Genomic DNA, 230,686 nt, shown 5'->3' with positions numbered 1-230,686 from the left:
AAAGAGTTAATGAAGAGGAAGAAAAATTAAACTTAAAACCAGAAGGAAACCACTTAATCTTCTTTTATATTGGAAGATGTTATACTGAGAAAAAAGATTACGACAAAGCCATAGAGAATTTCATTAAAGCTTCAAAAGCTTCAAGTGACTTATTTCCTGAAACCGATTATCAATTAGGGCTTATCTATAAAGCAATGGGTAATTTAAAAAAGGCTAAAGAATACTTATTAAGAGCACAAAAAATTCAAGATTACAAACTTCAAGAACCGTACATTGAACGTTTTGATGAAGTTTTTCCGTACATGATAAAAAATGCTTTAGATAGTTTATAGTTTTTTTGAATATTTTTGCAAGGTGAAAAAAATTCTACTTTTATCTGATACGCATAGTTATATTGACGATCAAATTTTAAAATTTGTAAAGCAAGCCGATGAAGTTTGGCATGCTGGTGATATTGGTGATTTAAAGGTGACTGATACCATTAAAAAATTAAAACCTTTACGTGCTGTTTACGGAAATATTGATGATACAGAAGCTAGAATTGAGTTTTTGTTAGATGAATATTTTGAAGTTGAAGGCGTTACTGTTTGGATGACTCATATTGGTGGTTATCCTAACAAATACAAACCTCGTGTGTATAACGAACTTAAAAAACACAAACCAAAATTATTTATTTGTGGTCATTCGCATATTTTAAAAATACAGTTTGATAAAAGTTTGAATCTTTTACATATAAATCCGGGTGCAGCAGGTAAGCACGGATTTCATAAAGTACGCACCATGGTACGTTTTGAAATTGATAAAGGGAATGTTGGAAATATGGAGGTAATTGAATTGGCTAAGCGATAACCATTTTTGTTTTTTCTACAATAGGAATATTCATCGTGGCTTTGGTTCCTTTGCCTATTTCACTTTCTATTACAAAATAACCTTTCATAATATGAATACGTGCTTTAATATGGTTTAAACCAATACCTTTTTGAGTTTCTAATTTATTTTTAGTTTCAAATCCGTCACCATCATCTTTTACTATAATATTTAATTTTCCGTCTTCTTCTTCCATCATAATATATGCATTACTAGCATTACTGTGCTTTAATACATTATTTAACAACTCTTGAATAATATTGAAAATTTTTAATTCGTAAGCTTCTGAATATCGATGTAAATTATCTACTACGGTATAAATTTTAATGCTTGAATTAGAAAACTTTTTTGCTAAATCTTTTACCGCATATTCTAAACCAAACTTTAATAAAACAGAGGATATTAAATTGTGCGATAAGTCTCTAATTTTTTGAGAAGCCTCTGCAATTATTTGTCTTGTTTTTTCCAACTCCATAGGCGCACTGCCATCATATTGCTTTTGACTTGCTTGTAAATGTAAACTAGCCGATGATAACAAAGCGCTTACATTATCGTGTAAAATTTCTGCAATTTCTTTTCGTTCTGTTTCTTTACCATCAATGGTAGCATTTAATATTTTAACCTGTGTTTGCGATTTTAAACGCTCTAATTTACGTTGTTGTTGCAACTCATTTTGAGATAACTGCAAACTTAAACTGCGCTGACGTAGTTTGAATAAGTTAGCCAAAAATAATAGTAGTAAAGACACTGCGACTCCTATTCCTCCTATAATCCATGTTTTACGTTCTAATGTTTCTCGTTTATCTCTTTCTGCTCTTTGGATTTTTTCTACATCATTTTCAGCTTTAATTTGAGCTAACTCCTGTGTAAGAGCTTCTTCTTTTAGATTATCTCTAATCTCATAAGACTTATATAAATAATCATAAGCAGTAAAATCTTCTAAATTATATAATGCCCAAGCTAAATTATCATATAATAACTCTTTATTTCTCTTAGCTTTTAACGAACTATCCTTCTTAAGAAAACTCAACCCTTTATTGTAAAAATCTTTAGCGTTTTTATACTCATTTCTTTCCATGTAAATAGACCCTAAATTGGAATACTGGATAGATAAATCTAAATTATTTCTTAATGAAGTATGTAGTTCAATCGCTTTATTTGTGTAAAATTCACCTTTATCTAAACTATCTTTTCTTATATAGATACTTCCTAAATTTGAATAAGCTTTTCCTTTAAAATTATTAATTGCATCAGTGATATTATCTATATCTATGATTTTATTGTAATAATATTCAGCACTATCGATTTGCTTTAAAAACTTAAAACTTCTAGATAATGTAAAAAAAGTCTCTGCTGTTAGTAAATCTGTTTCATTATGACTCCCAAATTCAGTTCTTTTTATAGAAGCCAGTAAAACTTTAGCTCTATTTAAATATTTATGAGGAAATATGAAATCATTCTTTTTAATAATATCTTCAAAATCAATAACCTTATTTTGCTCCTCCAATAATATCCTAGCAATCAATAAATTAATTTTTATTTTTAATGCTTTATCTGAAATATCTATTTCTGAATAAGGTAAAATCTTCTTTAAAGCTCTTGCATATTTATCTCCTTTAAAAAGAATAACTGCTTTTTCATAAGCTGTCGAAGGAGAATCATTTTGTTGCTCTTCATAGAAAACAGCTAAAGCCGAGTAATTAAACTCAGCTCTAGCTTTCAAACATAAAAATATAAAAACAAGGGAAACTATATAATTTTTAATATTGTTCACGCATTTCTTTATTTGCTTAATAAACATAGCTTACATCACCTATTCTAGGTCTGCTATGAAGTCTATAACTAACTTCTTGATTTAATGACTTAGATTGTGATTCATACTTGATATAGTTTACAAAATCTATTTTTAAAGGTAAGCCAGCTATTCTCTTATAAACTTTAGTAAAAGTTGTACCTGTTGATAAACCTTCTTTTAAATGTACCTCGTAAATGTTTTCTTCGTCGTTGTAATCAAAAACAACATTAATACCTTCTTTAACTTTAAAATCTAAAATGTATTCATCTTCATTTAAGTTTTCAAGGCTATATTCAGTTAAAAAAGCAGAATTTTCTGAATTTTTATTCATTACAATCATCTCATCTTCAACTGTAATGCTTCTTCTTTGTTGGTTATTTTCAAAAACCTCTATGTTAATCTTATTGTTTTCTAATTCAAGATTGTTAGATGCTTTTTTTGAAGCTGTTGCATTTCCTTCAAAAACATATACTCCATTAGTATTGTTAGAAATATCTTTATTAGTTTCTGAATAAGCACCTTCTGCTACGTTATAATCAATAGAGTATTTACCTTGAGCATCTCTACTAATTTTATAAGATTTAAATAAGTTTTCGTTTTCAGGATTAGTTGTTGTGCTTTCTTCGTTAGAACATGATATTAAAGTAGACACTAATAATGTTAGGGGGAATATATATTTTTTTATCATAATGCTGTAAATTAAAGTGTAAAAATTCATTAAATATAATGAAGCATTTACCGGGGGAATTAAATTTATGATATTTTATTAAAAAAATGTAGGGCTTGACAGGTTTTACTGGTAATATAGCTCTTGAGGGGGGGGGAACATATATAAGGACGGGGAACCTCTATATTAAAATTGAAGGGAGGTTGATTAGACTATATTGTTCTTAACGGCGTAAATTGCCAAACCTACTACATTTTTTACTTTTAATTTCTTATATAAATTTCTTCTGTGTGTTTCTATTGTTTTACTTGTTAAACCCAACTTTTCTCCTATTTGAGAAGTACTTAACTCTTGGGTAATTAGTTTTAGTACCTCTATCTCTCTTTCAGTCAAAGGCTCACTATTCGCACTACTTTTAATCGCTTCTTCAGTTTTAGATTCATTTATGTATAAATCAAACAAACTGCTTTTTATATCTTCACTATAATACTTTTCTCCTCGATGCACTGCCTTAATCGCTTCGATAATATGCTCACTTGCTTCACCCTTTTCTATAAAACCGTCTGCTCCTAGAGCCACCATTTCTTGAACTATTTTTGGATCGCTTAAACCAGAAAGTATAATTGTTTTTTGTTTAACATTTCTATTTTTAAATGTTTTTAAAACACCTATACCATCTAACTCTGGCATATTAATATCGAGAATTAAAACATCTGCCCTGTTCTCTTTAAACCACTTAACAACTTCTTTACCAGTTAATGAGTAGCCTACGAACTTGATTCTCTCTTCTGTATTTATTAGTGCTGAAATTCCGTCGATTAATATCTTGTGGTCATCAGCTATATGAACTTTGATTTCTTTTATCATTATTACATGTACAAATTTATAAGGTTACTTCGTTTCTGCCAAATCACAAACACCCTGAAAACAGCCTAAGGGTTTACCCTGAACATCTAAGGGAAAACCCTTAGAAAGGCTCTAAGGGTATTCCCTTAGATGACTTTTATAAAACGTTGATTACCAGTTTTTTATTTCAAATAAAAAAACCGAGAAATCTTCTCGGTTTTTATCGCACTAAATATACTAAGATGTAAGGTTTATCGTAATCTGTCCACAGATTTTACAAGATCTTCGTCCTTTTTAATGGCTTTGTTTGCTAAAACTAGCAATACAATTGAAACAACAGGCACGAACATCCCAATACCTTTCTCAGAAACCGAAGCTTCTCCAGATAACGTTAGTGAAAGATATACCAACACTCCTAATAAAAAAAGATTTGTCAAAATATTAAGGCGTCCCATCACAAACTGTAACTTTCTATTATTAAATAAAAAGATACCTATTAATGATAACGCGGCAGATAAGAAAAAAAGTATAGGAATTATTTTTTCTACTATAGTAGGTGATGATAAAAGGTTCATCGAAAAAACAACTTCCTTAGCCGTACTCCATAAACTCAATACAAAAGTTAAACCGCCAGAAATGGCAGCTGCTAATAATAGATATATTGATTGAATTCTCTGTATCATTCTTTTTTCTTGGAAGGCAAATTTACATTTTCTTTTTTTAAAAAGAAACTTTGGTTATTAAAATATTTGTATATATTTGCTTCACGGAAACCTCACAAATCCTTAGTATTTGAATATTAAGGTATTCATTAAAAAATCTTAAGTTATATTTCCTTAATTTTTCACACACTTTATTTAAAAATAATATTCTAATGTTCGAAATCTCGGATTTAAAAGCAAAAAAATTAGTTGAATTACAAGAAATTGCGAAAGTAATTGGATTAAAGAAGACGAGTCAGTTAAAAAAACTAGACCTTATTTATAAAATTTTAGATGCACAAGCTGAAACTGGTAAAACAGAAAAAAGCGAACCAAAAGAAGCACCTAAAGCTACAAAGCCAAAAGCAGCTACTACTAAAGAATCTACCGAAAAGGCTACTGAAAATAAAACTGCTGAACCTAAAGCTGAAAAGCCTAAAAGAAGACGTATTAGTAAAACTGGTGAAAAAACTACTGAAAAAACTGCTGCTACAACTAATAACGCAACTGCTGAAAAAAAGCCGCAAGAACAAAATAATTCTTCTCAGAATAATAGTAGAGCGCAAGAAAACAAATCTCAAGAGAATAGATCTCAAGAAAATAATAGACCTTCTAATAATAATAACAACCAAAATAGAGGGAAAAAGAATGCTGATCAGCGTGATGACCATAAAAAAAATCATCAAAACAATAATAGAAATCAGCAAAATAACAGAAACAACAATCAGCAGAACAATAGAAACAATAATAAAAACAATAACAAAAACCAACCTGCAAAGCATAAAAGTGGTAACCGTTATCGTGATCCTGATTTTGAATTTGACGGAATTATTGAAAGTGAAGGAGTACTAGAAATGATGCCTGATGGGTATGGTTTTTTACGTTCTTCTGACTATAACTATTTATCTTCTCCTGATGATATATATGTATCACAATCTCAAATTAAGTTATTTGGATTAAAAACTGGTGATACAGTAAGAGGAAATGTACGTCCGCCAAAAGAGGGTGAAAAGTATTTTCCATTAATTAGAGTTTCAAAAATTAACGGTTTAAATCCTAACATTGTTAGAGACCGTGTATCTTTTGAACATTTAACGCCTTTATTTGCTGAAGAGCGTTTTAACTTAGCACAAAAAGGAAGTTCTTTATCTACAAGAATAATTGATTTATTCTCTCCTATTGGTAAAGGACAACGTGGTATGATTGTAGCACAACCAAAAACGGGTAAAACCATGTTATTGAAAGATGTTGCAAATGCAATTGCTGCCAATCATCCAGAAGTATATCAAATTGTATTATTAATAGACGAACGTCCGGAGGAAGTTACCGACATGCAACGTAGTGTTAGAGGTGAAGTTGTGGCTTCTACTTTTGACGAGCCTGCTGATAAGCATGTACGTGTTGCAAATATTGTGTTAGAAAAAGCAAAGCGTTTAGTAGAATGTGGACATGATGTAGTTATCTTATTAGATTCTATTACTCGTTTAGCTCGTGCTTACAACACTGTGGCACCTGCTTCTGGTAAAATTTTATCGGGTGGTATTGATGCGAATGCATTACACAAACCTAAGCGTTTCTTTGGTGCGGCACGTAACATTGAAAATGGTGGTTCGTTAACTATTATTGCTACTGCACTTACAGAAACAGGATCAAAAATGGACGAAGTTATTTTTGAAGAATTTAAAGGTACTGGTAATATGGAGCTTCAATTAGAGCGTAATATTGCTAACCGTAGAATTTATCCTGCTATTGATTTAATTAAATCGAGTACACGTAGAGACGACTTATTATTAGACCCTAAAACGGTACAACGTATGTGGGTATTACGTAAATATTTAGCTGATATGAATCCTATTGAAGCAATGGAGTTTATTCAGCAAAGAATTAAAACCTCTATTAACAACGAAGAGTTTTTAATTTCTATGAACGGTTAAGGCAAACAACTAACCAAACTTTAACTTGCATAAAAAAAAGAGGGAATTTTTAAAATTCCCTCTTTTTATTTTTAGTAAAGATTAAAAAATCTTTAGTCTTATTTTCTAGCTTTGATTTCGAAAGATAATCCTAATAAATCGTTGATTGCTTTATCTTTTAAACCTTCGAAAAACTTACCTGAAGCATACTGTACTCCAAAATCAGTTCTATCAATGTTAAATGGCTCACTTTTAAAAGTAATGTCATTTCCGTTTTCTGTTAAAGTAGCAGGAATAGTAATACTTTTAGTTACATCTTTAAGTGTTAAGTTACCAGTAACGTAAAGCTTTCCTTCTTTTAATTCAGAACTAGCGATTTCAAACTTAGCTGTTGGAAACTTTGCTACATCAAAAAAGTCAGCAGCCTTTAAGTGTCCTTCTAATTTAGCTTTACCTTTATCTTCAGTTAAATCTAAACAATTGATACTGTTCATATCAATTACAAACATTCCAGCCTTGATAATTCCGTTTTCTACGTCAAATAATCCTTTCTCTAACTTAAGATCTCCGTTGTGTCCTTCTCCTACTGGGTGAGCACCTTTCCAAGAAATTGCAGATTCAGCGATGTTTACATTGTAAGAATTGATTGGGTTTGTTACCTTCTCTTCAATCTTAACTTCGTCTTTAACTTCTACTTTCTTTTCTGACTTACAAGAAGCGAACATCATTGATACTACTGCAAGTGATAAAATTAGTTTTTTCATTATGTATAGTTTTTAGGATATTTATTTTTCCATTCCAAAGATATCTATTTTTTTCTCTTAAAACTATTTTTTGTCCTTTGTATCTATAACAATAGTAACTGGTCCGTCATTTAATAAAGCTACTTTCATATCGGCTCCAAACTGACCTGTTTGTACTTTTTTATCTAGCTTAAGTTCAAATTCTTTTACAAACTTTTCATACATAGGAATGGCAAAATCAGGTTTTGATGCTTTAATATAACTAGGTCTACTCCCCTTTTTTGTTGAAGCATGTAATGTAAATTGGCTTACTACTATTGCTTCGCCATTAATATCTAGCAATGATTTATTCATTACTCCATCCTCATCATTAAAAATTCTAAGGTTTGCTATTTTATTTGTTAACCAAGTAATATCTTCATTTGTATCAGCATCTTCAATACCTACCAATATTAATAAACCTGTTGCTATATTGGCTACCTTTTCATTATTAATAGTAACATTAGCTTCTGTAACTCTTTGAATAACTGTTCTCATGTACTTATTGCCTTCCAGATAAAATATCTGTTCTGTAGTTTTCTTCTTCTCCTTCTAATATTTGTAAATAACTCTTATAACGCGACCATGAAATTTCTTCATTTTCTAAAGCATCTTTAACCGCACATTTTGGTTCGTTTATATGAATACAATTGTTAAACTTGCAATGCTCTTTTAAAGCAAAAAACTCAGGAAAATAATCGCCCAACTCATATTTGTCCATATCAACCACTCCAAAACCTTTAATTCCAGGGGTATCAATAATTTTAGCTCCGAAACTTAAATCAAACATTTCTGCAAAAGTAGTTGTGTGCTGCCCTTGCTTGTGTTGTTCAGAAATTTCTTTGGTTCTCAAATTCAATTCAGGCTCTATACAATTAACTAATGTAGTTTTTCCTACTCCAGAATGACCAGAAAACATACAGGTTTTACCAACCATCATTTCTTTAATCACCTCTACATTTTTCCCTGTAGTTGCTGAAGTTTCTATACAAGTATACCCAATTGGTTCATATATATCTTTTAAGTATAAAATTTCAGCTCTTTCTTCAATACTATAAGTATCTATTTTATTAAAAACCAATACTGCTTTTATAGAATACGCTTCAGCCGTAGCTAAAAAACGGTCGATAAACGTGGTAAATGTTGGTGGATTGTTAATGGTAATTAGTAAAAAAGCAATATCGATATTAGAAGCTATAATATGTGTTTGCTTTGAAAGATTTACTGATTTTCTTACAATATAGTTTTTACGATCAAAAATGGTAGTAATAATTCCTGTTTCTTCATCACTCTTTGTTTCTAGATGAAACTCTACACGATCACCAACTGCAATAGGATTTGTACTTTTAATTCCTTTAATTCTAAATTTTCCTTGAATTCTACATTTATAAAGTTCTCCTTCATCTGTCTTTACCCAATACCAACTTCCAGTTGATTTATATACTATACCAATCATATAACAAATATCAGAATAAAAATTGATTGTTTACGATTTATACAGAAGCTTAATTAAAGTTTTACAAACAATGTTAATAAAACTTTTTTTGGCACGCTTGTTGGTTAGTTTGCATACAATTACAAAACATATAACTTAAATAACTATGAGATATTTAGCTACTTTACTATTAACTATGATTTTTTTTATTGCTAACGCTCAAACTAACTTATATGAAAACCCTGAGTTTGATAAAATAGCAAAAGAACACAAAAAAATTGCCATTTTACCTTTTAAAGCACAAGTTAAATTACGTAAAAAACAGATGAGAGAAATGACTTCTGAGGATTTACATAAACTTGAATTAAATGAAGGTAAAAGTATTCAAACAGCAATGTACTCTTGGTTTTTAAAACGTAAAAAAAGAGGTAAATTAAAAACTATTGAGGTACAAGACCCTAATAAAACTACTGCTCTATTAAGGAAAAATGAAATTGATCAAGAAACTTTAATTGAATATACTACCGAAGAATTAGCTGAAATTCTTGGTGTTGATGCTATTATTTCTGGTGATTATAAAACAGATAAACCAATGTCTGAAGGTGCTTCTGCCGCTTTGGGTATCCTTATAGGTTTTTGGGGGTCTACTAATACCGCTACAATTAATATGTCGGTTCATAATGGTATTGATGGGGTTCTTCTATGGAATTATAACAAAAAAGTTAGAGGTAGTCTTGGTTCTTCTCCTGATGATTTAATTAATCGATTAATGAGAAAAGCTTCTAGAAGATTATCTTACACTAAAAAGAAATAAAAAAAGCGCCTTTGGGCGCTTTTCTTTTATGCATTTAAATCTTGTATTTTTTTAGCTATACTTCCTCTTTCTCCCAATCGTATGATTCCGAAAATAACAGAAACAATAACTCCTGAATCTGTAATTAAACTTGCTATTTTGGCTACGCTTTCATCTCTTTTTTGAATAACATTCGCAACATTACTTGGTTTAGTATTTGCTAATTTAACTGCAAAATCCCAAGCTCCATCTCTGGCAATTTCCATACTAAAATCTACCAGAAAATCATCTACTTTACGAGTGAACTTTAATATCTTTTTTAAAAAAGGCCAAATATCCGACAAATCGTTTTCTATATCTGCCACTAATGATGATAAAATTGTATTGATCTTATCAAAATCATTCTTCAAGTTTTCAATAGGCTTCCCTTCAGAAACCTCCGCAGCTGCAATACCTAAATCTAAATTGATATGCGCATTCATTCCTATTAATAAATGCTGTAAAACAATTGGCCAAAATTTTTCGGCTAACTCAAAAGCTTTTAACCAAGATACAGTAACTGTCTGTTGATTTTGATATTCATAGTAAGCTGTAATATATCTTTTAGCAAAGATGACATCCAACTTTTCCATTCTTGGTCCGTCATCAAAAAAATTATTTTCAATGCCTTCTTTTACTTTTAAAGTTACCTTTTTATACAAAGCTGCGAAGTAACCTAACGGACTTTCGTTTTGAATAGACTCTTGAATTATATCTTCTAATACATTAATAACATCATTGATAGTAGTAATAGTTTTCATTTGTTTGGAGTATTTAACAAAATGAAAATAAATAAAAAAAGCGCAAAACTGCGCTTTTATTTATTCTATTATCATTCTACCTATTTTGTCTTTTGACCTTTTAGATGCGTATATGATATACTCTGTTGATGATTTTCTAAAAAAGACTCCTGGCCTCATTATTAAACGATCTTTCTGAACCTCTTCTGGATCCATTCTTAATATTTTTCCTTCATTGTCGAATGAAAAAGCTGTAGGAATAGCTTTATTATAATTACCTAAAGATCTTATTTCTTCAATATCTATAACACCTACATTCTTTTTATTATCATTAAATATTACAGTTAACTTATCATCTTTATAAATTGGAATGGCTCCTAAATACTCTGGTCCTTTACCCAATTGTGCTACAGGAATAGAAACCCCTGCTCCTACTGTTAAACTTCCTGAATTAAATTGACCGAAAAAACCAACAGATAAAGTTGTGTAAGCTGCTTTTTGTTTTTTAGCAATTACATTAGACCATTGAACTGATCCATCAGGATTTAAAGATGTTACAATAATTTCATTTTTTGTAAACTGAATTGGTGTAAAACCTAAAGGTCCAATACCTTGAGTTCTTCCTACATATACTAATTGATATTCTGCTAAAAAGATTAAACCACCATCTTCTTTTTCTATTAAACTATGTGTAATATAAAATGGCTTTACATCTTTTCCTTTTTTAGCTCTACGCTCTCCAATTAACTTTACTTTAGTATCGTAATCAAACTCATTAAACTTAAGATTTGTTACTTCATTTGAATTGATATCAATAGTACTTGTAAAAATTCCTTTTAACCTCCAGTTAGCTCTACCTCTTTTATTTACTCCTGAATAAAAACCTACTAACTGTAGCAATCCTTTGTTTGTTGCTAATAACTCACAGTTTATAATTGCTTTGTTTTCAAAGTTTATATTGATAACTTCCTTTTGGTAGTTGTTATTCTTTTTAAAAGCATGAACTTCAAATTTTTCAATGTTCTTTTTTTGCTTTCTATCTCTATAACTTTCGTTAACCACTAAAAAGATATCGTCATTTGCACTTACGTCAAAATCAGAAATCATAAACTCTAAATCTTTTCTATCTTCAAAAGGAACTTTTTCTAAGCTAGATGTAATTGTGTTTAAATCTTTATCAAATAATTTAATTTCGTACTGAATTACATCTTCTTTTTCAAAAAGTGTTGCATGCATTACCAATAACTTATCCTTACTAGGTGAAGTTTTAAAATAGAAAGCTCCTCTTTCTTTCCTTTTAGTTATTGGTGTATTAAAAAGTAATTTTTGTGTGTCTGTTAATGTTCCATCTTCAGAAACTTTAACTGCAAGTAAGTCAAATTCTTTTTTCTTTCTGTCATATAAACTTCCAAAAACATAAATTTCTCCTTCGATTACTTTAAGAGATTCAAAATCTAAATCTTTGTCTTTTAATTCTGGAAGTTCAATTTCATTAACACTTAAAGGCTTCATTTCATTAGCATCAAATACTTTTATAAAATGCTTTTTACCTTTAATTGCTAAGGTGTAAATTTTGTTATTAGCTTCGCCGGCTATTTTTACTATCTTTTTCTTGTTGTCTTCAATTTCTTCTCCATATTTTAATGTGATTGGACCAAACTGATCTTGTGCACTAATTGAAAGTGAAAGAAAACCAACAAAAAAAAGAACTAAGTAACTTGTTTTCATGAGACTATTTTTAATTAATAGCCGGCGAAGATACATTTTTTTTTAAGAATTAATAATTTTCTTTTGGTGGTTAATACTCTCTTGGTGAATAGCTTTGAAAATTTTAAGCACAAATTCTTCACTTAAATTATTATCCTGCCCTTCTAAAATCATCTTCCCTAAAATCTCGTTCCAACGTTTTGTTTGTAAGATTGCTACGTTTTTCTCCTTTTTTAATTCACCAATGTTGTCAGAAATCTTCATACGCTTTCCTAACATTTCAATTAATTGATGATCTACTACATCTATCTGAGTTCTTAACGTATTTAATGCATTTTTGTATTCTACTTCAGTGTCAGTTGTTTTTCTAATTTTTAAGTCAACCATCATTTTAATTAATGAAGTAGGTGTAATTTGTTGTTTTGCATCACTCCAAGCGTTATCTGGATCGTAATGAGTTTCAACCATTAAACCATCAAAGTTTAAATCTAATGCAGTTTGACAAATATCAAAAATGATATCTCTTCTACCTGCAATATGAGATGGATCACAAATTAATGGTAAATCTGGGAAACGATTTTGTAACTCAATAGGAATTTGCCATTCTGGATTGTTACGGTATCTTGTTTTTTCATAAGTAGAAAAACCTCTATGAATAGCTCCTAATTTTTTGATATCTGCTGTGTAAAAACGCTCAAGAGCCCCTAACCAAAGTGGTAAATCTGGGTTTACTGGGTTTTTAACTAATACTATTTTATCTGTTCCTTTTAATGCATCAGCAATTTCCTGAACAATAAATGGACTTACCGTAGTTCTAGCTCCAATCCATAAGATATCTATATCATGTTTTAATGCTAATTCCACGTGGTTTTTGTTAGCTACTTCTGTTGTAGTTAACATACCTGTTTCTTTTTTTGCAGTTTGTAACCACTTAAGACCTAAAGCGCCTACACCTTCGAAATTACCTGGTCTTGTTCTTGGTTTCCAAATTCCAGCTCTTAACACAGAAGCATCTGTGTCTTTTAGTTCGTGTGCTATTTTAAGTAATTGATCTTCGGTTTCGGCACTACAAGGTCCTGCTATAACTAAAGGATGATTTAATTTAAAATCATCTAACCATGTTCTTAACTCTTTTTTATTCTCCATTTTGTTTACATTTTACTGAAGCTTAACTTCTTTTATTCCGTTTAAAATTTGTTTTATGTGATTGGTATTTTTCATTTCTGAATGAATTTCAGAAAATTTATCCTCTTCTATCAACTGCTTAAAATAATGCAGGTTTTGTATGTATTCATTTAGGGTTTCTATTACATTTTCTTTGTTTTGTTCAAAAATAGGCGTCCACATATCTGGTGAACTTTTTGCTAAACGCACTGTTGATGCAAAACCACTACCTGCCATATCAAAAATATCTCGTTCGTTCTTCTCTTTTTCAATAACTGTTTTACCTAACATAAAAGAGCTGATATGCGATAAGTGAGATACGTAAGCAATGTGTTTATCGTGAGATTTAGCATCCATGTAACGAATTCTCATTCCTATGTTTGAAAAAATTTCTAACGCCTTTTCTTGTAATTTAAATGCTGTTTTTTCTACTTCACAAATAATATTTGTTTTGCCTTTATATAAATTTTTCAGCGCTGCTTTTGGTCCAGAAAACTCTGTACCTGCTATTGGATGCGTTGCTAAAAAGTTTCTTCTCTTTGGATGTTCTTTTAAAACATCACAAATCTTCTCCTTTGTCGAACCAACATCTAAAACCAAACAAGTATCTGTAACTTCATCTAGTACTTTTGGAATTAGTGTAATGGCAACATCTACCGGAGTAGAAACAATGACAATATCCGCTATATTTAAATCAGCAAAAGTTGCTTTTTTATGAATAATGTTTAATTCTTTGGCTTCTGTAAGTGCTTCATCATTTGCATCAACTCCATAAATTACAGCTTCACTATATTTTTCTTGAATATCTAATGCTAAACTTCCGCCAATTAAACCTGTTCCTATGATAAAAACCTTCACTGTATTACTAATTATGTTTTGTTATTCTTTTAATTGCTTCTTCTATTTTCTCTTCTGATACACACAGTGAAAAACGAATGTAGCCTTCTCCTAAGCTGCCAAAAATAGTTCCTGGTGCTATAAAAATGTAGTGCTCATTTAGTATTTTATCTATAGTTTCTACAGATTTTTCTCCTTCTGGAAGTTTTGCCCACACAAACATTCCGCTGGTATTTTTATGATAACTACAACCTAATTGTTCTGCTAACTGCCAAACTAAAGCTCTACGTTTCTCATAAATTTTATTTTGCGCTGCAATCCAATCATTAGAAATATTTAATGCTTCAACCGCTCCTTTTTGCAGACTGTAAAACATACCAGAATCCATTTGAGTTTTTACTTTTAAAATGTTGTTAATGAACTTCTCGTTTCCTAACAACATCCCTATACGCCAACCAGCCATATTAAAAGTTTTACTTAAAGAATTTAATTCTAAAGCAACTTCTTTAGCCCCTGGGATTTCTAAAATACTTTTAGGATTGCTATTTAAAATGAAACTATACGGATTATCATTTACTATTAGAATGCTATGTTTTTTTCCAAAAGCAATTAACTTTTTATATGTTTCTTCTGTTGCTAAAGCTCCTGTTGGCATGTTAGGATAATTTACCCACATGATTTTTACCTTAGATAAATCTTCTTTTTCTAACGCATCAAAATCTGGCTGGTAATTATTTACTTCTGAAAGATTATAAAATACAGGTGTTGCCCCTACTAATTTACTTACCGAAGTATATGTTGGATATCCTGGATTTGGAATTAACACCTGATCGCCTTCATTTAAAACTGCCATTGAAATGTGTAAAATTCCCTCTTTACTACCCATTAACGGAAGTATTTCTGAAGTAGGATTCACCGTTACGTTATAATTTTTAGCATAAAAACCTGCTACTGCTTCTCTAAACTCAGGAATTCCCTGATAACTTTGATACTTATGAGCACCAGTAACTTGTAAGCTATCTTTTAATGCTTCAATAACTGAATTTGGTGGTAATAAATCAGGACTACCAATACCAATATTTATAACTGGTTTACCTTCATTTATTAACTGTCTTACTTCTTTTAGTTTTTTTGAAAAGTAGTATTCTTCAACTGTTTGTAAACGGTTTGCAAATTCTATCATAATCTTCCGTTTTTATATTCTCCTAATATTTTAAAGTCGTTTGCCATAATTTGAATTACTGCTTTTGCTTTTGCATACGCCTCGTAAGTATCGAAGGTTACATCCACAAAAAAAGCATATTTCCAAGGGGTTTCTATTTTTGGTAGTGATTGAATTTTAGTTAAGTTTAATTTACAATCACTAATTACATTTAAAATTGCTGCTAAGCTTCCTCTTTTATGATCTAACTCAAATTTTAAAGAAGCTTTATTTATTTCATTGGTGGCTAAAGTCTGTGCTCCATTTTGAATAATTACAAATCGAGTTTCATTGTTTTTTATTGTCTGAATCTCGTCTTCTATCACCTCCAAACCGAATATTTCAGCTGCTATTTTAGGAGCAATAGCTGCCGTATTCTGTAATTTATTTTCGGCTATTCGTTTAGCTACTTCAGCTGTATCAACATCTTCTACCAGTTTGATATGTTTATGATTCTTGAAGAAATCTTTACACTGTAATAAAGCCATTGGATGAGAAGAAACCTCTTTGATGCTTTCAAGATTTTCTCCTGGTAATGCCATTAGATGATGATGAATTGGCAGATAATATTCCCCAACAATATTCATGTTGTTTTTATCTATTAAAGCGTAATTCGGAATTATTGATCCTGCAATGGTATTTTCAATAGCCATAACACCTTGCAGACTTTCATTGTTAAGTAAACTATCAATTAAAGCATCAAAAGAAAGGCATTCCTTAATTTCATAATCGTCTTTATAGTAGCGCTTAACTACTATATGATGATTGCTTCCTTGTATTCCTTGTATGGCGATTTTCTTCATTTTAAATCAAAAAAAAAGCCTCGATTGGATCGAGACTTTATAAATATTATTTTTCAATTACAAAATATTATGATACAAAGCCTCTCCTCTCACTAAAATAGTAAAAGTAAAAATAGAAACCTTGCCAAATGTTTTGTAACATAACTTGTTGTATAATTTTGAATTACAAATCTTGGAATTTAATTTTATTAAAACAAGAAAAAAGATTTTATTTTTTAATTTTTATGATAAAAATAATATGACGCTCTTTTTTTGAATTATTTCAATTTATCTACAAATATTTTAAATGATAATTTAAAAAAACAACAATTAAGCACTTTCTTACACTCAAACCATTAAAGCTCATTATTTATTTTGTTTATCTTTTAATTAAAACAATTAAACAAACGTTATCTTTGCTAAAAATAGTTACTAACAAGGTTCAACATGGAGACTACAAAACAAAATACTTCTATTCATATTATTGGCGCAGGAATAAGTGGTTTAATAACAGCCATTGTTTTAGAAAAACACGGTTTCTCTCCTGTAATAATAGAAGCTTCTAATAATGTTGGAGGAAGAGTTAAAACTGATATTATTGATGGCTACCAATTAGACAGAGGTTTTCAGGTACTTTTAACAGCATATCCTGCAGCAAAAAAATATTTAGATTATAACTCATTAGATTTACAGAAACTAACTCCAGGAGCCGTTGTTTTTAATAAAAAAGGAAAAAGTACTATTGGAGATCCAACTCGTAAATTAAACCTTTTATTGCCAACTATTTTTTCAAGCGTAGGTAGTATTGCTGATAAATTAAAAATTTTTACTCTTAATAATTCACTTAAACAAAAACCTATTGATGCTATTTTTAACGAAAAAACACAGAGCACTTTATCTTTTTTAAGAGAAAAAGGTTTTTCTAATAATATCATCGCTTCATTTTTTAAACCTTTCTTTAGCGGAATTTTTCTTGAAGATAAATTAGCTACACCGAGCATTATGTTTGAATTTATTTATAAAATGTTCGGAAATGGATATGCTGCGATACCTAAAGATGGTATGCAAGCCATACCTGATCAACTTAGAGGAAAGTTAAAAAACACTCAATTTATATTCAATAGTAAGGTTACAAGCATTACTGATAACACAATTACATTAGCAGATAGTACTAACCTTAAAAGTGATATTATAGTTGTAGCTACTGAAGCTAGCAAACTTCTCAATTTAAATACACCAAAAACTCAATGGAAATCTTGTGATACGCTTTATTTTAAAGTAAAAAAGAAAACTATTCAACAACCAATTATTGTATTGATAGCAGACGAAACTTCATTGATTAATAATATTTTCTTTCACACGAGCATTAAAACCAATACAGACTCTAATGAAGAGCTGCTCTCTGTAACCATTGTAAAACAACATGAGTTATCAGAAGAAGCATTAATTAAAAAGGTTACTATTGAATTGAAGGAACTTTGCGGAATTGAAGATATTTCTTTCTTAAAGCGCTATGAAATTTCTAAAGCACTACCTAAACTTTCTGAAGTTTCATATGATATGCCTAACGATAAAATAAAAGTGAGCGACCATATATTCTTAAGTGGAGACACCCTTGTCAATGGTTCTTTAAATGCAGCAATGATTTCTGGTGAACAAACTGCATTAAAAATAGTAGATATGCTTAACAATAGTAATTAGATTGATTGCTATTGTTTTTTCAGTTCATATTTTTTTAAAGTTTCTAAGCTTACAAATTGTAAAGCTTTACTATGCGTGGCTTCTAAAACCACTAAAGGAGCTTTTCCTTCTTTCTCCGCTTCTATCCATCTCGATATACATAAACACCATTTGTCACCAGGAACCAAACCTGGGAATTTCCAATGTGGCATTGGTGTTCTTAAATCGTTTCCTCTAGATTTTGTAAATCTTAAAAAATCCTCTGTCATCACAGCACATACTATGTGTGTACCATGATCGGAACTTGCTGTATTACAAAATCCATCTCTAAAATATCCTGTGAGTGGATCATTACAACAACTGATAATAGGATCACCAAAAACATTTAATGTCATTTGAATAGAGCTATTTAATTAAAATGCATTTTTTAAACTTTCTATTTTATTAAGAACACGCTCTGCTTGAATGTATTTTTGACGACTTTCAGAAGTATTTTGCTTGTCAAGCATCTCTCCTTCTATAATTAATTGTTCGTACTCCATTTTCAGCTTCTCTTCGAGCGTCTTCTTTTTAAAAAAGTTTAAAAACATAATTATTGATTTAAGTAGTTTTGCAATTCAGTTATTTTACTCGGTGTATTAAATACTCCTCCATAGTATGCAGTAATCGTTGAAGAAGTATCATCCTTCACTCCTCTGGAAGATACACAAAGATGTTTTGCATCTATTATAACAGCCACATCTTTTGTCTCTAGTATTGCTTCTAACTCTTTAGCTATTTGATTTGTTAAACGCTCTTGCACTTGCGGACGCTTAGCATAATACTGAACAATTCTATTTAGCTTAGACAAACCAATCACTTTTCCTGAGGAAATATAAGCAACATGTGCTTTACCAATAATTGGCACAAAGTGATGTTCACAGTTAGAGTAAAAAGAAATGTTCTTTTCTATCAGCATTTGATTGTATTGATATTTATTATCAAACAATGCTATTTTAGGTTTATTGTCAGGATTTAATCCTGAAAATATTTCATCAATATACATTTTAGCTACCCTATCTGGAGTTCCTTTTAAACTATCATCGGTCAAATCTAACCCCATGACATTCATTATTTCTCCGAATAAAGAAGCTATTTTTTCCTTTTTCTCATCGTCAGAAATTTCAAAAGCATCTTCACGCATTGGAGTTTCTAAACCTGTTAAAAGATGATCGTCTCCAATTTCTTCATGACTAAAGCCGTTAAGATTATTTTTTTCTGCAAGTGATTTCAACATAATTTCTTTTTAATTTCAGACTAATTTGTATTTGTAAATATAAGTTAGTGATATTCGCTCATTACTATCAAACGAAAAAAAACACAAACAACTATAAAACAACACATTAAACAACATTCATTTTCAAACAGAGTTGAAAATTGCAATTTTGTTTAATACTATTCAAATATAATTAAACAAAATGAAATTTCCGTTTTTTATCCATAATAAATCATTATGTTAAAATTGTTTTTTCTTATTTGAAGAGATCGAAAAGCATAGTGGAAATAAAAAAGAAAGCTTTTTAAAAGAAAAAAGCTTCTCAAAATTTGAGAAGCTTTCTGCGGTCTGGACGGGACTCGAACCCGCGACCCCATGCGTGACAGGCATGTATTCTAACCAGCTGAACTACCAGACCGTTGCTTATTGCGGGTGCAAATATATAAACCTTTTTTGAATTATCATCAAATAATTTCAATAAGTTTTACATTAATTTTTTAATGTTTTGAAAACATGAAGTTTACAATAAATATTTTTTTTAATCTAAAATTCCTTTTGACTCTAAAATATAATGAATTGCTATTACGAACAACGAAATCCACTCTGCCCAAAACAACGAAATTATCGATTCATCTATCAAATACAAGATTAAACCTAATATAGACACAGCAGCTATTACAATACTAATTGCACGATGTCTTCTATCATTAAAAATACCTATTACCAAAGCACTACCTCCAAAAAACAAAGCAGCAAAAGAATAATGAATAATTGTATACTCTCTGTGTGGAAAAAGTAAAATACCTAATAAAGCCAATCCTAAAACAATATTGTACCATTTACCATGCCTTTTAGAATGTGGTAGCCTTTTGTTCTTTTTTATATATACAGTTCCATTAAAAACAAAAAGCATAGAAGCTAGCGTAAGTAACAAGCCATATATATGTCCATTAAACATATACACATAATCGCTTATACTTTCTCTAAAAGGTTCATTATCATCTGCCCATTTTAACAGCAAAGGCATAAATATACATACTGTTGCTATAATCCTTTCCAACTTTGCAAAATGCGTCAACTTACTTAACATACTCATAATAAAACCTTTGTTAAGTTAAATTTAAAAAATATGCTTTAGAAAAAATACAGTGTTTTAACCTAGTTTACTTAGAAGTTCTTTAAATATTTGAAAAAATAAAAGTGGGAAATAAAAAAAGCTTCTCAAAAATTGAGAAGCTTTTTGCGGTCTGGACGGGACTCGAACCCGCGACCCCATGCGTGACAGGCATGTATTCTAACCAGCTGAACTACCAGACCGTTGCTTTAATGCGGATGCAAATATATAATCTATTTTTATTTCCACCAAACTTTTTTAGCGAAATTTAGAATTTATTTCTACTAATTAAATAGTTCGTTAGTATTTTTTGATAACCATCTCTTGTATTTACAGGAACATAGCTAATTTTATACTGCAAACATTTATTTTTTAATTCATCAAAAAACTTAGCAACCTCTTTCTTATAATTGCTCTTAACGCTGTCTGCATATAAATTTATTTCTTCATTTGTTTCTACGTCAATAAATTTTTGGGGAGTATTTTCAAAATCGAAATTCAATTCATACTCTTTATCGATCGTATGAAACAAAATAACCTCATGTTTGTTGTGCTTCAAATGGCGAAGTGCATCGAATAACTCTTCTTGATCACTTGAAGGCTGAAACATATCAGTAAAAAGAAAAATTAAAGAACGTCTATGAATCTTTTCAGCAATTTCATGCAAATACTTATAAGTATCTGTTTTTTTTGATGATGACGGTTTCTGTAGTAGTTCTTCTAATTTACTTGTTAATAATTTCCTATGCCTATCATTACCTTTTTCTGGTGCATAGTATTCATAAGTATCAGCATATACACTTAAACCTACAGCATCTCTTTGTTTTTTTAATAACTCAATTAAAGAAGCAGCTGCAACTGCAGAAAACCCAATTTTATTTAAGTCATTTAATTGTTGCTTCTCTTTTATAGGATAATGCATAGATGAAGAGTTATCAATGATAATATGACATCTTAAATTTGTTTCCTCTTCATATTTTTTCGTGTACAACTTTTCTGTTTTTGCAAAGAGCTTCCAATCAATATGTCTTGTATTTTCTCCTTTATTATATAATTTATGTTCAGAAAACTCAACAGAAAATCCATGAAACGGACTTTTATGCATTCCTGTTATAAAACCTTCTACCACTTGTTTGGCTAAAAGATCGAGATTTTTAATTTCTGATGATTGTAATTGTGAAAGTTGTAAACTCATATACCAAAAATAGAAATATGCATTTAAATAAAAAACAAAAGAGGTTGTATTTCATTACGAATACAACCTCTAATATCTTTTTAAAAGAGTAATTATTTATAAAGCAGCATCAATTTTATCTGTATATGCTTTCTTTGGAGCAGCTCCAACTTGCTTTGCTACTACTTCTCCATTTTTAAATACTAAAACAGTAGGTATGTTACGTACACCGTACTTTGCAGCAAATTCTTGATTAGCATCTACATCTACTTTACCAATAACAGCTTTCCCTTCATACTCTTGGCTAATTTCATCTATGATTGGTCCAACCATTCTACAAGGTCCACACCATGTAGCCCAAAAATCTACTAAAACTGGTTTATCTGATTTAAGTACTATTTCCTCAAAAGATGTATCTGTAATTTCTAATGCCATTTTCTTGTCTTTTTATGTATTAATCAGTACAAATGTAAGAATTTATTTCACTTATTTCAATTATGTTTAGATCGGTTTTTCTTATACAATAATTGATTTTATAAATATATTAAGAAATTAAATTTTTATAATGAAAGAATAGTATTAAATTTGATGCCGATTTTAGAGGACAAATTTGATCTGATTGCAACCTCGTGAAAAAATGCTAAAGCAGTAATGTTTTACTTCTTTCTCGGACGCTCAGTCAGTTCACTAAACACCAAATTAACAGATAATAAAAAGAAAAATATGTCATACTTTTTTACATCAGAGAGTGTATCTGAAGGACATCCAGATAAAGTAGCAGATCAAATTAGTGATGCTTTAATAGATAATTTTTTAGCTTTTGATGCTGATGCAAAAGTTGCTTGTGAAACTTTAGTAACTACTGGACAAGTAGTATTAGCTGGAGAAGTAAAGTCTAAAGTATATTTAGATGTTCAAAAAATAGCAAGAAATGTAATTAACAAGATAGGTTATACAAAAAGCGAATATATGTTTGACGGTAACTCTTGTGGAGTATTTTCTGCAATTCACGAGCAATCTGACGACATCAATCGTGGTGTAGATAGAGCTAAAAAGGAAGAACAAGGAGCTGGTGACCAAGGAATGATGTTTGGTTATGCTACTAATGAGACTGAAACTTTTATGCCTTTAGCTCTTGATTTATCTCACTTAATTTTAAAAGAATTAGCAGACTTACGTAGAGAAAATAGTGAAATCACTTACTTACGTCCAGATGCTAAAAGTCAGGTAACTATTGAGTATTCTGATGACAATACTCCTTTGAGAGTTGAAGCTATTGTGGTATCTACACAACACGATGATTTTGGTTCTGATGATGAAATGTTAGCCAAAATTAGAGAAGACATTAAAAACATTTTAATACCTAGAGTTGTAGCTAAACTTCCAGCTCAAATTCAGACATTATTCAATGACGATATTAAATACCATATCAATCCAACAGGTAAATTTGTTATTGGAGGACCTCACGGTGATACAGGGTTGACAGGTAGAAAAATTATCGTTGATACTTACGGTGGTAAGGGTGCACACGGTGGTGGTGCTTTCTCTGGAAAAGACCCAAGTAAAGTAGATAGAAGTGCTGCTTACGCTACAAGACACGTTGCTAAAAACCTAGTTGCAGCAGGTGTTGCTGATGAAGTTTTAGTACAAGTTTCTTATGCGATTGGAGTTGTTGAACCTATGGGAATTTTTGTTGATACCTACGGAACTTCTAAAGTTGGTTTATCTGACGGAGAGATTGCTCAGAAAGTTTCTGAAATTTTTGACATGAGACCTCACGCTATTGAAGATCGTTTAAAGTTACGTACTCCAATGTACAGCGAAACTGCTGCTTACGGACACATGGGAAGAACAAACGAAGTTGTTTCTAAAACTTTTGAACAACCTAATGGAGAAAAGAAAGTTGTTGATGTTGAGTTGTTCACATGGGAAAAACTAGACTATGTTGATACTGTAAAACAAGCTTTTTCTTTATAAGAAATAGTATTTTATACATAAATAAAAAACGTTTGGAGCTTGGCTTCAAACGTTTTTTTTATGTTATTGAAAATCAAATTATTTTATTTCTAAAGACGTGAATTTAAAACTATTTCCGTCGAACAAACCTTTATCAGATAATTTTAATGAAGGAATCACTAATAAAGCCATAAATGACAATGTCATATAAGGTGCTCTTAAACTACTTCCCATTTTTTTAGCCATTGCATCTAACTCAGCATAAGCTTTCCCTATCTCTTCTGCAGGTTTATCACTCATAATTCCTGCAACAGGTAACGACACAACTTTTTCCACTGAATCATAAACAGCACAAACACCTCCTTTATTTTCTATTAATAAATTTACAGCTCTACAGATAGCTTCATCAGAAACTCCTACTGCAATAATATTATGAGAATCGTGCCCTACTGAACTTGCGATAGCTCCTTGTTTTAAACCAAAGTTTTTAATAAAAGCAATTGCAGGCTCTGCATTTTTATAACGGTTGACTACCGTCATTTTTAAAACGTCATTTTCTGTATTTGATATTAAATTACCTTCACTAATTAAAGAACTTGATTCAATTTCATTGGTTACCAACTCACCATCTAGTGCTTCAATTACTCTTATTTTTTCTGATGCTGAATGATATTCAAAATCAGACACCTTCTTTTTTTCTGTATTAAAATTATTCAACACGTCAAATGCAACTGACTTTACAAACGAATTGCCGTTTTCAGCTACTAATTCTCCATTTATAAATGTTTTTTCTACAGAAAAGTCTGTAAGGTTGTTTACCATAATAAAGTCAGCTAAATCGCCTTCTTTTAACAAGCCTACATCTAAATTATAGTGTTCAACAGGGTTTATACAAGCTGCCTGTAAAACTTTATAAACATCAATTCCTTTAGCTACAGCTCGCACACATAACTCATTAATATGACCAATTAATAAATCATCCGGATGTTTATCATCAGAACAAAACATCATGTTTTCAAAATACTCTGGCAGCAAATCGATCAATGCTTCAAAATTTTTAGCTGCACTTCCTTCCCTGACAATCACTTTCATTCCTTTTTGTAACTTTTCTAAAGCTTCTTCATAGGTAAAACATTCATGATCAGTAGAAATTCCAGCCGCAATATATTTACTAATGTCCTCTCCCCTAACTCCTGGTGCATGTCCATCAACTGGTTTGTTATTATCTTTTGCATGCTGAATCTTTTTTAACACCTCTTCATCGTCAAATAAAACTCCTGGATAATTCATCATTTCAGCTAAATATTTAATATCAGGGTTTTCCATCATTAATTTAATAGCTTCTGAATCAATAACAGCTCCGGCACTTTCAAAAGAAGTTGCTGGGACACAAGAAGGTGCTCCAAAATTAAATTTTAAAGGCACTTTCTTTCCGTTTTCAATCATAAAATCTACTCCTGCTACCCCTAAAACATTTGCTATTTCATGTGGATCTGAAACGGTAGCTACTGTTCCATGAGTAACTGCTATTTTAGCAAACTCAGAAGGAACCAACATTGAACTTTCAATATGTATATGAGCATCTACAAATCCTGGTAAAATATAGCTTTCTACAGAATGATTAGCTTCACGAATGTTTACTATTTTACCGTTTTCTACTTCAATCTCTCCTTTAAATATTTTTTTCTCTCTAATATTTACAATGTTACCTTGTACAATCATTCGTGTTTATTTTTAGCTAAAATAATGACATTTTTTTGCATAAAAAAAGCATCCTATAACGGATGCTTTCTGACTTATTTTTAACTAGAATTACTTCTTTATAATTGGAGGCCCTCCTGCTAAAATTTCTTCATTTGCGTATTCTTCAAACTTTTTAAAGTTAGCTCTAAAAGAATCAGCTAATTTATGTGCAGTTTCGTAATATCCTTCATCATTATCCCAAGCTTTACGTTGACTTAATAATTCGTCTGGTACACCTGGACAAGTTCTTGGTTGTGCTAAACCAAATACTGAATGAATATGATAATCTTCGTATGTAATCTCTTCTGGTAATCCACCTGTCAAAGCAGCATTAATCATTGCACGAGTATACTTTAACTTCATTCTATTTCCTACTCCGTAAGGACCAGCAAACCAACCTGTATTAACTAACCATACATTTACCCCTGTTTCTTTCATTTTCTCGCTTAACATTTCAGCATAACGAGTTGGGTGTAATGGCATAAATGGCGCTCCAAAACAAGCAGAGAAACTTGGCAATGGTTCTGTAACACCTGCTTCAGTACCAGCAACTTTTGCTGTATATCCAGAAATAAAGTGGTAAGCCGCTTGACCTGGCGTTAATTTAGATATTGGAGGTAATACCCCAAATGCATCTGCTGTTAAGAAGAATACATTTTTAGGATTTTTTCCAATAGATGGTGTTTTAATATTTTCAATGTGGTGAATTGGATAACTCACACGTGTGTTTTGTGTAATAGTTGTGTCTCCAAAATCTACTTCACCAGCTTCATTCATGATGATATTCTCAAGGATTGCTCCTTTTTTAATAGCTCCATAAATTTCTGGTTCTTTCTCTTGAGACAAATCGATTACTTTAGCGTAACAACCTCCTTCAAAGTTAAATACAGAATTTTCTGCAGTCCAACCGTGTTCATCATCACCAATTAAACTTCTGTTTGGATCTGTAGATAATGTAGTTTTACCTGTACCTGATAATCCGAAGAAAATAGCAGTATCACCATCTTTACCAACATTTGCAGAACAGTGCATTGGTAATGTGTTTTTATATACTGGTAAAATGAAATTTAAAGCAGAAAAGATTCCTTTCTTAATTTCTCCTGTATATCCAGTACCACCAATTAAAGCTACTTTTCTAGAAAAGTTTAAAATTGCGAAGTTATGCTGACGTGTACCATCTACAGCTGCATCTGCCATAAAACCTGGCGCATTGATTACTGTCCATTCTGGATCGAAATCTTTTAACTCTTCTTCTGTTGGTCGTAAAAACATGTTGTAAGCAAACATGTTACTCCATGGATACTCATTTACAACTCTAATATTTAATTTATAATCTTGATCTGCACAAGCATAACTATCTCTAACAAAAATCTCTTTATCTGATAAGTAAGCTGTTACTTTTTCGTATAAAGCATCAAACTTATCTGAATCGAAAGGAATATTAATATCTCCCCACCAAATCTCATCTTTAGTTATTTCGTCTTTAACTATAAATCTATCCATTGGAGACCTTCCTGTAAACTCACCTGTATTTACTGCTATAGCACCAAATGCAGATTCTTTACCTTGTCCTTTCTCTATAGTTAAATTATGTAACTCCTCTGAAGTTAACTGATAACGAACGTCAGAACTCTTAATTCCTAATGATTCTAACGAAATCGTTTTCGTTTCAAGATTTGCCATCTCTTATTTTTTTGTTGTGTTTAATTTCAAGCAAAAATAAACCTTTTTGTTTAAAGTAATTAGTTATACCTATTTTTTATCAACAAATTATTGACTTTTAGCCTTTTTGACAAACTCTAACACCATAAAAACCCATCCAAAAATAAGCACAACTCCACCTAAAGGTGTTAAAAACCAAATAGTTTTTGCTGGTATATTGGCTAAATACATTAAATAAATAGAACCCGAAAAAAGTAAAATCCCGACTAAAAAACTATAGGTTATTTTGTTTTTAAATTTTGAAGAAAAATTTTGATGAAGATTGATCACTAATAAAACAATTACATGATACATCTGATATCTCACTGCTGTTTCAAAGCTCTGCATTGCCTCTGGCGTTAATTTTTCCTTTAAAGAATGTGCTCCAAATGCTCCTAAAACAATAGTTAATACACCTAAAACGGAAATAATTGTTAAATTTTTATACATCTTTTTTATATTTGTTTGATTTTAAACTTTTATGACAAATGCTTTTTGTCCATAAATAATTACAAAAATACAGCATATTTTATGAGAAATATTCTAATTATTGGAGCTGGAAGATCGAGTTCTTCTTTAATAAAATACTTACTAGATAAATCTACCGAAGAAAACTTACATATTACTATTGGCGATCTTTCATTGGAAAACGCTAAAAGAAAAACAAATGATCACCCAAATGCATCTGCTATAAAGTTAAATGTGTTTAATAGCGAAGAGCGAGAAAACGCAATTAAAAGTTCTGATATTGTAATTTCTATGTTGCCTGCACATTTGCATATAGAAGTTGCAAAAAATTGTGTTCAATTTGAAAAACACATGGTTACTGCCTCTTACATTTCTAAAGAAATGAAAGCTCTTGATGAAGAAATTGTAAAAAAGGGACTGGTTTTTATGAATGAAATTGGTTTAGATCCTGGTATTGATCATATGAGTGCTATGGAAGTAATCAATAAAATTAGAGAAAAAGGAGGTAAAATGTTACTTTTTGAATCATTTACTGGTGGTTTGGTAGCTCCTGAAAGCGATAATAATTTATGGAACTATAAATTTACTTGGAACCCTAGAAATGTAGTATTAGCAGGACAAGGTGGTGCATCAAAATTTATTCAAGAAGGTACTTATAAATACATTCCTTATCATAAGTTATTTAGAAGAACTGAGTTTTTAAAAATTAATGGAAGCGGAACTTTTGAAGGTTATGCCAACAGAGATTCTTTAAAATATAGAAGTATTTATGGCTTAGATGATATTCCTACCATGTACAGAGGAACTATACGTAAAGTTGGTTTTTCAAGAGCCTGGAACGTATTTGTTCAACTAGGTATGACAGATGACAGCTACACTATAGAAGATTCTGAAAACATGAGCTATAGAGATTTCACTAACTCTTTTTTAGCTTATTCTCCTTCTGATTCTGTTGAACTTAAATTTAGATCGTATTTAAAAATAGATCAGGATGATGTTATGTGGGAAAAATTTGTTGAATTAGATATTTTTAATCCAAATAAAAAAGTAGCATTACAAAATGCTACACCTGCACAAATTTTACAGAAAATATTGATGGATTCTTGGACACTTGCTCCTGAAGATAAAGATATGATTGTAATGCATCATAAATTTGGGTATGAAGATGAAAATGGAAAACATCAAATAGAAAGTAGCATGGTTATTAAAGGTGAGGACCAAACTTACACAGCTATGGCAAAAACTGTTGGTTTACCTGTGGCAATGGCTACATTGAGAATTTTAAATGGTGAAATTACTAAACCTGGTGTACAACTTCCAATAAACCAAGAGGTTTATGAACCTATACTAGAAGAATTACAAGATTTTGGAGTAACTTTTATTGAAAAAGAAGTTCCATACTTAGGATACAACTTAGAAGGTATTAGAGGATAATACTAAAAAAATAAGTGAGATGAGATTTCATCTCACTTATTACAATACTTTAACTAATTATAATTTTGTTGATTATTATATTTTAATTGTTTTTAGGGATTACTCAGTTGTAAATGTTTCTTTTTAGTGACTTCTTTTATTTGGCGAAATTTACTTTATGTTTCATCTACACTTCAAAGATACCACCAAATAAATGTTGTTTTTCTACAAATTAGCCGAGTTTATCTATTCTATCGATGAATTGATATTTCTTGTATTTAAAACGTTTTTTCAGATAAAAACGATAAAACAACCTACCAGTTAACGTTCAAAAAACACTTTTTATCTATCAAATTAACATAATCTTACAGTTAATTTACCACTTCTTTAAATCATATATGTATGATACTCCATTAATTTAGCAATCTAATTGCTATCTGAATGAAAAACTATTTATTAACTCTTTTTGTTTTTTTACTAACTAAAAATAGCTTTAGTCAAAATACTGTAAACAAAGATTCTATATTTTCTGATTTGATTACTTACACTCCCAAAGGATTTCACTTAAACAGTGTTCACATACATGGACAAACTTTTAATACAAATAACTTATCTTACTTGAATTCATTAGCGTATTTTAATCATAAAAACACATCTAATAAAAAACAATCAAAACAACTTTTCAATCAGATTGATCAAATGGCTGTAGGTTTCTTTTCTAATGGTAAAAAAGTTTTATTTGAACCTCTAAATGGAATGGCTTCTAATGGGACATTAACTGAAACTATCTTTTTAAACGATATTAAAATAATAAAATTAAAACTTTTACACACTTGTACTGACGCAGATCGAAACAATGATTTTATTCGAGTTTTTAATAATAGAATGTATGCATTATTAAAAATAAAGCCCCCTGATAATTTTACTCATCATTTTAACAACACTATATTTTTTAAAAAAAGTAACAAAAAAACAATTAAGTTATTACTCAATGAGAATAGAACATTTCAATTCCGAGAGTATCAAAACAAAAAACTTATAAAGTACAGTGAAGGCTTTTGGGAAAACAATCAAAATAAATTAACTCTTAATTCAAATAGATCGAAGGATAATAGAAATAATTATATTTATTTTAAAAACTCAATATGGACACTTAAAAAAAAGCATCTAATACCATTAAACAAAAAACATTATAAGCTGAAAGAAGTAACTCATAAATATTAAATTGCTACAAATCATAAATTTATAACATATTTTTTCTATACACCTATTTTTATTCTTACTTAAAAACAGAGCTAAATCTACATTTTTAAATAAAAATCTTTTGTAAGATTTATATAATCATCAGTGTATTGATGTCTTTCTTTTTCTATAATTAGTGATGATTCTAATACTTCTTTTTTACCAAAAGAAAACTGAAGTAAACTTCTTTTAATTTCAGAGTTTTCATTTCCTCTAACTCTACATACTTTATGCAAAAACAAATTAAAAGTTTTCGCTAATTCTATAAAACTTTCCTCTTCTTTAAAAGGTATAATTGTGCAGAAAGCTCCATTTTCATCTAATATTTGAGACACTCCTTTTAATAAAGCCTCAAAAGACAATGAAGAAGTAAATCTAGCTTTATTTCTAGCCTCATCCTCTGTTTCAAAATCGTCAGTATAAAAAGGTGGATTAGCCACTACTAACTCATAAACTTCTTCCTCTTCATTCATTTCAATTGCAAAACCCTGGAATGAAGTGTGATAACAAAATAAACGATCACCCCAATCAGAACGCTCAAAATTCTCTACTGTTTGCTCATAAGCAGCTTCTTCTATTTCAACTGCATCTATCGTAAGTGCATCACAACGTTGGGCTAACATTAATGCTATTACTCCTGTTCCAGAACCAACGTCAAGTATGCTATCTGGAAAATGATCTGTGGGAGTCCATGCACCCAACAACACAGCATCAGTACCAATCTTCATTGCAGTTTTATCTTGATGAACTGTGAATTCTTTAAATTGAAAAGGTTTCATAATTTAGAGTAAGTTTCCTAAAATTTTTTCGGTATTGAAGAATAAATACAAAACAAAGGCTAATAATAAGACAAATAATAAACCTCTTTTAGGGTTCGATTTTCTTCTATTTCCAAATCTTTTCTGAAATTTCATTTGATTCCTTTTTTATTTAGTTTTTGTGGCTCTTAGCATTTCTCTTTTTCCTGGAGGTCCTGGCAATCTTTCAACCTTAAAACCTACACTTTCCATAGCTCTTCGTACACTCCCTTTAGCTGAATAAGTAACCAACACTCCTTCTTCTTTAAGCGATGTGTACATAATTGAAAAAATTTCTTCGGTCCATAAATCTGGTTGAACTCTTGCTCCGAATGCATCAAAGTATATCAAATTGTATGCCTCAATATCATTTATATCTTTAAAAAACTGTTTTCGTTTCGTTAGCCTGAAACCTTGAGTTATTTCGTGAGATTCTTCCCAAGTAACTTCATGGATTTTTTTAAAGATAGCTGAATGATTTTCTGCCTTTAATTCAGATACATAATTCAACTTTTCAATTTCATCTACTTCAACTGGGTATGCTTCTATTCCTGTGTAATTAACATCAGTATTACTTTCTAAAAACGTAATAAAGCTATTTAAACCAGTACCAAACCCAATTTCTAAAATCGAAATTGGGTTTTGAGATACTACGTTTAAACCGTTCTTTATAAAAACATGGTAAGCTTCTTGAATTGCACCATGTTTAGAATGATATTGTTCGTTCCAATCTGGCAAATGAATGGTTGTAGAACCATCAGATGTTATGATTATTTCTCTTTTCAAATTACTTTAATAAAACTCCGTGAGCTAAAAAAGCCATTTCTTTTTTAGGCTCTGTTATTTGTGCTATTTCCTCTTTAGATTTACCTGCATCTTCTGCATAATGGCGTAATTCATCAACAGGGGTTACTTTTACAAATGCCTTACCTTCTACAATTACTTCTTTCCCTTTGCTATCTAAAGGCATAAAAAAACCATAGTCTTTAAATCGAACCATTACCTCATCATTTTCAGATAAAGGCACTTTCATCCAACAACCTTTTTTAGTACAAACATCTTTAATTGTAGAAGCAAATTTTACTGTTGCCGTATCACCTATTTTTAATGTTTTATACTGTTCTAAAGCTTTTGCAGATGTTAATGCTTCTGCATCATTAATTTTTTCTCCAAAAGACATGTAAGCTATCTTCTCTTCTTTTGGTTCTGCTTTTACTTCAGTTTTTTTCTCTGTTTTACAGGCGGTTATTGTTAAAATAGCGCTAAAAAAAACAATTGCTAATTTTTTCATTTATAAGTAATTATAATATTTGTGATTACAAATATACAATATTGGAAGCGGTTAACTAAAAATCACTCTCTTTAAAAGTGCTTACAATTTTGTACTTTTGCAAAAATCTAAAACACTTCATTTTATGAGTTCTTCTAACATTCAAATTACCCCTATTCAAGAAACAAAAATTAATAATGTTGATTTTAACAACCTGCAATTTGGTGCTGTTTTCTCGGATTATATGTTTGAATGTGATTATAAAGATGGAGCTTGGCAAAATCCTGTTATAAAACCTTACGGTCCTATTTCTATGGATCCTTCTGCAAGAGTTTTTCATTATGGACAAGCTGTTTTTGAAGGAATGAAAGCCTATAAAGATGATAATGATAATGTTTTTCTTTTTAGACCTGAGGACAATCATGCTCGTATTAACAAGTCTTCAGCTCGTTTAGCGATTCCTGAATTTCCGAAAGAGTATTTTTTAGATGGATTAAAAACTTTATTGGATTTAGAAAGAGATTGGATTAAAAAAGGAATGGGTAACTCATTATATATTCGTCCTTTTGTAATTGCAACGCAACCTGCAATATCTGCATCTCCTGCAAGTGAATATAAATTTATGATTATACTTTCTCCAGCGCAAGCATATTATGCCGGTGAAGTAAGAGTGTTATTTGCAGAGCAATTTAGTAGAGCTGCTAGCGGTGGTGTTGGTTATGCTAAAGCTGCTGGAAACTATGCTGCTCAATTTTACCCAACTAAACTAGCTAATGAAGCAGGGTACCAACAAATTATTTGGACTGATGCTGATACCCATGAGTATTTAGAAGAAGCAGGTACTATGAATATTTTCTTTAGAATTAACGACAAGCTTGTAACTGCTCCTAATAACGATAGAATTTTAGATGGTATTACTAGAAAATCAGTGATTCAATTAGCTAAAGACAATAACATTGAAGTTGAAGTACGAAGAGTTTCTGTTGCAGAAATAAAAGAAGCTGCTAAAAATGGTTCGCTTAAAGAAATTTTTGGTTCTGGTACAGCTACTGTAATTAACCCTATTGTTGGTTTTAGTCATGCTAAAGAAAACTTCGATTTACCAAAGCTTGAAAACTCTTATGCTTCTTTATTTAAAGAAAAACTTACCAACATTCAATACAATATTTCTGATGATCCATATGGTTGGAGATACCAGATATAATTAAACAGTTAACAAACCGTAACTTTGATTTAACATAATATTATGTTTTTCATATATTTGTAACAAACCATACAGGTTATAAGAAAATGAAGAACCTACTCATAACATTTGTTACGTTAATCGCAGCTTTTGCTTTAACTTATTATGTTTTACTGAATTTATTTGAAACTCAAAATAGTATTTCTAGTTTCAAAAATTCATCAAAAACTACAGTAAATACAAGTTCTAATTCAGAATCTTTTACTGAAAGTGATACAACAACTGATGAAACTGAAAGTGATGAAGATATGTTTCCTGAAGACATTGATGATATTTTAAGTAATGTTGATGAATGGCAAATATATTTTGATGAAAACATTCAGCTTTCTTCTGATTTTATTCCTTTAAATAGTGATGCAGAAGAAATTGACAAGGATGAATTTATTGAACAATTAGCTACTGGTGAATTTGTTCCTGTTAAACTTCTAACAGGTGAAGCTATGTATCAATTATATCCTTTAGATGATTCTGATGAGCATCAAAAAATAAGTGAATTAATCAGTTCTGTTTCTGATTCTGCTAGTAATTCAATCGCAAGAGAAGGTACTCCATTACCAAGGTATAATTTTGTTGACTTGAATGACAACAAATACAATAAAGATAATACTAATGGTAAAATTTTAATTGTCACTTGTTGGTCAGTAAATTCTAAAGCTAGTACAAAAGAACTTCCTAAACTAAACGATCTTTTCGATAAATATGAAGCCTATGAAGATGTTATCTTCTTAAGTTTATCTGATAATTCACCAAGTGACGTAAAGAAATTCTTAACTAAGAAAACATTCAGGTTTCCAGTAGTTGCTAACCAAAGTAATTACATAAAAAACAAGCTTGGTACTACTCAGTACCCTACACATTTAATTATTGATGAAGAAGGGAATATTGAAAGAATGCTAAATAGCGCAGACGAACTTATAGCTGCTGTTGAAGTAATAGCTACAGGAGATTTTGATTCGTTATAAAAAATAAAAAGAAGCAATCTTTTGTAAGATTGCTTCTTTCTTTTTAAAATTATTTTACTCTTCTAAAATCTTTTTAATATCTGGTTTAAAGTAATTAGGTCCTTTCATTACTTTTCCATCTTCTCTGTAAATAGGTTTACCATCTTCCCCTAATTTACTCATGTTACTTTTTTGAATTTCATTAAAAACCTCGTCAATTTTATACTGCATTCCATGCTCTATAATTGTTCCACACAAAATGTAAAGCATATCACCCAAGGCATCTGCTGTTTCAACTAAATCATTATTTTGCACGGCTTCTAAATACTCTTCATTCTCTTCTTTCATTAAATTGAATCGAAGCATTTTTGTTGCATCACTTAAATTAACGATAGGACTTTCATTAACTCCTAATCCAAATGCTGTATGAAATGCTTTTACAGCGTCTATTTTTTCTTTCATTACTACTGATTAATGTTAAATATGTTTTCCAGAGTTTTTAAATCAAACTCAGACCAATCATTGATATGATATTGTACTTTTTGCGCTTTAAAATCGTCTACATTCCTAGTATTAACCCCTACAAAATGTGCGCCTAAATTTTTAGCTGTAGTTACATCCCACAAACCATCGCCAAAAGAAACAACATGATCAAAAGATGATACACCGTAAAAATCTTTGGCTTTATTAATAGTAGACTGTACTATTTCTTCTCTGGTGTAAATTGTATTGGATGCTTCTAATACCTCTTCTGAAAAATCAATCTCTGCTTGCTTAAGCTTTAACAATGCTGGTTTTAATAATGAACCTGTCGCAAAACAAACTCCAAAATTAGTTTCATTTGTAATAAATTCAACCATCTTTTTTGCACCATTTACCTCTTTAGAGTTTTTGTAGTCTAAAAAATGAGTAGTCATTACTTTTTCAAAATCTTCTAATAAGTCTAGAGAAAAAGGTTTGTTGAATGTTTTTTCGTAATTCTTTTTTACAATATAACTATCAGTAGCATTTGCATAATTTCTCCAATCTGTATCTACCTCTTTTATACCCATTTGAGCCATGGCAAATAAAAGAGAATCGGTATGCTTTTTTTCGCTACTTGTTAATGTATCATCAATATCTAGAACGAATAAATTCTTTTTTTTCATTTATTTATTACTTTTGCTAAAAGTACAAACTTTGTTACTACGTTTGTTTTTAAATTTATAATAATATGATGTTTTTAATGTCTTCAAAAATGTTTACTACAGGTAGAATAATTTTTGCTTCTTGTTTTGTAATTGCTTTTATTATTTTAATGGTAATCAGTTATAAAAAAGATGCTAAAAACAATAAAAAACACTATCAAAATGCTGCGTTATACGTTGCTATTGGTATTGTTGTAGCTATTGCTTTGTTATCTTTATCAAAGTTGTTAATAAAAGGCTGATTTTTAAATTAAAAACATTACTATTTACATAGGTTCAATTTCACTTAATTTATCGTGATCTAAAACAGTGTATCCATGTTGATCAAAACCAGAAGAAGGTACATATTTAACATCCATTTCTAATTGTGAAAATTTGTAAGAGGTAGCTTGATAGACTTTTTGTCCAAAAGATTCTTCATGATATTGAATTAACACATATAAACCTGCATCTAAATTCTTAACTTCTTCATTGGTTAAATTATACAACGGACTGTTGTTATCTATGATATGAACAATCGTCCATATTGTTGGTAAATACATTATTTTATTACGCTCTAATTTTAACTCAAAAAAGCTTCTTTTATAATTCCCTTTTTCATCTTTTTCGTTTAATGATAATGTAACCGCCACTTCTGGTTCTATCATTATTGTTTTTCTACTATTCATTAATCGAAACATCAAAGCCCTTTCTCCGTTAAAATCTCTAACAATTAAATTCTTGCTAAAACGAATTGCTGCTTTTGGTTTAGAAAACCTTCCATAAAGCAAACCTGTTATAAAAGAAAAACTCACCAAACCTATTAGCGCCTCAAAAACAGCTATAATATTAGCAGTTATCCCTTTAGGTGCTATCCCTCCATAACCTACGGTTGTTAATGTTTGAGCACTAAAGAAAAAACCATTTAAAAAATCTTCAAAAAGATTTCCTTTAGATGGGGTTATCTGATCAATACCTATAAATAGATATACAAAACCAAACAAAATATTCAATGACAAATAGCACAATAAAACTAACAAGAAAAAATTCCCCCAACTTAACTCTATAAAAAACGTGTACAAATCATCAATAATGAATTTTCTATTGATATGTGTAATATTAGAACTTCCATCTTTATTGATAATCCCTTTTACGTTTTTGGTAGAGCTATGACCAAAACCTGGGTCTTTTGTCTTTTTTATCATTTATAATATCTTAAATTATTATATCCCATTATATCTGAAGCAATCAGTTGTATGATCATTTACCATACCTGTTGCCTGCATAAAAGCGTAAATTACGGTAGATCCAACAAACTTGAACCCTCTTTTCTTTAAATCTTTTGAAATTTTATCTGAAAGCTCAGTCGTAGCTGGTACTTCTTCTCTTGTTTTAAATGAGTTTTTTATTGGTTTTCCATCACAAAAACCCCAGATATATTTAGAGAATGAACCATATTCTTTTTGAACTTCCATAAATGCTTGTGCATTGGATATGGTTGCTTTAATTTTTAATTTGTTCCTTATAATTCCTTTATCCTGAAGTAACTCTTCATATTTTTCTTCAGTATAATTTACTATTTTTTGGTAATCAAAATTATCAAAAGCTGCTCTAAAGTTTTCTCGCTTTCTAAGAATAGTAATCCAGCTTAATCCTGCTTGAAAAGTTTCTAATACTAAAAACTCAAACAAAGTAGCATCATCGTATACTGGCACTCCCCATTCTTCATCATGATAAGCAATATATAAAGGATCGTTAGTTACCCAAAAACAACGGTTTTTCATTTTTCTATATTTTGACTAAAATTAATAAAAAATAGACTACTGTTTACTTATTTATTCATTTTACAACACCCTATTTAAGAGTAACATTAAACATTCTATATAGAACTCAAACAAAATCAAAAAGTTCTAATTTTCTCTTAAAACTAAAAAGTCTAAATGAGTTCTGTACGAAAAAGATTACTTTTACGTCATAACTGAAACAAAGTTTGTTAAAAATGAAGAAAATATTTTTTTTATTAATATTTACGTTTTCTACACTTTTAGGATTTTCTCAAATTTTTAATCCTATTAAATGGAAAACGAATGTAGAAAAAATTTCAGATACAGAATACTTCTTAGTTACAACTGCTAGTATTGAAGATACTTGGCATTTATATGGTCAAGATGTTCCAAAAGGTGGACCAAGACCAACAATATTTCATTACACAGATAATGAAAACTATTCTTTGATAGATAAAACTATTGAAGAAAAAGGTATCACCGAATTTGATAATACTTTTAAAATGGTTATCAAATACTTTGAGAAGAAAACGGTATTTAAACAGAAAATAAAATTATTAAATGCTACTGCTGTTATTAAGGCTGAAGTTGAATTTATGGTGTGTAACGACGAACGTTGTTTACCACCGAATGTAAAAGAATTAACTTTTTATGCTCCTGATAATAAAAAAGTAGAGAGTAGTACTACAAAAACTGTTAAAGCAGATTTATCTAATGAAGAAGCTAATAAAATTTTATACGGATTAACAACTCAAGAAATCCAACAACCTACAGCAGATATTAATACCATTAGCGGAGAAAGCAATACGAATGTTCAAAAGAAAAACGATAGTTCTTCTTTATTCAGCATTTTCTTAATTGCGTTTTTATCTGGTTTTGCAGCATTATTAACACCTTGTGTTTTTCCTATGATACCAATGACTGTTAGTTACTTTACCAAACAGAGTAAAAATAGAAGTGTTGGTATTAGAAATGCTATCATTTACGGAATTTCTATCATTGCTATTTATGTATTCTTAGGATATATTATTACTATTATTTTTGGAGCAGATTCTTTAAATAGACTATCTACTAATTTATGGTTTAATGTTATTTTCTTTATCATTTTAGTTGCTTTTGCTTTTTCTTTCTTCGGATTTTATGAACTTACATTACCTAGTTCTTGGTCTACTAAAATTGATGATCAAGCTGATAGAAGCGGTATTTTAGGAATCTTTTTTATGGCGCTAGCTTTAGCCGTAGTCTCTTTCTCTTGTACTGGTCCTATTGTTGGAACTTTATTAGTAGAAGCTGCGTCAACTGGAGGTTTAGCCCCTGTGTTAGGAATGCTTGGATTTTCTTTAGCTATAGCTTTACCTTTTGCTTTATTTGCTGCTTTTCCTGGTTGGTTAAATTCACTACCTAAATCTGGTGGATGGATGAACACTGTAAAAGTGGTTTTAGGATTTTTAGAATTAGCTTTAGCTTTTAAGTTTTTATCAAATGCCGATATGGTAGCACACTGGAATCTCTTAAAAATTGAGCCTTTCTTAATTATATGGATTCTAATTTTTGCATCGTTAGCACTGTATTTATTTGGAAAAATAAAATTCCCACACGATTCTCCTTTGCAAAAAATAAGTGGACTAAGAATTACTACCGGAGTTTTAGTAGCTGCTTTTGCTATTTATTTAGCATCTGGATTCAGAATTAATGAGAAAACAAATACTTTTACTCCTCTTTCATTATTAAGTGGTTTAGCTCCTCCTGTAGGCTATAGTTTTATACACCCAAAAGAATGTCCAAATAACCTTACTTGTTTTAAAGATTTGAAAGAAGGTTTAGCATTCGCTAAAAAAGAAAATAAACCAGTAATGTTAGATTTTACAGGATATGCATGTGTTAATTGCCGTAAAATGGAAGAACATGTATGGCCGATTAAAGAAGTAGATGACGTTTTACGAAATGATTATGTATTGATTTCATTATATGTTGATGATAAAAAAGAGTTACCAAAAGAAGAACAACTTACCGTTACTAGAATTAATGGAGAAACCAGAACTTTAAAAACATATGGTAATAAGTGGTCTCATTTTCAAACTATCTTCTTTAAAACCAATACTCAGCCTTATTATGCATTATTGAATGCAGATGGCACTCAAATTTTAAATAACCCTGTAGGATATACTCCTAATTCAGATGAATATCTTAACTGGTTATTAGATGGTAAAAAGAAATCAGAAAACACATTAGATAATTTATTCAACACATCTGACTTACTTAAGTAAAAAGATAATTTCAAGTTTATATATAAAAAGGTCAGGTTTTACTTTAAAGTAAAATCTGACCTTTTTACTTGGTAAATTAGTAACTCTAAACTTCTTTGTATATTTATAGAAACAAAATATATGATTATGAAAAATGTACTATTTGTAATATTCAGTTTTGTGCTTATACTTTCTTGCGCATCCAACACTACTATTCAACAAAACAATAAAGAAGAAGAACCTGTAGTAATAAAAAATGATAGTTTAGAATATGAGATTACCATTATAGATATTGGTTTTAATACCTATTTAAATTCAATAGCCAGACCAGCAGGATATTATTCGCAAGCATATTTAGAAAACAGAAATAGAATTTACGTTCCATTATGGAATGCACGTGTTAACAATCCAACTAGGTTTAATCCTAATATTTATGAAAACATTATTGATTACAATGCCAATATTGATTACGGATACGATGTTAACTACAAACTCTTTAACTATTTCGAATTTGCGCAACAAAAATACCGAATGCGATTAAGATAATTCTGTTGAGCCTTATCTTCCAACGCTAACTTGTTGGTTATAACAATCAAAACAAAAACGTATATTTGTTCTTTTTAATCTTAACAATAAAAAATGAAGTTTTTACGAAATTTATTAGCCTCAATTTTAGGATTTTTTATCGCTATCTTTTTAATGTTTGTTTTTTTCATTGCAATTGCTGCTTTAATGGGTGATTCTGATGAAGTAGTTGTAAAATCAAATTCTGTTTTAGAATTAGATTTATCTAACATTGTAAAAGACTATGCTCCTAAAGATAAAAATGCCTTTGTTGATGCACTTGAACTTAATGATGAAAAATTAGCTTTAAATAAAATATTAAACGCTATTGACAATGCACAATTAGATGATAAAATCAAAGGAATAAGCTTAAACACTTCTGGTGTTAGTGCTGGTTTTGCACAAACTCAAGCCATTAGAAAAAAATTAAACAGTTTTAAAGAATCTGGGAAATTTATTTATGCTTATAATGATGTGTATTCTCAAAAAAACTATTATTTAAGTTCTGTAGCTGATAGTGTTTTTATAAATCCTGTTGGTCAGATAGATTTTAGTGGGTTATCTTCTGAAATTTTATACTACAAAGATTTTGAAGATAAATATGGTGTAAAAATGGAAGTTATTCGTCATGGAAAATATAAAAGTGCTGTTGAGCCATATTTAGAAAGTGAAATGAGCGAAGCTAACAGAGAACAAATTACTTCATTTTTAAGTTCTATTTGGTCTGAAATTACTGACGGAATTAGTAAAACAAGAAATATTCCTGTTGAAAAGCTTAATACTATTGCTGATAATTCTGAAGGAAGAAACGCTGAATTAGCAATCAAAAATAAGTTGGTAGATGCAGCTATTTATCAAGATGAATATGATGATAAATTAACAAGTGCTACTGGAGATAAGTTTTCTACTATTTCAATTGAAGATTATATTAAATCTGGGAAAGGAAAGAAAACTTCAGAAGCTTCGGATAGAATTGCTGTAATTTATGCTCAAGGACAAATCATTTACGGAAAAGGTAATGAAGATGAAATTGGTCAAGGAATTATAAACAAAGCGATTAAAAAAGCGGTAAAAGATAAAAAAGTAAAAGCAATTGTTTTACGTGTAAATTCTCCTGGAGGAAGTGCTTTAGCTTCTGAGTTAATTTGGAGAGAATTAGAACTTGCTAAAAAAGAAAAGCCTCTAGTGGTTTCTATGGGTAACTTAGCCGCTTCTGGTGGTTACTACATTGCTTGTAATGCTGATCTTATTGTAGCAGAACCAACTACTATTACAGGTTCTATTGGGGTATTTGGAGCGCTTCCAAATGCATATGAATTATCAAAAGATATGGGAATTAATGCTGAACAAGTAAGCACCAACACTAGCGCACAATACAGTCTTTTTGAACCTATTTCTAAAGAATTTTATGATGTAACCAAAGAAGGTGTTGAACAAATTTATACCACTTTTGTAAATAGAGTAGCTACTGGTAGAAAATTAACTTTTGAGCAAGTAGATGCTGTGGCACAAGGTAGAGTTTGGTCTGGTAAAGAAGCTATTGACAAAGGTTTAGTTGATGTTTTAGGTGGATTAGAAGACGCTATTAACAATGCTGCTCAATTAGCAGATGTAAAAGACTATAAGATTAAAAACTATCCAAATTATAAAAAAGAATTTAAAGATGTATTTGGAGGTTTCTCACCTTTTGCAAAAGTAAATAAAGAAGAAATTTTAAAAGAAGCTTTAGGAAACGAGCAATATCGTTTATATAAAGAAATCAATCAATTTAAAGATTTAAAAGGAATTCAAGCTAGAATGCCTTATGCTATAGAGATTAAATAACAACCTCTAAACATAGTACCATAAAAAAAGCGAACATTTAAATGTTCGCTTTTTTTATGAAATCTTCTACTTCAAATAATTCTTTAAAATGTTTTAGAATTTTCTCTTTCACCTCTTCTAAATCTAGTTTCCTTCCCAATTCAGCTTCTAATGAGGCTACAGCTTTTCCTCTAATTCCACATGGAATAATATTATCAAAATACCCTAAATCTGTATTTACATTTAATGCAAATCCGTGCATCGTTACCCAACGACTCGTTCGTATTCCCATAGCACAAATTTTTCTTGCAAAAGGAGTTCCTACATCTAACCATACTCCTGTTTCACCTTCACTTCTTTCTCCTTTTAAACCATATTCAGCAATCACTCTAATGATTGTTTCTTCCAACAAACGTAAATATTTATGTATATCTGTAAAAAAATTCTCAAGATCTAAAATAGGATACCCAACAACTTGTCCTGGTCCATGATACGTAATATCTCCTCCTCTATTAATTTTATAAAAAGTAGCTCCTTTATTTTTTAGCTGCTCTTCATTTAATAGTAAATTACTTAAATCTCCACTCTTTCCTAATGTATATACATGAGGGTGCTCAACAAACAAAAAGTAATTATTCGTTTGTTCAGTTAACTCCTCTCTTCTGTTTTTTATTTTCTGATCTACAATTCCCTGAAGCAAGTCAGATTGCATATCCCAAGTATCTTTATAATCTTTCTGAAATAAATCAACTAAAAAGACGTTTTTATTCATACTTTATTTACTAATTTAGACCCTTAATAAAGATTTAATAAATTTTAAACCCTTATTTAGAGATTATTATAACTTAAATGAATCCCTTATGAAAAAAATTACACTGTTTTTAATTTTATTAAGTGTTAGTTTCATTTCTGGTGCACAAAGTTCGTGGAAAAAATTGAATAGCAAAAATTTGAGCTTCAAATCCGATGAACTAACAATTAGAAAAAACATCCCTAAAACATTTGATTTATACAATTTAAATCTTACACAATTTAAAAACTCTTTAAAAAGTCAATCTAAAAGCTTTAATAAAACAATTGAGTTACCAAGTTACCATGGAAGTATATCAAAGTTTTACATTAAAGAAGTTTCTAACTTTACTGAATCTTTGAATTCTAATTATGGCTTTATTAAATCATACAATATTCAAAGTATTGGAGATAATAGTGTTTCTGGTAAATTAACGATAGGTAATGATGGTGTTCATGTAACTTTATATTCTAAAGAGCATTCAACACTATACATTGACCCTTACACCAAAAATTTACAGACATATATTTCTTACACCAGAAAAAATGTAACTGGTCAGAGACCTGATTTTAAGTGTTCAGTACACGAAGATTCTTTAAAAAATGAAATAACTGACTCGAAAGCACTTAAAAATGCAGATGATGGAAAACTAAGAAGTTATCGACTTGCATTATCGTGTACTGGTGAATATGCTCAATTTCACATTAACAATCAAGGTGTTGCAGGCGGAACTGAAGCACAACAACGTGCTGCTGTTTTATCTGCTATGAATACTACCATGGCTAGAGTTAATGGAATTTTTGAACGCGATATTGCTGCTAGAATGAATATAGTTTTACAAGCTGGTGAAAATCCATTAATTTTTTTAGATCCTGATACTGATGATTTATCTAATGCTAGTGGTGGAAGTTTATTAAGTGAAAACCAAACATTATGTGACAATGTAATAGGTAATGCTAATTATGATATTGGACATGTATTTTCTACTGGAGGTGGTGGAGTTGCTTATTTAGGAAGTATATGTAATAACAGCAGTAAAGCTGGTGGTGTTACTGGACTAAACAATCCTATTGGTGATTTTTATGATGTAGATTATGTAGCCCATGAAATAGGACATCAATTTGGTGCTCCGCATACTTTTAATAGTGAATCTGGAGCATGTGGAGATGGAAATAGATGGGATGCAACTGCAGTAGAACCAGGAGCTGGTACTACCATTATGGGGTATGCAGGAATTTGTAATCCTCATAACGTTGAAAATAATAGCGATGATTATTTCCACACTATAAGTATTCAAAACATGTGGAATCGTATTCAAGCAACAAGTTGTGCCGCTGAAACTGATACAGGTAATACAGCACCTACAGCTGACGCTGGTTCAGATTACTCTGTACCTAAAAGCACTCCTCTTAAATTAAGAGGGACTGCCAACGATGCTGACGGAAATGGTACTTTAACATACAACTGGGAACAAATGGACAATGAGATTGCAGCTGTTCCTCCTAGTGAAAGAAGCCAAGTTGGTGCTTTATTTAGATCTGTACCTCCAACAAGTTCTCCTGACAGATATTTACCTGCTTTAGCAACTGTTATAGGAGGAGCTGTTCGTTCTAGATGGGAAGTAATTCCAGACACAGCCAGAGAAATTAATTTTGCTTTTACAGTAAGAGATAATCATCCTAATGGAGGTTCTACCGCTAGAGATGACATGGTTATTTTCGTTACAGATGCAGAACCTTTTACTGTAACAGCACCTACAAATACTACTAGCTGGGATGCAGGAACTACACAATCTATTACTTGGGATAAATCAACAACAGATGTTGCTCCTATTAACTGCCAGAATGTTAATATAAAACTTTCTACAGATGGAGGAAATACTTTTCCTATCACACTTGTTGCCAATACACCTAATGATGGAGTAGAAAGTTTCACTGTTCCTAATAACATTACGAACACTGCCAAAATAATGATTGAAGCAGCTGACAATATTTTTTACAATGTTAATGATGGAATATTTTCAATAGTAGATAGTGGACCTAGTTTTGTAGCTTCAAATTTAACTCCAAGTCAAGAAGTTTGTGGTAGTACTAACACATCGGTAAATTTTGATATTAATGTTGATTTTACATTAGGTTTTGCTGAGAACGTTAATTTTTCAGTGTCTAATTTACCAACCAATGCTACTTCTTCTTTTAGTGTAAATAACATCAATAGTGCACAACAAGTAACAGTTACTATAGGTAATTTAAATAATGTTGCCCCTGGTGAATATGATATTATTATAGAAGGAGTATCAGCTAGTATTACTAAAAACTTAGCGCTTCCTAATTTAAAATTATTTAATACAATTAACACACCTGTTACACTTGATGTTCCTACCAACAATAGCATAAACATTACTACTAGTGATTTACGTTTTAATTGGATTCCTGGTGATTTTAATACTACAGCATATGATATTGAAATAGCTACTGATAGCAATTTTAGCAATATTGTTTTTTCTGGAAGTGATTTAACGAATAATGAATATACTGTTGGTACATTATTAGACTGGGGAACTACTTATTTCTGGAGAGTTCGATCTAAAAATTTATGTGGTAACGGTAGTTATTCAAGCATATTCCAATTTAAAACAGAAGAACAAAGCTATTGTCAATCTACATTTTTTAATATTGTGGATAGTGAATTTATATCTAATGTCACTTTTAATACAATTAACAACAGTTCAGGTGATGATCATGATCCTGAACCTGATGATGGTTATCAAGATTTTACCTCTGTTGCTACAACTATAGTAAAAGGTGAAACATATCCTATAAATGTAACTTTAAATTCTGCAGGATTCCAAGACCATTGTTATGTTTACATTGATTGGAATAGAAATAGTAGATTTGATAACGACACAGAAAGATATGATTTAGGTACTTTTAGTGGAGAAGAAAACACAGGTACTTTTGATGTAACTGTACCAGAAGATGCCGAGTTAGGTAGAACACGAATGAGAATCGTTATTGAATATTTTGATGGTGCAAATGAGTTTAGCCAAACTGCTTGTAATAAGCATAATTCTGAATCTGGAGAAACTGAAGATTACTCGCTTTTTATTGTGAATAATGACCTTAATTTAACCAATAACGGTTTTAGAAGTTTTGCTTTATATCCAAACCCATCAGATACTACCATTAATTTAACTTTTAACCTTGAAGATATTAATGAAGATGTTCTTATTGATTTGGTTAATCTTAATGGTCAAGTACTTAGATCTTACACTTATAAAAGTGATTTTACCGTTTTTCAAAACACTGTAGATATAAATGGGGTTTCTCCTGGAATGTATTTACTGAGAATTCAGAATGCAGGAGAAATGGTTGCTAAAAAAATTATTATAGAATAGTTATAGCTATTTAAGACAAAAAAGAGTGAATTGTAATTGATTACAATTCACTCTTTTTTTTGAGAAAGTTTCAAGCCATCTTATAAATTATATTTCACATTAAAAGTAACAAATCTTGGTTGTACTATATAAAGTGAAGTACTATTAAAAATTGCATTTGAACTATCTTGATTTAATGATCTTGTATTTAATAAATTGGTAGCTTTAATTTTATATTCCCACTTACTACCTGACTTTTGATACGTTAAATCTGCATCCCAAAAACTATAATCATTTAATATTCTAGATTGATTTCTGAAATTATTATAGGTATACTTCGTATTAAAAACTAATTCATTTGTGATATAGCTATTAAAGTTTACAAAAGGGCTGTGGGTTGTAAATGTATTTGCATTATTTCCTTGATCAGATCTATTAATTGACAAATTATAACCAATATCAAAATTTGGAGCTTTTCTAAATGTTGTACTAAATCTTGTTCTGTATGATTGTGAAAAAGAAGTAAACTCTTCATTTTCGGTTGTACCATCTTGCAGTGTAAACAAGTTATTTGATATTGCATAAGATACGTTTCCGCCTAATGTAACTTTAAACTTTCTATAGCTTTTTTGAATATTACCATTTGCTGATATAGACTCATCAGGAAAAATTGAATTAATAGAAGTTGCTATCTGATCTACTCCAACTAAGTTTGTTAACCTTTTAATAGGGTCTATCGTTTTTGCATACCTTACCATTGCAAATACATTCGTGTAATTAAACATATTAAAACTATAATAACTTAGATTTACATTATGAGCTAAAGAACTTTCTAACTCTCTATTTCCTGAAAACAATCGATTATAATTATTAAATACATAACCTTCAGCTACATTATTAATATTTGTAAAACTCACTTGTTGACTATAATTTAAACGTAATGTTTCAGATTTTTTCAAAGTTACTTTTATAGAGGCATCTGGTAAAAGCTTCGTGAAATTATTATCAAACACACTTCCTAACTGAGTATTTTTTGCAGAATATTGATGCGCTGTAAATCCTTGATTAAAAGTAAAAATTCCTGTAATAAATTTATAATGTAACCCAACGTAATAATCATCAAACGAATAATCTACATCATTCACAGCAGTAGGATCTGTAATAACATTTTCATCACCACTCTCTAAAACCTGATAAATATTTGAGTTAAACTGTTGATTACTTGTTGTAGCTCCTAAAGTTACATTTAAATTACTCTTCGGATTAATCACATAATAATAATCCAACTTAGCATCTAGTTTATTAGTTCTAACTCTCTTATTTTGTGAAGCATCAAATGCTGATCCTGAACCTTCATCTACCAAACCTAATAAATTAGAAAACGACAATTGCTCTAATCTAGCGTTATAAAACGGATCTTCATCTTGCCAAAAATACTTTGCTTCAAATGCAAAAATATTACGATCGTTTAAAGTATAATAGTAATTTAAATTTTGATTAATAGAAAAAGGGTTTTGGGTAGTTAACTGAGTAATCGGTACTGAAACTATACTACCATCAACAAAAGTTCTATTAGATGTTAACAACTGATTTTCTATCTCATCTGATATTTTTGCAAAAACATCATAATCTAATTGATTATCAGCATTTGGTTTGTAACTCGAACTTAACTTTAACAATCCTAAATTACTTTGCTGTTTTGTTTCTGTATCTGTAGCCTCTGTTTCTATAGAGTTGCTATTGGTTTCATCTGGATTTAAATAATTTCTTACAGTAGTTTCTTCTAAATCGGTATCTGTTCCTGAATAAATTGCAAAACCACTAAGATCCCAAGTTTTTGAAGGAGCATAACTAAAGTTTAACGCCCCAAAACGAGTTTCTATTTCTTTAGCTCTATTATTTCTTAGTGCTAAAAAGCCTACATCAGATGCTGAAACATTGAAATTAGTACCTCTTCCTGAGCCTCCTCTAAAACCTCCTGTAAACTTGAAATAGTCTCGTCGGGTAAAAGCGACCTCTCCAATATTATTAAAATCTGTAATTAAATTCAAGCTATACTTAGGACTGTAATAAAATAACTTAGGATGAACAATGTATCGAGTATCTTCTTTCGCAATACCCATACCTGCAGATACTTCTCCAAACCAAAAATTCTTCTTTCCTTCTTTTAGTTTAATATTAATAACAATATTATCTTCATTGTCTGTTACAGAACTCATTTGACGAACTTCGCTATGGTTTTTTAATACCTGAACTTTATCTATTGCATTGGCAGGAATATTTTTGGTTGCTAATTTAGAATCCCCATCAAAAAAATCCTTTCCTTCAACCATTACCTTCTGTACTGTTTTTCCCTCAACCTGAATTTCTCCATCATCATTTACTTCTACACCAGGTAACTTATTCAATACATCTTCTAGTTTTTTTTCTGTTCCACTTTTAAAAGAATCTGCATTGTAAACAATTGTATCTCCTTTAATAGTAACTGGCATTTTAGAAATTATTTCAACTTCATCTAAAGTATTATCTAATTGTAAAATAATATCTTTTTTAACATCAACTTCTTTAGTAGTAATACCTAATTTACCTGTTTTCATTCCTACATAACTTGCAGAAATTGTATAGGTAGAATTCTTTTTCAAATTCAATTTGTAATTTCCATAAGCATCTGTAAAACCATATGAATCTATTTTGTTAGTTTGCTTATTAATGGCTACCAAATTTGCCATTTCAAGAGTATTACCTATACTATCTTTAACAACTCCTGTTAGTTTAATTTGGGCACTAGTTATGTTAGCAATTAAAATAATTGCTATGGTAAATATTTTATTCATAATTTAAAATATGATTGTTAAGGATATTAGCCTCTTCTTCTACGTCCCCTCCACATTTCTCTCATTTCAGCCATCTTCTTTTTCATAATATCGTTGTACTCTTCTCTCGTAACTTTTTCTCCTTTTTTAGGTTCTTTAATAGTTGTTCTTTCTTTGGGATTTAGTACTACTTCTGTACATAAAATAGTAGTTCTTCCTGAATTAACCTCTAAAATTAATCCTGGTAATCCCCAATACCCCGCAGGACCACTACTTACTGGTATTTGAATTGCATACCATGCAGTTACTAACTCTTCTTTTGGTTCTTGTACTTGTTTTTCATCGGAATTTTCTTTACCTCTTCTTCTATTCCAATCAAAAGCATTGTTCTTTTTTAACATGGTAGCTTTGTAACATACATAGTTTCCTATTTTCTTTGTTTCTCCACTCATTTCCCATTGCGGCATACTTGCATCATCACTTATTAAGAACTTTTTACCAAAAAATTCTTTTTCTTCTAAAAACACCTTGTCTACTACATTTTTATATTGATCACCTACTGAAAGACTATTAAACCGAAGTCCTCTTCTACCTCCAGCACTTGGAGCATCTAATTTTTCTTCTTCTTTGTATATAGAAGCTGTTTTATTAAAATTTAAGGTATATGTTTTTTCTAACATCCCTTTCATGGCTTCTAACATTTGTTTCTTTCGTTCTTCTGACATTTCTCTGTTATTGAAACGATCTGCATCAAAAGTTGTTTTTGTTTGATAAGTTGCCTTACCATAGAAATCTTTTTGAGAAAAACACATTACAGTGCAAAAAATAAATAGATAGGTAAAGGTTGTTTTCATTTTAAAATAGATTAAATTTTATACTCGATTCACTGGTACTATTGGTTTTAGACCTCAAAAAAGAGCTAAGGTTTAATCTATTTTTAAAATTACCCTCTAATTTCTATACTCATAGAATCTCCATCCCCACCTCTTCTTCCTTTAAATCGTTCAATCATTTCTTGTGTTTTCTCTTTAATGATTGCATCTATTTCTTTCTGACTCACTTTTTTTCCTTTTTTAGGCTCATCAACTTCTATTTTTTTAGTTGGATTTAAAACTATTTCTGAACAAATAATAGTTTGTTTCCCCTCATGTACTTCTAAAATTAAACCAGGCAATCCCCAATACATTGATGGTCCATTACTAACTGGAATCTCTGGAGTAAACCACGCAGTAGTTACTACAGTTACCATCTCTTTTTTCTCCTCTACTTCTCCATCTGTCATCATTTGAGATATGCGTTCTTCTTCTTTTGTTCTGGTAGCCTTATAACAAGTATACTTCCCAATTTTTTTGGCTTCACTTGTCATTTCCCATTCTGGTTTTTCTAGTTTATCTTTTATTAAAAATCGTTTTCCACTTATTTCTGTTTTATTGGCATACCTTTTTTCTACTATATTTTTATAAAGCACATCTCCTGTTCCTCCATTTCCAAAAACCATAACTTGCACGCCCCCTGACTTAACCTCTGGATCTAATTCTTCATTTTGTATATATGTAGAACTTGATTTATTAAAATTAAGAGTGAAGGTTTTTTGAAACATTTTTTTCATTTTTTCATGCAATTGCTTTTGAATATCTGAAGTTATTCCCGCTTCGCCATCTTGCATTTTTACTTCTACTTTTCTATGTGTTTTATAAGTAGCTTTTCCTTGAAAGTTTTGAGACATTACAACTACTGGTAATATCAATAACGACATTAATAATTTAATTCTCATTTTTATACTTTTTATTTGTTATTTACTGAATAATTAGACACAACTTTAACTAACTTATCTATGTCTTTAAATTTACCTGTTAACATAAAAGACTCTTCTATTTTTAATTGATTGCCTTTTTGCTGCATCCCTATAATCCTATATCCTAAAGTAATTTCCTCATCATCTTCGTTGTCTCTAAAAAAATCCTTAACGATATCCCAATCAATTGTTTGTAATTCTTCAACAGATTTGACAGTGTATGTGTAAGATGTTGCCGTCTTTTTGGTAACTTTACTATGTATATCTTGAGCATTCATCTGGAATGCTGTAAACAACAGTAATGACATGATAACTTTTTTCATATTGTTTGTTTATGAGTTTCTTGATACAAATATGTTTTGGATTTCTTTTTTTTTGAGTTAACCAGTGTTAACGAGTGTTAACCGATTGATTTAGTTTTTTTTTAAAACTGTACTTTTGAAACATGAATACAAAAAAATACAATTGGATACTCTATTTTATAGCCGTAACAATAGTTACGACTATCATTGTTCAATTTTATTGGAATTACAAAAACTACCTTCAAAATAAACAACGTGTAATTAGTGAGATTAAACAAAGTTTAGATAATTCTCTTGAACAATATTTTTCCGATACATCAAGAGATAGTCAGCTAGCTGTAGTAGAAAATGATGAGGAAGGAAAAGATCAAAAAGTTACATTCAGTACTGTTGATATAAAAATTTCTAAAGATAATTTTAAGTTTAATAGAAATATCGACTCTATTTTACATTCAATCTCTAGAGATAACTTTTCTGAATTAGACACTTTTTTTTCTAGCTTGAAAGCAAAAGGTAAAACTACCAGAGACGATTTTACTTCTAAGGTTATGTTAAGACTCGGTAAAAAACCAAAAACTATTGTTATTAATACTAATGATACTATAAACATAAAACCTGCAACTCCTAATACAGATTTACCTAGTTGTTGTTTTGAGGAAGAAAATAAAATTCTTGTGTTCAATAACAAAAAGGCTATTGATAGTCTTAGACTGGTTCAAGGAGTTAATGTTGTATTTATTTCTTTGACCGATGAAACAATTGCTCATAAAAAAGTAGATTCAATTTTAAAAAATGAATTAAACAATCGAAATATTAATATCGATTATGCTTTTAAATTATTTAGAGGAGATAGTTTAGTTAGTAAGTATGACTCTTTAAAACCTTCTAATAACACTTTAACCATCACCTCTAAAACTACTTTCTTAAAACCTGGAGAACGCTATGAAATGTCATATATTAATCCATCTATTTCTGCATTAAAAAGAAGTTCTACAGGTATTTTACTTTCATTGTTTTTATCTATGGCTGTTATTTCTAGTTTATTTTATTTGTTGAAAATAATTAACGATCAAAAAGAACTAGCTGCTATAAAAAATGATTTGATTAGTAATATTACACACGAATTTAAAACTCCAATTACCACAGTAACTACAGCTTTGGAAGCTATCAATAGTTTTGATGCGATTAAGGATACTGAAAAAACAAAAAAATATATTTCAATCTCAGAAAATCAAATTAAAAAGCTACATCTAATGGTTGAAAAATTATTGGAAACTGCATCTTTAGACAGCGAAAAACTATTACTTAATAAAGAAGCTATTGATATTGTGGATTTACTAGATCGCTTATCAAAAAAACATCAATTATTCACTAATGATAAAATGGTTAAGTTTTCTTCTAATTCTACTAAAGTGATTGTGAGTGCTGATGAATTTCATTTAGAAAATGCTATTTCTAATTTAATTGACAATGCAATAAAATATGGTGGCGACATGATTCAGGTGAACTTAAATGTTATCTTAAATAGTGTTGAAATTTCTATTATTGATAATGGTAACGGTATCGAAAAAAGTCAGCAAGAAAAAATATTTGATAAATTTTACAGAGTTCCTAAAGGCAATATTCACAATGTAAAAGGATTTGGTATTGGTTTATACTACACCAAAAAAATTGTTGAAAAACATAATGGGACTATTAGCTTAACATCTAATAACAAACAAACCAATTTTAAAATTTCTTTGCCCAATGAGTAAAAAAATAAAATTATTATTAGCTGAAGATGAGCCTAGTTTAGGTCAAATTGTAAAAGAGAGTTTAGAAACAAGAGATTTTGAAGTTTTTCATGCAGTAAACGGTGAAGAAGCGTACGAATTTTATCAAAAATACAGTCCAGAGGTTTTAGTTTTAGATGTAATGATGCCCAAAAAAGATGGTTTTACACTAGCAAAAGAAATACGCGAAGAAAACAATGCCATTCCTATTATATTTTTAACAGCAAAATCACAAACAAAAGATGTACTTGAAGGTTTTGAACATGGTGGAAATGATTACTTAAAGAAACCTTTTTCTATGGAGGAGCTAATTGTTAGAATTTATAATTTATTAAATCGTGTAAACCTTAAACAGAACTTAACAAAAATCATTATTGGTAGCTACACTTTTAACTATGAAAAGCAAAAACTACACTTTAATGAAGAGATTGAGTTACTTACCCATAGAGAAGCACAATTATTATACTATTTGACGCAAAAGAAAAACGAACTTTTAGATCGAAAATTTATTTTAAATAAGCTTTGGGGTAATGATGATTTCTTTAATGCCCGAAGTATGGATGTATTCATTTCTAAACTCAGAAAAAAATTAAAAAAAGATCCATCTATAGAAATTATAAATGTTCGAGGTTATGGATATAAATTAACTTACTAATCATAAAAAAACAGAAATAATGTGTAATTTTGACCCGCTTAAAACTAGAAATTATGCATGTAGCTATTGCCGGAAATATTGGGGCTGGTAAAACCACACTAACTAAATTATTAGCGAAACACTATAACTGGGAACCTCACTTTGAGTCTGTTGATGAGAATCCTTATTTAGATGATTTTTATAGTGAAATGGAACGTTGGTCGTTTAATTTACAGGTATATTTTTTGAATAGTAGATTTCGTCAAATTTTAGAGTTACGTAGAACGGGTAAAAATATTATTCAGGATAGAACCATCTATGAAGATGCTCATATTTTTGCTCCTAACTTACATGCTATGGGGTTAATGACTAATAGAGATTTTAGTAACTACTCTTCTCTATTTGAGTTAATGGAAAATTTAGTAACTCCTCCAGACCTTTTAATTTACTTACGTGCAGATATTTCTACGTTGGTTGGACAAATACATAAAAGAGGACGTGAATATGAAAGTTCTATAAGTATTGATTATTTAAGCAGACTAAATGAACGTTATGAAGCTTGGATATCTGAATACAGTAAAGGGAAGTTATTAATTATTGATATTGATGATCTTGACTTTGTTGAAAAACCTGAAGATTTAGGTTCTGTAATCGATCGTATTGATGCACAAATAAATGGTTTATTTTAAGAATGTATGTGTAAGAGGTTCGTTTTTATAATTTTATTTACAATATCTAGTTTTGCATTTTCTAAAAACGCACCTCTACTTAAATCTTACTTAAAACCTATAAATCATAGCGCTTCTTATAACATAAAAAAAGCTAGCTACGATTTTAGGAAAGAAATATTTAACCGTAACATTAAAAAGAATAGTTCTGAATCTTACTTAATAAATGAAAACAATACTATTCTTACCATTAAGTTAGATAGTGTAAAACAACTTCACGAGAAAAAATTACTTAGAAAGGATATTCAACAAAACACCATTTACTACAGTAACTTTTTAGACGACTTAAAAAAAAGTAATATTAATAGTAGTAAATATATTTTTTTAGAAAATGAGCTGCTAAAAATTAATGTTGCAACAGCTAACAAAAAATATAAATTTACCAGTATTATCAGTTTTTTTCTGATAACTGTTATCGCTTTACTTGTAACTTTTATATTGAAAAGTAGAAAGAAAAAAACTCCTTCTATAGATTTAACAAATCAAGAAATTACCATCAAAGAACTTATCATAAATGGTAAAACGAATAAAGAAATTGCCAACGAATTACACATCAGCTTAAATACGGTAAAAACACACATCTCTAATCTTTATCAAAAGTTAAACATCTCTAACAGAAGAGAATTAATTGTAAACTCTAAAAAATAGTACAGGTACTAGTACCAAAATCACACTTACTTTTTATTTTTTTACAATTACTTTTTTGGTTTTTTGCTTCAAAAACAATTGATGAAGCATTTCATACTCACATTATTTTTAGTATTCAACGCTACCTTATTTTGTCAAACTAATTTTTCAATTTCAGGAACTGTTTTTGAAACTGATAAAACACCTATTGAAAACGGAGATATAATTCTTATTTCTAAAAAAGATGGAAAAATAATAAACTATACTTTTATTGAAAATGGTCGGTTTTATCTTGATAAAATTCAAAAAGGAAACTATACACTAAAAATAAACACTGTCGGATATGAAATTGTCTCAAAAGAAATAAATATTCAGAAAAACATCAATCTAAATTTCACACTAACTTCAAAAAGTAATCAATTAGAAGAAGTTGAAATCGTTGCCAAGAAAAACTTAATTCAAAATAAGCGAGGGAATTTGATTGTAAATGTAGCCAACACCATTTTTTCTTCAGAACCTACTACTATCAATTTGCTCGCTAAATTACCTAAACTTCAGATTAACGAAGCTCAAGAAACAATTGAAGTAGTTGGAAAAGGAACTCCATTAATTTATATAGACAATCAACAGGTTTCATTTCAAATGTTGAATACTCTTCAAGTTGAAGAAATTAAAACGATAGAAATTATCAATAATCCATCAGCTAAGTACGAGTCAAATGCAACGTCTGTCCTTCTAATCACACTAAAGAAAAACACTTCTAATAACTTAAAAGTTGTTTTAAAAGAAACAACATCCTTTAAACGATTTTTCAATAATTATCTTACTAATTACCTCAACATTAAAAAAGATAAAAACGAAATTAAATTAAGTATTTCTTATAATCATCTAAATGTTTGGGAGCAAAATAGCACATCGTACTCTATTCCAGATCAAAACATTCAATCAACACATTTAATAACAGCTTCTACTCATAGAAATCAGGCTATTTTTAATGGAGGATTCCATCATCAAATCAATGAGAATGATTACTTCTCTCTAAATTCAAACTCACAAGTACAAAACGAACCTTTTTCTTTTAGTACACTTACGAATTATTCAGAAAATAACAATCTTAGCAATATAAACACACAAACTAATGATTTAGGAAGTAGATATTTTACAAATACTAATTTAAATTTTCAAAAACAGTTTAATAATACCGATAGGTTATTTTTAGGTGCACAACACATCTTTTATTTAAAAAAAATCACCAACAACATTACCAACACCATTGATGATAATACATTTGATATTCAAAGAAATCAAGATTTCTCTATCAACTCATACAACTCAAAAATTAATTATGAAAAGAAGTTTTCTGAAAACGTAACATTTGAAAGTGGTATTTCTTTTTTAAAAACAATAACCTCAAACAATAATGATGGTTCTATTTATAACTTTACTGAAAACAACAGTGCTTTTTACTCGCAATTATCAGCAAAAGCATTTGATAATTTAACTTACTATCTGGGTTTTAGAATTGAAGAAAACACTGCTTCTGGATATTTTTTAGAAAGAAAAGAAGATCAAATACATCGAAAAAACACTTTTCTATTTCCTAAACTAAATATTCATTTTCCTTTTAACAACAAACAATCACTCACTTTTAATTATAATAAAAGCATTGTAAGACCTGCTTTTTCTTCTTTATCTAACTCAGCTGCTTATGTAAACCCTTACATAGAATTTACAGGTAACCTAGGTCTTAAAAACGCTATAACTGATGAAGTTTCTTTACATTATAATTTCAATAAAAAGGCGATCAGCTTCTCATATAGTCATACTAAAAACCCAATTAAATTATTCACCTTTAGCCATAACTCTATAAATAATACTACAGCTATACTACCTTTAAATTTTTCAAACAGAACAAATATCAGTTTAGAGACCAATATTCCTATGGAATACAAACTATGGTCATCTGAAAATAATTTCAGCTTTATTTACTCGAAATTTACAGATGATAACCTAAATACAAATAAGGTTCGACCTTATCTTTATTATTACTCCAATCAGAAATTCTCTATCAAAAAAAATACTTCTTTTAATCTTAACTTTTGGGGAACTACTTTACAAGGAGAGGGACCTTTTAGTACGTTCCCTATTTTTACAATGAATGCAACCTTTCAAAAAAAAATTAAAGACTTAGATATTACCGTAAGCTATAACGATATTTTTAACTCTTTAGAATTCAACGAAAATCACAGATTACCTAATATTAACGGTAATACTTTATTCTTTACTGATGCTAATTTCTTTTCGATATCGTTAAAATATAATTTCGGTAACATTGGAAAAAGTAGTTTTACGAATAAAACAATAAATAACACAAGAAGAATCAGATAACTCAGTAAATTGAGAATAGAGACATCATTTAAAAACTCTCTATTCTCTACTTTTGTATAAAACTAAATGCTTCTTCTAAACTCGCTTAACAAAATAGCTGTAGCTGTGGCAACATTTAAACTTTCTGTTTCTTGAGTTTCACCAAATCGAGGAATACTGACTTTATCAGACACTATATTTCTAATTTCTTCAGAAATACCGTTTGCTTCATTTCCCATAATTAATACCGCCTTTTCCGGAAGTGTTGTCTTGTACACATTTGTACCTTCCATATCTGCTATAAAGGTTGGTAACTTTGTCCTTTCAATGTAAGAAGGTAAATCTGTATAAATAACAGCAACTCTAGTAATTGATCCCATGGTTGATTGTACTACTTTTTGATTGTAACAATCTACCGTATTAGAAGAACATACTAATTGCTTTACTCCAAACCAATCGCATAACCTAATAATGGTCCCTAAATTACCAGGGTCATTAATTTCATCTAAAGCAATTGTAAATGTTGAATCTATAATTTCTTTAGAATTTGGTATTTTAAAAACTCCAATCACTTTATTTGGTGTTTTTAATGAGCTGATTTTTTTCAATTCATTATCGCTAATTTCTATCTGATGCTCATAGATATTTTCTTCTACCGATGGTGTTACAAATATCTTTTCAACTTCTATAGAAGAATTCAACAATTCTTTTACAACTTTTATTCCTTCAGCAACAAATAATTGATGTATTTGACGATATTTCTTTTGTCGTAGACTATTAATTAATTTCGAATCGTTCTTAGATATAGGCATTGGCACTTTTTTAACAGCAGTTAACTATAAAAATGGTATTTTTGGCATCAAAGCAGCGTGTAAAGTTAATGAAAAAACTTTTTTTTTACTTCTTAATATTTAGTCTTCTAAATTCTTGTAGCACTATAAAACATGTTGCAGACAACGAACTTTTACTTACAAAAAACACTATTGTTGTAGATAGTATTACCAAAAGTAGTAGTACTTTAAACGAGTTACTTATTCAACGTAACAACGCTAGAGCTATTGGTCTTCCTTTATCATTATATTTTTACAATTTAGGTAACCCTAGAGGATCAAAAGATGTAGAAGATTGGAAAAAAAATCACCCAAAATGGTATAAACTATTCAAAGATGTTTTTTCTGAAAAACAAAGTATGTCCGTTGCTAATTCTTTTATTGGTTTAAACAACTGGTATTTAAAAAACGGACAGGCTCCTGTTATTATTAATGATGCAAAAACCAAAAGAACAGTATCAAACCTACAAAGTTACTTTTTAACTGAAGGTTATTTTAGAGCCAAAGTTGAATCGAAAAAGGAAATTACAGGAAAGAAAAGAGGTGCTATTACGTATTATGTGACCAAAGGAAAACCTTCTTTTTTAGATTCAATTTACACCACTATTCAGTCTCCAATACTTGATTCAATTTATCAAGAAAATAAAGCTAAAAGTTTTTTAAAAAAAGGACAGCAGTACAAGGATGGCAACTTTATTAAAGAAGCTAACAGAATTGTTTCGTTATTCAGAAATAAAGGAGTGTATCATTTTGCTGAGAACAACATTCTATTTGATAATGATACTTTAAAAGATTATAAAAAAACTGATGTTGAAATATTAATATCGGATCGTGTTGTTGAAAAAAACGGAGAGTATACTACTGAGCCTTTTAAAATTCAAAAAATTAAACGAATTAATGTTTTTACAGATTATTCATATAATTCAAGAAACGAACCTTTTAATGATTCTATTAATTACAACGGAATACAATTTAGAGCGCATAATAAAATAAAATATAATCCTAGATTTTTATCTCAATCTATTTTTATAAAACCAAATCAAATTTATACTGACTCTCTAAAAACACTTACTCAGAATCATTTAAGAGGACTTAGAAATTTTAAAACAAGCTCTATCAGGTATAGACCAATTCCTGGTACTGAAGATGAACTGGAAGCGAATATTTTCTTAACACCTTTTGAAAAATATACTATTGGTTTTGATTCGGAACTATCAAGATCTAATATTAGAAACTTTGATATTTCAGGAAAATTTTCACTAGTTAACAGAAATACTTTTAAAGGAGCAGAAATTTTTAATTTTTCACTTTTAGGAAGTTATTTTAATTCAACAAATGGTCCTGGGTGGGAAATTGGAGCTAATATTTCTTTACAAGTACCTCGTTTTATGGCACCTTTTGGTTTTCATAAATTAGTTCCTAAACGAATGCAACCAAAAACCATCTTCTCTTCTGGTATCAGTATTCAAAAAAATATAGCCTTAGATAAACAAAACATATCGTTAGGTGTTGATTATAGATGGCAATACAACAAGAAAAAATCGATACAATTAGAACTCTTAAACGCTCAATACATTCGAAACTTAAATACTGATAATTATTTTAATATTTACCGTTCTGAATATGATGAATTATCAAGAATTGTAGAAATAGCTAAAGCATACGATCCAAGTATTACGTTACCAGATAATATGCCTACAAATAATACAGCAATTGTTTCTTTAATGAATCGTTTATCAAGAGATCCTAATTTTAGAGATTTTAATGCAGATGCTTTTAGAGATAATGCCAATGTGTTAAACCGATACAACATTATTACTTCCGACTTTTTAATTCCTGAGATAGCATATACTTTTACGTATAACAACAGAACTAGTATTAAAGATTCAGATTTTTCTTACTTCAGAATTAGAGCTGCAAACTCAGGAAATGTAATGGGTATTTTATCAAATCAAACAGATTCTAACGGACAAAAAACTGTTTTTAAAATTCCTGTTGCACAATATTTTAAAGTAGATATTGAATATAAAAAATTCTGGGATTTGGGTAGAAACAATGTTTTAGCACACCGAACATTTTTAGGAGCTATTGCAACTTACAACAATTCCACTATTCCTTTTTCAAGAAGTTATTTTGCAGGAGGATCAAATGATATTAGAGCTTGGAGAACTTATGATTTAGGTCCTGGTAGAAGATTACCTGGATTAGAATACAACATTGGAAGTTTAAAGTTTTTATCTTCTTTTGAATATCGTTTTGATGTGGCAGGAAGCTTAAAAAGCGCGGTGTTTGTTGATGCTGGTAATATTTGGGACATTACCAATTCCCCTCTAGTTGATGAAGAATCTAAGTTTACAGGATTCAATTCATTTTTTGACATGGCTATTGGTGCAGGTTTCGGATTGCGTTATGATTTTAAATTTTTAGTAGCTCGTTTAGATTTAGGATTTAAAGCAAGAGAACCTTATTTAACTAATAAAAAATGGTTTCAAAACTTCAACTTTTCTAATACCACCTATAATATTGGTATAAATTATCCTTTCTAAATACTTTTTTTACTAAAACGTAATAGTAATCTGAGCTTCGTTTTCACGTATTTAAAACAAAAATTATGTAGCTTTGTTTCCACGAAAAACCAATTTAAAATCCAAAAGAAATGATAAAACCAGGAGTTGCAACTGGACGTGAGGTTCAAGAAATTTTTAAACTAGCTAAAGAGAAGGCATTTGCTTTACCTGCAGTAAATGTAGTAGGTTCAAATTCAATAAATTCTGTATTAGAAACAGCAAAAGAAGTAAATGCTCCTGTAATTATTCAATTTTCAAATGGAGGTGCTCAATTTAATGCTGGTAAAGGATTATCTAATGAAGATCAAAAAGCTGCTATTGCTGGTGCTGTTGCTGGTGCTAAACACGTTCATTTAATGGCTGAAGCTTATGGTGTGCCTGTAATTTTACATACAGACCATGCTGCTAAAAAATTATTACCATGGATTGATGGTTTATTAGACGCTAGTGAAAAGCATTTTGAAGAAACTGGTAAACCTCTTTATAGCTCTCATATGATTGATTTATCTGAAGAGCCTTTAGAAGAAAACATAGAAATTTGTAAAGAATACTTAGCTCGTATGAGTAAAATGGGTATGACTTTAGAAATTGAATTAGGTATTACTGGTGGTGAAGAAGACGGTGTAGATAATACTGATGTAGATAGTTCTAAATTATATACGCAACCAGAGGAAGTAGCTTATGCTTACGAAGAATTATTAAAAGTAAGCGATCAATTTACTGTTGCTGCTGCTTTTGGTAATGTTCATGGTGTTTATAAGCCTGGAAACGTAAAATTAACTCCAAAAATTTTAAAGAACTCACAAGAATACATTACTGAAAAATATAATGTTGATAATAATACTATCGATTTTGTATTCCACGGAGGTTCTGGTTCTACTTTAGAAGAAATTCGTGAAGCAATTGGATACGGAGTTATTAAAATGAATATTGATACAGATTTACAATATGCTTTTAACGAAGGTGTTCGTGATTACATGTTAGAAAAGAAAGATTATTTATTATCTCAAATAGGAAACCCTGAAGGAGATGATATTCCTAACAAAAAATACTACGATCCAAGAAAATGGTTACGCGAAGGAGAGCAAACTTTTAAAACTCGTTTAAAGAAAGCTTTCGAAGACTTAAATAACATAGATACTTTATAGTACTATTAAACTATAAACTAAATTCTAAAACAAACCGCATTTTTGATAATTTTCAAAATGCGGTTTATTTTTTATGGTAAAAAAGTTTTAAACTCCTTTAAAATAGTATAAACTACCTCTGCATTGCCTTCTTTATGTCTTCTTGCCCAAAAACCATAACTATCAAAAACTTTTTGAGCATCAACAACTACATCAAATGAATCGCTCATAATCATTTTTACATTCTCACTTGGTAAATTCAATAAAAAATCTTCATCCCAACTCCACTCATTAGAGCTAAACTTTTTATGTAATTTTAAAAAAAGATCAGGATCAGATGCTTCGTCTTCATAAGCAGTTAATAAAAAAATAATTCGACTTTCAAGCCCCGAAGATTCGTATGCTCCTGTTAGCCTTATTGCCTCCGCCAAATATTCAACAATTTCTTCATTAAAAAAGCTTCTAATATTATCTGAATTCCTATCAAATCTATTCATCAAATACTGCATAAAACCTCTTTGATCTTCTACTGGATTAGATTCATAATAATCTCCGAAATAAAAGAAGAAATTATATATTTCAAAAAAACTATTACTTTTAAAGTCAGCTATTTTGATTGTTTTATCTAAAAAATCTTTTTTATTTAAAATAAACTGCATCTTTTCGTCTATTAAATAACTAGCTTCATTTTTAGACAAATAAAATTGTGATTTCGCTTTCTCTTCTAAACCTTCAATCTTTGACTCGTTCTTCTCATTAATTTCTCTCAAAGAAAAATTTACTGATTCTTTAATCTGAATTTTCTTTTTCATTGATGCAATCTCTATTTTGTAACTTTCTATTTCTTTTTCAGTTTCTTCACTTCTGAAGTTACAAGACAGACAACTTCCTATTAATAAAAGAGCTATCCCTTTTTTAAACATAAAATTTATCACAATTAAAGTTTTTATTAGTTTACACGTACAAGTATACGCCGTAATGAATTCTGCTAGGTTTAAGAACTAATATTTGAAGTAGTTTAATTAATATTTGAAAAACACATCATACATTTTAGTATGAAAACAACTTTAAATCATTTTATAAAAAAAATCTTTTACATTTGTAATTCTGATTTAACAAAAAGTCAGATTTAAACAGACACTAAAAAATAAACTAACTATGGCTTGGTTTAAACGTAAAGATAAAGGGATTCAAACCCCTACAGAAGAAAAAAAGGACACTCCTAAAGGATTGTGGTATAAAACTCCTAGCGGTAAAATTATTGATACCGATGAGTTAAAAAAGAATCTGTATGTAAGTCCAGAAGATGGTTACCACGTTAGAATAGGAAGTAAAGAATACTTCGAATTATTTTTTGACAACAATGAATTTACTGAGTTAGATGCGAAACTTTCAGCTAAAGATCCATTAAAATTCGAAGACACTAAAAAATATCCAGATAGATTAAAAGCTGCTCAAGAAAAAACAGGATTAAAAGATGCTGTTAGAACTGCTGTAGGAAAATCATTAGGTAAAGATTTAGTGATTGCTTGTATGGATTTCGCTTTTATTGGTGGATCTATGGGAAGTGTTGTTGGAGAAAAAATTGCACGTGCAATTGATTATTCTATAAAACACAGTATCCCTTTTTTAATGGTATCTAAATCTGGAGGAGCACGTATGATGGAAGCATCACTTTCATTAATGCAAATGGTAAAAACATCTGTAAAATTAGCTCAATTAGCAGATGCTAAAATTCCTTATATCTCTTTATGTACTGATCCTACGACTGGAGGTACAACAGCTTCTTTTGCTATGTTAGGAGATATTAATATTGCTGAACCTAATGCATTAATTGCTTTTGCTGGTCCTAGAGTTGTAAAAGATACTACTGGTAAAGATTTACCAGAAGGCTTCCAAAGATCTGAGTTTGTATTAGAACACGGATTTTTAGATGCTATTTACGAACGTAAAAATTTAAAAAAGCAAGTAAACTTATATATTGATTTAATCGAAAATCAACCTATTAGAGCATAATTTACCTGCTTAACATAAAAATAAAAGAGACAGATATGTGCATATCTGTCTCTTTTATTTTAAAATTGAAATTACTAATGAGTAGATTCTCTTACAATTAATTTCGTTTTAATTTGTATCGATTTACTTATTACAAATTCATCGTTATTATTAATTTCTTCTATAATTTGTTTTATTGCTACCCTTCCCATTTGATTTCCTGGCTGATTAACAGATGTTAAACTAGGTTCAATAACAGTAGAATATCCTGAATTACTAAACCCTACCACAGACACATCATCAGGAATGGCAATACTTTTTTCTTTCAATGCTTTAATTACACCAATCGCTATGGCATCAGTAATACAAAAAATAGCATCTGGCTTATTTTTAAAATTAATCAACTGAAAAGTTACATTTCTAACATCATTAATACAAGAACCATCAATCTTCAATATTAAGTTTTCATCAATTGGTAAATTGTATTTTTTTAAAGCTTTTACATACCCTTGATATCTCCTTTCTGAGTTAAATGAGTTTTGAACTTCTTTAATAATCGCTATTCTTTTTTTACCGGTTTTTATCAGATATTCTACAGCATTAAAAGAAGCTGCTACCTCGTCAATAACTATCTGCGTACACGGTACTTTGTCTGAAGCTTTGTCAAATATTATTAATGGCTTTTTCTGAAGCGTTGACAAAATAGGTGATAAATCTGTAGTGTTTCTTGATAAAGATAAAAGAATACCATCTACTCCAAATTGAGTCATTTCTTCTAATATTTTTTGTTCTTTATCAGGATCATCATTTGTTTCTGATACAATAGTTCTATAACCTAATTCTTGTGACTCTATAAAAATTCCTTTTAAAATAGTCGTAGTAAAATCATGAGTTATATTGGGCACTATTACTCCAATAATATTCATTTTCTTATTTCTAAAGTTTTTCGCCAGTACATTGGGCACATAATTTAGTCGCTCTGCTTCTTTTTTTACTTTCTCTTTCGTTGAATTACTTATTGTTTTATTATCATTTAACGCTCTAGACACAGTAGAAACGGATAATTTTAAGTTACTCGCGATTTTTTTTAATGTAGGAGATTGTCTCTTCATGTTTATAGGGGTGTTATAAAAAATCAACTAAATCTAACCTTTTTTATGCAAACGTTTGCGTTAAACTTTTAATATTTTGGTTAACCAACAAATAGAATATCGTCATATTTTTAACACAATAAATAACTAAATCATAAAAACTAATATATTTTATTATGAAGAAAATATTATCAATAATAATAGTTTTTTATAGTTTATTAACTATTGCACAAACTTCTATTAAAGGGATCGTTAAAGATAATCTTGGACAACCTATCCCTGGAGCAAATGTTGTTTTAAAAGGTACAGATATTGGTGTTTCTACTGATATTGATGGAAAATATATCATAACAACAGTATTAACAGGTTCTAAAACCATTAGAGTTACATTTATTGGGTATAAAACTTATGAAGAAAACATAAATTTAGATGGAGCTACTATAGAAAAGAATTTTACATTACAAGAGGAGGGTGATGTATTAGACGAAGTAGTACTTACAGCATCTAGCACTTTTAGATCTCAAAAAAACGCACCATTATCTATTAGTTCTTTAAAACAAAAAGAAATCACAAAACTATCTGCAAATAGTCAAGCTGATATTATTAGAAGCGTTCCTGGTGTTACTGCTGAAGGTGGTGGTGGTGAAACAGCAACCAATGTTTTTGTTAGAGGGTTGCCATCTGGTGGACAATATGTTTTCAATCCGTTACAATATGACGGAATGCCTTTAATGAGTACATTCGGACTAAACTCTTCTGCACATGATGTATACGCAAGACCAGATATAGGTTTTAAAGGTTTTGAATTTGTAAGAGGTGGTGCTGCGGTATTATATGGAGCAGGTTCTGTTGCTGGTATATTAAACTACACCAGTAAAACTGGGGATACAGATGATAATAATATTATTAATGTTGAATGGGCAAATAAAGGACGTGTAAAAACCGATTTTTACACTGGTGGTACTCTTGGTAATGAAGATTCTAATACCTTCTATGCTTTTACTGGTTTTGTTAGGTATGATGAAGGACCTATTGTGACAGGATTACCAACCAAAGGAGCTCAGTTTAGAGGAAACATAAAAAAGAAATTCGAAAACGGTTCTTTTACTATTCATGGACAATACATTAATGATAATGCTCAGTTCTTTTTACCATTACCTTTAAACGGTAGTACTAGATCTCGATTAAAAGGAAATGATGGTGAAGATGTTTTTCAATTACTTCCTAGTGAACTTGCAAATACTTCTTTTAGAACTCCTACTGGTGTTTATAATAGTCCTATTGAAAATGGAGTATCAACTAAAGGTGGATATGTATTAACTGATTTTAATTATAACTTTAACGATAATCTAAAGTTTAAGTCTAAAATACGTTTTGCTGAATACCAACACAACTTTGCTCTTTATATAGGTGGAAATGGAGCAAACAACAATCCTATAACATTAAATGAATACATCAATAATGTAGCTCCTGCTAATACTGGTTTTTCTGCAACATATCAAGGTGGAAACACACAAGTTAACGGAAATGATTTAGTTATTGACAACTTACATATAGACAGACTCAGACCAATGACTGATTATTCTGGTGAAGCATCTTTTACTCAAAAAATTAGTACTGATACTGGTAGTCATAGTATTACACTTGGAACTTTTCTAGCTAGAACAGAAGCTGAGGATATCAATTTTCAATACCGAGTACTTACTGAATTCAATAATGACCCAAGACTAATTAATTTAAGTTACACTGATGCAACTGGTAACAATGTTATTTTTTCTGAAGGTGGTTTATACAACCGTATTGGAATAACAACGAATAGATTTTTATCTCAAAACAGAAGTGCCTTTTACCTAACTGATGAAATGGTTTTTGATAAATGGCGTTTTGATATTGGTTTTAGAGTAGAGTCTACTGATGGAGTTTTTAGAGATGGAAATATTGTAGAGGATCAAGTTTACACAAATTCTGAATTAACGGCGGAACTAGCAAACGTAAATTATACTGATGGTACTTTTACAAAAGGAAATGCATCTGCTACAGATTGGGCAGTTTCATTAGCAGGGTTATATGAGCTAAATGAAGCAACCAATATATACGCCAATTTCTCTAAAGGATATTTCTTTCCTCAATTAAGAAGTTTTAGACCTTTAGCATCTGGTGATTTAAACTACGATTCTGAGCAAATTATTCAGTTTGAAACAGGAGTGAAATTTGCTGACGAAAAATTATCTGGTTCTTTTGCTGGTTATTATGTTGGTCTTAACGATCGTATTAGAATTACACAAGGTTTTAATGCTGGACAGTTAGTAGATCTTATTAGATCTGAACAAAACACCGCTACATTAGGATTGGAAGCTACCTGGGACTACAAAATAATTCCAGATTTTAATTTTAGAGGAACGCTTACCTATCAACATCATGAAATTACTAAAAACATAGATGAAGATTTAGTTACAGGAACATCAACGGCAACTAATGAAGGTAATAAGCTTGCAAGACAACCTAACTTTTTATCTACATTAAGTTTAAACTACGACAATAAAAAGTTTGATGGAATTCTATCTTTAAATTATACAGGAAGTAAGTTTGCTGCGGATAACAACAATGTTGAACTAGATCCTATTTCAATAGTAAGATTAGGTGCTGGTTATACCTTCAACCTAAATGAAGAAAAAGAAAATTTACGTCTTGGTTTTTCTGTATTTAATTTATTAGATACTGATGGAGTTACAGAAGGTGATCCAAGAAATGTAAATCAAGCAGGTGATGCAGAATTTTTCTTCGGAAGACCTATTTTACCTAGAAGACTATTTATTACTGCAACTTTTAACTTTTAAAATCACTTTAATAAAATTAACACAACACTATTTTTCAATAGAATAGTTTTTTAGTATTAATCTACTTTTTGTTACTAAAGCATTGACTTCTTTAGTCAATGCTTTTCATTAAAAAAATTATGACACAGCAAGAAATAACCACCAAAGCAAAAGAAATTTTAATCAATAACTATCAAGAGAAAGGCTTTACTATTCCTTGTAAAGGTTTATATCCTTTTCAATGGAACTGGGACTCTGGTTTTATAGCAATAGGGTTTGCGCACTTTGATATTGAAAAAGCAAAAAGCGAAATCAAAAGTTTAGTAGATGCTCAATGGAGCAATGGTTTTATTCCTCATATTATTTTTCACAACGAAAGTGATACTTATTTTCCAGGACCTGATTTCCATAGATCTGATTTAAGTGAACTATCAAATAAAAGTGTACCTACTACAGGTATGACGCAACCACATACATTAGGGTTTGCTTTAGAAAAGATGTATGAAATTGCAGAAAATAAAGAGGATATTATCAACTTTATAAAACTTGTTATTGACGCTATTTACGACTTTAGTCTATACTTCTATAATTTTAGAGATCCTTTAAATGAAGGATTAGTATACATTTATCATAATTGGGAATCTGGAACAGACAACTCCCCTATTTGGGATGATATTTGGGAAACCATCAATCCGCCTTCTTTAGAATTTGAAAGAAAAGATACTGGACATGTAGATGCTGCACAAAGACCTAGCAAAAGAGAATACGATTATTATTTACATATCATAGAAATTGCAAAAAAATATAATTATGAAGATCGTGAAATTGCAGAATATTCTCCTTTTTTAGTACAAGATCCTTTATTTAATTCTCTATTAATAAGTTCAAATGCTTCACTAATTCGTTTATATGAACTCATTGGAGGAAATGAATATAAAATAGAAAAACTAAAAAGCTTAACACAAAAAGCCATACAAAGTTTTAATAACAAATTATATGATCAAGAATTAGGAGTATATTGTCATTACGATTTAAGAAACAACAAATTATTACGATACATTAGTTCTTCTTCATTCAGTCCGCTATTTGCTGGAATTCCGTCTAAAGAACAAGCTGAAAAAATGGTTACTGTAATGATGGAAAAATTTGGAAATGACGATCAGTACTTATGTGCTTCTTTTGATCCAACTCATAAAAGATTCAATCCAAAAAAATATTGGAGAGGTCCTGTTTGGATAAATCTTAACTGGCTATTGTATCATGGTCTTAAAGATTATGGCTATGATGATATTGCTAACAGAGTAAAAGAAGACAGTATTGAAATTATTAAACAAAACGGTTTTTTTGAATACTTTGATGCTAGAAAAGAAGCTCATCAAAACAGCATTGCTGGGTATGGTGGAGATAATTTTTCTTGGAGTGCAGCATTAATTATTGATTTTTTAACTAAATAATTCTTAAACCAAAAACAACTTATGAACTGGCTAGACTACTCTCTTATTTTAATCTACTTTATAGCTTTTTTAGCTATGGGTTACTTCTTTAAAGAAAATAAAAATTCTAACGATTATTTTTTGGGAGGAAAAAGTCTCAGCTGGTTTCCTTTAAGTTTATCTACAATGGCTACCCAATTATCAGCCATTAGTTTTATATCTGCCCCCGCTTTTGTTGGTCTTAAACAAGGTGGTGGAATGAAATGGTTAAGCTTTGAATTTGGAGTACCTATTGCCATGATTGGTATTATGGTTTTTATAATACCTCCTTTATATAAATCTGGTATTGTAAGTGTATACGAATATTTAGAAAAGCGTTTTTCTGCATCAACTAGAAAACTTATCAGTTTAGTTTTTCAAATAAGCAGAGCTTTAAGTACAGGGGTAATGGTTTTCACTATGGCACTTATCATTCAAGCTGTTGTAGGTATTAGTTTTCACCTAACTTTAATTATTATTAGCGTAGTTACGCTCATATATTCATACCAAGGAGGTATGAAAGCTGTTGTTTGGGGTGATGCTATTCAAATGATTATTCTTTTTGCTGGTTTAATTATTTGCTTAATTGTTGGATATAATATGCTACAAGAACTTAATGAATTCAATGGATTTGCTACAGATAGACTTCAAGTAATAGACCTTTCTAACTTTGGAATATACAATAATGAAAACTATGGCTTTTTACCAATGCTATTAGGTGGTATATTTTTGTATTTATCTTACTACGGAACAGATCAAACACAAGCGCAAAGATTACTATCAGCAAAAAATGAAGGTACCATTAAAAAGTTACTATTAGCTAATGGGTTACTACGTTTTCCTGTTGTTTTTGTGTATTGTATCATGGGATTAATTATTGGGTATTTAGTAAGCAATATTCCTGAGTTTTATAACAGTATAGAAGAAGTAACTAAAATTCACTATCCAAATGAATTTGCCAAAAATGGAATTAAACCAGATTTAATGATTCCTGTTTTTATTACTAAATACTTACCAAATGGTTTAATAGGAATATTAATGATCGGTATCATTTCCGCAGCTATGTCTACATTAAGCTCTACTATAAATTCTTTAAGTGCTGTAACTATTGAAGACTTTTTCAACAATAAAAAAACTAAAATTTCAGAAAAAAAATATATGGTTTTATCTAAATCATTAGTGATTTTTTGGGGAGTAGTATGTATTTTATCTGCTTACTTATTCGGAAATAGTCAAAGCACAGTTATTGAACTTATCAACTCTATATCTTCTTTATTTTATGGTCCTATACTAGCTGCTTTTGTTATTGCAATATTCTTTAAAAAAGTGAATCATATAGGTATGAATATTGCCATTATCTCATCGGTAACCATCAACTTAATTTTTAAATATCTGCCAGAAATTGTTTACTTCTTAAATCAAGGAACATTTTATAACGGAAGTAAAAACATACATGAAGCTTTGGCTGATATAAACATTCATAACATTCCAGACTTATTCTGGATTTGGTACAATTTTACAGGCTTTGTAATTGCTGTTGTTATGGCAGTTGTAGCAAGTAAACTTACACCTAAGGTACAGGCTAAAACAGTAAACACAAATCATCATTTAAATAAAAAATCTTTTGCTAACAAAGAAGTTTTTATACTTGCTAGCTTCTTTATTTTAATTGTAGTGTTTAGCTTTTTTATACCAGAAATATTAAACTAATTTTTTAGTAATGAAAATAGTTATTGCTCCTGATAAATTTAAAGGCACCTTAACTTCTTTTGAGTTTTGCAATATTGTAGAAAAATCTATACAATCAATAATTCCTAAAGCTAATATATTAAAACTCCCATTAGCTGATGGTGGTGATGGTACTATAGAAATTATTCATCATTATTTAAATGGTCAATTCATTGACAAACAGGTTAAAAACCCATTTTTTAAAACCATAAATGCTAGTTATTTATTTAATTCTGCTAAAAAAATTGCTTTCATAGAAATGGCGGAAGCTTCTGGTATTAAATCGATAAAAAAACATTCACTTAATGTAAAAAAAACGAGTACTTACGGCACCGGAGAACTTATAAAAGACGCTATTGAAAAAGGAGCAAAAACAATCATTCTAGGTTTAGGCGGTAGTGCTACAAATGATTGTGGCATTGGAATGGCGCATGCATTAGGTTATAATTTTTTAGACAAAGACCAAAATCCAGTATTTCCAATTGGAGAAAATCTCCAAAACATAAAGTATATTGATAACAAAAATGTATTACCAAATCTCTATGAAATCGATTTTAAAATAGCTTGTGATGTCACCAATCCTCTATATGGAGTTAACGGTGCTGTAAATGTATATGCGAAACAAAAAGGTGCTTCCGACGAAGATTTACCTCTACTCGAAAATGGTGTCATCAGTTTTTCTGAAGTTATTGATGACCATTTCAATATTAAAAGTCAACAAATAATTGGTGGTGGTGCAGCTGGAGGAATGGGAGTTGGTTGTACTACTTTTTTACAAGGAAAATTAATTTCTGGAAACGAACTTATTCAGAATCTCGCAAACTTTAAAGAAAAAATAAAAGACGCCGATTGGATAATTACAGGAGAGGGTAAATTAGACAATCAAACAGCTTCTGGCAAAACAATTCACGGAATATTAAAAGTTCGAAACTCCTCAAATAAAATTGCTGTTTTATGTGGTAGAATTACTCTTTCTAAAAACGAAATAAATAACTTAAACATAAATCATGCGGAAGACATCATAAGTATTGCTAAAGATGAAAAAGATGCTTTCGATAACACAACTACTCATTTAACCTACTTAGCAAAAATAGTTTCAAAGAAAATAAAAAAAGGATAAATACCTCACAAAACAAAACACATAAAAAACACTAACACACAAACACTTAAATCAATGCAATCGGTTGCATATGTTTTTGCAAGAAAAACGCATTATTTCACTTTTCTTTTCATTTAGCTTTGTCCCGGGAACTTAACCTCCTTTAAAATTTTAATAACTTAAAACACTCTAAAATGAGAACTACTTTTTTTACAAAAAAAACGGTTTTTATAGCCTTAGCAACTTTGGCTATTGTTTCTTGTAACCAAGAAGATGAAAATTTAAATGAAACTGAAAACTCTATTTCTGAAATTCAAAATGAAGATCCTTTTTCTGAAGGAGCATTTGTATATGACGAAAATGGGAATCAAATTCCTGAAGAAGAATTTTTAAAAATGAATGGTCTTTCTGATGAACCTGCTGACTATGTAACTGCTAATAGAGCAGATCTTAGAGAAGTTTTTAACATTTCTAGTAGCGATTTAAATAATAACGGAATGGCTTTTTCACAAACTAGAGCTGTAATGAATCGATACAAAGCAAATAACAGATATGATAAAAACTATGCTGCTATTACAAGAGCTGGTTGGGAAGTAAGAGGATTATTATTAGGTTGCAGACCTTTTGGTGAAAGCTATGTTTGTAATGGTGGAACTCAACAACCTAGATGGGTTTTAACAAGAACAGCTCAACCAATTTACCAAGCAACAAAACGTATTTCGGGTCCTACTATTTTAACTTCTGTTGAGAAAAAAGGATGGAGAAATTCACCAAGAAGATTAGGCACTCAAAAGCTTTATGAGTTTAAAGAAAAAAATGAAAGTGCTGTAACAAGAACTACAACTGCAACAGTAACTTATGGAGTTAAAGTTGGCATGAAAATGTCTGCTGGTTTCTTTGGTACAGGTTCAGAATTTTCTACTGAATTTTCTTTCGGAGGTTCGCTTTCAACAGCCAATGCTAACTCTGTAACTAAAGGTACTGAAAGAAGTACTACTATTAATTTTGATGATGGAGATGTAGTTCCTAAAAATCAAACTTGTGATTTTGTTTTGTATGGTGAACAAAGAAGAGTAACTAAACGTTACCAAGTTAAATTAGGTGTACAAGGTGGTGATGTATTACTTAAAATGAGACGTAAATCTGATGGTAAAATAGGTTCTGGTTTCCACAAAGGAGCTGCTGTAGATGCTTTCCCTGATGCTATTAGGCAAGGTAAAGTAAAAAACAACTTTGATGTAACTAGTACCTACTGGAGATATTCTATCAGAAGAGAAAACTGTAAAAAACTACAATAGTTGATTATGAGTAATTTTTATTACTAGGCCAAGAAACTACTTTAGATATTATTATCTGAAGTAGTTTACTCGAAGGAGTAATCAATTATTTTTTTAATCCCTTTATAAATGTAAGGTCACTGACAGTAAAATATATTAATAAAGTTCGATCAACAACTCTTACGCGTTGATAAACATTTTTCAATAGTTAATTTAAGCCTTATTTTACTTCAGTGACTTTTTTTACCAAAAGTCCTCTTAATCTAAATCTCTTAAAATGAAAACTATTCTTTCTCAAAAGAAAAGAGTTTTTTTAGCTTTAATAATTCTTATTATCCTTTCTTCTTGTAAGCTTTCTGAAAAAAAATCATCTGAAAAAGCTGCTCACAATTATCAAAATAACAGCATCGAAATTATTTCTGATACAATTCTAAAACAAGAAAAAATTAGCGTCATTACTCCACTAGAAAATGAGTTTGCACCCGAATTTAATTTACTAAATAAAAATGGTAAAACTGTAACTACGAATGATTTATTAAAGCATAAGAAAAAGTTATTAGTATTTACAGATAGAACTTGTGATCATTGTATCGCTTTTTATCCTGAATTAGAAAAGTTTGCAAAAAAATATAAAGATGATTTTTACATTGTAACCATACAGTACGACACAAATCTTGAACAATTAAAAGAAATCACTTCAGAAAAAAAATATCATTTTGATATGCTATCTGCTAACGATGCTGTTTTTATAGATTATAAAATTACAGGCACTCCAACAATTATGTTGTTAGACGACAAAAACTTTATTCAGAAAAATAGAGATGGCTTATTTTCCTTACAAGAATTAGAACAGCTTTTTATTCAAATAAAAGTATAGCATTCACAAAAATAAACCTCTAAAATAAATATGAATTTATCTAAACATATCACTGTAAAAGCTTTAACATTTGCTTTTACAGGAACTCTATTACTATCATGTAATACAGAAAACGAAAGTATTGAACAAATACCCAACAATATAAACAGTGAAGTTGAATTAGCACATCCTAATGAAAACTTTGATGAAATAGTAGATATTGTATTTAATAATCAAACTTTATCTGCAGAAAAATATGGAGACGAATACATTGTTGAAGGTGATATTGTATTTACCCAAAAACAACTAGAACGTAATCATTCAAATAAAATAAAAGGTACAGGTAGAACTGGTGGAAGATGGCCTAAAAACATCGTGTATTTTAATATTAATTCTGATGTTCCTAGTACTAGTAGAATATTTAATGCAATTGCACATGTAGAAGCTAGAACTAATTTAGCTTTTGTTAGACGAGAAGCTGTTTCTCCTGTAAGTAACGCTTATATAACTTTTAGAAAAGGAGACGGTTGTTCTTCTTCTGTTGGAAGAACGGGCAGTAGACAATACATCACATTAGCTAGTGGTTGCAATACAGGAACTGTCATTCATGAAATTGGACACGCAATTGGTTTATGGCACGAACAATCTAGAGTAGATAGAAATAAAACAATCACGATTAATACTGCTAATATTAAAAGCGGTAAAGAACATAACTTTCAAACCTACAAAGAAAGAGGTAGAGATGGAAAAGAATACACACCTTTTGATTTTTCTAGCATAATGTTATATAGCTCTTATGCTTTTTCAGCAAATGGAAAACCTACTATTACCAAAAAAGATGGCTCTACCTACTCTACCAATAGAAGCGCCTTATCTACAAATGATAAGCTAGCCTTAAAAAAAATGTATCCACAAACATATGATGTGATAACTATCAAAGGGAATAATAACAGGTTCTTAAGTTCTAATGAAGGAGTACCAAACACCAATGGTCCTAAATTTGATAGAACAAGTGCACGAACTTTAGAACATTTTAGAATTATTGGATTGCCTGGAGGAAAAGTAGCTTTAAAAGGATTTAATGGTAAATATTTAACTGTCAAACCTGACAATAAAGTACTATGTGACGGAACGTACATAGGCGGACTTCAACAATTTAAATTAGAGTTTAGGAATAAAGGGGTTGCTATTAAAGGACCTAACAACAAATATGTAAGTTCTAACAACGGAGATAGTAGAGGTGTTACCTGTGATAGAACTAGATTAGGTTCTTATGAGTTTTTTCAACTTAGTTATAAAAAAAAGAATGTCTACTCTTTTATTCATTAATAATCATTGTGCTTTAATTTTGATTAAACCCAGCTTTTTAGCTGGGTTTCTTTCAATACAATAGTTATAAAACTATACTCTCTATCTCCTTCTTAATGTAATTTCGCTTGAGTTTCCGTTTTCATCGGTAAGAGTTGCTTTGTTATCACAAGTACCGTCTCCAAAATCTAAAGTACTTTTTACACCATCTTTAGATATTTCTTTTGATCCACTCACAATATATTTACAAGCATATTCTCTTCTTAATTCATCAACAATAGTAACAATAACTTCAACACCATCTTTATTAACAAAACGCCAGTTTCCTGAGATTAAATAAACATCATCACCTCTTTCGTCAGTATCACTTCCCGCTATTTTCTCTCTCACCCTTGTTCCTTCAAGTGTTAATACTTCGCCTGTAGACAATGTTGTTACAATATTTACAACATGAGTAGCTTCTTTGTTCCCACTAGCATTCTCTTGAATTTTGTTTACTGACTTAGTTCCTGATATTTGATGACCATCAACAGAAAAGTCAATAAATGTAATTTCTTTAGAAAATTCATTTGCTGTTTCTGTGTATTCTATAACAATCTTTCCCTTTAACTCACGTCCTCTTTTTCCTGTACAACCATCACCAAAATCTAACGTAACAGTTTTAGTTCCATTAGCATCATCTATTTCAACAGCTCTTATTACACAGTCATCTTCTACACTTTTATTACTTACCTCTTCTTTTCCAGCTATTAAAAAAGCATCATCATCAATTAAATTATTAATATCTGATGTTAAGTCATCAACCAAAATAACACTTTGCACCTCTTCAGGAAGCAAGTTGCTTGTAGCATTCACGTTATCATCTGAACAAGAGATAAAAAAGAATACTCCACTAATTAATAGAACTCCTAATTTTAAAACATTTCGTGTCATAATAAATAGTATTTAAAGTCATATTGCTTTGACTTGTAAAAGTTTAAAAGGTTTAATCTTAAACATTTCATTCATCATTCGTTAGAAAAAACAATCCAAAAACCTTTACTTTATAACAACAACTATTTAATATCTTCTTAATAGTATTATGTTAGAAAAAATAATTGTACATTTGCAACTTCAATGAAATCATTGGTACATTAAAATCATTTAAACAATATTGGTATGTATTTAACTAAAGAAGTAAAACAAGAAATTTTCGCAAAGCACGGTAAAGGTGCTAACGATTCTGGAACAGCTGAAGCACAGATTGCTTTATTCACTTTTAGAATTAATCACTTAACAGAGCACTTAAAGAAAAATCGTAAAGATTATAATACTGAGCGTTCGTTAGTAAAAATGGTAGGTAAGCGTAGAAGCCTATTAGATTATCTAAAGAAAAAAGAGATCAACAGATATCGTGCGATTATCAAAGAATTAGGTATCAGAAAATAAACCTTACAAAAAGAGGCAGGAAATTCCTGCCTCTTTTTTATTTTAGCAATAATTATTGTAACCTATTACAATTCTTATAAATAAGTATTCATTTACTTCCATTGGAACAACACACAACAACAACACAACAACACACAAAACAAATTAAATTTTTAGAAGACATTTTATGATTCCAAAAGTATTTAACCAAGTCATTGAACTTGGAGATGGAAGAACCATCACACTAGAGACAGGAAAATTAGCAAAGCAAGCAGATGGTTCTGTTGTTGTAAAAATGGGAGACACAATGTTATTAGCAACTGTGGTATCTGCAAGAACTGCAAATCCAGGTATTGATTTTTTACCTTTGACTGTAGATTACAGAGAAAAGTTTGCTGCTGCTGGGCGCTATCCTGGTGGTTTTATGAAGCGTGAAGCAAGACCAAGTAATGACGAAATATTAACCATGCGTTTAGTAGATCGTGTTTTACGTCCTTTATTTCCTAAGGATTATCATGCTGAAACACAAGTTATGATTCAATTAATGTCTCATGACCCAGAGGTTATGCCAGACGCTTTAGCTGGTTTAGCTGCTTCTACTGCAATACAATTATCTGATATTCCTTTTGAAGCTCCAATTTCAGAAGTACGTGTTGCCCGAATTAATGGAGAGTTTGTAATCAATCCAAGTTTCGATCAGTTAAAGCAAGCTGATATGGATATGATGATTGGTGCATCTGCTGACTCAGTTGCGATGGTAGAAGGTGAAATGGATGAAGTTTCTGAAGAAGAAATGGCTGATGCTATTAAGTTTGCTCATGAAGCTATTAAAGTTCAGTGTGCTGCCCAAATAGCTTTAACAGAAGCTGTTGGTAAAAAAGAAACTCGTGAGTATGAAGGTGAAGCTACAAACGAAGAACTTGAAATTAAAATAAAAGAAGCTACATATCAAAAGTGCTATGATATTGCTAAAAAAGGAACTTCTAAACAAGAAAGAGGTTTAGCTTTTTCTGAAGTAAAAGAAGAAGTAATAGCAATGTTTACCGAAGAAGAAGTTGAAGAATATGGTGATTTAATTGGTAAATATTTTGGTAAAGCTCACAAAGCTGCTGTTCGTGATTTAACTTTAAATGAAGGATTACGTTTAGACGGTCGTACTACTACTGATATTCGTCCTATTTGGTGTGAAGTAGATTATTTACCAAGAACTCATGGTTCATCTATATTTACTCGTGGGGAAACTCAAGCATTAGCAACTGTTACTTTAGGTACATCTAGAGACGCTAACATGATTGATTCTCCAACTGTTCAAGACGAAGAACGTTTTTACTTACATTATAACTTCCCTCCTTTTTCAACTGGTGAGGCAAGACCTTTAAGAGGTACTTCTCGTCGTGAAATTGGTCATGGAAACTTGGCACAACGTGCATTAAAAGGAATGATTCCTGATGATTGTCCTTACACAGTTCGTGTAGTATCAGAAGTATTAGAATCAAATGGTTCTTCTTCTATGGCTACAGTTTGTTCTGGTACTATGGCATTAATGGACGCTGGTGTTCAAATGAAAAAACCAGTATCTGGTATTGCAATGGGATTAATTTCTGATGGTGATCGTTATGCTGTTTTATCTGATATATTAGGAGACGAAGATCATTTAGGTGATATGGACTTTAAAGTAACTGGTACTGCTGAAGGTATTACTGCTTGTCAAATGGATATTAAGATTAAAGGTCTTTCTTACGAAATCTTAGTTAAAGCATTAAAACAGGCTCGTGATGGACGTTTACATATCTTAGAAAAATTAACTGATACTATTGCTACTCCTAATGCAGATGTAAAATCTCATGCTCCTAAGATGGTAAATAGAGTTATTCCTAACGATATGATTGGAGCATTTATTGGTCCTGGTGGTAAACACATTCAAGAACTTCAAAAAGATACAGAAACTACTATTGTTATTAATGAAGATCCTGTTACTGAAGAAGGTATTGTTGAAATATTAGGAACTAACCAAGAAGGTATTGATAAAGTAATTGCTAAAATTGAAGCAATGTTATTTAAACCAGAGAGAGGTTCTGTTTACGAAGTTAAAGTTATAAAAATACTTGAGTTCGGTGCTGTTGTAGAATACACTGAAGCGCCTGGAAACGAGGTATTATTACACGTAAGCGAATTAGCTTGGGAACGTACAAATAATGTTACAGATGTCGTAAATATGGGAGATATCTTAGATGTAAAATACTTTGGTATTGATCCTAAAACTAGAAAAGAGAAAGTATCTCGTAAAGCTTTATTACCAAAGCCAGAAGGATATGCTCCAAAACCTAGAAATAATGACAACAAGGGAAGAGGTGATAATAGAAATCGCGGAGGTGATAGACGTCGTGATGATAGAAAACCTAGACCAGAGAAAAAAGATGCTTAAAAAGCATTATAAATTATATTCAAATAAAAAATCGTCAATATTAATTGACGATTTTTTTGTTTCTTATTTGTGTATTAAAGAATTATTCTTTTACAAAAATCTTATTGTTAGTTCCTTGTTGAGAAACTAGTTTAACAATATAATTACCCGCAGATAAATCTGTCATAGAAAGAGTAAGCTTATCATCTTTTATAAAATCCTCTACATCATAAGAAGCTATTTTAGCTCCTAAAACAGAATAAATTTCTACTAACGCTCCTTTTCTATCAAATGAATCTTTTAACAAAATGCTAAATTTATCTTTTACCGGATTCGGATATAAAACTCCAACAATATCATCTTTAACGATATTATCCTCTGTACTCAAAGTATTACTTCCAGTATCTTCAATAGCGTTTATACCAGCTGTCCATGGAGTACCTCCTCGTTCGTAAGCTCCAATATCTGGTGCAGCTCCTTTAAATATTTTACTGAATCCAGAAATAACTCTTCCCATATCAACTACTGCACTACCATCTATAGGCATAAAATTCAATGCATCCGGATCTTCTAACGGTGAAGTAGCATCAATTAAATTGTCTTGCATTTCAAAACCAGTAACAGTAAACCAATCTCCAACATTAGAATAATTATTATATACCCTATTGTTTTTCTGTTCATATCCGTTTACCCATGAATCTGAAGCTCTTTCAGCATTCCAAATAGTATTATGGAAAAAATCTAAATTCCAATTCGCCCAATTTACTTGATATGCAGACCAAGACACATTCCATACTACATTGTGGTGTACGACATATCCTTTACTATTATTATCTAAATAAATTCCTGCTGCTTTAGTTCCTGCAAATGACGGTGGCTTAGAATCATGAAACCAATTATGGTGTATTTCCGTTCCTTTTAAATCATCATTTCCTACCGTGTAAAACACTCCTGAATCAGCATTTATCAATTGAGCTTTAGACACATCATTGTAAGCAACCTCACAATTATCGCCGCTCACATAAATACCATCTCTACCTGAATTGAAAACAGTATTCTTTAAAACTTTTACATTATTTGCTGTTGACCTAATTGGTGTTGTATGAATTCCTACATAATTTACATTAGAAATGGTATTCTTTTCTATTATTGAATTATGAGCATCTGCCCAATTATTAACAATAATTCCATTAAATGAAGAATGATTAATTGTACAACCTCTTACAACAGTACTTTCACCCAACACTTCTATAGCTGCGTCTCCTACACTAGCACCACTAGTTTGTGAAGCATCTGCAAAACCTTCTATAGCGTGTGATATTTTATTATTTTCAATGATATTGAAATCTCCCTTCACCTTAATTCCGCCTCCAAAAAACTCAATTCCTTCAACTTTTACATAATCACCATTAATTTCTGAAGTATATCTATGAGTTGTATATTCTACGGAATCATCTTCAGGAATATTACCATCTGACGTTTGAAAATACAAAGTATTAGTAGCGTCATCATAATACCATTCATTTGCATGATCTAAAGCTTCTAATTTATTAAATAAGTACAATTGACCTCTATGACCATTTCGTAAAATTGTTGGATTATGTGGATCAAAAGGCCATTTAGTGATATCTACTCCTACATGTTCTATTCTAGTTGTTGAACTACTCGTTATTTCTCTTATCCAACTTGTACCTGAATGTCCTCCTAAATAATAAACATATCCACCAGTCCAATCAAAATTAGGGACATCGGTAAGCTCAAAAAAGTCACTTCCTCCACTATCAATAAATTTACAATCTATCGTCCATCTATCATCATCTGTATTATTTGGCCATCTAGCTAAATCCATATACTCACCATAATGGTAAATACTTCTGAATCGTTCGCCTAAAGACATGTCTACAGTTGTTTTATAAATACTACCAGCATGAGCTTGCCAACCATTGATAACTTTGGTTGCTTTAACCTCTACACGTTCTCCATCTTCTGCTTTAAAAGTCAGATAATTTCCTACTGTACCGTCTTTACTTACTACTAATCTTTCATCGTAAGTTCCTCCTCTAATAATACAAGTACTACCCGGAGTCATTTGAGACATAGCTCTGTTAAAAGTTTTAAAAGGACTAGTTTTGGTTCCTGAATTGCTATCATTTCCGTTAGTGGCTACATAAAAAGTATTTTGAGCTACTAAAAAAGGCATTGAAAACACCAAACAGAAAATAAACAATACGTTTGATTTATTGATTGTCATATGATTAAGGAATTAAATAAACGTAACGTTTATGTACTCTTTTTAGTATAAAAAATATATTATTTTTTTAAAAACATTCTTGCTTATGTTTCGTTACTTTGTTTCCAAATAAAAACATTGAAAATACAGCGTTTTACATATCTATCTTTAGGGAGCAATGAAGGTGATAAATTAAAAAATCTTCAAACTGCAATTGATATTATTGCAGATGAAATTGGTAATGTTTTAAAAATAGCAAAAGTTTATAAAACTCCTGCATTTGGTTTTGAAGGCAATGATTTTTTAAATACTTGTATTAAAGTTTCAACCAGTATTTCTCCTGAGAATCTTATTAAAAAACTTCTTGAAATTGAAAGTAGATTAGGTAGAGTTAGAACTAATAAAGAAGGGTATAGCAATAGAACTATTGATTTAGATATTTTACTTTTCGACGATGAAATTATCTTTGAAAAGGATTTGATAGTTCCACATCCAAGAATGTTACAACGTAAATTTGTTCTAGTTCCTCTAAATGATATAGCTTCTTCGGTAATTCATCCTATTGAAAGAAAAAAAATTATTCATTGTTTAACAAATTGCGATGATACATCAGAAATAATAACTACTGATGAAACTTTAATTAGACCTGTAACCATTTCTGAGAAATACAACTACATTGCTATTGAAGGAAATATTGGAGCAGGGAAAACAACATTAACCAAGATGATGTCGGACGATTTTAATGCTAAAGTTGTATTAGAACGTTTTGCTGAAAATCCTTTTTTACCTAAATTTTATAATGATGAAGAGCGTTATGCTTTTCCTTTAGAAATGAGCTTTCTTGCTGACCGCTATCAACAGCTTTCTGATGATTTAGCGCAGTTTGATTTATTCAAGAACTTTATTATTTCTGATTATTATATTTTTAAGTCATTAATTTTTGCACAAGTTACACTTCAAAATGATGAATATACTTTGTATAGAAAGATGTTTGATTTAATGTACAAAGAAATTGTAAAACCAGATTTATACGTGTATTTATATCAAAATACAGATAGATTATTACAAAACATTAAAAAAAGAGGAAGAGAGTACGAGCAAAATATTGAAGCTGATTATTTACAAAAAATACACGATGGTTATGTTAACTTTATAAAAACTCAGCAAGACCTTAATGTATTGGTTATAGATGTTTCTGAACTAGACTTTGTATCGAATAAAGATGATTACAAATTAATTATAAAAAAAATCAAGGAATATACTCCTTGATCTTTTTAATTATAACTTTTATTCGCTATTTATTTTTTTATCAGCTCTAATTTTTCTGCAAAATAATCACAGAAATCACGCATAGTAGCACTCATTTTTTCGTCATTAGTTGCTCGTTCAAATGTATTAGACATAGATACTAATGTTTGATGAAAAAATTGCTTCATTTCATCTACAGGCATATCTTTTGTCCACAAATCCATACGTAATGTATCTTTTTGTTTGTGATCCCATACTGATAACATTATTGCCTTAGAAGCTTCATTGGTTATACCTCCATCTTCTGCATTCCAAGAAATTTCCTCAGGAACTCTGTTTTCATCTAAGCCTACTTTAAATTTTATCTCTGAAGTATGTACTATTGCCATTATTTTTTAGGTTTGTATTTAGATTCTTTAAAAATCTTTTCTTCGTCAGTTTGTAATAATTCCGACAAAGATACGTCATTCTTTTGCATATATGATCTAACAATTTGCCAACCTACCCAAACACCTATTCTTCCTGGTGATAAATTATCTTCTCCTAGATAAAATTTTGAAAAAGGAGCAGCATCTAAAAAACGCTGATTCAATTTAGAATCAGTACTAAATAGTAATTCTTTTTCTATGAAATACTTCCAAATATAGTCTTCGCTGCTTTCTGCCCAAGTTATCTTTTCTTCAGCATACCCTATTTTTTCTCTATCAGATAAACCTGGTAAATAGCTATCTAACAAATACATTTTTTTGCCTTCATAAATCATCTTACTAATAAAATTACGTTCTCTATTTGGTGGCATTTGCACATTTATAATTGCATTAGCTGCATCAACAATTAGATGATCTTTATGATTATTCAATTTTACATAACCTGGATAATCTCCATAAAATTCATGAGTACTACCTAAATAGACATCTAATGATATTAACAAGTATTCTTGATTGTAAAGTACTCTATTATCATAATCAATATTGGTTAACATTGTTATAACAGTTGGTGGTAAGAAATTCGGATTATAGTATGCTACATGCTTAAATAAATTTTCTAATTGCTTCTCTTGTAAAGAAAGGTCTTTAAATACTTTTTGTGTTTCTAAAAACAACTCTTGCTCTTCTTTATTATTTATTTTACTTATCCAAATAGAATCATTATCGTGCGGAAATAAAATACGATACTGTTCTTTTAACTTTGGTAGTGTTGCTTCAGTTGTACTATAAAAATCAATATCAAATCTGGCTAACTTAAAATCACCATTAATATTAGTAACATCTACATTAAACTTATTGTTGTCTTTAGCGCAAGAGGCTAATATTAACAATCCTAAAAAAACACTATAAATCCTTCTCATTTATTACTTTAAATTAGTGTGGTACAACTTTTAATATCTCTACTTTTAAACCTTAAACGGTTTAACTATATTTACATATAAAATATAAACTTCGAATTTACTAAAATAGTACAAAATGAATACACCTAAAGTTGCTGAACATATTGTAAAATGGTTAAAAGATTATGCTGAAAACGCAAAAGTGAACGGTTTTGTTGTTGGTGTATCTGGTGGAATTGACTCAGCTGTAACCTCTAGTTTATGTGCAAAAACAGGTTTACCTACCCTATGTATAGAAATGCCTATTCACCAAGCAGAAAGTCAAGTGAATAGAGCTAAAGAACACATTGCTCAATTAAAAGAACGTTTTTCTAATGTTTCTGAAGCTCAGGTAAATTTAACTTCAACTTTTGAAGATTTTAAAACTGTAGTGCCTAAAGTAGATGCTTCTGCTAAATTAAATTTGGCTTTAGCCAATACAAGAGCTAGGTTACGTATGACTACCTTATATTATTTTGCAGGTTTACATGGTTTATTAGTTACAGGTACTGGTAATAAGGTAGAAGATTTTGGTGTTGGATTTTACACAAAATATGGAGACGGCGGTGTAGATTTAAGTCCTATTGCTGATTTAGTTAAATCTGAGGTATTTGCTCTTGCTTCACACTTAGATGTACCAGAATCTATCCAAAAAGCGCAACCTACAGATGGTTTATTTGGTGATAGTAGAACTGATGAAGACCAAATTGGAGCATCTTATGACGAATTAGAATGGGCTATGAAAATGCAAGATACTGGTAAAAGTGTTGATGATTTTGATGGAAGGCAGAAAGAAGTATATGCTATTTACACTCGTTTAAATACTATTAATCAACACAAAATGGTACCAATACCTGTATGTGAAATACCTAGTGATTTAAAATAATATAGTAGCTAAAACTACTCGAATAACACAACTTCTAACATGAATATTTTTTGTTACAATTAACAAATTGTTATGTTAGGAGTTCTTTTTTTGAATTTTGCTCATAAAAAAAGCTTTAAAATAACAATTAAGTTATATTTAAAGCATTAATTAATGTTTTTAAAAATGTAAAAAATTTAATTAAAGCAAGTTTGCAGAGATCATTAACTGTTTAATTTTTTTATACGATTTTTTTTTGTTTCCATTTGATATTTGAAATGGAAGTTCGATGAAAAGCACCAATAGCTTACCTATTTGAAGCAATTTTCTCATAGTTTATAGATTTATTTCTGATTCTTTCTTACGAAGCGAAGATATAAAAAAATGTTAATTATAAAAAAAAATGACCTATGATTTAACCGTTAAATTACACGATTTAACTTCTCATATAATAATTTCTTTAATTCTAAGTAATTTGTAATCTCTTCTAAATCTGGAACTTTCCCTTCCTCTTGTGATTCTGTCATTATGTTTTTGATCTTCAACTCTATCAAAACCCTTCTCAGATTCAAGATAACATCAGTAACTAACTTTGGTAAAATTTTGACGGTTTGAGTTACAAAAACTTCTTTACGTTCCCAGTCACTTAAAATGTACTTTTCTTCGTCCATTAAAACATCGGTTACTAATGAAGCAACTGAATTATTTTCACTAACAATTAAACGTTCTACGGATATTTTTTCATCTTGATTTACCTGATATACTATTTCATGATAAAGTAATTGAAAAACTTCATTTGTAAACTCAATTTCATCTTCTTGCAAATTCAAGTACAATTCATTACAAACTGTATTTAAATACTCTTCTTTCTCTAAAATTGGTCTACCATATTTATCTTCAGCATGAATCCAGTTAATAAAAGCAACTTCCTCGTTTCCATAGAGCAATAATATTCTTAACACCTCTTTTTCTAATAAGAATAAGGTATCAATTTTTGCTTCCTTTTTAGATTCTCTAACTGGTTTTAATCTAGGTCTTGGAGTTTCTTCTTGCCTTGGTGCTTGTGGATTTTTATTTAAAAGTTGTGCTAATTCACTAAAAAGTACTCTTTCTGAAATATCCATAATACGTGCACATTCTTGCACATAAACTTCCCTTTGAATTCCATCAGGAATTTTGGCAATACTCGTAACAATATCTCTAATTAGCCCCGCTTTTTTTACAGGGTCGTTCTGAGCTTCTTCCATTAATAAAGAAACCTTAAAACCTATAAAATCTTGCGAATTTTCCTCTAAATACTTCTTTAATGCAGCATCTGAATTAGCTTTAGCAAAACTATCAGGATCTTCTCCTTGTGGAAAAGCTACAACTTTTACATTCATCCCCTGCTCTAGTATTAAATCGATACCTCTTAAAGAAGCTCTAATACCAGCTGCATCTCCATCAAATAAAACTGTTATATTATTGGTTAAACGATGTACTATTCTAATTTGATCTGGTGTTAAAGCTGTACCAGAAGATGCTACTACGTTTTCTATTCCAGATTGATGAAATGAGATTACATCAGTATATCCTTCAACTAAAAAACAGTTATCTGCTTTTGCTATTTCTTTCTTTGCCTGATAAATTCCATATAAAATTTTACTCTTATGGTAAATATCACTTTCAGGAGAGTTTAAATACTTAGCAGCTTTTTTATCGTTAGTTAGAATTCTACCTCCAAATCCAAGTATTCTTCCAGACATACTGTGAATTGGAAACATTACTCTTCCTTTAAATCTATCAAACATTCTAACTTTATCTCCACCTTCTTTAACGATAGTTAGACCTGTAGATTTCAAATACTTTATATCATAACCTTTATCTAAAGCTGCCTTTGTAAAGTTATCCCATTCATCTTTACAATAACCTAAATCAAACTTTTCTATAATATCTTCTCTAAATCCACGCTCCTTGAAATAAGACAGTCCAATTGCACGTCCTCTCTGAGAATTTAGTAATAAATCGTGAAAATATTCTTTTGCGAATTTAGAAACCAAAAACATACTTTCTCGTTCATTAACCTGCTTTTTTTGCTCTTCAGATTGTTCGGTTTCTTCAATTTCTATATTATATTTTTTAGCTAACCATCTAATGGCTTCAGGATACGAAAAGTGTTCATGTTCCATTAAAAAGGAAATTACATTCCCTCCTTTTCCGGTACTAAAATCTTTCCATATTTGCTTTACAGGTGACACCATAAAAGACGGTGTTTTTTCATCCACAAAGGGACTTAATCCTTTAAAACTACTTCCTGACTTTTTTAATTGTACAAACTCACCAATTACCTCTTCTAATCGAGCGGTTTCAAAAACTAAATCTATGGTTTGCTTGGTAATCATGCTATAAATATAAAAAACCTCGCAAAGATAACTTTTGCGAGGTGATTTTTATAAATTGATTTAATAAAAGTTTTTAAATCTTGTGTGTTTATTAAGATGCTGCTTTTAACTTTTGTAATGCTTTTCTAGTTAATTTTTCTTCAGCATAATCTCTAGTTACTTCAAATTCACTTACATCTGAACCTGGCAACTCAAACATTGCATCTGTTAAAATTGCTTCACATAAAGAACGTAAACCTCTGGCTCCTAATTTATACTCTACTGCCATATCTACAATGTATTGTAAAGCATCTTCTGTCATAGAAAAAGCTACATCATCCATTGCAAAAAGCTTTGTGTATTGCTTTATGATAGAGTTTTTAGGTTCAGTTAAAATTGCCCTTAATGTTTTAGCATCTAAAGGATTCATGTAACTTAAAACTGGTAAACGTCCAATAATTTCAGGAATTAACCCGAAAGATTTTAAGTCGGCAGGAATAATGTATTGTAATAAATTATCTTCATCTATTCTGTCTTCATCAATAGACGCACTGTAACCTACAGCTTGCATGTTTAATCTTTTACTGATGATTCTGTCAATACCAGAAAAAGCTCCACCTGCTACAAACAAGATATCTTTTGTATTTACTTGAATAAACTTTTGTTCTGGGTGTTTTCTACCTCCTTTTGGAGCAACATTCACTACAGCTCCTTCAAGTAATTTTAATAATGCTTGTTGTACTCCTTCACCAGAAACATCTCTTGTGATAGATGGATTATCTCCTTTACGAGCTATTTTATCTATTTCATCAATAAAAACAATACCTCTTTCTGCTTTCTCAACATCGTAATCAGCTGCTTGTAAAAGTCTGCTTAAAATACTTTCAACATCTTCTCCTACATATCCAGCTTGAGTTAATACAGTTGCATCAACAATTGAAAATGGTACGTTTAACATTTTTGCTATTGTACGAGCTACTAACGTCTTACCTGTACCAGTTTCTCCAACCAATACAATGTTAGACTTTTCTATTTCAACAGCGTCTCCAGGTGCTTTTGCTTGTAATAATCTTTTGTAATGATTATATACTGCTACAGACATTGCTTTTTTAGTTTGCTCTTGACCAACGATATGTTCATCTAAAAATGACTTGATTTCAATTGGCTTTTTCAAAATAAGATCAGAACTAAGACTCGATGTCTTTGCTTCTGCTATTTCTTCTTGTACAATACCATAAGCTTGCTCAATACATCTATCACAAATATGGGCATCCATACCTGCAATTAATAAATTGGTTTCAGCTTTTTTTCGTCCGCAAAACGAACATTCTAAATTTTGATCTTGCGACATTATAAATGTGTAATTTATTCTTCTACTTCTATAAAATTTTAACTTCTTATCCTCTAGTTAAAATTTCATCTATCATTCCGTATTCTTTAGCTTCATCTGCCTTCATCCAGTAATCTCTATCTGAATCTTCATGAACTTTATCGAAAGGTTGACCTGAATGCTTAGAAATGATATTGTAAAGTTCTGTTTTTAACTTTCCAATCTCTTTTACTGTTATTTCCATATCAGATGCCTGACCTTGAGCTCCACCTAACGGTTGGTGAATCATAATTCTTGAGTGTGGTAACGCAGATCTTTTACCTTTTTCTCCTGCACACATTAAAACTGCTCCCATTGAAGCTGCCATACCTGTACAAATAGTTGCTACATCTGGTTTTATAAATTGCATTGTATCATAAATACCTAAACCAGCATATACTCCACCACCTGGTGAGTTAATATATATTGAGATGTCTTTTGTAGCATCTACACTTTCTAAAAATAACAATTGTGCCTGAATTACATTTGCTATTTGATCGTTAATACCTGTACCTAAAAATATAATACGATCCATCATTAAACGTGAAAACACATCCATTTGTGCTACATTTAATTGACGCTCCTCAATAATATACGGCGTTAAACTACTTGTTATTTTATTATAGTAAGTACTACTAATGCCATGGTGCTTAGTAGCATATTTTTCAAATTCTTTTCCGTAATCCATTATAGTTTCGGTTTCTTTAGAGTTATTAAAGGATAAAGATACGAAGTTTTTCTGGTATAAAAAGTGTAGCTATTCCTTTTAAATAGTAGTTGAATTATTTATTGATTTTTTTTTAACACAATTATCTCTAAATTCTCATTTTATTCGTTAAAATTCATTTAATTGTAAAAATTAAACTACTTCATTTACTAAATAAGCATCTTTTTCTAACTCCATTCTAAAAAGAGTTCCTCTTTTTGGATGAGAATCTATGATAAAGGTTCCTGATAGCTGATCTATTCTATCTTCTATGTTTTTTAACCCTATTCCTTTGTAATCTAATTTGGTATTAAAACCAACTCCATCATCTTCAAAAGATAAATAAATTAAATCATCAACTACCTCTAATTGTATTTCTATTTTAGAAGCTTTAGCATGTTTTAATGCATTAGAAATCAACTCTTGAATAATTGAAAAAATTTCATTTTGTAAATACTTTTCTGTTCTATTTATTATTTTTTTTTCTGACACTGAGAAAGAAATTTTTACATCAGAAATTTCATCAATACTAGAAATATATTCCTTTAAAACTTCCGCATAATCTTCTTGCCTAATTCGTTTTGGCAATAAATTATGTGATAGCTCTCTTATTTCTTCATAAGTATTATTTAAATCGTCTTTTATCTTTTTTAATTTATCTGAAGCTTCTGGTAATTTTTCAAATTGTAATTTAATTGCAGCCATATTACTTCCAATAGAATCATGTAGCCCTCTAGCTAACCTTTTTCTTTCCATATCTTTTCCTTCTATAGAGGCTTTTACCAATTCTAACTCTTGGTTTTTCATTAATGCTTTTATTTTCTGATAACTAAATTCTTCTTGAGTTTTATTTAACTCTTTTTGTGTTTTTAATTTTTGAAAATAAAATCTAAGCAATAATAATATTGCAATAATGATCAATGAAGCCGCAATTAAAATGATATTTCTAGTTAAGTTTTGTTGAGCTATTTGTTGTTCTTTTAACTCCTGATCTTTTTTTAACAAAGTAATTTCACTTTCCTTTTGTGCCGTTTCAAACTTTACCTCTAATTCATTTATTTCTTTTTCCTTTTGAAGTTTATTTATAGAATCTTTTAATTTTATATATTTTTCAGAAAAAATTAGTGAGTTTTTAAAATCGCCTTTCCCTTTTTTTATTTGTTTTAAGAAATCGTAACATTCCAACATATCATTCAAATTTCCTTTTTCTTTTACTTTTTCTAATAATGATGTAATTAAACGCTCTGCCTCATCATATTTCTTTTGTCTTATATATAGCTGGACTAAGAACTTTTCAGCTTGTTCTCTTAATTGTGAATATCCTTCTTTCTTGCTTTGCTTAATAATTTCTTTCAATTTTTTGATCCCTTTCTCTACTTCACCTAATTGAATATAATTATCAGCTATATTTGTTTTTATAGCCAATTTATTATATAAACTACCTTTGGTATACTTTAAACTTTCTTTGTAATATTCATTTGATTTTTTAAACTCTTTACGAACCGCGTAAATATTTCCAATAGAGGCATATGATGTTAGTTTAGCTCTTAATTCAGGACTTTTTATTCCTTTTTTAAACATCTTTAATGCTTTATCATACTCTTTATCCAAATAATAAATATTACCTAAATTGATTACAAAACCATAATAATTGTAAGTATCATTCCAAAGCTCAGCCTTTTGTACTCCTTCAATATATAATTTCTTAGCCTTATCTTTAATACCTTTCATAGTGTAGGCTGTAGCCAATGTCATAGTTCCCAGCAAATACCTATGTCTTTTAATCGAATCTGAAGAAAAGTTTTTGTAACCCAAAGTTTTTTTGGCATAAAATATAGACGAATCTAAATGATTTGCCTTGTAGAAATAAGAGGACAATAAATTAGATGCTAAAGATTTCCCTGCATCAGAATTACCTTCTTTCATTAATTTTAATGACTTTACATAAGCTTCTTTTTCTTTATTCTTTCTAAAAAATAAGTTGCTTATTTCTTCCATAGACTCTTTATCTTTCTTTTCTAAGTCTTTTAAATTGCTATTTTGAGCCGCTATGCTTATAATAAATAGTGACAACAGTGTGGTCAGGGATTTTGTTCTCATCTTACTAAAATATGGCATTTAATAAACGTATAAAAAAAATAAGCAACATATATTATTAAAACTAAAGAAGATACTTTTTTAACAAAACACCTTTTTCATCTATAAAAAAATATAGTGTAAAATATTTTTTCACTGAATACGGGGGTTTTTCTGTTTACTAGTTAAAATAATTTTGCTTTCTAATTAAGTGTTCATTAAAAACTAAGTTAAGATTTGGTTATGGTCTTTATTAGTTTTTAAAATATTGTGCAAAATGAAATGGAAGATTGCAATAAAATGGAAGATTGCAATAAAAGAGATTTTTAAAATAGTTATTAAGGATGAAAAAAGATAATGCTATTAATGGTAAACATAAACTTTAAGAAAAGTGTTTATTAATTGTTGATCATCGTAGTTATACAAATATTGGGAAAAGGGACGTAAAAAAACTGAACATCAACACAGCTTTTAATGTCTTATTTGTAAATCAACAATATGTTACTTTGCTGCATTATCTATAACGATTCCTTCTTTTAAAGAAGGGATTGTTTTTTTTTATTAAAATTTAATGTATTTCATTTTTAAAGCATACTTGGTTAAGCCTGCTAAGTTTCTAACATTTAATTTAGATATTAATGTTTTTCGATAACTTTCAATAGTGTGTTTGCTTAAAAAAAGCTCATCCGCGATTTCTTGAGTAGTATATTCTTTAGCAATTAATGTTATAACGTCTATTTCTCTTTTTGTCAGTTTAACTTTTTCTTTTCCTGAAGATTGTTTGTATTCAAAATAAGTGTTTTTTATTCCTCTTGAAAAATATTTTTTCCCTTCTAAAATAGTATTCACAGCTTGCAATAACTCTGGTTTATTGGCATTTTTAGAAATGTAACCATCAACATTATACTGTATCAATTCTTCAATCATTTCAGCATTGTTATGCATACTAATAATTAAAACACCTATGGATGGATATTTCTCTTTAATAATTTTTGTTAATTCTATACCCGTGATATCAGGCATTGAAATATCAGAAATAATTAAATCAATATTTTTCTCAGAATTAATCTCTAAATATTTTATGATTTCATTTCCATTTTTAACTCCTAAAACAACATTCATATTTTCTTCAGTTTCAAGTAAACCTTGTAAACCTTCTAAAAACATAGAATGATCATCTACAATTATTAAATTATTTTTTGTCATGACAATATTGGGGAATTATAATAACATAAATATCTGTTTGAAAATATAATTATTTTCTCTTCAAATATAACAGATATCATAGCTAAACTTCAGTGTTTTGCTAATTCTTAAACAAAAAAAATTAACCTTTATTATATCTTTTTTAACAAAAATCAGGAGTTTCCTATTGCTTTACTTGAAATGTAACAAAAGAATGTAGTTTAAAAAAAGTAAAAAGCCAGCATACCCCCATATACTGGCTTTTAAACTGGTAAATTATTAGGATAATGTGATTTAAGGGATTACGTTAAATATTTTACAAACATCCTAACAGTTAATATCTCTGGTTCAAAACTACAAAATAAAAACAGTCATCCCCTAAAATAGACAGTGACAAAAAGTGACATTGTCAATAAAATCAAGGGCTGCAGTAATTTATTGATGGCTAATCTTAATTTTTATTACTTAATATAAAATGAATTATTTATTTAATTAGAATAGTAAAAAAACGAAAAGCCAGTATTCCCCGAAATGCTGACCTCTATAAACTGGTAAAGTATAAGATAATTATTTATTCAAGGGATTATAAGTAAATAAGGGTAACTATCTTTACAGTTAATGTCTCTCTGATTCAAAACTACAAAATAAAAATAGTTACACCCTAAAATAGGCAGTGACAAAAAGTAACAAAACCTTAAATCCCTTGCACAAAGCCTTCTAACTCTTCATTTTTTGGTATTTGCATTTTCTTTCTAATTCTATATCTCAAGGCTTTAATTGAATCAATACTTGAATTTCGAATAGATGCAATTTCTTTAATTGATAAGTTTAAACGTAAAAAACTACACATTTCTCGTTCCGTTTTAGTTAAATTAGGATACAATGTTTTTAGTTTTTCCTCAAACCCTTTGTTTACTTCATTAATTTTATCTTGAACTAATGAGAGTTTATTTTCCGTTGTAATTTGTTGCTGTAACTTTAAAAGAAGCGTATTGGCATACTCTTGTACAGTTTTATAATCATTAGATCTTTTATCTTTTCTAATTTGATTAGAGAGTTGTTTAATAAACTCTAAACGCATTGTATTATCAGCAATTAAATACTTTAATTCAGTTTCTGATGCTTTAACTTGCTCTACTAATACTTGTTTTTTCAGTTTTTCTTTTTCATATTTATCTTTAACTATCTGAGTTCTAGAAACAGAATCTCTCCATATTAAATAACCAATTATTAAAGCAGCTATTAATACAATAACAAAAAGTCGTAAGTATAATCTTTTCTGTAACTCTTTTCTACTGGCAATTGCCTCTAATTCTTTTCTTTCTGCCTCAAATTCATTTTTTAATTCTAGTTCTTTAATTTGTTTCTGCTTTTTTAAACTAAAAATAGAATCTGAATACTTTTTAAAAAGCACATGATTCTTAAAAGCCTCTTCAAAATTACCTTTCTCCTTATGTATAATACTTTGCTTTTCAGTAATTTTAGCTATGATATACTTGAACCCCTGCTTATCTGCCACTTGAAAAGAAGAATCTAAATATTTTAAAGATTTATCATACTCTTTAAGCTTAAGAAATGAATAACCAATATTGTAAAAAGTAGTGGAAACATTTATAAGACTATGATTCTCTTTGATATATGCTATATTTCCTAAGTGAATTTTAACCGCTTCGTCATAACGATCTTCAGAACCATAAAGTAATGCTAGGTCATTTTTTATGGTACTAATTCTTAGTTCGTTCTTTAAATCTGTAAAAATTTTTAACGCTTTATTGTAAAATATAAATGATGAATCAATCTTTTTCAACCTTCTATATGTACCACCCATACAGATATAATTTCGTCCTACTAAAGACAAATTATTAATTGAGTTAGCCAATTTAATAGATTCTTCAGAACTACTAATTGCCTTTTTGTATTCTTTTAAATAATTATAAACAACTCCTTCTTTTAAAAGGTTTCTTGCAATATTAATAGTATCGTTTAACTCTTCATATAAATTTCTTGATTGTAAATAAGATAGTAAACTCTTATTATTCTCTCCTTTTTTGTGATAAACATTACCTAAGTTCTTTAAGATTCTTGCTTTACCTTTTTTATCATCTTCTTGAACTATACTTTGGGCATAATTCAAATATTGCTCAGATGCATATAAATCATCTTCCAATATATTGACACCTCTTTTAACTAAGTAATTAATCTTTTTCTTATAGCTATCTATGTTTTGTAAATCAGTCTCAATAACTGATTTAATCGAATCCTTCTTTTGTGCGTTGAGAGATATAACCAAAAAGAAAGATAAGAAGTAAATTTGGGGTATTCTTAAAATCATGAATTAAATATAAAAAAAACCAGCAATAGTTGCTGGTTTTAACGTATAAATATGATTTTTATTTTATCCTCCGAAATCGTCAAAGCGGATATTCTCATCTGGGATACCGAAATCTTCTCCCATTTTTTGTACTGCTTTGTTCATTAATGGTGGTCCACAGAAATATAATTCTATATCTTCTGGACTGTCGTGTTTACTTAAAAAGTTATCAATAACACAATTATGAACAAAACCAACAAATCCATCTCCTTCTCCATCTAAACTATCTTTTACTTTCCAGTTATCTTCTGGTAAAGGCTCAGATAATGCAATATGAAATTTAAAGTTAGGGAAGTTTCTCTCTAAATCATAGAAATGTTCTAAATAGAATAATTCTCTTTTAGAACGACCTCCATACCAGTAAGATACTTTACGACCTGTCTTTAATGTTTTGAATAAGTGATATAAGTGAGAACGCATTGGCGCCATTCCTGCTCCACCACCTACATATAACATTTCTGCTTCTGAATCGTTAATAAAGAATTCTCCATAAGGTCCAGAAATAGTTACTTTATCTCCTACTTTTCTAGAGAAAACATAAGATGATGCGATACCTGGATTTACATCCATCCATCCACCTTTAGCTCTATCAAAAGGAGGAGTAGCAATACGAACATTTAACATTATTTCACGTCCTTCAGCTGGGTAAGAAGCCATCGAATAAGCTCTTTCAACTGTTTCAGGATTCTTCATTACTAAAGGCCATAATTTAAACTTATCCCACTCAACTTGGAATTTATCTGGAGTTTCATGCTCTTCTGGATGAGCTGTAATATCCATATCAGAGAACTTAACTTCACATGGAGGAATTTCAATTTGAATATATCCACCTGCTTTATAGTTCATATCTTCTGGAATCTCTACAACAAACTCTTTAATAAAAGATGCTACGTTGTAATTACGTACTACTGTCGCTTCCCACTTCTTAATTCCGAAAATTTCTTCTGGAATAGAAATGTCCATATCTTGTTTTACCTTCACCTGACATGCTAAACGAATACCATGTTGTAATTCTTTACGAGTAAAGTGAGGTGTTTCAGTAGGTAATGCTTCACCACCACCAGAATTAACGTGACACTCACACTGAACACAAGATCCACCACCACCACATGCAGATGGTAAGAATATTTTTTCATTACCTAAAGTAGATAATAAAGTTCCTCCTGATGGTACCTCTATTGTTTTTTCTCCGTTAATTGTAATTTTAACTGGTCCAGATGGTGCTAACTTTTGTTTTACAAATAATAACAATGTAACTAATAATAAGATTACTGCTAAAAATGCAATAACAGTTATACCAATTGTTCCTCCTGTGCTTACTTCTAAAAATACCATTATTCTGTAATTTCTTTAGTGTTATTAGCTAACTTTTTAACCTCTTCTTTGTTGTCTACTTTTATCTCAGCAGAAGTTTCTTTTTTATCAGATTCTTCATCACCTCCAGTTAACATACCACCAAAACTCATAAATCCGATAGCCATTAAACCTGTAATAATAAAAGTAATTCCTAAACCTCTTAAAGGTGCTGGTACACTTGAATAACGAATCTTCTCACGAATAGCAGCAATAGCTAAAATAGCTAAAAACCATCCGATTCCTGATCCTATACCATATACTAAAGATTGGCTAAAAGTAGGAATCTCACGTGATTGCATAAATAAAGATCCACCTAAAATTGCACAGTTCACGGCAATTAATGGTAAAAAGATACCTAAAGAGTTATATAATGCTGGTGCAAACTTTTCAACTATAATTTCTACTAACTGTACCATGGTTGCAATAGTTGCAATAAACATGATAAATGATAAGAAACTTAAATCATAACCTGCATATTCTTCTCCTAACCAAGATAATGCTCCTGGCTGTAATAAATATTGATCTAATAACCAGTTGATAGGAACTGTTACTGCTAATACAAAAATAACAGCCGCACCCATACCTACTGATGTTGATACTTTCTTTGAGATAGCTAAGTAAGAACACATTCCTAAGAATGTAGCAAATACCATGTTATCTATAAATATCGATTTGAAAAATAATTCTAATAATTCCATTTTTTATAGTATTGAGTATTGAGTGTTTAGTATTTAGAATCTTGTTATTACTAACATTTTAATACTAATATCTCATTACTATTTTAATCTTCTATTAATGCTGTATTTCTACTACGTTGAACCCAAATAATGATTCCAACAACGATTAATGCCATTGGTGGCATAATCATGAATCCATTATTCTCATATCCTAAAGCATACAATCCTGTTTTTTCTACAGAATCACCTAATACTGGAAAACCGAATAAGCTACCAGAACCTAATAATTCTCTGAAAAAAGCAACTATAATTAAGATTACACCGTAACCTAAAGCATTACCTATACCATCTAAAAATGATCTCCATGGTCCGTTACCTAAAGCAAAAGCTTCAAAACGCCCCATAATAATACAGTTTGTAATAATCAGTCCAATAAAAGCTCCCAGCGTTTTACTCAATTCATATTGATATGCCTTTAATGCTTGGTCTACTATAATTACTAAAGTAGCAACTACAATTAACTGAACAATAATTCTAATTTTAGAAGGAATGATATTTCTCATTAAAGAAATAACTACGTTACCTGCTCCTAATACAAACATTACAGAAACTGCCATTACCACGGCTGCTTGTAATTCAGCTGTAATTGCTAATGCCGAACAAATACCTAATACCTGAATTGTAATTGGATTGTTATCTGCTAAAGGATCTTTAATTAATCCTGCGTCTTTTTTTGATAATAGTCCCATAATTATTTTAATGTTTTAAAGTAAGGTACATACTGCTTAATCTCAGTTTTGATCATTGCAGAAACTCCATCACCAGTAATTGTTGCACCTGCAATTGCATCTACCTCATTATCTGTTTTATCCTCGTTCTTTGGATCGTTATTACCTTTAGCAACTCTAATTCCTTTAAAGCTTCCGTTAGACATTAACTCTTCTCCTGTAAAATCATCCATAAAGAAACGTTGCTTTATGTTTGATCCTAAACCAGCAGTTTCACCAGCGTGATCAAAATACACACCTTGAACAACCATGTTTTTATCCATAGCAACATATCCCCAAATAGCATCCCATAAACCTTTACCTCTAATTGGAGCTATATAAAATGTTTTACCATCTTTTTCTCCAACAAATAAAGGTAATTTTCTTACGTTACCTGCTTTTGCTAATGTTTGTTGCTTTTTAATATCTATTAAATAAGCATTGTTATCTTCTTTTACATCATCACCAGCAATTACTAATTGCTTTTTGATATATTTAGAAAACTCTTCTGCTACTTTATCTTTAGATACAAAGATTGCACTACTCTCATCATTATCATTTACTCCCATAGCATACAAAATGTTTTGCTGCTTTTCGATACGCTTGTTTGCATCGATTGTTGGACGAAGTGTTGATGCTGTAAAAGCTAAAAGTGCTCCTACTACTAATACCATTCCAATGGCAAAAAGTACTGTGTATACATTACTATCTGTTTTTGATGCCATAATTATGCTGTTTTAGCTTTTAAACGTTTTAATCTTCTCTTTACATTACCTTGTACTACGTAATGATCAATGGTTGGAGCAAATACATTCATTAATAAGATTGCTAAGAATACTCCTTCTGGATATGCAGGGTTGAAAACTCTAATCATAATAGATAAGAATCCGATTAAGAAACCATATATCCATTTACCTTTATTAGTTTGTGAAGCTGTAACTGGATCTGTTGCCATATATACTGCACCAAATGCTAAACCACCAATAATTAAGTGTTGCCACCAGTCTGTACTCATTAATCCATAAAACTTACTACCATCAGCAATAATTCCATTAGAAGCAATCAAATTAAAGATTAATCCCATAACTGCAGCTCCTAAAAACGTAGATACAATAATTCTCCAACTACCAATTTTAGTAAAAATTAAAAAAGCAGCTCCTAATAAAATTAAGAATGTAGAAGTTTCACCTACAGAACCTGGAATAAATCCGAAAAACATATCTGAAATTGAATAAGCAACTTCTTGATTTTGTGCGTAACTACCTAAAATTGTTTCACCAGAAATAGCATCAGCTTGACCTGCTCTTGCTACTGCATCGTGCACCCATACTTTATCTCCTGACATCCAAGTTGGATATGCGAAGAATAAAAACGCACGGATTGTTAAAGCTGGATTTAAAATATTCATTCCAGTACCACCAAATACTTCTTTACCTATAACTACACCAAAAGCAACTGCTACAGCTAACATCCATAAAGGTAAATCTACAGGTACTATTAAAGGTACTAACATACCTGTTACTAAGTATCCTTCTTCAATTTCGTGTCCTTTGATAATACAAAACACGAATTCTATTGCCAATCCTACTACGTAAGAAACAACAACTAAAGGTAAAACTTTAATAAGTCCTACTCCTAAATTACTTAAGTTCCAAAAATTACCACTAAAAAAACCTGTAACTCTCTCTACTTCTCCTGTAGCTACATGGTGTTGGTAACCTGCATTAAACATACCGAATATTAAACATGGAATTAAAGCCATGATTACTGTATTCATTGTACGTTTTAAATCGTCTGCCCCTTTAATATGAGTTCCTCCATGAGTTGTCTCATTTGGCAAGTATAAAAAAGTATGAAAACCATTGAATAGCGGTGCCATTTTGGTTCCTTTATACTTTTCTTTTAAATTATGTAAATTTTGTTTTAAGCCCATAATCTTATCCTAGTTCTTCTCTCATTAAATCTAATCCCTTACGAATTATGCTTTGGTGAGGTTGTTTCGATACACAAATAAATTCTGTTAACGCGAAGTCTTCTGGTGCTACTTCATAAGCTCCTAATCCTTCCATCTCATCTAAATCTTTATACATACATGCTTTTAATAATTGCATCGGATAAATATCTAAAGGAAATACTTCTTCATATGATCCAGTAACTACAAAAGCTCTATGCTCTCCGTTAGTATTTGTATTTAAATCATATTTCTTCTTTGGATTCAACCAAGAGAAAGTTAATGCTCTAGAAGTAGATATTTTGTTAAAAACAGGTTTATTCCAACCAAAGAACTCATAATCGTCTCCTTCTGGAATTGCTGTAATTTGATTATCATAATACCCTAAGAAACCTTCTTCAGATGCTTGTAAACCACTAAGAACGTTTCCACTTATTACACGTGTATTATCGTTGTTTAAGTTTCCTTTTACAACATCTCCAATTTGAGCTCCTGCATATGCTGTAACATATTTTGGTTCATTTATTTTAGAACCTGTTAATGCAACAGTACGCTTTACGTGAAGTTCACCGGTTAACAATAATTCTCCTATTACCACTAAATCGTGAGCTGCAACAACCCAAACAACTTCTCCTTTGTTGATAGGATCAACCTGAGCTATTTGTGTACTTACATTTCCAACTGGGTGTGGTCCAGAAACATTGTGTAACTCAACATTCTTCATTCCTTTTAAAGGTGAATTTGAAGAACCTACAGACACATGAACTTTTCCTTCAGTCAATTTAGATAATGCAGTTAAAGCAGCTTGTAATTCAGCTTCTTTACCTTGTAAAACATAATCAAAATCTGCAGCTAAAGGAGCACTCGCATGCCCTGAAACAAAAATTGCTTTTGGTGCTTGATTTGGATTTGCTACAACATCGTATGGACGTTGTTTTACAAATGGCCAGCAACCAGAAGCAAATAAATGACTCTTAATTTCTTCAGCCGACATACTTTCTACGTCAACTTTACCGAAATCTTTGTAGTCTTGAGTTTCGCTAGTTGTAATTTTTATCTCTAAAACTTTTCTACGAGCTCCACGAACAATCTCAGTAATTTTACCACTCACAGGACTTGGAAATAAAATACGTTCATCACTCTTATCATAAAATAGAGCTTGACCTGCTTTTACTTCTGTTCCTTCTTTCGCTAAAATCTTTGGGATTACACCGTGAAAATCATCTGGTTTTACTGCAAACACACCACCTATTGGAAGTTCGGTAGTTACTTGTTTTGCTTCACCAACGAGCTTTATATCAAGCCCTTTTTTTATACGGATGTCTTTTGACATAGTAACAATATGATTTGATTTTCTTTAAAACACGCAAATTTACTCATTTTGTAGTTTTTCTGTAAGGATTTGGTTTCTTATCTCGACTTAAGACAACTATTTATATCCATTCTAAATTAAAAGAAACAGAAATAATCTAATTCTGATCTGATTGAATAGCAAAAAGAAAATCCATTTAAAAATTAAATGGATTTTCTTTTTTGAAACGTTAATAATTACTTAGAAACTAATTCCTGTAGAAATTGAGTAATAATAATTTAAACGATTTTCTTCAAACAATAAAAGATTACTATTTACACTCCAAAAAAGATTTAAGTCTTCTTTTAATTTATAATCGATCTTTAAATTAATGTCAGCTTGAGAAAAACCTGATGACAGAAAATTAAAGTTAGAAGCTACCATATTTGACAAAGAAATTTCAGAATCGTTTCTTAACAAAGAGCTTCCTTCCAACACTGATTTATATTTTAAGTTCAAGGAGCATGAAAAAATAGTTTTGTTATTGATCTTATTTAAATAATGAGAATTAACACCAAAACTCAAATAATCGAAATACTGAAAACTTCTGACTAAAAGATAATCTTCATTGTATTGCTGATAATTCACATAAGGAGTAACACTTAATAAACTGTTTCTTTTTTCTTTTAAATAAAGTCCACTTAACTCGTAAGTATTATTTTTTAACAAATAGTTCTCATTTTGAGCTAAAATTTGTAAGCCTATTCCATTTCTTGCTGAAAGAATAGACTCTACACCTACTTTTTCTGAACTTCTGTAACTAAGTTTTACTCCTAAAGTTGAAGAGTTTTCTCTTTTAAATAATTTAAGGAGATGAACATCTAAATTACGATTTGTTAAAACTGATGATTGTGTACTCAACTCCTCTGTAATAAACTTCCCTATTTCTAATTGTTTGTAATCTAGAGTAAACCAGATATCTTGATTTTTGGTTGGAGAAAATTGAAATCCCGCTCCATAACCACTCCCCTCATAAAAAGCATCTAACCTTGATCCTCTTAACAAGCTATTAAAATATCCTAATCCATTTAAATGATATACCACAGGGTTACTTATGATACTAAAAAAACGTAAACTATTCGATTGAGAATACTTTTGATAGTTTGCATAAGCACCTACATAACTACCAATAAAATCATTAAAAGCAATCCCTGCTTTCAATTCTAAATCTGAACTAACATTGCGAACTCTAGGGTCTCTACTTCTACTAGCCAACGTTGCTCTATAACTTAAAAAAGCCCCTAGATTAACTTTACCTAGAGTTTTGGCATAACCTCCAGAAAAATAATATTTTTCATTATTTAAATCGCCACCAACAGTGTCTGCTGTTAAATAAGGATACAATAAGTCGTAATCTATAGATTCATTTAAAACAACATTTCTTTGTTTTAAGTTCTGATAAGATACTTTACCCCAAAGAGTAGTTACACTATCTGTAGGAAAAAAAGATGAAGCCGACAACTGTACATTCTCTTCTTGATTGGGCTTTTGAATCAAATAAGCTTCATCTTTTAATTTTGAATATGTTGCTTTAATTTTCGAGAATTTATATTTTCCAAAAACAGGCATTAACGCAGGGTTTTCGAAAACACTTTTAAAAAACTGCTTCTCGTTATGATCTTGTTTTATTTTAACAAAGATATCTTTATTATCATCTTGTGCATAAATAACCCCACATAACACACACATAAAAACTAAAAGCACTTTTCTCATTCTCATCACTATAATTATTAAAACAACTTACTTTTATTTATTTTAAAGAAAGACTTGCTTCTGGAATAAAATCTACTGCTGAATTATTGGTATCTTGCAATAAACGAACTCCGTCAACCTCTTGTAATACCTTTCTTCTAACTGACTTTCCAAAACGAGTATCGTCTCTATCAACTTTACCACAATATGTATAACTACTATCTAAAGAAGGATCAGTTACAATCCACTGGAACTCCGACTCAACACTTAAATTAACCGCATCTAAAATCCATTCATTAGGTAATTTAAAGCTTGTAGCTGACTCATCAAATGAAAAAGTTCCAAACACTAATGTCCAGTCATAATCATATTTATTAGTAGCATCTGCTAAATAACTATCTGCTGTTACTCCTTCTGGAAATCTAGCAATAGCATAACCATCAAATCCTCTACCATGAGGAAAAATATTTTCTACTAAATTAGTCGCATTTGTAACAGTTGGGCTATCTACATCTCCAAAACCATCATTAAATATTTCAAAATTAGCCGTACTTAAATCAATAGAATTTGCATTAAGCTCTACATGGTTTATTCCATCCATTGCAACAATTAAAGATTTCCCTGCTTCAATTGGATATTCAGTTCCTGAACCTGGCAATTGCACCATTGAACCTACTGTATAAGCTTCAGGCATTACATTTGGAGAATAATCTTGTTTATCAACAGTTAAAAACCTTGACTGAACAAGCAATAAACCATCAGCATATAACACTTCATCAGTATTATTATATAACTTAAAATACTTATCACCTCCATAAGAACTTCCATCTGGAGCTAAAGAACCTGTAAAGAAAATCTCTTCAATAATAAAATCTTTACTAAATGATTTTAATGACAGCTGAACATCTTCAGTTTGCTCATCTTCTATAAAATTTAATTCACTTACAAAAGCTCCAATATTTCCTTCTTGCTCTTCACCATTTAGGCTATACTTCACTCCTCCATTTATAGAAACCTCATAACTTCCTTGATTTAATGTCAACTCAACAACATTATTATCTATTCTTTTACTTGTTGTTGTTTTAGTATTTAATTCTGTGAAAGTAATAATAGCACCTTCAAAAGATGTAATATCTACCGATTCTGATGGATTTAACAAATTAATAGTTGCATTTGTTTGCTTTGCTACAACTATAGGATCTTCGCTACACGCAGTAAAAAAAACAACTGCTAAAGCCAACATTAAAAAATGTTTGATATACTTCATTATGATTGATTATTTATATAATTATGTTTAAAATTTGACGTTCATTTCCATTCCGAAATAAGGATCTACAAATTGTCTTTGACCTGCTAATTCATCATCTATATCATTTATTTCAAAATAATTAAAGAGATTATTCATATACATGGATACTGTGAAATTTTTGTAGAATTTTTTGGATATTTTTAAATGTGCACTTAACGCTAAAGGAGTTCTTCTAAGATTATTATTACTGCCTGTAGCAGCTCTTATTAATGACTGCAATATTGGATCATTCGCTTCAACATCGGTATAAGGAAAAACCTCACCTGCTTCATTTATATACTGAAAAGGGACTCTACTTTTATCTGATGATAGCGAAGTTGCATACCAATTAACATCTGTTCTAAAAGAAGTTGTTAATCCTAATTTTTGAAAGTACGTATCCGCAGTAATACTTGTTTGTAATGCTTCTTTTAAGAATGAATCATCATCTTGATACACTCCAATATTAGAATGGAAGACACCATTAATAGTTCTATTTTCTGCAAAGGCTAAAAACGGTAAAGAATTAGTGTATTCAGTTTTAAACCAAGCTCCAGTTATCGTAAAACGAGTATTGATTCCTTTGAATCGTTTTCCTGTGTACTGAAATTCTATTCCTCTTTTATAAATAGCACTTCCATTACTCTCTTGTGCTGTTAAAATTTGTGCATCAACTTCAGTGAAAGGTAAATTTTCAACAGCAGGTGCCTCTGTTATTATATTTGGATCTAAACCAGATGTATCGTATACTTTGTAAGTTGCATTATGCTTTTGAGAAACGTTTCTGAAACCAGACGACATTTTCTCATCAAAATAGGTGACATACAAAGAATGATAATCATAATTCAACCCTAAACGGATCTCTTTTTTTGTGTTTAAAGCTGGTTTTATTCTATAATTAACTTGTGGAAAAATATAGGTTTGGTAATGAACTCTTCTAAATTCTTCATTTGGATGAAAATAATTCAACTGTTCAAAATCTACTACTCTATCTTGCGGAAACAACATATTTTGTGTTGGTAACTTATGCTGCTTACCATAACCTGCTGTAATATTAACAGCTAATGCTCTTCCTTTAGAAAAATTTATTTTGGGCAAATCTACTTTTAAATTCAATCTAGGATTTACAAACAACTTTCCGTTAATCTCATAATTATCATCCAATCCGACTATTGAATTTCCTCTAACTCCTGCTCTTAATGTAAAAATGGTTTTATTTAAACTCCAACTCATTATATCTTCAACATAAAAAGCCACATTTTGCATTGCAGGAATATCTTTAAAAGCCCTTGGTCTAGCTAAAATAAATCCTGTTGAGGTTGGAGGCCTAGTTATGTCATAAATCTGACCTAATCCATTATTTTTTGAATATGAATAATTAAAACCAGCTGATAATTTGTTTTTTACTGAAAACGTATTGAACTCAAATACACTTGATAAATCAGAAAAAATATCTAAAGGTTTTCCGTCAATAATTATATGAGACAGATAACTTGGCTCTAAAAAGATTCCATATCCTTCACCTTCTTCTGTATTTACAGATAGTGAAGTAGCACTTGTTAATTGACGCCATCTTGTTTGCTCTATTCTATCATTTGATGAATTAACATTTACCTTAAAATTCAGATTTCTTAAAAACCCTTCAGAAAAATCCATGTTCAACTCATTTGATAAGCGAACATTACTATAAGAAGATTTGTATTTATCCAGATTTTCAATACCAATATCAGGGTCTGTTTCTTCACCATCAACTGTACCAGTATAGTCAATGTTTAAATTCCACGTTAACGGGTGAACTGTTTCAAATGTTTTTTGCAAACGTACAGAGGCTGTAATTCTTTCGTAATTTTCTAATTCGTTTCGAGGATCTGATTTTGCATCTAAATAACCAAGATTAAAATTGAAACCAAGATTAGATTTATCAAAATAATATCCTTTACCTAAATAAAACAACTTACTAAATCCGTCTGATTTAACCCTAGCATTCCACCTAGTTTCTCCGTTTTTTCTTTTTATCCTTATTAAACCACTACTTAAATCACCATACTTAGCTGAAGCAACTCCTCTAACAACTTCAACTGTTTCAATATCATCAGTTGAGATTGCTCGCATATCTACTCCTGTACGAACTGTTCTTCTACTTTGATCTACTTGACCTCCAATTGGATTAATTGCAAAACTAGAACCAATAGTTTGTTGCAAGTTTGCATTCGTATTTATAGGCATACCATCCACTAAAAAAGAAATCCCTAACGAAGATGTTGTATAATTTCCATCTGGATCTCCAACTCCCGTTTCTCTCAACAACAAATTATTGGCAGAAGTAAGTACTGGAGCACCAACATTATTACCTGGCAACAAACTCATTAAATCAGAAAAACTTGAAGGCTGTAAATGAGACATTGCTCTTTTATCAATAACTGAAGTAGATGTAATATTATCTGACTCTTTAGCCGTAACAACTACTTCTTGCAATAATTCTTTATTATCATTTAACTCTACAGAAAAAACCAAATCTTTATCTACAACTAACTTTTTACTGAAAGTTTCATATGCGATATGATTTACAGAAAGTTGGTAAGTTCCTTTTTTTACAACAAATGAAACCCCTCCGTTTTGACCTGTTAATTTTGGCTTTGAATTCAATAATACATAAGCATCTTTTACAGGACTATGTAATGAATCTTTTACATGAATTTTAATATTGACTTGTGCCGATATACTCACAAAAATCATCACACTAAATAGAAAAAAGTAATATCTCATTTGCCTAACAGCATTTCATTTTAGCGGGCTAATATATAGTTATTCTTAATTAATCTAAATAACATATGTTCAGATTTGGTTTTATTTTTGATAGGTTTTATCTAAAAAGAAATGAGCATATTTGTAATGTTTATTTAAAACTTAGGCTAAAAACTAAATAATGATATACGATTTAATCAGAAAGACATCATATATATTTTCATTGATATTCGCTTTGCAAACAAGCAGTCAAACTATTAAAAGTATTCAACTGAGACCATTACATGGAAATGCAAGACAAGCTTTTGTTCCATTAGGTTCGGTTTTAGAACTTTCTTTTGATGATTTAGAGGCTGATAACAAGGAATATCAATACAAAATTGAACATATGACCTATGATTGGAAACCAAGCAATTTACAAGTAAATCAATACATAGATGGTTTTGATCAAAATTATATTATTGATGTAAGTAATTCTTTTAATACACTTCAAAATTACACACATTACAGCGTTAAAATTCCGAATCAAAATACAACAGTAACCAAAAGTGGTAATTATATTGTTTCTGTTTTAAACGATGATGATGAAGTTATTTTTACAAGAAGATGTGTTTTTTATGAAAACATAACAACTGTTGGTGTAAATGTTATTAGGAGTAGAAATACCGAATTTTTAAATCAGCAACAAACTGTACAATTTATAATAGATCATAGAGGACTTCAAATAAACAACCCTGCTCAAGAAATAAAAGTTCATTTATTACAAAATAACAACTGGAATACTACACTAAGCAACCTTACACCTCAATTTATTAACAATAACAGACTTATTTACAACTACACCAATAAAACCAACTTTTGGGGAGGTAATGAGTTTTTAAATTTTGATAATAAACAAATAAGAAATACGAATGTGAATATTGCCAAAACCGAGCGCCAAGACATTTTCCTTAATTATTTATATACAGATATAGAGCGTAGAAAAAAACCTTATACTTATAACCCTGATATTAATGGCGATTTTACTATAAGAACTTTAGATGGTGAAGATGATGATTCTGAAGCCGATTATGCTTTAATGCATTTTACTTTAGAAACTGATGAACTTTACAACAACAAAGACATTTATGTTTATGGAAGCTTCAATAATTATGCTTTTGATAATGAAAACAAAATGACTTATAACGAAGAATCTAATCTTTATGAGGCTTCTATTTTTCTAAAACAAGGCTTTTATAATTACACATACGCCACTAAAGACGCTAATGATCAGTTCAATTTAAATGAAATTAACGGAACTTTTTTTGAAACTGAGAATGAATACACTGTAATTGTTTATTACAAACCTTTTGGAGGTTTGTTTGATAGAGTTATAGGTATTGGAAATGGATTTTTTGATCAGAATAGATAATTTTTTAACGAACAATACAACGTTGTTATCTTTTTTTTATAAATTTAATTTATGGTTGAGCAAGTAACAAAGGGAATTAAAATTACTGTAAAAACTACATATAACGGTACCATGTACAGAGGCTACATGCAATACTACGCCTTCAGTTACTTTATTTCTATTAAAAACTTTTCAGAAAAAACAGTTCAATTAACAGATCGTTTTTGGACTATTTTAGACGCATTAAATGACACTGAATATGTAGAGGGAAAAGGCGTTGTAGGACAAACTCCTGTTTTAAAACCTCAAGAAGAATATAATTACACTTCTAATTGTTTTTTATTGTCATCTACAGGTGCTATGAAAGGAAAATATCGAATGGTTGATATAGAAAACAATCAATCATTTTTTGCCACTATACCAACTTTTCAACTAAATACTACTCCATCACTAAACTAATGATTAAGAGAAAAAAGCAACCAAAAATTAAAGAAATTGCGTGTTTAAACTGTGGACATCCTTTTACAGGAAATGAAGTTTTTTGTCCAAACTGTGGACAGAAAGCAAATAATAAAAAAATTACATTTAGCACCTTTATCAGAGAAGTATTCGCTAGTTTTTTTTCTTGGGATGCTAAATTTTGGAGAACCATTTTTCCTTTACTCTTTAAACCTGGGAAGGTCTCTAAAGATTATATTGAAGGTAAAAGAGCTAGGTATACAAATCCATTTCGCTTTTACATTACCATGTCTATTCTTTTCTTTTTAGTGGTTGGTATTTTAAAGACTCATAAAAAATATAAAGAATTAAACGAAACTAAAGTCGCTGTAAAAAAAGAAAATAGTGAGAAAGATATCAGAGATGCTATTTTTACCGAACTGGAAAAAGCTCAAAAGAAAACAGATTCTTTACAGCAGTTAATAAAAAATGATTCGATAACAAGAGTACAAGATTCTATTGCACTAAATAAAGAATTAAAAAGCTTTAAACTAACATTTGCAGACAATGACAACATTAATTCTTTTATAAAATTTCAAAGAGAGCATCCAAGAATGTCTACAGATGAAGCCTTAGAAAAATTAAATTTTGAGAAAAGCTTTTCAAACCGATTTTGGTATTCTAGAGCTGGAGTAATCAATAGTTTTTTTGATAAAAATGGTGAACAAGAAAAATTCAACGATCATCTTATCTCTTATATTTCAATAGCTTTACTTATCCTTTTACCTATATTAGCTTTATTTCTGAAATTACTCTATGTAAGAAGAGGCTATACATATGTGGAACATTTGGTATTTACATTTCATATTCAAACCGTATGCTTTATTATTTTAACAGCATTATTGTTTGTCCGATTTTTTACCACATTTAAAACAGTAAGTATTTTACAAACCTTTTCTATTTCTTTTCTTATCTATTTGTTCATCGCTATGAAAAGGTTTTACAAACAAAAATGGTTTAAAACACTTGTAAAGTTTTTTACAATTAATTTTATATTTTCAATTTTAATGGTATTCACAATCATTATAATTTCTATAGTTGGGTTAGCAATGTATTAATGATTGTTTTAAACTTTACATTTTAGATCTCTGAGCTGGATAATTATCTACGCTTTGAATTTTGTGTTGTGTTTAAAAGTCTAAATATTCCATTGAAACTTTTTCTTTTTTCTTTACAACAGAAGTAATACTAACAGTTTCTACACGCTCTCTTTTCATCTTTAAAGAAGTATCAGTTGTTCCAATAGTATCATCAGAATGAAAAGCTACAATATCTTGTTGTAAAAATTCTTCTCTATCCAACAACCAATCAGAAAACCAATTACTTCTTAATTGCTTCATTTCTTCTGTATACAAGGTACTACTAGACCAAATATGCGGTTTGTTTTCTAATTCTTGAAATCTTTTTTCAATTCCTGTCCAAACCAATTCATACACTTTTAATTGATCCTCCCAATCGACCAATACAATTGTAAAAGGCTCAATATTATTTAAATCTATTTCTTTTGCATAAGCTACTACTCCACCTACTTTTAAAAACTGCTTAACTATCACTCCTCTACTTAAACGATAACTTTTGGCTCTAACATGATTTTTTAACCCTCCATTCAACAAACAAATCAAACGCTTTTTTTCACTCAAGCCAATCCAAGTTCCGCCAGCAACTTCATCTTTTGGATAAGTTAATAACACACCTTCATCGTTATATTCTTGTGGTGCTAAAGTTTTTCTTTTAGGATTTTCATCTCTATTAGAAGTAAGTATAAAATCAGCATCTCCAAGAGGTAAATAACTTACTGTACACATGTATTTTTGTTTAGATTTATAATTATACAATCATAATAGTTGTAAGTCAATAACAAACTTTACAAAAACCGTCTTAAAATTGTACATTTGTAAAACCAAAATTATCAATAAAAAATAAACAGACAACCATGGGAAAAGGATTTTTCAATGTACCTGTAGCAATAAATGAACCAGTAAAAGGGTATGCTCCTGGGTCTCAAGAAAGAGAAGATGTTTCTAAACAATATAAAGCTTATTTTAACGGATCTGTAGATGTACCTATGTACATTGGAAACGAAGAAATAAGAACAGGAAACACTAAAAACATGACTCCTCCTCACGATCATCAACATGTTGTTGGTACTTATCATGTTGGAGACAAAGGTCATGCTCAAAAAGCTATTGATGCTGCTTTAGAAGCTCGCAAAGATTGGGCACAAATGCCATGGGAACAACGTGCAGCTATCTTTTTAAAAGCTGCTGAATTAATTGCTGGTCCTTATAGAGCTAGAATTAATGCTGCAACAATGATTGCACAATCTAAAACTATACACCAAGCAGAAATTGATGCTGCTTGTGAATTAATTGACTTTTTACGTTTTAACGTAGAATATATGTCTGATATTTATAACGAACAACCTAATTCTGATGATGGAATTTGGAATCGTGTTGAGTACAGACCATTAGAAGGATTTGTATATGCTATTACTCCTTTTAACTTTACTGCAATTGCAGCTAATTTACCTGCATCTGCAGCTATGATGGGTAACACTGTTGTATGGAAACCTTCTGATAGTCAAATTTTTTCTGCTCAAGTAATTATTGACGTGTTTAAAGAAGCTGGTGTTCCTGACGGAGTAATTAACGTTATTTATGGTGATCCAGTTGAGATTACTGACGTAGTTTTATCTTCTCCAGATTTTGCTGGTTTACACTTTACAGGATCTACTTTTGTATTTAAAGAGTTATGGAAGAAGATTGGTGAAAACATTCACACTTACAAAACATACCCAAGAATCGTAGGAGAAACTGGTGGTAAAGACTTTATTGTAGCGCATCCATCTGCAAATCCTAAGCAAGTTGCAACAGGAATTTCTCGTGGAGCTTTTGAATTCCAAGGACAAAAATGTTCTGCTGCTTCAAGAGTATATTTACCTAAATCAATTGCAAACGACGTTTTAGAGTTTGTTAAAGAAGATGTTGCTTCTTTCAAAATGGGATCTCCTGAAGATATGAGCAACTTTATAACTGCTGTTATTCACGAAGGTTCTTTTGATAAGTTAGCTAAATATATAGATGCTGCAAAAAGTGACGCTGATGCTGAAATTATTGCTGGTGGTAACTATGACAAATCAAAAGGTTACTTTATTGAGCCTACTGTAATTTTAACAACAAATCCTAAATATACAACTATGGAAACTGAATTATTTGGTCCTGTGGTTACTATTTATGTTTATGAAGATAAAGATTGGGCTGAAACATTACAGTTAGTTGATGGTACTTCTGAGTATGCATTAACAGGTGCTATTTTCTCTACTGATAGATATGCTATAGCAGAAGCTACAAAAGCTTTAGAAAACTGTGCAGGTAATTTCTACATTAACGATAAGCCAACAGGAGCTGTTGTAGGTCAACAACCTTTTGGTGGTGCTAGAGCTTCAGGAACAAATGACAAAGCAGGTTCTGCTCAAAACTTATTACGTTGGGTATCTCCAAGATTAATAAAAGAAACTTTTGTTTCTCCAGTAGATTATCGTTATCCATTTTTAGGATAGGATAATTTTTACAGAGTCTTATAAAATTTTAAAGAGCAATCTCATTGGAGGTTGCTCTTTTATTTTTATTAGTTTTGCTTAAAAACAAGCAAATTATTATTTGCTATGATTAAATTTTAAATTATGGAAAAAGTCGGAATTGCTACTTTAACATTAATCATCACTAATACAATCTTCACTTATAAAGGCTTAAAGGAAAGAAACTTTTTAAATACCTTTTCTTTCAGAGTAAATGAAATTCTAAATAAAAAAGACTATAAGAGATTAATTACCTCTGGCTTTTTACACATTAACTGGATACATTTTTCTTTTAATATTGTAACATTATATCTATTTAGCTACAATCTAGAAAACTATTTAGGCCCTGTTCTTTTTTCACTATTATACTTTACAAGCTTAATTGGAGGTAACATTTTTGCTCTTTTTATTCATAAAAATCATCCAGACTATAGTGCTGTAGGAGCTTCTGGAGCTGTAAGCGGACTAGTTTTTGCTGCTATTGGATTATTCCCCAAAATTGAAGTTGGTTTTATATTTCTTCCTATTCAAATACCAGGTTGGTTATACGGAATTATCTTTGTTTTATACTCTATCTATGGCATCAAGAATCAAAAAGATAATATTGGACACGAAGCACATTTAGGAGGAGGAATTTTTGGATTACTATTTGCCATTTTATTACAGCCATCCATTTTAGTTACGAATTATTTCCCCATAGCTCTTATTGTTATTCCTTCTAGTATTTTTCTATATTTAATAATTACAAAACCTAGTTTTCTTATCGTTTCTAACCTTTTTACAAAATCCAAAGGATATGTAACTATTGACGATAAATACAATGAAGATAAAGTAAACAAAGAAAATGAACTCAATAAAATATTAGATAAAATCAACAAAAAAGGATACGATAGTTTATCGAAAAAAGACAAACGTAAACTAGATGAATTATCCAATAAATCAAATTCATAAAAAAAGCTGTTTTAATGATCATTAAAACAGCTTTTTTTTATCGTTTTTAGCTTTTACTAGCTTACAACTTCTTTAATACGCTTTACCGCTTCTCTTAGTTGTAATTCTGAAGCCGCATATGACATACGAATACAGTTAGGTGCTCCAAATGCATCTCCTGTTACAGTAGCAACATTTGCTTCTTCTAATAACAACATAGAAAAGTCGCTAGCATTCTTAATCTCTTTATTACGGATGGTTTTTCCGAAGAATGCAGAAATATCTGGAAAAATATAAAAAGCTCCATTTGGCACATTTAATTTAAATCCATCTATCTTACCTAATAAATCTAATACAATATCTCTTCTCGATCTAAACTCATCAACCATATATTGTACTTTTGAAGGATCAGCAGAAACCGCTGTAATTGCAGCACGCTGAGCAATACAATTAGTTCCAGAAGTAATTTGACCTTGCATTTTTGTACATGCTTTAGCAATCCATTCTGGCGCTCCTATAAAACCAATTCTCCAACCTGTCATAGCAAAAGCTTTTGCTAATCCGTTAACAGTAATTGTTCTATCAAACATACTCTCAATAGCTGCAAAACTAAAAGGCTTTGCTCCATAATTAATATGCTCATAAATTTCATCAGAAAGAATATAAATATCTGGATACTTTTCTAAAACCTTTGCCAATGCTCTATACTCTTCCTCTGTGTAAATTGTTCCACTAGGGTTATTTGGAGAGTTAAAGAATATCATCTTAGTTTTAGGAGTAATTGATTCCTCTAATTGCGCTGGAGTAATTTTAAAATCATTATCAATAGAAGAAGGAATCTCTACAAACTTAGCCTCACATAAAGTAGCTATTGCAGAATAGCTTACCCAATATGGAGCAGGTAATAAAACCTCATCTCCAGGGTTTAATAAAACCTGAGCTACATTTGCTATTGACTGTTTTGCTCCTGTAGAAACTACAATTTGACTAGGCGTATACGTTAAATTATTATCTCTCTTAAATTTAGTGCAAATAGCTTCTTTTAACTCTACATACCCATCAACAGGTGTATATGAATTAAAATTTTGATTAATTGCTTCTACTGCTGAATCTTTAATAAAATCAGGAGTATTAAAGTCTGGCTCTCCCAAACTTAAACTAATAATATCTTTTCCTTGATTCTTTAATTCTCTTGCTTTAGCTGCCATTGCTAAAGTTTGCGATACAGGTAAACTTTTAATCCTGTTAGATAATGCTTCTGACATTGTTTTGTTAAATTATGCTAGTTGTGGTTTTTTTCCAAGTTCTGCAATATGCTTTAAATGCTCAATTATTGCTCTTCTTGTTGTCTTATATTCGTGATAAGGTAAATTAAATTCTAACGCTGTTTCTTTAACTATTTTTGCTATTTTATCATAATGAATATGTGATATATTCGGAAAAATATGATGTTCTACTTGGTGATTTAATCCACCTGTATAAAAATTGATAAACCAGTTTTTTGGCGCAAAATTAGTAGTGGTATACAATTGATGAATTGCCCATGTATTTTTCATATTTCCAGACTCATCAGGTAAAGGCATCTCTGTTTTAGGTACTATATGTGCTAATTGGAATACAAAACTTAATATAATACCAGCTGTATAATGCATTACAAAAAAACCAATAAGAACTTTCCACCAAGCAATATTTAAAATCATAATTGGCAATACAACCCATAGTGCATAATATGCTACCTTAGAAACAATTAATTTTGTCCACTCTACTTTTGGATTCGGAAATTTACCATACGAAAGCTTTCTTTTCAAATAACGATGCATTTGTTTAAAATCTGTGGTAATTGCCCAGTTAATAGTTAAAAGTCCATATAATATTGGTGAATAATATTTTTGATATTTGTGAATTGGTAACCATTTCGCATGCTTTGAAAATCGAATAATTCTACCTGCATCAATATCTTCATCATGATCTTGAATATTTGTATACGTATGGTGCAATACATTATGCTGAACTTTCCAGTTATAAACATTACCAGCAAGTATATACATACTACTTCCCATCAAATTATTCACCCACTTTTTACTAGAAAAAGACTCGTGATTACTGTCATGCATTACATTCATTCCAACTCCTGCCATTCCTATTCCAATTACCACTGTCAATAATAACTGTAGCCATTGAGGCATATCCACTGTTAAAATCACTACGAAAGGAGCTAAAAATAAAGCAAACATAATGATTGCCTTGATGTACAGTTTCCAGTTACCTGTACGTTTTATATTGTTTTCTTTAAAGTAGTTATTAACTCTTTTGTTTAAAGTTCTAAAGAATTTTGCTTTATCTACTCTTGAGAATTTAATTGTTTTCATGCTTTAATTTAAAGAGGTAAAAATAAGTGTTTTTGAATTATATTGTAACCCTAACGATTGTTTTTAACGATAATTATTAAAATGTTATAATTCTACTACTAATAATTGTTAGTATTTTTGCAAATGCAATAGAGGTTATATGGAGATAATAAAAAAATATTTTTCTGATTTAAGTGATGATCAACTACATAAGTTTTCACTTTTACAAGAACTTTACGAAGACTGGAATTTAAAGATAAACGTGGTATCTAGAAAAGACATAGATGAACTTTACTTAAGACACGTTTTACATTCATTAGGAATCGCAAAAGTAATGCGTTTCAATCCGGGAACTTCTGTAATGGATGTAGGAACTGGCGGTGGTTTCCCTGGAATTCCATTAGCAATTTTATTTCCTGAAACAAAGTTTCATTTAGTAGATTCTATTGGAAAAAAAATAAAAGTAGTAAATGAAGTTGTAGAAGGTTTAGGATTAGAAAATGTAAAAACCACTCATGGAAGAGTTGAGGAAGTTGATGAAACTTATGACTTTATTGTGAGTAGAGCTGTTGCTCAAATGGAAACTTTTCACAGATGGATAAAAAACAAAGTTCAAAAGAAACAAAATCATGAACTTAAAAATGGTATTCTATATTTAAAAGGTGGTGATTTAACTGAAGAACTTGCTAAATTTCCAAGTGCCACTATTTATGACTTACCAAAATATTTTGAAGAAGACTTTTTTGAAACAAAAAAGGTAGTGCATTTGCCTATAAAATATAAAGGATAATAAAAAGCAGCTAACATAACATTATGAAAGCTGCTTTTTAACTATATATAATATTCAATTCTTATTATTAGAATTTACCGTTAGTATGAGCCATTTCTGAAGGAATTTCTTCAATAATATCCCAATGCTCAACAATCTTGTTATCTTCTATTCTGAAAAGATCATAAAAAGACTGAGGCTTCCCATGCCACTCTCCCTCACTCATGGTTAATACAAAATTTCCTTCACCTAAAACTTTGTGTACTTTCTTGTAAATAAACATATCGTTTTGAGAAACTAAATAATCGATTGCTTTTCCTAAACCAGCCAAACCATCTTCAATAGCTACATTGTGTTGATGGTATTGTTCTGTACTAATGTAATCAGTTATCTTATTTGGATTTTTCCCAAAAAGAATATCATCTACAAAATTCTTTACCAACTGCTTATTCTCTGCTGTTTTTTCTACATCTTTAACTTCAGTTGGACCATCAAACTGAGAACGCCCACTAACTGTTTCTTTTACAATTGGAGAAATATTATCCCAATGTTCAGCTACTTTTCCATCTTCCATTCTCCAAACATCAAAAGTTACTACTTCAGGTGCTCCAAACGCCTCTGCATTATCATATGTATTATGCATCACAATAAAGTCTCCATCTTGAAATAAACGATGAGTTTTACTTGTTGTTTTTGCTTTTTCTAATACTGGTAAAAAACCAATTACAGGTTCAATACCTGTTGGTACATGTGGATTGTGCTGAATATAATTTTCGGTAAAATACTTCTTTATTCCTTCAACGCTATAATCCTTAAAAAATGCTTTTTGTGCATTTACTGCTAAACTTTTTAAATCTTTTTTATCCATCTTTACTTGTTTTGTAATTGTTGTCGGTGTTTTTTGCTTTTTCTCCTCTTGTGAGAAACAACTTACCATTAACATACTTGTAGACACTACTGCTAATGTTTTAAAACCTAGAAAATTCATATTATTAAAATTAAATTCTATTGCAAGGCAAAATTAAAACACAACAATACTGTGTTAGATATACAAACAAGTTTATAGAGTATAAAAACGGGAAAATATTCACTTATGTGAATTTCGAAATGTTTCAGGAGTAGTTAACACTGTTTTTTTAAAAAAAGTATAAAAATTTGTAGTTTCTTCAAATCCACATTGGTATGCTATCTCTTTAATAGATAAATTAGTATTGATTAAAAGCCTTTTTATTTTTGTTATAAAAATCTCATTAATAAATTTTTTGGCGGGCTTATGTAGAATTGAATTGGTTATATTATTAAGAGTTTTAGAACTTACAGACATTAAATCGGCATAATCGTTTACTTTTTTTGTTGCAAAACAATTAGTTTCAACTAGTGTTTGTAATGTTATAAATTCTGATAGATATTTCTTGTTAAAAGTAGTTACGTTTTCTGTAGACTTTAATCTGTAAATTTTACTAATTAAGATGTACAGCAAACTACATATAATTCCTGTAGATTGCTCGTCATGCACTTCAAAATACTCTTCTTTAATTTTATGAACTAAAAGCAATATTTCTTCAAAATCACGATCATTTAATTGAATTTTAGGTGAATTAATCAACTCATTAAACAATTGAAAGCATTTTGAAACCTCTTTTTTTTCAATATAGCTTATTAAAAAATCGTCTGTAAACAACAGTAAATACCCTTTTGAATTGGTTTTACTAAACTTATGAATTTGATCTTTACGTATACTCAACAAAGTTCCTTTGCTATGTTCGTAGTCATTAAAATCAATTCCATGACTACCTCTTCCTTCAGTAAATAAAACAAGCATGTAAAAATCTATCTGATGAAAATTATATGGAGAATGATCTAAATTCTCCATACCATGTAAATCTTCTATCTTAACAATATCAAACAAACTATCACTTGTTTTATTTTGAAAGCTAACCTGTTTTATATCAGTTTTTGTTGGCATGCTACTTTTAGCTATTAGCGTCTAAATATTTTATGAGTTTCCGTATGATCTCCGCTGGTTACTTTTAAAAAGTACAATCCTGACGATAAGGACAATAAATCTATTGGTGCTACATTTCCAATCAAATCTTGTTCTCCAGAAAGTATAAACTTACCAACGTTATCGAATAATTGATAACTAACCTTTGTAAATCCTTCTTCTAAAGTGTTTAGTGTTATTTGATCTACAAAAGGATTAGGATATGCAAACCATCTTTTTCTACTACTTGGTTTTACTGAATCATTAATATCAGCAATACAATCTTTAGATATGGAATGAGAACTTTTTATAATATCTTCTATACTATTGTTTGTAAAACTCACATTCGCTGTATGATCAAAAAAAGCGTGATCTATAACTGCTTCAGGTGCTCCAATAAAATCTTGTAATAAGGTTGAGATTGTTTGCCTGTAATCATACTGAATTGTTTCTAATTGATAGTTATTATCATCAGTTGCTTCTGACAAATCAGGGTTATCTCCTGAAACTCCACCTTTTACTGGAGCTCCAAAAATAAACATTGGTGCTATCTCACCGTGATCTGTTCCTAAATTACCATTCTCTTTAGCCTTTCTACCAAATTCAGAATACGTTAGCCCAACCACATCATCTCCTATAGACTGCTCGTTTAAGTCTTTCACAAAAGCCTCTATAGCTGTTGAAACCTCAGTCAATAAATCATTATGCTTTCCTTTAATATCACCGTTCTCTTCATTCTGACTATTATGAGTATCAAAACCTCCAATACTAACTAAATACACTTTCGATTCCAATCCTCCACTAATCAATCTAGCAACTGTTTTTAACTGATTTGAAAGATTATTATCTTCATATGAAATTGCATTTTTCCCTTTGCTAAACGCATCAGAAATTGCTTTTGAATATTTGTTTGATGTGTTGTTAACATCAACAATATATTTTAATTCTGTACCATAATCTGAGTTAGGAATACTTGTTGGAGCTATTCCTGCCAAACTATTTATTTCGGTATAAAAACCTGCCGGATCTTGCCCTGTAATATTTATAGACAAACCATGCTCTTCAGCTCCATGAAAACCTAATTCGGTTTTACTTGAACCTATTTGAACTCCTAATGGATATACTGCTTCAGTTTCTTCAGAATAGTTTTTCTCCATAAAACGTCCAATCCAACCTGAATTATTTCCGTTCTTCCAACTATTTCCATCATTTCCTGTTGAATAAATATCTTTAGAAGCAAAATGACTTTTATTTTGAGATGGATAACCTACAGCTTGTAATATTCGTAACTGACCTAAATCGTACAATGATTTAAATCCTGTTAAAGCTGGGTGTAATCCTATTTGTTGGCTTTCAGGCAAAGTACTATCTAACTTAATAAAACCACTTGCACCTGAACTAGGTATTTTAATTGTTGGTCTTAAGTTAGCATATTGATCATATTGATTTATAGGAATAGTCGTATTTAAACCATCATTTCCTCCTACTAAATTTACAAGTACTAATTTTCTGTTGCTAATGTCTCCACAGTTAATTGATAAATCAAATGTTTTTAACATTGCGTTTATTTCAAAAGGCATTAAACCTAACGCTGTAGATGCAGATGCCAGCTTTATAAAATTTCTTCTTTTCATGATAATGAGTTTTGGGGATAAAAATTGTTTTGTTTTACATTAATTGAAATTCAGGTGCATTAATCATTTGTGTAATTAAAGCATCTAATCTGGTTTTAACTATAACATCATCACCAGTTCCTTCAAATTTCAACCACTCATTAGTCCAATAAAAGTCTTCAAATCCTTCTAGTAAATTTTGAGCAAAGTATAAATTACGTTCGTCACTAATAGGTTCAGGATATAAATAACCTGCTAACTCATTAATTAAATCTTTAGCTATTGACGGACTATCAATAACATTCTGTACAAAAAGAGGCGTATTTAACTCAACATTAATTCGTCCATTATTACCAATCTTATTTCTTCCTGTCAATAAACTTTCTATAATCTTGTACCTTGCTAACACAGTGTTAGAAGACAACCAATGCCTATCAAAATCAGGAGCCTGATAATGTGCTGGATATCCAGCTACTGAATCTGGAGACCAAAAGATCATTCCTCCTGCAGCTAAATAAAAGTTATGCACAAAACTGAAGAAAGCATAAAATTCTTCTGCTTCAGTATCTGGATTAGGCATTTTAATGTCAAAGAAAGTCATTAACTCGTTAAACAACTGTAATGGACTTTTTAAAATGCTTCCTATAATTTCATCAGTAGCATCTGAATCATCTAAATCATAAAAGTGATTACACGTTAACAACTTCTTTACTATCGGTAATACTTCATAATCATTATCTTTTAATTCTTGAGCTAAAGGAACAATAACATTAGTTTCAATTTCATCACTCCATTCACTCTTTACAAAGTATCTGTATAATTTTCTAACAAAAGAAATAGCTGTAGCATCTTTGCTAAACACCATTTCTACAAAATCATTTAATTCTTCTACAACACCTTCTTCTGTATCTTTTCCTGTAATTACTGTATTATCAAACGCATGGCTAAACTTTTTATCGTTTTTATCATGTGTATTTAATTGAATTCTACCAATTGGAATATTAGTATCAGAGTCTATAATCGTTCTATCCGCCTCTGTTTTAATACCTGAAAATACTTTTGCAGCTTGTTGAACATCTATTTCAGTGTAGTTCGTATAATCTCCATTTCCAATCTGTTCAGCTTTTAAAATAGTAAACAACTCTAAAAACTCTCTTGCATAATTTTCATTTGGATTGTTTGCATTGTTTTTAGTATTATCTAAATAATCAAGCATTGAATTATCAAAAGTGATTTTTTTTGATAATGTTTTTAGATTTCCAAAAGCATAAAAATCTAATAAACGCATATGATCAAAAAAATGAGTCGATAACCCACCTCCATTATCCTTAGATACTGTAAATGATGTATGTAAAAAGAATGTCATCTTTTCTCTCAAAGAGTTTTTATGAACTCCATTATACCACCACCATGAAGTGACTATCCTTCTTTTTCTAAATTGTCCATCAAACTCTTTTGGTAATTTAGGTGACGAAAGCCAATACCCATCTGGATCATCTTCTGGTCTTGGATCATATGGTTCTGACCATTGATTTGCCTGAGATGCAATCAACTTATCAAAAGCTTCCTCTGGAGTTAATGTTGAAAACTCTTTTATGTTTTCTGAAGAAAAATTAAATGAGGCTCTTCTAAGCAAGTGTTTTGCATTACGAAGCCCTAAAACATTCGTGTTTATATTTAAGTAACTCATAAAGTGGGGATTAATAAAATTACATTTTTATGTAATATGCCCTAAAATTAAAAAATATTATTTACTGTAACGTAGAAAGTGTGATAATATTTTTATGAACATAGAATAAGATTGTTAGATATTAATTTTAATACCAACGTTTTTTCTTCTTTTTTGACGCAGTTGATTTTCTTCCTTTTTTATGTTTACTAACTGTATTAGGTTGTTTTTTTGGTTTAGGCTTATTTAAAGGAAAAGGATGATCTTCAATTACCTGAATTTTTCTTTGTAATTTTTCTTGAATTTTTCTGACATAAGCTGTTTCATCTGCACTACACAAAGAAAAGGCTATTCCTGATTTTCCTGCTCTACCAGTTCTACCAATTCTATGAATATAAGTTTCAGGAATATTTGGCAAATCAAAATTAATCACAGCATCTACTTTACTTACATCAATTCCTCTAGAGGCAACATCTGTCGCTATTAAAATATTTACTTTATTATTTTTAAAAAGCTCAATAGCTTCATTTCTCAACGACTGTGTTTTATCTCCATGTAAACTAGTTACTTTATAATCATTTTTTAATAGAGTTTGCTCTAATTTCCCAACACCAAACTTTGTTCTTCTAAAAATGATAATTTTTCCATTAATTGTATTTCTTAGTAGATGTAAACATAAATCTGTTTTATTCTTTTTAGGTACAAAATATAATAATTGTCCTATATTTTTTGAAGTAGCAACCTCTGGATTTATTGCAATTTTTACCGGATTTATTAACGTTGAGTTAGCCAAAACCACTATTTTTTCGGGCATTGTAGCAGAAAATAAAAGCGTTTGTTTTTTACGCGGACACAACTCTTCTATTTTTTTTACATCATTAATAAATCCCATATCAAGCATTAAATCTGCTTCATCTAACACCAAGGTTTTCAAAAGCCTTAAATCTACACAACCTTGCTTATGAAGATCAATTAATCTACCAGGTGTTGCAATTAAAATATCTATCCCTTTTTTCAAAATATCTTTCTGGGGTTCTAATGAAACTCCACCATAAACAGCAGTGGTTCTAAGATTTGTGTATTTACAATATGCTTTAACGTTTTCTTCTATTTGTATTGCTAGTTCCCTAGTTGGACTAACAATTAATGCCTTAATTTTCTTTTCTCTTTTTTCTGAATCTTGCTCCTCAATTAATCCTTCAATAATAGGTAATGAAAATGCTGCTGTTTTACCTGTACCTGTTTGTGCTGATACTATAACATCTTTTTTACTTAAAATTTCAGGAATTGCTTTTTGCTGAACTAAAGTTGCTGTGTGATATCTTAACTCAGTTAAAGCTTTTAAAATAGATTTGTTTAATGATAAATCAGAAAATTGCATGTAATATTTTTTTACAAAGGTAGGATAAATGACCTCAAAAGTGATTGTAAACTTAATTTTAAGAAAATATCATACTCTTAAAAAAGAATTTAGAATTTCTATATTTACTCATAATCTAAAAGTATATCCATGAATTTCGAAAAAGAATACGACTTAATTTGTGTAGGTGGTGGAATTATGAGCGCTAACCTAGCACTGCTTGCAAAATTAGTAGATCCTTCATTAAACATATTAATTCTTGAACGTTTAGATAAAGTAGCACAAGAAAGCTCAGCTGCATGGAATAACGCTGGAACAGGGCATTCTGCTTTGTGCGAATTAAATTATTGTCCTGAGCAAGAAGACGGTAGTATTTCTATAGAAAAAGCGGTTAAAATATGTGAGCAATATGAAATATCGAAGCAATTATGGGCGTATTTAACTGAAACCAGGTATATAGACAATCCGAATAACTTTGTGATGTCTGTTAAACATCATAGTTGGGTAACTGGTAAAGAAAATGCAGATTATTTAGAAAAAAGATTTCATGCTTTTAAAGAACATTTTATGTTTAATTCTATTGATTTTACCAGAGATATACATAAAATGAAAGAATGGTTTCCTTTAATTACTGAAAATAGAGATACTGATGAAATCATGGCTGCGTCAAGAATGGATCGTGGCACAGAAGTTAATTACGGAGCTTTAACCGAAAAATTATTTGACATTTTAGCTACAAAATTTGACACTCCTGTTCATTGTAATCATGAAGTTTTAGATGTTGATCCTGATACTGAAATTGATTGGACAGTAGCTATCAAAAACACCAAAACAGGCGCTGTTCAAAATGTAGATGCTCAACATGTTTTTATTGGCGCAGGTGGCGGAAGTTTATTATTACTTCAAAAAGTAGAGATTGAAGAAAAAGAAGGATATGGTGGTTTTCCTGTAAGTGGTGAATGGCTTGTGTGCAACAATCAAGAAATTATAGATAAACATAATGCTAAAGTTTATAGTAAAGCCGGAATTGGCGATCCACCAATGTCTACTCCTCATTTAGATACTAGATATATTGATGGTAAAAAATCGTTATTATTTGGTCCTTTTGCTGGTTTTAGCCCTAAATTTTTAAAAGAAGGCTCATATCTCGATTTATTTAAATCTATCAAACTAGATAATATTCACCCTATGTTAGGTGCGTTTTGGCATAACTTACCGCTTACAAAATACTTAATTCATCAGGTATTAATGAATAAAGAAGATCGAATGGAAGCACTTAGAAAGTTTATGAAAAACGCTGATGAAAAAGATTGGGATGTTGTAAAAGCGGGTCAAAGAGTTCAAATTATAAAAAAAGATGATTTTGAAGGTGGCACTTTGCGATTTGGAACTGAAGTAATTAGTAGTAAAGACGGAAGCATTACCTGTTTATTAGGAGCATCACCAGGTGCTTCAACTGCAACAGCTATTATGCTTACTGTTCTTGAGAAGGCTTTCCCTGAATTATTATCTATCAATAAAAACAAAGAAAAACTAAAAGAAATTATCCCTTTTTATGATTCTAAAATAACTGAAGAACTATTTTCAAATGAATTAAAACGAACTAAAGCTATTTTGAATTTATAATTGACAAGCAATTATCAAGTTATAACAAAGGCAAAGAAATTCGTTATTTTTGCATAACTACTTTATTGTACCCCAGTAATAAATTTTTCAATCATGAAACTAATCAAAAAAGCAAAATTAACTTCTGAAGCTTCTAAAGAAGTACCTAATACATCTATTTACGATATTTCAATTAATGATATTGCAGGTAATGCTGTAGATTTCTCTCAATTGAAAGGTAAAAAAATTCTATTTGTTAATGTAGCTTCTAAATGCGGATTTACAAAACAGTACAAAGAGCTTCAAGAGTTAGATGATAATTACAAAAATTCACTAACAATTATTGGATGTCCTTGCAATCAATTTGGTGGTCAAGAACCAGGTGACGCTTCACAAATTCAAGAATTTTGTTCTTTGAATTATGGTGTAGAATTTCTAATTACTGAAAAAATAAAAGTAAAAGGTAACAGTAAGCACCCATTATATAAATGGTTAACTTCTAAAGAGCAAAACGGAAAGAAAAACTCTAGTGTTAAATGGAACTTTCAGAAGTATTTAGTTGATGAAAATGGAAACCTAATCGATTATTATTATTCTACCACCAAACCAACAAGTAAAAAAATCACAAAACACCTTTAATAAAAAATATTAGCAAAATAGTGTAAACCACAATGCACTATATGAAACAGAAAACCAAACAAACATGAAAATATTCTCATTTTTAATTAGTTTCCTTATACTTTTTACTTCGGAAACTAGCAATGCTATTCAAAGAGAAGATCTACAAAATAACACATCTAAAAGAGCTCCTATATTTATTGCTCCTTCGTATGAAAAGCTATCTACATATACGCTAGAAGATGTTCCTAATCCGAAAAAATATGGCGCTAACGGATTTATATCTGATCCTGATGGTATTATTTCTAACGGAGATACTTTCAAATTAAACAAAATGCTATGGCAAATTGAAAATAAAACTACTGTGCAAGTAGCTATTGTGGCGCTACCAAGTATTGGACAAGAAGTACCTAAAGATTTTGCTGTTAGTTTATTTGAAAGATGGGGAATTGGACAAGCTGATAAAGATAACGGATTGTTAATTTTAACAGTAATGGACCAAAGGAGAACAGAGTTTGAGGTTGGGTATGGTTTAGAACATATTTTAACCGATTTAATTTGTCATAGAATTGGTACTGACGAGATTGTTCCTTATTTCAAAAAAGGTGAATTTGGTAAAGGTTTCGTAGCTGCTACTGAAAAAATAGATTTATTTGTAAGCAATCCTGATACTATTGATGATATTTATTCTCAAAACATAAGTTATGAAGGTGCCGCGACTTACTTTTTAGGATTGCCTTTTCTTATTTGGTCTTTTTTCTATGTATTATTAACAGGAATACTAATATTTAGAGCTTATGATAAAATCAAAACTATCGATCAAAGTAAAGAAGAATATTACGATAAATACAATGACCTTAAAGCTATAAATGATGGCTGGGGATGCTTGATTGTATTTGCAGCTTTTCTTTTTCCTTTGTATGGTATTCTTATAACTATTTTAAAAAACCAAAAACTTAGAAAGTATAGATATGCTCCTCGTTACAGTCGAGTAAATGGAAAACCTTTAAGGTTATTAAATCAATCTGAAGAAAAACATTTTTTAAAACGTGCTGAAATTCTTGAAGAAGAATTAGATGCTATAGAATATGATGTTTGGGTTACTGACAATGAAGATGATGTACTAATTCTTAAATATCAAGGATCAGATAGTTCATATAGCAATTGTAAGCAATGTGGATACAAAACTTATGGTTGGTCACACACTAGAATTATTCGTAGTGCAACTTATACTTCAAGCGGAGAAAAAGAAGAAATTCATCAATGTAGAAACTGTAATTACTCTGAATCAATCAAAGTACATATACCTAAAAAAGTTAGACAATCCAGCTCATCTGGTAGTAGCTCTTCTAGCTGGAGTAGTGGTGGCTCTTCTGGCTGGAGTAGCGGTGGAAGTAGCTCTTCCTCATCTAGTTGGGGCGGTGGAAGTTCTGGCGGTGGTGGAGCAGGTGTTAGCTGGTAACATTTTAATTTTCAAACATTAAGGGGTTTTTCCTGTAGTTTACACAGATAAAAAGATGTAAATTTATAATGTAGAAAATAAATAAGAAACACTTTTCTTAACTCCCCCGATGATTGCATTCGCGATGTAAACTTAAACCTTCTGAATACTTAACAATTTAGAAGGTTTTTTGTTTTTAATAACTTAACAAAACTAGCTATTTGAACACAAAACTAAATCTATACTATCCTTTATCTCAATTCAAAAATTAAGTTCCTTCTATTTTTCTTTATCATATCATTGTAAGTATCTGTTTTCATAGTACTCCAATTTAAAAACATATTATGCTGAATACGTTCTCTTATAAATCTTTCTTTTACTTTTTTATTCCAACCTTTAAAAGATAAATAATACGTTTTTTCGCCTTCTTTCCCCTGTATAACTTTGTATGATTCTTTTAAAACAACGGAATGATCTTTTTCAAATCTTTTAATATAAGCTTCTAGTGACTCTTTAGTATCCCAAGCGGGATCTTTAGGACAGCAAGTTGAGCCATAACTTTCTGAATACTCAAAAACAATATCTTTTTTTAACAAAAAACGATTTGCAGATATCAAATAGGCTTTCGTTATTTCATCTGGCGATTCGTAACCATTATAAATATCTACAACAACATCTTCTTCATAAAAAGAAGATTGAATTTGTAAAAACCCTTCATCATTATCATAAGCAGTTTCAATATAATCTAACAAATTCCCTTCATTGTCAACTATCACTAACCAATGACTATTTTCATGATCGTAAAGACTCTGAATTAAAACAAGTGATTCTTCGCCTTTAAAAACATTCATTTTCTGAATGTAATATTTAGGATGATCATTAAACTTACCAATAGTATTAAAACCTTTCTTAATCCACTCAGATTTATACAACGGTTGCTTATTAGAGTACGAAGCACCAATTGAGTCCATGACCAAATGTTGAGCATTAACAATAAAGCTGTTGGTTATAAATAAAAAGATAAGTTTGTTTACAGCATTCATAATATTATTGCTAAAAGTAAACACCTTTAAACTTCTTCTGCTTTTTTAATTTTCTTAGGTACAATACTTTTTTATCATAATCTATAAAGGCTTTTCCTGCTTCTAAAACATCAGCTCCTATAATTCCGTGTACTTTACCAGCATTATGTTGTGCTAAAGCAGCATTTACATGTTGTAAATCAAATAAAACAAGATTACAATTCTTAAACTTCCAGTCTCCAATTCTTAGTGAATTGTTTTCAGATTTATGAGTTTCCATATCGATAGCTCCGGCTCCAGCTGCTTTTACCTCACTTTCTTCAGATATTAATTTAAAATATTCTTTTAAATCAAGTCCAACGCAAGAGTTAGAAGCTCCAGTATCTAAAATAAAAACACCTTTAACACCATTTATTTTTGCAGGTAATTCAAGATGATTTGTTCTCATCTTTTTAAGCTTAATTCTTACATATTTCTTTTTTCGCAATACTTTTTTCAAACTTGCCATTTCCTCGTACTTTTGCATTCGAAATACAAAAATAATGTATTGATTTTTGAATTACGAATTTTAAAAATATGATTTGTAATGAATAAAAATTGTAACTCATTATTTTTAATAAACTTACAACCTTACTACATAATATGATTACCGATACACATACTCACCTTTATGCTGAACAATTTGATGAGGATAGAAATGAAATGATGACTAGAGCTAAAGAAGCTGGTGTTTCTCGTTTTTTTATTCCTGCTATTGATAGTAATTCTACTGAAAGAATGTTCGATTTAGAAAAAAACTATCCTGATGATGTTTTCTTAATGATGGGATTACACCCAACTTCTGTTAAAGAAAATTACAAAGAAGAATTAGCACATGTGAGGGAGTGGATTGATAAACGTGATTTTTATGCTATTGGTGAAATTGGAATCGATTTATATTGGGATAAAACATTTTTAACAGCTCAACAAGAAGCTTTTAAAACTCAAATCCAATGGGCTAAAGAAAAAAAACTACCTATTATAATTCATTGTAGAGAAGCTTTTGATGAAATTTTTGAAGTATTGGAAAGCGAAAAAGGTGATGACTTATTTGGTATTTTCCATTGTTTTACTGGCACATTAGAACAAGCAAAAAAAGCCATTTCTTACAATATGAAGTTAGGTATTGGCGGTGTAGCCACTTTTAAAAATGGTAAAATTGATAAGTTTTTAAATGAAATAGATTTAAAACACATTGTATTAGAAACCGATTCGCCTTACTTGGCTCCTACACCATACAGAGGAAAGCGAAACGAAAGTAGTTATATTACTCAAGTTGTTGGTAAATTAGTAGATATTTACGGAAAATCATATCAAGAAATTTCTGAAATTACTACTCAAAATTCTAAAGACATTTTTGGTGTTTAAAACAAATAATTCATACTTTTTTCTTTTCTAAATATAAACCAAGTGCTGTCGCTTTTTAACTAAAGCCTAATAAATAATTATTTAGGAAAACATATAACCTAAAAATTAATTAGTTTAGACAAAACACAAAAATATTATGAAACAAAATGTATGGATTTTTCTACTTTTTTTAAATTTTTATTCTTTTTCTCAAATAACTTTAAAACAACATAATTTTGTTTCTATTGGAGATACTATAATTGAATACTACACTAGGTTTCCAAAGGTTAATATTGATATTGGAGAAGCAGGTGAAAATAAAACATGGGACTTTTCTAATCTAAACACATCTAAAAGAGACACCATACAATTTGTTGACCCCAAAAAAACACCTTTTGCTGAAGATTTTCCTAATGCCAACATAGCTTTATATTCTAATAATATATATGAAGCTTGGATGTTTATGAATAATTCGAACTCAGAATTAAAAACTATTGGATCAGGTGTTTTTGTTAACAATAAAAAAAGAATTGAAAACAGAAATGTAACTACTATAAGATATCCTTTTAACTATCTTGACACCTCTAATAATAAAAAAGAGGAAGAAACGATACTCCTAAAAACTAAAAAAGGGACAGACTCTATAAAAAGAAAAAGAGTTTTTAAACACAACACCACTGTTGATGCTTGGGGCGATATTATTTTACCCACTGGAACTTTTTTATCACTTAGACTAAAACATGAAGTTAATGTTATAGATTATTTTTATAAGAAAAGAAAAAAAGAATGGCATTTATTAGGTAAATTAAAAGGAAGTTCTAATATACTATATCAATGGTGGACAGATGATAAAGAAACAAAACATCCCGTTGCACAAGTTGTTATGGACGAATCTCATAAAAAACCTATTATCATTAAATTCCTACCTGCTATCCCATTTTCTGAAATAATGGGTAAAAAAGGCAATAACAAATTAATCGTTTACCCCAATCCAGCTACTGAAAAAATATTTATAAATTTAAAACAAGAAACTGAATCATATATTACCATATATTCCATTAACGGAAAAATAATCCGAAATATTAAAACAAAATCTTATAAAACTGAAATTGCTATAAACGAGTTACCTGTAGGTATATTTTTTATCATCAATAGAAATAAAAGAGGAGTTGTTTTAGGTAAAAGTAAATTCATAAAGGTAAAATAATGACATTTTTAAAAACATTCATCCAATTATTCATCTTTACTTTTTTATCGCTAGTAAACCTTTCTGGACAATCAAAAAAAAGTACCCAAAATTTAACCACTATTTTAGAAAATAATTTATGGAGTACTAATAAGTTATTTTTGCACGGTAAAAATACCGAAGAATACAAATTAACTGTTATTGACACCAAAGCAAAAATTGATTACCTTAATAATAAAAACATTAATTTTATTTTAGAATTTAATAATAATCACAAAAGTTTTAATTATCAAGAAAACATTTCTATGGATTGTGACATGGGAGAAGATAAAAACACTTTTATTGCTGAGCCTTCACCAAAAAGAAAATACAAAATACTAAGTGAAAACAAAATAATGTTTGAAATCACTGAAATGAAATTTGAAAACGGAATTTATAGTTTAGATAATTCATCAAAAGGTATATTTATTTATAAAGTTTTAAAAAAAGAATCTTCTTTTTTTCTCAAAAGAATCTCTTCTAGTAACCCATAATATTTAATGAAAGAAATTGACAAAATAGCGCTTATAGAAATTCAAGATCAAAAAATTTTAAGCACTCGATCTAAAGGAAAAGACACTTTTTATCTTCCTGGAGGAAAAAGAGAAGGCAACGAAACAGATACAGAAACTTTGATCCGTGAAATAAAAGAAGAACTTAATGTAGATATTGAAGAAAAATCAATCGAGTATATTGGTACTTTTAAAGCACAATCTCACGGAAGAGCTGAAGGTATTATAGTAAAAATGACTTGTTATAAAGCAAGCTATAAAAACACCCCTAAGGCTTCCAGTGAAATAGAAGAAATTAAATGGTTAACTTCAAATGACATGGATATCATTTCTGAAGTTGATAAAAAGATTTTCTCTTTCTTAAAAGAGCAACATAAAATTATATAATTGAATATAGAAACAGCATATTACAACTCTCCTATTGGCATCCTTGAAATAAAAGGTGATAATAAATCTATATACTCTATTTATTTTATTGAAGAAAATCCTGCTACCGAAATTGAAACAACTTCCGAAGAAATAAAAAAATGTATTCAACAATTAGATGAATATTTTTCTGGAAACAGGAAAGAATTTGAACTACAATTGGCTCCTAAAGGAACTGAATTTCAAGGAAAGGTATGGAAGGCTTTATTACACGTTTCTTTTGGAAAAACAAGAAGCTATTTAGAACAATCCAAATATCTTGGAGATGTAAAAGCCATTAGAGCGGTTGCTTCTGCTAATGGTAAAAATCCAATTTCAATTATCATTCCTTGCCATAGAATTGTTGGATCCGACGGTTCATTAACAGGTTATGCTGGTGGTGTGTGGAGAAAAAAATGGTTACTTGAGCATGAAAGCGGAGCAAAACAACAAAGCTTGTTTTGAACAATGATCAATTATCTGTGATCAGTCATCAATAAGTAAAACTCTAAAAACTGATAATTGTTTAATGATAACTGATTACTGCGAACTAATTAAGGTTTCTCTTTTCTACAAAAAACTTTTTCAAGATATGCGCACACTCTTCTTCTAAAACTCCTGATACTACTTTTGTTTTCGGATGCAATTTAGTTTTCATAGCAGTAAAACCCATTTTCGGCTCACTTGCTCCGTAAACAATCTTACTAATTTGAGTCCAATAACTAGCTCCAGCACACATTTGACAAGGCTCTAACGTAACATACAACGTACAATCTTTCAGGTATTTTCCTCCTAAAAAATCTGCAGCAGAGGTAAACGCTTGCATTTCTGCATGAGCAGTAACATCATTTAATCTTTCAGTTAAATTATGAGCTCTTGCTATAATTTGATCTTTAAAAACAATTACAGCTCCCACAGGTACTTCTCCTTTATCATATGCATTTTGAGCTTCCTGTAAAGCTTTTCTCATAAAATACTCGTCATCAAATGGATTCATGAAAACTTCTTTGTTCTTTTATTAATATATAAATCTGCTATGGTAGGTTGTGAGGTATCTGATTTTAATAATTTAAACTCATCTCCCTTTTTAACTACACCGGTTTTTAACACTTTAAAATACACACCACACTTAGTAGTATTCCAAAACTGTTTTACAATTTTCATGTTATTAAAACGTACTCCTAATTTCATACAAGGAAACCTAGCTTTTGTAGCCTCAATAACAACTTCACCTAATTCAAAAGTATCACCCACATGTATTTCTGTTTCTTCAATATCTGTCAATGTCAGGTTTTCACCAAACATTCCTAACTCCCAATCTAAATCTGGATGCAACTCTTTAAAATAATCGTAATGTTTTACTGAATAAGCATATACAGCTTGATCTACTCCTCCATGATGTTCTCTATCACAAATAGTATCTCCTTTTACTTCTTCAACATTTAAAAAGATACCTTCATCTGTAGGATACTTAAAAATACCGGTGGTTACTTTCTTACCTTTCCAGTCAATTTCTTTTTTGTCTCCAATATTCGTAGATAGTACAATCATGTATACGCTTTTTTACAAAGTTAGCTAAATAAATATAGTTATTTTTGCCCAAAAACACAGTTTTGATTTCAATTACAGTTCCAGATACTAAAAAAGTATATTTTGCTTCCGACCAACATTTAGGTGCTCCTAACAAAGAAAAAAGCTTTGTCCGTGAACAAAAGTTTTTGAATTGGTTAAATGAAGTAAAAGATGATGCTGCTGCTATTTTTTTACTTGGCGATTTATTCGACTTTTGGTTTGAATACAAAACAGTGGTTCCGAAAGGTTTTGTAAGAGTTTTAGGAAAACTTGCTGAAATTAGAGACAGTGGTACTCCAATATATTTTTTTGTAGGAAATCATGATTTATGGATGCGAGATTATTTCGAAACAGAATTAAATATTCCTGTATTTCACTCACCTCAACAATTTGAAATCAATCAAAAATTATTTTTAGTGGGTCATGGAGACGGATTGGGACCTCATGACAAAGGCTACAAACGAATGAAAAAAGTTTTTACTTTTCCTTTATTCAAATGGATGTTTAGATGGCTTCATCCTGATTTAGGTGTTCGTTTAGGACAATACATGTCTGTTAAAAATAAAATGATTTCTGGTGATGAGGATTTTAAATTCTTGGGAGAAGATAAAGAATGGCTAGTGCAATATTGTAAACGTAAGTTAGAGACGGAACATTACGATTATTTTGTTTTTGGTCACAGACATTTACCTTTAAACATTCAATTAAACGAACAAAGCAAGTATATTAATCTTGGTGACTGGGTACAATATTTTACTTATGCTTCTTTTGAAAATTCAGAACTTTCTTTGAAAGAATACGATACAAAATCTTAAAATTAACGTTTTTAAAAACGAGCATAACCAAAAAAGGAGTCAGAAAAAATCTAACCCCAATTCTCACATACTTAATACTTAATACTTAATACTTAATACTTAATACAAAACTAAACCACTAGTGTAATTACATCATCCGCTCGTATTAACTTCTTTTCTTCAAACTTTGGAAGTTGTTCAGAGAAAGTAGTTTCATCAGTTACTGGATCGTCCTCTTTTTCACCTTGAATTTCGTACGACAAATTATAACTACCTAACAATTCCTTTATCTCTTTAAATGTTCTTTTTACTATTTTCTCATTATTATCAGTATCTAACACTACTTTATCAACAACATTTGGTAAAAAACGAATTACTTGCATATCTGTAGGCGGAACAGGAACAATATCAAATTCGATTTCAGCTGTTGCATTTAAACTCATATTGTATTTATTCGTATTAGATGCATTCACTGGAGTAGCATACATTTTAGGGCGAAAAGCTTTATTTTTTGAATTAACAATCCCAGCGTTTTGCTGTGAAATAGATAATGAAATTTTTGCTTTTGCTGTTGTTTTCGGAATAGTATAAAATGTAGGCTGATAACCAACATCTCGTAACATTTTTAATGTTTCATGAGATTTATCTGGATCACTATTATAAATTTCTAATGTTTGCCTTAATGAACCTTCATCTAAAGCTGCTTGTGCCTCTCCTACTCCTTCTCCTATTGATGCTATAAAATCTCCTAACGGAGCTGCAAAAGCATCTTTTGCATGATCGTATGAATTATTTGACATGTTCTTTTATTTTATTGATTTTGCAAAAATTACTATAACCTCTTGTCCTTCTTCAATAGTAGCTTCAGGTGCTGGTGATTGTTTAAACGACTGCCCTTCTACTAAATTCTGATTATCAGTTGCATGATAAACTGCATCTAACTTTAAGCCATAATCAAGCAATACCTTTCTAACCGCTGTTTCTGTAAGACCTAAAATATTTGGCATCTTTAATCCGTTTGTAACAACAGCAGCATTATTAGGTACAATATCAATACTTATATCACTTACTGCCGCACCATTAATTCCTTTAGCCGATTCGAAATCGAGTAATCCTAATAAAGTTCCTTCAGGTCCTTTTTCTACAGTAGTTTTTAGATTTAAAGAAACATTTGCAAGTTTAAACCTCGAATTAGCTAACTCCTCATCTGCCTTAATAACATCATTTACTATGCTTCCATACACTTTACTTGCAGCCAATTTATTAGGATGTTCTGTTTGATTATAACTTCTAGCTTCTTCTAATTCTTCTCTTAATTTTTCCGTCTTTTGTTCTAAAGATGACACTAACACCTGATTTGTTGACAACTCAGCATCTTTTTCTTTAATAATATCTTTGTACTTTTCAGTATCTAACTGCAGCTTTTTCACACTTTCTAAAAAAGCCTGCTTTTCTTTTACTAAATCATTTTTTTCTTTCTCAACTTTTATTACTTGCTTTTCTAAAGCAAAAAATCTTTCCTTATAATTCTCACTTGCTTCTTTCTCATAATCAGCAATCATCTTTTGTTGCTCATTTATTTGTGCTCGTAATGAAATTGTGGCAGTTGTTAATTCTTCTTTTGCTGATATTTCTTCATTAAGTTTGGCTTGCAACAATACGACTCTTTCATTTAACTCATTAATCGCCGTATCTTTTGTAGCTACGTTATTTTCAATTATTTCCTTTTCTTTAGAAAGTGTTGTTATAGCTGTATTTAATCCCTCTATTTCCTTTGAAAGTTTTGCTTTATCTTGATTGAACTTTTCTCTTTCTTCTTTCAAACTTTCTAAAGTTGAACTCATTTCAAAAACAGGAACAGAAGAAGCGATGATTACATGATCTTCTTTTTGAATAAAAGCTTCTTTATTTAATAGCCAATGCTCTCCAAAATTGATATTTACAATTTCTTTTTCTTGTTGAATGGTTGTAGTATAACTTCTCGCTATTACTTCAATAATATCTTCTTTACTTTCTTTTACAATTCTAAAAGAAGGAATTCCTCCAGATTTTAATACCTCTCTTACAATTCGCATTGTTTGGTTACTAGTAGATATTCTGTCTGGAATTTCTAACTCGTATAAAAACTTCGATTTCTTTAATACAATAGATTTTTCAGTTAACGACAACCAACTTTTTAAATTCACATTATAAAATTGAATATGAATTGGGTACTCAGAAATAAGAGTATTGGATGCATCAAATATGATTCCTTGAAATTGTATATGCTCTAAATTGACTGCCATAACTTAGTTTTGAATTGAAATTTTAGTAAATACATTTCCTACATTTACTTCTATAATTAAAATGTAACCACTTGCATAATCTACTCCATCTACTTTTACCTTCGCTATTGATTTTCCATTAACATCTGTTCTAATTTCGCTAGTATTTAAAAAAGTAGTAGTATGATTTAAAGTAACATTGGGATTTAATAATGCTGTTTTTTGCTGATTGTAATTACATTCTACCAATGCGTCAGAAATTTTTTCTCCTGCTGCATTAAAAACTTCCACTTCTATATCAAACTCATGAATATTATTGGTCGGTTTTGGTGTAGCATTAATAATTAATTGAGGCAAACCTTCATTAGGTACAATAGCTACAAACCTACCTGAAATAGTACTGGTTATCTTATTGGTTTCTTTGGTATCTGTATTGGTAATAGCAACAGGCTTAAAAGCTATTGATTTTTCGTAACCTTTTTTATATGATTTTTCGTACGGACTAGAAACTGGATAAGAAGTATCTTTTTGTGAAGTACTACTTGTTTCTTTCTCAAATTCAGCTTCAACTTGCAAATTGAAATCTAAATAAGGTAATGTATATAAGGTATTAGGTCTACCGAATTCATCATATGGTTTTACATTTCTTAAATGATTTTGCGCTTCATTTAAACTATCGGAAATACCTAACAATATCTGTTTTAATGTTAATGCATTGTTTACTGAGCTCATTGGTTTTGTTTTTAAAATGAAAAACTATCTTTTGTGTTTTTTACACTTTTTAATGTGTCTATTCCTTTTTTAATTTTTTTTATCGTTCCTAAATCAACTGTCAATTTTTTATTTTCAACCTTAAAACTTTCTGACTCTTCTTGTTTTTCTTTTTTCTGCTGAAGAACATCTAGATTAAAAGCATCTTTTACTGATAAATCTTTCGTTTTTATAAAATCTGTATTCGACACTTTTTTATTAAAAAGCCCTACAACATTGGATGTTTTATCTAAATACTTATTGGCACTATTGAAAAGCGTATCCACTTTCTTTATCTTTTTATCTGCTTTATTTAAAATACCTCCTACTTTATCAATAGTTTTTCCTAAATCTGAAGATTTATCTACTGGAATTTTTGAACCTATTTTTTCAACTCCAGTATTTAGATTATTACTTATCTTTTTTACTGTTTTAAAAGTGTTAACTGTTTTTTTAGTTGCTTTAACTACATTTTCAAATCCTTTACTTTTTTGAGGTGTTACCTTACCCTCTTTTTGAAAAGATGTATTACCAAGAGAATTATCTACGAAATTCTCTAACTTATCACCTACTTTTTTTACTTCTCTTAGTGTAACTATTGTCTTTTCAGTCCTACTTTTTAATTCTTTATTTGTGTTTGTTTTGGTTTTGTTTTTTAATAATTCTGTTGACTCTTTCTTAGTAACTTTTACGTTTTTTTTCTTCTTATCAACTCTAAAAGAAGACTTCGCTTTATTTTTTTGTAAAGCATTCACTAATTTTTTCCCTTTCTTAGCATTTATAATTAGGTCAGATACTTTTTCTTTTTTTATTTTATTTTTAGAAAATATCTCTACTGGCTTTTGTAGTTTTTTATTTTCTTTTTGAATATTTGATACTGTACGTTTAATTTCTTTGGTTGCTCTTAAAAAACCTTCTTCTTTCTTTTTAAAATTTCTTGAAAACGTATCTTTTTCTGGAGTTGATTTTCTTTTTTTAACTGTATCAACTTTCCATTCATCTTTCTTCTTTTTACTCTTTGCTTTTTTCTTTGCTGCCTCTTTTTCTTCTTTTCGTTTTTGATAAACACTTTTTATCTCATTGTCATATCTTTTATCTACTTGCTCATCTTTATCAGTGCCAGTAAGCGCTGCCATTTTATCTTCTAGCTCTTTTTGCTCTTCTAACAACGATTTCAAATTTGTGTTAAATCCTGCAACATCTTCTAAAGATTTATTTCCCTCTTTTCCTCCAGAGGAAAGAAGAGTTTTAAAATCTAACTCTTCTTTTACTGGAGTGGTTTCCTTTTTAACAAAGCTTTTCCAATGTTTTGCCATTTTATAAACTTGAATTATTATTTCTTTTACTATCTAATTCATTCTCTATCATACTTCGTAAGCGTTGTTCAAAAACAGGCGGATTAGGTACCGTTACCAACTTTGTTCGTATTAATGAACTTGCTTCCGCTGAATACTGATATTTTTGAGAATAACTTGCCGATACAGATGCACTTACTGCTGCAAAACCAACATTAAATCCTCCACTAACCGACACAGAAGCTCCAAACTCTTTAGATTCTGTCATAGAAATAGACATCTTACATTCAAAAAATGTATCAACATATTGGTAGAAGGTTGGAGTAAAGCCCAATGCCAATAAGCTATACTCCTCTCCTCCCATTTCAACCTTAGTATTTACAAGCTCTTTTGCTAAATCCATAGAAACCTTGTCTAAAGCTCTTTGCGCTTGTGCAATACCAATACCCAAACTTTTTACCATTTCTGGTAAGGGTGCATTTTGTATTTCTCTGGTTATTCTACCCATAACAAATACTAGTTTTCAGCCTCTTCTCTTGCTATTTCCATTTGTTGCTGAATACGTTGTTCTAAAATTGCTGGTGGCGGAATAGGTACTAACTTTGTTTGTAGTAAACTAGATCCTTCTGCCGAATAACTATATTTTTGAGAAAAACCTGCATTTACTTGCGATGTAGTTACTGTTTTATTGGTTTTTATACCTCTTCTCCAGCTAAAACTTGCACTTCTGGTAGTACTTTTAGAATCTCTTTTATAAGAATATGATGAAGAACCTTCTCTTGTAAACTTAATTTCTATTGATACTTTAATGATAGTATCTACAAACTGATAAAAAGTAGGAGAAAACCCTAATTCTAACATCGATAATCGTTGTGGTAAGAAAAGTACTCTTTCTGGAGTACTAGGTTTTTTCATTACCTGTCCTGTTGTAGATGCAGTAGGTGTAGTTATTACCTCATATGCTCCAGCTCCACTATTAGCACTTGGATTATATTTAAACCATTCTGAAGCACTTTTTCTATAAAAAACAGAAGCATTCTTTTGATTATCTGGAGTAAACAATGCTGTATTATCAGTAGGTGCTTTATCAACATCTACCACTGGCTTTTCATAAGCTGGCTCAATATCATCTTTTATTTTATCTTTGATTGTAGCTCTATACGCCTGATCTTTATTAGCATTATACAATTCAACTGCTCCAGTTAAATCAACTCTTTCTTTTCCGAAGAAAACACGGCTATCTTTAAAATTGATAAACTCTTGTTCATTTCCATTTGCATCTTTGATAGTACTTTTTACGGGACTTAGTCCTCCCATCATTTCAGCAACTTCAATAGAATTAGAATCTAATGCCATTTGTGCCTTGGCTATAGACATAGCCATGCTTTCAATCATTTCCCCCATAGGTACATTCAAAAGCTCTTGACCTATTTCTGGGGTGTTATTAAACATATTCATAATTTTTGTTTTTTAATTTTTATTCATCTTTATTTAGTGTAGACTTTAGTACTTCGAAATAAATATCTGGCGCTGGTAACGCAACTATTTTTGCTGCTATTGACGACGATCCTTCAGCAGAAGCTGAATATTTTCGTTCGTAATGTGCAGAGATAGATACTCCAAACATTTGTGTAGAACTCTCACTTTCACTCCCTGTACTTGTAGTATTACTACTACCACTACCTTGACCTTTTCCGTAACTAAACCCAAGAGCTCCACCATAACTTTCTGCTTCAGCCATAGAAAATTCCATTTTCATTTCTATAGAAGCTTCTGTAAATGCATAAAATGTTGGAGCAAAACCAAGACTTAACAGGTTGTATTCTTCATCGCCTACATTAATTTTTACCGAAGCCAACTCATTAGCCAAACGAATAGAATTAGCATCTAACGCCGATTGTGCATTGGCTATAGACATTCCTAATTTTTCTAACATCATTGGTAATGGTGCGTTCGTAATTTGTTGTATTACTTTAGGCGTTGACATATTACTAAGAGTTTGATGAAGTTCCAGTTAATGACTGTACATAGTTTTCAAAAGCAGTTGGTGCAGGAACCGATACCATTCTGGCTGATACACTAGCATTCCCTTCTACAGACATACTAAACTGACGTGCATATCGAAAATCTAATGATCCACTCCAAGCTGATACTTTTGGATCTTTGATAGAAGTTACATCTGACTTTGCAAAATATTTACTGTTGATAACTTTATGAATCTGTAAAGTATCATTGCTATTTTGTGTGTTTTGACTACTAGATGATTTATCTTCTATCACTAATTCTTCAGAATCATTAGAGAATAAGGTGTATTCTATTTTAGCATCTTTACGTACCGCATATACTACATCACCAGACACTTGAGAATAAAACTTATTGCTATTCTCAAATTGAGTATTGATCTGTGCTAAAGTTTTCACATTGCTATCAATACTAACATCACTACCAGATTCTACTTTTAGTTTTTTATTTGTACTAGCCGCTAATTTTGCATACTTCTTTAAAATACCAGAAGTTGACACAGACCAATCTGCAACAATAGCAACAGATTCTGACTCAACAAAATCACCTCCTTCAATATAAATGTATTCATTACCTCCTGTATCAACTTCAATAACGGCTTTTCTATAGTCAGCGTCTTTTTTATTATCACCTACAGCTGCTTTAGCTGCATCTTCTCCTTCAGAAACTATTTCAGTAATTTGAGATGGATTAACTCCTAAAGCTTGCAAATAGTTTGCTACTCCTGTAGCTCTTTTTAATCCTAAGTCTTTATTAAACTTATCTCCACTAACACTATCTGTATGACCTTTAATTTTAATCTTTACATCAGTATCTTCTTTCATTATAAAAGCTAAAGCTCTTAACTTTTCTTTTAATTGATTTATGTTATTAGGAGCCGTTCCTTTACTGTAAGTAAAATCGATTGGATGATGTTTAGAGAAATCAAAATACACCGTAAAAGTGTCGTTATCTTTCAATCCCATTTTAAAAACGCTATTCGATATACTTCCTAAATTGGCATTTAAATTTGCTCCACTAATGGTTAAAGCGTTACTTAATTTGATACTTAAACCAGAATAACTTTTAACCTTTATAATAGCAGTATCTTCGGCATAATAATTTAACATAGAAAGCATTCCGAAACCTTTATAATTATGCACATGCACCTTATTGGTAGTATCAGTAGAGGTTACATCTTTTGTTTCTATAATTTCAGAATCTACACGTTCTATTTTAGCGTCAGATGAAAGGTTACCAGCCGTTTCATCAATTCTTTCAATACTCCCTGTTTTTGTACTTGTATTAACAGAAGTCTCATTTACTTTTAAAGTATGTTCATTTGATAAAGTAGTCCAGTATTTTCGACTGCTTTTAAACTCTCTATACTTTTCTTCTTTGTAATTGTTTTCGATTTTTTGAATATGCTCATCTGTATATCCTTTTTTTCTAGTAGAATCATACTCTAATTCAAAATCAATTTCAAGTTCTTCACTTACTGCCATTTTTAAACTTAATGACACAGATATATCTGCATGATCAAAAGCATAAAAAGCAGGTCTGAACCCAAGTTCTAACAACGATTTTCCACCAACTTGTGTTTGAGCAAGTGTGGTAATCTGTTTTACAGAATTGTTGTCTAATTGTTCTTGCGCATTTGCAATCCCCAATGCTAATCCAGTAACCATACTGGTAACATCAACGTTTTGCAAAATTTTCGCTCCCTCGTCAAAGGTTTTAACGTTTGCCATTTTTTATTGGTTTTAAGTAATTAAAAAGGAGAAATTCCCTCAGGCAAATCCATGGCTATTTTAGGATTTACCGATTCTTTTCTCACAATGAAATAATTATGTTTCTGTTGTAATTGTTTTAATTGATCGGCATTTATTTTATATCCTCTTAGCAGCCATCCTAGCAATTGATCGGTGATAGGTTGTTTACCTCTTCCTAAATCTTTTTGAATTTCTTGTAATAAGTCTTTCGCTTCTTCTTGTTCACCTTTTAAAATATGTTGAATTGCCTGACGTTCACTAACGAAAGCATTATGCTTACGAACTAAAACATCTTGCTCTTTTTCTTTTAAAAAAGATCGGTAGTTTTCACAAAATGATATGACCTCATCATAAGCTCCTGACAACTCTAATGATTCCATTACACACTGACTGTAATGTTGAAAAAACAGTTCGCTATCTTGCTGCTTTTGTGTCAATTTTAATGCTTCCTTATAATGTCGTAATGCTTCTTTGTAGTTTTTATCTAACGCATGCATTTTACCACGTTCAGCAATTCTGTAGTGAAGAATATTTTGTTCCATCTTAATTAATTATTTCTACATTACACGCTAAAATTTCTAACTGAACAGCTAAATATTTAGCTATTATTGTTGGCATTTCATCAGTACTTATCCATTCTTTCGCTCCTGCTTTAGGCAAGTTTTCTTTTGATATAAATTGATGTAAAATTCTATGTACATCTGCTATTTCTGAAGTTGAAATATTCTGGATATGCAATTTTTTCTTGAAGTTAAAGTCTTTTTCTATAGAGGTAGTTAATCCTATTTCATTGCATTCTTTCTGAAAATTAGTTGCTTTATTGTTGTTTACTCCATCTATTAAAACAATTGGTAACGCTGAATGAACATCTTCCAGAATAGCTTCTGGCATTCCTACTTTTTCTACTAAAAAAGAAACATGATTCGTATCTTCTAGATTGAAATCATTCAATAGTAAGCTTACTGTTTGATGACTTTGATTTAATAACTTAATTGTTTTTTTAGATTGATGCTTTCTCCAAAACAACTGCGAATCATCATACGATATATTTTCTATTACATACACATTATCTTTAAGGTATGCCGTTGACCTTAGTGATTTTTCAATATTATTAACCGCTCTTAAACTTTCTTCGTTACTTATTAAAATAGTGTACTTATCTTTTCTAGGATTTGAAAAATGCACATTTGCATCAATTCTATTTTCTAATGCTTTTGCAGTTGCTACCGATACATTACCTAATACAATACTTGGTTCTTTCAATAATAAATTTAAAACCTCTGAAGGTTTACATCCTAAAAAATCAGCTAATTGATCAACAACTTTAGGCAGCTTTAAAACATCATTAAGTTGTACACTAATATCTACTAACTCAGTCGTTAAATCTATCTTTTCATCTTCTTTACAAATAGCGATATCTAAACCTAGTTTAGTTAGTGTATCTTCTGCTTTTAATGCAGTTTCATTGTCTACTTTTTGAAATAAAATAGAAGGTGCGTTGTATAATAACTTTAACATGTAGTCTTGCGGAACTTTTAATGCATCTGACAATACTTTTGATGCTCCAGGAGTGGCTGTCCCAATAGAGTTGATAATTACGGTATTCATTTTTTTATTTTTTGATACCACAATTTTATTGCTAAATGTTATTGGCTTTGCAAGGAAAAAAAACAGAATACTACAAGGGAAAACCCCTTAAAAAAATCAGTGATTTTACAACACTCTTCAAACTATTTATTTGAAACTGTTTTTTTAATATACGAGAAGTAAACACCCTAAAAACAACTAAAACAATCAAAGTCAACCAACTAAAACCTTATGTTTTTTGGCAGTTTAATCGTTTTAATTAATGGTGCTGACTATTGGAAATGAGTAAACAAGAATAAGAAGCTATTATAACAATTACGTTAAAAGATAAAAATGGCTGTCATTAGTAATTTTTCATTACCTATGATAGCCATCTGAAAAATATTATCGGTTAGAGTATTCCTCTATTTCACCTTTATCATTTGAAAATAACAACACTACTTTTAATTCTGGATGTGTTGTTAAAAAAGATTTTGTTTTTTCTAATCCCATTGCTAAAAAAGCAGTTGCATAAGCATCAACATCTGCACAATCACCTTCCTTTAAAACCGAAACACTTAATAAATTACTTTCTTGAGCCATTCCTGTTTTTGGATTCACTGTATGCACAATTTTTTCTCCTTTTTCATTCAATCTAAACTTTCTGTAATTGCCAGAAGTAGCCATTGACTGATTTTTAAGACTAATTACTCTTGAATAACTTCTTGTTTGGTCTGTATTTGGATCGTCAATACCTAATCGCCAAAAAACATTCTCTGAATTTTTACCTCTTGCTCTAATCTCTCCGCCTATTTCAACCAAGTAATCTTTTATTTGTTGCTTTTCAATAAAGCGTCCAATTACATCAATACCCAATCCTTTAGCAAAAGCATTTACATTAAATTCAATATTCTCTGGTTTTAGTACTTTGTTTTCTTTTAAAGTAACTTTTTCAAAACCTTTAGAATCTAAAAGTGTTTGAATTTCATTTTCACTTAAGTTTTTAATGGTCTCTCCAGATCCAAATCCGTAAGCATTTATCAATTTCCCAATAGTAGGATCAAAATAACCTTCAGTGTCTTTATATATTTTTTGAGCTTTTTCAAATGCTTCTATAAAATAAGCATCAACAACAACCGTAGAATCTCCTTGATTTACTTTAGATATAATTGAATTTGGAGTGTAGGTTGAAAGAGAGTTGTTAAATAACGAAAAAATACTATCAAACTCTTTTTGATAATTTACCGTGTCCTTGTACACAATATAGTAAGTTGTTCCAAATATTTTACCTTTTAATTTTGTGTAAGAAGGCTTATTTTCTACTTGTTCTTTTTGGGTTGAACTAACACAATTCATTAAGCAAAGAATCAAAACGAAGCTGCTAAAAAAATAGTATAATCTCTTCATCATTTTATATTGAATTAACAAAAATAAATGTTAGAGTACTAAAATAACGTTAATATGACGTTTTGTTTCATCATTTTTTTAAATTTGTGACTTATCATTAATTAAACACAATGAAAAAAGTACTATTATTTTTATCGGCGGCTGTTTTATTAGCTTCATGTTCTTCTAAAGAATTAGAAGCTTTAAAAGCAAAACACGAACAAACTAAAGAGGAGTTAGTAACAGTAAAAAACAATCTTACAAAGTGCTTGGTAGAAAAGGAAAAGTACCAAGATAGATCTACAAATTTAGAAAACAGAGTTGCTGAACTTAAAAAAGATAAACAAAATTCAATACAGCAGGTTGAAAACTTAACTGTGTTAACAAAGGGGGCAAATGATAACATCAAAGAAACCTTAACTCAATTAAGTAAAAAAGACAAATACATTAATAAAATTAGAGCTGCTGCCTCTAAAAAAGATTCATTAAACTTAGTTGTTGCTTTCCATTTAAAGAAAGAATTACAAGAAGGAATTGATGATGAAGACATTGAAGTAAATGTTGAAAAAACAGTTGTTTTCATTTCTATTTCTGATAAGTTATTATTTAAAAGCGGAAGCTATACTATTACAGACAAAGCTTCTAAAGTGTTGAAAAAAGTAGCTACTGTTGTAAATGCACAACCAGAAATGGATGTTATGATTGAAGGTCATACTGATGATACTCCAATGAGTACTGCTGCTGTAAAAGATAACTGGGATTTAAGTGTAAAGCGTTCTACTGCAATTGTTCGTGAGTTACAAAGTAAATATTCTGTTGCTCCTGAGCGTTTAATTGCTGCTGGTAGAAGTAGTTTTTTACCTTTAGTACCAAACGACAGCCCTGCTAACAAGGCTAAAAACAGACGTACTAAAATTATCATCTTACCTCGTTTAAATCAATTCTTCGATTTACTAGACCAAAAGGTAGAGTAATAATAACATACAATATCATATACTAAGACCATCTTTTTAGATGGTCTTTTTTTTTGTTAAAATCAATTTCAAAAAATTTTCTTAAAAAATATTTTTTTTAGGGTAGGGTAAATCTTTTTTGGACTGTACTATTAACCGTATAACTATAAAATAATCCTAAAACAACCTGTTATACAAGTAATTTATTAATTCTAAATTTAATAACCTTATGAAAATTTTCAAGTTAATTTTTTTATTCACCTTCTTTTTTACAATCATTTCTTGTCAAGAAAATGAAACATCTATCGAAGAACAAGAAGAACTTACTGTCCAAGAAATTATTGACGGAGCTACAGATGCTCTAGATAATATGGATAATGACGCTACTGACAACGGCGACAACGGAGATAATGGAGACAACGGCGATAATGGCGATAACGGAGACAATGGCGACAACGGAGATAATGGCGACAATGGCGACAACGGAGATAATGGCGACAACGGAGATAATGGAGATAATGGAGACAACGGAGACAATGGAGACAACGGCGATAATGGCGACAACGGCGATAATGGCGATAACGGAGACAATGGCGACAACGGAGATAATGGAGACAACGGAGACAATGGAGACAATGGCGATAACGGAGACAACGGAGATAATGGAGACAACGGCGATAACGGAGACAATGGAGACAACGGAGATAATGGAGACAATGGCGATAACGGAGACAATGGAGAAGAAACTCCAGGAGAGCCTACTCCTATAGATTGTTCTGTTTTTGACGGAGCTTTTGAATTCTCATATGCTGGACGTCAGTTTGTCGGTGTAAAAACATTAAGTCTTGACGTTGATGACAATACAGTAAAATGGACTATCAATGGAGAAGTAGTAACCCCTAGAAGTCCAAGATTCGTTTACCTAAAAGATCATCTTCAACAATCAGGAACTGTTGAAGTATGTTATGAAGGAGTTTCTTCAGAATGTGGTAAACTTAGCGGATGCGTAACCGTTAATTATGTTCACAAAGATTAGTCAATCTTTATTTTTATGTATCTCTGAGACTGCCTAAAAAGGCAGTCTCTTTTTTTTATATAACAGCAAATATTAAGTAAAACCATACGAATATAAACCACGCTATTTATGAGCTTGTTCTCCTAACTACATTTGTTACATCTTTTTAAAATTCATTTATTTATGTTACAAATCTTCAAATATACAATAGCTCTTTTTCTTATGAATTGTCAGTTCTCTTTTGCTCAAGTTTACATGTCGTGGAATGATATTGAAACAAAACGATTTGGTAAGGAAACTATTTTTAGTAGTAGAGAAGATAAAAAACCATTAAACGGTGCCTATAAATTATCTGAAAACAGTGGTGCTTATGCTGATATTTCTTTTAAAAATGGAAAAATTGATGGTATTTACACTAGCTATGATTTCTCAGGAAATAAAATATCTGAAGCTACTTATAAGGAAGGAAAAATAGAAGGTACTCAAAAATCTTATTTCCAAAACGGAACATTACAAGAAAAAACAAATTATAAAAATGGTTTGAAAGAAGGTACTTGGACCACATACAATAGGAAAGGAGAAGTGATTAGAACTGAAACCTATAAAAAAGATAATAAAGAAGGTAAATGGATGAAAAGATTAAAAAATCCGGCAGAAAACACTACTTCAATTGTTTTAGAATATTATAAAAATAACGAACCAACAGGTACATGGGAAGAACGTTTGACTGATGGAAAACTTAAATGGGAAAAAACGTATAGCGCTAAAACAGATTACATTGAGAAAAAATATCATTTAAATGGCAAACTTTCTGTAGAGTTAACTGTAAGAGATCGAAGAAAAAACGGAATTGCTAAGTACTTTACTCCTGAAGGAATTTTAGAATTTAAAGTGAACTACGATAATGATCATGTTGTTTATAAAGAAGAATATTTTATAAACGGAATTCTAAAAAGTAAAACCAATTATAAATATGGAAGTATTAACGGACTTTACGAATCGTATAATGAAGAAGGAATTAAGCTAAAAGAAGGAAAATTTGTTGACACTTATAAAAATGGTGTTTGGAAAACATATGAAAAAAAGAAAGGAAGACTTTTTTCTGAAATTACTTATCAAAATGATAGTAAAAATGGAATTGCTAAATACTACCACACGAAATCTAAATCAATTTCTATGGAAGGTAAATATTTAAATAATAAACAACATGGAATTTGGAAACATTATGATTTAGCTGGTGAATTGACTAAAGAAGTTGAGTTTAATAAAGGCAAACAGATTTCTGAAAAATCATATAATTAAAAATTAATTCACCTATTAACAGTCTATTTTTCCCCATGAAAACGAAATTTCTTTACATCATCATATTTATAGGATTAAAAAACTATGCTCAAAATAATGGGTTGTTTAAAGAACTAAATAAAGCGCAATTATTAAGGCTTGAACATCGTTCTGACTGGGAAAAAAGAGATTCTGTAGACAATCATTTCATTTCAGTTATTAAAAAGACTTTAACCAAACCCGAAACTTGTAATCAATTACCAAGTGATTCACTATCGTATATACTCACAAACAGATTACAAAAAGCTGTTATAGGAAGAACATTAGTATATGCGTTTATGAATAACGTGGTGGTTACTTCTAAAAAAAACTTAAAGACATTTTCTATTGATCATTTAGGAGGAGGCTCTTATCACACGTATTCCAGTTATCTTCAATTTAAGAATTCTAATGACCAATGCTTATTTATTCCATTGGAAAAAACACAAGAAAATGAAAGTTCTGGCTTTTATAGAATTGAGCACATAAACCACTTTTATTTTCTTTTCGGATTTGGGACTTATGGAGGCGGCAAGCAACATTTTACCCTTCGAATTTTTAAAGAAAAGAATGGACAGTTAATTGAATCAAAAGAAAGTTATCCTAACCATACTTCTCTGTTTTTAGAATGTAATAGAAGTCAACAAATAAACTTAACATTCGATTCTTCTACCAAAATATTCTCGTATAATAAATATGAACAAGATTTAGAAACTGGCTTTTATAAACGTGACTATAAAGTTGTAAAACTGCAATTTAAAGCAGGAAAATTATCAGAAATATAAATTACTGCTCTAACCATTTTCTGAATTCTGAAGTGGTAGAAGAACTTGTCATAACTTTTTCTTTATTACCTGCTACAGAAATTAACAATCTATTTTTAAAATGACTTTCTATATTTTCAATAAAATCGATGTTGACAATTTCACTTCTATTAATTTTGAAAAACTTATTCGGATTTAATTGTTGAAATATACTTCCTAAATTCTGAGAAATTGTGTGCTGTTTTCCTTCTCCATCCATTGCAATACAAAAATCACCTGAAGCCATTACCAAACTAATATCAACCACATTCAAAAGCTGAATTCCTTTGGCTTTTTTTATCACAAAACGCTTTTTAAAAATGGTATTTTCTTGTTTTAATGCAGACTTTAAATTGGTTAGTGTTTTATGGTTTAGTGTATTGTAATCTCCTTGATTAAATAGCATTTGATATTTTTCTATCGCTTTATTAAAATCTGATTTAGAATAAGGCTTTAAAATATAAGCAATTCCGTTAGTGTTAAAAGCTTTAAACAAATATTCATCATGTGCGGAGCAGAAAATTATAGGAGTATCTGTGGTAACATCATCAAATAAATCAAAAGAAATACCATCTAATAATTGAATATCTGATAGAATGAAATTATAGGAGTTTTGAGTTAAAAACTTTTCTCCGTCAGCAATAGATCTTGCCCAATCATGAGCAACCTCTTCTTCAAAAAAAGTATTTAAATACATTACCAACTTTTTATAAGCTGGAATTTCGTCTTCTAATATTAAAATTCTCATACACTCAATTTTATAATAGGAATTACTACTTTAAACTCAGTATCGGTATTAATCACACTGATTTCTTTATCTGATAACAGCTTGTAACGTGTTTTTAAATTTGCTAAACCCGTACCAAATGATTCCTTTTTTACCTTAAGATTCGATTTGGAATTTTCTACCCTTAACCAATCATCTTCTATTAAAATAGTTGTTTTTATTGGGGTTTCTTTAGGTTTATTGTGTTTTACTACATTTTCTAACAGTGTTTGAATAGCTCCTGTAGGTATAAACTTATCTACTATTTCTGTTTCTCTTTCAATATTGAATTCATAATCGTTTCCAAAACGAGTTTGAATTAAAAAGATATAGTTTTCTGCCAGTTGAATCTCTTCTGACAATTCCATTACCTCAGAATCTTTTGTTTGAATTAAATACCTATATATTAATGATAATCTATTTATATATTCTTTTGCTTTTTCAGAATCTGAATCAATTAAACTATCTAAAGTATTTAAGTTATTGAACAAGAAATGAGGATCTATTTGTGATCTTAAAATCTTTAATTCACTTTCTTTTTGTTGTTTCTCTAGCTCTAACATTTCTGTTTTTCCTTCGTAAAACTTTTTAGTTAATAAAATAGCAAACGGAAAAGATGTTTGAGTAGAACCTCTATCAATCATATCAGCGATATAATCAAAACCTCTTGGAAATTTACTCCAATCGTTATCACCTGTCCAATACCCTACTCCATGCTCTATTCCTGCAAAAAACACCAAAACAAAAACACCATATAATCCGAAAAGAAAATATTTTTTTGAAACTATAAACTTTGGAGTTAACCAAAAAATATAAATAAAAATAATGCTTGTTGTTGTTACTAATTCAACCGGAAAATCTATTAAATACTCTCTCAAATAAGCTCCTCGCTGATAATAATTTTTCCCATTCATTAAAAAATTTACCAGAAAGTAAATTCCTAAAACGATAAAATCTGATTTATTGAGTTTTGTATTCATTTGGCGATGCTTTTTTAAAGAAGATTAATGCATAGCCAATAGCTGTTATTAAATAGACAAGAATTAATCTATGCGGTATAAATCCTCCAACAAATATAATAAGGGTCGCCAAAATAATTAATGAAACTGCTAATATGTTTTTTTTGATATAATTGAAACTCAAAATTAGAATTCCAATATTAAAAAAAGCTGTTCCTTTGGTTATGAAAGGAATCCAAATAGATGGAAATTTTGATAAATGACTTGCCAACTCAACCCTCATTTCTTGATTAGGCATGTTCCACCACATAAAATCTAGTATACACATACCTATAAAACAAACAACACCAATCATAGCTAACGGAGTTCCAATATATGTTATTAACTTGTTTGGAAAATTTACAATTTTAGGTATCATAAAAACTGCCCCTAACAACAAAGACCAATGTGCAAAATCTATCGGTTTTAAAGCATACACAAATTCATTTCCTGGCATTAATAAAATTTGTCCTATCATTTCTAACAATAATCCGATAATGAATAAAACATCATATACTTTGAAATATGTATTATGAAATATTCTTCTTTTAAAAAGTAATATGTTTGCTCCAAATGCAAAAATCATGTAACCTATTATCATTACAAAATGATATTCGAAAGGCAATAAGAGCCCTCCAACTCCAGTAACTACAGCTCCAATATTTGTTAGCAGTACTCCTTTTATGTTTGTTTTTAAATAATCAAATGACTGAATTGATAACCCCACAAAAAATAATGCTGGACCTACAGTTATAAACACCATCCAAATTGAAGGTTCTTCTATCAACTGATAATATAAGTCAGCTCTTGCTTTCTGATCACTATTATAACTCCACAACACAAAATCAATAGCACACATTCCAATAGTAGTGGCTATACCTGCTAATGTTATTGGTGTACCAATCTTAGAAAACATTCCATTAGAAAAACGTAAAACTCCTGGAATAACTAAAACTGCTCCTATCAAAATTGTCCAATGAATAAAATCAATAGGTTCTAAAAGATTTATTGCATCTGTAAACGAAAAAGATATCTGTGCCAAAATGAGTAATACAAATCCTATTACAAAAAGTATTTTGGTTAATTTTTGGTTATTCATAGTTATCATTTTATTTATTTTTTTAATAGAGAAGTTGAAGAGGCTACATTTAAAAATGTCTATTATTTAACTCCTTCAAACTTCTCTGTTATATTATAGTTTAACTGAAAAACTTAATCATTATCTTGAATTCTATTTTCTTCATCTCTTGATGAATTACGCTTTTCTTTCTTTTTACCAAATCTAGAACCGAAACTATAAGTTAAACGTAATTGTACATTTTGACGAGAACCGTTAGACTCTATATTAGCATTGATATTATCGTAATTGACGCGACCTACAAAACCTCTATCCAAAACTTTATAAATACCTAAGTTTACTTTTAATCGATCATCCATAAACTTCTTTCCAAATGAAAAACTTAAATCTCCAATCCATCCAGAATCTATTTGACCTTCTAAAATTCCTGAACCTAAGTAACTAGACATTTCAGCATTTATATTCCATGGTAATTTATAGCTTGCTTGCGTGTACCAACCATAACTCCACTTTGATAGTTCTAATACTGGATTCAATTCATTTGATCTAAAATTATTATAGTTAACTGTTATTCCAGAAAAACCTTCCAAACCTTCTATAAAATCTAATGGTCCAAAGAATCTGAAATTCCAATTTTCACGATCTTGTAAATTAATAGTCGTTCTTGAAATTTGAGCGGTAGTATCATCCTGAGAAATAAATAAGAATAAATTATCTTTTGTATCGCTATACCCTACTGTAAAAAATGGTTGACTATCAAAAGTTAAATTGAATTGATAATTATTTGTAAATGCAGGGTTCAATGATGGATTTCCTACTTCTGAAGTTAATGGATCGTATAAAGTTACAAACGAATTTAAACTGTTATAGTTTGGTCTTCTAATTCTATAACTATATGCAAAATTTGCCCCTAACTGCTCCGTTAGTTTTCTACTTACCGAAAAACTTGGGAAAAGCTGAGATATTTTACGTTCTCTAGTTTCATTAGTATTTGTTGACGTACCTTTAGTTTCACTATTCTCATAACGTAATCCTCCAGAAAAAGACCACTTACCAAGTGTTGCGTTTATTTTAGAATACACCGCAAATATGTTTTCATCAATTAAAAAACGATTGCTCCCTCCTGATTGAAATTCAAAATCTCCAACATTATTTGCTACAAATAATTTCAAATCACTATCCGTATCAATATCTGAATACTTACTTCCAACACTTAATTTTACTTTATCAGATAAATTTTTAGTGTAGTCTACTTTAGTTGTTTTTATTGTAAACTCTCCATTCTGAAAATATCTTTGCTCAGCAAAATCATTCGTATTACCCGCTACTGGATAAATTGTATTCATATTACCATCCTGAAAATCGATGTAATTAAAATCTACAATAAACTTTTCTTTTTCAGTTTTATATTCAAAATACGGATTTAGGTTAAATGTATTTCTATCTCTTTCAAAAGTGTTATCAGAAAAAATATTCTCTACCGTAGTTGGTGTTGTTACAATTGTTCTAGCTGTTGCAATTCTATCAGAAACTGTATTTCTATATCTAGTATTAAATCCTACTGAAATTTTATCATTTAAATAATAATCAAGACTACCTCCTGTCCAAATATTTTTTGGGCTATATGGCTCACGTGTTGCCTGATCGTAAGTGGTTTCTTGCACCTCTCTTTCTATAAATAAATCATTTCTCCAAGTAGGACTAGAATATCCTGCGTTTAATTGCCAGTTTAATTTATTTTTATAATTAGCTATAGAAGCTGAAGTTCCATATTCAAAACCTTCATCTTCTCCTACCCATACACCAACATTTCCATGCATACCTATTCTAACATTTTTCTTTAGAATAATATTAATAATTGGTCCTGAACCCTCTGCATCAAACTCAGCTCCTGGCTGCTCTATAAATTCTACTTTTGCAATATTATCTGCTGGTAAATCTCGCAATAATGCATCAGTATCCATATAATCAGTAGTTTTACCGTTGATTAAAATTCTAATATCAGATCTTCCTGCGAAACTAATTCCGTTATTAGTTACAATAACTCCAGGAATACTTTTCACAACGTCTTGTAAATTATTACTTAGTAGTTCCGAATTCTCTAAGTTCAACACTAATTTTTCTGCAGTTTGTTTTATAACTGGTCTTTTACTTTTGACTACTACTTCATCTAAAGATTGATTTTGTTCTTTTAATATTAAATTGAATGTTTTATTACTCGTTAAATCAAAAAACTGAATAGTTTCTTTTGTAAAACCTAACATAGATACTTCAATTTTATAAGTACCTTTTTTTAAGTTGTTAAATGAATAAGTACCATTGTCATCAGAAACCACACCCTTTGGAGTTGATTCTTTTCCTTTTTCGTATAAAATAATGTTTGCAAAAGGCAATGCTTCTTTTTGAGCATCTGTAACTGTACCACTTATACTGTATTGTGCATAGCTTATATTAGTATAAATGAATAAACAGATTGATAGTAACTTTAATATTTTCATAAGATGTAAGTTTAGATTTACACCTCAAAATTGACTCTTTAATTAAAAATACTAAACATGAATCTGACGAAACGGGATAAAAAACCGATGAATTAGACTATTGAAAAGTCAATTTATTTTCTTTCCTTTTTTTAATTATCAATCAACACTTTATAGATAGCAAATGAAATTGTTTCAATATTATTCAAATACTTTTACGAATACCTTATTAAAAACACTGATTAACATATGTTTAAACCTTTGTTTTTTTATAAAAATGACATAAGTTTTTGTATTTATTTAAATTAGAGTATGTATATTTGGTGAACCAAAGTAATTAACCAATTTTCCCCTTAAAATGAAAACTAACACAAAACACATTCAATCAGTTTACTATTGTAGTATAATTCTCCCTAAGTTAAAACTCAACATTAACTAGTTATACTATAATCGTTATTAACTAACACCGTAAAATTTATCCGGATATTTTATTAAATAAGTGAAGCTTAATTGCTTTACTGTACTGTCTACTGATCGCTTTTTAAATGCATTTTTTAAGGCTTAGCTACCCTTATATCTCTTTTAAAGCTGTCTCTTATTTTAAATTTTTAATAGAAAAACATGAAAACAAACTTTAAGTTGTTGGTATTATACATACTAACGATACCTTTTATGTGTGTAGCACAAAAAATTAAACCTAATCAAAGAATTATTGCTGCCAAATCAGAAGGAAAAACATTTGAAAAAATTAACCTTTTTGACTATGGTCAAAATAGCGGTAGAAAAGAACAAGTAAATATTCCCAAAGAATTTAAAAATTACGAATTATTGTCGATGAATCAACAAGCAATGAGACGTTTCACAAATGCTGATTCATCACCTGAAACTTTAAACTTACCACTACCCAACAAATCATCAACCATGATGTTAGAGTTAGTAAAAGTTTCAATTAAAACTGATAATTTTTCATCTTTAGAACTACCTTCTAAACAAACGATTAAGCCATCAGAAATAACACATTACAGAGGAGTTATTAAAAACCAAAAAAACTCAAGAGCCGCCATATCTATTCAAAACAATGAAGTATACGGATACATCAGTTTAGATGAGAAAATAGGAAACTTTGTTTTAGGAAAAATAAAAGGTAGTGACAATCATATTATTTATGAAGACAAAGACATTAGTCATTTAAATGATTTTGTTTGTCAAGTAGATGAATCTTACCAAAACAAACCTAAATCTACAAAAAACAATGTAGAGTTTCCAGAAAGACAAACTGGAAAATGTCCTGAAATTTTCTTCGACATTGCAAATGATGTTGTTAGAGATAAAGGTGGTGCTAGTGCAGCTTCAGCATTTGTAGAAGCAATGTTTAATCAAGTAGCTATACTTTATAATGATGAAGGTGTCAACCTTAAACTTTCAGGAATTCGTTCTTGGACCTCTAGCACTCCATTCAACGATTTAGATAGTTACAGAAGTTATAGGAATAGTAATGGTTTTAATGGTGATTTAGGTCATTTTGTAACCTATAATTATTCTGGTGGAGTAGCATGGTTAGATGCATTATGTGGCTCATACCGCTACGGTTTGTCTGGTATTTATCAAAACTACTCAAATGTACCTCGTTATTCTTGGAATATTTCAACTATTGCTCATGAGTTAGGACATAATTTCGGATCAAGTCACACGCATGCTTGTGTATGGAATGGCAATAATACTGCTATTGATGGTTGTTATCAAACCGAAGGAAATTGCAGCAGACCTGGTGTACCTTCTGATGGAGGAACTATTATGAGTTACTGTCATTTAAATAGTGTAGGTACTAATCTTAGAAAAGGATTTGGTTCTCAACCAGCAAATGTAATCAGAAGAAACATTAATAGTGCTAGTTGTGTAGATTCTTGTTCTGATAATGGTGGCGGTGGTAATGATGGTGAAACAAGTTGTGCAGGTGTAGATGAATGGACCGAAAACACAACTTATAATGCTGGTGATAAAGTTGTATATAATGGAAGATTATTTGAAAGAACTGGAAATAATGATTGGAATGATTTAGGAGCATGTAGTTCTGATAAATGCTATGGCGTAGATGAGTGGACTAGTAACACCAACTATAAAGAAGGCGATTTAATTGTTTATCAGGGTAATTTATTCAAAAGAGAAAATAATGATTGGACTGGTTTAGGCTCTTGTGATAATCAGAATAACGATCCGTGTTCAGGTATAGATCCGTGGCAAGAAAATACAAACTACCAAGCTGGTGATAAAGTTATATATCAAGGTAAAGCTTTTGAGTGGAATGGTTCTGAATGGATTGAACTTGCGACATGTACCTCACAACCAGGAGCAAAACTAAACACCATTAGTAAAAATATACCTAATAAAATGAACTTCCATGTATACCCTAATCCAGTAAAAGATTTCTTAAACTTTAATGTATCCAACATTAAAACCCAAGAAACTCAAGTAAAACTAATAAACATACTTGGAAAATTAGTATTAACTAAACACATCCATAAAATTTCTCCTGGAGCAAACTTCTCTGAAAAAATAAACGTAAAAAACTTACCTTCAGGAATATACTTAATGAAAATTATAAACAATAATAAAAGCGTAACCAAAAAAATTATGATCGAATAAAAACTTTAACTTAAGACTAATTATCAATGAAACAATTAACCCCTTTAAAAGTAACGGTAGCAGCATTGCTGCTATCGTTTAACTTCTCTACCGTTAAGGCACAGGAGTTGTACGAGCTATCTCAAGAAGAAAATTTAAAAGTAAAAAAACTCGAACGCTTAGGAGATAAATATTACCAAACACATAGCAAAGGTAAAGGAAGTGGATATAAATTATTCATGCGTAATTTATATTGGGCAAAACGAAATCAAGACGCTAATGGTCGTGTGATTTCTGATAGACAAGTGGTGGATGAATGTGAAAAGTTCAATAAAAAATATAACACCAAAGAAACTCAATCCAAACAAGCTAAAAAAGTAAGTGGATGGAAAGAACTAGGTCCTTTTAAATGGACTCGAACTAGAAGTTGGTCTCCTGGTTTAGGAAGAGTTGTTGCAATTGCTGTAGAACCTAGCCAACAAAACTTAATTTACGCAGGTTCACCAGGTGGTGGTATTTGGAAAACAACTAATGGTGGAACATCTTGGAGTCCTTTAGGAGACAATATGGCGAATATGTCGGTTTGGTCAATAGCCATAGATCCTACCAATTCAAATATTGTATATTTTGGAAACTCTGCAGGTCAAATTATGAGATCAACAAACGGAGGAAATTCTTGGTCACAAATTTATCGTGTTAGTGGAACTCCACGAAGAATTTTAATTCATCCAAATGGAAATACTATTTTCATTGGTACTTCAAGAGCATTGTATCGATCTACTAACAAAGGAGCAAGTTTTTCTTCTGTACTAAATGCAAACTCTGAAGATGTAGAATTTAAACCAGGTAATACAAACGTAGTTTACGCGTGCGGAAGTAGTTTTTACAAATCAACAAACGGAGGTTCTTCTTTTAGTAGAATTACAAGTGGTTTAAATCGTACAGAACGAATGAAAATGGCTGTAACTCCTGCAAATCCGAATATCGTATACTTGGTGCAAAAAAGAGGCAGCAGCTTTGGTTATCTATACAGATCAACCAATAGTGGTGGTAGTTTTTCAACCAGATCTAGTTATCAATCAGTTTCAACCAATGATGTATACTTTACTCAAGCTTCAAGAGATATGGCTATTACAGTGTCTAACACCAATGAAAATGAAGTGCATGTTGGTGGAATGGATTACTCAAGATCTTTAGATGGTGGTAGATCTTTTACAAAATTAGCTAGTTGGAGTAGTCCTGGTGATCGATCTTATGTACATGCAGATATTGAAGTAATGCAATATATAAATGGTCGAATTTATGTAGGTAGTGATGGTGGAATTTTTAGAAGTTCTGACCGTGGAAACAACATGAGAGATTTATCTCAAGGAGGATTAGCTGTTAGACAATACTATAGAATAGGAAATTCTGCTACAGACGCTAACATGATTGTGGGTGGTGCGCAAGATAATGGAACGAATATTATGAAAGGCTCTAGCAGACAATTCATAGAGTGGCTTGGTGCAGATGGAATGGAATGTTTTATAGATCATACTAATAGAAACATTGTTTATGGTACTGTACAATTTGGCAGCTTATATAAAAGTACTGATGGAGGTAACAGTATTGGAAACATAAGCAAACCAGGAAACTTTAGTGGAGAATGGGTAACTCCTTTTATGATGGACCCTATTAACAATAGAAAAATTTATGTTGGTTATAGTAATTTATACAGAAGTAATAATGGTGGTGCTAGTGGTAGTTGGACGAACATTACTTCAAGAATAAATATTGGGGATAATTTAGATGAAATGGCGATTGCAAAGTCTAATAATAACTATATATACATTGCTGATGAAGGTAGAGTATGGAGAACAAAAAATGGTCAAAGTAGCAATCCTACTTGGACTGAAGTAAGTAACTTTAGAGGCGATGTAAATTTTATTGCTGTTGATCCAAACAATCCGGAAAGAGTGGCAATTGCAGCAACAGGTTCTAGAGTATATGTTTCAACTAACGCTGGAAATAACTGGACAAATATTAAAGGAAACTTACCTAACATTTCTGCTCAATGTTTAGTGTTTGATGACACTAGTAAAAACGGTCTCTATGTAGGTATGCAATCAGGGGTTTATTATACAAATGATGATTTAAGTTCATGGGTTGCTTTTTCAAAAAACCTTCCTGGGGTACAAACTTCAGATTTAGAAATTCATTATGGTACAAGAAAACTGCGTTTAGCAACTTATGGAAGAGGAATATGGGAATCTGATTTATATAGTGAAGACACTACAAATGATCAAATTATTGCTCCGAGTGATTTAGTTGCTACTGTAAATGATAAAAATGTAACATTGTCTTGGAAAGATAACTCTAACAACGAATCTGGTTTTACTATTCAAAGAAATGATGGACAAGGATTTAGTAGACTTGGTTTTATAAATGATCAAACTACATATACTGATGAAAATCTTGCTGATGGAACATATACCTACAGGGTGAGAGCTTATAAAGGTCCTGATTATTCCGATTTCTCTAATGTAATTGAAGTAAAAGTAAATATTACTACTGATCAAATTACTGCTCCGAGTGATTTAGCAGCTACTATCAACGATAAAAATGTAACATTAACTTGGAAAGACAATTCTAATAACGAGTCTGGCTTTACTATTCAAAGAAATGATGGACAAGGATTTAGTAGAATTGATTATGTAAATAATTTAACTATGTATACTGATGAAAATCTAGCTAATGGAACATATTCTTACAGAGTTAGAGCTTACGATAGTGCTGATTATTCAGATTTTTCTAATGTAGTTGAAGTAAAAATAGAGGATAATACCGATCAACCAGACATAAAAGAAGATTGTAATGGTTGTGTCGTTTATGAAACAAACAGTGAAGAAACTACAAACGCTGATCACTCTAAAGAAAAAGCTGCAGACGGAGATCCGAATACTTATTGGCATTCTAACTGGTATGATGATAATACTTCGCATCCTCATTATATAGCTATCGATTTAGGTGAGCAGAAAGATTTGGTTGGATTCACCTATCAAGGTCGTCAATCGGGAACTACTGGTATGGTAAAAGAATATATTCTTTTTGGTTGGGATGGAAGTAACTGGAAACAATTATCAACTGGTAATTTTCAAAAATCTACTTTAAAACAATCAGCAGACTTTGAACAGTTTAAAACTCGCTATTTGTATTTTAGAGCACTTTCTGAAGTAGATGATAAAAGATGGGCTTCTGTTGCAGAGTTTTCAGTAAAATACATCAACAATCCAACAGCTGTAAGTCAAGTAAATGAACTTGAAACTTCTCCAATTGAAGCTAATCAAGAAACGCCTCCAAATGTAGATTTACATGATTTTAATGGTATAAAAGTATTTCCTATTCCTTTCAAAAATAAGCTAACTATAAAAGGAATAACTTCTAATAAAGTTGCTAAAAAATTAAAGTTGATTGGAATTAATGGAAAAATTTTACCTATTCAAAAAACATTTGACGGTGAAAACTTAATCATAAATGTGAATTCTATTGACACTGGTTTTTACATCTTACAATTTGAAGATGGTAAAAACAGAAAATCAATTAAAGTATTTAAAAAGTAAGAAAAAAGCCTCAGCATTTTGCTGAGGTCTTTTTTTATATTTTCTCTATAAACTTTTTAGGTTTCTGCTTTAGCTTTTTACGTGGTTTTCTGTTACCAGGAAACACCAACGATGTACTAGAAAATGTTGTTCCAAAATTTACATGTGCATAATACACCTGACTTATTGCGTCTAATACTTGATCTTCGGTTAACTCTTTTAAAGGATGAATAAAAACTGACCATAAAACATTATCTGAAATAGCATACTTAACATCTAATGCTGTATGAAAATTAGCCATCAATGAAGCTGTTTTCAATTCTTCTGTCAATCTATTACTATCTGCAATTGGAGATATAATTCGCATTCTATTATGAGTAGAATCAGCGATTGCAATAAAAGGAATCTTTTTAATAATAAATCGCCACTGTGATTTTTGACTAACAATACTATCAGTAGTATTCTCAAATATATCACCAAGTTTTTCCAAAGTCATGTTTTGCGAAAACATTGAAAATTGAATTATTCCTATAAAACACAAACTGATTAGTATTCTTTTTTTCATAAAAGTCATAATTTACATTACATAGTTGTTTAGACGTAATACTTTGAATGACTTAACAAAAAAAGCTGTTTGAATATCAAACAGCTTTAAAATATATTATGTAAAAGTGATTAATCTCTACTACCTAACACTTGCAACCCCCAATAAAGTAACATTGCTAAAGATCCTAATGCTGACACTAAATAAGTTCTAGCTGCCCACTTTAAAGCATCTTTTGAACCTGCTAATTCTTCTCTTGTTACAATATGTTTATTCTCTAACCATGCTAATGCTCTATTACTTGCATCATACTCTACAGGTAAAGTGATAAAACTAAACAACGTTGCTAAAGACATAAAAATTAAACCTCCAACAGCAATCATAAAACCAATACCAGAAGTTCCAGAAGTAGCACTTAAAACAAGCCCTCCAATAACCATCCATTGAGAAAAACGAGAAGAGATACTTACTACTGGTACTAATTTCGATCTCATTTGTAACCATTGATAAGCTCTTGCATGTTGTACAGCATGCCCAACTTCGTGAGCTGCTACAGCTGCTGCAGCTGCATTACGTTGATTGTAAACTCCTTCACTAAGGTTCACTGTTTTATTTGTTGGATTGTAATGATCTGTTAACATTCCAGGAGTTGAAATTACTTGAACATCACTAATTCCATGATCTGCCAACATTTTTTCTGCAATTTCAGCACCGCTCATTCCATTTCTTAAATGAACTCTTGAATATTTTTTAAATTTTCTTTGTAACGTATTACTTACCAACCAGCTAAATAAAGATATAGCTCCTATTATTATATAAAATCCAAACATATTTCTTTTTTATTTACTTTCTATTACTTTTTGTTTGATAAATTTACAACATAAATTATTCCATTTCAATTATAGAACTCAAAATTTGTCAGAATGGCAACAAAACCAAACATATTATTGGTGTATACTGGAGGTACCATCGGTATGATTAAAGATTATCAAACAAATGCATTAAAAGCTTTTGACTTCAGCCAAATACTAACCAAAATACCAGAATTAAAACAACTTAACTGTAAAATATCTACTATTTCTTTTGAAGAACCTATTGATTCTTCAAATATGAACACCAGTTACTATATTCAAATAGCTGAAATTATAGCTAATAACTATAAAACATATGATGGTTTTGTGGTGTTAACTGGTTCCGATACAATGGCATATGTTTCTTCAACAATTAGTTTCATGTTTGAGAATCTTCAAAAACCTGTCATTTTTACAGGATCTCAGTTACCTATTGGAGATTTACGTACAGATGCTAAAGAGAATTTAATTACCTCTATAGAAATAGCTTGTGCTAGAAAAAACGATGAACCTATTTTAAAAGAAGTTGGTTTATATTTTGAATATAAATTATACAGAGCTAACAGAACTACAAAAATTAACGCTGAACAATTTGAGGCATTTACCTCAATGAATTATCCTCCGTTAGTAGAAAGTGGTGTGCATCTTTCTTTTAATGAACACCTTTTATTCAAACATCCTGATCATAAGGAAGACTTGATCTTTAGAAAAAATTTAATAGACGATGTTGCTATTTTAAAACTTTTCCCTGGAATCACTAAAAAAGTAGTAGAAGCAACTTTAAATATTCCAGACTTAAAAGGCTTAATTTTAGAAACCTATGGTGCTGGTAATGCTCCCACTGAAAAATGGTTTATTGATTTATTAGAAAATGCTATTAAAAAAGGGTTGAGGATAGTAAATGTTACTCAATGTGCGGGTGGTAGTGTAATTTTAGGTTTGTATGAAACTAGTACAGATTTGAAGAAAATTGGTATTATAAACGGTAAGGATATTACCACGGAAACCGCAATTGCTAAAATGATGTACTTGCTAGGTGAAGATTTATCTGAACTAGAATTTAAGCACTATTTTGAAACTTCTTTACGTGGTGAGATTAGTTAAATCACAAAAAATTCTATTAAAATAAATTGAAATTCTTAATAATGCATCAAAAAATAAAAGTTTTTCAACAAATACCGTTAATTTTTTTATTGTCCCAACATTTTTTTGTTAATTGGCAGTCTGAAAATAAGGGGTACTTGAGAAGTTATACAATCAAACACTAAAATCTTTGACATAATATCATTATTTTCGCAACATAAAAAATTTGTATTTTCAATACGTTAACTATTTTAAATTAATTATAAACAAAATGAAAAAAGCAGTAAATGTCCTTACTATTACAGGATTTATGTTCTTTGGAGCTATTCAATCAACTTTTGCTCAAGAAGCGACTTCAGAAGAAGCTCAAACATTCCACCAACAATTAAAACAACGTTTTATTGAAGGAGACCCAATGTTTATGGGAGTTGTATTAGTAACTCTAATTTTAGGATTAGCTATTGCAATAGAAAGAATCATCTATTTAAACATGGCTACAACTAATACAAAGAAATTAGTAGCTAAAGTTGATGACGCATTAAGTTCTGGAGGAGTTGAGGCTGCTAAGGAAGTTTGTAGAAACACTAAAGGACCTGTTGCTTCTATCTTTTACCAAGGTTTAGAAAGAGCTGACGAAGGAATTGACGCAGCTGAAAAAGCAGTAGTAGGATATGGTGGAGTACAAATGGGATTATTAGAGAAAAACATTTCTTGGATTTCTTTATTTATCGCATTAGCACCGATGTTAGGGTTTATGGGTACGGTAATCGGAATGATTTCTGCATTCGACTCTATTGCTGTTGCAAATGATATCTCTCCTGCGGTAGTAGCTGGTGGTATTAAGCAAGCATTATTAACAACGGTATTTGGTCTTATCGTAGCTATTATCTTACAAATCTTTTACAACTACATCGTATCTAAAGTAGATGGAATTGTAAACAACATGGAAGATTCATCAATTACTTTAATTGATTTATTAGCTAAATACAAAAAAAACTAATAACACATGAATAGTAGAGTATTAACCATATTAATTGCAGTAATCTCTGTAATAGGTTTTATCCTATTTGGTTTGATTGCAGCAGTTGATGCAGAAGATGCAGCAGCACTATCTGCAAAGGTATCACCGTTTATCACTTATTCTGTTGTGTTATTAATTGCTTCTATTGCAATTGCTGTTGTAGCATCGTTATTAGGAGTACTTAAAAACCCAGAAGCATTAAAAAAGACTTTATTAGGATTAGCTGCTTTAGTAGTTGTTTTAGTAATCTCTTATTTAGTTGCAGATTCAAAAGAAGTTATTGATGCTGAACAAGAAGTTATCGCAGCTGCGGGAAGTTCTGTTTCTAAGTTAACAAGTACTGGTATTTGGGCTAGTTTAGTCTTATTAGTAGTTGGAGGAGCATTCTTTATCTTCGATTTATTTAAAGGATTAATAAAATAATTTAATATGGCAAGAAGAGAAAACCCAGAAATTAATGCAGGTTCTATGGCTGATATAGCCTTCTTGCTACTTATCTTTTTCCTTGTAACAACCACTATGGATGTTGATTCAGGTATCTCTAAGAAATTAGCTGAGAAACCACCTAAGAATTATGATCCACCTAAAATTAAGGAAAAGAACATTTTCCAAATTAGTATCAACAGGAATAATGAATTATTCGTTGATGAAGGGGTAATGGAATTAAAAGATTTGAAAGAAGCTGCTGTTAAGTTTATTGATAATGGTGGTGGTGTTGGTAACCCAATGCCAGGAGCTACTAAAGGTGAGCAATGTGATTATTGTGGTGGTGAAAGAAACCCAGAATCATCTGATCACCCTAACAAAGCCATTATTTCTATTGAAAGTGATAGAGCTACAGAATATGGTACTTATGTTACTGTACAAAATGAATTACTTAGTGCTTATAAAGAATTAAGAAATAAACTTTGTCAGAAACGTTACGGTACTTCATTTACTGAGTTAGAAGAAGCTTACAAAAAGAGTGGTAATAAGAATAAGGCATTAGAAGCTAAGGTAAAAGATATAAAAGCTAGTTATCCTCAGATAATTACCGATCTTGATCCTACAGATGCTAAGTAATAACATTTAAAAACAGTAAATTATGTCTAAATTTAAAAAGAAAAAAACAGGGCAACCAGCGATTTCTACCGCTTCTTTACCTGATATTGTTTTTATGTTATTATTCTTCTTCATGGTAACGACGGTAATGAGAGAAACGAATCTAGAAATAGAAAGTCCTCGTTTACCTAGTGCTACAGAAGTTAAAAAACTAGAACATAAAAGTTTAGTAAGTACTATTTATGTAGGAAAAGCTAAGCAAACTGAAAAGTATGGTACTAGTTTTAATAGGATTCAATTAAATGATAAGATTGCAACGCCTGATGATATTCCTGCTTTTATCATGAATGAGCGTGAGCAAGTATCTGAAGAAGAGATTCCTTATATGACAACTTCTATCAAAGCTGATAAAGAATCTAATGTTGGTACTTTAACCGATATTCGTCTTAAATTAAGAGATGTTAATGCTCTTAAATTAAGTTTATCAACTCAAAAAGGAAGCAGTATCTCTAAATAAAAGCATACTATATAATTAATTAAGAAGAGCAATTGAAAAATTGCTCTTTTTATTTTTCCTATATTTCTTATTTTTATTCAATCAAAAGAATAATTGATCCAAACATAACTATTCACTTTCATGAAAATTCACTTAAAAAAATCACCTATTCTTATACTATTCTTTTTGGCTTTGAAATCTTATGCACAAATAGATTCTCTTAAAATAGGTGATAAATATTGGGAAGATCAATTATACTTAAGTTTGAGCTATGATATTTTAGATAAACAGCCTTCTGGAGCTTCTAAAAGCGGGTTTTCTTACAGTTTTTCTTTAGGGTACATAAAAGACATACCTTTACAAAAAAACGGGAAATTTGCTGTAGGAATTGGTACTGGTTATAGTTTTAATTCCTTTAATCATGGTTTACAAATAATCGACAACAACACAATACAATTAGCCAACAATATTACTTCTAATAAAATGTCTCTTCATAATATTGAATTTCCATTGCAGATTAGATGGAGAACTTCGGATGCTGTTACTTACTCATTTTGGAGACTTTATGGTGGCGTGAGATTTTCTTATAACCTGTCTAACAATTTTTCTTATTTAGATGAAAATAACGCTTCCTTTGAGTTTAGTAACATTGATATTTACAATAGATTTCAGTCTGGTTTAGAATTATCCGCAGGATATGGTGCTTTTAATTTATATGTTTACTATGGATTAACTTCCATATTTAAAGATGTCTCTATAAATTCTGAAACTGTAAATAGTAAAATTATGAAGTTTGGTTTAATTTTTTACTTACTGTAAAACGTAATACATTACTAATTGACTTGTAACACCTATTAAAAAACCCAAATAAACTTCTTTTGGTGTGTGCGCTTTAAGATACAACCTAGAAGTGCCTAAAAAGCCTGAAAGCAATATAAAAACAACTATTAAAGGTAATAACATTACATTATTTATTTGCTGATAGACTATAAAAAAGCCAACGGCACTTCCAATAGATAATAGATGTAAACTTGTTTTTGTCTTTGTAAAAAAAATAAAGTACACAATTATAAGTCCTAGTAAAGTTCCAAAAAACAAATATGAAAGTTCTCTAACACTAGAAAACTTGTAAAAAAACCTACCCAACAAAAGAAAAATACACATCATTGAAAACATTGGTATTTTTCGTTCTTGAATCGTTCTTACCTCAAAAGATTCAATTTTATTTACTGACTTAAGAAAAAACAATAACAATATTGGAATTGCATACGTAGCAATAAAAACAATAGACAGTAAATAAATTTGCTGTAACGCAGTTACTCTCATTGGTGAAATAAGAAAATAAATTAACACACCAATGGTAGGCATTAAAACTGGGTGTAATATTGTAGATATGAATTTATGCCAACGCATTTAAATTTCTTTTCTTAAACGTGCAACTGGTATATCTAATTGCTCTCTATACTTTGCTACGGTTCTTCTAGCAATTGGATAACCTTTCTCTTTTAATATTTTAGATAATTTCTCATCAGTTAAAGGTTTCTTTTTATCTTCTTCTGCAATTACGTTTTCTAATATTTTCTTAATTTCTCTTGTCGAAACATCTTCTCCTTGATCATTTTTCATTGACTCAGAAAAGAAATCTTTAATCAATTTAGTTCCATAAGGAGTGGAAACATATTTACTATTAGCTACACGAGATACTGTTGAAACATCCATCTTGATTTTATCAGCAACATCCTTTAAAATCATAGGTTTCAACTTTCTTTCGTCACCAGTTAAAAAGTAATCGTACTGATAATGCATAATTGCATTCATTGTAACTAAAAGAGTTTGTTGCCTTTGCTTTATTGCATCAATAAACCATTTAGCTGCATCAAGTTTTTGCTTAATAAACATTACAGCATCTTTCTGAGACTTACTTTTATCTTTAGAATCTTGATACCCCTTTAACATGTTATTATACTCTCTAGAAACATGTAATTCAGGTGCATTTCGTGAATTAAGAGTTAATTCTAGCTTGCCTTCAATAATTCGTATGGTAAAATCAGGAACAATTTGCTCTGCTATTTTATTATTTCCGGCATAAGAACTACCTGGTTTAGGATTAAGCTTAGAGATTTCTGTGTTTACTTCTTTTAATTCTTCTTCAGAAATATTAAACTTATCTAACAGTTTTTTGTAGTGTTTTTTCACAAAATGATCAAAAGCATTCTCTAAAACATTAATTGCTAATGATTTTGTTTTTGTAGGTGATTTTGATTTTAATTGAATAATTAAACATTCTTTTAAATCTCTTGCCCCTACCCCAATTGGATCTAAAGTCTGCACTACTGTCTTTAAAATTCTTTCAACAGTTTCCTCTTCAGTATAAACATTTTGAGTAAAAGCTAAATCATCTACAATGTCGATAATGTCTCTTCTTATATAACCGCTATCATCTATACTACCAACCAAAAACTCGGCTATACTTCTTTCTTGCTCATCAATTCTAAACGTATTTAATTGATTTTTTAAAGATTGATGAAATGTAGTACCAGCTGCATATGGCACTTGTTTTTCATCATCATCTGCTGCATAATTGTTAGATTGAGTTTTGTAACTAGGATATTCATCATCACTTAAATACTCGTCAATATTTATATCCTCAGCTTCAATTTTTTCATTCCCAGAATCATCATAGTCTACATCATTTTCTAAACTATCTTCAAAAGTCTCTTTCTCTTCTTTACCTGTATCTAAAGCAGGATTCTCTTCAATCTCTTGCTTCAAACGTTCTTCAAATGCCTGTGTAGGTAATTGAATCAGTTTCATTAACTGAATTTGTTGTGGAGATAGTTTTTGTAATAACCTTTGATGTAAACTCTGTTTTAACATAGTTACAAATATATGAATTCGGTAAAAATAAAATCGCCATTCTTTGAGGAATGACGATTAAAAATTTTATTTGTTTTGATTAAAATTCTGCGTTTTGAGGTGTTCTTGGAAAAGGTATCACATCTCTAATGTTACTCATTCCGGTTGTAAACAACACTAATCTTTCAAACCCAAGACCAAAACCTGAGTGTACTGCTGTACCAAACTTACGAGTATCTAAATACCACCATAGCTCTTTTTCATCAATATCTAAAGCAGCCATTTTCTCTTTTAATACATCTAAACGTTCTTCTCTTTGAGAACCTCCTACCATTTCTCCAATACCAGGGAATAAAACATCCATTGCTCTTACCGTTTTCTCATCTTCATTTAAACGCATATAAAATGCCTTAATATTAGCTGGATAATCAAATAATATTACCGGACATTTAAAATGCTTCTCTACCAAGAAACGCTCGTGTTCAGATTGTAAATCTGCTCCCCATTCGTCAATTGGAAACTGGAATTTCTTCTTTTTATTAGGCTTAGAATTTCTTAAAATATCAATTGCTTCAGTATATGAAACTCTTTTAAAGTTATTATCTACTACAAACTTTAAACGCTCAATAAGTCCCATTTCACTTCTTTCTAACTTAGGCTTTTTCTCTTCCTCTTTGGCAAAACGGTCATTTAAAAAAGCTAAATCATCTTCACAGTTATCTAAAACATATTTTAATACATACTTAATGAAATCTTCAGATAAATCCATGTTTGCATCTAAATCGTTGAATGCAACCTCTGGTTCAATCATCCAAAACTCAGCTAAGTGACGTGTTGTATTAGAGTTTTCGGCTCTAAAAGTAGGTCCAAAAGTATATACTTTACCAAGTCCCATTGCATAAGTTTCAGCCTCTAATTGTCCAGAAACGGTTAAGTTTGTTTGCTTACCAAAGAAATCTTGTGTGTAATCTATTTCTCCCTCTTCGTTTAAAGGTGCCTTGTTTGCTTCAAAGTTTGTTACTTTAAACATCTCTCCAGCCCCCTCTGCATCAGAACCTGTAATAATTGGTGTATTTACATAGTAAAAACCATTTTGTTGAAAATATTGGTGTACTGCAAAAGAAAGTGCTGAACGTACACGCATAATTGCACTAAACGTATTGGTTCTTACACGTAAATGCGCTTGTTGTCTTAAAAATTCTAAAGAATGTTTTTTAGGCTGTAAAATTGTTTTTGAAACTTCATCAGGATCAGCATCTCCTAAAATTTCAACACTGCTAACCTGAATTTCTACATTTTGACCTTTTCCTTGGCTCTCAACTAAAGTTCCTTTTACACAAACAGCTGCACCAGTAGTTATTCTTTTTAATAAATTATCATCCGTATTTTCAAAATCTACTACACACTGAATATTCTTGATAGTAGACCCATCATTTAAGGCTATAAAACGCTTACTTCTAAACGCTTTTACCCATCCTTTAACAGTAACTTCTTGTAAAAATTTATCCGAACTTAATAATTCTTTTACGCTGCTTGTTTTCATATTAGTTTAAAATTGAAACGCAAATATAATTTTTTAAGAATAATTGAACAATTTTGAGAGGTTATGAATACATAATTTATCATACGTTAACTTTACGGAAGCCTAATTGACTGTATTGAAATAGATTTGTAGATTTGCAATAAAAAATATGTCTGAATTATTAAAAGCTTATGATAGCTATGGAGAGCTGGAGCGCGGTCCGCTTTTTACTTTTTATTTTAATGCTTTTCCTTCTGAATTGGTTTTTGAAGCTCCTTTAAAGGAAACAAAAGCAAATATGAATAACGTATTAAAAATCTTAGATCTTTCTACTGATGAATATAGCATTCTAACAAAAAATTGGAAAACTGAAGATACAGCGAATGCCGATTTTAGTGAAGATTATGTGTATCAAATATTTTATAAAGGAATTGAGAAAAAAGTAATGATTCGAGTTACTTTAAACAACAACACCTTAAAAGTTGAATTCATTTACGAAGCTAATGATACTGAATCTGAATCTTGGATAATTAACAAAAATCATCTGCTAAGACAACAATTAGGAATAAAAAAATCACCTTCGTTTAAAGTTTTAACACGATCTGGCTCTTATTATGAGACAGAAGATGTAAAAACAGATTATATGGAATTGGATTTAAAAGGAAAATATAATGAAGATTTCATGCCTATCCACTCCAAAATATCTGATGCAATAACACATAAAAAATCAGGACTTATTTTATTGCATGGTATACCTGGTACAGGAAAAACTAGCTATATAAAAGGACTTATATCGAAATATGTAAAATCTAATTTCATTTTTGTTCAAAATGAGTTTATCAACAATTTATTAGATCCTGATTTTATTTCTTTTTTACTAAAACAAAGAAATTGTATTCTTGTTATAGAAGATGCTGAAAAAGTAATTACAAGTAGAGAGCAAATGAAAAACGAATCTGTTGTTTCTACCTTATTACAGTTAACCGATGGGTTATTTAGTGATTATTTAAAAATTAAAGTAATTTGTACTTTTAATACTCATTTATCTAAAATAGATACTGCTTTAATGCGTAAAGGAAGAATGATTGCTATGTATGAGTTCAAGCCACTGAGCATTGATAAAACAAATAATTTACTTACATCTATGGGAGTTGATATTTCTGAAGAAGAACTTACTATTGCTGACATTATAAATTATGAAGCTGAATATTTTGAGAAGAAAAACAATAAAATAGGTTTCTAAACATTATTTACATAAACAAAAAAAGCACACTTTATTCAAAAGTGTGCTTTTTTATTAGGTAATAGATTAATTATGGATTTGGAGTTAAAATAGTTAACTCAAAAACAATATAATTAGATCTTGATCTTTCGTTACAAGGAGACACTTGGTAAACTTCTGCTTGAATATTCCAAACTGGTCCAGTAGTATTAATTATGTTATTGATCATATTTTGAATATCATCTTCATAATTATCACAATTAACATCTCCGTCTCCATCTACGTAATAAGAAATTGCAGCTAAAGTTGTAGTTGTGTAAAATCCACCAAATGGAGGCACAGGATAAGTTATACAATTATTAGCATAACGTAAAAATTCTGCAGTTGATTCTCTAGAACACTCTGCATCTGAATCTAAACTACAACTACTTTTTGTAATTGAAACTCCGTTATCAAAATCAGCAATTTCTTGCTCAGTAGCTTGTCTCTTTTCTGTAAAAACTCCTAATAAAGGTTCAATTTCAGAAAAATTAGCTTCTGTGATTTCACTTGATGTTTTAGGCTCTTCTTGTTGGTCATTACAAGCTGTAATTGCTAATATTAAAGCAGTTACTCCGATAATAAAATTGATTCTTTTCATTTTAAAATAGTTATGGTTAATTAACACATCAAAATTATAAAACAAAAACAAGCAACGAATAAACAGATTGTTAAGTCATTTAACACAATCAATTAGTTTTAAGTTAATTAAATGTGAGATAAACTTTTAAATTAAGTAACATTTAGATAAAACAAAGCGCCCTTTTTATTAAAAAAGGACGCTTATATTAGTTTATTTATTATCAATAAATTAAATACTGATATTATTTATTCTTTTGATCTTCCTTTGGTGGGAAAATTTTAAAGTTTGTTTCTTTTAAAACCTTCTGATTAGCTATTTTCTTTTCAAAAGAAAGTAATAAAGATGGCAACAATAATAAATTAGAAACCATTGCTAATAAAAGTGTAACAGATACCAATCCTCCAAGAGCTATTGTTCCTCCAAAACTAGAAACTGTGAACACTAGAAATCCAAAGAATAATACAATAGAGGTATAAAACATACTAACTCCTGTTTCTTTTAAAGCTGCATATACGGCAGGCTTTACTTTCCAGTTATTAGCTAATAATTCTTGTCTATATTTTGCTAAAAAGTGTATTGTATCATCTACAGAAATACCAAAAGCAATACTAAACACTAAAATTGTTGATGGTTTTATAGGAATATCAAAGAATCCCATTAAACCTGCTGTCATTAAAAGTGGTAACATGTTTGGAATTAATGATATTAGAATCATTTGTGGTGATCTAAACATCCAAGCCATAAAAATAGAAATCAATAAAATGGCTAACGATAAAGAGATTACCAAATTCTTAATTAAGTAATTTGTTCCTTTTAAAAACACAAGTGCCTTTCCTGTCATAGAAACTTCAAACTTACCATCAGGAAATTGCGTTTTAATAACTGCATTTAATCGATCTTGAATAATATCCATCTTATCCGTTCCAATATCTTTCATAAATGTCGTTATACGAGCATATCTACCAGTACTATCAACAAAGTTAGATAACATACCTGAATCATTCGCTGAGTTTTTAGTATATGAAAATATATAACTCTTCTCTTGTCCTGTAGGTAATTGATAATATTTTGGATTACCATTATAGTAAGCCTGCTTTGAATATTTAACTAAATTATTTACAGAAATTGGTTTTGATAACTCTGGAAAAGTTTCTATGGTTTCAATTAACTTTTCCATTCTCTTAAGAGTAGATAGCTTCATTACTCCTTTCTCTTTCTTAGTATCAACCAAAATTTCTAAAGGCATAATACCTCCAAATTCAGATTCAAAGAACTTAATATCTTTATAAAACTGTTTTGTTTTTGGCATGTCTTCAATTAAACTACCAGAAACCCTTATTTGGTAGAGCCCAATCATACTTAAAATGATAATGACTACAGTTGTGATGTAAATAGAAATTCTTTGTGCTTTAACCATTCTTTCCATCCAGTTCACCACATTTTCCATCCATCTTTTTTCAAGATGATTTAAATGCTTTTTCTGTGGAAGTGGCATAAAACTATATAAAATAGGAATGATTAATAATGCTAGAATAAAAATACTTACAATATTAATAGATGCTAAAATACCAAACTCACGTAATAACTGACTTTTAACAAAAACAAAAGTTGCAAAACCAGAAGCAGTGGTAATGTTAGTCATTAAAGTAGCATTTCCAATTTTAGAAATAACACGCTGTAAAGATTTTGCTTGATTCCCGTGCTTTTTTACTTCTTGCTGATATTTATTAATTAAGAAAACAGCATTAGGTACTCCAATTACAATAATTAGAGGTGGAATTAGAGCAGTTAATACTGTTAGTTCATAACCTAACAATCCAATAAATCCAAACGCCCATATAACTCCTACTCCTACTACTAAAAGAGTAATAAAAGTTGCTCTAAATGATCTGAAAAAGAAAAAGAAAATAATAGCAGTAATTAACAAAGCTCCTAAAACAAAAAGCATCATTTCATCTGCTATATTCTTAGAGTTTAAAGTTCTAATGTAAGGCATACCAGATACCCTAACTTGTAAGTCGTTAGCTTTTTCAAACTCTTCTATTTTAGGTATTAATACTTGCTCTATAAAATCAGCTCTTTTAGGCGTATTAACAATATCTTTATTTAGATAAATTGCTGTTTGTAAAGTACCTTCTCCGTTATAAAGAATATTTTCATAAAAAGGTAATTTTTCAAATAACTGTTCTTTAATCTTCTCTATTTCTTTTTGCTCAGAAGGCGTTTTATCAAAAAGGGGAGAAATGACAAACTTTCTCTTTTTTCTATCAGCTTTTAACTTCTTTATATCTGCAATAGAAACTGTAAAATCAACTTCCTCAGACTCATCTAAATCTCTTGCTATATTGTTCCAAGCATTAAACTTATCTACAGAAAAAATAGTACTATCCTTAACTCCTAATATTATTAAATTCCCCTCTTCACCGAAGATTTCAAGAAATTTATCATACTCAATATTTACTGGATGGTTACTCGGAAGTAGGTTTGCTTCTGAATAAGAAAAACGAATGTGCTTAGTTTGAGTGACTAATGAAGCAGTTATCAAAACAATAATAGCTAACACCAAATAGCGGTTTCTTAAAATAAATCCTGCGATCTTAGTCCAAAAAGTCATTTAAAAAATTTTTGCAAAGGTAATTTAAAAAGGGAAAATAACTAAAAAAAAGAGTGTTCTAAAAAACACTCTTTTTTCTAAAGTTTTGTGGGTGAATTATACAGTCATAATTTCTTTCTCTTTAACAGAGAATTTCTCATCGATCTGCTTCACATAATTATCAGTTAAAGTTTGAATTTCAGCTTCTGCATTTTTCTTCATATCATCAGAAGCATCTAACTTTTTAATATCGTTGTTAGCATCTTTACGTGCATTTCTAACTCCAACTTTAGCATTTTCAGCTTCAGCTTTCGCTTGCTTAGCAAGGTCACGTCTACGCTCTTCAGTTAATGGTGGTACATTAATTATAATGTTTTCACCATTGTTCATAGGATTAAAACCTAAGTTAGCTATCATAATAGCCTTCTCAATTTCTTGAAGCATGTTTTTTTCCCATGGTTGAATAGCAATAGTTCTAGCATCTGGTGTGTTTACATTTGCGACCTGCCCTAATGGTGTTTGAGAACCATAATAGTCTACTTGAACATTTGCTAACATTGCAGGAGAAGCTTTTCCTGCTCTAATACTCCTTAACTCTTTCTCTAAATGAGAAATAGCACTATCCATTGCTTCTTTTGTAGTATCTAAAATAAAATCGATTTCTTCGGTCATTTCTTTTAGTATTTAATTATTCGTATGTAATACGACTTATTCGTGATCAACTATTGTTCCAATTGGCTCTCCAGAAACTAATTTTAATAAGTTTCCGTTGGTATTCATATCAAAAACAATAATTGGTAATTTATTTTCTTCACTTAAAGTAAAAGCAGTCATATCCATTACCTTTAATCCTTTTTGAATTACGTCTTTAAAAGTAATAGTTTCAAATTTAACTGCGTTTTCATCTTTTTCAGGATCTGAAGTATAGATTCCATCTACACGAGTTCCTTTTAAAATAGCATCTGCATTAATTTCTATTGCTCTTAATACTGCTGCTGTATCTGTTGTAAAATATGGATTACCAGTTCCAGCTCCAAAAATAACAACTCTTCCCTTTTCTAAATGTCTATTTGCTTTTCTTTTTATATATGGTTCAGCTACTTGTTTAATTTCAAGAGCTGTCTGCATTCTTGTAATAACTCCCTCATCTTCTAAAGCACTTTGTAAAGCTAACCCGTTAATACAAGTTGCTAACATTCCCATATGGTCTCCCTGTACTCTATCCATTCCGTTAGCAGCACCAGATACACCTCTAAAAATATTACCTCCTCCAATTACTATGGCTACCTCAATACCTTTATCTACAACCTGCTTAATTTCAAGTGCATATTCTTTAAGTCTTTGTGGATCTATTCCGTAATCGCGGTCACCCATAAGAGCCTCTCCGCTTAATTTTAAAAGTATTCTTTTGTATTGCATAGTGTTATTGAAAGTTGTGCAAATATACAAAGTATTAGTTATAAAAAAAGATCATCATAACCATAATACTAAACCATATAATCTTGATTAAATATTGACTACACATAGTCAATTTAGTATGTATTTTTTATATAAAACTTTAAAAACCAACGCTTTATTTTTATTAGTTTTGCATTCAAACCCCTAATTATAAATCATTTATGAAAATATTTCAAAAAGCTTCACAAAAACGCTACTGACAATAAAACTTTATTTTTCAGTAGATTCTTGATTTTTATAAAAAATAATTGAGTAATAATAACATCATATACCATTATTTAATATTGGTAGTGATACGACCTGTAATTTGCCTAATAATTTTTTAATGTTTGTGCTTTCTTTTAAAAGTAAGCACTAATCGCTTACGCTCTACTCTCTGGAAGTGTTCAAAGTTCCAATACTTATTTTTTTATGGAATATGCAACATTCACAACCAGTTAGCGTTATTATCTGCAATATAACCCAATAAACTACCCTTAAAATGAAAAAAATTAAAAATCATTTTCTTAGATGCTTGGTTTTATCCATGCTCTTAATTACTCAATTGTCTCATGCGCGAGACATCTATGTTTCAAAAAAAGGAAAAGACTCCAATAATGGAAGTTCATCTGCACCTTACTTAACCATTCAAAAAGCTTCTTCTGTAGCCCAACCAGGAGATGTTATTATTATTGGAGCAGGAACCTATGAAGAAGTTGTTAGACCAGCTAGATCAGGAAGTGCTGGTGCACCAATTGTGTACACTTCTAAACCTGGAGAAAAAGTAATCGTTACTGCTATGCAAGCTTTAAGTGGCTGGCAAAAAGACAATGGATCTATTTATAAAACGAAAGTTAACTGGGATCTTGGTCAAGAAAACTTCATCTTAAATGGCAACACTGCTATGGACTTAGCTAGATGGCCAGATAATACCGATGGAGATCCTTTTACTTTAAATTCTAAAAGAAGTAAAGGTGGAAGTGATGGAAATGCTATTAACGCTTTCTTACTTTCGAATGAATTACCTAAGAAAGTTAAAAACTGGAAAGACGGTGTTGTTTTTTTCTACGGAGATAGACCTGGTTCTGGTTGGATTGCTTGGAAGGCATACATCACCAGTGGATCTTCTGGAAGAATTAATTTTAAATTAGACAAAAACCCTCAGTGGATTAGAACTTTTCACCCACCTAAAGACGGTGGTGATTTTTATATTGAAGGATTAAAAGACATTCTTGATTATAAAAATGAATGGTGGTTTGATAAAAACACTAAAGAATTATTTGTGTATATGGATGGTGGTCAAATACCAGCTAACAAGCAAATAAAAATGAGAAGAAGAACTTTAACTGTAGATTTATCTAGTAGAAATTACATTGAAGTTAAAAATTTAGCTGTTTTAGGAGGAGAAATTAGAATGAACAACAACTCTAAAAACAACAGAATTTACGGAGTTTCTTCTTTCTACGGAAATCATACTGTTGGTGTACAAAAAGGATTTAGTGCAAACAAACAAAGTATACTACTAGAAGGTAGTAATAATGTTGTTGAAAAATGTGAAATCGCATTTGGAGCTGCAAATGGAATTAAAATAGGAGGAAATAATAATAAAATATTAAATTCTCGTATTCACGATTTTAACTATTTAGGTTCTTATGATGCCCCTATAAATGCACGTGGAGGAAAAAACTCTACTTTTAAAGGAAATACTATTTTTAGAGGAGGAAGAGATGGTGTACAGTTTTTTAACAACAACAGTGTTTTTGAATATAATGATGTTTCTTATAGCAATTTAATTAATGATGATTGTGCTTTACTTTATACTGTGGGCGGACCTCATTACGGAGAAATTCACCATAACTGGTTTCATGATGCTCAAGGTAGAGGAAAACTTAAAAAAGCTGCTGGTATTTATTTAGACAATGATGCTGAGGCTTTTTCTGTTCATCATAATGTGGTTTGGAATGTTGAATGGACGAACATTCAAATTAACTGGGATGGAAAAGATATTGATATTTTTAACAACACTTTTGTTAAAGCCGAAGGTGGTACTATGGGGGCATGGCATAAAGCTGGCACCAAGTTTACGAATGTTAAAGTTTGGAATAATATCACTGACAGAAAAGTAACAGATCAGGCAGGTAATCAAGAAACGGAAGTTACTTGGGAACCACAAGCAAACAAACAAAATAACTTAATCGATAAAAACTCTTTTGTAAATCATGCTAATAACAACTTCAAACTTAAGCCTAATGCTAAAGCAATTGATTACGGTAGAGTTATAAATGGAATTACAAATGGTTTTAAAGGGAAAGCTCCAGATGTAGGTGCATATGAATTAGGTGATAACTGGAAACCAGGAATTAATTGGAATGCAAATCTAGGTCCTACAGGTTTAGGTTGCTACGGGTTACCCGGAGAACCATGTAATGATCCTGGTACACCTACAGATGATAGAGTTGATGCTAATTTAGCTGATGGAGTTTACTTCATTCAAGATATTTCTGAAAAAATTAGAATCAATAGTCCTAACGGAAGAACTGTAAATACAGCTAACACTTCAAATGACAGTGCTAAGTGGGAAATCAAAAAAACAGGTAATTACTACACTATTAAAAATCTAAGAAACAATGAATATTTAGAAGTTCCTTATGCTGCCTGTAACAAAAATGATACTACCGAAAATCCTAACATTAATTTAGGAACGTATAACAGTACTGAAGGTAATCACCAGAGATGGTTTATTACAAAGTTAGGTGAAGACTTTTTCTTACAACCTTTACATTGTGAAAAAGTAATCGATAGAAATAACGGAAACCCAATGCATTTATGGGAATATTTCAAAGGAAATAAAAATCAAAATTGGAGAATTGTTAGTGCAGAAGAAAAATGTTCTGCAGACACTGTAATTACTAATGTAAAAGTAAGAGATTCTCAAGAGAATTCTTTAACTGTAAGTTTTGACAATGCTAATGCTGTGAACACTTATGAACTTAGAGCTTGGCCAAAAGGTCAGTTTACAGGAAACATTAACACTCCTGCTGCTACAGCTTACAAATCAGGTAACACTTCGTCTTTAACTGTTGATGGATTACAATCTGGAGTAGCGTATACACTAGTATTACGTGCTATTTGTTCAAGTGGAGCTACTTCTAAATTAGTTGAAATAAACGGGACTACCGTTGATAATACTCCTGCTGTTGATACTGTAAGTTTTACAAATGCTCCTACTACTGTTGAACCGGCATCTTCATACACATTTAACATTAACTATGAAGCTTCAGATAATCGCGAAATCATCGTTCAATTCTGGACTGCCACTAGTTGGGTAGCTCAAAACAAAGCTTCAGTTACAAAAGGAAAAGGAAATGTTTCTGTTACTGTTATTTTACCTTCAACTTCTGTTCAAGGAAATGGATATATATTTAAAACTCACATTAGACCTGTAGGAGCTTCATGGCAAGAAGCTTTAGATAACGATCAAATAAATAACGTTACTGTTAAAGTAAAACAGATATTGTCTGACGGTAGTTATTATTTAGAATCTAGTCAATTAAACCAACGATTAACTGCTAGGTTATCAGACAATCATAATAGTAGAATGATAAACCCTAACAACGAAAAAAATCAACAATGGTTATTTACACATATATCAAATGATGTTTACACAATTAAAAATGTTGGTACGAATAGATACTTAGAAGTTCCTTTTGCTAAATGCACTAATGGATCAAATGTAGCTACTTGGTCTGATGATCAAGATTCTCATAAAAAATGGAAAATTATTAAAAACGGAAACAGTTTCTATAATTTAACTCCTATGCATTGTGAAACAAGAGCTTTAGATAGAGCTGCTGGTGCTTCAAATGCAAATGTTTTAATTTGGGATTTAAGCGCTGATAATGGTAATCAAAAATGGAGAATTAAACCTCTAATTGTAACTAAAGCTAGCAAAACTGATATTGTTAACAATGAGAATGAGATAAATAAACTTCAAGCTTACCCTGTACCTTTTAAAAGTTACTTAAGATTAAAGAACAACAATTCTTTATTAGGTACAACTATTAAATTAATAGACTTGGAAGGTAAAGAAGTATATCAAAATACAATTAAAGAAGATACTTTTAACACAGAAATTACGATCAATAACATAGAAGCAGGTATGTATTTTATGCACGTAATTAATGAAGAAGGAACAAAAGTTCAAACAATCATTAAAAAGTAACATAAACTTCTTATTTTTTCAATGCATCATTTTTAAATAAAATGATGCATTGTCTTTTATTACAGCATAATAATCCCCTTGAAATAGTGTTTATTATGTAAATCAAACTATTTAATTCCTAAAGATGTTTAATACAAATACCCTAAATTTTTCATTCTCCCTTTTAAAAAAGAGATTAACATTTATAACACTCATTTGTGTTCAAGTACTACTTGCAAAAGAAATTCATGTTTCAAAAACAGGAAATGATTCAAATGCAGGTTCAGCATCATCTCCTTTTAAAACCATTTCTAAGGCTGCCTCTATAGCTGAACCAGGAGACATTGTTATCATTCATGAAGGTGTTTATGAAGAAATACTAAAACCTAATAAATCTGGAACAGCGGGTAACCCAATTACTTTTAAAGCCAAACAAGGCGATAAAGTTGTAATTACTGCTATGCAAAAACTTAATAATTGGTCCTTAGATAGTGGAAACATATATAAAACAACAATAGATTGGGATCTTGGACAAGAAAACTTTTTATTGAATAAAGATACTGCTATGGATTTAGCTCGTTGGCCAAACAATGAAGATGGTGTAGTTTTCACTTTAAATTCTATTAGAAATGATGGTGGTAGCGATTCCAACACCATTAATAATGCTTTCTTAACTTCTTCTCAAATTCCTAATATTGATTGGACAGGTGGTACTGTCTTTTTTTATGGTGATAAACCTGGCTCTGGATGGATTGCTTGGAAAGAGTTTATTACAAGTAGTTCTAATGGTCGTGTAAATTTTAATTTAGATAAAAATCCTACTTGGATTAGAACTTTTCATGCTCCAGCAGATAAAGGAGATTTTTACTTAGAAGGTGTGAAAGGAGCTTTAGATTATCAAAATGAATGGTGGTTTGACAAAAACACTTCTGAAGTATTTGTAATCATGCCTGGTGGCGTAGCCCCCGTAAATAATGAAGTTCAAATGAGAAAGAGAACTACTACTATTGACTTATCTGGACGTAGTTTTATTCATATAGAAGAGTTAGCTGTGTTTGGAGGTGAAATAAAAATGAATAACAGCTCAAAAAATAACAGAATTTTTAAGGTGTCTTCTTTCTATGGAAATCACATTTTAGGAGTACAAAGAGGATTTAGTGCCAATAAACAAAGTGTTTCTTTAAACGGAAATAACAATATTATTGAACAATGTGAAATTGCTTTTGGTGCTGCTAATGGTATTAAAGTAGTTGGATCTAACAATAAAATTTTAAACTCAAGAATTCACGATTTCAACTACATCGGTTCTTATGATGCACCAATTAATGCAAGAGGTGGAGATAACACAGAGTTTACTGGAAATACAATTTATAGAGGAGGAAGAGACTGTGTACAGTTTTTTAATAACTCTAGTGTGTTTTCATTTAACAATGTATCTGAAAGTAATTTAATTGCTGATGATTGTGCGCTTTTATACACTGTAGGTGGTCCTCATAACGGTGAAATTCACCACAATTGGTTCCATGACACTAATGGTAGAGGAAGACTTAAAAAAGCTGCTGGAATTTATTTAGATAACGATGCAGAGGCTTTTTCCGTACATCATAATGTTATTTGGAATACTGAGTGGAGTGGTGTTCAAATAAACTGGGATGGAAAAGATATTAATGTATACAACAATACATTTTGGAATAACTCTGACGAAATGGGAGCATGGCACAAAGATGGTACTGCTTTTACCAATGTTAAAGTATGGAATAATTTAGGTTTTGAAGGAGAATGGGAACCACAATCAGACAAACAAAATAATATGGTAGCTACTACTAGCTTTTTTACCAATGTAAATACAGGCGACTTTTCCCTTGTTTCTGGAGCTGGTGCAATTGATGGTGGAAAAATAATTGCTGGTATTACTGATGGTTATATTGGTAGCGCTCCTGATATAGGTGCGTACGAGTTTGGAAAAACGAATTGGGTACCTGGTATTAATTGGAATGCTGAACATGGTCCTGCAGAAAAATGCTACAACTTACCAGGAGAAGTTTGTACTTCAAATACCTTAAGTACTAACGAAGAAATTATAGCAAAAAGAGAGCAATTTATTGTGTATCCAAATCCTGTAGCTAATATTTTAAAATTTAAGAATGTAAAAGATTCTGATTCTCATAAAATAAATATATATACCATTTTAGGTAAAAAAGTTAGCGAAACAGACGTTAATAGCTCTGTAAACGAAATATCAGTAGCAAATCTTTCTAAAGGAATTTATATTCTATCTATTGATGGTAAAAACAAACTGAAGTTTATCAAAAAGTAATCCTAAAAACTTTAAAACATAAAAAAGCGGTGATTATTACTAATCACCGCTTTTTTTTATAATATATAAGATTGTCTTATTATCCTAAAGTAACTCTTACGAATTTTTCAACTCCTACTCCACCGTATGAATCAACATACTCTCCAACAGTTTTCTTTTCGTCTTTGATATACTTTTGATCTAATAAACATTGTTCTTGATCTAAAGTAGTGTTATCAGAAATGAATCTTTCCATTTTACCTGGTAAAATTCTATCCCAAATTTGCTCTGGTTTTCCTTCAGCTTTTAATTGCTCTTTAGCAGCCTCTTCAGCTTTAGCTAAAGCTTCATCAGTTAATTGTAACTTAGATACAAACTGAGGAACATTCTTTAATGTTTTACCTAAACGTACTAACTCTTCGTTATCTTTAACGATAGCAGCAATTCTAGCTTCAGTTTCAGCTTCAACAAACTCAGGTGTAAAATCTTTATAAGATAAAGTTGTAGCACCCATAGAAGCAACTTGCATAGCTAAATCTTTAGTTAAAACATCAGCATTGTCAACTTTTTCGTTTAAACCAACAATAGCAGAAATTTTACCAACGTGAGTATAAGCACCAACGTAAGGAGCCTCAACTCTTTCGAAAGAAGGAATCTCAATTTTCTCTCCGATAACTCCAGTTTGCTCTATTAACTTCTCAGCAACAGTAACACCACCGAAATCAGCAGCTAAAAATTCTTCTTTAGTTTTATGATTGATTGCAATGTCAACAAACTGCTGAGCTAATTCTTTATAAGAATCATTCTTAGCAACGAAATCAGTTTCACAAGCTAAAACGATAGCAACACCATAAGTATTGTCATCACTAATCTTAGCTATAGCAACTCCTTCTGATGAATCACGATCCGCTCTTTTTGCAGCTATCTTTTGTCCTTTCTTACGTAAGATTTCAATAGCTTTATCAAAGTTACCTTCTGCTTCTACTAAGGCATTTTTACAGTCCATCATTCCTGCACCAGTAGTCTCTCTTAATTTTTTTACGTCTGCTGCGCTAATTTTTGACATTTTTGTTTGTTTTTTTAGTTGTATTAATTATTACAATGATAGTATAAAATAAAGGTTTCAATGTAATGAAACCTTTAAATATTTTTACTTAGCCTCTTCTTTTTTAGGCTCTTCTTGCTTTGCTGCAACTTCTTTTTCAGCTTTTGCCTTTTCTTTGTCAGCTTTTCTATCAGCTAAACCTTCAGCAATTGCTTCAGTTACATAAGACAATACTTTATCAATAGATTTAGAAGCATCATCATTTGCAGGAATTACATAATCAATTGGTCTTGGATCAGAATTTGTATCAACCATTGCAAAAATTGGAATATTTAATTTTTGCGCCTCAGCTACAGCAATATGCTCTTTCTTAATATCGATAACAAATAATGCACCTGGTAAACGAGTCATGTCAGAAATAGAACCTAAGTTTTTCTCTAACTTCTCACGTTGACGGTTAATTTGTAATTTTTCTCTTTTAGATAATGCATCAAAAGAACCATCTTGCTTCATTCTATCAATAGAAGCCATTTTCTTAACAGCTTTACGGATAGTTACAAAGTTTGTTAACATACCACCTGGCCATCTTTCAGTGATGTAAGGCATGTTTACAGATTTTGCTTGCTCAGAAACGATATCTTTAGCTTGCTTCTTTGTAGCTACAAATAAAATCTTACGTCCTGAGTTAGCTATCTTTTGTAACGCTGCTTTAGCCTCGTCAATTTTAGCTGAAGTTTTATACAAATCGATGATGTGAACACCATTACGCTCTGTATAAATGTATGGAGCCATGTTTGGATTCCACTTTCTAGTTAAGTGACCAAAGTGTACTCCATTTTCTAATAATTCTTGAATGTTTGCCATTTTAATAAATGTGTTTACGTTCTGTTTTCGCAATAGTTCAGTAGGTATTTACGTCTAAACTATTTAGATACTAAACTGTTAATGAAAATTTTAATTTATAAATAACAGTCTCGAAGCTTTTCTTGATACAAAAGATAAAAGAATAAAGATAAGAGACATATATCTCGACTCTTGATTCTCGTATCTCTTCTCTGAAATATTAACGCTTAGAGAACTGGAATTTCTTACGTGCTTTCTTCTGACCGAATTTCTTACGTTCAACCATTCTAGGATCACGAGTTAATAAACCGTGAGGTTTTAATACTGGCTTGTTTTCTTCGTTAATTGCTACTAAAGCTCTAGTAATAGCTAAACGAATAGCTTCTGCCTGACCTGTTACTCCACCTCCGTATACATTTACTTTAATATCGTAAGCCTCTAAGTTTTCTGTTAACATTAAAGGTTGTCTTACTTTATACTGTAAAGTTGGTGTTGTAAAGTAGTTGTTTAATTCTCTTTTGTTTACTGTGATGTTTCCACTTCCTTCAGAAACATATACACGAGCAACTGCTGTTTTTCTTCTACCTATTTTGTGAACTGTTTCCATTATTTAAGATCGTTAAGGTTAATAGTTTTTGGCTTTTGAGCTTCTTGTTCGTGCTCAGCACCTGTATAAACATATAAATTTCTGTATAAAGCGCTACCTAATTTGTTTTTTGGTAACATTCCTTTTACTGCTTTTTCGATTAATCTTGTAGGATCTTTTTCGAAAACTTCTTGTGCAGTAAGCGATCTTTGTCCACCTGGGTAACCTGTGTGACGTAAGTAAGTCTTGTTAGTCCACTTGCTTCCAGTTAAATTGATTTTTTCAGCGTTGATGATAACAACATTGTCTCCACAATCTACGTGAGGAGTAAAATTTGGCTTGTGTTTACCTCTAATAAGTTTTGCAACTTTAGAAGCTAAACGACCCAATGACTGCCCGTCCGCATCAACTAAAACCCACTCCTTGTTTACAGTTGCTTTGTTAGCTGATACTGTTTTGTAACTTAATGTGTTCATACACGATTTAGTTTTTGTCTTAATTATTAAAATATAAATTTTCCTTAAAAAAGGAGTGCAAATTTACAATTATTTATTTTACTGACAAATAGATCGTTACTTTTATTTACTTATCTAAATGATTTTTCATTTAAACACCTAAAAAGCAACATAAAATTACGAAAAAAGATAGAAATATACTTTTAAGCTTTTTTTTGACCTCAGTATTACTTTTATCACAATGAAACCTTTACACTTTAACAATTAATTGATTTTTTCAAAATAAATTAACAAATAGTTAAGAAAAAACTGCTCTACTTTTGACAAGGCGAACAAAACTAACTAATGAAAAAAATATTCCCACTATTTACAGTTATCTTTTTAACTAGTTCTTTTTCATTTTCTCAACAAGAAACTAACGTTAAAAAAAAGATTTATACAACAAATAAAGCTGATAAAATTCCTGTGATTGACGGAAGTATTGATGATGAAGCTTGGAATATTGTAGATTGGGGTACTGACTTTGTTCAAAAATCTCCTGAAGAAGGAGTTGCGCCTACCTATCAAACCAAATTCAAAATTATATACGATAGCAAATATTTATATGTTGCTTTAAGAGCTTATGATGATGAGCCTGACAAAATTGAACAACGACTCACAAGAAGAGATGGTTTTGCTGGTGATCGTATTAATGTAATTATTGATAGTTATTTTGACAAAAGAACAGCCTTTGTTTTTACTGTTACTGCTGCCGGAGTTAAAGGTGAAGAATTTGTAACTCAAAATGGTCAGAATTGGGATATTAGCTGGAACCCTATTTGGTATACTAAAGCTAAAATTGATGATAAAGGATGGACAGCTGAGATGAAAATACCTTTTAGTCAGTTGCGATTTGGAGATAGTAAAGAACAAATTTGGGGTTTAAACTTAAATAGAACTTTTTTTAGAACAAACGAGCGTTCTTTGTGGCAACGTATTCCAAACAATGCTGCCGGATTTATTAGTGAAGCTGGTGAATTACATGGATTGATCGATTTAAAGTCTCAAAAGCAATTAGAAATACAACCTTTTGTTCTTTTAGCTCAAGACTTTTTCCCAAAAGAAGAAGGTAATCCTTTTAAAGATGGATCTGATTTCTCTTTCAATGGTGGTTTAGATGCTAAAATTGGAATTACAAATGATTTAACACTTGATGTAACTATCAATCCTGATTTTGGTCAGGTAGAAGCAGATCCTGGAGCAATTGTGTTAGATGGCTTCAACGATATCTTTTTCCAAGAGCAACGACCGTTCTTTGTTGAAAACAAAAACATATTCGATTTTAGAGTAGGCGGTTCCGATAATGTATTTTACAGTAGAAGAATTGGTAGATCTCCTCAAACTTCTGCTAGTTTGAATGACAATGAATTTGCTGATGTACCAGAGAACAGTACTATTTTAGGAGCTGCAAAGTTCTCGGGAAAAACCAAAGACGGATGGTCAATTGGTATTTTAGAAACTATTACTGACAATGAATATGCAACAATAGATAATAATGGCGAAAGAAGAGAAGAATTAATAGAACCATTGACTAATTACTTTGTTGCTAGAGCTCAAAAAGACTTTAACGATCGTAAATCTTATATTGGAGGTATTTTCACTACTACCAACAGAGATTTACAAAACATTACTACCTTACACAAATCTGCTTATTCTGGTGGTATCGATTTTAGACATGAATGGAAAGATAGAGATTATTACATACAAGGTAATTTATCTATGAGTCATGTAATCGGTAGTGAAGAAGCTATTGAAGCAACACAAAGATCAGTAAGACATTTATTTCAAAGAGTAGATGCTTCTTACTTAAATGTTGACCCAAATAAAACTTCATTAACAGGTACTGGTGGTAGAGTTTTTGGAGGTAAAAGAGGTGGTGGAAATTGGCGTTATTTCGTAGGAACTACTTGGAAATCTCCTGAACTTGAATTAAATGATATTGGTTTCCTAAGACAAACAGATCAAATTTGGCAATTTGGAAATGTTGAATATTTATGGCAAGAACCAACTTCAGTTTACAGGAGTGCTTCAGTAAGAGCCATAATGAGAAATGCTTTTGATTTTGGAGGACATCATAATAGATTTGAACTTGAAACTAGAGGTAATATTTCTTGGGATAATAACTGGAATTCAGATTTTCGTATAGGTCATCGCCCTAGATCATACAACAATTCATTTTTAAGAGGTGGACCACGCTGGAGAAGTTCAGAAGAAAACTACTTTGATTTTTCTGTAGCAACAGACCGAAGTAAAAAATTAAGTATGAGAATTGGATTTAGAAACAATTTCACTTCTCAAGATAATTTTACTGTAAAAAATTACGACATAAGTTTTAATTATCAGCCATTAGATGCTTTGAATCTTTCTTTAAGCGCAAATTTCACTGATAACAATAACAGAACACAATATGTTTCTGAAGAGGAATTTAATGGTGTTACACGTTATATTTTAGGTGAAATAGATAATAAAAACTGGTCTACTACTTTTAGAGCTAATTATAGTATCAACCCTAATTTATCTATTCAATATTACGGACAACCATTTATTGCTAGAGGTAGATATTCTAACTTTAATTACGTAACGAATTCGTTATCTAAAGATTTGAACAATCGAATCAACTTCTTTGATGAGCAACAAATTACATTAGAAACTAACGCAGAAAATGAAGAAACTTATGTGATTGATGAAGATTTAGACGGAACTCCTGAATATGAATTTGGAAATCCTAATTTTTCCAAAGTTCAATTCCGTTCTAATTTAGTAATGCGTTGGGAATACATTCCTGGATCTGAGTTTTTCTTTGTATGGTCGCAAAGCACAACTGGTGACCAAAACCCTGATGGTTCTTTATTAGGAGGGTTAAATCGTCAAATTTTGGAGCAAGAACTAGAAAATATCTTTTTAGTAAAATTCACATATCGATTTATCCTGTAAATAACAAAACAATTTCGTTTAATAAAAAAGGTGTCTCATTATCTGAGACACCTTTTATTTTATTCAATTGAAAAAGATTAAATCATCGTAACTTTTCCTGTATGTAAAGAATACACACCTCCTACAATTTCAATCTCTCCATTTCTTTCCATCTCTGCTAAAATTTCACTCTTCTCACGAATTCTTTCAATAGTCATCTTCACATTATTCTCTACAGTTTTTGCAACAAACTCTTTATTTGAAGAATCTGCTACTCCTTCTACTTGTTCTGATGCTAATTTAGCTGCTGGAGTGATGTTTTCTAACATTGCAGTAATATTTCCTAACTCAACTCCATCACAAGCTGCTTTAACCGCTCCACAACTTTCATGTCCTAATACAAAAACAAGTTTACTTCCTGCTACTTTACAAGAGTACTCCATGCTTCCTAAAATGTCTACATTCTCAAAATTTCCAGCTACACGAGCTACAAATACGTCTCCTATTGTTTGATCAAAAGCCATTTCAACTGGCACACGTGAATCTATACAAGATAAGATTACTGCTTTTGGAAATTGCCCTCCAGTAGTTTGCTTTACTAAAGAATTTACATCCGAAGATGTTAGGTTATTCGCAACATAACGCTGATTTCCTTCTAATAAATCTTGTAAAACGGCATTGGGAGTTAATGCTGTTTGAATGTCTTTTGTCAACGCTGTATTTCTCATAATACTAATGGTTTAAAATTATTTCTTCACATTGTTTTTAACCCAATCTAAACACTCAGAAAAGGTTTTATAAATATGTTCTTTCGGTATTAATTCGGGTATCAACCCAATTTTTTCCATCATGTACTTTGGTTGTTCTAAAACATCTACGAAAAGTACATGAATTCCATTTTTTTCTAAATCTATCAAAATATCTTCTAAAGCAAATAATCCAGACTGATCAACATATGGCATTTTACCCATTCTAATAATAACAATAGATGCCGTATCTGGTATCTGTTTTGCTAATTGCTGAAAATTACTTGTAGACCCGAAAAATAAAGGTCCATTTATGTGTTTAATAAACACTTCTTGTGATAAACTTTCTGGAAATTCAGATTCGTCATCCCAAGCTTTCTCTTTTAAAGAAGTAACATCTGATCTTTTAGCGGTAACATCTCCTATTTTTTTCATAAAAATTAAAGATGCAATTACCAAACCAATTCCTACAGCATATACTAAATCCCAAAAAGCAGATAATAGCAACACTACAATCATTATAATTACTTCAGAACTTACTTTTAGTGGTCCTAATTTAACATCTCTTGGCAAATTAGGAATTGCTTTTAATCCTTTGTAATCCATCACTCCTATTCCTACCGTTATTAAAACACCTGCTAAAACAGCTGCAGGAATTTTAGATGCTATAGGTCCTAATCCTAATAAAATAATTAAAAGCATTACACCTGCTATCATTCCAGAAAGCTTTGTTTTTCCTCCAGATTTGATATTTACAACTGTTCTAATTGTTGCTCCCGCTCCTGGAATTCCACCAAAAACTGCCGCAATACTATTACCTATTCCCTGCCCCACCAATTCTTTGTTTGGTTTGTGCTTTGTTTTAGTCATATTATCAGCTACTACAGAAGTTAATAAAGAATCAATTGCTCCTAGCAAAGCTAACGTAAAAGCTGTAAAAATATACGGTTTTATATCTCCAAAACGAAATCCTGTGAAAATTTCTAGATTGGGCATTGGAAAATCACCAGGTATTTTTTCTATCGGTCTGTAATCTAAATTAAAAGCAAGTGCTATTATTGTCATTACAAATAAAGCTACCAATGTACTTGGTACAACAGTGGTAATCTTTTTGAAGCCATAAATAATCAAAATAGTTCCTAGTGCTAATAGTAGCTCTAACAAGTTGATACTTTTTAAAGCTCTAGGCAATACTTTTAGCGTTCCTAAAACACCCGAAGATTCTTTACCTGCCAATGTTTTAGCTTCTTTTAAAATGTCTTCTGAAGGAAAGTCTTGCGCTTTTTTAATTGTTTCTTTAAAATCTTCTAAAACCAAAGTTCCTTTTCCTGCTTCTTCTTCTAAGATATTGGTTAGAATAATTTCTTCTGCTTGTGGCTTAAATTGCTCTACAAAACTGACATCTTCTTTAGCATAATAACCAATCGAAGGCAAAATTTGTGTTACTAAAATAATCACTCCAATCGCAGTCATAAATCCAGAAACAACCGGATAAGGTATATATCGAATGTATTTACCAAATCCAAGCAATCCTAAACCTACCTGAAATACTCCTGCTAAAAGAAACACTGTTAATATTGTAGGTAATGCTTGATTTACATTTCCATCATTAGCTGCAATAATAGTACCTATCACTACCATACTAACTGCTGTCATTGGTGCTGTTGGACCAGAGATTTGTGTATCTGTCCCTCCAAAAAGTGAAGCAAAAAAAGCAATTAAAATAGCCCCGTATAATCCTGCGCTAGGTCCTAATCCAGAAGAAACTCCAAAAGCCAAAGCTAAAGGCAAAGCAACTATACCTGCCGTAATTCCTCCAAATAAATCTCCTTTTATATTGGTAAATAAGTTTTTCATTACTCCTTTAAAAGCAACATACTTATCATTTTTACAAATGATAAGTATGTTTATTAATAATTTATACTTTTTTATTCAGCCTAAAAAACTCAATATAACTAGGAGGGTTTTCAACAACACCTCTCTCTGAAATCAATTTAATATTGATATCTCTTTCTTTAGCTTTATAAGCAAAGTCTTCTAATATTTCAATAATATCGTTATCTAAATATCTCGTTTTTGTTACATCTAACTCAAGAGTAGAATTTTCTGGTAAATTATCTAATTCATTTAAAATTGCTCCTTTATTAAAGAAAGTTACTTCTTCAGCTAAAGTCATTTTAATTTTACCATCATCAACATCTTCTCCTTCTTTATGTAAAAAGTGAGAGTTTTGGAAACTTTTTAATAAGATTACAAAAATACCTACTGCTAAACCTAAACCAACACCTAATAATAAATCTCCAGTTAATGCCATTGGTAAAACCGTTGCCATAAAAGGCAACCATTGTTTCCACCCTAATTTAAACATTGCTATAAACGTTGATGGTTTTGCTAATTTAAAACCAACGATAAATAATATTGCTGCTAATACTGATAACGGAATTTTATTTAATAACGTTGGAATTAATATTACTGAAATTAACAAGAAAAATCCATGTATAATCGCTGACATTTTACTTTTTCCTCCAGATTGAATATTAGCAGAACTTCTTACGATTACCTGTGTAATAGGCAGCCCTCCAATTAATCCAGAAATAATGTTTCCAGTACCTTGTGCTATTAATTCTTGATTAGTAGGTGTTACATTTTTATCTGGATCTAATTTATCTGTTGCTTCTACACATAACAGAGTTTCTAAACTTGCTACTACAGCAATTGTAAATGCAACAATCCAAACTCCTTTATTAGTTATAGCAGAAAAATCTGGAAAACTAAACTGCCCTTTAAAACTATCAAAACTATCAGGTACAGGAACAGAAACAAGATGCTTTTCAAGAAGCCCTAAGCCTCCGCCAACTGTTAACACGTAAAACAAAATACCTATTACAACCACCACAAGCGGCCCTTGAATTAACTGAAATATTTTTCCTTTTTTAGAAAGCACTTTAGACCATAAAAGTAAAATACCTAGCGAAACTACACCTATAAAGACAGCTCCAATAGTTATTTGTCCACTAATTAAAGCATTTATGGCATTTATAAAACCTGAGAGTAGCTTCACACTCCCCCAATCTACATTAAGAAATTCAATATTTCCTGTAGGATTCTTTGCCATTCCGAAGAATGGAGGTATTTGTTTTAAAATAATAATAATACCAATACCAGTTAACATTCCTTTGATAACTGAAGATGGGAAAAAGTATGCTATCACTCCTGCTTTAGCAATACCTAAAATTAATTGAATAACACCACCTAATACTACTGCCAAAAGAAATACTTCAAATGTATCAAGATTATCTATTGCATTAAATACGATAGCTGCTAAACCAGCTGCAGGACCACTTACTCCAATCTTGGAACCACTTAAAGCTCCTACTACGATACCTCCTATGATACCTGCTATTAAGCCAGAAAATAATGGCGCACCACTCGCCAAGGCAATACCTAAACATAAAGGTAAAGCCACAAAAAACACCACTATACTAGCGGGTAAATCATTTTTAATTGTTTTGAACATGTCAAATTGTTTTTTAATCGACCTTATGTAAGACCGATGTTAATTATACTAAGCTTTGTTTATTTAAAATTGAAAGGACAATGTCTAAATTTAGACATGTTTAATTTCTGGAGGAGGGGATTCTAAGCTCCTGTGTATAGAATTATATTCCTTTGATAAGTATTCTGCTTTCTGAATGATTACAGTATGCTTATATGAAGTTATGAAATGTTCAACAAAAAGTAATTTTATTTCTAGTTCATTTACGCTCTCGGTTTCTTCTCCTTCTAAGTCTTCTTCTATATCGTTAATACATATTGATATCTCACAATCTTGAACCAAACTCAGGTAGGTAGGCAGCACTACTGCCGTAAACAAAACAGTAATTAGAAGGTATGTTGATATTTGTTTAACCATAAGCGATATTAACAAATATACAATAACAGCTGACTTGCTTTGTTAAAAAACAATTAAAAGTTCTTAAAAAATCTTAATATTATCAATTTTTAACCAACCTATCTTACCATCTGATAATCTAATTTTACTCCAATCATCTACTTTGTCTAGCACTAAAACCTTAGTTCCCTCATGAAGAATGAACGCCTCATCAGCATCTTTTGTAGGCTCATTTTTCACAGAAACTTCTGGATTAAAAACTATTGCCTCGATTGTATTTTTAGATTTAGTATATTGATTAAAAGATATACTTAGTGAAGTTATTAAGAGCAACAAACTTATAATACTAGTTGTAAAAAATAGTCTTTTCTTATTCGATCCGCTATAGAAATAGTACAACAGAAATAATATCGCTGTTATAAATGAAAACAACACTGTTATAAATCCCCATTGATTATAAGAAAATTGACTGATGTAATTCTCATTAAATCTTTGCAATAAAGATTTAGGTAAGCTATCTATTCTATCTAATGTAAGTCTTTTGGCAAAAATTAAATTATTTTGAGCATCTGAATTAGACGGATCTAATTTTAGTGCTTTTTCATAATTATAAATAGATGGTGCTACTTTATTCAGTTTGTAATAACAATTCCCTAAATTAAAATATAGTTCAGCAGAAACATTATCTAATGATAATATTTTTTCATAAGAAGCTATTGCTTCAGTATATTTCCCATCTTTATATTGTGAATTTCCTTGTTCAAAAAGTTCATTAGCAGATTGAGCATTTAAATTTAAAGAACTCAACACAAACAATACGAGTAAATAAAATATCCTAACCATTATAACTGCTTATCTAATTGTGTAATTACATTTTTAGCTCTTTCAAACTCTTCATTCATTTGCACATCTGTTAACGGTGTATAACGAGCAAAATCACAACTTTTAAGAACTTCAATAAATTCTCTAATATCAGAGTCACCAACATTTTTACTTTGTAACAATTCTGTTATTTTCTCCCTACTAATATCAGATGTTTCAACTCTTAACTTAGCTTTTAAGTAATTATGTAATGCTCTCTCTAAAGCTTCATAAAATGCTTCTTTATTACCTAAATATTGTTTGGCTTCTGATAAATATTTCTTAGCTAGTCTATCAGCTTTTCTTTGTTTATTTCCTACAATATCTGCATCTCTCTCTTCTTTCTTTTTTCCTATTACAATGGCTACAGGAATTGAAATTAAAGGAAGTAATAACAATGTGTAAAATAAAGATGAATTGAAAAAACTACTATTATTTGGAGCAACCAAAGATGTACTAGTTTGAATATACCTAAAGTTATTTCCTGTAGATCTTACATCTTGTTTTACTACTTGATTATCATCCTTAGCTGTTACTAATTCTTTTCCTTCAGTAACTTCAACAAAAATATCTTCTGTAGTAATTGTATGATACTTTCCCTCTTTCGGATTAAAATAAGAAAAATATGTTTTTGGTATTTTATATTTCCCTTTATACTCAGGAACAACTGTGTAGTTATCTACCACTGATCCACTTAAACCTGACGAAGTAATACGAACCTTTTCTTTTCTTTCTGGCTGATATACTTCTAGTTCTTTTGGTGTTTCAATTTTTGGTAATTCAAATAATTTTAAATTTCCTTTACCTTTTACAGCTAATTTAATTTGAGATGATTCATTAGCTTTTAAAGTATTTTTACTAGAAGTAATTTCATAGGTAAAACTCCCTACAGCACCTGTAAAACTATCTGGTTTCCCTTCTAAAGGTAGTTCTTTAACATTGATTGTTTTTCTTGCTGAAGTATACTCTTTACGAACTCTTCTTGTTATAGGATTTCCAAAAAAATCTCCTCTACCAGTAGGCACAGCAACTACAATATCCATTTTCATAGGATCTATAGTTAATTTACCAGACTTTGTTGGAATTAATAAAGCTTTATTTAAAACAGCATAACGATATTGCTCTCCGTTATACATAGCTGTTTTAATATCATTTGTGTTATTTTTTATTTCTTGATTCCAGAAACCAATATATTGAGGCGATTCCGTAACAGCATTATCATAGATACCTACATTGTTACTAAAATACAATCGATACTCTACATAAATTCCCTCTCCCACATATGGTTTAGATTTTGATATTTGAGCTACTAAATGAATATTTTGCTCAGCTATATAATCTGGATCATTTGGATTTTTAGGTACTTTAACGGCATCTGTTACAATTATTTTTACTGGCTCAGACTTCAATGTTTTCCCTCCTATTTGAATAGATGCTGAAGGCAAATTGAACTCTCCTTTTCTTAAAGGTTTAATGATATATGTGTACGACTGATTAAATGTTGTTTTACCATTTACCCAAGATTGACTTACCGATTGACTTGGTCCTCCTACTATTTTAAAGTTACTGAATTTAGGAGCCATAAAGTTATCAGCGCCTTGTTTGTTTATCGTAAACTGAACACGAAGACGTTGATTTAAGCCAAGCTTGTTTTTACTAACACTTGCTGTCAATTTAGCCTCTTGTGCTAAAAGGGAATGTGTTAAAAAGGTCATTAAAATCGCAATATAATACTTCACCTGTCAATTATATTTATTAAAATAAAAGGAGCAAAAATAACTTTTTTTTCTAGGCTCTAAAATTAATTGAATTTTAAGATGGTAAATCTTAATGTTTTATTAATTCTTACCAGTCTTTTTCTTGCTTAATTTTTCGCCCTTTTGCCTTTTTAACATTCATCTTCTTTTGTGTTTTTTTCTCCTCGTTATTTAAACTTTCTAACAATTGTTTCATTTGTTGAGGAGTCATTGTACTAGGCTTAGGCTTTTGTTTTTGCTGATCTTTTTTATCTTGATTTTTAGGATTCTGTTGATCCTTGTTTTGATCATCTTTATTTTTCTGATCTTTATTTTGATCCTTTTTATCTTCGTTTTCCTTCTTATCTTTATTGTCTCCGTCTTTTTTATCTTTATCCTGATCTTTTTTGTTTTGATCTTTATTTTTATCCTTATTCTTCTGATCTTTCTTATCCTTGTTCTTATCGTTATTTTTATTCTGTTGCTCTTGTTTCTTTTGTTCTTTTTGAGCTACCGCTAAATTATAACGAGTTTCATCATCATTCGGATTATTCCTCAAAGCATTCTTATAAGCGTTTACAGCTTGTTCAAACTGTTTTTGCTCCATCATAGCATTTCCAATATTATGATACGCTTCTGCCTTTTCTATTTTATTTATTGAAGTTTTTGTAGTTAACTCATATTGAGAAATTGCATCTTTATATTTTTTACTTTGATATAAAGTATTCCCATAATTATAGCTAGCCTTATCGTACTTAGTATCTTTTCCTAAAGCTTTTCTGTAAGCAATAGATGCTTCATCAAACTTTTCTTTATTATACAATTTATTCCCTTCTCTAAGCAATGATCTTGCTTCTCTCTGTAATGCAATTGTATCTAACTGAGCTGTTCCTTCTAAAGAAAAGAAGACAGAAAACAACACTAATACATATCCTATTTTTTTCATCTTATTTCTTTTTATTTTCATCAAATAAATCAACTTTCTTCAACCATTTAGTTTTTCTTTCAAATAGAAAAACATCTATCAATAAAAACAACAAACCAATACCTACAAACCATTGAAACTGGTCTTTATAATCTGAGAATTGTGTTGTTTCAAACTCACTTTTTTGAGCGTTTCCTATTACCTTTTCAATTGTTTTAACAGGTAATTCCGTTTTATTTCCATCAATATAAGATCCGTTAGCAGTATTAGCAACTGCTTGTAAAATCTCTGGATTTCTTTTTGTTATTACAGTCTCTCCTTGTCTATTTTTTTTATAGCCAATCAAGCCTCCATTTAACTCTATTGGAATAGGTCCTCCTTTTTCAGTTCCTACCCCTACGGTATATACTTTTACACCTTCATTTGCTATATCTTGCGCCTTTTGCTTTGTTTCTTCTTGATGATCTTCTCCATCTGAAATAATAATTAGAAACTTGTTTGTTTGTTCTTCATTATTATAATAAGTCTTTGCTAAATCTAAAGCTTCGTTAATTGCGGTTCCTTGACTAGAAACCATATCTGGACTTGCATTTTGCAAAAACATTTTAGCAGCTGCATGATCTGTTGTAATAGGTAATAATGGATATGCATTTCCTGCGTAAATGATAATTCCAACTCTATCACTTCCTAATTTATCTATTATTTTAGAAATAATTTGCTTTGATTTCTCTAAACGATTCGGCGCAATATCTTTTGCCAACATACTTTTAGAAACATCTAACGCAAAAATAACATCAACACCTTCCCTCTTTACCGTCTGTAATTTTGTACCCATTTTAGGGTTCACTAAAGAGATAATTAAAAACGTTAATCCTAATAACAAAAACACAAATTTTAATACCGACTTAAATACAGATATATTTGGTGCTAATTTCTCTAACAAAATACTATTAGAAAATTTCTTTTGTGTATTCTTCTTCCACCATAACACCAATACAAATAGAAAAATCAATATTGGTATAATGATCAAAAAATAAAAATATATAGGTTGTTCAATCTTGTACATTACTTCAGTATTAAAATATTTTTTAATATCTCATTTTGAATTACATCAACTATATAAAGCTCTTAAATAGTGTATTCTTTAAAAGAAACTCTAACAATAAAAAGATTCCTGCTAAAAAGACTAAAAAGCGATATTTTTCAGAGTAATTATAATATTTAAACTCTTCTATCTTAGTTTTCTCAAGCTTATCTATTTCGTCATAAATTTCTTTCAATGTTGTATTATCGGTAGCTCTAAAATACTTTCCTTGAGTTTCATTTGCGACAAACTTCAATAGCTTCTCGTCAATTTCTACTTTTTGATTTCTAAAAGATAACTTACCTGTTCTTGGATCTTTAGACCATGGAAATGGAGCCATGCCATTTGTACCTATTCCAATAGTGTACACCTTTATACCAATTTCTTTAGCTAACTCAGTTGCTGTTTTTGGATCTACAAAACCAGCATTGTTTACACCATCGGTTAATAAAATGATAACCTTACTCTTTGCTTTGCTATCTTTTAACCTGTTAACAGCAGAACCTAATCCCATACCTATAGCAGTTCCTCCTTCTAACTGTCCCCATTTAATTTCAGAAATAGTTCTTTTTACAATAGATTTGTCACTTGTAATTGGGGTTTGTGTAAAACTCTCACCAGCATACACCACAATACCAATTCTATCATTAGGTCGTCTATTCACAAAATCAACAGCAACTCTTTTTAATGCCTCTAATCTATTTGGCTTTAAATCTTTTGCCAACATACTTGCAGATACATCAATTGCCATTACAATATCAATACCTCTATTTGTTTTTGTTTTTTTACTAACAGACACGTTTCTAGGTCTTGCTAAAGCAACAATTAAAGCTGCTAATGCTAATAACCTAAAAACACTCAATAACGGTTTTAATTTTGGTAATATAGAACCTTCTGAACCAAAACCTTTAACACTTGGTACTGACAGATGACTATTATGCTTTTTTCTAGTTGAAAAAAGCCATAACCCTACCAATGGAATTATGCATAAAAGCCATAAAAACTCTGGACTATGAAACTCAAAATTACTCAACATTCGTTACAGGATTTTTAGTAATATTTGACAAAGAAGTATTGTTAACCGAAGAAATTGAATACGAAATTGCTAGTATAATAGATAATAAAACCAATATCATTAGAATTCTAACAAGAACAGAAGGCTTTTTAACTATTGGTTTTTCAACAATAATTACTGGCTCTACCTCAGTATTCACATCACTTTCAACTACATTAGGCTTTAAATTATCAACAATATTTTTAGCAATATTTCTATCTGCTTCTATTTGATGCGCCATAGGCTTTGATTTTGCAAACTTTACCAAATCTCCTTGTTGTAGTAATCTCTTTAAACTTTCAATAGTATCTCTGTCTGTTAAAATTGACTCAATATCTTTTTGATCTTTTAATGTTTCTATTAAACCATCTGTAGTATTCTCTAATGCAGGAATATGCAATTCACGTTCTATATAGTTCCTAACAATATCTGTAAGTTCACTGTAGTATTGTTTTATTTTATTGTTTTGCCATAATAACTTCTCATCTAGCAAGCTAAAGTTACGAATCGCTTCTTGGTAAGGACTTAATAATTGTTCTCTAGTAGTAGCTTTCTCTTCTTTAGTTTTCTTAAGAGCAAAATAAAGTACAGAACTCACCAATAGAATTATAGCCAATGCCCAAAAGAAAATATGTTTAAAATCTCCAAATTGATATGGTTCTCCTTTAATTCCTTTTATTGGAAACTTTTTAATTTTAGTAGTATCAATAGCAACTGTAGCTACGTTTACCAATAAACTATCGGTAAAATATGCTTGGTTTTTTATAAAAACTTGTTGCTGTGGTATGTAAAACGCTCCACTATCAAAACCTGTTAAGATATACTTTTGAACTAATTTATTTTTAATAGTATCAAGTTTTAAACTATCTACCATTTCAATTCCTTGTAGTTTAAGTTTAGGAATAATTACATTATCTGTTTCGTTTACAGATAATTTATATTCAAACTGTTCTCCAATTCTAATATTAGTAGTATCTATTTCAACTTGTACAGGATTACTTTGTGATAAAGCAATAAAAGTGTAGAAGAAAAAAATGTAAAATAGTAGTTTTTTCAATTTATCCTTTATTTTTAAAATAACTTAATAGCTTTCTTACATAGCTTTCATCAACTCTAATATTGATTGTACCTAAACCGCTTTTTTTAAACGATGTTTGAAATTCATCTTTTAATCGTAAAGCATTGGCTTTGTACTTATTTCTTACAGATCTAGAACTTGTGTTAATCAACCTGACTTCTTGAGTTTCGCTATCAACCATTGGAACCATTCCTAAAATTGGAATTTCTTCATCAAACTTATCATAAATACGAATTCCTGTTAAGTCATGTTTATTAGCAACAATCTTTAATGTTTTTTCATAGCTTTCATCCATAAAATCAGACAACATAAAAACAATTGCTTTTTTCTTCATTACACTTGATAAGAATTTCAAAGCTCCTTCTATGTTTGTTTGTTTACTTTTAGGATTAAATTCAATTAATTCTCGAATAATTCTAAGCACATGACTTTTTCCTTTTTTAGGAGGAATAAATAATTCTATTTGATCTGAAAATAAAATCAAGCCTACTTTATCATTATTCTGAATTGCTGAAAAAGCTAATGTAGCTGCTATTTCAGTAACAGTATCTTTTTTAAACTGTAGCGAAGTACCAAAAAACTCTGAACCAGAGATGTCCACCATTAACATCATGGTTAACTCTCTCTCCTCTTCAAAAACTTTAATGTAAGGTTCGTTGTAACGTGCTGTTACATTCCAGTCTATTGCTCTAATATCATCTCCATACTGGTACTGACGCACTTCTGAAAAAGTCATACCTCTACCTTTAAAAGTAGAATGATATTCCCCCCCAAATATATGATTAGACAAACGCCTCGTCTTAATCTCTATTTTACGAACTTTTTTAAGTAACTCTTTGGTATCCATATTTTAATCTAACCACTCTAACGGCAACGGAGGTAACTCTACCTCTTTTTCTACTGATGATTTAACAATAGATAAAACAGGAGCTTCTTTTATAGATAGATTTACATTGTTCTTTTTTGAAATTTCATTAATTACAGTTTTCATGCTTTTTTGTTGGCATAAAACCAAATAATTCATTTGAACATTTGACTCTGTTTTCAAATCAAAACAATCTACTAAAAAAGCAGGCTCATCGTCTTTGTAAACAATAGCTTCTGTACTTTTCTTACTTCTTGTTTCTAAAATTTCCTGTTTCCCGGTTAGGGTTTTGTATGTTGTTAATTTATATGTCATTATTAAGCAAAATTTTTAATTACTTCTTGATCTTATATAGCTTTTTAAAGATTTTTATTGTTTTAAGGTACTTGAATTTCGTTGATTATAGTATTAATTATATCTACTGAATTTAAATTTTCTGCTTCAGCTTCATAAGTAATTCCTATTCTATGACGTAATACATCAATAGCCATTGCACGTACATCTTCTGGTATCACATAACCTCTTCTTTTTATGAAAGCATAACATTTAGCAGCTTTTGCTAAAGCAATACTACCACGAGGAGATGATCCAAAACTTATTAATGGCTTTAAATTTGATAAATTGTAATTTTCTGGATAACGTGTAGCAAAAATGATATCCAAAATATATTTTTCTATTTTCTCATCCATATACACTTCATTAACTACTTCTCTAGCCTTGTTAATTTGTGATAATGAAATTACTGGATTAACTTTTCCGAAACTATTATTTAGACTTTGTCTCATGATTAACTGCTCGTCATGCAACTTTGGATAATCAATTACAGTTTTTAACATAAAACGATCCATTTGTGCTTCCGGTAAAGGATAAGTTCCTTCTTGCTCTACAGGGTTTTGTGTTGCCATTACTAAAAAAGGTTGATCTAACTTAAAAGTTTCATCACCAATTGTAATTTGTCTTTCTTGCATTGCTTCTAATAATGCAGATTGTACTTTGGCAGGCGCACGGTTAATCTCATCTGCTAAAACAAAATTCGCAAATATAGGTCCTTTCTTAATTGAAAAATCATTATCCTTCACATTGTATATCATGGTACCTATAACATCTGCAGGTAGTAAATCTGGAGTAAACTGAACTCTACTAAAGCTTCCTTGCACAGCTTTAGACAATGTATTAATAGCCAATGTTTTTGCAAGTCCAGGAACCCCTTCTAACAAGATATGTCCATTTCCTAATAAACCTATTAGTAAACGTTCAATCATTGTTCTTTGACCTACAATTACTTTATTCATTTCTGATATAAGTATATCAACAAAAGCGCTCTCTACTTCAATCTTCTCATTAATAGCTCTTACATCTACATCCATATGTAAAATAATGTTTTAGTTATAATTTCAGTGAACAAAACTACAATAATAAGATTTTTTTTGTTGTTAAAACTAGGTTAAAGATAGATTAGAAGAAATTCATAAAACCACCCTAAAAAGAAACAAAAGATAAACCATACATATATTTTTAACATTTACCTTGGATTTAATTAACTAAATTTAGCATTCAATCAAATTAATCTAAATTTCCATAACCTATGAGAAAAAACACATTACACTTTTTTTTCTCTTTTATGTTGATTTTTGTGTCCATTACAATAACGGCACAAACCATAAAAGGGAAAGTAACTGATTCATCGGGCGAAAGCATTCCTTTTGCTGATATTATCGAAAAAGGTACCACTAACGGAACAACTACAGATGAAAATGGAGAATTCAGTTTAACAGTAAAAAAACTACCGACCAGTATCGTCGCCTCGTCATTAGGCTTTTCTAGTAATGAAAAAAGTATAACTTCTACTAACACAACAATCAACTTTATCCTTAAAGAAGATTCTGATGTTTTAGACGAAGTTGTTATATCGGGTTTAGCAACCACTACCAAAAGATCTAACTTGGCTAATACAGTAGCAAGTATTTCTGCTGCAGAATTAACACAAGTTACAGCTCAATCTGGTTTTGATAGTGCTTTATCTGGTAAATTTACAGGTGCAGAAATTAAAGCTAATTCTGGAGCACCTGGAGGAGGAATCTCTATGCGATTAAGAGGGGTAACCTCTGTATTTGGAGACCAACAACCTTTATTTGTAGTTGACGGAGTTTATGTAGACAACTCTTCAATTTCCTCAGGAAACAACGTGGTGAGCGCAGCTGCAGGAGGAGGGAACTCTTCTACTAATCAAGATGATGCCTCAAACCGTATTGCCGATATTGACCCAGAGGATATTGAAAATGTAGAAATATTAAAAGGTGCTTCTGCTGCAGCCCTTTATGGTTCTCGTGCAGCCGGAGGTGTGGTAATCATCACTACTAAAAGAGGAAAAACAGGCAAACCTAGAGTTACCTTTTCTCAAACAGTAGGATTAAGAAGCCCTACAAAATTATTAGGAGTTAGAAATTGGGATGCAACTAAAGTATTTAATAACTTCTACACACCTAATAGCGATCCTGCTCAAGATGCTTTGAATAGGGCTGCTGCACAAGCACAAGTAGATCTTTTTAATCAAGCTCAAGCAAGTGGTCAACTTAGAAACTACGAGTCTGAATTATACGATCATAACAGAATAGCTACCACCTCAAGATTTACAACTTCTGGAGGATCAGAAAAAACTGATTATTTTTTCGGTGCAACCTATAAAGATGAATTGGGACTAGTACAAAACACAGGATATAAAAAAGCAGCTATCAGATTAAACATCGGACAAAAATTCACTGATAATTTTGACATTTATGTAACTACAAACTACATAAACTCTACTTCCGATAGAGGTTTCTTCAACAATAGCAACACCAATAGTACCGTTGGATACGCTTTAGCTTTCACATACCCTTGGGAAAACCTATCTCCAGTAGATGGTGTATACCCAGGTGGAGGAGCTGGTTCAAATGTTTTAGAAACAGTAAATGTAATTACCAATAGAGAGGACGTAAATAGATTTATTGGAAGTTTAAGTGCTAACTTAAAGATTATTGACACCGAAAAAAACAGATTAAAATTAGTTTTCCAAGGAGGTTTTGATCAATACACTTTAAGAACCACTAACATTTTCCCTAGATCTTTATCTTATTTTAGAGATCCAGACACCTTAAAAGGAGCTGTAATATCAGGATCAACAGTAAACACAAACTACAACCTATCAGCATTCCTAGTTCACAATCTATCACTAGAAAACGGATTGAACTTCACAACACAAGCCGGAACTTTCTTTCAAGATTTCGACAGAAACACTGTAATTACAACAGGACTTGGTTTCAACACTTCATTAACCAGTTTGTCTTTAGCAGAAAATTTATCTTCTGAACAAACTATCAGACTTCAAAAGGACACCGGTTTCTTTGTACAAGAAGAAATTAATTTTGACGATAAAATAATTGGTACTCTTGGTTTAAGAGGAGACAAATCTACCAATAATGGAATTTCAAACGAAATGTATTACTATCCTAAAGGAAATTTAGCGATTAACTTACATAAGTTTGATTTTATAAATTCTGAAACTATCACAAAAATAAAACCAAGAATAGCTTATGGTGAAGCGGGTAGATTCCCTAACTTTAATGATCAATTTACTTTAGCAACTGCGGAATTTATTGGAGAAAATTCAGGATTTGCTCCGGGAGCTTTCAAAGGAAACCCTTCTGTTCAACCTGAAAGACAAAAAGAATTAGAATATGGAGTTGATTTAGGCTTTTTAAATGGTAAAATCAACTTAGAAGCTACATTCTACAACAAAACTATTAGTGACTTACTAATTCAAGAAAGAGTTGAACCTTCTTCTGGTTTTACTAGAGAAGTTAAAAACGGAGGAGAACTTGAAAATAAAGGTATTGAGTTAGGTCTAAACGCTAACATCATAGAAAAAGAAGATTTTTCTTGGAACACCAACCTCAAATGGTGGAAAAACAAATCAACTATTACTCAGTTAGATGTTCCGGCATTTACTGAAGGTGGTTTCGCTTCTTCTCTTGGTACTTTTTATATTCAAGAAGGTTTTAGCGCAACTCAAATCGTAGGTACTTATGATGCTGATAGCTTAACAGCTGATCAGATTGCCGCTATAGATCCTGAAGGAGACGGATTTGCTGTTTACGGAAATGCCGAACCAGACTTTCAAATGTCTTGGTCAAATCAAATAAGCTACAAAAATTTCGATTTATCGTTTTTATGGCACTGGAAAAAAGGAGGTGACGGAATCAACCTAACCACTTTATTATACGACCTAGCTGGTACAACATGGGATTATGATGATACAGGCTTAGACCCAACTGGAACTTTAACTAACGGACCTTACAGAAGAAGTCAATTTGGTGCTGGTAACCCTGCTCCTTTTATTGAAGATGCTGGATACATTAGACTTAGAGAAGTTGGACTATACTACACTTTTGATGAAGGTGTTTTTAAAGGATTTAAAAAAGTAAAAATTGGTTTTTCTGGTAGAAACTTAATAAACATTTTTGATTACAACAGTTATGATCCTGAAGCTTCAAACTTCGGTAACAATGTACTAGCTAACAATGTAGAAGTAACTCCTTATCCTGCATCAAAGTTTATCAATTTTCATTTAAATGTTAACTTCTAAAAAAAAGATTATGTTCAATAATAAATTATCAATGTTATTCTTGTTATTCGCTACTACTTTTTTGGCAAGTTGCGACTTGGAAGAATTACCAAACTTAAACGCTCCTACACTAGAAAGTTTTGCTAATGGAGCTTCTCAAGCTGATGTTCAATCTTTAGCCGTAGGACTTGAAGCTGCTATTAGAAGTGATTTAGAGTTTCACTACGAAACAGTAAGCTACCTAGGTAGAGAATACTATGATTTAACAGGAGCTGACCCTAGATATACTGGAGAACTTTTAAAAGGACCTCTTGACAATAATGGCTTTTTAACTACTAGATCATATACTGCTTGGTACAGAGTTGTTAAAGCTGCTAATGTACTTATTAATGCCGTGCAAAATTCTAATGCTGGTTTTTCTGACGCAACCAAACAATCGTATTACGGTTATGCCAACACAATGAAAGCCTACGCTTTATTAATGGTTGCCAACCGTCAATACACAAACGGAATAAGAATAGACGTCAATGATCCTGATAATCTTGGTCCTTTTGTTAATTACACAGAAGCACTTTCTGCTATTAGAAATTTATTAGACAATGCCGTATCTGAATTAAATAGTACTGCTGAATTCGATTTTCCTTTGAGTGATGGGTTTAACAACTTTAAATCTACAGCTTCTTTTATTCAATTTAATAGAGCTATTGCTGCAAGAGTAGCTTTATACCAAAACAACAAAGCTGAAGTTTTAACTTTACTAGGTCAATCTTTCTTAGATTTAAACGGAGACTTATTTTTAGGACCTTCACATATTTTTGGTTTATCTGGAAATGATATTATCAACAACTTGTTTTATGTAATTAGAACTGGTAATAATTTTACTGTTCACAATTCTTGGATAGCTGATGCCGAAACTGGTGATAACAGAGTAACTAACAAAGCTACTGAACTTATAGATCCTGACACCTCTTTACCTGCTCCTGCTGCTGAAGATGGTCTTACTGGTACACACCAAATAACTCTTTACAAAAGCAATACTGACCCTGTATACTTAATTAGAAACGAAGAGTTGATTTTAATGTATGCAGAAGCTAATATAGAAACCAACAATGCTGAAGCTGTAAATGCGATAAATATTATACGAAATGCAGCTGGAATTGGAGCCTACACAGGCGGTATTACTGATAATGATTTAGAATTAGAGGTTTTAAATCAAAGAAGATATTCTTTAATTGGTGAAGGACATCGCTGGATTGATTTAAGAAGAACAAATCGTTTAAACGACACTAACTTTCTTCCTTTAGATAGAGCTGGAGATAGCCCAATAGAAGCATTCCCCACTCCTTTTGCTGAAAACCAATAGTTAAAAATTATTTTTTAACTCTTTTTAAAAGTATAGTTTACAAGTATCGACTTTAAACTATACTTTTTTTATTACATTCGTTACAATCCCCCAAATGATAAAATTATTTTCTTCTGTAATTTTTATAATAGGATAATCAGGATTCTCTGGCTTTAGCCACACTTCCTTCCCTTCTACTCTAAGTCGTTTTACAGTAAATTCACCATCTAAAAAACAAACCGCTATTTTATTATTTGTAGGAGGTATACTTCGATCTATAACTAATAAATCCTTATCATCTAAACCTGCACCTATCATAGATTGACCACTAACTCTTGCAAAAAAAGTAGCTTCTTTGTTTTGTATTAACTCCTCATCTAATGAAATTCTTGTTTCTTTAAAATCATCCGCAGGAGATGGAAATCCAGCAGAAATTCCTGTATCAAAAAAAATAGCACCTTCGCCGTTTACATCTTTAGGATTGAAAAAAGTTAGTTTTTGAGATGACTGTTTCATTTTACCACAATAATATCGTTAATATTTGTAGTGTATTTTGGTGTCAATCGTTCTTGTTTCATTTTCCAAGTTCTCTCTAAATCTTGACTTCCCAACTTCACACTATTCGATTTATATCTGTTATTCATAGCATCAATAACCTTCATTAAAGATTTATGCTTTGGATCTTCTTCAGAAAACAAATCTAACTGAAAATTATCTTCTGGCACTAAACCTGTTACAATTACACCTGCTTTTTTATATTTTACTCCAGGTCTAAAAATCGTTTTTACTGCTTCTACAGCTGCTTTACTTATAATTATTGATGAATTTGTAGGATGTGGTAAAATAACCGTTTTGTTTACTTTCTGATGTCTTGAATCTTGCTTATAACGATCTCCACGTAACATTACCATTATCATATGACATCCACTACGCTGTCTCCTAAGTTTTTCTGCACAATTTACCGCAAAAGTAGCTATACGCTCTTTAATATAAGATAAATCAGAATTTGCATACTCGAAACTTCTAGTAGTTGCTATCGCTTTTTTATCTTGATACGCATCTAAATCTAAAGTAGGCTTACCCAATAAATCTTGTTGCAACCTCCAAACCACAATGGAGTATTTTTTCCTAACATACTCACTGTCCAACAATGTAAAATCGTATGCTTTTTCACAACCTTCTGCTTTTAGTTTTTTTTGAAGTCCTCTTCCTATTCCCCAAACCTTTTCTATCGGAGTCCATTTTAATGCTTTGATTCTTTTCTCTTCTGAATCTATCACATAAACTCCTTTGGTTTCTTTTAAAAATTTTCTTGCAATTTTGTTAGCTACTTTACTCAACCCTTTTGTAGGTGCCACACCAACACAGGTTGGAATTCCTGTCCATCGTAGCACTCTTTCTTTAATCTTCAACCCATAATCATTGAAGTCTGTATTTTCAAAACCTTCAAATTTCAAAAAAGATTCATCTATGGAATAAATTTCGATATCTGGAGTAAACTGACCTAAAATAGACATCACTCTATCACTCATATCTCCATATAAAGGATAATTTGACGACACTATCTTTATATCATGCTGCTTACAGTAGTGCTCCCACTTAAAAATGGGCGCTCCCATTGGTAGTTGTAATTTTTTCGCTTCATCACTTCTTGAAATAACACATCCATCATTATTACTTAAAACAGCAATAGGAATATTTTGCAAATTCGGATTAAACACCCGTTCACAAGAAGCATAAAAATTATTACAATCAACCAACGCAAACATACTTTGCAAAAATACAAAATAAACCAACTTTATACAAGTCTTGTTTTTTAAAAACAAAAAACTTCATTTTTCAGCTTTCTCACATCAGTCTTTTAAATTGCTAGAGTAATCGAATTCTTAAAACTTTATTTACAAATAAAATATGTGTTTTGATTACTTTTGTTATATGTCGAAAAAATTAAAAATTGATGGTATTGATAAAATCATCATTAAACGCTTAGTGAACGATGCTCGTACTCCTATTTTAAGTATTGCTAGAGAAGTAGGAATTTCTGGAGCAGCTATTCATCAAAGATTAAGAAAATTAGATGATTCTAATTTGATTGACGGTTATAAAATGGTACTAAATCCAAAGGCACTTGGCTATACAACTACTGCTTTTGTTGGTATCTTTTTAGAATCAGCCAGTTTATATTCTTCCGCCATAAAAAGACTTAAAGACATTCCTGAAGTTGTAGAAAGCCATTATACTACTGGTAACTATGCCATTTTTATAAAAATAATGTGTAAAAACAATCAAGACTTAATGCACCTGTTAAATAAAGATATTCAAAACATAAAAGGTGTGTCAAGAACAGAAACATTTATATCTTTGGATCAACAAATAGATAGACAAATAAAAATTTAACCCATTTTATGACCGATTTTGTTTTATACTTTAAAGCAGGACTATTTCATGTTCTTGACATTAGAGCTTATGACCATATTTTATTTTTAATTGTATTAGCAGTTGTTTACGAATTTAAACAATGGAAAAAAGTTTTATGGCTAGTTACCTTATTTACTATTGGTCATTCTATTACATTGGCATTAGCTGCTTATGGAATACTTAAAATAAATCCTAAACTTATTGAATTTTTAATTCCTTTGACAATATTTATCACTGGATTAATGAATATATTAACTGCCAGAAAAGCTTCTGTTGGTAAAGAAAATCAGAATTTATTTTTCGCTTTATTCTTTGGTTTGATTCACGGATTAGGTTTTTCTAACTACTTTAAAGGAATGATTGGCAGACACGAAGACAAATTAATTCCTTTACTAGAATTTGCTTTGGGTGTAGAAGCTGCTCAATTAATCATTGTGCTTTTAATTTTAATAGTTGGCACTTTAACACAATCTATTTTCGGTGTAAATAGACGTGATTGGATTTTAGTTGCTTCCGCTATTGTAATTGGTTTTGCTGCTCAAATGATGGTGAATCGTGTTTTTTGGTAAAAATTAACTTCTAAAACCGTATTTTCTCTTTATTTTAGCTGTTCTTTTTACCTTACTATGTCTTTAACTTTATCAAAAAAAGAATTAAAATACGCCAAAGCTTATTTAAAAATAGCAGAGGAATGGGCACAGCTATCACACTGTGAACGAAAAAAAGTAGGTGCTATTATTGTAAAAGACAGAATGATTATCTCTGATGGATACAACGGAACACCTACAGGCTTTGACAATTGTTGTGAAGACGAAGATGGACGTACACAATGGTACGTATTACATGCTGAAGCTAATGCCATTTTAAAAGTTGCCAACTCCACACAATCATGCAAAGGCGCTACACTTTATATTACACTTTCTCCTTGTAGGGACTGTAGTAAATTAATTCATCAATCAGGAATTAAAAGAGTAGTTTATTCAAATAAATACAAAGACATCTCTGGTTTAAAATTTTTAGAAAAAGCGGGTGTTGAACTGATTTATTTGCCTAATGAATAGAAATAATCTTCCTATATTTTTTGCTATTGCAGTGTGCTTCGGTATTCTAATCGGAGTATTTTTCAATGGTCAAACTAATTTTTTAAATAAAAACTCTTCAAGCGAACAAAAAATCAAACGCTTGATTAATTTCATACAACAAGATTATGTTGATGAAGTTAATACAGATAAGTTATTAGATGGAGCTATTGCACAAATGCTTACGAAACTAGATCCTCACTCTGTTTATATTCCTAAAGAGAATTTACAAGCTGTTACCGAAAGCATGCAAGGAAACTTTGTTGGAATTGGAGTTCAGTTTAGAATGATTGAAGATTCACTAACAGTAATTCAACCAATAAAAGGAGGTCCTAGTATTAGAAAAGGAATTCTTGCAGGCGACAGAATTTTAATGGCTGATCAGGATACTTTAGTAGGCAAAAAATTACGAAGCAACGATATTTTAAAAACATTAAAAGGGCAACCAGGAACTGAAGTTAATCTACAAGTATACAGAAAGTCTAACGATAGTTTATTTAATGTAATTGTAAAAAGAGGTAAAGTAAACATTAAAAGTGTAGATGTAGCTTACATGTTAAATGACAATGTTGGTTATATTAAATTAGATAGGTTTGCCCAAAATACCTACAGAGAATTTAAATCTTCTTTAGACGATTTACTTGATAAAGGTATGACTGATTTAGTTTTAGATTTAAGAGGAAATGGTGGTGGATTTATTCATATTGCTAATAAAATAGTAGATGAATTTTTAGAAGACGACAAGCTTATTGTTTATACAAAAAATAACGGTGGAGATATCAATAAATCTTATGCTACCGAAAAAGGAAGTTTTGAAAAAGGCGGACTGTATGTTCTAATTGACGAGAACTCTGCTTCTGCTTCAGAAATAGTTGCAGGTGCATTACAAGATAATGACAAAGGAAACATTATTGGTAGACGTTCTTTTGGTAAAGGTTTAGTACAAGAAGAAATGGATTTAGGTGACGGCTCTGCGGTTCGTTTAACTATTGCTCGTTACTACACTCCTACTGGTCGTTCTATTCAAAAACCTTACAAAGAAGAAAATGACACTTCTGAAACAACAAACTACAGTGCTGAAGTTGAAAACCGTTATAGAAATGGCGAACTATTTTCTAAGGATAGCATTAAAACAATAGATAGTTTGAAGTTTACAACTCCAAAAGGAAAGATTGTATATGGTGGTGGTGGTATTGTTCCTGATGTTTTTGTACCTGTAGACACATCTCAATACATCTCTCCTTTCTATTTTTCACATTTGAATAATTTCGCTTTTGAATACGTAGATAATAATAGAAAAAAATTAAACGAAATCTCTCTAGATGATTTTGTACAAAACTTTGACAACAATAATAATGTTTCTGATAACTTTTTCAATAAGATAAAAGACTTTAACGCTTCAGCGAGAACTAAAACACGATTAAAGAAACTTTTAAAAACCGCTATTGCTAGAGAATTATTTAGCGATGAAGGATTATACCGATTGAATCATATAGATGATAAAATGATTCAGAAAGTATTAGAATTAGACAAATCTAAACAAGAATAAACATAAACTTCTCAAAATCAGATGTATTATTTCATACGTCTGATTTTGTCATCAAGTTTTATTTTTTTATTCTTTTTATCGTCTTTATTATCTTCTTCTTTTAACTCAAAAAAGTTATTTAAATCAATTTCCTCATCAAACTTTTTCTTGTTATAAATCATATTTATCTTTTCATTAAAACTACTAAAAACAAGCAGCATTTTATCTACTTGACTATTCACTTCATGATCTTTTATTGCTGGAATCGATTTCATATCAACTAAACGTAGCACTTCATTTTCAAAAACATTTACTCTAGCTTTTAATGCAGAAACTTTTAAATCTTGAATCTTCAAACTATCATTCATTATCTTAATCAAATTACTTAATTCCAAAGACATGTCTAAAGCGTCATTAGGAGATACATTATAATAACGAGATACCATTTCATTTACCTCATTATACTCTTTCCAACTCTCTATTTCTTTCTGAGCCAAGCTCGAAACCTCTACTGTTTTTTTATGAGTTTTAGTTGTACTCATTTTTGATGTTTTTACTGTTGTTTCTTTTTCTTCTTGATTTTCTTTTTTACAACTCAAAAAAACAACTAACATCAACAGAATAAAATGCTTTAATTTTAACATTTACAACACTATTTTATGTGGCTAAAATACATTTTTTATACGTTGTGCCTTAGAAATAAAAAGTTAAAGCTTGAAAATCATCACAAATACCTCAAATTTTATCAAAAGTTAAAAAATAACAAATAAATTTTACGATTTCTTAATTTTATTAACTTTGCAGCCCTGATAAAATATATTCTTAAAAATGAGTGAGACCATTTTAATTATTGGAGCTTGTGGGCAAATAGGAACAGAACTTACACAAAAATTACGTGAAATTCATGGAACAAACAATGTAATTGCTTCTGATATTAGAGAAGGAAGTGATGAGTTCACTAAATCTGGTCCTTTTGAAATTATTGACGCTACAAATAGAGAACAAATTTTTAGTGTTGTTCAAAAATATAAAGTTTCTCAGGTTTATTTAATGGCAGCAATGCTATCGGCTACAGCTGAAAAAATACCACAAAAAGCATGGGATTTAAATATGACTTCTTTGTTAATCATTTTAGATCTTGCTAAAGAAAAACATATTCAAAGAGTGTATTGGCCTAGTTCAATGGCTGTTTTCGGAAATACTTCACCAAAAGTAGATACTCCTCAAAAAACAATTATGGAACCTTCAACTGTTTACGGAATTAGTAAAGTTGCTGGTGAGCATTGGTGTAATTATTACCACGAAAAATTTGGAGTAGACGTTAGAAGTATTCGTTACCCTGGAATTATTAGTTGGAAAACTAAACCTGGAGGTGGAACTACTGATTATGCAGTTGACATATATTTTAAAGCTAAGCAAGAAGGTAGCTATGAATGTTTTTTAGATAAAAATACGCGTTTACCTATGATGTATATGAATGATGCTATAAACGCTACTATACAACTTATGGAAGCAGAAAGCTCTTCTATAAAAATTAGAACTTCATACAATTTAACTGCTATGAGTTTTACTCCTGAAGAAATTACTTCTGAAATAAAAAAACATATACCTGATTTCAATATTAGTTATAAACCCGACTTTAGACAAGACATTGCTAATAGTTGGCCTCAAATTATTGATGATAGTCATGCAAGAAACGATTGGAATTGGCAACATGAATATAATTTAGAGTTAATGACTAAAGAAATGCTAAAAAACATATAATCATAAAAATTAGCATGTGTAAGTAAATACAATTCTTTTCGTCTTAGTAATTGTAGAAGATTAAAATTATGAAAGAAATAATAGAAAAAAGTTTACACAACGCAATATCATATACAGAGTACAGAGATTTAGTGTCAAATTTATTAAAAGAGAATAAATCCACAGGACCAAATCAATCTGAAGCATTATACAAATACAGCTTTTTAAATGACCGTAGAATGAAACGTTTAGACAAAACATCTAAACTTACTGAAACTACCGTAGAAGATTTAAAGAAGGTTGAGAAAAACCAAACTTGGCTGGTATTAACAGAAGGGTGGTGTGGTGATGCTGCTCAAAATATACCTGTTATCAACAAACTAGCAGAAGAAAACCCTAATATTGATTTAAAAATCATTTTAAGAGATGATAATTTAGAATTAATGGATCAATTTCTTACCAACGGTGGAAGATCTATCCCTAAATTAATTTCTGTAGACGAAAACAAGGAAGTTCTTTTCTCATGGGGACCAAGACCTTCAACTGCAACTAAAATGATTGCTGATTATAAAGAAGAAAACGGAGTTGTAGATGCTAAAGTAAAAGAAGACTTACAAGTTTGGTATAACAAAAACAAAGGTGTTAACGTACAAGAAGACTTTATTTCTTTACTAAAACAATAACCTTTAAAAGGTTTCAACATAAATTTAATGTCGGTTAGAGCGGAGTCAATAATAACCAAAACATCATTATCAAAATAGATTTTGATTTCGCTCAACCTGACAAAACCTATAAAATTGCTTTTTTAAACCGCTATCTTTTCTACTTCACTTGGTATTATATATCTTTGCTGCAATGGTAGATTTTAACACCTTATCGGAAGAAGCTAGAGTATGGATTTATCCTTGCAATAGAAAATTCTATCCTCAAGAAATAGAAGAAGTAAAACAAAAAATTGAAAACTTCATAAACAACTGGAAAGAAAGCACTGATCTTAATGCTTCTTATCAGCTTTTATACAATCGCTTTATTATTTTTTCTACCGAAAACGATGTTGAAATATCAAACAAAGACATCGATAAACAAGTAGCATTTATTTTACAACTACAACAAGAATACGAAGTTGAACTACTTGACAAAATGAATGTTTGCTTTAAACAAGGTGAATACACTCAATACAAAGATATTAAAGAGTTCAAGAAATTAATTAAAAACAAATCTGTTAACAGCAAAACTGTTGTTTTTGACAATCTAGTTCAAACTAAATACGACTTAGAACATTTTTGGGAGGTACCTATTACAGAAAGTTGGTACAACAGATTTTTATAACAAACCACTAACCTATCTTACAGACTTTCAATTTTTAAAAACCTTAATTTCATTTTTTTAGGTTTAAAAAAACAGATATATTTGCTTGACCAAAAGAAAAACCAAAAAAAATTGATCTCGTTATGATAAATCTAGCAAAAAAAATATCCAAACCTCAAAGTAACAGTGTAAACCTAACACTTTATCTTCAAACTATTTAAGCACAAAACCTTAAAGCATTCTATTTCATTAGTTATGCTAACAGGAGTGCCACTTTAAACTTAAACGACTCAAACTAAAAGAACTTTGTTAAACGAATCTTCTTTTATACAAATCGATAAGTTTATCCTATTACCAGCAATTTAGAAAAAACAAGACAACCAAATATTCCTCTAATCTTAGTTTAGCTATAAATTTTTAATTTTTATTAAATGAAAAAACAATTACGATTAATCAACCTCTTATTAATTTTCAATCTCTTTTTGAGTGTAGGTTACGCCCAAGACGTTCCTTTTACACAGAGATTGGGTAACAACATTAATGTTAAAGGAAATATTACTTTTATTTCCAACAACATTCTTAACAGAAGTTCAAAAGATACTCCTGGAATAGCAAAATTTAACTCAACCACTGGAAACTATATTATTTTCAATGGAGATGAAGATGCAAATGTATCTTATAATTCTGATTTATTCTATCCTATAAACAGGATTCAATATGCTCCAGCTGGAAATGGGAACTTATTCATGGATTATATTGATATTGATGACGACTTAACTACATTTTCTTCATCAAAATCTAATTTAAACTTACCTAATTGTTCCCGAATAGCTTATGCTGGTTTATACTGGTCTGGTATATATCCATATAAAACTTGGGAAAACGAAGAGACTAGAGAAAACAATTTCAACTCTATCAAATTCAAATTACCTGGACAAAACTATCAAGATATCACTGGAGAAATTGTATATGACAATGGTATAATTACACAAAAACCGTATTTATGCTACAAAGATATGACTGCTGATATTAACGCCCTTTCAAACCCCAATGGAGATTATTATGCTGCAAATATTAAAGCTACATTAGGTTTAGATTCTAAATATGGTCTTGGAGGGACTGCAGGATGGATTTTAGTTGTTGTATACGAAAGTGAATCTGAATCAAACAAAAACATTGCTATTTTTGACGGATTCTCTTCTGTTGATGGAGCAAATTATACTGACATAAATTTTTCTGGCTTTGTTACTACTCCTTCTGGTCCTGTAAGAACAAAAATGCTTACAGCATCTTTAGAGGGAGACGCCATTATTACTGGAGATGCTTTTCAAATACAAAATAACCAAGGTACTTTTACTAATTTATCTACAACTACAACAAACCCTACGAATAACTTTTTCAATAGTTCTATCACTAAATATGATAATTATGTGACAACAAGAACTCCTGCTAGTGAAAATACATTAGGTTTTGATGTTGATTTATTTGACGTTAATAATCCTGGAAACACTTTGATTAGTAACAATCAAACTTCTTTAAACGCAAGGTTCTCAACTTCTGGAGATGTTTATTGGCCATTTCTTGTTGCTTTAGCTGTTGAAACTACTGAACCTGAAATTAACTTAGTAGAAACCTTAGATAATGGTATCGCAGGAAATGATATCCAAGGTACAGCTTTAAGTTTAGGAGCCGATTTTTGGCATAACATCAGCTTTCAAAACAAAGGAAATGAAGACGCTAATAATACTACTATCTTCAAAAGATTACCTGAAAACATTAATTTAATAGAAGGAGACATTATAGTACCAAACGGAGTAACTTATAACTACACCCCTCCTTCATCTGCCAATAACTATAAAGGAGAAATATCATTTAATATTCCAAATAACCTTGTTGAAGAAGGTAGCAGCATTCACAACATTAGATTACACTCTAGGGTGAATTCTGATTGTAACAATTATAAAAACGCGTGCGCTAATTTAATTCAAAATCAATCTTTCGTAAGCTACGAAGGAATTAATAGCGGTATCCAAATAGAGAACTCTCCTAGTTTTTCTGGAATTGATGCTTGTAACATAGGTGTTGCTGGCAGCACTAACGTTTTTGTAGATATTTCTGGATGTAATTTTACTCAGGATATAACTTCAAATGAAAATAATACAACTCTAACAGCTGGAGAAGGTTTTTCTTCTTATGTTTGGAAAGATAATAACGGAAATACGATCGGTAACTCTAGATCAATTACCATAAATAATTCAGGTACATACACTGTATCCAAAACAAGTAACTCTTTGTATTGCTTAAGCAGTGATGAAATTTTCAATGTTACTTTAACAGCTACAACAAATCCATTAATCAATTTTGCAGATAATGTACGCTCTTGCACTTCTAATGGTTTAGAATTAGTAGAAATTTTCTTAAATGGCAACAGTGATTCTAGAACAATCAATACAGGTATCACCCTTCCAAATACTGTAACATGGCAGCAATTAAAAACTTCTTGTTCTTCAAATACAGATCAGAACTGTCCAAATACAGACAACAACTGCTGGACAAACGTATCTACAAACACCAACAACACAAGTAGAAGTTTCTCTGAAGCTGGCGAATATAGAGTGATAATTGAATCTGAAACTGGTGATGTAAATCAATACTATTTTAATGTTTTCAAAGAAATTATTAACCCTGTAATTATTACAGAAGACATCATTTGTTCTGACAGCGGAAGCATAACTATTAACAATGTACCTAATGGTTATGAATTTGCCCTTACTCTTTCTGGCAACTCGCCAACCACATTCCAAACATCGAATGTTTTTTCTATTTTAACTGAAGGTAATTACAATGTATATATTAAAAACCCTGTAACATCAAGTATATTTAGTTTTCCTGATAACTCGATAAGTGCAAACAACTTAGATATTAGTGTTACATCTCCTTCTAATTTATGTTATGGAGACACTGGAGAAATTAACATACAAATTGACTCTAATATATCTGGTCCGTATACTTATGCTATTCTAAATAGCGTAAATCCTATAACCACTTTTACAACACTTGACAAAAACTACTCCTATTCGGCAAATTATTCTGGAACATATGACATACAAGTAACAACACCAGAATGCTCTGTTAGCAAAACTGTAACACTTCATTTTTCTGATGAATTAAACATATCTAATATTGTCAATAAAAACATTGGTTGTACTGATGGACTTATCAATTTATCTGCATCTGGTGGAACAAATGGTTATCATTACGCTGTATGGTCTTATACTCCTGCAACAACAGCAACCAAACAACCTATTTCATTCACCAGCATAAGCGAAATACCATCGGACAATTTTTTCTCTAACAACGATTACCTTGTTAAAGCAGGAGAAGAAGGAAACTATGAATTCATTGTAATTGATAATAACAACTGTTCTAGAATATCATCCACAAGTACAGTTACTTTAGAAACACCTTTAACAGGAGCTTATGCTACTCAAACGGATATAACCTGCGATATTTCTGGTAACGGACTCAATCTAGGTAGCATAACATTTAACCCTCCAAGTGGTGGTACACCTCCATACATATATCAATATAAACTTACTACAAATGCATCATATATTAGCACAACCTCTAATACAATTACAAATTTGAGTGCTGGTTCTTATGATATCAAAGTACAAGATACTGATGGTTGCCAATTAATTTTACCTAACTTAACTATAGCTCCAACACCTACAAAACCTGATTTTTCTTATTCAGTTAATTATAATTGTGACGGTACAGGTAATATAATTGTTAATTCTGAAAATGCATCAGGAAGTTTTTTCTATTCTTTAAACAACAACGAATCAAATAGCACAGGAGTTTTCAACAACCTCACTGCAGGAACTTATGAAGTTACTATTGATTACGGTAGTAGTTGTTCGGAGGAAATAACTTTTGTCATTGAAGAAAATCAAGAATTTTCTGGAACTATTATTTCAAATACAAATACAAGCTGTAATGGTAGTTCTGATGGAACAATAACATTTAACGCTAGTAACTTCATTACATCATACGATTACAGTATTGACGGAGGAACAAACTGGATTACAGGTACATCACCTACCCCTACTACAATTAATGGTCTGGGAGCTGGAAATTATAGCATTATACTACGCAACTCAAATGGCTTTTGTGAAGTTTCTATTGGAGATGCTGTTATACAAGAATTGCCTGCTTTGACAATATCTAATGTAAACCTTACTAAAGAAATTACATGCAATCCAAACACTGGTGCTTCATTTGAAATAGAAGCTATAGGAGGTACACCTCCTTATGAATACTCTATTGATAATGGAATCACTTTTCAAACTGGCTCTTTCACAAACATTCCTACTGGTAATTACAACATAATAGCTAGAGATGCTAATGGATGTTCTTCGTCACCTTACACATACACTGTTAATCCTGCGGAAAATCTCTCAATAACATCTAATGCTACAACATGTCACAATGGCTCCAATGGAGAAATAACTGTTATTGTTAATTCTGGTGCAGGCGGCTATAACTTTAGGTTAAATGGAGGTGCTTGGTTAAATCCTATATCTTTTAATTCTAACACCTATACTTTCCAAGGAATAACAGCTGGTGTTTACACAATAGAAGTAAGAGACAGAGCTGGTTGTTCCGCTTCATCAATTGCGGAAATCACCCCTGAATTACAAGCATCGGCAACTATAGAAAAAGACGCTGACCTGGACAACGTAACCATATTAGCTACTGGAGGACGACCACCTTATGAATATTCTAGTGGAAATGGATCATATTTTCAAAGTAGTAATATCTTTGACGGATTAACTCCTGGGTTTTATAATTTAACAGTAAGAGATGCTAACGGATGTGTTTTTGAGATCAATTCAGCAACCGACGACTGTAATATTGATGAAATTGGTCTAACTCTTACAAAAGAGATTAGCTGTACAACTCCTTACAGTGAAATTGAATTATCTATACTACCTGAATCTGGCATTTACGAATATGAAGTACTTAATAGCACTGGAGCCTACATTATAAACAGAACACCTACCGCATACTCAGGCACAGTGTTTCCAGTTTCTTTACCCGACACTTACACTGTAAATGTATATAGTTTAAGCGGTGTTTCGGAATGCTCAGTATCAAGAGAAATTACAGTTCAACCTGCAATAATACCTGATTTTACTGTAAACACAACCAACCCTGCATGCAATGGTGAAGCTACGGGAAACATTAAAGTTTTAGTAAACCAAGGCACAGCTCCTTTTTCTTACGATTTAACTACATCTACTGGTAATGTTACTTCTGGTATATGGAACCCAAACACTAATTCATTTGAAGATGTTTCTTCAGGAAGCTATAAAGTGAGAGTTACAGGAAGCAACGGATGTTCTTTTGAAATCAACGATATTATTATCAATGACAACGCTCCGTTATACGTTCCCCCTTTAACAACAAGCAATTTCAATTGTTCAGAAGGGAACAACTCAATTTATCCAACTATAAGTATTGATATTTCTTCTATCTATGGAGGAAGTGGAAATTATTCTTTAGTAGACTTATACAAAAGTAATCCTGGAAATGATATCAAGATTTCAGGAGCATTGACTAACGGCAACATTCGTAGTTACAACATTACAGATACTAATGGAGGTGATTATTATATAAAAGTAATAGATAGTGAAGGCTGTGAGGCTATATCTAATACAGTGACCATCTATCCTTTCGATGAGTTATTAGCAATTTCCACCTCTCAAAATACTGCTATTAGTTGTACAAACGGTGGTGAGCTTATTGATATTGTTTTTAATTCAAGCATGTCTGCTACAGGCGCAAACATTACTATTACAGATGGTACTGGCACAATACTTGAAACTATCACCAATACTAATAGTGGCATTCACGTTACAAACTCTAACAGATTAACTGCAGGAACTTACAACATAACAGTAACACACCCCACAACAGGTTGTGAACTAAGTACAATTTATATTGTAGAAGACGTAACAAATTACATTGTAAATGCAACTGTAGCTTCTCCTGTAACATGTTTGGGGACTGATTCAGCAGAAATAAATATTGCTTTTGACCTTAATACTCCTTATAGCGGTTCATATACATATCAAGTTATGAATGCTGACACATTCACTGTTACTGGAATAAGCGGAAACGGATTAGGAAATAACAACGAAACAATTTCAGGTTTAGCAGCAGGAAATTATTTTGTAGAACTTACAATGACTAGTTTCCCTGACTGTACTATTAGAACTAACAATATTATTATTGATAGTCCTGCTTCTAACTTAGTATTAACAGAAGCCTCTACACACCCTATGTGTGACGGAGAGAGCAACGGTACTATCAACTTAAACGCCACTGGAGGCTGGGGTGGTTATGAATACCAAATAGAAGAACAACTTTCTGGAATTATTTATTACGCCTATAGTTCAGAAAATCACTTTGACAATTTACCTGCGGGAGATTATATTGCTAAAGTTAGAGACACTAATGGATGTGAAACATTTACTTCTGTAAATCTAATAGATCCAACACTTATTCAATCAAATGCTGTCTTAACTCAAGATTACACATGTACTCAAACAGGAATTATTAGTTTTTCTCCTGCTACCGGAGGAACTGCTCCTTATTCGTATGGAATCAATGGAGTTTATTCTTCTGATTTAATAAAGAGCAATTTAACTCCGGACTCTTATGCATTAAGTGTTAGAGATGCAAATGGATGTGAAACACAAATTAGCGAGATCATCATTGAAGAACTTCAAGATATTGCACCTTTTATAACTTCTGAGATAGCATACAATTGCGATGGTTCAGCAAACATTACCATCATCAATTCTGGTCCAAACTTGTATACATATAGTTTAAATGGTACGAGTCAAAGCTCAAATATTTTCGAAAACATACCTCCAAGTGCATATATTATTACTGTAAGTGATGACAACTCCTGTACTTATGATTTGTTTATTACTGTAGAAAATAACAAAAGATTCTATAGTACTTTAGTTTCTAAAGAAGATGCTAAATGCAACAATGCTAGCAATGGTGCAATTACCATAGAGTCTAAAAACTTCAACAATGAATATTCTTATAGTATAGATGGTGGTATTACTTGGCAAAAAACCACTGAATCACTACTTACTATAGATGGACTAAATCCTGGAGAATATGATGTTCGTACTAAAGCTTATAGTAATGAAACAGCAGTATGTGAATATTATGTTGACGATGTTACTATTATAGATCCTCCCCTTTTAATAGCTACCACTGCTTATACAAAAAATGATGTCTGCGATCCTAACTCACTTGCTGAGATTAATGTTACAGCTACAGGTGGAATTCCTCCTTATAAATTTAGTATTGACAATGGAGCAACATGGCAAACTTCAAATATTTTCACAGATGTTTCTGACGGAACTTATCAAGTTTTAATTAAAGATAATAGCAATTGTTCTAAAACTGTTTTTAGAAATGGAAGTTTTGAAGACATAAACACTAAACCAGACTCGTTTATACTTACAGACGCAAGCAATTTAAAAGGATGGAAAACTACTTCTCCTGATAATAAGATTGAAGTATGGAAAAGTGGGTTTAACAATACTAGTGCTTCTAATGGTGATTATCTTGTAGAGATTAACGCCAGTATTCCTTCAGTTTTATATCAAGAGTTAAAAACAACTCCTGGAGACATTATTAGTTGGTCTTTTGATCACCGTGGAAGAACTGGAGTAGATAGTGCTGAAATAAGAATTGGAAGTAGCATTACAACATCTGCTTATGGTTTTTCTCAAACTGTATCAGATGGAGTTAAATGGGGAACTTATTCTGGTTCCTATATAGTGCCTGTTGGACAAGAGACTACTATAATAGCCTTTGAAGCAATATCATCATCTTCAGGTAATTTATCAGTAGGAAACTTTATTGACAATGTTTATTTCAACGTAAACCAAGAAAATAATCATATAACAAGAGAAGTTATTATCGACGAAACCCCTCCTGCATTAGAAGGAGTAGTGATTGTAACAGCAGAAAATGATATTGAGTTTTCTTCTGCTTCTGGAGGTCATCCACCTTATCAATTTAGTATTGACGGAGGAAATACATTCAAAGATACTTCTATCTTTTCTGAATTAAGCGAAGGAACCTACGTTCCAGTTATTATAGACTCTAATTATTGTTCAATTACCCTAAATGAAATTAATATAACTAATGAAGATCCTTCTTTAGTTGTAAGTACTATTTCAGAAAACATAATTTGTACTGGAGATTCAAACGGATCAATCACTGTTACTGTAAACGGAGGTGCTCCTCCTTATACATATACATTATTTGATTATGGATATAATTTAGTTAATTCTGTAAATTCGAGCGAAGCTACTTACATTTTCAGTAATTTATTAGCAAATAATTATATTATTCAAGTTACTGATAGTAGCGGTTTAACTGAAACCAATGACAATATTATTGTTTCAGAACCAAATCAATTATTTACAACTTACACACAAGCTACTATTAATAGTCTTCATTTACAAGCTGCAGGAGGAACACCTCCTTATGAATATTCTATTGACGGTATTAGTTATGTGACTAGCAGTGTTTTTGATAATTTACCTAACAACATTTATAATATTTCCACTAGAGATGCCAATGGTTGTACCTCTCTTCCTGTAACAGTAATAATAAATGACACCACTCCTACTGCTGTTGATGATAGTTTTGAAACTACTCAGGAATCAATATTAGAAATGGATGTATTGACAAATGATTATAATATTGCTGTAGATGGAGTTTTAAACTTTAACCCTGCTATCTATGGAGATATTACCTTAAGTGATCCTAACGGAACTCCTGACGATATCACAGACGATATTTTAACTTACGTACCTAACCCTGGATTTAGTGGAATAGATACTTTTACTTACTTTTTATGTGACAATGATCATAATTGTGCTTCAGCAGAAGTTACCATTCTAGTAAAAGAAAAACCTTTAACCATAGACCAAGTAAATGTTACTGATGCTACATGTGACTCTCCTGAAGGAAGAGTTGAAATATTAGTAAGCGGTGGTGTTTATCCGTATCATTATGAAATATCAGATTCTTCAGGTACAGTAATAACTAACACTACAAGCAATATAATATCTGTATCTCCTGGTTTTTACACACTAAATATTACAGATAGCTACGGAGAAGTAATAGTTACGGACTTTTCTATTAACGATCCTTCTAGTTTTGATGTTAATTTAACAGTTACTAACAATAATTGTAGCGATGAATATAATGGTAAAATTTTAGTTGATGTTATTAACGGAGTTCCTCCATACACTTATGCATTAAATGGAGATTTCTTACAAACAAACAACGAATTTACCAACTTAACTGGCGGCACATATACTATTGACGTAGTTGACGCGAATAATTGTACAGTTTCTAAAACTGTAATTTTAGAAGATCCATTACCGATAGTTTCAACTACAAATATTACAGGAAACACTATAACAATTAACACAACTGGAGGTATCCCTCCTTATGAGTATAGCATAGACGGGGGTAACACCTTTGTTACATCATTTGTATTTACAAACTTAAATGAAGATTCGTATGATGCTGTTGTTAAAGATAGTAATGGTTGTTATGAGTTATTCCCTATTTACATTGCTTCATCACCTGCTACTATAGATGATTCGGCTACAACAATAAAAAACACGCCGGTAATTATACCAATATTAGCTAATGACTCTAATGTATCCTTAAATGACTTTATCACATTTTCACAACCTAGTAATGGAAACATTTCAATAGAAAATAATGGAACTTCTGACGATATTAGTGATGATTTGATCACCTATCAACCAGATCCTAGTTTTGTTGGTAATGATAGTTTTACCTATACTTTATGCGATCGTAACAATCCTTCTAGTTGTAGTACAGCTACTGTTACAATTATTGTTGAAGATCAACCTGAAACATTTGATATAACCTTCTCAACATCTCATGTAACTTGTAATGGAAGTGATAATGGTATTGTTGGTGTATTTTTAAGCGGAGGAACCCCTCCTTATAGCTACGATGTTTTAGGTGTAACCAGCAGAATATCTAATGATACTGTAGAAGTTTTTAATAATTTAAGTCCTAACACTTATACAGTAACTGTAACTGACAGCTACGGCATTACTGCAACAAGAGAAGTTACTATTATTGAACCATCATTACTAGCAGCAACTATTACTACTACTGATATAACTTGTAATGGTAGCGATGACGGTAGTATTGTTATAAACGCTATCGGAGGAACTGGTAATTATGTTTACAATGTGAGCCCTGTAGGTGCTACTTCTGGAACATTACAATCTGAAAATACTTTTAACAATCTTTCAGCTGGTGTTTACGATGTAACTATACAAGATGAAAATGGTTGTTTCCAAACCTTATCTGCAGTAATTATAGAACCATCTCCTCTTGTTATTTCTTCTATAGAAATTACTCCTTCTGGAAACGAGCCTAGTGGAGTTATTATTGCAGGTGCATCTGGAGGAACTGCTCCTTATAGCTTTAGTTTAAACGGAGATATCCCTGTAAACTCAAATGAATTTATTGGTTTAGCGCCAGGAACCTATGCTATTACTTCAATAGATAGCAATGGTTGTATTTCTACTGAATTTACAGTTACTTTAAATGAAATTGACATTGATAATTCTGTAACTCAAAATGAAGAGGAGTTAGAGGTTACCTTTAAAAACGCAACAGCTTACCAATGGATTAATGTTGATTCTGGAGAAAGAATTGCCGGAGCAACTGAAAGTTCGTATAAGCCTACCGTTTCAGGAAGATATCAAGTTGAAATTACAGTTACACAAGAGGCTACCGAGTATTACAACGGACAAACTAGTGTTAAGAACAATAGTAACACTCAAATAGTTTTATCTCCAATTATTGAGTTTAAGATTGATACTTTGAGTACTGAAAACATAGAGAAAACTGATTTTACAATATATCCTAATCCAACTACTGAAATTATAAATGTTCCTACTGAATTAATTGGTAAGAAGTATAAAATTTACAACATCCTTGGAGAAGAAATATATAACGACAAAATTGAGTCAACAAAACTTAATGTACAATCACTTTCTGATGGTGTTTACTTTATAAAAATACCAAAGTACACGCCTGTTAAGTTTGTTAAACATTAACAGTAATTAAAAAAGGTGTGAAATTTCACACCTTTTTTAATATAACAAAACCTCCCCTTTTAACATCTTTTATTGCTTAATTGTTAAAAGTTATTTTAAATTCAACACTTAATTAATCAATTTTTAAATCATGAAAAAATCAATTTTAAACTTAGGAAAAAGCCTAAGCAGAAAAGAACAAAAAGAAATAAACGGAAGTAGACACTACTATCCCGCATGTAAATGTGATGACTTTGGAAATAAAATAAACGAACCTTGTGAAGGCGGGTATGAACATACAATTCCTCCTTTACCAGATATCTGTGATGTTTTTCCTGATATTTGCAACTAAAAAAAATGCTGTACCTATTATTGGTACAGCGTTTTTTTAATTTATAATTTCGTTCATATATTTAAATATCAAATCAGATTCATATCCTCTATAAGCGAGAAAATCATAAATTTTTTTCTTTCTCTTAAAAATATTCTCTTCTTTGACTTCTTTATTTTTCTTATTAATTAAATCAACTAAACTTTCTAAATAATCAGTCTCCTCAATCTCTTTTAAAGCTGTTTTTATATTGTAAGCGGAAATATCTCTAGCCTTCAACTCTCTCGTAATTCTTTGCTTCCCCCACTTTTTAATTCTAAACTTTCCTCTTGCAAAACTCTTAGCAAAACGTTCTTCATTTAAAAAATCATGTTCTAATAAATGAAGTATGATGACTCCTTTTGCTTCTTCTATTAAATTATATTCAGCTAATTTTTTTTCAATCTCTTTGTGTGATCTATCCTGATACACACAATATCTCTCTAGCTTTCTTTTAATCTCTTCAATAGAAGTCACTGCTTTTTTCATACCAGCAAAACTATGGAATACAAATGAAAACTTAAATATTGAAAAGTTTAAAAATAAAAACTTTGTAAAACATAAAACCTTATCACTTTTAAAGCGATAAGGTTTTAATTGTTATTAAACTAATTTTAAAAAATCTAATTCCCTATTTCATACAATTCTTCTTCTTGAATATTATTTCTTCTACTTCCTTTAATCCACATTTTAAATCTATTTACTAAATAGAATAATATTGGAACTACTATTAATGTTAAGAATGTAGCCACTACAAGTCCATAAATTACAGCCCATGCTAATGGTCCCCAGAAGATCACATTATCACCTCCTACATAAATATGAGGATTCAACTCTGATACTAATGTGTAGAAATTAATATTTAATCCTGTAGCTAAAGGAATCAATCCTAAAATAGTTGTTATTGCTGTTAATAATACAGGACGTAAACGTGCTTTACCACCAGTAACAATTGCCTCATTTAAATCATCTACTCCAATCATTTCATCTTCATTTAAACGAAGTGCTACTTTTCTTCTGTCAATTAACAATTCGGTATAATCGAGCAGTACCACACCATTGTTTACCACAATACCCGCTAAAGAGATAATTCCCATCATTGTCATCATAATCACAAAAGGCGAACCACTAATCATAATTCCTCCAAACACACCAATCAAACTCAAGAAAATAGCTAACATAATAATCGTAGGCTTAGAAATAGAGTTAAACTGATAAATTAAAATCAAGAAAATCAATCCTAATCCAGCAAAAAAGGCACTTCCTAAGAATGCTTGCTGTTTATTTTGCTCTTCAATTTGACCTGTATAATCTACTTTAATAGTTTTTGGTAAATCAGTAAAACTACCCATCTCTTCCTTAATTTGAGCTACAATTGCACCAGCATCAGTAAAACCTGGAGCTAAAGCAGAATATACGGTTACCACTCTTTTTCCGTTTTTGTGTTTAATTGCACTAAATCCAGAAGTATTATCCTTTTTAATTAATGTAGATACAGGAATAGATCTTACTTGACCAGTTGCCATATCTCTAAAAGTGATATTCTGATTAAATATTGCATTTGTATTATATCTGTTCTCTTTATCAAATCGAACATAAATATCATAATCTTCACCATCTTCCTTGTAAACTCCAGCCTTAGCCCCAAAAACAGAATTCCTAAGCTGCTGACCAATTTGAGAAGCACTTACCCCTAATTCTCCTGCCTTTTTTCTATCTACATTTACCAACATAGTAGGCTTAGCTTTATTTACATCTACTTTGATTTCAGCAACTCCTGGAATTGATTTTGTATTGATAAAATCTTTCATCTTTTCAGCTACTTCTATCATCTGAGCATAATCTTTCCCCTCTAATTCAATATTAATTGGGTACCCTGCTGGTGGACCAACTGGATCTTTTTCAACAGAAATTGAAAGTCCTGGATAAATTCCTTGTAAAGCTTCTGTAATTTCTTTCTTCAATTCTTTACTATCAGATCCTCTACGATATTTGTATTCTCTCATAGAAGCTACAATTTTACCTCTATGTGGCATTTCTGCTGTAGAACCTCCGTCAGTTTGTGGATTTCCAGAACCTGCTCCCACTTGAGTAACCGAACTTTCTACCAAAAAGTTATACCCATTATCTACATATTTAGAAGAATTAATAATTTTAGTTACTCGCTCTTCCAAATCTTTCATGATTAGATTGGTCTTCTCTATATCTGTACCCTGAGGATATTCAACATATACAATTACTTGGTTTGGCGTATTATCTGGAAAGAACTCTACTTTTACCTTCTTCTCTCCCATTCTTTTTCCGAATACTCCAAACACTACAAATAACATCATAAAAGTAACACCTGTAATTGCATACGGTCTCCAACCTTTTAAAGAAGCTCTAATGATTCGTTCGTAAAAACGCTCCCATCTTGGTAAAATTTCTCTTTGGAAATAATTAGCCGCTGGACGCATAACATATCTATAAATCCAGAAATTGACAGCAGCAAACACTAACAACACTCCTAATGAACTTCTACCTCCACCAGCAATTAACATTAATATTCCTAACACAGCCAATACTACTGTTAAAACAATCAATCTTTTTAATGGCATGTTTTTATCCTCAGTGTTCATAAACTGAGATACCAATACCGAATTAAAGAATATTGCTACAAATAATGATGAACCTAATACTACTGATAACGTAATTGGGAAATAGATCATAAACTGCCCCATTACACCTGGCCACATACCTAAAGGAACAAACGCTGCTACAGTAGTTGCTGTAGAAATGATAATTGGGAAAGCAATTTCACCAATACCTTTTTTAGCAGCCTCTAGCCTACTCATACCTTCTTCATCCATTAAACGATATACGTTTTCTACAACCACAATACCGTTATCTACCAACATTCCAAGTCCCATAATTAAACCAAATAAAATCATGGTATTCATAGTGTACCCTAACAGATTCAATATCATTAACGACATGAACATAGACATTGGAATTGCAAAACCTACGAATAATGCATTTCTAAGTCCTAAGAAAAACATTAAAACTGTTACTACTAAAATAACCCCAAAAATGATGTTATTTACTAAATCATCTACCTGACCTATTGTTTTTGAAGACTGATCATTTGCTAAGGTTACTCTTAAATTACTTGGCAATACATCTTTTTGAGCTTTCTTTACAATTTCTCGTATTTGCTCTGTTGCACGTACCATGTTTTCACCTGTTCTCTTTTTAATATCAAGCATTACCACTGACGCTCCATTTTCACGAGCATAGGTAGTTTTGTCTTTATCTTTAAAAGTAACTACAGCAATATCTCTTAAATAAATAGGATTTCCTCTTTCTGATTTGATTACAAAATTCTCTAATTGAGAGGTTTTTTCTATCTCTCCTAAAACCCTAATCGTTCTTCTTTGACCACTAGAGATAATATTACCCGCTGAAACTGTCGCATTTCCTCCTCCTACTGATTGCAAAATATCTTGAAAACTAACTTTAGCAGCTGTCATTTTATATACATCTACTGCTATTTCAACTTCCTTATCTTCTGCTCCTCTAATATCAGCTTTCTTTATTTCTTTTAAATCCTCTATTTCATCTTGAAGATATTCTGCATACTCTTTTAGTTGTTCAACAGTATAATCTCCAGAAATATTAATATTTAAAATTGGCGTTTCTTCCGAAATATTCAGTTCAAAAACATTAGGTTCAACTTTAGCCCCATTAAACGTAGGCCAATCTTCACCTGATACTTCTTCATCTATTTCATCTTTTACCTTCTGCTTTGCTTCTTCAATAGTAATATTGCTATTAAATTCTACTACTACCATTGAAACATTTTCTTGAGAGGTAGAAGTAATTTTAGTCATATTACTTACCGTTTTTAACTTTTCTTCTAACGGATTTGTAATTAACTTTTCAATATCTTCCGCTGTGTTTCCAGGGAAAACAGAACTCACATATATTTTTGTGTCTTTTATTTCTGGAAAGTTTTCTCTTGGCATATTTAAAAATGCCGAGATTCCAAAATATAATATCAACACCATTAAAACATATATGGTTGTTTTATTATTTATTGCCCATGAAGATAAACCAAACTCTTTATCTACATTTTTTTCTTGCTCTGTCATCAGAATATCTTTTAAAATTATTTAGTTGATGATGCTAAAATTTTCACTTCTTGCTTATCTTTTACACTTCTAGCTCCATCATTAATAATTAACTCTCCTTCTTTTAATCCACTTAAAATTTCAATTTCGTCACCTTGAGTTTTTCCAGTTGTAATAATAGTTTGCTTAGCAGTGCCTTTATCAGCACCAGCTTTATCAACTACATATACATATTGTGCTCCTTCTCCATTTTCAGAAATGATACTTTGAGGTATTAAAATTGCGCTTGGATTTGTATAATCGTTGATTTTTAACTTCGCTGTTAAATTAGGCTTGATTTCTCTATCTTTATTAGGAACTCCAACCTCTACTTTAAATGTTCTGTTTGCTGGATTGATAAAGTTTCCTGCCTGACGAACTTTAGAAGCTATAGTTTTACCTAAAATTGGAAAATCAACCATTACATCTTTCCCTTTTTTAATAGAACTAATAAATCCTTCTGGCACATCTGTTTCAATGTACATGTCTCCTAAATTTACAATTCTAAAAATCTCTGCCCCCATTCCAGGAGCAACCACTGTACCTTGCTCTTTAATTACATCATCCACTATTCCTGCAAACGGTGCTCTTACTGTATATTTACCAATTGCTTTACGTAAATTAGTAACTGCATTTTTTTGCGCTTCGTAATTTGTTTTAGCCTGTAAGTATTGAATTTCTGAACCAATTTTTTGATCCCATAATCTTTGTTGACGCTCAAAAGTAGTTTTTGCCAACGCCGCATTAGCTTCAACTTGCGCTAATTGATTTGACATTCCTCCGTCATCTATTTTAGCTAAAGATTGACCTTTTGCTACTCTTTGACCTTCTTTAACGTATACACTGATTAATTGACCTGGTACTTCTGGATATACTAAAACATTCTTTTTTGTTTGTACATCTCCTTGTAACTCTAAGTAATGAACAAACTCTTTGTTTTTAACAGCAATAACAGTTACTAACGGTACTTTTTTATTAGTATCTAACTTTGCTATTTCAGTATCTAATAATTCAATATTTTTAACAAGTTCTTGATTTTCTTTACGTAATTCGTCTTTTTTAGT

Annotated in this window: 191 protein-coding genes and 2 tRNA genes (2 of these 193 only partly in view); 76 read left to right on the top strand and 117 right to left on the bottom strand. The window is 30.6% G+C overall.

Annotation, left to right across the window (positions count from 1 at the left end; genetic code table 11):
* Window positions 1-332, top strand: partial view of a tetratricopeptide repeat protein gene (locus EYW44_RS03405; RefSeq protein WP_132722258.1) — the end only. It extends 502 nt beyond the left edge of the window; the window shows 332 of its 834 coding nt (coding positions 503-834); the start codon falls outside the window, past its left edge; it ends in the stop codon at window positions 330-332.
* A 22-nt stretch (window positions 333-354) separates the two neighbouring features.
* Entirely contained in the window at window positions 355-849 is a 495-nt protein-coding gene (locus tag EYW44_RS03400) for a metallophosphoesterase family protein (protein WP_132722257.1), read from the top strand.
* Here the strand turns inward: EYW44_RS03400 and EYW44_RS03395 are convergent.
* From EYW44_RS03395 to EYW44_RS03380, 4 genes are all read right to left on the bottom strand, one after another.
* Window positions 839-2,590, bottom strand: a complete 1,752-nt coding sequence (locus EYW44_RS03395; RefSeq protein ID WP_165872145.1) for a tetratricopeptide repeat-containing sensor histidine kinase — start codon at window positions 2,588-2,590, stop codon at window positions 839-841. The genes EYW44_RS03400 and EYW44_RS03395 overlap by 11 nt on opposite strands.
* Before the next feature lie 67 nt (window positions 2,591-2,657).
* On the bottom strand, window positions 2,658-3,350 hold the full coding sequence (locus tag EYW44_RS03390; protein WP_132722255.1) for a hypothetical protein: 693 nt from the start codon (window positions 3,348-3,350) through the stop codon (window positions 2,658-2,660).
* Window positions 3,351-3,536: 186 nt separating this feature from the next.
* Window positions 3,537-4,196 carry a response regulator gene (locus tag EYW44_RS03385; protein WP_132722254.1) on the bottom strand — a complete coding sequence of 220 codons (660 nt, stop codon included), beginning with the start codon at window positions 4,194-4,196 and terminating at the stop codon, window positions 3,537-3,539.
* 230 nt (window positions 4,197-4,426) lie between these two features.
* Window positions 4,427-4,858 (bottom strand): DUF4293 domain-containing protein, encoded by a 432-nt coding sequence (locus tag EYW44_RS03380; protein WP_132722253.1) that lies wholly within the window; start codon window positions 4,856-4,858, stop codon window positions 4,427-4,429.
* Window positions 4,859-5,049: 191 nt separating this feature from the next.
* Here EYW44_RS03380 and rho point away from each other — a divergent pair, with 191 nt between their 5' ends.
* On the top strand, window positions 5,050-6,810 hold the full coding sequence (gene rho, locus EYW44_RS03375; protein ID WP_132722252.1) for a transcription termination factor Rho: 1,761 nt from the start codon (window positions 5,050-5,052) through the stop codon (window positions 6,808-6,810).
* A 98-nt stretch (window positions 6,811-6,908) separates the two neighbouring features.
* Here rho and EYW44_RS03370 read toward each other — a convergent pair whose 3' ends face one another.
* From EYW44_RS03370 to rsgA, 3 genes are all read right to left on the bottom strand, one after another.
* Complete coding sequence (locus EYW44_RS03370; RefSeq protein ID WP_132722251.1) at window positions 6,909-7,553, bottom strand: YceI family protein; 645 nt, start codon at window positions 7,551-7,553, stop codon at window positions 6,909-6,911.
* A 63-nt stretch (window positions 7,554-7,616) separates the two neighbouring features.
* A complete protein-coding gene (gene dtd, locus EYW44_RS03365) occupies window positions 7,617-8,069 on the bottom strand; it encodes a D-aminoacyl-tRNA deacylase (RefSeq protein WP_132722250.1) in 453 nt (150 codons plus the stop codon).
* A gap of 4 nt (window positions 8,070-8,073) precedes the next feature.
* On the bottom strand, window positions 8,074-9,027 hold the full coding sequence (gene rsgA, locus EYW44_RS03360; RefSeq protein WP_132722249.1) for a ribosome small subunit-dependent GTPase A: 954 nt from the start codon (window positions 9,025-9,027) through the stop codon (window positions 8,074-8,076).
* A gap of 175 nt (window positions 9,028-9,202) precedes the next feature.
* Here rsgA and EYW44_RS03355 point away from each other — a divergent pair, with 175 nt between their 5' ends.
* On the top strand, window positions 9,203-9,820 hold the full coding sequence (locus EYW44_RS03355; RefSeq protein WP_243643599.1) for a hypothetical protein: 618 nt from the start codon (window positions 9,203-9,205) through the stop codon (window positions 9,818-9,820).
* Window positions 9,821-9,846: 26 nt separating this feature from the next.
* Here the strand turns inward: EYW44_RS03355 and EYW44_RS03350 are convergent, their stop codons facing one another.
* The 6 genes from EYW44_RS03350 to EYW44_RS03325 are packed head-to-tail and all read right to left on the bottom strand — an operon-like array spanning window position 9,847 to window position 16,290.
* The gene (locus EYW44_RS03350) at window positions 9,847-10,599 is read right to left on the bottom strand and encodes a DUF5995 family protein (RefSeq protein ID WP_132722247.1); all 753 of its coding nucleotides are present in this window, start codon (window positions 10,597-10,599) and stop codon (window positions 9,847-9,849) included.
* Between the two features lie 60 nt (window positions 10,600-10,659).
* The gene (locus tag EYW44_RS03345; protein ID WP_132722246.1) at window positions 10,660-12,306 is read right to left on the bottom strand and encodes a hypothetical protein; all 1,647 of its coding nucleotides are present in this window, start codon (window positions 12,304-12,306) and stop codon (window positions 10,660-10,662) included.
* Window positions 12,307-12,348: 42 nt separating this feature from the next.
* On the bottom strand, window positions 12,349-13,431 hold the full coding sequence (locus EYW44_RS03340) for a bifunctional 3-deoxy-7-phosphoheptulonate synthase/chorismate mutase type II (RefSeq protein ID WP_132722245.1): 1,083 nt from the start codon (window positions 13,429-13,431) through the stop codon (window positions 12,349-12,351).
* A 12-nt stretch (window positions 13,432-13,443) separates the two neighbouring features.
* The gene (locus EYW44_RS03335) at window positions 13,444-14,307 is read right to left on the bottom strand and encodes a prephenate dehydrogenase (RefSeq protein WP_132722244.1); all 864 of its coding nucleotides are present in this window, start codon (window positions 14,305-14,307) and stop codon (window positions 13,444-13,446) included.
* 7 nt (window positions 14,308-14,314) lie between these two features.
* Window positions 14,315-15,469: a pyridoxal phosphate-dependent aminotransferase gene (locus tag EYW44_RS03330; protein ID WP_132722243.1), complete on the bottom strand. Its 1,155-nt coding sequence runs from the start codon at window positions 15,467-15,469 to the stop codon at window positions 14,315-14,317.
* On the bottom strand, window positions 15,466-16,290 hold the full coding sequence (locus tag EYW44_RS03325) for a prephenate dehydratase (RefSeq protein ID WP_132722242.1): 825 nt from the start codon (window positions 16,288-16,290) through the stop codon (window positions 15,466-15,468). Before EYW44_RS03325 ends, EYW44_RS03330 begins: the two co-directional genes overlap by 4 nt.
* A 426-nt stretch (window positions 16,291-16,716) precedes the next feature.
* Here EYW44_RS03325 and EYW44_RS03320 point away from each other — a divergent pair, with 426 nt between their 5' ends.
* Window positions 16,717-17,970: an FAD-dependent oxidoreductase gene (locus EYW44_RS03320; protein WP_132722241.1), complete on the top strand. Its 1,254-nt coding sequence runs from the start codon at window positions 16,717-16,719 to the stop codon at window positions 17,968-17,970.
* 8 nt (window positions 17,971-17,978) lie between these two features.
* Here the strand turns inward: EYW44_RS03320 and EYW44_RS03315 are convergent, their stop codons facing one another.
* The 8 genes from EYW44_RS03315 to trxA all read right to left on the bottom strand — a co-directional run bounded on the left by EYW44_RS03315 (window position 17,979) and on the right by trxA (window position 21,927).
* Entirely contained in the window at window positions 17,979-18,344 is a 366-nt protein-coding gene (locus tag EYW44_RS03315) for a DUF2237 family protein (protein WP_132722240.1), read from the bottom strand.
* An 18-nt stretch (window positions 18,345-18,362) separates the two neighbouring features.
* Window positions 18,363-18,539, bottom strand: a complete 177-nt coding sequence (locus EYW44_RS03310; RefSeq protein WP_132722239.1) for a Lacal_2735 family protein — start codon at window positions 18,537-18,539, stop codon at window positions 18,363-18,365.
* A gap of 2 nt (window positions 18,540-18,541) precedes the next feature.
* Entirely contained in the window at window positions 18,542-19,225 is a 684-nt protein-coding gene (gene folE / locus EYW44_RS03305; protein ID WP_132722238.1) for a GTP cyclohydrolase I FolE, read from the bottom strand.
* A gap of 323 nt (window positions 19,226-19,548) precedes the next feature.
* A tRNA-Asp gene (locus EYW44_RS03300) sits at window positions 19,549-19,622 on the bottom strand.
* 120 nt (window positions 19,623-19,742) lie between these two features.
* Window positions 19,743-20,300 carry a DUF7103 family protein gene (locus EYW44_RS03295; protein ID WP_132722237.1) on the bottom strand — a complete coding sequence of 186 codons (558 nt, stop codon included), beginning with the start codon at window positions 20,298-20,300 and terminating at the stop codon, window positions 19,743-19,745.
* A 147-nt stretch (window positions 20,301-20,447) separates the two neighbouring features.
* Window positions 20,448-20,521 (bottom strand) — tRNA-Asp (locus EYW44_RS03290).
* Window positions 20,522-20,586: 65 nt separating this feature from the next.
* The gene (locus tag EYW44_RS03285) at window positions 20,587-21,513 is read right to left on the bottom strand and encodes a DUF58 domain-containing protein (protein ID WP_132722236.1); all 927 of its coding nucleotides are present in this window, start codon (window positions 21,511-21,513) and stop codon (window positions 20,587-20,589) included.
* A 96-nt stretch (window positions 21,514-21,609) separates the two neighbouring features.
* Window positions 21,610-21,927, bottom strand: a complete 318-nt coding sequence (trxA, locus tag EYW44_RS03280) for a thioredoxin (protein WP_132722235.1) — start codon at window positions 21,925-21,927, stop codon at window positions 21,610-21,612.
* A 288-nt stretch (window positions 21,928-22,215) separates the two neighbouring features.
* Between trxA and metK the strand changes: the two genes are divergently transcribed.
* A complete protein-coding gene (metK, locus tag EYW44_RS03275) occupies window positions 22,216-23,469 on the top strand; it encodes a methionine adenosyltransferase (RefSeq protein ID WP_132722234.1) in 1,254 nt (417 codons plus the stop codon).
* 78 nt (window positions 23,470-23,547) lie between these two features.
* Here metK and ade read toward each other — a convergent pair whose 3' ends face one another.
* From ade to EYW44_RS03260, 3 genes are all read right to left on the bottom strand, one after another.
* On the bottom strand, window positions 23,548-25,170 hold the full coding sequence (gene ade / locus EYW44_RS03270; RefSeq protein ID WP_132722233.1) for an adenine deaminase: 1,623 nt from the start codon (window positions 25,168-25,170) through the stop codon (window positions 23,548-23,550).
* A 90-nt stretch (window positions 25,171-25,260) separates the two neighbouring features.
* The gene (gene pckA / locus EYW44_RS03265) at window positions 25,261-26,874 is read right to left on the bottom strand and encodes a phosphoenolpyruvate carboxykinase (ATP) (RefSeq protein WP_132722232.1); all 1,614 of its coding nucleotides are present in this window, start codon (window positions 26,872-26,874) and stop codon (window positions 25,261-25,263) included.
* Window positions 26,875-26,961: 87 nt separating this feature from the next.
* Entirely contained in the window at window positions 26,962-27,342 is a 381-nt protein-coding gene (locus tag EYW44_RS03260) for a DUF423 domain-containing protein (RefSeq protein ID WP_132722231.1), read from the bottom strand.
* An 81-nt stretch (window positions 27,343-27,423) separates the two neighbouring features.
* Here EYW44_RS03260 and EYW44_RS03255 point away from each other — a divergent pair, with 81 nt between their 5' ends.
* Window positions 27,424-28,794, top strand: a complete 1,371-nt coding sequence (locus tag EYW44_RS03255; protein WP_132722230.1) for a saccharopine dehydrogenase family protein — start codon at window positions 27,424-27,426, stop codon at window positions 28,792-28,794.
* Between the two features lie 420 nt (window positions 28,795-29,214).
* Window positions 29,215-29,997 (top strand): hypothetical protein, encoded by a 783-nt coding sequence (locus EYW44_RS03250; protein ID WP_132722229.1) that lies wholly within the window; start codon window positions 29,215-29,217, stop codon window positions 29,995-29,997.
* A 77-nt stretch (window positions 29,998-30,074) separates the two neighbouring features.
* Here EYW44_RS03250 and EYW44_RS03245 read toward each other — a convergent pair whose 3' ends face one another.
* The 4 genes from EYW44_RS03245 to EYW44_RS03235 are packed head-to-tail and all read right to left on the bottom strand — an operon-like array spanning window position 30,075 to window position 32,103.
* Window positions 30,075-30,794: a tRNA1(Val) (adenine(37)-N6)-methyltransferase gene (locus EYW44_RS03245; protein WP_132722228.1), complete on the bottom strand. Its 720-nt coding sequence runs from the start codon at window positions 30,792-30,794 to the stop codon at window positions 30,075-30,077.
* A gap of 3 nt (window positions 30,795-30,797) precedes the next feature.
* Window positions 30,798-30,929: a hypothetical protein gene (locus tag EYW44_RS22670; protein ID WP_256369364.1), complete on the bottom strand. Its 132-nt coding sequence runs from the start codon at window positions 30,927-30,929 to the stop codon at window positions 30,798-30,800.
* Between the two features lie 12 nt (window positions 30,930-30,941).
* Window positions 30,942-31,598: a tRNA (5-methylaminomethyl-2-thiouridine)(34)-methyltransferase MnmD gene (mnmD, locus tag EYW44_RS03240; RefSeq protein ID WP_132722227.1), complete on the bottom strand. Its 657-nt coding sequence runs from the start codon at window positions 31,596-31,598 to the stop codon at window positions 30,942-30,944.
* Between the two features lies 1 nt (window position 31,599).
* Window positions 31,600-32,103 carry a DUF4920 domain-containing protein gene (locus tag EYW44_RS03235; RefSeq protein ID WP_132722226.1) on the bottom strand — a complete coding sequence of 168 codons (504 nt, stop codon included), beginning with the start codon at window positions 32,101-32,103 and terminating at the stop codon, window positions 31,600-31,602.
* A 124-nt stretch (window positions 32,104-32,227) separates the two neighbouring features.
* Here EYW44_RS03235 and EYW44_RS03230 point away from each other — a divergent pair, with 124 nt between their 5' ends.
* Both EYW44_RS03230 and EYW44_RS03225 read left to right on the top strand, forming a co-directional pair.
* Window positions 32,228-33,286, top strand: a complete 1,059-nt coding sequence (locus tag EYW44_RS03230; RefSeq protein ID WP_132722225.1) for a branched-chain amino acid aminotransferase — start codon at window positions 32,228-32,230, stop codon at window positions 33,284-33,286.
* Between the two features lie 86 nt (window positions 33,287-33,372).
* Entirely contained in the window at window positions 33,373-34,287 is a 915-nt protein-coding gene (locus tag EYW44_RS03225; protein ID WP_132722224.1) for a TlpA family protein disulfide reductase, read from the top strand.
* Between the two features lie 54 nt (window positions 34,288-34,341).
* On the opposite strand, the gene EYW44_RS03220 is transcribed toward EYW44_RS03225, so the two are convergent.
* Both EYW44_RS03220 and EYW44_RS03215 read right to left on the bottom strand, forming a co-directional pair.
* Window positions 34,342-34,728 (bottom strand): nucleoside triphosphate pyrophosphohydrolase family protein, encoded by a 387-nt coding sequence (locus tag EYW44_RS03220; protein ID WP_132722223.1) that lies wholly within the window; start codon window positions 34,726-34,728, stop codon window positions 34,342-34,344.
* Between the two features lie 2 nt (window positions 34,729-34,730).
* Window positions 34,731-35,414: an HAD family hydrolase gene (locus tag EYW44_RS03215; RefSeq protein ID WP_132722222.1), complete on the bottom strand. Its 684-nt coding sequence runs from the start codon at window positions 35,412-35,414 to the stop codon at window positions 34,731-34,733.
* A gap of 65 nt (window positions 35,415-35,479) precedes the next feature.
* On the opposite strand from EYW44_RS03215, the gene EYW44_RS03210 reads away from it, so the two are divergent.
* Entirely contained in the window at window positions 35,480-35,695 is a 216-nt protein-coding gene (locus EYW44_RS03210) for a hypothetical protein (RefSeq protein ID WP_243643598.1), read from the top strand.
* A gap of 24 nt (window positions 35,696-35,719) precedes the next feature.
* Here the strand turns inward: EYW44_RS03210 and EYW44_RS03205 are convergent, their stop codons facing one another.
* The gene (locus EYW44_RS03205; protein ID WP_132722221.1) at window positions 35,720-36,637 is read right to left on the bottom strand and encodes an ion channel; all 918 of its coding nucleotides are present in this window, start codon (window positions 36,635-36,637) and stop codon (window positions 35,720-35,722) included.
* Between the two features lie 18 nt (window positions 36,638-36,655).
* Window positions 36,656-37,216, bottom strand: coding sequence for a DNA-3-methyladenine glycosylase I (locus EYW44_RS03200; protein ID WP_132722220.1), 561 nt, complete (start codon window positions 37,214-37,216; stop codon window positions 36,656-36,658).
* 215 nt (window positions 37,217-37,431) lie between these two features.
* On the opposite strand from EYW44_RS03200, the gene EYW44_RS03195 reads away from it, so the two are divergent.
* The 3 genes from EYW44_RS03195 (at window position 37,432) to sppA (ending at window position 41,850) form a co-directional block, all read left to right on the top strand.
* A complete protein-coding gene (locus EYW44_RS03195) occupies window positions 37,432-39,483 on the top strand; it encodes a protein-disulfide reductase DsbD family protein (RefSeq protein ID WP_132722219.1) in 2,052 nt (683 codons plus the stop codon).
* A 126-nt stretch (window positions 39,484-39,609) separates the two neighbouring features.
* Window positions 39,610-40,008, top strand: coding sequence for a DUF6146 family protein (locus EYW44_RS03190; RefSeq protein ID WP_207893738.1), 399 nt, complete (start codon window positions 39,610-39,612; stop codon window positions 40,006-40,008).
* A 93-nt stretch (window positions 40,009-40,101) separates the two neighbouring features.
* Complete coding sequence (gene sppA, locus EYW44_RS03185; RefSeq protein WP_132722217.1) at window positions 40,102-41,850, top strand: signal peptide peptidase SppA; 1,749 nt, start codon at window positions 40,102-40,104, stop codon at window positions 41,848-41,850.
* Window positions 41,851-41,887: 37 nt separating this feature from the next.
* Here the strand turns inward: sppA and lipB are convergent, their stop codons facing one another.
* Complete coding sequence (gene lipB, locus EYW44_RS03180) at window positions 41,888-42,601, bottom strand: lipoyl(octanoyl) transferase LipB (RefSeq protein ID WP_132722216.1); 714 nt, start codon at window positions 42,599-42,601, stop codon at window positions 41,888-41,890.
* An 88-nt stretch (window positions 42,602-42,689) separates the two neighbouring features.
* Between lipB and EYW44_RS03175 the strand changes: the two genes are divergently transcribed.
* Window positions 42,690-46,016 (top strand): reprolysin-like metallopeptidase, encoded by a 3,327-nt coding sequence (locus EYW44_RS03175; RefSeq protein WP_132722215.1) that lies wholly within the window; start codon window positions 42,690-42,692, stop codon window positions 46,014-46,016.
* Window positions 46,017-46,096: 80 nt separating this feature from the next.
* Here EYW44_RS03175 and EYW44_RS03170 read toward each other — a convergent pair whose 3' ends face one another.
* From EYW44_RS03170 to EYW44_RS03155, 4 genes are all read right to left on the bottom strand, one after another.
* Window positions 46,097-48,829 carry a carboxypeptidase regulatory-like domain-containing protein gene (locus tag EYW44_RS03170; RefSeq protein ID WP_132722214.1) on the bottom strand — a complete coding sequence of 911 codons (2,733 nt, stop codon included), beginning with the start codon at window positions 48,827-48,829 and terminating at the stop codon, window positions 46,097-46,099.
* A gap of 26 nt (window positions 48,830-48,855) precedes the next feature.
* The gene (locus tag EYW44_RS03165; protein ID WP_132722213.1) at window positions 48,856-49,662 is read right to left on the bottom strand and encodes a GLPGLI family protein; all 807 of its coding nucleotides are present in this window, start codon (window positions 49,660-49,662) and stop codon (window positions 48,856-48,858) included.
* Between the two features lie 89 nt (window positions 49,663-49,751).
* Complete coding sequence (locus EYW44_RS03160) at window positions 49,752-50,582, bottom strand: GLPGLI family protein (protein WP_243643597.1); 831 nt, start codon at window positions 50,580-50,582, stop codon at window positions 49,752-49,754.
* A gap of 11 nt (window positions 50,583-50,593) precedes the next feature.
* Window positions 50,594-50,926, bottom strand: a complete 333-nt coding sequence (locus EYW44_RS03155) for a hypothetical protein (protein ID WP_132722212.1) — start codon at window positions 50,924-50,926, stop codon at window positions 50,594-50,596.
* Between the two features lie 122 nt (window positions 50,927-51,048).
* Between EYW44_RS03155 and EYW44_RS03150 the strand changes: the two genes are divergently transcribed.
* From EYW44_RS03150 to EYW44_RS03130, 5 genes are all read left to right on the top strand, one after another.
* Window positions 51,049-52,659: a sensor histidine kinase gene (locus EYW44_RS03150; RefSeq protein ID WP_132722211.1), complete on the top strand. Its 1,611-nt coding sequence runs from the start codon at window positions 51,049-51,051 to the stop codon at window positions 52,657-52,659.
* A complete protein-coding gene (locus EYW44_RS03145) occupies window positions 52,652-53,332 on the top strand; it encodes a response regulator transcription factor (RefSeq protein WP_132722210.1) in 681 nt (226 codons plus the stop codon). The genes EYW44_RS03150 and EYW44_RS03145 overlap by 8 nt, the downstream gene beginning before the upstream one ends.
* A 53-nt stretch (window positions 53,333-53,385) precedes the next feature.
* Window positions 53,386-54,000 (top strand): deoxynucleoside kinase, encoded by a 615-nt coding sequence (locus EYW44_RS03140; RefSeq protein ID WP_132722209.1) that lies wholly within the window; start codon window positions 53,386-53,388, stop codon window positions 53,998-54,000.
* A 6-nt stretch (window positions 54,001-54,006) separates the two neighbouring features.
* Window positions 54,007-54,687, top strand: coding sequence for a response regulator transcription factor (locus EYW44_RS03135; RefSeq protein ID WP_132722208.1), 681 nt, complete (start codon window positions 54,007-54,009; stop codon window positions 54,685-54,687).
* 81 nt (window positions 54,688-54,768) lie between these two features.
* Window positions 54,769-57,054: an outer membrane beta-barrel protein gene (locus EYW44_RS03130; RefSeq protein WP_132722207.1), complete on the top strand. Its 2,286-nt coding sequence runs from the start codon at window positions 54,769-54,771 to the stop codon at window positions 57,052-57,054.
* A 62-nt stretch (window positions 57,055-57,116) separates the two neighbouring features.
* On the opposite strand, the gene EYW44_RS03125 is transcribed toward EYW44_RS03130, so the two are convergent.
* Window positions 57,117-57,845 (bottom strand): TrmH family RNA methyltransferase, encoded by a 729-nt coding sequence (locus EYW44_RS03125; protein ID WP_132722206.1) that lies wholly within the window; start codon window positions 57,843-57,845, stop codon window positions 57,117-57,119.
* 68 nt (window positions 57,846-57,913) lie between these two features.
* Between EYW44_RS03125 and tamL the strand changes: the two genes are divergently transcribed.
* Together tamL and fbaA are read left to right on the top strand one after the other, a co-directional pair.
* Entirely contained in the window at window positions 57,914-60,409 is a 2,496-nt protein-coding gene (gene tamL, locus EYW44_RS03120; RefSeq protein ID WP_132722205.1) for a translocation and assembly module lipoprotein TamL, read from the top strand.
* A gap of 110 nt (window positions 60,410-60,519) precedes the next feature.
* Window positions 60,520-61,578, top strand: coding sequence for a class II fructose-bisphosphate aldolase (gene fbaA, locus EYW44_RS03115; protein WP_132722204.1), 1,059 nt, complete (start codon window positions 60,520-60,522; stop codon window positions 61,576-61,578).
* A 71-nt stretch (window positions 61,579-61,649) separates the two neighbouring features.
* Here fbaA and EYW44_RS03110 read toward each other — a convergent pair whose 3' ends face one another.
* On the bottom strand, window positions 61,650-62,492 hold the full coding sequence (locus EYW44_RS03110) for a hypothetical protein (RefSeq protein ID WP_165872144.1): 843 nt from the start codon (window positions 62,490-62,492) through the stop codon (window positions 61,650-61,652).
* 223 nt (window positions 62,493-62,715) lie between these two features.
* On the opposite strand from EYW44_RS03110, the gene accD reads away from it, so the two are divergent.
* Window positions 62,716-63,573: an acetyl-CoA carboxylase, carboxyltransferase subunit beta gene (accD, locus tag EYW44_RS03105; RefSeq protein ID WP_132722202.1), complete on the top strand. Its 858-nt coding sequence runs from the start codon at window positions 62,716-62,718 to the stop codon at window positions 63,571-63,573.
* A 74-nt stretch (window positions 63,574-63,647) separates the two neighbouring features.
* On the opposite strand, the gene EYW44_RS03100 is transcribed toward accD, so the two are convergent.
* Window positions 63,648-64,664 (bottom strand): LacI family DNA-binding transcriptional regulator, encoded by a 1,017-nt coding sequence (locus EYW44_RS03100; protein ID WP_132722201.1) that lies wholly within the window; start codon window positions 64,662-64,664, stop codon window positions 63,648-63,650.
* 155 nt (window positions 64,665-64,819) lie between these two features.
* Here EYW44_RS03100 and EYW44_RS03095 point away from each other — a divergent pair, with 155 nt between their 5' ends.
* From EYW44_RS03095 to EYW44_RS03065, 7 genes are all read left to right on the top strand, one after another.
* The gene (locus EYW44_RS03095) at window positions 64,820-67,480 is read left to right on the top strand and encodes a TonB-dependent receptor (RefSeq protein ID WP_132722200.1); all 2,661 of its coding nucleotides are present in this window, start codon (window positions 64,820-64,822) and stop codon (window positions 67,478-67,480) included.
* A 119-nt stretch (window positions 67,481-67,599) separates the two neighbouring features.
* A complete protein-coding gene (locus EYW44_RS03090) occupies window positions 67,600-68,913 on the top strand; it encodes an MGH1-like glycoside hydrolase domain-containing protein (RefSeq protein WP_132722199.1) in 1,314 nt (437 codons plus the stop codon).
* Window positions 68,914-68,934: 21 nt separating this feature from the next.
* A complete protein-coding gene (locus EYW44_RS03085; protein WP_132722198.1) occupies window positions 68,935-70,641 on the top strand; it encodes a sodium:solute symporter family transporter in 1,707 nt (568 codons plus the stop codon).
* A 10-nt stretch (window positions 70,642-70,651) separates the two neighbouring features.
* A complete protein-coding gene (locus EYW44_RS03080; RefSeq protein WP_132722197.1) occupies window positions 70,652-71,779 on the top strand; it encodes a glycerate kinase in 1,128 nt (375 codons plus the stop codon).
* A gap of 173 nt (window positions 71,780-71,952) precedes the next feature.
* Window positions 71,953-73,056: a hypothetical protein gene (locus tag EYW44_RS03075; RefSeq protein WP_132722196.1), complete on the top strand. Its 1,104-nt coding sequence runs from the start codon at window positions 71,953-71,955 to the stop codon at window positions 73,054-73,056.
* Between the two features lie 256 nt (window positions 73,057-73,312).
* Entirely contained in the window at window positions 73,313-73,912 is a 600-nt protein-coding gene (locus tag EYW44_RS03070; protein WP_132722195.1) for a TlpA family protein disulfide reductase, read from the top strand.
* A gap of 30 nt (window positions 73,913-73,942) precedes the next feature.
* On the top strand, window positions 73,943-75,220 hold the full coding sequence (locus EYW44_RS03065) for a M12 family metallopeptidase (protein ID WP_132722194.1): 1,278 nt from the start codon (window positions 73,943-73,945) through the stop codon (window positions 75,218-75,220).
* An 81-nt stretch (window positions 75,221-75,301) separates the two neighbouring features.
* On the opposite strand, the gene EYW44_RS03060 is transcribed toward EYW44_RS03065, so the two are convergent.
* Window positions 75,302-76,132: a hypothetical protein gene (locus EYW44_RS03060; RefSeq protein ID WP_132722193.1), complete on the bottom strand. Its 831-nt coding sequence runs from the start codon at window positions 76,130-76,132 to the stop codon at window positions 75,302-75,304.
* Between the two features lie 225 nt (window positions 76,133-76,357).
* On the opposite strand from EYW44_RS03060, the gene rpsO reads away from it, so the two are divergent.
* Window positions 76,358-76,627, top strand: a complete 270-nt coding sequence (gene rpsO, locus EYW44_RS03055) for a 30S ribosomal protein S15 (protein WP_132722192.1) — start codon at window positions 76,358-76,360, stop codon at window positions 76,625-76,627.
* 166 nt (window positions 76,628-76,793) lie between these two features.
* On the top strand, window positions 76,794-79,031 hold the full coding sequence (locus EYW44_RS03050) for a polyribonucleotide nucleotidyltransferase (RefSeq protein ID WP_132722191.1): 2,238 nt from the start codon (window positions 76,794-76,796) through the stop codon (window positions 79,029-79,031).
* 82 nt (window positions 79,032-79,113) lie between these two features.
* On the opposite strand, the gene EYW44_RS03045 is transcribed toward EYW44_RS03050, so the two are convergent.
* Window positions 79,114-81,261, bottom strand: coding sequence for a right-handed parallel beta-helix repeat-containing protein (locus EYW44_RS03045; RefSeq protein WP_132722190.1), 2,148 nt, complete (start codon window positions 81,259-81,261; stop codon window positions 79,114-79,116).
* Between the two features lie 117 nt (window positions 81,262-81,378).
* On the opposite strand from EYW44_RS03045, the gene folK reads away from it, so the two are divergent.
* Window positions 81,379-82,509, top strand: coding sequence for a 2-amino-4-hydroxy-6-hydroxymethyldihydropteridine diphosphokinase (folK, locus tag EYW44_RS03040; protein ID WP_132722189.1), 1,131 nt, complete (start codon window positions 81,379-81,381; stop codon window positions 82,507-82,509).
* 29 nt (window positions 82,510-82,538) lie between these two features.
* Here folK and gldC read toward each other — a convergent pair whose 3' ends face one another.
* Window positions 82,539-82,877 carry a gliding motility protein GldC gene (gene gldC / locus EYW44_RS03035; protein ID WP_132722188.1) on the bottom strand — a complete coding sequence of 113 codons (339 nt, stop codon included), beginning with the start codon at window positions 82,875-82,877 and terminating at the stop codon, window positions 82,539-82,541.
* The gene (gldB, locus tag EYW44_RS03030) at window positions 82,877-83,836 is read right to left on the bottom strand and encodes a gliding motility lipoprotein GldB (RefSeq protein WP_132722187.1); all 960 of its coding nucleotides are present in this window, start codon (window positions 83,834-83,836) and stop codon (window positions 82,877-82,879) included. Before gldB ends, gldC begins: the two co-directional genes overlap by 1 nt.
* 115 nt (window positions 83,837-83,951) lie before the next feature.
* On the opposite strand from gldB, the gene nadE reads away from it, so the two are divergent.
* Complete coding sequence (gene nadE / locus EYW44_RS03025) at window positions 83,952-84,740, top strand: NAD(+) synthase (protein WP_132722186.1); 789 nt, start codon at window positions 83,952-83,954, stop codon at window positions 84,738-84,740.
* Between the two features lie 401 nt (window positions 84,741-85,141).
* Here nadE and dnaG read toward each other — a convergent pair whose 3' ends face one another.
* The 15 genes from dnaG to EYW44_RS02950 form a co-directional block, all read right to left on the bottom strand.
* Entirely contained in the window at window positions 85,142-87,100 is a 1,959-nt protein-coding gene (dnaG, locus tag EYW44_RS03020) for a DNA primase (RefSeq protein WP_132722185.1), read from the bottom strand.
* Window positions 87,101-87,191: 91 nt separating this feature from the next.
* Window positions 87,192-88,430: an ATP-dependent Clp protease ATP-binding subunit ClpX gene (clpX, locus tag EYW44_RS03015; RefSeq protein WP_132722184.1), complete on the bottom strand. Its 1,239-nt coding sequence runs from the start codon at window positions 88,428-88,430 to the stop codon at window positions 87,192-87,194.
* Window positions 88,431-88,476: 46 nt separating this feature from the next.
* Window positions 88,477-89,136, bottom strand: a complete 660-nt coding sequence (gene clpP, locus EYW44_RS03010; protein WP_132722183.1) for an ATP-dependent Clp endopeptidase proteolytic subunit ClpP — start codon at window positions 89,134-89,136, stop codon at window positions 88,477-88,479.
* Window positions 89,137-89,307: 171 nt separating this feature from the next.
* Window positions 89,308-91,254, bottom strand: coding sequence for a tetratricopeptide repeat-containing sensor histidine kinase (locus EYW44_RS03005; protein WP_165872143.1), 1,947 nt, complete (start codon window positions 91,252-91,254; stop codon window positions 89,308-89,310).
* A gap of 537 nt (window positions 91,255-91,791) precedes the next feature.
* The gene (locus EYW44_RS03000) at window positions 91,792-92,436 is read right to left on the bottom strand and encodes a response regulator transcription factor (protein ID WP_132722181.1); all 645 of its coding nucleotides are present in this window, start codon (window positions 92,434-92,436) and stop codon (window positions 91,792-91,794) included.
* A 673-nt stretch (window positions 92,437-93,109) separates the two neighbouring features.
* Window positions 93,110-94,747, bottom strand: a complete 1,638-nt coding sequence (locus EYW44_RS02995) for a tetratricopeptide repeat protein (protein ID WP_132722180.1) — start codon at window positions 94,745-94,747, stop codon at window positions 93,110-93,112.
* Window positions 94,748-94,810: 63 nt separating this feature from the next.
* Complete coding sequence (gene nqrF / locus EYW44_RS02990; protein ID WP_132722179.1) at window positions 94,811-96,121, bottom strand: NADH:ubiquinone reductase (Na(+)-transporting) subunit F; 1,311 nt, start codon at window positions 96,119-96,121, stop codon at window positions 94,811-94,813.
* A complete protein-coding gene (gene nqrE / locus EYW44_RS02985; protein WP_132722178.1) occupies window positions 96,121-96,840 on the bottom strand; it encodes an NADH:ubiquinone reductase (Na(+)-transporting) subunit E in 720 nt (239 codons plus the stop codon). Before nqrE ends, nqrF begins: the two co-directional genes overlap by 1 nt.
* Before the next feature lie 83 nt (window positions 96,841-96,923).
* Complete coding sequence (locus tag EYW44_RS02980) at window positions 96,924-97,568, bottom strand: NADH:ubiquinone reductase (Na(+)-transporting) subunit D (protein ID WP_132722177.1); 645 nt, start codon at window positions 97,566-97,568, stop codon at window positions 96,924-96,926.
* A gap of 2 nt (window positions 97,569-97,570) precedes the next feature.
* A complete protein-coding gene (locus EYW44_RS02975; RefSeq protein WP_132722176.1) occupies window positions 97,571-98,311 on the bottom strand; it encodes a Na(+)-translocating NADH-quinone reductase subunit C in 741 nt (246 codons plus the stop codon).
* A gap of 2 nt (window positions 98,312-98,313) precedes the next feature.
* Window positions 98,314-99,519 carry an NADH:ubiquinone reductase (Na(+)-transporting) subunit B gene (locus EYW44_RS02970; protein ID WP_132722175.1) on the bottom strand — a complete coding sequence of 402 codons (1,206 nt, stop codon included), beginning with the start codon at window positions 99,517-99,519 and terminating at the stop codon, window positions 98,314-98,316.
* Between the two features lie 4 nt (window positions 99,520-99,523).
* Window positions 99,524-100,870 carry a Na(+)-translocating NADH-quinone reductase subunit A gene (locus EYW44_RS02965; RefSeq protein ID WP_132722174.1) on the bottom strand — a complete coding sequence of 449 codons (1,347 nt, stop codon included), beginning with the start codon at window positions 100,868-100,870 and terminating at the stop codon, window positions 99,524-99,526.
* Window positions 100,871-101,089: 219 nt separating this feature from the next.
* On the bottom strand, window positions 101,090-102,607 hold the full coding sequence (locus tag EYW44_RS02960) for a DUF6850 family outer membrane beta-barrel protein (RefSeq protein ID WP_132722173.1): 1,518 nt from the start codon (window positions 102,605-102,607) through the stop codon (window positions 101,090-101,092).
* Window positions 102,608-102,638: 31 nt separating this feature from the next.
* Window positions 102,639-103,847 carry a DUF4876 domain-containing protein gene (locus EYW44_RS02955; protein ID WP_132722172.1) on the bottom strand — a complete coding sequence of 403 codons (1,209 nt, stop codon included), beginning with the start codon at window positions 103,845-103,847 and terminating at the stop codon, window positions 102,639-102,641.
* A gap of 27 nt (window positions 103,848-103,874) precedes the next feature.
* Complete coding sequence (locus EYW44_RS02950; RefSeq protein ID WP_132722171.1) at window positions 103,875-106,634, bottom strand: TonB-dependent receptor; 2,760 nt, start codon at window positions 106,632-106,634, stop codon at window positions 103,875-103,877.
* Window positions 106,635-106,794: 160 nt separating this feature from the next.
* On the opposite strand from EYW44_RS02950, the gene EYW44_RS02945 reads away from it, so the two are divergent.
* The 3 genes from EYW44_RS02945 to EYW44_RS02935 are packed head-to-tail and all read left to right on the top strand — an operon-like array spanning window position 106,795 to window position 109,559.
* Window positions 106,795-108,024 (top strand): DUF5103 domain-containing protein, encoded by a 1,230-nt coding sequence (locus EYW44_RS02945; RefSeq protein WP_132722170.1) that lies wholly within the window; start codon window positions 106,795-106,797, stop codon window positions 108,022-108,024.
* Between the two features lie 51 nt (window positions 108,025-108,075).
* Window positions 108,076-108,462 (top strand): Co2+/Mg2+ efflux protein ApaG, encoded by a 387-nt coding sequence (gene apaG, locus EYW44_RS02940; RefSeq protein WP_132722169.1) that lies wholly within the window; start codon window positions 108,076-108,078, stop codon window positions 108,460-108,462.
* Window positions 108,462-109,559 (top strand): DUF3667 domain-containing protein, encoded by a 1,098-nt coding sequence (locus EYW44_RS02935; RefSeq protein WP_132722168.1) that lies wholly within the window; start codon window positions 108,462-108,464, stop codon window positions 109,557-109,559. The genes apaG and EYW44_RS02935 overlap by 1 nt, the downstream gene beginning before the upstream one ends.
* Window positions 109,560-109,631: 72 nt before the next feature.
* On the opposite strand, the gene EYW44_RS02930 is transcribed toward EYW44_RS02935, so the two are convergent.
* Window positions 109,632-110,306, bottom strand: a complete 675-nt coding sequence (locus EYW44_RS02930; RefSeq protein WP_132722167.1) for an NRDE family protein — start codon at window positions 110,304-110,306, stop codon at window positions 109,632-109,634.
* 128 nt (window positions 110,307-110,434) lie between these two features.
* Here EYW44_RS02930 and pruA point away from each other — a divergent pair, with 128 nt between their 5' ends.
* Both pruA and EYW44_RS02920 read left to right on the top strand, forming a co-directional pair.
* Entirely contained in the window at window positions 110,435-112,060 is a 1,626-nt protein-coding gene (gene pruA / locus EYW44_RS02925; RefSeq protein ID WP_132722166.1) for an L-glutamate gamma-semialdehyde dehydrogenase, read from the top strand.
* Between the two features lie 123 nt (window positions 112,061-112,183).
* Window positions 112,184-113,029, top strand: a complete 846-nt coding sequence (locus EYW44_RS02920; RefSeq protein WP_132722165.1) for a rhomboid family intramembrane serine protease — start codon at window positions 112,184-112,186, stop codon at window positions 113,027-113,029.
* 56 nt (window positions 113,030-113,085) lie between these two features.
* On the opposite strand, the gene EYW44_RS02915 is transcribed toward EYW44_RS02920, so the two are convergent.
* Window positions 113,086-114,273 carry a pyridoxal phosphate-dependent aminotransferase gene (locus EYW44_RS02915; RefSeq protein ID WP_207893737.1) on the bottom strand — a complete coding sequence of 396 codons (1,188 nt, stop codon included), beginning with the start codon at window positions 114,271-114,273 and terminating at the stop codon, window positions 113,086-113,088.
* Window positions 114,274-114,285: 12 nt separating this feature from the next.
* Complete coding sequence (locus tag EYW44_RS02910) at window positions 114,286-115,377, bottom strand: fatty acid desaturase family protein (protein WP_132722164.1); 1,092 nt, start codon at window positions 115,375-115,377, stop codon at window positions 114,286-114,288.
* 139 nt (window positions 115,378-115,516) lie between these two features.
* Here EYW44_RS02910 and rsmG point away from each other — a divergent pair, with 139 nt between their 5' ends.
* Window positions 115,517-116,146, top strand: a complete 630-nt coding sequence (gene rsmG, locus EYW44_RS02905; RefSeq protein WP_132722163.1) for a 16S rRNA (guanine(527)-N(7))-methyltransferase RsmG — start codon at window positions 115,517-115,519, stop codon at window positions 116,144-116,146.
* A 67-nt stretch (window positions 116,147-116,213) separates the two neighbouring features.
* Here rsmG and EYW44_RS02900 read toward each other — a convergent pair whose 3' ends face one another.
* From EYW44_RS02900 to EYW44_RS02880, 5 genes are all read right to left on the bottom strand, one after another.
* A complete protein-coding gene (locus tag EYW44_RS02900; protein ID WP_243643596.1) occupies window positions 116,214-117,113 on the bottom strand; it encodes a nuclear transport factor 2 family protein in 900 nt (299 codons plus the stop codon).
* Window positions 117,114-117,212: 99 nt separating this feature from the next.
* The gene (locus EYW44_RS02895; protein ID WP_132722162.1) at window positions 117,213-118,091 is read right to left on the bottom strand and encodes an AraC family transcriptional regulator; all 879 of its coding nucleotides are present in this window, start codon (window positions 118,089-118,091) and stop codon (window positions 117,213-117,215) included.
* 14 nt (window positions 118,092-118,105) lie between these two features.
* Window positions 118,106-119,743 (bottom strand): DUF1501 domain-containing protein, encoded by a 1,638-nt coding sequence (locus EYW44_RS02890; RefSeq protein WP_132722161.1) that lies wholly within the window; start codon window positions 119,741-119,743, stop codon window positions 118,106-118,108.
* Window positions 119,744-119,777: 34 nt separating this feature from the next.
* On the bottom strand, window positions 119,778-121,412 hold the full coding sequence (locus EYW44_RS02885; RefSeq protein ID WP_132722160.1) for a DUF1800 family protein: 1,635 nt from the start codon (window positions 121,410-121,412) through the stop codon (window positions 119,778-119,780).
* 127 nt (window positions 121,413-121,539) lie between these two features.
* Window positions 121,540-122,772, bottom strand: a complete 1,233-nt coding sequence (locus EYW44_RS02880) for a DEAD/DEAH box helicase (protein WP_132722159.1) — start codon at window positions 122,770-122,772, stop codon at window positions 121,540-121,542.
* 129 nt (window positions 122,773-122,901) lie between these two features.
* Between EYW44_RS02880 and mqo the strand changes: the two genes are divergently transcribed.
* The 3 genes from mqo to EYW44_RS02865 all read left to right on the top strand — a co-directional run bounded on the left by mqo (window position 122,902) and on the right by EYW44_RS02865 (window position 126,436).
* A complete protein-coding gene (mqo, locus tag EYW44_RS02875; protein WP_132722158.1) occupies window positions 122,902-124,377 on the top strand; it encodes a malate dehydrogenase (quinone) in 1,476 nt (491 codons plus the stop codon).
* A gap of 93 nt (window positions 124,378-124,470) precedes the next feature.
* A complete protein-coding gene (locus EYW44_RS02870; protein ID WP_132722157.1) occupies window positions 124,471-124,995 on the top strand; it encodes a glutathione peroxidase in 525 nt (174 codons plus the stop codon).
* Window positions 124,996-125,059: 64 nt separating this feature from the next.
* The gene (locus tag EYW44_RS02865) at window positions 125,060-126,436 is read left to right on the top strand and encodes a TPM domain-containing protein (protein ID WP_132722156.1); all 1,377 of its coding nucleotides are present in this window, start codon (window positions 125,060-125,062) and stop codon (window positions 126,434-126,436) included.
* Window positions 126,437-126,666: 230 nt separating this feature from the next.
* Here EYW44_RS02865 and EYW44_RS02860 read toward each other — a convergent pair whose 3' ends face one another.
* The gene (locus EYW44_RS02860) at window positions 126,667-127,386 is read right to left on the bottom strand and encodes a hypothetical protein (protein WP_132722155.1); all 720 of its coding nucleotides are present in this window, start codon (window positions 127,384-127,386) and stop codon (window positions 126,667-126,669) included.
* Between the two features lie 82 nt (window positions 127,387-127,468).
* Window positions 127,469-127,945 carry a retropepsin-like aspartic protease gene (locus EYW44_RS02855; RefSeq protein WP_132722154.1) on the bottom strand — a complete coding sequence of 159 codons (477 nt, stop codon included), beginning with the start codon at window positions 127,943-127,945 and terminating at the stop codon, window positions 127,469-127,471.
* A gap of 134 nt (window positions 127,946-128,079) precedes the next feature.
* Between EYW44_RS02855 and EYW44_RS02850 the strand changes: the two genes are divergently transcribed.
* The 5 genes from EYW44_RS02850 (at window position 128,080) to EYW44_RS02830 (ending at window position 131,430) form a co-directional block, all read left to right on the top strand.
* Complete coding sequence (locus EYW44_RS02850; protein ID WP_132722153.1) at window positions 128,080-128,844, top strand: TatD family hydrolase; 765 nt, start codon at window positions 128,080-128,082, stop codon at window positions 128,842-128,844.
* A gap of 136 nt (window positions 128,845-128,980) precedes the next feature.
* A complete protein-coding gene (locus EYW44_RS02845) occupies window positions 128,981-130,030 on the top strand; it encodes a T9SS type A sorting domain-containing protein (protein ID WP_132722152.1) in 1,050 nt (349 codons plus the stop codon).
* On the top strand, window positions 130,030-130,542 hold the full coding sequence (locus tag EYW44_RS02840) for a hypothetical protein (RefSeq protein ID WP_132722151.1): 513 nt from the start codon (window positions 130,030-130,032) through the stop codon (window positions 130,540-130,542). The genes EYW44_RS02845 and EYW44_RS02840 overlap by 1 nt, the downstream gene beginning before the upstream one ends.
* 6 nt (window positions 130,543-130,548) lie before the next feature.
* Window positions 130,549-130,947 (top strand): NUDIX hydrolase, encoded by a 399-nt coding sequence (locus EYW44_RS02835; protein ID WP_132722150.1) that lies wholly within the window; start codon window positions 130,549-130,551, stop codon window positions 130,945-130,947.
* Between the two features lie 6 nt (window positions 130,948-130,953).
* On the top strand, window positions 130,954-131,430 hold the full coding sequence (locus EYW44_RS02830) for a methylated-DNA--[protein]-cysteine S-methyltransferase (RefSeq protein ID WP_132722288.1): 477 nt from the start codon (window positions 130,954-130,956) through the stop codon (window positions 131,428-131,430).
* 85 nt (window positions 131,431-131,515) lie between these two features.
* On the opposite strand, the gene EYW44_RS02825 is transcribed toward EYW44_RS02830, so the two are convergent.
* Together EYW44_RS02825 and EYW44_RS02820 are read right to left on the bottom strand one after the other, a co-directional pair.
* Complete coding sequence (locus EYW44_RS02825; RefSeq protein WP_132722149.1) at window positions 131,516-131,962, bottom strand: nucleoside deaminase; 447 nt, start codon at window positions 131,960-131,962, stop codon at window positions 131,516-131,518.
* Complete coding sequence (locus tag EYW44_RS02820; protein ID WP_132722148.1) at window positions 131,959-132,516, bottom strand: MOSC domain-containing protein; 558 nt, start codon at window positions 132,514-132,516, stop codon at window positions 131,959-131,961. Before EYW44_RS02820 ends, EYW44_RS02825 begins: the two co-directional genes overlap by 4 nt.
* A gap of 62 nt (window positions 132,517-132,578) precedes the next feature.
* Between EYW44_RS02820 and EYW44_RS02815 the strand changes: the two genes are divergently transcribed.
* Complete coding sequence (locus EYW44_RS02815; protein WP_132722147.1) at window positions 132,579-133,352, top strand: UDP-2,3-diacylglucosamine diphosphatase; 774 nt, start codon at window positions 132,579-132,581, stop codon at window positions 133,350-133,352.
* Between the two features lie 110 nt (window positions 133,353-133,462).
* On the opposite strand, the gene EYW44_RS02810 is transcribed toward EYW44_RS02815, so the two are convergent.
* From EYW44_RS02810 to EYW44_RS02760, 11 genes are all read right to left on the bottom strand, one after another.
* The gene (locus EYW44_RS02810; protein WP_132722146.1) at window positions 133,463-134,131 is read right to left on the bottom strand and encodes a hypothetical protein; all 669 of its coding nucleotides are present in this window, start codon (window positions 134,129-134,131) and stop codon (window positions 133,463-133,465) included.
* Between the two features lie 6 nt (window positions 134,132-134,137).
* Entirely contained in the window at window positions 134,138-135,616 is a 1,479-nt protein-coding gene (locus EYW44_RS02805) for a PASTA domain-containing protein (RefSeq protein WP_132722145.1), read from the bottom strand.
* A gap of 3 nt (window positions 135,617-135,619) precedes the next feature.
* Window positions 135,620-136,327: a hypothetical protein gene (locus tag EYW44_RS02800; protein ID WP_132722144.1), complete on the bottom strand. Its 708-nt coding sequence runs from the start codon at window positions 136,325-136,327 to the stop codon at window positions 135,620-135,622.
* A gap of 11 nt (window positions 136,328-136,338) precedes the next feature.
* Window positions 136,339-137,661, bottom strand: a complete 1,323-nt coding sequence (locus EYW44_RS02795; protein ID WP_132722143.1) for a hypothetical protein — start codon at window positions 137,659-137,661, stop codon at window positions 136,339-136,341.
* A gap of 1 nt (window position 137,662) precedes the next feature.
* Window positions 137,663-138,148, bottom strand: a complete 486-nt coding sequence (locus EYW44_RS02790) for a hypothetical protein (protein ID WP_132722142.1) — start codon at window positions 138,146-138,148, stop codon at window positions 137,663-137,665.
* Between the two features lie 8 nt (window positions 138,149-138,156).
* Window positions 138,157-139,098, bottom strand: coding sequence for a hypothetical protein (locus tag EYW44_RS02785; protein WP_132722141.1), 942 nt, complete (start codon window positions 139,096-139,098; stop codon window positions 138,157-138,159).
* A gap of 19 nt (window positions 139,099-139,117) precedes the next feature.
* Window positions 139,118-139,627 (bottom strand): hypothetical protein, encoded by a 510-nt coding sequence (locus EYW44_RS02780; protein WP_132722140.1) that lies wholly within the window; start codon window positions 139,625-139,627, stop codon window positions 139,118-139,120.
* A 4-nt stretch (window positions 139,628-139,631) separates the two neighbouring features.
* Entirely contained in the window at window positions 139,632-141,392 is a 1,761-nt protein-coding gene (locus EYW44_RS02775; protein WP_132722139.1) for an OmpA family protein, read from the bottom strand.
* 20 nt (window positions 141,393-141,412) lie between these two features.
* The gene (locus EYW44_RS02770; RefSeq protein ID WP_132722138.1) at window positions 141,413-141,955 is read right to left on the bottom strand and encodes a peptidylprolyl isomerase; all 543 of its coding nucleotides are present in this window, start codon (window positions 141,953-141,955) and stop codon (window positions 141,413-141,415) included.
* 1 nt (window position 141,956) lies between these two features.
* Complete coding sequence (locus EYW44_RS02765) at window positions 141,957-143,021, bottom strand: hypothetical protein (RefSeq protein ID WP_132722137.1); 1,065 nt, start codon at window positions 143,019-143,021, stop codon at window positions 141,957-141,959.
* A 363-nt stretch (window positions 143,022-143,384) separates the two neighbouring features.
* Window positions 143,385-144,335, bottom strand: a complete 951-nt coding sequence (locus EYW44_RS02760) for an FAD:protein FMN transferase (RefSeq protein WP_243643595.1) — start codon at window positions 144,333-144,335, stop codon at window positions 143,385-143,387.
* Window positions 144,336-144,496: 161 nt separating this feature from the next.
* Here EYW44_RS02760 and EYW44_RS02755 point away from each other — a divergent pair, with 161 nt between their 5' ends.
* The 4 genes from EYW44_RS02755 (at window position 144,497) to EYW44_RS02740 (ending at window position 148,438) form a co-directional block, all read left to right on the top strand.
* A complete protein-coding gene (locus EYW44_RS02755) occupies window positions 144,497-145,339 on the top strand; it encodes an OmpA family protein (protein WP_132722135.1) in 843 nt (280 codons plus the stop codon).
* A 208-nt stretch (window positions 145,340-145,547) separates the two neighbouring features.
* Complete coding sequence (locus tag EYW44_RS02750) at window positions 145,548-146,354, top strand: hypothetical protein (protein WP_132722134.1); 807 nt, start codon at window positions 145,548-145,550, stop codon at window positions 146,352-146,354.
* Window positions 146,355-146,516: 162 nt separating this feature from the next.
* Complete coding sequence (locus tag EYW44_RS02745) at window positions 146,517-147,635, top strand: toxin-antitoxin system YwqK family antitoxin (RefSeq protein ID WP_132722133.1); 1,119 nt, start codon at window positions 146,517-146,519, stop codon at window positions 147,633-147,635.
* A 35-nt stretch (window positions 147,636-147,670) separates the two neighbouring features.
* Window positions 147,671-148,438: a hypothetical protein gene (locus tag EYW44_RS02740; protein WP_132722132.1), complete on the top strand. Its 768-nt coding sequence runs from the start codon at window positions 147,671-147,673 to the stop codon at window positions 148,436-148,438.
* 1 nt (window position 148,439) lies between these two features.
* Here the strand turns inward: EYW44_RS02740 and EYW44_RS02735 are convergent, their stop codons facing one another.
* The 4 genes from EYW44_RS02735 to EYW44_RS02720 form a co-directional block, all read right to left on the bottom strand.
* On the bottom strand, window positions 148,440-149,204 hold the full coding sequence (locus tag EYW44_RS02735) for a LytR/AlgR family response regulator transcription factor (RefSeq protein ID WP_132722131.1): 765 nt from the start codon (window positions 149,202-149,204) through the stop codon (window positions 148,440-148,442).
* Window positions 149,201-150,202, bottom strand: a complete 1,002-nt coding sequence (locus tag EYW44_RS02730; RefSeq protein ID WP_132722130.1) for a sensor histidine kinase — start codon at window positions 150,200-150,202, stop codon at window positions 149,201-149,203. Before EYW44_RS02730 ends, EYW44_RS02735 begins: the two co-directional genes overlap by 4 nt.
* Complete coding sequence (locus EYW44_RS02725; protein ID WP_132722129.1) at window positions 150,183-151,319, bottom strand: hypothetical protein; 1,137 nt, start codon at window positions 151,317-151,319, stop codon at window positions 150,183-150,185. Before EYW44_RS02725 ends, EYW44_RS02730 begins: the two co-directional genes overlap by 20 nt.
* Window positions 151,320-151,432: 113 nt before the next feature.
* Window positions 151,433-153,796, bottom strand: a complete 2,364-nt coding sequence (locus EYW44_RS02720; RefSeq protein ID WP_132722128.1) for an outer membrane beta-barrel protein — start codon at window positions 153,794-153,796, stop codon at window positions 151,433-151,435.
* A gap of 600 nt (window positions 153,797-154,396) precedes the next feature.
* Here EYW44_RS02720 and EYW44_RS02715 point away from each other — a divergent pair.
* Complete coding sequence (locus tag EYW44_RS02715; protein WP_132722127.1) at window positions 154,397-156,418, top strand: M12 family metallo-peptidase; 2,022 nt, start codon at window positions 154,397-154,399, stop codon at window positions 156,416-156,418.
* Between the two features lie 26 nt (window positions 156,419-156,444).
* Window positions 156,445-159,996, top strand: a complete 3,552-nt coding sequence (locus EYW44_RS02710) for a discoidin domain-containing protein (RefSeq protein ID WP_132722126.1) — start codon at window positions 156,445-156,447, stop codon at window positions 159,994-159,996.
* 34 nt (window positions 159,997-160,030) lie between these two features.
* On the opposite strand, the gene EYW44_RS02705 is transcribed toward EYW44_RS02710, so the two are convergent.
* Window positions 160,031-160,540: a hypothetical protein gene (locus EYW44_RS02705; protein ID WP_243643594.1), complete on the bottom strand. Its 510-nt coding sequence runs from the start codon at window positions 160,538-160,540 to the stop codon at window positions 160,031-160,033.
* Window positions 160,541-160,650: 110 nt separating this feature from the next.
* A complete protein-coding gene (locus EYW44_RS02700) occupies window positions 160,651-161,349 on the bottom strand; it encodes a zinc metallopeptidase (RefSeq protein ID WP_132722125.1) in 699 nt (232 codons plus the stop codon).
* A 93-nt stretch (window positions 161,350-161,442) separates the two neighbouring features.
* On the opposite strand from EYW44_RS02700, the gene EYW44_RS02695 reads away from it, so the two are divergent.
* From EYW44_RS02695 to EYW44_RS02670, 6 genes are all read left to right on the top strand, one after another.
* Complete coding sequence (locus tag EYW44_RS02695; protein WP_132722124.1) at window positions 161,443-162,474, top strand: asparaginase; 1,032 nt, start codon at window positions 161,443-161,445, stop codon at window positions 162,472-162,474.
* Window positions 162,475-162,724: 250 nt separating this feature from the next.
* Complete coding sequence (locus tag EYW44_RS02690; protein WP_132722123.1) at window positions 162,725-163,453, top strand: MotA/TolQ/ExbB proton channel family protein; 729 nt, start codon at window positions 162,725-162,727, stop codon at window positions 163,451-163,453.
* A 6-nt stretch (window positions 163,454-163,459) separates the two neighbouring features.
* A complete protein-coding gene (locus EYW44_RS02685; protein WP_132722122.1) occupies window positions 163,460-163,897 on the top strand; it encodes a hypothetical protein in 438 nt (145 codons plus the stop codon).
* A gap of 6 nt (window positions 163,898-163,903) precedes the next feature.
* On the top strand, window positions 163,904-164,536 hold the full coding sequence (locus EYW44_RS02680) for an ExbD/TolR family protein (protein WP_132722121.1): 633 nt from the start codon (window positions 163,904-163,906) through the stop codon (window positions 164,534-164,536).
* 22 nt (window positions 164,537-164,558) lie between these two features.
* Entirely contained in the window at window positions 164,559-165,032 is a 474-nt protein-coding gene (locus tag EYW44_RS02675; RefSeq protein WP_132722120.1) for an ExbD/TolR family protein, read from the top strand.
* A 120-nt stretch (window positions 165,033-165,152) separates the two neighbouring features.
* Window positions 165,153-165,830, top strand: coding sequence for a porin family protein (locus EYW44_RS02670; protein ID WP_132722119.1), 678 nt, complete (start codon window positions 165,153-165,155; stop codon window positions 165,828-165,830).
* Here EYW44_RS02670 and EYW44_RS02665 read toward each other — a convergent pair.
* The 3 genes from EYW44_RS02665 to asnS all read right to left on the bottom strand — a co-directional run bounded on the left by EYW44_RS02665 (window position 165,822) and on the right by asnS (window position 169,410).
* Window positions 165,822-166,424 carry a phosphatase PAP2 family protein gene (locus EYW44_RS02665; RefSeq protein WP_132722118.1) on the bottom strand — a complete coding sequence of 201 codons (603 nt, stop codon included), beginning with the start codon at window positions 166,422-166,424 and terminating at the stop codon, window positions 165,822-165,824. The two genes, EYW44_RS02670 and EYW44_RS02665, sit on opposite strands and share 9 nt — an antisense overlap.
* Entirely contained in the window at window positions 166,425-167,888 is a 1,464-nt protein-coding gene (rpoN, locus tag EYW44_RS02660; protein ID WP_132722117.1) for an RNA polymerase factor sigma-54, read from the bottom strand.
* Between the two features lie 79 nt (window positions 167,889-167,967).
* Window positions 167,968-169,410 (bottom strand): asparagine--tRNA ligase, encoded by a 1,443-nt coding sequence (gene asnS / locus EYW44_RS02655; RefSeq protein WP_132722116.1) that lies wholly within the window; start codon window positions 169,408-169,410, stop codon window positions 167,968-167,970.
* A gap of 148 nt (window positions 169,411-169,558) precedes the next feature.
* Here asnS and EYW44_RS02650 point away from each other — a divergent pair, with 148 nt between their 5' ends.
* Window positions 169,559-170,632, top strand: a complete 1,074-nt coding sequence (locus tag EYW44_RS02650) for an AAA family ATPase (RefSeq protein WP_132722115.1) — start codon at window positions 169,559-169,561, stop codon at window positions 170,630-170,632.
* 70 nt (window positions 170,633-170,702) lie between these two features.
* Here the strand turns inward: EYW44_RS02650 and EYW44_RS02645 are convergent, their stop codons facing one another.
* From EYW44_RS02645 to pyrH, 4 genes are all read right to left on the bottom strand, one after another.
* Entirely contained in the window at window positions 170,703-171,251 is a 549-nt protein-coding gene (locus EYW44_RS02645) for a hypothetical protein (RefSeq protein ID WP_132722114.1), read from the bottom strand.
* 223 nt (window positions 171,252-171,474) lie between these two features.
* Window positions 171,475-173,847: an efflux RND transporter permease subunit gene (locus tag EYW44_RS02640; RefSeq protein WP_132722113.1), complete on the bottom strand. Its 2,373-nt coding sequence runs from the start codon at window positions 173,845-173,847 to the stop codon at window positions 171,475-171,477.
* Between the two features lie 96 nt (window positions 173,848-173,943).
* Window positions 173,944-174,498 carry a ribosome recycling factor gene (gene frr, locus EYW44_RS02635; RefSeq protein WP_132722112.1) on the bottom strand — a complete coding sequence of 185 codons (555 nt, stop codon included), beginning with the start codon at window positions 174,496-174,498 and terminating at the stop codon, window positions 173,944-173,946.
* 36 nt (window positions 174,499-174,534) lie between these two features.
* Window positions 174,535-175,245, bottom strand: coding sequence for a UMP kinase (pyrH, locus tag EYW44_RS02630; protein WP_132722111.1), 711 nt, complete (start codon window positions 175,243-175,245; stop codon window positions 174,535-174,537).
* 520 nt (window positions 175,246-175,765) lie between these two features.
* Between pyrH and EYW44_RS02625 the strand changes: the two genes are divergently transcribed.
* Together EYW44_RS02625 and EYW44_RS02620 are read left to right on the top strand one after the other, a co-directional pair.
* Window positions 175,766-179,485: an RICIN domain-containing protein gene (locus EYW44_RS02625; RefSeq protein ID WP_132722110.1), complete on the top strand. Its 3,720-nt coding sequence runs from the start codon at window positions 175,766-175,768 to the stop codon at window positions 179,483-179,485.
* A 124-nt stretch (window positions 179,486-179,609) separates the two neighbouring features.
* Window positions 179,610-181,781: a T9SS type A sorting domain-containing protein gene (locus tag EYW44_RS02620; RefSeq protein WP_132722109.1), complete on the top strand. Its 2,172-nt coding sequence runs from the start codon at window positions 179,610-179,612 to the stop codon at window positions 181,779-181,781.
* 79 nt (window positions 181,782-181,860) lie between these two features.
* Here the strand turns inward: EYW44_RS02620 and tsf are convergent, their stop codons facing one another.
* From tsf to rplM, 4 genes are all read right to left on the bottom strand, one after another.
* Window positions 181,861-182,826 carry a translation elongation factor Ts gene (gene tsf / locus EYW44_RS02615; protein ID WP_132722108.1) on the bottom strand — a complete coding sequence of 322 codons (966 nt, stop codon included), beginning with the start codon at window positions 182,824-182,826 and terminating at the stop codon, window positions 181,861-181,863.
* 84 nt (window positions 182,827-182,910) lie between these two features.
* Window positions 182,911-183,669 (bottom strand): 30S ribosomal protein S2, encoded by a 759-nt coding sequence (gene rpsB / locus EYW44_RS02610; RefSeq protein ID WP_132722107.1) that lies wholly within the window; start codon window positions 183,667-183,669, stop codon window positions 182,911-182,913.
* A 199-nt stretch (window positions 183,670-183,868) separates the two neighbouring features.
* On the bottom strand, window positions 183,869-184,255 hold the full coding sequence (gene rpsI, locus EYW44_RS02605) for a 30S ribosomal protein S9 (protein ID WP_132722106.1): 387 nt from the start codon (window positions 184,253-184,255) through the stop codon (window positions 183,869-183,871).
* A complete protein-coding gene (gene rplM, locus EYW44_RS02600) occupies window positions 184,255-184,710 on the bottom strand; it encodes a 50S ribosomal protein L13 (RefSeq protein ID WP_132722105.1) in 456 nt (151 codons plus the stop codon). The genes rpsI and rplM overlap by 1 nt, the downstream gene beginning before the upstream one ends.
* Window positions 184,711-185,034: 324 nt before the next feature.
* Between rplM and EYW44_RS02595 the strand changes: the two genes are divergently transcribed.
* Window positions 185,035-187,662, top strand: coding sequence for a DUF5916 domain-containing protein (locus tag EYW44_RS02595; RefSeq protein ID WP_132722104.1), 2,628 nt, complete (start codon window positions 185,035-185,037; stop codon window positions 187,660-187,662).
* A 77-nt stretch (window positions 187,663-187,739) separates the two neighbouring features.
* Here the strand turns inward: EYW44_RS02595 and EYW44_RS02590 are convergent, their stop codons facing one another.
* From EYW44_RS02590 to EYW44_RS02535, 12 genes are all read right to left on the bottom strand, one after another.
* Window positions 187,740-188,369 carry a carbonic anhydrase family protein gene (locus EYW44_RS02590; RefSeq protein ID WP_132722103.1) on the bottom strand — a complete coding sequence of 210 codons (630 nt, stop codon included), beginning with the start codon at window positions 188,367-188,369 and terminating at the stop codon, window positions 187,740-187,742.
* A gap of 18 nt (window positions 188,370-188,387) precedes the next feature.
* Window positions 188,388-190,244 carry a SulP family inorganic anion transporter gene (locus EYW44_RS02585; protein ID WP_132722102.1) on the bottom strand — a complete coding sequence of 619 codons (1,857 nt, stop codon included), beginning with the start codon at window positions 190,242-190,244 and terminating at the stop codon, window positions 188,388-188,390.
* Window positions 190,245-190,305: 61 nt separating this feature from the next.
* Window positions 190,306-191,904, bottom strand: coding sequence for a SulP family inorganic anion transporter (locus EYW44_RS02580; RefSeq protein ID WP_132722101.1), 1,599 nt, complete (start codon window positions 191,902-191,904; stop codon window positions 190,306-190,308).
* A 459-nt stretch (window positions 191,905-192,363) separates the two neighbouring features.
* Window positions 192,364-193,122, bottom strand: a complete 759-nt coding sequence (locus EYW44_RS02575; protein ID WP_132722100.1) for a tetratricopeptide repeat protein — start codon at window positions 193,120-193,122, stop codon at window positions 192,364-192,366.
* Window positions 193,122-194,855, bottom strand: coding sequence for a BatD family protein (locus EYW44_RS02570; protein WP_132722099.1), 1,734 nt, complete (start codon window positions 194,853-194,855; stop codon window positions 193,122-193,124). The genes EYW44_RS02575 and EYW44_RS02570 overlap by 1 nt, the downstream gene beginning before the upstream one ends.
* A 130-nt stretch (window positions 194,856-194,985) precedes the next feature.
* Entirely contained in the window at window positions 194,986-195,822 is an 837-nt protein-coding gene (locus tag EYW44_RS02565; protein WP_132722098.1) for a tetratricopeptide repeat protein, read from the bottom strand.
* A 1-nt stretch (window position 195,823) separates the two neighbouring features.
* Window positions 195,824-196,867: a VWA domain-containing protein gene (locus EYW44_RS02560; RefSeq protein ID WP_207893736.1), complete on the bottom strand. Its 1,044-nt coding sequence runs from the start codon at window positions 196,865-196,867 to the stop codon at window positions 195,824-195,826.
* Between the two features lie 49 nt (window positions 196,868-196,916).
* Window positions 196,917-197,921, bottom strand: a complete 1,005-nt coding sequence (locus tag EYW44_RS02555; RefSeq protein WP_132722097.1) for a vWA domain-containing protein — start codon at window positions 197,919-197,921, stop codon at window positions 196,917-196,919.
* Window positions 197,911-198,996: a hypothetical protein gene (locus EYW44_RS02550; RefSeq protein ID WP_207893735.1), complete on the bottom strand. Its 1,086-nt coding sequence runs from the start codon at window positions 198,994-198,996 to the stop codon at window positions 197,911-197,913. The genes EYW44_RS02555 and EYW44_RS02550 overlap by 11 nt, the downstream gene beginning before the upstream one ends.
* A gap of 1 nt (window position 198,997) precedes the next feature.
* Complete coding sequence (locus tag EYW44_RS02545; RefSeq protein WP_132722096.1) at window positions 198,998-199,864, bottom strand: DUF58 domain-containing protein; 867 nt, start codon at window positions 199,862-199,864, stop codon at window positions 198,998-199,000.
* Window positions 199,865-199,867: 3 nt separating this feature from the next.
* Window positions 199,868-200,197 carry a hypothetical protein gene (locus tag EYW44_RS02540; RefSeq protein ID WP_132722095.1) on the bottom strand — a complete coding sequence of 110 codons (330 nt, stop codon included), beginning with the start codon at window positions 200,195-200,197 and terminating at the stop codon, window positions 199,868-199,870.
* 62 nt (window positions 200,198-200,259) lie between these two features.
* Window positions 200,260-201,249 (bottom strand): AAA family ATPase, encoded by a 990-nt coding sequence (locus tag EYW44_RS02535; RefSeq protein WP_132722094.1) that lies wholly within the window; start codon window positions 201,247-201,249, stop codon window positions 200,260-200,262.
* 218 nt (window positions 201,250-201,467) lie between these two features.
* Between EYW44_RS02535 and EYW44_RS02530 the strand changes: the two genes are divergently transcribed.
* Window positions 201,468-204,506 carry a SusC/RagA family TonB-linked outer membrane protein gene (locus tag EYW44_RS02530; RefSeq protein ID WP_132722093.1) on the top strand — a complete coding sequence of 1,013 codons (3,039 nt, stop codon included), beginning with the start codon at window positions 201,468-201,470 and terminating at the stop codon, window positions 204,504-204,506.
* Window positions 204,507-204,516: 10 nt separating this feature from the next.
* Entirely contained in the window at window positions 204,517-205,848 is a 1,332-nt protein-coding gene (locus EYW44_RS02525) for a RagB/SusD family nutrient uptake outer membrane protein (RefSeq protein ID WP_132722092.1), read from the top strand.
* Between the two features lie 57 nt (window positions 205,849-205,905).
* On the opposite strand, the gene EYW44_RS02520 is transcribed toward EYW44_RS02525, so the two are convergent.
* On the bottom strand, window positions 205,906-206,343 hold the full coding sequence (locus tag EYW44_RS02520) for a LexA family protein (protein ID WP_132722091.1): 438 nt from the start codon (window positions 206,341-206,343) through the stop codon (window positions 205,906-205,908).
* A complete protein-coding gene (locus EYW44_RS02515; protein ID WP_132722090.1) occupies window positions 206,340-207,596 on the bottom strand; it encodes a Y-family DNA polymerase in 1,257 nt (418 codons plus the stop codon). The genes EYW44_RS02520 and EYW44_RS02515 overlap by 4 nt, the downstream gene beginning before the upstream one ends.
* A gap of 166 nt (window positions 207,597-207,762) precedes the next feature.
* Between EYW44_RS02515 and EYW44_RS02510 the strand changes: the two genes are divergently transcribed.
* The 4 genes from EYW44_RS02510 to EYW44_RS02495 are packed head-to-tail and all read left to right on the top strand — an operon-like array spanning window position 207,763 to window position 210,873.
* Entirely contained in the window at window positions 207,763-208,224 is a 462-nt protein-coding gene (locus EYW44_RS02510) for an Lrp/AsnC ligand binding domain-containing protein (RefSeq protein WP_132722089.1), read from the top strand.
* 8 nt (window positions 208,225-208,232) lie between these two features.
* Entirely contained in the window at window positions 208,233-208,814 is a 582-nt protein-coding gene (locus tag EYW44_RS02505; protein WP_132722088.1) for a HupE/UreJ family protein, read from the top strand.
* 57 nt (window positions 208,815-208,871) lie between these two features.
* Window positions 208,872-209,306, top strand: a complete 435-nt coding sequence (locus EYW44_RS02500; protein WP_132722086.1) for a deoxycytidylate deaminase — start codon at window positions 208,872-208,874, stop codon at window positions 209,304-209,306.
* Window positions 209,299-210,873 carry a S41 family peptidase gene (locus EYW44_RS02495; RefSeq protein WP_132722084.1) on the top strand — a complete coding sequence of 525 codons (1,575 nt, stop codon included), beginning with the start codon at window positions 209,299-209,301 and terminating at the stop codon, window positions 210,871-210,873. The genes EYW44_RS02500 and EYW44_RS02495 overlap by 8 nt, the downstream gene beginning before the upstream one ends.
* A 26-nt stretch (window positions 210,874-210,899) precedes the next feature.
* On the opposite strand, the gene EYW44_RS02490 is transcribed toward EYW44_RS02495, so the two are convergent.
* Window positions 210,900-211,394 (bottom strand): hypothetical protein, encoded by a 495-nt coding sequence (locus tag EYW44_RS02490; protein WP_132722082.1) that lies wholly within the window; start codon window positions 211,392-211,394, stop codon window positions 210,900-210,902.
* 286 nt (window positions 211,395-211,680) lie between these two features.
* Here EYW44_RS02490 and EYW44_RS02485 point away from each other — a divergent pair, with 286 nt between their 5' ends.
* From EYW44_RS02485 to EYW44_RS02465, 5 genes are all read left to right on the top strand, one after another.
* Entirely contained in the window at window positions 211,681-212,616 is a 936-nt protein-coding gene (locus tag EYW44_RS02485; RefSeq protein WP_132722080.1) for an NAD-dependent epimerase/dehydratase family protein, read from the top strand.
* Window positions 212,617-212,684: 68 nt separating this feature from the next.
* A complete protein-coding gene (locus EYW44_RS02480) occupies window positions 212,685-213,278 on the top strand; it encodes a thioredoxin family protein (protein WP_132722078.1) in 594 nt (197 codons plus the stop codon).
* A gap of 172 nt (window positions 213,279-213,450) precedes the next feature.
* Window positions 213,451-213,924, top strand: coding sequence for an ABC transporter ATPase (locus EYW44_RS02475; RefSeq protein ID WP_132722076.1), 474 nt, complete (start codon window positions 213,451-213,453; stop codon window positions 213,922-213,924).
* Window positions 213,925-214,334: 410 nt separating this feature from the next.
* Window positions 214,335-225,125 (top strand): Ig-like domain-containing protein, encoded by a 10,791-nt coding sequence (locus EYW44_RS02470; RefSeq protein ID WP_132722074.1) that lies wholly within the window; start codon window positions 214,335-214,337, stop codon window positions 225,123-225,125.
* A gap of 130 nt (window positions 225,126-225,255) precedes the next feature.
* Window positions 225,256-225,456: a hypothetical protein gene (locus EYW44_RS02465; protein ID WP_132722072.1), complete on the top strand. Its 201-nt coding sequence runs from the start codon at window positions 225,256-225,258 to the stop codon at window positions 225,454-225,456.
* Window positions 225,457-225,492: 36 nt separating this feature from the next.
* Here the strand turns inward: EYW44_RS02465 and EYW44_RS02460 are convergent, their stop codons facing one another.
* From EYW44_RS02460 to EYW44_RS02450, 3 genes are all read right to left on the bottom strand, one after another.
* Window positions 225,493-225,963: a regulatory protein RecX gene (locus tag EYW44_RS02460; RefSeq protein ID WP_132722070.1), complete on the bottom strand. Its 471-nt coding sequence runs from the start codon at window positions 225,961-225,963 to the stop codon at window positions 225,493-225,495.
* A gap of 134 nt (window positions 225,964-226,097) precedes the next feature.
* The gene (locus EYW44_RS02455) at window positions 226,098-229,604 is read right to left on the bottom strand and encodes an efflux RND transporter permease subunit (protein ID WP_132722068.1); all 3,507 of its coding nucleotides are present in this window, start codon (window positions 229,602-229,604) and stop codon (window positions 226,098-226,100) included.
* A gap of 17 nt (window positions 229,605-229,621) precedes the next feature.
* A protein-coding gene (locus EYW44_RS02450; protein WP_132722066.1) for an efflux RND transporter periplasmic adaptor subunit crosses the window boundary here: on the bottom strand, window positions 229,622-230,686 show its 3' portion. 114 nt of this gene lie beyond the right edge of the window; 1,065 of the gene's 1,179 nt are visible here — the last part of the coding sequence; the start codon falls outside the window, past its right edge — the gene reads right to left on this strand; the stop codon is at window positions 229,622-229,624.

Source organism: Tenacibaculum sp. M341, assembly GCF_004337695.1.
Lineage (GTDB): Bacteria > Bacteroidota > Bacteroidia > Flavobacteriales > Flavobacteriaceae > Polaribacter.
Note: the sequence above shows the minus strand (reverse complement) of the source record. Positions and strands in the feature narration are given on the sequence as shown.

Excerpts from the sequence above, each read along its gene's own strand:
- EYW44_RS03390 (WP_132722255.1), bottom strand. The coding sequence starts at position 3,350 with ATGATAAAAAAATATATATTCCCCCTAACATTATTAGTGTCTACTTTA.
- EYW44_RS03385 (WP_132722254.1), bottom strand. The coding sequence starts at position 4,196 with ATGATAAAAGAAATCAAAGTTCATATAGCTGATGACCACAAGATATTA.
- EYW44_RS03380 (WP_132722253.1), bottom strand. The coding sequence starts at position 4,858 with ATGATACAGAGAATTCAATCAATATATCTATTATTAGCAGCTGCCATT.
- rho (WP_132722252.1), top strand. The coding sequence starts at position 5,050 with ATGTTCGAAATCTCGGATTTAAAAGCAAAAAAATTAGTTGAATTACAA.
- EYW44_RS03370 (WP_132722251.1), bottom strand. The coding sequence starts at position 7,553 with ATGAAAAAACTAATTTTATCACTTGCAGTAGTATCAATGATGTTCGCT.
- dtd (WP_132722250.1), bottom strand. The coding sequence starts at position 8,069 with ATGAGAACAGTTATTCAAAGAGTTACAGAAGCTAATGTTACTATTAAT.
- rsgA (WP_132722249.1), bottom strand. The coding sequence starts at position 9,027 with ATGATTGGTATAGTATATAAATCAACTGGAAGTTGGTATTGGGTAAAG.
- EYW44_RS03355 (WP_243643599.1), top strand. The coding sequence starts at position 9,203 with ATGATTTTTTTTATTGCTAACGCTCAAACTAACTTATATGAAAACCCT.
- EYW44_RS03350 (WP_132722247.1), bottom strand. The coding sequence starts at position 10,599 with ATGAAAACTATTACTACTATCAATGATGTTATTAATGTATTAGAAGAT.
- EYW44_RS03345 (WP_132722246.1), bottom strand. The coding sequence starts at position 12,306 with ATGAAAACAAGTTACTTAGTTCTTTTTTTTGTTGGTTTTCTTTCACTT.
- EYW44_RS03340 (WP_132722245.1), bottom strand. The coding sequence starts at position 13,431 with ATGGAGAATAAAAAAGAGTTAAGAACATGGTTAGATGATTTTAAATTA.
- EYW44_RS03330 (WP_132722243.1), bottom strand. The coding sequence starts at position 15,469 with ATGATAGAATTTGCAAACCGTTTACAAACAGTTGAAGAATACTACTTT.
- EYW44_RS03325 (WP_132722242.1), bottom strand. The coding sequence starts at position 16,290 with ATGAAGAAAATCGCCATACAAGGAATACAAGGAAGCAATCATCATATA.
- EYW44_RS03320 (WP_132722241.1), top strand. The coding sequence starts at position 16,717 with ATGGAGACTACAAAACAAAATACTTCTATTCATATTATTGGCGCAGGA.
- EYW44_RS03315 (WP_132722240.1), bottom strand. The coding sequence starts at position 18,344 with ATGACATTAAATGTTTTTGGTGATCCTATTATCAGTTGTTGTAATGAT.
- EYW44_RS03310 (WP_132722239.1), bottom strand. The coding sequence starts at position 18,539 with ATGTTTTTAAACTTTTTTAAAAAGAAGACGCTCGAAGAGAAGCTGAAA.
- folE (WP_132722238.1), bottom strand. The coding sequence starts at position 19,225 with ATGTTGAAATCACTTGCAGAAAAAAATAATCTTAACGGCTTTAGTCAT.
- EYW44_RS03295 (WP_132722237.1), bottom strand. The coding sequence starts at position 20,300 with ATGAGTATGTTAAGTAAGTTGACGCATTTTGCAAAGTTGGAAAGGATT.
- EYW44_RS03285 (WP_132722236.1), bottom strand. The coding sequence starts at position 21,513 with ATGAGTTTACAACTTTCACAATTACAATCATCAGAAATTAAAAATCTC.
- trxA (WP_132722235.1), bottom strand. The coding sequence starts at position 21,927 with ATGGCATTAGAAATTACAGATACATCTTTTGAGGAAATAGTACTTAAA.
- metK (WP_132722234.1), top strand. The coding sequence starts at position 22,216 with ATGTCATACTTTTTTACATCAGAGAGTGTATCTGAAGGACATCCAGAT.
- ade (WP_132722233.1), bottom strand. The coding sequence starts at position 25,170 with ATGATTGTACAAGGTAACATTGTAAATATTAGAGAGAAAAAAATATTT.
- pckA (WP_132722232.1), bottom strand. The coding sequence starts at position 26,874 with ATGGCAAATCTTGAAACGAAAACGATTTCGTTAGAATCATTAGGAATT.
- EYW44_RS03260 (WP_132722231.1), bottom strand. The coding sequence starts at position 27,342 with ATGTATAAAAATTTAACAATTATTTCCGTTTTAGGTGTATTAACTATT.
- EYW44_RS03255 (WP_132722230.1), top strand. The coding sequence starts at position 27,424 with ATGAGAAATATTCTAATTATTGGAGCTGGAAGATCGAGTTCTTCTTTA.
- EYW44_RS03250 (WP_132722229.1), top strand. The coding sequence starts at position 29,215 with ATGAAAAACTATTTATTAACTCTTTTTGTTTTTTTACTAACTAAAAAT.
- EYW44_RS03245 (WP_132722228.1), bottom strand. The coding sequence starts at position 30,794 with ATGAAACCTTTTCAATTTAAAGAATTCACAGTTCATCAAGATAAAACT.
- EYW44_RS22670 (WP_256369364.1), bottom strand. The coding sequence starts at position 30,929 with ATGAAATTTCAGAAAAGATTTGGAAATAGAAGAAAATCGAACCCTAAA.
- EYW44_RS03235 (WP_132722226.1), bottom strand. The coding sequence starts at position 32,103 with ATGAAAAAATTAGCAATTGTTTTTTTTAGCGCTATTTTAACAATAACC.
- EYW44_RS03230 (WP_132722225.1), top strand. The coding sequence starts at position 32,228 with ATGAGTTCTTCTAACATTCAAATTACCCCTATTCAAGAAACAAAAATT.
- EYW44_RS03225 (WP_132722224.1), top strand. The coding sequence starts at position 33,373 with ATGAAGAACCTACTCATAACATTTGTTACGTTAATCGCAGCTTTTGCT.
- EYW44_RS03220 (WP_132722223.1), bottom strand. The coding sequence starts at position 34,728 with ATGAAAGAAAAAATAGACGCTGTAAAAGCATTTCATACAGCATTTGGA.
- EYW44_RS03215 (WP_132722222.1), bottom strand. The coding sequence starts at position 35,414 with ATGAAAAAAAAGAATTTATTCGTTCTAGATATTGATGATACATTAACA.
- EYW44_RS03210 (WP_243643598.1), top strand. The coding sequence starts at position 35,480 with ATGATGTTTTTAATGTCTTCAAAAATGTTTACTACAGGTAGAATAATT.
- EYW44_RS03205 (WP_132722221.1), bottom strand. The coding sequence starts at position 36,637 with ATGATAAAAAAGACAAAAGACCCAGGTTTTGGTCATAGCTCTACCAAA.
- EYW44_RS03200 (WP_132722220.1), bottom strand. The coding sequence starts at position 37,216 with ATGAAAAACCGTTGTTTTTGGGTAACTAACGATCCTTTATATATTGCT.
- EYW44_RS03195 (WP_132722219.1), top strand. The coding sequence starts at position 37,432 with ATGAAGAAAATATTTTTTTTATTAATATTTACGTTTTCTACACTTTTA.
- EYW44_RS03190 (WP_207893738.1), top strand. The coding sequence starts at position 39,610 with ATGAAAAATGTACTATTTGTAATATTCAGTTTTGTGCTTATACTTTCT.
- sppA (WP_132722217.1), top strand. The coding sequence starts at position 40,102 with ATGAAGTTTTTACGAAATTTATTAGCCTCAATTTTAGGATTTTTTATC.
- lipB (WP_132722216.1), bottom strand. The coding sequence starts at position 42,601 with ATGAATAAAAACGTCTTTTTAGTTGATTTATTTCAGAAAGATTATAAA.
- EYW44_RS03175 (WP_132722215.1), top strand. The coding sequence starts at position 42,690 with ATGAAAAAAATTACACTGTTTTTAATTTTATTAAGTGTTAGTTTCATT.
- EYW44_RS03170 (WP_132722214.1), bottom strand. The coding sequence starts at position 48,829 with ATGAATAAAATATTTACCATAGCAATTATTTTAATTGCTAACATAACT.
- EYW44_RS03165 (WP_132722213.1), bottom strand. The coding sequence starts at position 49,662 with ATGAAAACAACCTTTACCTATCTATTTATTTTTTGCACTGTAATGTGT.
- EYW44_RS03160 (WP_243643597.1), bottom strand. The coding sequence starts at position 50,582 with ATGAGAATTAAATTATTAATGTCGTTATTGATATTACCAGTAGTTGTA.
- EYW44_RS03155 (WP_132722212.1), bottom strand. The coding sequence starts at position 50,926 with ATGAAAAAAGTTATCATGTCATTACTGTTGTTTACAGCATTCCAGATG.
- EYW44_RS03150 (WP_132722211.1), top strand. The coding sequence starts at position 51,049 with ATGAATACAAAAAAATACAATTGGATACTCTATTTTATAGCCGTAACA.
- EYW44_RS03145 (WP_132722210.1), top strand. The coding sequence starts at position 52,652 with ATGAGTAAAAAAATAAAATTATTATTAGCTGAAGATGAGCCTAGTTTA.
- EYW44_RS03140 (WP_132722209.1), top strand. The coding sequence starts at position 53,386 with ATGCATGTAGCTATTGCCGGAAATATTGGGGCTGGTAAAACCACACTA.
- EYW44_RS03135 (WP_132722208.1), top strand. The coding sequence starts at position 54,007 with ATGTGTAAGAGGTTCGTTTTTATAATTTTATTTACAATATCTAGTTTT.
- EYW44_RS03130 (WP_132722207.1), top strand. The coding sequence starts at position 54,769 with ATGAAGCATTTCATACTCACATTATTTTTAGTATTCAACGCTACCTTA.
- EYW44_RS03125 (WP_132722206.1), bottom strand. The coding sequence starts at position 57,845 with ATGCCTATATCTAAGAACGATTCGAAATTAATTAATAGTCTACGACAA.
- tamL (WP_132722205.1), top strand. The coding sequence starts at position 57,914 with ATGAAAAAACTTTTTTTTTACTTCTTAATATTTAGTCTTCTAAATTCT.
- fbaA (WP_132722204.1), top strand. The coding sequence starts at position 60,520 with ATGATAAAACCAGGAGTTGCAACTGGACGTGAGGTTCAAGAAATTTTT.
- accD (WP_132722202.1), top strand. The coding sequence starts at position 62,716 with ATGGCTTGGTTTAAACGTAAAGATAAAGGGATTCAAACCCCTACAGAA.
- EYW44_RS03100 (WP_132722201.1), bottom strand. The coding sequence starts at position 64,664 with ATGAAGAGACAATCTCCTACATTAAAAAAAATCGCGAGTAACTTAAAA.
- EYW44_RS03095 (WP_132722200.1), top strand. The coding sequence starts at position 64,820 with ATGAAGAAAATATTATCAATAATAATAGTTTTTTATAGTTTATTAACT.
- EYW44_RS03090 (WP_132722199.1), top strand. The coding sequence starts at position 67,600 with ATGACACAGCAAGAAATAACCACCAAAGCAAAAGAAATTTTAATCAAT.
- EYW44_RS03085 (WP_132722198.1), top strand. The coding sequence starts at position 68,935 with ATGAACTGGCTAGACTACTCTCTTATTTTAATCTACTTTATAGCTTTT.
- EYW44_RS03080 (WP_132722197.1), top strand. The coding sequence starts at position 70,652 with ATGAAAATAGTTATTGCTCCTGATAAATTTAAAGGCACCTTAACTTCT.
- EYW44_RS03075 (WP_132722196.1), top strand. The coding sequence starts at position 71,953 with ATGAGAACTACTTTTTTTACAAAAAAAACGGTTTTTATAGCCTTAGCA.
- EYW44_RS03070 (WP_132722195.1), top strand. The coding sequence starts at position 73,313 with ATGAAAACTATTCTTTCTCAAAAGAAAAGAGTTTTTTTAGCTTTAATA.
- EYW44_RS03065 (WP_132722194.1), top strand. The coding sequence starts at position 73,943 with ATGAATTTATCTAAACATATCACTGTAAAAGCTTTAACATTTGCTTTT.
- EYW44_RS03060 (WP_132722193.1), bottom strand. The coding sequence starts at position 76,132 with ATGACACGAAATGTTTTAAAATTAGGAGTTCTATTAATTAGTGGAGTA.
- rpsO (WP_132722192.1), top strand. The coding sequence starts at position 76,358 with ATGTATTTAACTAAAGAAGTAAAACAAGAAATTTTCGCAAAGCACGGT.
- EYW44_RS03050 (WP_132722191.1), top strand. The coding sequence starts at position 76,794 with ATGATTCCAAAAGTATTTAACCAAGTCATTGAACTTGGAGATGGAAGA.
- EYW44_RS03045 (WP_132722190.1), bottom strand. The coding sequence starts at position 81,261 with ATGACAATCAATAAATCAAACGTATTGTTTATTTTCTGTTTGGTGTTT.
- gldC (WP_132722188.1), bottom strand. The coding sequence starts at position 82,877 with ATGGCAATAGTACATACTTCAGAGATAAAATTTAAAGTAGGCTTAGAT.
- gldB (WP_132722187.1), bottom strand. The coding sequence starts at position 83,836 with ATGAGAAGGATTTATAGTGTTTTTTTAGGATTGTTAATATTAGCCTCT.
- nadE (WP_132722186.1), top strand. The coding sequence starts at position 83,952 with ATGAATACACCTAAAGTTGCTGAACATATTGTAAAATGGTTAAAAGAT.
- dnaG (WP_132722185.1), bottom strand. The coding sequence starts at position 87,100 with ATGATTACCAAGCAAACCATAGATTTAGTTTTTGAAACCGCTCGATTA.
- clpX (WP_132722184.1), bottom strand. The coding sequence starts at position 88,430 with ATGTCGCAAGATCAAAATTTAGAATGTTCGTTTTGCGGACGAAAAAAA.
- clpP (WP_132722183.1), bottom strand. The coding sequence starts at position 89,136 with ATGGATTACGGAAAAGAATTTGAAAAATATGCTACTAAGCACCATGGC.
- EYW44_RS03005 (WP_165872143.1), bottom strand. The coding sequence starts at position 91,254 with ATGAGAACAAAATCCCTGACCACACTGTTGTCACTATTTATTATAAGC.
- EYW44_RS03000 (WP_132722181.1), bottom strand. The coding sequence starts at position 92,436 with ATGACAAAAAATAATTTAATAATTGTAGATGATCATTCTATGTTTTTA.
- EYW44_RS02995 (WP_132722180.1), bottom strand. The coding sequence starts at position 94,747 with ATGATTTTAAGAATACCCCAAATTTACTTCTTATCTTTCTTTTTGGTT.
- nqrF (WP_132722179.1), bottom strand. The coding sequence starts at position 96,121 with ATGGTATTTTTAGAAGTAAGCACAGGAGGAACAATTGGTATAACTGTT.
- nqrE (WP_132722178.1), bottom strand. The coding sequence starts at position 96,840 with ATGGAATTATTAGAATTATTTTTCAAATCGATATTTATAGATAACATG.
- EYW44_RS02980 (WP_132722177.1), bottom strand. The coding sequence starts at position 97,568 with ATGGGACTATTATCAAAAAAAGACGCAGGATTAATTAAAGATCCTTTA.
- EYW44_RS02975 (WP_132722176.1), bottom strand. The coding sequence starts at position 98,311 with ATGGCATCAAAAACAGATAGTAATGTATACACAGTACTTTTTGCCATT.
- EYW44_RS02970 (WP_132722175.1), bottom strand. The coding sequence starts at position 99,519 with ATGGGCTTAAAACAAAATTTACATAATTTAAAAGAAAAGTATAAAGGA.
- EYW44_RS02965 (WP_132722174.1), bottom strand. The coding sequence starts at position 100,870 with ATGTCAAAAGACATCCGTATAAAAAAAGGGCTTGATATAAAGCTCGTT.
- EYW44_RS02960 (WP_132722173.1), bottom strand. The coding sequence starts at position 102,607 with ATGAGAATGAGAAAAGTGCTTTTAGTTTTTATGTGTGTGTTATGTGGG.
- EYW44_RS02955 (WP_132722172.1), bottom strand. The coding sequence starts at position 103,847 with ATGAAGTATATCAAACATTTTTTAATGTTGGCTTTAGCAGTTGTTTTT.
- EYW44_RS02950 (WP_132722171.1), bottom strand. The coding sequence starts at position 106,634 with ATGAGATATTACTTTTTTCTATTTAGTGTGATGATTTTTGTGAGTATA.
- EYW44_RS02945 (WP_132722170.1), top strand. The coding sequence starts at position 106,795 with ATGATATACGATTTAATCAGAAAGACATCATATATATTTTCATTGATA.
- apaG (WP_132722169.1), top strand. The coding sequence starts at position 108,076 with ATGGTTGAGCAAGTAACAAAGGGAATTAAAATTACTGTAAAAACTACA.
- EYW44_RS02935 (WP_132722168.1), top strand. The coding sequence starts at position 108,462 with ATGATTAAGAGAAAAAAGCAACCAAAAATTAAAGAAATTGCGTGTTTA.
- EYW44_RS02930 (WP_132722167.1), bottom strand. The coding sequence starts at position 110,306 with ATGTGTACAGTAAGTTATTTACCTCTTGGAGATGCTGATTTTATACTT.
- pruA (WP_132722166.1), top strand. The coding sequence starts at position 110,435 with ATGGGAAAAGGATTTTTCAATGTACCTGTAGCAATAAATGAACCAGTA.
- EYW44_RS02920 (WP_132722165.1), top strand. The coding sequence starts at position 112,184 with ATGGAAAAAGTCGGAATTGCTACTTTAACATTAATCATCACTAATACA.
- EYW44_RS02915 (WP_207893737.1), bottom strand. The coding sequence starts at position 114,273 with ATGTCAGAAGCATTATCTAACAGGATTAAAAGTTTACCTGTATCGCAA.
- EYW44_RS02910 (WP_132722164.1), bottom strand. The coding sequence starts at position 115,377 with ATGAAAACAATTAAATTCTCAAGAGTAGATAAAGCAAAATTCTTTAGA.
- rsmG (WP_132722163.1), top strand. The coding sequence starts at position 115,517 with ATGGAGATAATAAAAAAATATTTTTCTGATTTAAGTGATGATCAACTA.
- EYW44_RS02900 (WP_243643596.1), bottom strand. The coding sequence starts at position 117,113 with ATGAATTTTCTAGGTTTTAAAACATTAGCAGTAGTGTCTACAAGTATG.
- EYW44_RS02895 (WP_132722162.1), bottom strand. The coding sequence starts at position 118,091 with ATGCCAACAAAAACTGATATAAAACAGGTTAGCTTTCAAAATAAAACA.
- EYW44_RS02890 (WP_132722161.1), bottom strand. The coding sequence starts at position 119,743 with ATGAAAAGAAGAAATTTTATAAAGCTGGCATCTGCATCTACAGCGTTA.
- EYW44_RS02885 (WP_132722160.1), bottom strand. The coding sequence starts at position 121,412 with ATGAGTTACTTAAATATAAACACGAATGTTTTAGGGCTTCGTAATGCA.
- EYW44_RS02880 (WP_132722159.1), bottom strand. The coding sequence starts at position 122,772 with ATGCAATTTTCTGATTTATCATTAAACAAATCTATTTTAAAAGCTTTA.
- mqo (WP_132722158.1), top strand. The coding sequence starts at position 122,902 with ATGAATTTCGAAAAAGAATACGACTTAATTTGTGTAGGTGGTGGAATT.
- EYW44_RS02870 (WP_132722157.1), top strand. The coding sequence starts at position 124,471 with ATGAAACTAATCAAAAAAGCAAAATTAACTTCTGAAGCTTCTAAAGAA.
- EYW44_RS02865 (WP_132722156.1), top strand. The coding sequence starts at position 125,060 with ATGAAAATATTCTCATTTTTAATTAGTTTCCTTATACTTTTTACTTCG.
- EYW44_RS02860 (WP_132722155.1), bottom strand. The coding sequence starts at position 127,386 with ATGGACTCAATTGGTGCTTCGTACTCTAATAAGCAACCGTTGTATAAA.
- EYW44_RS02855 (WP_132722154.1), bottom strand. The coding sequence starts at position 127,945 with ATGGCAAGTTTGAAAAAAGTATTGCGAAAAAAGAAATATGTAAGAATT.
- EYW44_RS02850 (WP_132722153.1), top strand. The coding sequence starts at position 128,080 with ATGATTACCGATACACATACTCACCTTTATGCTGAACAATTTGATGAG.
- EYW44_RS02845 (WP_132722152.1), top strand. The coding sequence starts at position 128,981 with ATGAAACAAAATGTATGGATTTTTCTACTTTTTTTAAATTTTTATTCT.
- EYW44_RS02840 (WP_132722151.1), top strand. The coding sequence starts at position 130,030 with ATGACATTTTTAAAAACATTCATCCAATTATTCATCTTTACTTTTTTA.
- EYW44_RS02835 (WP_132722150.1), top strand. The coding sequence starts at position 130,549 with ATGAAAGAAATTGACAAAATAGCGCTTATAGAAATTCAAGATCAAAAA.
- EYW44_RS02825 (WP_132722149.1), bottom strand. The coding sequence starts at position 131,962 with ATGAATCCATTTGATGACGAGTATTTTATGAGAAAAGCTTTACAGGAA.
- EYW44_RS02820 (WP_132722148.1), bottom strand. The coding sequence starts at position 132,516 with ATGATTGTACTATCTACGAATATTGGAGACAAAAAAGAAATTGACTGG.
- EYW44_RS02810 (WP_132722146.1), bottom strand. The coding sequence starts at position 134,131 with ATGTCAAATAATTCATACGATCATGCAAAAGATGCTTTTGCAGCTCCG.
- EYW44_RS02805 (WP_132722145.1), bottom strand. The coding sequence starts at position 135,616 with ATGGCAGTCAATTTAGAGCATATACAATTTCAAGGAATCATATTTGAT.
- EYW44_RS02800 (WP_132722144.1), bottom strand. The coding sequence starts at position 136,327 with ATGAGCTCAGTAAACAATGCATTAACATTAAAACAGATATTGTTAGGT.
- EYW44_RS02795 (WP_132722143.1), bottom strand. The coding sequence starts at position 137,661 with ATGGCAAAACATTGGAAAAGCTTTGTTAAAAAGGAAACCACTCCAGTA.
- EYW44_RS02790 (WP_132722142.1), bottom strand. The coding sequence starts at position 138,148 with ATGGGTAGAATAACCAGAGAAATACAAAATGCACCCTTACCAGAAATG.
- EYW44_RS02785 (WP_132722141.1), bottom strand. The coding sequence starts at position 139,098 with ATGAATATGTTTAATAACACCCCAGAAATAGGTCAAGAGCTTTTGAAT.
- EYW44_RS02780 (WP_132722140.1), bottom strand. The coding sequence starts at position 139,627 with ATGTCAACGCCTAAAGTAATACAACAAATTACGAACGCACCATTACCA.
- EYW44_RS02775 (WP_132722139.1), bottom strand. The coding sequence starts at position 141,392 with ATGGCAAACGTTAAAACCTTTGACGAGGGAGCGAAAATTTTGCAAAAC.
- EYW44_RS02770 (WP_132722138.1), bottom strand. The coding sequence starts at position 141,955 with ATGGAACAAAATATTCTTCACTACAGAATTGCTGAACGTGGTAAAATG.
- EYW44_RS02765 (WP_132722137.1), bottom strand. The coding sequence starts at position 143,021 with ATGAATACCGTAATTATCAACTCTATTGGGACAGCCACTCCTGGAGCA.
- EYW44_RS02760 (WP_243643595.1), bottom strand. The coding sequence starts at position 144,335 with ATGAATTGTGTTAGTTCAACCCAAAAAGAACAAGTAGAAAATAAGCCT.
- EYW44_RS02755 (WP_132722135.1), top strand. The coding sequence starts at position 144,497 with ATGAAAAAAGTACTATTATTTTTATCGGCGGCTGTTTTATTAGCTTCA.
- EYW44_RS02750 (WP_132722134.1), top strand. The coding sequence starts at position 145,548 with ATGAAAATTTTCAAGTTAATTTTTTTATTCACCTTCTTTTTTACAATC.
- EYW44_RS02745 (WP_132722133.1), top strand. The coding sequence starts at position 146,517 with ATGTTACAAATCTTCAAATATACAATAGCTCTTTTTCTTATGAATTGT.
- EYW44_RS02740 (WP_132722132.1), top strand. The coding sequence starts at position 147,671 with ATGAAAACGAAATTTCTTTACATCATCATATTTATAGGATTAAAAAAC.
- EYW44_RS02735 (WP_132722131.1), bottom strand. The coding sequence starts at position 149,204 with ATGAGAATTTTAATATTAGAAGACGAAATTCCAGCTTATAAAAAGTTG.
- EYW44_RS02730 (WP_132722130.1), bottom strand. The coding sequence starts at position 150,202 with ATGAATACAAAACTCAATAAATCAGATTTTATCGTTTTAGGAATTTAC.
- EYW44_RS02725 (WP_132722129.1), bottom strand. The coding sequence starts at position 151,319 with ATGAATAACCAAAAATTAACCAAAATACTTTTTGTAATAGGATTTGTA.
- EYW44_RS02720 (WP_132722128.1), bottom strand. The coding sequence starts at position 153,796 with ATGAAAATATTAAAGTTACTATCAATCTGTTTATTCATTTATACTAAT.
- EYW44_RS02715 (WP_132722127.1), top strand. The coding sequence starts at position 154,397 with ATGAAAACAAACTTTAAGTTGTTGGTATTATACATACTAACGATACCT.
- EYW44_RS02710 (WP_132722126.1), top strand. The coding sequence starts at position 156,445 with ATGAAACAATTAACCCCTTTAAAAGTAACGGTAGCAGCATTGCTGCTA.
- EYW44_RS02705 (WP_243643594.1), bottom strand. The coding sequence starts at position 160,540 with ATGAAAAAAAGAATACTAATCAGTTTGTGTTTTATAGGAATAATTCAA.
- EYW44_RS02700 (WP_132722125.1), bottom strand. The coding sequence starts at position 161,349 with ATGTTTGGATTTTATATAATAATAGGAGCTATATCTTTATTTAGCTGG.
- EYW44_RS02695 (WP_132722124.1), top strand. The coding sequence starts at position 161,443 with ATGGCAACAAAACCAAACATATTATTGGTGTATACTGGAGGTACCATC.
- EYW44_RS02690 (WP_132722123.1), top strand. The coding sequence starts at position 162,725 with ATGAAAAAAGCAGTAAATGTCCTTACTATTACAGGATTTATGTTCTTT.
- EYW44_RS02685 (WP_132722122.1), top strand. The coding sequence starts at position 163,460 with ATGAATAGTAGAGTATTAACCATATTAATTGCAGTAATCTCTGTAATA.
- EYW44_RS02680 (WP_132722121.1), top strand. The coding sequence starts at position 163,904 with ATGGCAAGAAGAGAAAACCCAGAAATTAATGCAGGTTCTATGGCTGAT.
- EYW44_RS02675 (WP_132722120.1), top strand. The coding sequence starts at position 164,559 with ATGTCTAAATTTAAAAAGAAAAAAACAGGGCAACCAGCGATTTCTACC.
- EYW44_RS02670 (WP_132722119.1), top strand. The coding sequence starts at position 165,153 with ATGAAAATTCACTTAAAAAAATCACCTATTCTTATACTATTCTTTTTG.
- EYW44_RS02665 (WP_132722118.1), bottom strand. The coding sequence starts at position 166,424 with ATGCGTTGGCATAAATTCATATCTACAATATTACACCCAGTTTTAATG.
- rpoN (WP_132722117.1), bottom strand. The coding sequence starts at position 167,888 with ATGTTAAAACAGAGTTTACATCAAAGGTTATTACAAAAACTATCTCCA.
- asnS (WP_132722116.1), bottom strand. The coding sequence starts at position 169,410 with ATGAAAACAAGCAGCGTAAAAGAATTATTAAGTTCGGATAAATTTTTA.
- EYW44_RS02650 (WP_132722115.1), top strand. The coding sequence starts at position 169,559 with ATGTCTGAATTATTAAAAGCTTATGATAGCTATGGAGAGCTGGAGCGC.
- EYW44_RS02645 (WP_132722114.1), bottom strand. The coding sequence starts at position 171,251 with ATGAAAAGAATCAATTTTATTATCGGAGTAACTGCTTTAATATTAGCA.
- EYW44_RS02640 (WP_132722113.1), bottom strand. The coding sequence starts at position 173,847 with ATGACTTTTTGGACTAAGATCGCAGGATTTATTTTAAGAAACCGCTAT.
- frr (WP_132722112.1), bottom strand. The coding sequence starts at position 174,498 with ATGACCGAAGAAATCGATTTTATTTTAGATACTACAAAAGAAGCAATG.
- pyrH (WP_132722111.1), bottom strand. The coding sequence starts at position 175,245 with ATGCAATACAAAAGAATACTTTTAAAATTAAGCGGAGAGGCTCTTATG.
- EYW44_RS02625 (WP_132722110.1), top strand. The coding sequence starts at position 175,766 with ATGAAAAAAATTAAAAATCATTTTCTTAGATGCTTGGTTTTATCCATG.
- EYW44_RS02620 (WP_132722109.1), top strand. The coding sequence starts at position 179,610 with ATGTTTAATACAAATACCCTAAATTTTTCATTCTCCCTTTTAAAAAAG.
- tsf (WP_132722108.1), bottom strand. The coding sequence starts at position 182,826 with ATGTCAAAAATTAGCGCAGCAGACGTAAAAAAATTAAGAGAGACTACT.
- rpsB (WP_132722107.1), bottom strand. The coding sequence starts at position 183,669 with ATGGCAAACATTCAAGAATTATTAGAAAATGGAGTACACTTTGGTCAC.
- rpsI (WP_132722106.1), bottom strand. The coding sequence starts at position 184,255 with ATGGAAACAGTTCACAAAATAGGTAGAAGAAAAACAGCAGTTGCTCGT.
- rplM (WP_132722105.1), bottom strand. The coding sequence starts at position 184,710 with ATGAACACATTAAGTTACAAAACAGTATCAGCTAACAAAGCAACTGTA.
- EYW44_RS02595 (WP_132722104.1), top strand. The coding sequence starts at position 185,035 with ATGAAAAAAATATTCCCACTATTTACAGTTATCTTTTTAACTAGTTCT.
- EYW44_RS02590 (WP_132722103.1), bottom strand. The coding sequence starts at position 188,369 with ATGAGAAATACAGCGTTGACAAAAGACATTCAAACAGCATTAACTCCC.
- EYW44_RS02585 (WP_132722102.1), bottom strand. The coding sequence starts at position 190,244 with ATGAAAAACTTATTTACCAATATAAAAGGAGATTTATTTGGAGGAATT.
- EYW44_RS02580 (WP_132722101.1), bottom strand. The coding sequence starts at position 191,904 with ATGTTCAAAACAATTAAAAATGATTTACCCGCTAGTATAGTGGTGTTT.
- EYW44_RS02575 (WP_132722100.1), bottom strand. The coding sequence starts at position 193,122 with ATGGTTAGGATATTTTATTTACTCGTATTGTTTGTGTTGAGTTCTTTA.
- EYW44_RS02570 (WP_132722099.1), bottom strand. The coding sequence starts at position 194,855 with ATGACCTTTTTAACACATTCCCTTTTAGCACAAGAGGCTAAATTGACA.
- EYW44_RS02565 (WP_132722098.1), bottom strand. The coding sequence starts at position 195,822 with ATGAAAAAAATAGGATATGTATTAGTGTTGTTTTCTGTCTTCTTTTCT.
- EYW44_RS02560 (WP_207893736.1), bottom strand. The coding sequence starts at position 196,867 with ATGTACAAGATTGAACAACCTATATATTTTTATTTTTTGATCATTATA.
- EYW44_RS02555 (WP_132722097.1), bottom strand. The coding sequence starts at position 197,921 with ATGTTGAGTAATTTTGAGTTTCATAGTCCAGAGTTTTTATGGCTTTTA.
- EYW44_RS02545 (WP_132722096.1), bottom strand. The coding sequence starts at position 199,864 with ATGGATACCAAAGAGTTACTTAAAAAAGTTCGTAAAATAGAGATTAAG.
- EYW44_RS02540 (WP_132722095.1), bottom strand. The coding sequence starts at position 200,197 with ATGACATATAAATTAACAACATACAAAACCCTAACCGGGAAACAGGAA.
- EYW44_RS02535 (WP_132722094.1), bottom strand. The coding sequence starts at position 201,249 with ATGGATGTAGATGTAAGAGCTATTAATGAGAAGATTGAAGTAGAGAGC.
- EYW44_RS02530 (WP_132722093.1), top strand. The coding sequence starts at position 201,468 with ATGAGAAAAAACACATTACACTTTTTTTTCTCTTTTATGTTGATTTTT.
- EYW44_RS02525 (WP_132722092.1), top strand. The coding sequence starts at position 204,517 with ATGTTCAATAATAAATTATCAATGTTATTCTTGTTATTCGCTACTACT.
- EYW44_RS02520 (WP_132722091.1), bottom strand. The coding sequence starts at position 206,343 with ATGAAACAGTCATCTCAAAAACTAACTTTTTTCAATCCTAAAGATGTA.
- EYW44_RS02515 (WP_132722090.1), bottom strand. The coding sequence starts at position 207,596 with ATGTTTGCGTTGGTTGATTGTAATAATTTTTATGCTTCTTGTGAACGG.
- EYW44_RS02510 (WP_132722089.1), top strand. The coding sequence starts at position 207,763 with ATGTCGAAAAAATTAAAAATTGATGGTATTGATAAAATCATCATTAAA.
- EYW44_RS02505 (WP_132722088.1), top strand. The coding sequence starts at position 208,233 with ATGACCGATTTTGTTTTATACTTTAAAGCAGGACTATTTCATGTTCTT.
- EYW44_RS02500 (WP_132722086.1), top strand. The coding sequence starts at position 208,872 with ATGTCTTTAACTTTATCAAAAAAAGAATTAAAATACGCCAAAGCTTAT.
- EYW44_RS02495 (WP_132722084.1), top strand. The coding sequence starts at position 209,299 with ATGAATAGAAATAATCTTCCTATATTTTTTGCTATTGCAGTGTGCTTC.
- EYW44_RS02490 (WP_132722082.1), bottom strand. The coding sequence starts at position 211,394 with ATGAGTACAACTAAAACTCATAAAAAAACAGTAGAGGTTTCGAGCTTG.
- EYW44_RS02485 (WP_132722080.1), top strand. The coding sequence starts at position 211,681 with ATGAGTGAGACCATTTTAATTATTGGAGCTTGTGGGCAAATAGGAACA.
- EYW44_RS02480 (WP_132722078.1), top strand. The coding sequence starts at position 212,685 with ATGAAAGAAATAATAGAAAAAAGTTTACACAACGCAATATCATATACA.
- EYW44_RS02475 (WP_132722076.1), top strand. The coding sequence starts at position 213,451 with ATGGTAGATTTTAACACCTTATCGGAAGAAGCTAGAGTATGGATTTAT.
- EYW44_RS02470 (WP_132722074.1), top strand. The coding sequence starts at position 214,335 with ATGAAAAAACAATTACGATTAATCAACCTCTTATTAATTTTCAATCTC.
- EYW44_RS02465 (WP_132722072.1), top strand. The coding sequence starts at position 225,256 with ATGAAAAAATCAATTTTAAACTTAGGAAAAAGCCTAAGCAGAAAAGAA.
- EYW44_RS02460 (WP_132722070.1), bottom strand. The coding sequence starts at position 225,963 with ATGAAAAAAGCAGTGACTTCTATTGAAGAGATTAAAAGAAAGCTAGAG.
- EYW44_RS02455 (WP_132722068.1), bottom strand. The coding sequence starts at position 229,604 with ATGACAGAGCAAGAAAAAAATGTAGATAAAGAGTTTGGTTTATCTTCA.